At 73.9% G+C, this 223225-nt stretch carries 207 protein-coding genes, 6 pseudogenes and 1 riboswitch (2 of these 214 cut by a window edge); of the genes and pseudogenes, 104 read left to right on the top strand and 109 right to left on the bottom strand.

Annotated elements, in window-relative coordinates; all coding sequences use genetic code 11:
• On the top strand, positions 1 to 176 hold the 3' portion of the coding sequence (locus tag ACF07N_RS24410) for a S1 family peptidase (protein ID WP_392116525.1). The gene continues 1180 nt to the left of window position 1, outside the view; 176 of the gene's 1356 nt are visible here — the last part of the coding sequence; its start codon lies off the left edge, out of view; its stop codon occupies positions 174 to 176.
• A gap of 226 nt (positions 177 to 402) precedes the next feature.
• Here the strand turns inward: ACF07N_RS24410 and ACF07N_RS24405 are convergent, their stop codons facing one another.
• From ACF07N_RS24405 to ACF07N_RS24385, 5 genes are all read right to left on the bottom strand, one after another.
• Complete coding sequence (locus ACF07N_RS24405) at positions 403 to 588, bottom strand: hypothetical protein (protein ID WP_392116522.1); 186 nt, start codon at positions 586 to 588, stop codon at positions 403 to 405.
• 153 nt (positions 589 to 741) lie between these two features.
• Positions 742 to 1437, bottom strand: a complete 696-nt coding sequence (locus ACF07N_RS24400) for a L,D-transpeptidase family protein (protein ID WP_392116519.1) — start codon at positions 1435 to 1437, stop codon at positions 742 to 744.
• Between the two features lie 180 nt (positions 1438 to 1617).
• Positions 1618 to 2532 (bottom strand): SDR family oxidoreductase, encoded by a 915-nt coding sequence (locus tag ACF07N_RS24395; protein WP_392116516.1) that lies wholly within the window; start codon positions 2530 to 2532, stop codon positions 1618 to 1620.
• Between the two features lie 89 nt (positions 2533 to 2621).
• Positions 2622 to 3251: an MBL fold metallo-hydrolase gene (locus ACF07N_RS24390; protein ID WP_392116513.1), complete on the bottom strand. Its 630-nt coding sequence runs from the start codon at positions 3249 to 3251 to the stop codon at positions 2622 to 2624.
• Positions 3251 to 4336: an S-(hydroxymethyl)mycothiol dehydrogenase gene (locus ACF07N_RS24385; protein ID WP_392116510.1), complete on the bottom strand. Its 1086-nt coding sequence runs from the start codon at positions 4334 to 4336 to the stop codon at positions 3251 to 3253. The genes ACF07N_RS24390 and ACF07N_RS24385 overlap by 1 nt, the downstream gene beginning before the upstream one ends.
• Before the next feature lie 163 nt (positions 4337 to 4499).
• On the opposite strand from ACF07N_RS24385, the gene ACF07N_RS24380 reads away from it, so the two are divergent.
• The gene (locus ACF07N_RS24380) at positions 4500 to 6290 is read left to right on the top strand and encodes an ABC transporter ATP-binding protein (RefSeq protein ID WP_392116507.1); all 1791 of its coding nucleotides are present in this window, start codon (positions 4500 to 4502) and stop codon (positions 6288 to 6290) included.
• A gap of 41 nt (positions 6291 to 6331) precedes the next feature.
• On the opposite strand, the gene ACF07N_RS24375 is transcribed toward ACF07N_RS24380, so the two are convergent.
• Positions 6332 to 6619 (bottom strand): hypothetical protein, encoded by a 288-nt coding sequence (locus tag ACF07N_RS24375; protein ID WP_383349412.1) that lies wholly within the window; start codon positions 6617 to 6619, stop codon positions 6332 to 6334.
• A gap of 139 nt (positions 6620 to 6758) precedes the next feature.
• On the opposite strand from ACF07N_RS24375, the gene ACF07N_RS24370 reads away from it, so the two are divergent.
• Positions 6759 to 7124, top strand: coding sequence for a nuclear transport factor 2 family protein (locus ACF07N_RS24370; protein WP_383336401.1), 366 nt, complete (start codon positions 6759 to 6761; stop codon positions 7122 to 7124).
• Between the two features lie 35 nt (positions 7125 to 7159).
• On the opposite strand, the gene ACF07N_RS24365 is transcribed toward ACF07N_RS24370, so the two are convergent.
• Positions 7160 to 7345: a hypothetical protein gene (locus ACF07N_RS24365; protein ID WP_392116504.1), complete on the bottom strand. Its 186-nt coding sequence runs from the start codon at positions 7343 to 7345 to the stop codon at positions 7160 to 7162.
• A gap of 776 nt (positions 7346 to 8121) precedes the next feature.
• Positions 8122 to 9012, bottom strand: coding sequence for an NAD(P)-dependent oxidoreductase (locus tag ACF07N_RS24360; RefSeq protein WP_392116501.1), 891 nt, complete (start codon positions 9010 to 9012; stop codon positions 8122 to 8124).
• 136 nt (positions 9013 to 9148) lie between these two features.
• On the opposite strand from ACF07N_RS24360, the gene ACF07N_RS24355 reads away from it, so the two are divergent.
• Entirely contained in the window at positions 9149 to 10156 is a 1008-nt protein-coding gene (locus tag ACF07N_RS24355; protein WP_392116498.1) for a GlxA family transcriptional regulator, read from the top strand.
• A gap of 54 nt (positions 10157 to 10210) precedes the next feature.
• On the opposite strand, the gene ACF07N_RS24350 is transcribed toward ACF07N_RS24355, so the two are convergent.
• Entirely contained in the window at positions 10211 to 10870 is a 660-nt protein-coding gene (locus tag ACF07N_RS24350; RefSeq protein ID WP_392116495.1) for a TetR/AcrR family transcriptional regulator, read from the bottom strand.
• A gap of 161 nt (positions 10871 to 11031) precedes the next feature.
• Here ACF07N_RS24350 and ACF07N_RS24345 point away from each other — a divergent pair, with 161 nt between their 5' ends.
• Positions 11032 to 12282: a YncE family protein gene (locus ACF07N_RS24345; protein ID WP_392116492.1), complete on the top strand. Its 1251-nt coding sequence runs from the start codon at positions 11032 to 11034 to the stop codon at positions 12280 to 12282.
• Here the strand turns inward: ACF07N_RS24345 and ACF07N_RS24340 are convergent.
• Both ACF07N_RS24340 and ACF07N_RS24335 read right to left on the bottom strand, forming a co-directional pair.
• A complete protein-coding gene (locus tag ACF07N_RS24340; protein ID WP_392116489.1) occupies positions 12275 to 14131 on the bottom strand; it encodes an endoglycosylceramidase in 1857 nt (618 codons plus the stop codon). The two genes, ACF07N_RS24345 and ACF07N_RS24340, sit on opposite strands and share 8 nt — an antisense overlap.
• 82 nt (positions 14132 to 14213) lie before the next feature.
• Positions 14214 to 16187, bottom strand: coding sequence for a GTP-binding protein (locus ACF07N_RS24335; RefSeq protein WP_392116486.1), 1974 nt, complete (start codon positions 16185 to 16187; stop codon positions 14214 to 14216).
• A gap of 189 nt (positions 16188 to 16376) precedes the next feature.
• Between ACF07N_RS24335 and ACF07N_RS24330 the strand changes: the two genes are divergently transcribed.
• Entirely contained in the window at positions 16377 to 17483 is a 1107-nt protein-coding gene (locus tag ACF07N_RS24330; protein WP_392116483.1) for an XdhC family protein, read from the top strand.
• Between the two features lie 140 nt (positions 17484 to 17623).
• On the opposite strand, the pseudogene ACF07N_RS24325 reads toward ACF07N_RS24330, so the two are convergent.
• The 3 genes and pseudogenes from ACF07N_RS24325 to ACF07N_RS24315 all read right to left on the bottom strand — a co-directional run.
• Positions 17624 to 17732 (bottom strand): annotated as a pseudogene (locus ACF07N_RS24325) (IS5/IS1182 family transposase); the annotation flags it as partial.
• Positions 17733 to 18650 (bottom strand): cupin domain-containing protein, encoded by a 918-nt coding sequence (locus tag ACF07N_RS24320; protein ID WP_392116480.1) that lies wholly within the window; start codon positions 18648 to 18650, stop codon positions 17733 to 17735.
• 72 nt (positions 18651 to 18722) lie between these two features.
• Positions 18723 to 19631 carry a zinc-binding dehydrogenase gene (locus ACF07N_RS24315; RefSeq protein WP_392116477.1) on the bottom strand — a complete coding sequence of 303 codons (909 nt, stop codon included), beginning with the start codon at positions 19629 to 19631 and terminating at the stop codon, positions 18723 to 18725.
• 303 nt (positions 19632 to 19934) lie between these two features.
• On the opposite strand from ACF07N_RS24315, the gene ACF07N_RS24310 reads away from it, so the two are divergent.
• The gene (locus tag ACF07N_RS24310) at positions 19935 to 20942 is read left to right on the top strand and encodes an NADP-dependent oxidoreductase (protein WP_392116474.1); all 1008 of its coding nucleotides are present in this window, start codon (positions 19935 to 19937) and stop codon (positions 20940 to 20942) included.
• 26 nt (positions 20943 to 20968) lie between these two features.
• Entirely contained in the window at positions 20969 to 22021 is a 1053-nt protein-coding gene (locus ACF07N_RS24305; protein ID WP_392116471.1) for an alcohol dehydrogenase catalytic domain-containing protein, read from the top strand.
• Between the two features lie 27 nt (positions 22022 to 22048).
• On the opposite strand, the gene ACF07N_RS24300 is transcribed toward ACF07N_RS24305, so the two are convergent.
• Positions 22049 to 22558 (bottom strand): metallophosphoesterase family protein, encoded by a 510-nt coding sequence (locus ACF07N_RS24300; protein WP_392116468.1) that lies wholly within the window; start codon positions 22556 to 22558, stop codon positions 22049 to 22051.
• Between the two features lie 322 nt (positions 22559 to 22880).
• Between ACF07N_RS24300 and ACF07N_RS24295 the strand changes: the two genes are divergently transcribed.
• A complete protein-coding gene (locus tag ACF07N_RS24295) occupies positions 22881 to 24824 on the top strand; it encodes a glycosyltransferase family 2 protein (RefSeq protein WP_392116465.1) in 1944 nt (647 codons plus the stop codon).
• Positions 24825 to 24828: 4 nt separating this feature from the next.
• Complete coding sequence (gene rfbC, locus ACF07N_RS24290; RefSeq protein ID WP_392117040.1) at positions 24829 to 25437, top strand: dTDP-4-dehydrorhamnose 3,5-epimerase; 609 nt, start codon at positions 24829 to 24831, stop codon at positions 25435 to 25437.
• Positions 25438 to 25494: 57 nt separating this feature from the next.
• On the opposite strand, the gene ACF07N_RS24285 is transcribed toward rfbC, so the two are convergent.
• From ACF07N_RS24285 to ACF07N_RS24260, 6 genes are all read right to left on the bottom strand, one after another.
• On the bottom strand, positions 25495 to 26298 hold the full coding sequence (locus ACF07N_RS24285) for a class I SAM-dependent methyltransferase (protein WP_392116462.1): 804 nt from the start codon (positions 26296 to 26298) through the stop codon (positions 25495 to 25497).
• Complete coding sequence (gene rfbD, locus ACF07N_RS24280; protein WP_392116459.1) at positions 26285 to 27172, bottom strand: dTDP-4-dehydrorhamnose reductase; 888 nt, start codon at positions 27170 to 27172, stop codon at positions 26285 to 26287. Before rfbD ends, ACF07N_RS24285 begins: the two co-directional genes overlap by 14 nt.
• The gene (gene rfbB / locus ACF07N_RS24275) at positions 27169 to 28149 is read right to left on the bottom strand and encodes a dTDP-glucose 4,6-dehydratase (RefSeq protein WP_392116456.1); all 981 of its coding nucleotides are present in this window, start codon (positions 28147 to 28149) and stop codon (positions 27169 to 27171) included. Before rfbB ends, rfbD begins: the two co-directional genes overlap by 4 nt.
• A gap of 19 nt (positions 28150 to 28168) precedes the next feature.
• Positions 28169 to 29236 carry a glucose-1-phosphate thymidylyltransferase gene (locus ACF07N_RS24270; RefSeq protein ID WP_383336533.1) on the bottom strand — a complete coding sequence of 356 codons (1068 nt, stop codon included), beginning with the start codon at positions 29234 to 29236 and terminating at the stop codon, positions 28169 to 28171.
• 104 nt (positions 29237 to 29340) lie between these two features.
• Positions 29341 to 29514, bottom strand: a complete 174-nt coding sequence (locus ACF07N_RS24265; RefSeq protein WP_383336534.1) for a hypothetical protein — start codon at positions 29512 to 29514, stop codon at positions 29341 to 29343.
• Positions 29515 to 29806: 292 nt separating this feature from the next.
• On the bottom strand, positions 29807 to 30745 hold the full coding sequence (locus tag ACF07N_RS24260) for a LysR family transcriptional regulator (RefSeq protein ID WP_383336535.1): 939 nt from the start codon (positions 30743 to 30745) through the stop codon (positions 29807 to 29809).
• A gap of 153 nt (positions 30746 to 30898) precedes the next feature.
• On the opposite strand from ACF07N_RS24260, the gene ACF07N_RS24255 reads away from it, so the two are divergent.
• Positions 30899 to 31594, top strand: coding sequence for a type 1 glutamine amidotransferase domain-containing protein (locus ACF07N_RS24255; protein ID WP_383336536.1), 696 nt, complete (start codon positions 30899 to 30901; stop codon positions 31592 to 31594).
• A gap of 123 nt (positions 31595 to 31717) precedes the next feature.
• Here the strand turns inward: ACF07N_RS24255 and ACF07N_RS24250 are convergent, their stop codons facing one another.
• A complete protein-coding gene (locus tag ACF07N_RS24250; RefSeq protein ID WP_392116450.1) occupies positions 31718 to 34168 on the bottom strand; it encodes a SpoIIE family protein phosphatase in 2451 nt (816 codons plus the stop codon).
• Between the two features lie 373 nt (positions 34169 to 34541).
• Between ACF07N_RS24250 and ACF07N_RS24245 the strand changes: the two genes are divergently transcribed.
• Positions 34542 to 36695: a SpoIIE family protein phosphatase gene (locus ACF07N_RS24245; protein WP_392116447.1), complete on the top strand. Its 2154-nt coding sequence runs from the start codon at positions 34542 to 34544 to the stop codon at positions 36693 to 36695.
• A gap of 109 nt (positions 36696 to 36804) precedes the next feature.
• On the opposite strand, the gene ACF07N_RS24240 is transcribed toward ACF07N_RS24245, so the two are convergent.
• Positions 36805 to 38148, bottom strand: coding sequence for a S1 family peptidase (locus tag ACF07N_RS24240; protein ID WP_392116444.1), 1344 nt, complete (start codon positions 38146 to 38148; stop codon positions 36805 to 36807).
• A gap of 632 nt (positions 38149 to 38780) precedes the next feature.
• On the opposite strand from ACF07N_RS24240, the gene ACF07N_RS24235 reads away from it, so the two are divergent.
• The 9 genes from ACF07N_RS24235 (at position 38781) to ACF07N_RS24195 (ending at position 48341) form a co-directional block, all read left to right on the top strand.
• The gene (locus tag ACF07N_RS24235) at positions 38781 to 38996 is read left to right on the top strand and encodes a type A2 lantipeptide (RefSeq protein ID WP_311684755.1); all 216 of its coding nucleotides are present in this window, start codon (positions 38781 to 38783) and stop codon (positions 38994 to 38996) included.
• Positions 38997 to 39136: 140 nt separating this feature from the next.
• The gene (locus ACF07N_RS24230) at positions 39137 to 39943 is read left to right on the top strand and encodes an HlyD family efflux transporter periplasmic adaptor subunit (protein WP_392116441.1); all 807 of its coding nucleotides are present in this window, start codon (positions 39137 to 39139) and stop codon (positions 39941 to 39943) included.
• Positions 39940 to 42165, top strand: coding sequence for an NHLP family bacteriocin export ABC transporter peptidase/permease/ATPase subunit (locus ACF07N_RS24225; RefSeq protein WP_392116439.1), 2226 nt, complete (start codon positions 39940 to 39942; stop codon positions 42163 to 42165). The genes ACF07N_RS24230 and ACF07N_RS24225 overlap by 4 nt, the downstream gene beginning before the upstream one ends.
• 1 nt (position 42166) lies before the next feature.
• Positions 42167 to 44992, top strand: a complete 2826-nt coding sequence (locus ACF07N_RS24220) for an NHLP bacteriocin export ABC transporter permease/ATPase subunit (protein WP_392116436.1) — start codon at positions 42167 to 42169, stop codon at positions 44990 to 44992.
• Positions 44993 to 45084: 92 nt separating this feature from the next.
• Complete coding sequence (locus ACF07N_RS24215; protein ID WP_392116433.1) at positions 45085 to 46092, top strand: Ppx/GppA family phosphatase; 1008 nt, start codon at positions 45085 to 45087, stop codon at positions 46090 to 46092.
• A gap of 60 nt (positions 46093 to 46152) precedes the next feature.
• Positions 46153 to 46341: a hypothetical protein gene (locus ACF07N_RS24210; RefSeq protein ID WP_392116430.1), complete on the top strand. Its 189-nt coding sequence runs from the start codon at positions 46153 to 46155 to the stop codon at positions 46339 to 46341.
• A gap of 130 nt (positions 46342 to 46471) precedes the next feature.
• Positions 46472 to 47479 carry an iron-containing redox enzyme family protein gene (locus ACF07N_RS24205; RefSeq protein WP_383336488.1) on the top strand — a complete coding sequence of 336 codons (1008 nt, stop codon included), beginning with the start codon at positions 46472 to 46474 and terminating at the stop codon, positions 47477 to 47479.
• A 21-nt stretch (positions 47480 to 47500) separates the two neighbouring features.
• On the top strand, positions 47501 to 48154 hold the full coding sequence (locus tag ACF07N_RS24200) for a HemK2/MTQ2 family protein methyltransferase (RefSeq protein WP_392116427.1): 654 nt from the start codon (positions 47501 to 47503) through the stop codon (positions 48152 to 48154).
• The gene (locus tag ACF07N_RS24195; RefSeq protein ID WP_383347881.1) at positions 48135 to 48341 is read left to right on the top strand and encodes a CDGSH iron-sulfur domain-containing protein; all 207 of its coding nucleotides are present in this window, start codon (positions 48135 to 48137) and stop codon (positions 48339 to 48341) included. Before ACF07N_RS24200 ends, ACF07N_RS24195 begins: the two co-directional genes overlap by 20 nt.
• Before the next feature lie 165 nt (positions 48342 to 48506).
• Here the strand turns inward: ACF07N_RS24195 and ACF07N_RS24190 are convergent, their stop codons facing one another.
• Entirely contained in the window at positions 48507 to 48941 is a 435-nt protein-coding gene (locus ACF07N_RS24190; RefSeq protein WP_392116424.1) for a protease inhibitor, read from the bottom strand.
• Between the two features lie 538 nt (positions 48942 to 49479).
• On the opposite strand from ACF07N_RS24190, the gene ACF07N_RS24185 reads away from it, so the two are divergent.
• Entirely contained in the window at positions 49480 to 50649 is a 1170-nt protein-coding gene (locus tag ACF07N_RS24185; RefSeq protein WP_392116422.1) for a lactate 2-monooxygenase, read from the top strand.
• 58 nt (positions 50650 to 50707) lie between these two features.
• On the opposite strand, the gene ACF07N_RS24180 is transcribed toward ACF07N_RS24185, so the two are convergent.
• From ACF07N_RS24180 to ACF07N_RS24170, 3 genes are all read right to left on the bottom strand, one after another.
• Complete coding sequence (locus ACF07N_RS24180; RefSeq protein WP_392116419.1) at positions 50708 to 52345, bottom strand: RICIN domain-containing protein; 1638 nt, start codon at positions 52343 to 52345, stop codon at positions 50708 to 50710.
• Between the two features lie 291 nt (positions 52346 to 52636).
• Positions 52637 to 53014 carry a toxin Doc gene (locus tag ACF07N_RS24175; RefSeq protein WP_383347866.1) on the bottom strand — a complete coding sequence of 126 codons (378 nt, stop codon included), beginning with the start codon at positions 53012 to 53014 and terminating at the stop codon, positions 52637 to 52639.
• A 3-nt stretch (positions 53015 to 53017) separates the two neighbouring features.
• Positions 53018 to 53263: a hypothetical protein gene (locus ACF07N_RS24170; RefSeq protein ID WP_248502253.1), complete on the bottom strand. Its 246-nt coding sequence runs from the start codon at positions 53261 to 53263 to the stop codon at positions 53018 to 53020.
• A 187-nt stretch (positions 53264 to 53450) separates the two neighbouring features.
• On the opposite strand from ACF07N_RS24170, the gene sigJ (ACF07N_RS24165) reads away from it, so the two are divergent.
• Entirely contained in the window at positions 53451 to 54380 is a 930-nt protein-coding gene (gene sigJ, locus ACF07N_RS24165) for an RNA polymerase sigma factor SigJ (protein WP_392116415.1), read from the top strand.
• Complete coding sequence (locus ACF07N_RS24160) at positions 54377 to 55858, top strand: cytochrome bc complex cytochrome b subunit (protein WP_392116412.1); 1482 nt, start codon at positions 54377 to 54379, stop codon at positions 55856 to 55858. Before sigJ (ACF07N_RS24165) ends, ACF07N_RS24160 begins: the two co-directional genes overlap by 4 nt.
• Here ACF07N_RS24160 and ACF07N_RS24155 read toward each other — a convergent pair.
• Positions 55818 to 56606 (bottom strand): alpha/beta fold hydrolase, encoded by a 789-nt coding sequence (locus ACF07N_RS24155; protein ID WP_392116410.1) that lies wholly within the window; start codon positions 56604 to 56606, stop codon positions 55818 to 55820. The two genes, ACF07N_RS24160 and ACF07N_RS24155, sit on opposite strands and share 41 nt — an antisense overlap.
• A gap of 76 nt (positions 56607 to 56682) precedes the next feature.
• Positions 56683 to 58926: a glycoside hydrolase family 9 protein gene (locus ACF07N_RS24150; protein WP_392116408.1), complete on the bottom strand. Its 2244-nt coding sequence runs from the start codon at positions 58924 to 58926 to the stop codon at positions 56683 to 56685.
• Between the two features lie 375 nt (positions 58927 to 59301).
• On the opposite strand from ACF07N_RS24150, the gene ACF07N_RS24145 reads away from it, so the two are divergent.
• Together ACF07N_RS24145 and ACF07N_RS24140 are read left to right on the top strand one after the other, a co-directional pair.
• Positions 59302 to 61686 carry a SpoIIE family protein phosphatase gene (locus ACF07N_RS24145; RefSeq protein WP_392116406.1) on the top strand — a complete coding sequence of 795 codons (2385 nt, stop codon included), beginning with the start codon at positions 59302 to 59304 and terminating at the stop codon, positions 61684 to 61686.
• 117 nt (positions 61687 to 61803) lie between these two features.
• Positions 61804 to 63033, top strand: a complete 1230-nt coding sequence (locus ACF07N_RS24140; RefSeq protein ID WP_392116404.1) for an SLC13 family permease — start codon at positions 61804 to 61806, stop codon at positions 63031 to 63033.
• Between the two features lie 56 nt (positions 63034 to 63089).
• Here the strand turns inward: ACF07N_RS24140 and ACF07N_RS24135 are convergent, their stop codons facing one another.
• Together ACF07N_RS24135 and ACF07N_RS24130 are read right to left on the bottom strand one after the other, a co-directional pair.
• Positions 63090 to 65408, bottom strand: coding sequence for a ricin-type beta-trefoil lectin domain protein (locus ACF07N_RS24135; RefSeq protein WP_392116402.1), 2319 nt, complete (start codon positions 65406 to 65408; stop codon positions 63090 to 63092).
• A 237-nt stretch (positions 65409 to 65645) separates the two neighbouring features.
• Positions 65646 to 66560, bottom strand: a complete 915-nt coding sequence (locus ACF07N_RS24130) for a helix-turn-helix domain-containing protein (RefSeq protein ID WP_392116400.1) — start codon at positions 66558 to 66560, stop codon at positions 65646 to 65648.
• A gap of 62 nt (positions 66561 to 66622) precedes the next feature.
• Here ACF07N_RS24130 and ACF07N_RS24125 point away from each other — a divergent pair, with 62 nt between their 5' ends.
• A complete protein-coding gene (locus ACF07N_RS24125; RefSeq protein ID WP_392116397.1) occupies positions 66623 to 67462 on the top strand; it encodes a phytanoyl-CoA dioxygenase family protein in 840 nt (279 codons plus the stop codon).
• Positions 67463 to 67474: 12 nt separating this feature from the next.
• On the opposite strand, the gene ACF07N_RS24120 is transcribed toward ACF07N_RS24125, so the two are convergent.
• The gene (locus ACF07N_RS24120) at positions 67475 to 68443 is read right to left on the bottom strand and encodes an aldo/keto reductase (protein WP_392116394.1); all 969 of its coding nucleotides are present in this window, start codon (positions 68441 to 68443) and stop codon (positions 67475 to 67477) included.
• A 205-nt stretch (positions 68444 to 68648) separates the two neighbouring features.
• On the opposite strand from ACF07N_RS24120, the gene ACF07N_RS24115 reads away from it, so the two are divergent.
• Positions 68649 to 69569, top strand: coding sequence for a hypothetical protein (locus tag ACF07N_RS24115; RefSeq protein ID WP_392116391.1), 921 nt, complete (start codon positions 68649 to 68651; stop codon positions 69567 to 69569).
• A gap of 2 nt (positions 69570 to 69571) precedes the next feature.
• Here ACF07N_RS24115 and ACF07N_RS24110 read toward each other — a convergent pair whose 3' ends face one another.
• Positions 69572 to 70108 carry a flavoprotein gene (locus tag ACF07N_RS24110; RefSeq protein WP_392116389.1) on the bottom strand — a complete coding sequence of 179 codons (537 nt, stop codon included), beginning with the start codon at positions 70106 to 70108 and terminating at the stop codon, positions 69572 to 69574.
• A gap of 26 nt (positions 70109 to 70134) precedes the next feature.
• A complete protein-coding gene (locus ACF07N_RS24105) occupies positions 70135 to 70593 on the bottom strand; it encodes a nuclear transport factor 2 family protein (RefSeq protein WP_392116387.1) in 459 nt (152 codons plus the stop codon).
• Positions 70594 to 70686: 93 nt separating this feature from the next.
• Between ACF07N_RS24105 and ACF07N_RS24100 the strand changes: the two genes are divergently transcribed.
• The gene (locus tag ACF07N_RS24100; RefSeq protein ID WP_392116384.1) at positions 70687 to 71238 is read left to right on the top strand and encodes a TetR/AcrR family transcriptional regulator; all 552 of its coding nucleotides are present in this window, start codon (positions 70687 to 70689) and stop codon (positions 71236 to 71238) included.
• A gap of 176 nt (positions 71239 to 71414) precedes the next feature.
• On the opposite strand, the gene ACF07N_RS24095 is transcribed toward ACF07N_RS24100, so the two are convergent.
• Both ACF07N_RS24095 and ACF07N_RS24090 read right to left on the bottom strand, forming a co-directional pair.
• Positions 71415 to 71615: a ferredoxin gene (locus ACF07N_RS24095; RefSeq protein ID WP_383587570.1), complete on the bottom strand. Its 201-nt coding sequence runs from the start codon at positions 71613 to 71615 to the stop codon at positions 71415 to 71417.
• Positions 71616 to 71628: 13 nt separating this feature from the next.
• A complete protein-coding gene (locus ACF07N_RS24090) occupies positions 71629 to 72825 on the bottom strand; it encodes a cytochrome P450 (protein WP_392116381.1) in 1197 nt (398 codons plus the stop codon).
• 350 nt (positions 72826 to 73175) lie between these two features.
• Here ACF07N_RS24090 and ACF07N_RS24085 point away from each other — a divergent pair, with 350 nt between their 5' ends.
• Both ACF07N_RS24085 and ACF07N_RS24080 read left to right on the top strand, forming a co-directional pair.
• Positions 73176 to 73808, top strand: a complete 633-nt coding sequence (locus ACF07N_RS24085; RefSeq protein WP_392116379.1) for a LysE family transporter — start codon at positions 73176 to 73178, stop codon at positions 73806 to 73808.
• An 89-nt stretch (positions 73809 to 73897) separates the two neighbouring features.
• Positions 73898 to 74347 (top strand): nitroreductase family deazaflavin-dependent oxidoreductase, encoded by a 450-nt coding sequence (locus ACF07N_RS24080; protein WP_392116376.1) that lies wholly within the window; start codon positions 73898 to 73900, stop codon positions 74345 to 74347.
• Positions 74348 to 74484: 137 nt separating this feature from the next.
• On the opposite strand, the gene ACF07N_RS24075 is transcribed toward ACF07N_RS24080, so the two are convergent.
• A complete protein-coding gene (locus ACF07N_RS24075; protein WP_392116374.1) occupies positions 74485 to 75549 on the bottom strand; it encodes a cation diffusion facilitator family transporter in 1065 nt (354 codons plus the stop codon).
• On the opposite strand from ACF07N_RS24075, the gene ACF07N_RS24070 reads away from it, so the two are divergent.
• On the top strand, positions 75548 to 76573 hold the full coding sequence (locus ACF07N_RS24070; RefSeq protein ID WP_392116371.1) for a glutathione S-transferase family protein: 1026 nt from the start codon (positions 75548 to 75550) through the stop codon (positions 76571 to 76573). The two genes, ACF07N_RS24075 and ACF07N_RS24070, sit on opposite strands and share 2 nt — an antisense overlap.
• 38 nt (positions 76574 to 76611) lie before the next feature.
• On the top strand, positions 76612 to 76908 hold the full coding sequence (locus ACF07N_RS24065) for a DUF4235 domain-containing protein (RefSeq protein ID WP_184915346.1): 297 nt from the start codon (positions 76612 to 76614) through the stop codon (positions 76906 to 76908).
• A 121-nt stretch (positions 76909 to 77029) separates the two neighbouring features.
• Here the strand turns inward: ACF07N_RS24065 and ACF07N_RS24060 are convergent, their stop codons facing one another.
• On the bottom strand, positions 77030 to 77422 hold the full coding sequence (locus ACF07N_RS24060) for a VOC family protein (RefSeq protein ID WP_383336507.1): 393 nt from the start codon (positions 77420 to 77422) through the stop codon (positions 77030 to 77032).
• 121 nt (positions 77423 to 77543) lie between these two features.
• Entirely contained in the window at positions 77544 to 78488 is a 945-nt protein-coding gene (locus tag ACF07N_RS24055) for a GlxA family transcriptional regulator (protein ID WP_383336508.1), read from the bottom strand.
• A 71-nt stretch (positions 78489 to 78559) separates the two neighbouring features.
• Here ACF07N_RS24055 and ACF07N_RS24050 point away from each other — a divergent pair, with 71 nt between their 5' ends.
• The 4 genes from ACF07N_RS24050 to ACF07N_RS24035 all read left to right on the top strand — a co-directional run bounded on the left by ACF07N_RS24050 (position 78560) and on the right by ACF07N_RS24035 (position 81595).
• Positions 78560 to 79510, top strand: a complete 951-nt coding sequence (locus ACF07N_RS24050) for an NADP-dependent oxidoreductase (protein ID WP_392116367.1) — start codon at positions 78560 to 78562, stop codon at positions 79508 to 79510.
• 302 nt (positions 79511 to 79812) lie between these two features.
• Entirely contained in the window at positions 79813 to 80190 is a 378-nt protein-coding gene (locus ACF07N_RS24045) for an anti-sigma factor antagonist (protein WP_392116364.1), read from the top strand.
• A 105-nt stretch (positions 80191 to 80295) separates the two neighbouring features.
• A complete protein-coding gene (locus ACF07N_RS24040; protein WP_383347817.1) occupies positions 80296 to 80955 on the top strand; it encodes a DUF4230 domain-containing protein in 660 nt (219 codons plus the stop codon).
• Between the two features lie 100 nt (positions 80956 to 81055).
• Positions 81056 to 81595, top strand: coding sequence for a VanZ family protein (locus tag ACF07N_RS24035; RefSeq protein ID WP_392116360.1), 540 nt, complete (start codon positions 81056 to 81058; stop codon positions 81593 to 81595).
• A 31-nt stretch (positions 81596 to 81626) separates the two neighbouring features.
• Here ACF07N_RS24035 and ACF07N_RS24030 read toward each other — a convergent pair whose 3' ends face one another.
• Genes ACF07N_RS24030 through ACF07N_RS24015 form a run of 4 tightly spaced genes read right to left on the bottom strand, consistent with a single transcriptional unit; the run spans position 81627 to position 84102 of the window.
• On the bottom strand, positions 81627 to 81944 hold the full coding sequence (locus ACF07N_RS24030; protein WP_392116357.1) for a hypothetical protein: 318 nt from the start codon (positions 81942 to 81944) through the stop codon (positions 81627 to 81629).
• Between the two features lie 41 nt (positions 81945 to 81985).
• Positions 81986 to 82222 (bottom strand): hypothetical protein, encoded by a 237-nt coding sequence (locus ACF07N_RS24025; RefSeq protein ID WP_383336514.1) that lies wholly within the window; start codon positions 82220 to 82222, stop codon positions 81986 to 81988.
• Between the two features lie 43 nt (positions 82223 to 82265).
• Positions 82266 to 83282, bottom strand: a complete 1017-nt coding sequence (locus ACF07N_RS24020) for a DNA topoisomerase IB (protein ID WP_392116354.1) — start codon at positions 83280 to 83282, stop codon at positions 82266 to 82268.
• A gap of 10 nt (positions 83283 to 83292) precedes the next feature.
• The gene (locus tag ACF07N_RS24015) at positions 83293 to 84102 is read right to left on the bottom strand and encodes an SDR family oxidoreductase (RefSeq protein ID WP_383587756.1); all 810 of its coding nucleotides are present in this window, start codon (positions 84100 to 84102) and stop codon (positions 83293 to 83295) included.
• A 123-nt stretch (positions 84103 to 84225) separates the two neighbouring features.
• Between ACF07N_RS24015 and ACF07N_RS24010 the strand changes: the two genes are divergently transcribed.
• The 4 genes from ACF07N_RS24010 (at position 84226) to ACF07N_RS23995 (ending at position 88646) form a co-directional block, all read left to right on the top strand.
• Positions 84226 to 85254: a PHP domain-containing protein gene (locus tag ACF07N_RS24010; RefSeq protein ID WP_392117038.1), complete on the top strand. Its 1029-nt coding sequence runs from the start codon at positions 84226 to 84228 to the stop codon at positions 85252 to 85254.
• Between the two features lie 38 nt (positions 85255 to 85292).
• A complete protein-coding gene (locus tag ACF07N_RS24005; RefSeq protein WP_383587750.1) occupies positions 85293 to 85949 on the top strand; it encodes an HAD family hydrolase in 657 nt (218 codons plus the stop codon).
• Between the two features lie 257 nt (positions 85950 to 86206).
• On the top strand, positions 86207 to 87307 hold the full coding sequence (locus ACF07N_RS24000) for an aromatic acid exporter family protein (RefSeq protein WP_392117035.1): 1101 nt from the start codon (positions 86207 to 86209) through the stop codon (positions 87305 to 87307).
• 310 nt (positions 87308 to 87617) lie between these two features.
• Positions 87618 to 88646 carry an SDR family oxidoreductase gene (locus ACF07N_RS23995; RefSeq protein WP_392116350.1) on the top strand — a complete coding sequence of 343 codons (1029 nt, stop codon included), beginning with the start codon at positions 87618 to 87620 and terminating at the stop codon, positions 88644 to 88646.
• 104 nt (positions 88647 to 88750) lie between these two features.
• On the opposite strand, the gene ACF07N_RS23990 is transcribed toward ACF07N_RS23995, so the two are convergent.
• The 4 genes from ACF07N_RS23990 to ACF07N_RS23975 all read right to left on the bottom strand — a co-directional run bounded on the left by ACF07N_RS23990 (position 88751) and on the right by ACF07N_RS23975 (position 94701).
• Positions 88751 to 89032, bottom strand: a complete 282-nt coding sequence (locus ACF07N_RS23990; protein WP_392116347.1) for a hypothetical protein — start codon at positions 89030 to 89032, stop codon at positions 88751 to 88753.
• Between the two features lie 60 nt (positions 89033 to 89092).
• The gene (locus ACF07N_RS23985; protein WP_383332151.1) at positions 89093 to 90382 is read right to left on the bottom strand and encodes an ROK family protein; all 1290 of its coding nucleotides are present in this window, start codon (positions 90380 to 90382) and stop codon (positions 89093 to 89095) included.
• Between the two features lie 95 nt (positions 90383 to 90477).
• Positions 90478 to 91452, bottom strand: a complete 975-nt coding sequence (locus tag ACF07N_RS23980; protein ID WP_392116344.1) for a phosphotransferase family protein — start codon at positions 91450 to 91452, stop codon at positions 90478 to 90480.
• 30 nt (positions 91453 to 91482) lie between these two features.
• Positions 91483 to 94701 carry a cytochrome P450 gene (locus ACF07N_RS23975; protein ID WP_392116341.1) on the bottom strand — a complete coding sequence of 1073 codons (3219 nt, stop codon included), beginning with the start codon at positions 94699 to 94701 and terminating at the stop codon, positions 91483 to 91485.
• A gap of 151 nt (positions 94702 to 94852) precedes the next feature.
• On the opposite strand from ACF07N_RS23975, the gene ACF07N_RS23970 reads away from it, so the two are divergent.
• The 5 genes from ACF07N_RS23970 (at position 94853) to ACF07N_RS23950 (ending at position 100413) form a co-directional block, all read left to right on the top strand.
• Positions 94853 to 95500, top strand: coding sequence for a PAS domain S-box protein (locus tag ACF07N_RS23970; protein WP_392116338.1), 648 nt, complete (start codon positions 94853 to 94855; stop codon positions 95498 to 95500).
• A 204-nt stretch (positions 95501 to 95704) separates the two neighbouring features.
• Entirely contained in the window at positions 95705 to 96199 is a 495-nt protein-coding gene (locus ACF07N_RS23965) for an FBP domain-containing protein (protein WP_383332159.1), read from the top strand.
• Positions 96200 to 96296: 97 nt separating this feature from the next.
• Positions 96297 to 97550, top strand: a complete 1254-nt coding sequence (locus tag ACF07N_RS23960) for an aromatic acid exporter family protein (RefSeq protein ID WP_392116334.1) — start codon at positions 96297 to 96299, stop codon at positions 97548 to 97550.
• A gap of 44 nt (positions 97551 to 97594) precedes the next feature.
• Positions 97595 to 98779: a hypothetical protein gene (locus ACF07N_RS23955; RefSeq protein WP_392116331.1), complete on the top strand. Its 1185-nt coding sequence runs from the start codon at positions 97595 to 97597 to the stop codon at positions 98777 to 98779.
• A gap of 443 nt (positions 98780 to 99222) precedes the next feature.
• Positions 99223 to 100413 (top strand): lactonase family protein, encoded by a 1191-nt coding sequence (locus ACF07N_RS23950; protein WP_392117032.1) that lies wholly within the window; start codon positions 99223 to 99225, stop codon positions 100411 to 100413.
• Here ACF07N_RS23950 and ACF07N_RS23945 read toward each other — a convergent pair.
• Positions 100381 to 101109 (bottom strand): DUF2470 domain-containing protein, encoded by a 729-nt coding sequence (locus ACF07N_RS23945; RefSeq protein WP_392116328.1) that lies wholly within the window; start codon positions 101107 to 101109, stop codon positions 100381 to 100383. The genes ACF07N_RS23950 and ACF07N_RS23945 overlap by 33 nt on opposite strands.
• An 85-nt stretch (positions 101110 to 101194) precedes the next feature.
• A complete protein-coding gene (locus ACF07N_RS23940) occupies positions 101195 to 101803 on the bottom strand; it encodes a TetR/AcrR family transcriptional regulator (protein ID WP_392116325.1) in 609 nt (202 codons plus the stop codon).
• A 109-nt stretch (positions 101804 to 101912) separates the two neighbouring features.
• Between ACF07N_RS23940 and ACF07N_RS23935 the strand changes: the two genes are divergently transcribed.
• Positions 101913 to 103409 carry a cytochrome P450 gene (locus ACF07N_RS23935; RefSeq protein WP_392116322.1) on the top strand — a complete coding sequence of 499 codons (1497 nt, stop codon included), beginning with the start codon at positions 101913 to 101915 and terminating at the stop codon, positions 103407 to 103409.
• Here the strand turns inward: ACF07N_RS23935 and ACF07N_RS23930 are convergent.
• The 3 genes and pseudogenes from ACF07N_RS23930 to ACF07N_RS23920 all read right to left on the bottom strand — a co-directional run.
• Positions 103371 to 104213: a pentapeptide repeat-containing protein gene (locus tag ACF07N_RS23930; protein ID WP_392116319.1), complete on the bottom strand. Its 843-nt coding sequence runs from the start codon at positions 104211 to 104213 to the stop codon at positions 103371 to 103373. The two genes, ACF07N_RS23935 and ACF07N_RS23930, sit on opposite strands and share 39 nt — an antisense overlap.
• Positions 104214 to 104255: 42 nt before the next feature.
• Positions 104256 to 105161 (bottom strand): RNA polymerase sigma factor SigJ, encoded by a 906-nt coding sequence (gene sigJ / locus ACF07N_RS23925; protein WP_392116316.1) that lies wholly within the window; start codon positions 105159 to 105161, stop codon positions 104256 to 104258.
• Between the two features lie 35 nt (positions 105162 to 105196).
• Positions 105197 to 105313 (bottom strand): annotated as a pseudogene (locus ACF07N_RS23920) (PIG-L family deacetylase); the annotation flags it as partial.
• Between the two features lie 297 nt (positions 105314 to 105610).
• Between ACF07N_RS23920 and ACF07N_RS23915 the strand changes: the two are divergent.
• Complete coding sequence (locus ACF07N_RS23915) at positions 105611 to 106036, top strand: PASTA domain-containing protein (protein ID WP_383584068.1); 426 nt, start codon at positions 105611 to 105613, stop codon at positions 106034 to 106036.
• A gap of 4 nt (positions 106037 to 106040) precedes the next feature.
• Here ACF07N_RS23915 and ACF07N_RS23910 read toward each other — a convergent pair.
• From ACF07N_RS23910 to ACF07N_RS23865, 10 genes and pseudogenes are all read right to left on the bottom strand, one after another.
• Positions 106041 to 106567, bottom strand: a pseudogene (locus ACF07N_RS23910) (IS5 family transposase); the annotation flags it as partial.
• A gap of 140 nt (positions 106568 to 106707) precedes the next feature.
• A complete protein-coding gene (locus tag ACF07N_RS23905) occupies positions 106708 to 107472 on the bottom strand; it encodes a PIG-L deacetylase family protein (RefSeq protein WP_392116313.1) in 765 nt (254 codons plus the stop codon).
• 28 nt (positions 107473 to 107500) lie between these two features.
• On the bottom strand, positions 107501 to 108802 hold the full coding sequence (locus ACF07N_RS23900; protein WP_392116310.1) for an alpha/beta fold hydrolase: 1302 nt from the start codon (positions 108800 to 108802) through the stop codon (positions 107501 to 107503).
• Positions 108803 to 108929: 127 nt separating this feature from the next.
• The gene (locus ACF07N_RS23895) at positions 108930 to 109955 is read right to left on the bottom strand and encodes a LacI family DNA-binding transcriptional regulator (protein WP_383347769.1); all 1026 of its coding nucleotides are present in this window, start codon (positions 109953 to 109955) and stop codon (positions 108930 to 108932) included.
• 89 nt (positions 109956 to 110044) lie between these two features.
• Positions 110045 to 111469, bottom strand: a complete 1425-nt coding sequence (locus ACF07N_RS23890) for a BNR repeat-containing protein (protein ID WP_392116307.1) — start codon at positions 111467 to 111469, stop codon at positions 110045 to 110047.
• 16 nt (positions 111470 to 111485) lie between these two features.
• The gene (locus tag ACF07N_RS23885) at positions 111486 to 111806 is read right to left on the bottom strand and encodes an L-rhamnose mutarotase (RefSeq protein ID WP_383584060.1); all 321 of its coding nucleotides are present in this window, start codon (positions 111804 to 111806) and stop codon (positions 111486 to 111488) included.
• A gap of 16 nt (positions 111807 to 111822) precedes the next feature.
• Positions 111823 to 112908, bottom strand: coding sequence for a rhamnose ABC transporter substrate-binding protein (gene rhaS, locus ACF07N_RS23880; RefSeq protein ID WP_392116304.1), 1086 nt, complete (start codon positions 112906 to 112908; stop codon positions 111823 to 111825).
• A 29-nt stretch (positions 112909 to 112937) separates the two neighbouring features.
• Positions 112938 to 113933, bottom strand: a complete 996-nt coding sequence (locus ACF07N_RS23875; protein ID WP_383347760.1) for an ABC transporter permease — start codon at positions 113931 to 113933, stop codon at positions 112938 to 112940.
• Positions 113926 to 114966, bottom strand: a complete 1041-nt coding sequence (locus tag ACF07N_RS23870) for an ABC transporter permease (RefSeq protein ID WP_392116300.1) — start codon at positions 114964 to 114966, stop codon at positions 113926 to 113928. The genes ACF07N_RS23875 and ACF07N_RS23870 overlap by 8 nt, the downstream gene beginning before the upstream one ends.
• Entirely contained in the window at positions 114963 to 116480 is a 1518-nt protein-coding gene (locus ACF07N_RS23865) for a sugar ABC transporter ATP-binding protein (protein ID WP_392116297.1), read from the bottom strand. The genes ACF07N_RS23870 and ACF07N_RS23865 overlap by 4 nt, the downstream gene beginning before the upstream one ends.
• Positions 116481 to 116764: 284 nt before the next feature.
• Here ACF07N_RS23865 and rhaI point away from each other — a divergent pair, with 284 nt between their 5' ends.
• The 6 genes from rhaI (at position 116765) to ACF07N_RS23835 (ending at position 124454) form a co-directional block, all read left to right on the top strand.
• Positions 116765 to 117925 carry an L-rhamnose isomerase gene (gene rhaI, locus ACF07N_RS23860; RefSeq protein WP_392116294.1) on the top strand — a complete coding sequence of 387 codons (1161 nt, stop codon included), beginning with the start codon at positions 116765 to 116767 and terminating at the stop codon, positions 117923 to 117925.
• Positions 117926 to 118037: 112 nt separating this feature from the next.
• Positions 118038 to 120077, top strand: coding sequence for a bifunctional aldolase/short-chain dehydrogenase (locus ACF07N_RS23855; RefSeq protein ID WP_392116291.1), 2040 nt, complete (start codon positions 118038 to 118040; stop codon positions 120075 to 120077).
• Positions 120074 to 121522, top strand: coding sequence for a rhamnulokinase family protein (locus tag ACF07N_RS23850; RefSeq protein ID WP_392116288.1), 1449 nt, complete (start codon positions 120074 to 120076; stop codon positions 121520 to 121522). Before ACF07N_RS23855 ends, ACF07N_RS23850 begins: the two co-directional genes overlap by 4 nt.
• 69 nt (positions 121523 to 121591) lie before the next feature.
• Entirely contained in the window at positions 121592 to 122347 is a 756-nt protein-coding gene (locus ACF07N_RS23845; protein ID WP_383332198.1) for a (Fe-S)-binding protein, read from the top strand.
• Complete coding sequence (locus ACF07N_RS23840; protein ID WP_392116285.1) at positions 122344 to 123822, top strand: LutB/LldF family L-lactate oxidation iron-sulfur protein; 1479 nt, start codon at positions 122344 to 122346, stop codon at positions 123820 to 123822. The genes ACF07N_RS23845 and ACF07N_RS23840 overlap by 4 nt, the downstream gene beginning before the upstream one ends.
• Positions 123819 to 124454, top strand: a complete 636-nt coding sequence (locus ACF07N_RS23835; RefSeq protein WP_392116282.1) for a lactate utilization protein C — start codon at positions 123819 to 123821, stop codon at positions 124452 to 124454. The genes ACF07N_RS23840 and ACF07N_RS23835 overlap by 4 nt, the downstream gene beginning before the upstream one ends.
• Before the next feature lies 1 nt (position 124455).
• Here ACF07N_RS23835 and ACF07N_RS23830 read toward each other — a convergent pair whose 3' ends face one another.
• Positions 124456 to 125250 (bottom strand): SDR family NAD(P)-dependent oxidoreductase, encoded by a 795-nt coding sequence (locus tag ACF07N_RS23830; RefSeq protein ID WP_392116279.1) that lies wholly within the window; start codon positions 125248 to 125250, stop codon positions 124456 to 124458.
• Between the two features lie 158 nt (positions 125251 to 125408).
• On the opposite strand from ACF07N_RS23830, the gene ACF07N_RS23825 reads away from it, so the two are divergent.
• Both ACF07N_RS23825 and ACF07N_RS23820 read left to right on the top strand, forming a co-directional pair.
• A complete protein-coding gene (locus ACF07N_RS23825; protein WP_392116275.1) occupies positions 125409 to 126194 on the top strand; it encodes an ABC transporter ATP-binding protein in 786 nt (261 codons plus the stop codon).
• 3 nt (positions 126195 to 126197) lie between these two features.
• The gene (locus ACF07N_RS23820; protein ID WP_392116272.1) at positions 126198 to 127511 is read left to right on the top strand and encodes an FtsX-like permease family protein; all 1314 of its coding nucleotides are present in this window, start codon (positions 126198 to 126200) and stop codon (positions 127509 to 127511) included.
• 49 nt (positions 127512 to 127560) lie between these two features.
• On the opposite strand, the gene ACF07N_RS23815 is transcribed toward ACF07N_RS23820, so the two are convergent.
• Positions 127561 to 128133, bottom strand: a complete 573-nt coding sequence (locus ACF07N_RS23815; protein ID WP_383332210.1) for a TetR/AcrR family transcriptional regulator — start codon at positions 128131 to 128133, stop codon at positions 127561 to 127563.
• 152 nt (positions 128134 to 128285) lie between these two features.
• Between ACF07N_RS23815 and ACF07N_RS23810 the strand changes: the two genes are divergently transcribed.
• Both ACF07N_RS23810 and ACF07N_RS23805 read left to right on the top strand, forming a co-directional pair.
• Positions 128286 to 129143 (top strand): AAA family ATPase, encoded by an 858-nt coding sequence (locus ACF07N_RS23810; protein WP_392116269.1) that lies wholly within the window; start codon positions 128286 to 128288, stop codon positions 129141 to 129143.
• Positions 129140 to 130498, top strand: a complete 1359-nt coding sequence (locus ACF07N_RS23805) for a VWA domain-containing protein (RefSeq protein ID WP_392116266.1) — start codon at positions 129140 to 129142, stop codon at positions 130496 to 130498. Before ACF07N_RS23810 ends, ACF07N_RS23805 begins: the two co-directional genes overlap by 4 nt.
• Here ACF07N_RS23805 and ACF07N_RS23800 read toward each other — a convergent pair whose 3' ends face one another.
• The 6 genes from ACF07N_RS23800 to ACF07N_RS23775 form a co-directional block, all read right to left on the bottom strand.
• Positions 130499 to 131203, bottom strand: a complete 705-nt coding sequence (locus tag ACF07N_RS23800; RefSeq protein ID WP_392116263.1) for an SDR family oxidoreductase — start codon at positions 131201 to 131203, stop codon at positions 130499 to 130501.
• A 184-nt stretch (positions 131204 to 131387) separates the two neighbouring features.
• Positions 131388 to 131747: a cupin domain-containing protein gene (locus tag ACF07N_RS23795; protein WP_392116260.1), complete on the bottom strand. Its 360-nt coding sequence runs from the start codon at positions 131745 to 131747 to the stop codon at positions 131388 to 131390.
• Positions 131748 to 131808: 61 nt separating this feature from the next.
• Positions 131809 to 132789: a pyridoxal-phosphate dependent enzyme gene (locus tag ACF07N_RS23790; protein ID WP_392116257.1), complete on the bottom strand. Its 981-nt coding sequence runs from the start codon at positions 132787 to 132789 to the stop codon at positions 131809 to 131811.
• Complete coding sequence (locus ACF07N_RS23785; protein ID WP_392116254.1) at positions 132786 to 133466, bottom strand: transcriptional regulator; 681 nt, start codon at positions 133464 to 133466, stop codon at positions 132786 to 132788. Before ACF07N_RS23785 ends, ACF07N_RS23790 begins: the two co-directional genes overlap by 4 nt.
• Positions 133467 to 133587: 121 nt before the next feature.
• The gene (locus ACF07N_RS23780) at positions 133588 to 134271 is read right to left on the bottom strand and encodes a sigma-70 family RNA polymerase sigma factor (protein ID WP_392116252.1); all 684 of its coding nucleotides are present in this window, start codon (positions 134269 to 134271) and stop codon (positions 133588 to 133590) included.
• Positions 134272 to 134497: 226 nt separating this feature from the next.
• Positions 134498 to 135169: a hypothetical protein gene (locus tag ACF07N_RS23775; protein WP_392116249.1), complete on the bottom strand. Its 672-nt coding sequence runs from the start codon at positions 135167 to 135169 to the stop codon at positions 134498 to 134500.
• Positions 135170 to 135344: 175 nt separating this feature from the next.
• Between ACF07N_RS23775 and ACF07N_RS23770 the strand changes: the two genes are divergently transcribed.
• The 10 genes from ACF07N_RS23770 (at position 135345) to ACF07N_RS23725 (ending at position 145514) form a co-directional block, all read left to right on the top strand.
• A complete protein-coding gene (locus ACF07N_RS23770) occupies positions 135345 to 136133 on the top strand; it encodes an SDR family NAD(P)-dependent oxidoreductase (protein WP_392116246.1) in 789 nt (262 codons plus the stop codon).
• Between the two features lie 104 nt (positions 136134 to 136237).
• Complete coding sequence (locus ACF07N_RS23765) at positions 136238 to 137035, top strand: VOC family protein (RefSeq protein WP_383332229.1); 798 nt, start codon at positions 136238 to 136240, stop codon at positions 137033 to 137035.
• Between the two features lie 78 nt (positions 137036 to 137113).
• The gene (locus ACF07N_RS23760) at positions 137114 to 137650 is read left to right on the top strand and encodes a GNAT family N-acetyltransferase (RefSeq protein ID WP_383588016.1); all 537 of its coding nucleotides are present in this window, start codon (positions 137114 to 137116) and stop codon (positions 137648 to 137650) included.
• A 56-nt stretch (positions 137651 to 137706) separates the two neighbouring features.
• Positions 137707 to 139587, top strand: coding sequence for an ABC transporter permease subunit (locus tag ACF07N_RS23755; RefSeq protein ID WP_392117030.1), 1881 nt, complete (start codon positions 137707 to 137709; stop codon positions 139585 to 139587).
• Positions 139584 to 140903 (top strand): MFS transporter, encoded by a 1320-nt coding sequence (locus ACF07N_RS23750; protein ID WP_392116241.1) that lies wholly within the window; start codon positions 139584 to 139586, stop codon positions 140901 to 140903. The genes ACF07N_RS23755 and ACF07N_RS23750 overlap by 4 nt, the downstream gene beginning before the upstream one ends.
• Before the next feature lie 207 nt (positions 140904 to 141110).
• Positions 141111 to 142547 (top strand): serine/threonine-protein kinase, encoded by a 1437-nt coding sequence (locus tag ACF07N_RS23745; protein ID WP_392116239.1) that lies wholly within the window; start codon positions 141111 to 141113, stop codon positions 142545 to 142547.
• A gap of 78 nt (positions 142548 to 142625) precedes the next feature.
• A riboswitch (cobalamin riboswitch) is annotated at positions 142626 to 142811 on the top strand.
• A gap of 29 nt (positions 142812 to 142840) precedes the next feature.
• Positions 142841 to 143542: an energy-coupling factor ABC transporter permease gene (locus ACF07N_RS23740; protein WP_383332237.1), complete on the top strand. Its 702-nt coding sequence runs from the start codon at positions 142841 to 142843 to the stop codon at positions 143540 to 143542.
• Positions 143539 to 143907, top strand: coding sequence for an energy-coupling factor ABC transporter substrate-binding protein (locus tag ACF07N_RS23735; RefSeq protein WP_383332239.1), 369 nt, complete (start codon positions 143539 to 143541; stop codon positions 143905 to 143907). Before ACF07N_RS23740 ends, ACF07N_RS23735 begins: the two co-directional genes overlap by 4 nt.
• A gap of 6 nt (positions 143908 to 143913) precedes the next feature.
• Positions 143914 to 144663 (top strand): cobalt ECF transporter T component CbiQ, encoded by a 750-nt coding sequence (gene cbiQ, locus ACF07N_RS23730; protein WP_392116234.1) that lies wholly within the window; start codon positions 143914 to 143916, stop codon positions 144661 to 144663.
• Positions 144660 to 145514 (top strand): ATP-binding cassette domain-containing protein, encoded by an 855-nt coding sequence (locus ACF07N_RS23725; RefSeq protein ID WP_392116231.1) that lies wholly within the window; start codon positions 144660 to 144662, stop codon positions 145512 to 145514. Before cbiQ ends, ACF07N_RS23725 begins: the two co-directional genes overlap by 4 nt.
• A 21-nt stretch (positions 145515 to 145535) precedes the next feature.
• On the opposite strand, the gene ACF07N_RS23720 is transcribed toward ACF07N_RS23725, so the two are convergent.
• Positions 145536 to 146702, bottom strand: coding sequence for an amidinotransferase (locus ACF07N_RS23720; RefSeq protein WP_392116228.1), 1167 nt, complete (start codon positions 146700 to 146702; stop codon positions 145536 to 145538).
• Positions 146703 to 146876: 174 nt separating this feature from the next.
• Between ACF07N_RS23720 and ACF07N_RS23715 the strand changes: the two genes are divergently transcribed.
• The 9 genes and pseudogenes from ACF07N_RS23715 (at position 146877) to ACF07N_RS23675 (ending at position 155207) form a co-directional block, all read left to right on the top strand.
• Complete coding sequence (locus ACF07N_RS23715) at positions 146877 to 147533, top strand: maleylpyruvate isomerase N-terminal domain-containing protein (protein ID WP_392116225.1); 657 nt, start codon at positions 146877 to 146879, stop codon at positions 147531 to 147533.
• A 57-nt stretch (positions 147534 to 147590) separates the two neighbouring features.
• A complete protein-coding gene (locus tag ACF07N_RS23710; RefSeq protein WP_392117027.1) occupies positions 147591 to 148394 on the top strand; it encodes an alpha/beta fold hydrolase in 804 nt (267 codons plus the stop codon).
• Positions 148394 to 149740, top strand: a complete 1347-nt coding sequence (locus ACF07N_RS23705; protein WP_392116222.1) for a SpoIIE family protein phosphatase — start codon at positions 148394 to 148396, stop codon at positions 149738 to 149740. Before ACF07N_RS23710 ends, ACF07N_RS23705 begins: the two co-directional genes overlap by 1 nt.
• Positions 149737 to 150060 carry an STAS domain-containing protein gene (locus tag ACF07N_RS23700; RefSeq protein ID WP_392116219.1) on the top strand — a complete coding sequence of 108 codons (324 nt, stop codon included), beginning with the start codon at positions 149737 to 149739 and terminating at the stop codon, positions 150058 to 150060. The genes ACF07N_RS23705 and ACF07N_RS23700 overlap by 4 nt, the downstream gene beginning before the upstream one ends.
• 381 nt (positions 150061 to 150441) lie before the next feature.
• Positions 150442 to 152145: an ABC transporter ATP-binding protein gene (locus ACF07N_RS23695; RefSeq protein ID WP_392116216.1), complete on the top strand. Its 1704-nt coding sequence runs from the start codon at positions 150442 to 150444 to the stop codon at positions 152143 to 152145.
• A 351-nt stretch (positions 152146 to 152496) separates the two neighbouring features.
• Entirely contained in the window at positions 152497 to 154089 is a 1593-nt protein-coding gene (locus ACF07N_RS23690; RefSeq protein WP_392116213.1) for an AMP-binding protein, read from the top strand.
• A 39-nt stretch (positions 154090 to 154128) separates the two neighbouring features.
• Positions 154129 to 154233 (top strand): annotated as a pseudogene (locus ACF07N_RS23685) (3-beta hydroxysteroid dehydrogenase); the annotation flags it as partial.
• Between the two features lie 246 nt (positions 154234 to 154479).
• Positions 154480 to 154893 carry an SRPBCC family protein gene (locus ACF07N_RS23680; protein ID WP_383332261.1) on the top strand — a complete coding sequence of 138 codons (414 nt, stop codon included), beginning with the start codon at positions 154480 to 154482 and terminating at the stop codon, positions 154891 to 154893.
• Between the two features lie 5 nt (positions 154894 to 154898).
• Positions 154899 to 155207, top strand: a complete 309-nt coding sequence (locus ACF07N_RS23675; RefSeq protein WP_383332263.1) for a hypothetical protein — start codon at positions 154899 to 154901, stop codon at positions 155205 to 155207.
• Between the two features lie 10 nt (positions 155208 to 155217).
• Here the strand turns inward: ACF07N_RS23675 and ACF07N_RS23670 are convergent, their stop codons facing one another.
• The 11 genes from ACF07N_RS23670 to ACF07N_RS23620 form a co-directional block, all read right to left on the bottom strand.
• Positions 155218 to 156393 carry a Rieske 2Fe-2S domain-containing protein gene (locus ACF07N_RS23670; RefSeq protein ID WP_392116210.1) on the bottom strand — a complete coding sequence of 392 codons (1176 nt, stop codon included), beginning with the start codon at positions 156391 to 156393 and terminating at the stop codon, positions 155218 to 155220.
• Between the two features lie 327 nt (positions 156394 to 156720).
• Positions 156721 to 157356 carry a potassium-transporting ATPase subunit C gene (locus tag ACF07N_RS23665; protein ID WP_392116207.1) on the bottom strand — a complete coding sequence of 212 codons (636 nt, stop codon included), beginning with the start codon at positions 157354 to 157356 and terminating at the stop codon, positions 156721 to 156723.
• A 5-nt stretch (positions 157357 to 157361) separates the two neighbouring features.
• The gene (kdpB, locus tag ACF07N_RS23660; RefSeq protein WP_392117024.1) at positions 157362 to 159437 is read right to left on the bottom strand and encodes a potassium-transporting ATPase subunit KdpB; all 2076 of its coding nucleotides are present in this window, start codon (positions 159435 to 159437) and stop codon (positions 157362 to 157364) included.
• 29 nt (positions 159438 to 159466) lie between these two features.
• Positions 159467 to 161167: a potassium-transporting ATPase subunit KdpA gene (kdpA, locus tag ACF07N_RS23655; RefSeq protein ID WP_392116204.1), complete on the bottom strand. Its 1701-nt coding sequence runs from the start codon at positions 161165 to 161167 to the stop codon at positions 159467 to 159469.
• Entirely contained in the window at positions 161168 to 161257 is a 90-nt protein-coding gene (kdpF, locus tag ACF07N_RS23650) for a K(+)-transporting ATPase subunit F (RefSeq protein ID WP_009326374.1), read from the bottom strand. It lies immediately after the preceding gene.
• Complete coding sequence (locus ACF07N_RS23645) at positions 161254 to 161376, bottom strand: hypothetical protein (protein ID WP_383332275.1); 123 nt, start codon at positions 161374 to 161376, stop codon at positions 161254 to 161256. The genes kdpF and ACF07N_RS23645 overlap by 4 nt, the downstream gene beginning before the upstream one ends.
• Positions 161377 to 161478: 102 nt before the next feature.
• Entirely contained in the window at positions 161479 to 162315 is an 837-nt protein-coding gene (locus ACF07N_RS23640; RefSeq protein WP_392116200.1) for a glutathione S-transferase C-terminal domain-containing protein, read from the bottom strand.
• A gap of 318 nt (positions 162316 to 162633) precedes the next feature.
• Entirely contained in the window at positions 162634 to 165570 is a 2937-nt protein-coding gene (locus ACF07N_RS23635) for a hypothetical protein (RefSeq protein WP_392116197.1), read from the bottom strand.
• Positions 165571 to 165572: 2 nt separating this feature from the next.
• Positions 165573 to 167429, bottom strand: coding sequence for an HSP90 family protein (locus tag ACF07N_RS23630; protein WP_392116194.1), 1857 nt, complete (start codon positions 167427 to 167429; stop codon positions 165573 to 165575).
• A 590-nt stretch (positions 167430 to 168019) separates the two neighbouring features.
• Complete coding sequence (locus ACF07N_RS23625) at positions 168020 to 169006, bottom strand: hypothetical protein (protein ID WP_392116191.1); 987 nt, start codon at positions 169004 to 169006, stop codon at positions 168020 to 168022.
• Positions 169007 to 169177: 171 nt separating this feature from the next.
• Entirely contained in the window at positions 169178 to 170017 is an 840-nt protein-coding gene (locus tag ACF07N_RS23620) for an endonuclease/exonuclease/phosphatase family protein (RefSeq protein WP_383332287.1), read from the bottom strand.
• Positions 170018 to 170107: 90 nt separating this feature from the next.
• Between ACF07N_RS23620 and ACF07N_RS23615 the strand changes: the two genes are divergently transcribed.
• Entirely contained in the window at positions 170108 to 171274 is a 1167-nt protein-coding gene (locus ACF07N_RS23615; protein ID WP_392116188.1) for an NAD(P)/FAD-dependent oxidoreductase, read from the top strand.
• A 52-nt stretch (positions 171275 to 171326) separates the two neighbouring features.
• Here the strand turns inward: ACF07N_RS23615 and ACF07N_RS23610 are convergent, their stop codons facing one another.
• Positions 171327 to 172337 carry a 2-hydroxyacid dehydrogenase gene (locus tag ACF07N_RS23610; RefSeq protein ID WP_392116185.1) on the bottom strand — a complete coding sequence of 337 codons (1011 nt, stop codon included), beginning with the start codon at positions 172335 to 172337 and terminating at the stop codon, positions 171327 to 171329.
• Positions 172338 to 172536: 199 nt separating this feature from the next.
• On the opposite strand from ACF07N_RS23610, the gene ACF07N_RS23605 reads away from it, so the two are divergent.
• Together ACF07N_RS23605 and ACF07N_RS23600 are read left to right on the top strand one after the other, a co-directional pair.
• The gene (locus ACF07N_RS23605; protein ID WP_392116182.1) at positions 172537 to 172728 is read left to right on the top strand and encodes a hypothetical protein; all 192 of its coding nucleotides are present in this window, start codon (positions 172537 to 172539) and stop codon (positions 172726 to 172728) included.
• Positions 172729 to 172778: 50 nt separating this feature from the next.
• Complete coding sequence (locus ACF07N_RS23600) at positions 172779 to 173138, top strand: tetratricopeptide repeat protein (protein ID WP_383332301.1); 360 nt, start codon at positions 172779 to 172781, stop codon at positions 173136 to 173138.
• Between the two features lie 82 nt (positions 173139 to 173220).
• Here ACF07N_RS23600 and ACF07N_RS23595 read toward each other — a convergent pair whose 3' ends face one another.
• On the bottom strand, positions 173221 to 174624 hold the full coding sequence (locus ACF07N_RS23595) for a PepSY-associated TM helix domain-containing protein (protein ID WP_392116179.1): 1404 nt from the start codon (positions 174622 to 174624) through the stop codon (positions 173221 to 173223).
• 131 nt (positions 174625 to 174755) lie between these two features.
• Between ACF07N_RS23595 and ACF07N_RS23590 the strand changes: the two genes are divergently transcribed.
• On the top strand, positions 174756 to 175400 hold the full coding sequence (locus ACF07N_RS23590; protein WP_383332305.1) for a peptide deformylase: 645 nt from the start codon (positions 174756 to 174758) through the stop codon (positions 175398 to 175400).
• A 48-nt stretch (positions 175401 to 175448) separates the two neighbouring features.
• Here the strand turns inward: ACF07N_RS23590 and ACF07N_RS23585 are convergent.
• Positions 175449 to 176880: pseudogene (locus ACF07N_RS23585) on the bottom strand (dihydrolipoyl dehydrogenase family protein).
• A gap of 119 nt (positions 176881 to 176999) precedes the next feature.
• Here ACF07N_RS23585 and trxA point away from each other — a divergent pair.
• On the top strand, positions 177000 to 177389 hold the full coding sequence (trxA, locus tag ACF07N_RS23580) for a thioredoxin (RefSeq protein WP_383332308.1): 390 nt from the start codon (positions 177000 to 177002) through the stop codon (positions 177387 to 177389).
• 61 nt (positions 177390 to 177450) lie between these two features.
• On the opposite strand, the gene ACF07N_RS23575 is transcribed toward trxA, so the two are convergent.
• From ACF07N_RS23575 to ACF07N_RS23565, 3 genes are all read right to left on the bottom strand, one after another.
• Positions 177451 to 178887, bottom strand: a complete 1437-nt coding sequence (locus tag ACF07N_RS23575) for an aldehyde dehydrogenase family protein (protein ID WP_392116174.1) — start codon at positions 178885 to 178887, stop codon at positions 177451 to 177453.
• A 216-nt stretch (positions 178888 to 179103) separates the two neighbouring features.
• Positions 179104 to 180141: a LacI family DNA-binding transcriptional regulator gene (locus ACF07N_RS23570; protein WP_392116172.1), complete on the bottom strand. Its 1038-nt coding sequence runs from the start codon at positions 180139 to 180141 to the stop codon at positions 179104 to 179106.
• Between the two features lie 89 nt (positions 180142 to 180230).
• A complete protein-coding gene (locus tag ACF07N_RS23565; protein WP_392116169.1) occupies positions 180231 to 180908 on the bottom strand; it encodes a TetR/AcrR family transcriptional regulator in 678 nt (225 codons plus the stop codon).
• 129 nt (positions 180909 to 181037) lie between these two features.
• Here ACF07N_RS23565 and ACF07N_RS23560 point away from each other — a divergent pair, with 129 nt between their 5' ends.
• Positions 181038 to 181601 (top strand): NAD(P)H-dependent oxidoreductase, encoded by a 564-nt coding sequence (locus tag ACF07N_RS23560; protein ID WP_383332316.1) that lies wholly within the window; start codon positions 181038 to 181040, stop codon positions 181599 to 181601.
• A 220-nt stretch (positions 181602 to 181821) separates the two neighbouring features.
• Here the strand turns inward: ACF07N_RS23560 and ACF07N_RS23555 are convergent, their stop codons facing one another.
• From ACF07N_RS23555 to ACF07N_RS23540, 4 genes are read right to left on the bottom strand one after another with little or no spacing between them, the layout of a single operon-like run.
• On the bottom strand, positions 181822 to 183009 hold the full coding sequence (locus ACF07N_RS23555; RefSeq protein ID WP_392116166.1) for an XdhC family protein: 1188 nt from the start codon (positions 183007 to 183009) through the stop codon (positions 181822 to 181824).
• Positions 183002 to 185116, bottom strand: coding sequence for a xanthine dehydrogenase family protein molybdopterin-binding subunit (locus ACF07N_RS23550; protein ID WP_392116164.1), 2115 nt, complete (start codon positions 185114 to 185116; stop codon positions 183002 to 183004). The genes ACF07N_RS23555 and ACF07N_RS23550 overlap by 8 nt, the downstream gene beginning before the upstream one ends.
• Positions 185113 to 186105, bottom strand: coding sequence for an FAD binding domain-containing protein (locus ACF07N_RS23545; RefSeq protein ID WP_392116161.1), 993 nt, complete (start codon positions 186103 to 186105; stop codon positions 185113 to 185115). Before ACF07N_RS23545 ends, ACF07N_RS23550 begins: the two co-directional genes overlap by 4 nt.
• Positions 186102 to 186647, bottom strand: coding sequence for a 2Fe-2S iron-sulfur cluster-binding protein (locus tag ACF07N_RS23540; protein WP_383332324.1), 546 nt, complete (start codon positions 186645 to 186647; stop codon positions 186102 to 186104). Before ACF07N_RS23540 ends, ACF07N_RS23545 begins: the two co-directional genes overlap by 4 nt.
• Before the next feature lie 242 nt (positions 186648 to 186889).
• Here ACF07N_RS23540 and ACF07N_RS23535 point away from each other — a divergent pair, with 242 nt between their 5' ends.
• On the top strand, positions 186890 to 187468 hold the full coding sequence (locus ACF07N_RS23535; RefSeq protein ID WP_392116156.1) for a TetR/AcrR family transcriptional regulator: 579 nt from the start codon (positions 186890 to 186892) through the stop codon (positions 187466 to 187468).
• Positions 187469 to 187518: 50 nt separating this feature from the next.
• Here ACF07N_RS23535 and ACF07N_RS23530 read toward each other — a convergent pair whose 3' ends face one another.
• The gene (locus ACF07N_RS23530; RefSeq protein WP_392116153.1) at positions 187519 to 188424 is read right to left on the bottom strand and encodes a LysR family transcriptional regulator; all 906 of its coding nucleotides are present in this window, start codon (positions 188422 to 188424) and stop codon (positions 187519 to 187521) included.
• 116 nt (positions 188425 to 188540) lie between these two features.
• Here ACF07N_RS23530 and ACF07N_RS23525 point away from each other — a divergent pair, with 116 nt between their 5' ends.
• Positions 188541 to 188762 carry a hypothetical protein gene (locus tag ACF07N_RS23525; RefSeq protein ID WP_392116151.1) on the top strand — a complete coding sequence of 74 codons (222 nt, stop codon included), beginning with the start codon at positions 188541 to 188543 and terminating at the stop codon, positions 188760 to 188762.
• Here the strand turns inward: ACF07N_RS23525 and ACF07N_RS23520 are convergent.
• Positions 188759 to 189775, bottom strand: a complete 1017-nt coding sequence (locus ACF07N_RS23520; protein ID WP_392116149.1) for a helix-turn-helix domain-containing protein — start codon at positions 189773 to 189775, stop codon at positions 188759 to 188761. The genes ACF07N_RS23525 and ACF07N_RS23520 overlap by 4 nt on opposite strands.
• A gap of 56 nt (positions 189776 to 189831) precedes the next feature.
• Between ACF07N_RS23520 and ACF07N_RS23515 the strand changes: the two genes are divergently transcribed.
• Together ACF07N_RS23515 and ACF07N_RS23510 are read left to right on the top strand one after the other, a co-directional pair.
• A complete protein-coding gene (locus tag ACF07N_RS23515) occupies positions 189832 to 191088 on the top strand; it encodes an MFS transporter (RefSeq protein ID WP_392116146.1) in 1257 nt (418 codons plus the stop codon).
• A 306-nt stretch (positions 191089 to 191394) separates the two neighbouring features.
• Complete coding sequence (locus ACF07N_RS23510) at positions 191395 to 192585, top strand: CaiB/BaiF CoA transferase family protein (protein ID WP_392116143.1); 1191 nt, start codon at positions 191395 to 191397, stop codon at positions 192583 to 192585.
• A 27-nt stretch (positions 192586 to 192612) separates the two neighbouring features.
• Here the strand turns inward: ACF07N_RS23510 and ACF07N_RS23505 are convergent, their stop codons facing one another.
• The 3 genes from ACF07N_RS23505 to ACF07N_RS23495 all read right to left on the bottom strand — a co-directional run bounded on the left by ACF07N_RS23505 (position 192613) and on the right by ACF07N_RS23495 (position 195194).
• Entirely contained in the window at positions 192613 to 193605 is a 993-nt protein-coding gene (locus tag ACF07N_RS23505; protein ID WP_392116141.1) for a TerC family protein, read from the bottom strand.
• Between the two features lie 83 nt (positions 193606 to 193688).
• On the bottom strand, positions 193689 to 194333 hold the full coding sequence (locus ACF07N_RS23500; protein WP_383332341.1) for a phosphoribosyltransferase: 645 nt from the start codon (positions 194331 to 194333) through the stop codon (positions 193689 to 193691).
• A 204-nt stretch (positions 194334 to 194537) separates the two neighbouring features.
• Positions 194538 to 195194 carry a dienelactone hydrolase family protein gene (locus ACF07N_RS23495; RefSeq protein WP_392116138.1) on the bottom strand — a complete coding sequence of 219 codons (657 nt, stop codon included), beginning with the start codon at positions 195192 to 195194 and terminating at the stop codon, positions 194538 to 194540.
• Between the two features lie 118 nt (positions 195195 to 195312).
• Here ACF07N_RS23495 and ACF07N_RS23490 point away from each other — a divergent pair, with 118 nt between their 5' ends.
• The 3 genes from ACF07N_RS23490 to ACF07N_RS23480 are packed head-to-tail and all read left to right on the top strand — an operon-like array spanning position 195313 to position 197420.
• Complete coding sequence (locus tag ACF07N_RS23490) at positions 195313 to 196308, top strand: GlxA family transcriptional regulator (RefSeq protein ID WP_392116135.1); 996 nt, start codon at positions 195313 to 195315, stop codon at positions 196306 to 196308.
• Positions 196305 to 196907: a DJ-1/PfpI family protein gene (locus ACF07N_RS23485; protein ID WP_392116132.1), complete on the top strand. Its 603-nt coding sequence runs from the start codon at positions 196305 to 196307 to the stop codon at positions 196905 to 196907. The genes ACF07N_RS23490 and ACF07N_RS23485 overlap by 4 nt, the downstream gene beginning before the upstream one ends.
• Before the next feature lie 57 nt (positions 196908 to 196964).
• The gene (locus ACF07N_RS23480; RefSeq protein ID WP_383332349.1) at positions 196965 to 197420 is read left to right on the top strand and encodes an archease; all 456 of its coding nucleotides are present in this window, start codon (positions 196965 to 196967) and stop codon (positions 197418 to 197420) included.
• Between the two features lie 121 nt (positions 197421 to 197541).
• On the opposite strand, the gene ACF07N_RS23475 is transcribed toward ACF07N_RS23480, so the two are convergent.
• Positions 197542 to 197970 carry a VOC family protein gene (locus ACF07N_RS23475; protein WP_383332351.1) on the bottom strand — a complete coding sequence of 143 codons (429 nt, stop codon included), beginning with the start codon at positions 197968 to 197970 and terminating at the stop codon, positions 197542 to 197544.
• 262 nt (positions 197971 to 198232) lie between these two features.
• On the opposite strand from ACF07N_RS23475, the gene ACF07N_RS23470 reads away from it, so the two are divergent.
• Positions 198233 to 199411 (top strand): hypothetical protein, encoded by a 1179-nt coding sequence (locus tag ACF07N_RS23470; RefSeq protein WP_392116128.1) that lies wholly within the window; start codon positions 198233 to 198235, stop codon positions 199409 to 199411.
• A 75-nt stretch (positions 199412 to 199486) separates the two neighbouring features.
• Here the strand turns inward: ACF07N_RS23470 and ACF07N_RS23465 are convergent, their stop codons facing one another.
• The 4 genes and pseudogenes from ACF07N_RS23465 to ACF07N_RS23450 all read right to left on the bottom strand — a co-directional run bounded on the left by ACF07N_RS23465 (position 199487) and on the right by ACF07N_RS23450 (position 203343).
• On the bottom strand, positions 199487 to 201040 hold the full coding sequence (locus tag ACF07N_RS23465) for a protein kinase (RefSeq protein WP_392116126.1): 1554 nt from the start codon (positions 201038 to 201040) through the stop codon (positions 199487 to 199489).
• Positions 201037 to 201810: a serine/threonine protein kinase gene (locus ACF07N_RS23460; RefSeq protein WP_392116123.1), complete on the bottom strand. Its 774-nt coding sequence runs from the start codon at positions 201808 to 201810 to the stop codon at positions 201037 to 201039. The genes ACF07N_RS23465 and ACF07N_RS23460 overlap by 4 nt, the downstream gene beginning before the upstream one ends.
• Positions 201811 to 201898: 88 nt before the next feature.
• A pseudogene (locus ACF07N_RS23455) lies at positions 201899 to 202275 on the bottom strand (hypothetical protein).
• Positions 202276 to 202332: 57 nt separating this feature from the next.
• Positions 202333 to 203343, bottom strand: coding sequence for a hypothetical protein (locus ACF07N_RS23450; RefSeq protein ID WP_392116121.1), 1011 nt, complete (start codon positions 203341 to 203343; stop codon positions 202333 to 202335).
• Between the two features lie 339 nt (positions 203344 to 203682).
• Here ACF07N_RS23450 and ACF07N_RS23445 point away from each other — a divergent pair, with 339 nt between their 5' ends.
• Complete coding sequence (locus ACF07N_RS23445) at positions 203683 to 204132, top strand: spore-associated protein (protein ID WP_392116118.1); 450 nt, start codon at positions 203683 to 203685, stop codon at positions 204130 to 204132.
• Between the two features lie 90 nt (positions 204133 to 204222).
• On the opposite strand, the gene ACF07N_RS23440 is transcribed toward ACF07N_RS23445, so the two are convergent.
• Complete coding sequence (locus ACF07N_RS23440) at positions 204223 to 205644, bottom strand: glycoside hydrolase family 43 protein (protein ID WP_392116115.1); 1422 nt, start codon at positions 205642 to 205644, stop codon at positions 204223 to 204225.
• A 208-nt stretch (positions 205645 to 205852) separates the two neighbouring features.
• On the opposite strand from ACF07N_RS23440, the gene ACF07N_RS23435 reads away from it, so the two are divergent.
• The gene (locus ACF07N_RS23435; protein ID WP_392116113.1) at positions 205853 to 207277 is read left to right on the top strand and encodes an amidase; all 1425 of its coding nucleotides are present in this window, start codon (positions 205853 to 205855) and stop codon (positions 207275 to 207277) included.
• 82 nt (positions 207278 to 207359) lie between these two features.
• Entirely contained in the window at positions 207360 to 207806 is a 447-nt protein-coding gene (locus ACF07N_RS23430) for a type II toxin-antitoxin system PemK/MazF family toxin (protein WP_383332367.1), read from the top strand.
• Here the strand turns inward: ACF07N_RS23430 and ACF07N_RS23425 are convergent.
• Complete coding sequence (locus ACF07N_RS23425; RefSeq protein ID WP_392116109.1) at positions 207769 to 208644, bottom strand: TIGR02452 family protein; 876 nt, start codon at positions 208642 to 208644, stop codon at positions 207769 to 207771. The genes ACF07N_RS23430 and ACF07N_RS23425 overlap by 38 nt on opposite strands.
• Before the next feature lie 275 nt (positions 208645 to 208919).
• On the opposite strand from ACF07N_RS23425, the gene egtA reads away from it, so the two are divergent.
• From egtA to ACF07N_RS23400, 5 genes are all read left to right on the top strand, one after another.
• Complete coding sequence (egtA, locus tag ACF07N_RS23420) at positions 208920 to 210221, top strand: ergothioneine biosynthesis glutamate--cysteine ligase EgtA (RefSeq protein WP_392116107.1); 1302 nt, start codon at positions 208920 to 208922, stop codon at positions 210219 to 210221.
• Positions 210218 to 211570, top strand: coding sequence for an ergothioneine biosynthesis protein EgtB (gene egtB, locus ACF07N_RS23415; RefSeq protein WP_392116104.1), 1353 nt, complete (start codon positions 210218 to 210220; stop codon positions 211568 to 211570). The genes egtA and egtB overlap by 4 nt, the downstream gene beginning before the upstream one ends.
• Positions 211570 to 212358, top strand: a complete 789-nt coding sequence (gene egtC / locus ACF07N_RS23410; protein WP_392116101.1) for an ergothioneine biosynthesis protein EgtC — start codon at positions 211570 to 211572, stop codon at positions 212356 to 212358. The genes egtB and egtC overlap by 1 nt, the downstream gene beginning before the upstream one ends.
• On the top strand, positions 212355 to 213317 hold the full coding sequence (gene egtD / locus ACF07N_RS23405) for an L-histidine N(alpha)-methyltransferase (protein ID WP_392116098.1): 963 nt from the start codon (positions 212355 to 212357) through the stop codon (positions 213315 to 213317). Before egtC ends, egtD begins: the two co-directional genes overlap by 4 nt.
• 115 nt (positions 213318 to 213432) lie before the next feature.
• Positions 213433 to 213648: a dodecin gene (locus ACF07N_RS23400; protein WP_383332379.1), complete on the top strand. Its 216-nt coding sequence runs from the start codon at positions 213433 to 213435 to the stop codon at positions 213646 to 213648.
• A 74-nt stretch (positions 213649 to 213722) separates the two neighbouring features.
• Here ACF07N_RS23400 and ACF07N_RS23395 read toward each other — a convergent pair whose 3' ends face one another.
• Entirely contained in the window at positions 213723 to 214217 is a 495-nt protein-coding gene (locus tag ACF07N_RS23395) for a hypothetical protein (RefSeq protein ID WP_392116095.1), read from the bottom strand.
• A 471-nt stretch (positions 214218 to 214688) separates the two neighbouring features.
• On the opposite strand from ACF07N_RS23395, the gene ACF07N_RS23390 reads away from it, so the two are divergent.
• From ACF07N_RS23390 to rpmF, 3 genes are all read left to right on the top strand, one after another.
• The gene (locus ACF07N_RS23390) at positions 214689 to 215135 is read left to right on the top strand and encodes a DUF485 domain-containing protein (RefSeq protein WP_392116092.1); all 447 of its coding nucleotides are present in this window, start codon (positions 214689 to 214691) and stop codon (positions 215133 to 215135) included.
• Positions 215129 to 216724 (top strand): cation acetate symporter, encoded by a 1596-nt coding sequence (locus ACF07N_RS23385; protein WP_392116089.1) that lies wholly within the window; start codon positions 215129 to 215131, stop codon positions 216722 to 216724. The genes ACF07N_RS23390 and ACF07N_RS23385 overlap by 7 nt, the downstream gene beginning before the upstream one ends.
• A 101-nt stretch (positions 216725 to 216825) precedes the next feature.
• Positions 216826 to 216996: a 50S ribosomal protein L32 gene (rpmF, locus tag ACF07N_RS23380; protein ID WP_030896418.1), complete on the top strand. Its 171-nt coding sequence runs from the start codon at positions 216826 to 216828 to the stop codon at positions 216994 to 216996.
• Here rpmF and ACF07N_RS23375 read toward each other — a convergent pair.
• Entirely contained in the window at positions 216979 to 217686 is a 708-nt protein-coding gene (locus tag ACF07N_RS23375) for a DNA polymerase beta superfamily protein (RefSeq protein WP_392116086.1), read from the bottom strand. The two genes, rpmF and ACF07N_RS23375, sit on opposite strands and share 18 nt — an antisense overlap.
• Before the next feature lie 147 nt (positions 217687 to 217833).
• Between ACF07N_RS23375 and ACF07N_RS23370 the strand changes: the two genes are divergently transcribed.
• Complete coding sequence (locus ACF07N_RS23370; RefSeq protein WP_392116083.1) at positions 217834 to 218820, top strand: LLM class flavin-dependent oxidoreductase; 987 nt, start codon at positions 217834 to 217836, stop codon at positions 218818 to 218820.
• An 11-nt stretch (positions 218821 to 218831) separates the two neighbouring features.
• On the top strand, positions 218832 to 221180 hold the full coding sequence (locus tag ACF07N_RS23365; RefSeq protein WP_392116080.1) for an ATP-binding cassette domain-containing protein: 2349 nt from the start codon (positions 218832 to 218834) through the stop codon (positions 221178 to 221180).
• A 121-nt stretch (positions 221181 to 221301) separates the two neighbouring features.
• On the opposite strand, the gene ACF07N_RS23360 is transcribed toward ACF07N_RS23365, so the two are convergent.
• From ACF07N_RS23360 to ACF07N_RS23350, 3 genes are all read right to left on the bottom strand, one after another.
• Entirely contained in the window at positions 221302 to 222132 is an 831-nt protein-coding gene (locus tag ACF07N_RS23360; protein ID WP_392116077.1) for a lysophospholipid acyltransferase family protein, read from the bottom strand.
• Positions 222132 to 222899, bottom strand: coding sequence for a GNAT family N-acetyltransferase (locus ACF07N_RS23355; protein WP_392116074.1), 768 nt, complete (start codon positions 222897 to 222899; stop codon positions 222132 to 222134). The genes ACF07N_RS23360 and ACF07N_RS23355 overlap by 1 nt, the downstream gene beginning before the upstream one ends.
• Positions 222900 to 223124: 225 nt before the next feature.
• Positions 223125 to 223225 carry the 3' portion of a succinate dehydrogenase/fumarate reductase iron-sulfur subunit gene (locus ACF07N_RS23350; protein WP_392116071.1) on the bottom strand. The gene runs 649 nt beyond the window's last position, so only the last 101 of its 750 coding nucleotides appear in the window; its start codon lies beyond the right edge, outside the window — the gene reads right to left on this strand; the stop codon is at positions 223125 to 223127.

The raw sequence follows: 223225 nt of genomic DNA, 5'->3' as shown, positions 1-223225 counted from the left end.
CGGTGCCGGTCGCGGACGTCTCGTCGCTGCTGACCCGGCTGACCGACCCGCGCAACGTGGGCCCGGGTCTGCTGGTCATCGCGGGCAGCCTGGTCGCCCTGGTGGCGACCCGCTGGATCCGGGCCGAGCAGGACCGCAAGGCGTACCGGCAGTACTACTCGGCGACTTGGGGATGAGGCCGGGGCCGACACCCAGCCGGGTGACGGCGCCCGGGCGGTCACCGAGGACGAGCACGCCGCACAGCAGATCGGCGGGGCGCAGGGCGCCGCCGGGAACGAGCGAGGCCGAGAGCTTGGGGGACGACGATGCCGTGGACGACGGCCGAGGGAAGTGCGAGAAGGGCACCCATCGGATCAGGGGTGCCCCGGAACGAGGGTCCGATGCCTCGGCGGGACCGGGCGGTCAGGCCGCCGGCGCCGACTGCGGGGCCGCAGCGGCCCACTCCAGGACGAGGCGCTGGTACTCCTCGCGCTGCTCGACGCTCAGTATCCCGCCCGACCGGCGCCACAGGGCCCGGATCTCCTCGTTGACCTCGTCAGCCGATCGCTCGGAAGCAGGTTCAACAGTGGTGGACATGCTGTGAAGCATACGTCGCCTCAGGTGAAGACGATGTGAGTAATCGTGAGGTAAACGGGCATACCGGACAGTGTCGCTGATCACGTCCATCTCCCGGTAAACGTGAGCCAGTTCACGCTTCCACCGGCCCTGAGGGACCGGCCGCCCGCTGCGCCCCGCCGGGGATCAGGTGCCCGGCTTGCGGCCGTAGACGAAGACGTCGTCGCCCTTCTTCAGCAGGGACCAGTACTTCTTCGCGTCGGTCTTGGTCATGTTGACGCAGCCGCGCGAGCCCGGCGGGTTCCACATGCTGACGTTCGCCTGATGGAAGGCCTGACCGCCGTCGAAGAACTGGGCGTACGGCATCGGCACGTCGTAGATGGACGAGACGTGGTCGATGTTGCGCCAGTAGATCTTCTTCAGGCCGGTGCGGGTCTCGTCGCCGTTGCGGCCGGTGCGGACCGGGACGGGGCCGTAGACGAGCTTCTTGCCGTCCTGGATCCAGCTCAGCTGGAGCGTGAGGTTCACACAGGCGATCCGGCCCTTGTTCACCGGGCACTTGCCGTCCTTGTTCGGGTTCGTGCCGACGGCCTTCTGCTTCTGCATCAGGTCCATCACGCCCCAGGTGACGGATCCGGCGTAGCCGATGTTCGGGGAGATGCCGTGCTTGGTCTGGAAGGCCTTGATGGCCTTGCAGTCGGCGGCGGACTGCTTGCCGTCGACCGGACGGCCCAGGAACTTCTCCACCTGCTTCTGGTACGGGCCGGTCTGCGTGGTGCAGCTCGCCGCGGCGGCCGGCGTGGTGCCGAGCGCGAGCGTGAGCGGTGTCACCAGTGCGGTGAGCCCGAGTGCGACGGCACCCCGTCTGCGTACGTCCCCCATGACTGTCTGCCCCTTCGCGTCAGTGGTCTGCGATGTCTGCCAGCTAGACGGCCACGAAGGGGCTCTGGTTGTGCACCCGGCGGGGATGCGACGGAACAGTGACATTCCCCACCGGCGCATGACAGTTGTACGGCTACTTATAGGGCATTTCAGACACATCCCGTTCCGGAGACGTCCATGTCACCGGTAGCCGGTCGTGTCGGCCGGCTTGCCCCTGTCCTGGACCTCGACCAGATAGCGCCAGGCGTCCGGGCGGCTGCCGTCGAGGTCCGTGAAGCCGTACACCTGGGCGAGGCCGCCGCTGGAGAGGGAGGTGCCGTTGAAGCGGGCCACGTCCGGGTCGGCGGCCAGCGCGGCCACCGCCCGGCCCACGTAGCGCGGGGTCTCCGAGATGGCGAAGTGGGGGACGCGTTCCAGGGCGTCGCGCCAGTTGTCCTCGCGCACTCCGAAGGTTTCGAGCATCAGTTCCGAGCGCAGCCAGCCAGGGGTGAGGGCGACGGCGGTGGCGCCTCGCGGGCCGAGTTCGTGACCGAGGGCGAAGGCCATGCGCAGCACCGCGCCCTTGGCGAGGTCGTAGAAGAAGTTCACGCGGTAGTGGTCGCCGTTGTAGTCGGCGGTGCCGTCGGTCATCTCGACGACCAGGCCGCCGGGGGTGCGCAGCAGCAGCGGCAGGGCGTGGTGGCTGGTGATCGCGTGCGTCTCGACGGCGAGGCGGAGCAGGCGCAGGCCGTCGTCCAGGTCGTGCTCCCACAGCGTGCTGTCCCACTCGAAGAGTTTCTCGCCGCCCCAGATGTCGTTGACGAGGACGTCGAGGCGGCCCTGCTCGTCCGCGATGCGGTCGACCAGGGCGCGCACCTGCGCCGGGTCGAGATGGTCGGTGGGCACCGCGATGCCCCGGCCGCCGGCCTCGGTGACCAGGTCGGCGGTGTCCTCGATGGTCTCCGGCCGGTCGTACTCGGAGCGGCGCTCGCGGGTGGTGCGGCCGGTGACGTAGACCGTGGCGCCGGCCGCGCCCAGTTCGACGGCGATTCCCCGTCCGGCGCCCCGGGTCGCCCCGGCGACCAGTGCGACCTTGCCCTTGAGCGGAGCTGACATGTCCGGCCTCCCGTGCCTTCGACTGTGTGCCGGTCTCAGGGTGCCGGGTAAGCCGGACATCTTCTGTCGCCTTTTACGGCGACACGCGATCAGTGGCCCCGGGCGATCCATTCCTCCAGGTGCGGGGCCTCCGCGCCGATGGTGGTGGAGTCGCCGTGGCCGGTGCGGACGGTGGTCCGCGGCGGCAGGGTGAGCAGCCGGTCGCGGATCGAGTCGATGATCGTCGGGAAGTGCGAGAAGGACCGGCCGGTGGCGCCCGGGCCGCCCTGGAAGAGGGTGTCGCCGGTGAAGACGGTGCCGAGGCCCGGGTCGTACAGGCACACCGCGCCCGGCGCGTGCCCCGGGGTGTGGATCACCCTGAGGTCGGCGCCGCCGGCCTCGATGACCTGGCCGTCGACCAGCCAGGCGTCGGGCTCGCGGTCGGGGTGGGTCTGCTTCCACAGCGGCAGGTCGTCGCGGTGCAGCCAGATCGTGGCACCGGTGCGCTCGGCCAGCGCGGGCGCGGCGTCGATGTGGTCGTTGTGGGCGTGCGTGCACAGAATCGCCGTCAGGCGGCGGTCGCCGACGGCCTCGGCGATGGCGTCCGCGTCGTGGGCGGCGTCGATGACGATCGCCTCGTGGTCGTCGCCGACGATCCACACGTTGTTGTCGACGTCCCAGGTGCCGCCGTCGAGGGCGAACTGCCCGGAGGTGACGAGGTGTTCGACGCGCGTGGCCATCAGAGCACCACCACCGAGCGCAGCACGTCACCGTGGTGCATCCGCTCGAACGCCTTCTCCACCTCGTCGAGTGCGATGGTCTCGGTGACGAACGCGCCGAGGTCCAGGCGCCCTTGCAGGTGCAGGTCGATCAGCATGGGGAAGTCCCGGGAGGGCAGGCAGTCGCCGTACCAGGAGGACTTGAGGGATCCGCCACGGCCGAAGACGTCCAGCAGGGGCAGTTCCAGCTTCATCTCGGGGGTGGGCACGCCGACGAGGACGACCGTGCCGGCGAGGTCGCGGGCGTAGAAGGCCTGCTGGTAGGTCTCCGGGCGGCCGACGGCCTCGATGACCACGTCGGCGCCGAAGCCGCCGGTCAGCTCGCGGATGGCCTCGACGGGGTCGGTCTCGCGGGAGTTGACCGTGTGGGTGGCGCCCATGGCGCGGGCGGTCTCCAGCTTGCGGTCGTCGATGTCGACGGCGATGATCCTCGCCGCTCCGGCCAGCCGCGAGCCGGCGATGGCCGCGTCCCCGACGCCGCCGCAGCCGATGACGGCGACCGAGTCGCCCCGGCCGACGCCGCCGGTGTTGATGGCGGCGCCGATGCCGGCCATCACGCCGCAGCCGAGCAGCCCGGCCACCTGAGGGGCCACGGCCGGGTCGACCTTGGTGCACTGCCCGGCGGCTACCAGGGTCTTCTCGGCGAAGGCGCCGATGCCCAGGGCCGGGGACAGCTCGGTGCCGTCGGTCAGCGTCATCTTCTGCCGCGCGTTGTGCGTGTCGAAGCAGTACCAGGGCCGGCCGCGCAGACAGGCCCGGCACGTGCCGCACACCGCCCGCCAGTTGAGGATCACGAAGTCGCCGGGCCCGACGTCGGTGACGCCGTCGCCCACCGCCTCCACCACGCCCGCTGCCTCGTGGCCGAGCAGGAACGGGAACTCGTCGTTGATGCCGCCCTGCTTGTAGTGCAGGTCGGTGTGGCAGACGCCGCAGGCCTGGACGCGCACGACCGCCTCGCCCGGGCCGGGGTCCGGGACCACGATGGTCTCGATCCGCACCGGCTCGTCCTTGCCCGGTGCGATCACACCGCGTACTTCCTGCGCCATGCGCTGACTCCTTCGTCGGCCGGGGTCCGTTCCGCTTCCGACCCTACGCGCGACTGATCGGTAACGGGCACGGATCGGCCACCTGCCGCTCCGGCGAAACGGCAGGCCGCGGATGCCGGCACGGACGTAGCCTGAACGCTCCCCCGGACGCCGAAGGAGCGACGTGAGCATCGCAGAGACCGAGACCGCCCCACCCCCCTGGCGGCTGCTCCTCGGCTACGTGCGGCCGCACCGCCGAGCCCTGCTGGCCGGCGCCGTGCTGTCGCTGGTCACGGGGGCGACCGGGCTGCTGCTGCCGCTGGTGGCGCGGGGCCTGATCGACGACCTGGAGCACGACCGGGCCATCACCGGCGCGCTGCTGGCCATGTCGGGCCTGGTGGTGGCGAACGCGGCGGTGGGCGCGCTGGGTTCGTACGTGCTGCAGCGCACCGCCGAGTCGGTGGTGCTGGGCGCGCGGCGGGCCCTGTCGTCGTATCTGCTGCGGCTGCGGATACCGGCCGTGGACCGCAGCGAGCCCGGGGACCTGATGGCCCGCATCACCTCCGACACGACCCTGCTGCGCGCGGTCACCACCGACTCGCTCGTGGGCCTGGGCACGGGCGGGCTGACCCTCGTCGCGACGGTGGTGATGATGGGCCTGGTCGACGCGGTGCTGCTGGGCGTGACGGTGGCGGTGATCCTGTGTGCGGGCGTGGTCCTCGGCGTGATCGTGCCGCGCATCAACAAGGCGAGCCGGCGGGCGCAGGACGCGGTGGGCGTCATGGGTGCCTCGCTGGAGCGGATCCTCGGCGCGTTGCGCACGGTGAAGGCGTCCGGTGCCGAGCACCGTGAGGAGGTCACGCTGCACGAGGCGGCGCAGGAGTCGTGGCGGCAGAGCGTGCGGGCCGCCAAGTGGTCGGCGGCCGCGGGCAACACGGCCGGGCTGGCCATGCAGATCGCCTTCATCACCGTGCTCGCGGTGGGCGGCGCGCGTGTCGCCACCGGTGCCGTCGACGTGGGCACCCTGGTGGCGTTCCTGCTGTACGTCTTCTACCTGATGTCGCCGATCCAGCAGGTCGTCGGGGCCGTCACGCAGTACCAGACGGGCGCCGCGGCCCTCACCCGCATCCAGGAGGCGCTGTCTCTGCCCGCCGAGCCGGCCGCCGCGCCGGCGCCGCTGCCCTCCCCCGGCGCCGAGCCCGCCGCCGTCGCCTTCGACGACGTGCGCTTCCGCTACGCCGACGACCTGCCCTACGTCCACCACGGCGTGACGTTCGCCGTGCCCGCGCAGGGCATGACCGCGTTCGTGGGCCCCTCCGGGGCGGGCAAGACCACCGTGTTCTCGCTGATCGAGCGGTTCTACGAGCCCGACTCCGGGGTGATCAGGCTGGACGGCCGGGACCTGGCCGACTGGGAGCTGCCCCGGCTGCGCGCCGCGATCGGCTACGTGGAGCAGGACGCGCCGGTCCTGTCCGGCTCCCTGCGGGACAACCTGCTGCTCGGCCACCCGGAGGCGGACGAGGACACCCTCGCCCGGGTGCTGAAGACGACCCGCCTCGACGGACTGGTGGCCCGGCTGCCGGACGGGCTCGGCACGCTCGTCGGGCACCGCGGCACCAAGCTGTCGGGCGGTGAGCGGCAGCGCGTCGCCATCGCCCGGGCCCTGCTGCGGCGGCCCCGGCTGCTGCTGCTCGACGAGGCGACCTCGCAGCTGGACGCGGTGAACGAGGCGGCGCTGCGCGACACCGTCGCGGACGTGGCCCGCACGACGACCGTCCTGGTGGTCGCGCACCGGCTGTCCACGGTGACGACGGCCGACCGGATCGTGGTGATGGACGCGGGCCGGGTCCGGGCCGTGGGCACACACCGGGAGCTGGTGACGGCCGACCCGCTCTACGCGGAGCTGGCGGCGACGCAGTTCCTGGCCGCCGCGGACCGGGCCCCGGCGCAGCGCACCGAGTCCGGGCAGGGCTGAGGGCCGCCCGGAGCCGGGCGGCCCTCACGCGGACGCGGCCGTCAGCGGACGTTCGGGACGAAACCGAAGACCGGGGCGACCAGGCCGGCGACCTGGTTCAGCTGGTTGAGGTCCTTCAGGCGCTTGAGCCCTTCGAGCTGCGCGGAGGGCCGCGGGATCTCGTCCTTGTGCTCGGCGGGCAGGTCGCTCACGGTCAGCGAGTCGAGCGTGGCCATCGGGCTGAGCGGGCTCTTCGCCCCGGCGTCGGCCGCCTGCGCCATCGGCGCGGCGAGGCCGGCGACCCCCGCGGCGAGACCAACGGCGGCGGCGATACGTCGTGTTGAGATCATGCCTTTCGCAACGCCGGCGGCCCCCCGGCGGACACGGGCAGGAGCCCTCGCTCACCCGTCAGGCCCAGCGCCCCCAGCGCTTGCCGGGGCCGCCGGGCGGGTGGAGGCTCGGGAGAGAGACCCTTCGGAGGAGGTCGCCATGGGAACCGCCGCAGACCCCGCCTTCGACCGCGAGACGCTCCGCCGCGGCCTGGAGGGAGACAGCCCGGACATGCTGCTCTCCCTCTACGCCGACGACGCCGAGCTGCGGATCGTGGACCGCACGACCCAGCCCAGCCACCCCAAGGTCCTGCACGGCCGGGACGAGATCGGCCGGATGCTGGAGGACGTCTACAGCCGCGACATGTCGCACAAGCTGGAGCGCTGTGTGATCGAGGGCGACGAGGCCGCCTACTGCGAGAGCTGTGAGTACACCGACGGGGTGCGCGTCCTGTCGGAGTCCATGCTCTCGCTGCGCGACGGCAAGATCACCGAGCAGACGCTGGTCCAGGCCTGGGACGAGTAGGACGGCATCGGCCGCGCTGCCGCGTCCGGGCGTGATCAGCGCATCCAGGCGCTGAACGACAGGACGGCTCCCTTCTCGACGCCGTACCCGGGGTCGGGTGCGGTGAGGGTGCTCTCCAGGCCGAGGACGGCGCCGGTGGCCGGGTCCATGATCAGCATGCGGCGGACGCCGTGCGCCTCGGCCACGTAGGCCTGGCCGTTCCGGCCCAGCCGGTCGGTCACCCGGCCGGCCGGGCGCAGTCGCTCGGCGTCGGCGAGGAGCCGGGCGAGTGCCGCGCTCTCCCTGGCGCCGAGACTCCAGTGGTCGAGCAGTGTCGCGACCGCGTCCAGCAGCTCGGGCGTGGTCAGCGGGGTGTCCGTGTACTGAGCCTCCGTCAGGTGGGCGCGCGGCCGGGCCGGGGCGCGGGGTGGTGGTGACTGGGGCGGGGCGTCGCTCCAGCTCGGCGGGTAGGTGCGGTCGAGCAGGACGTGGCCGTCGTCGACGAGCCGCGGTGTGCCGTCCCTCGTCGGACAGGACGGGGCGGCCGGGGTACCGCGGGTCGGTCGCGACGACGAGCCCGGTGTGGCTGCCGTCGGGCCGCCGGCGCACCATGCGCTGCTCGGGCAGCGTGACCGGCGGCTCGTCGTCCGCCAGCCCGAGACTCCAGGACCGCACGTGCGTGCTCTTGCGCAGCCGGGGCGCGGCGCCGGCCGGGGCCACGGCCGCGGCGCGCTCGGCGAGCCGGTCCAGCGGTACGGGTGCGGAGCCGGTGTCGACCACCAGCGGCCGGGGCGCGGCGACCGCGGGCGGGGTGCCCGGGCCGCTCAGCACGAGAGTGAGCGCCAGGGCGGCGACGGCGGCGGTGGCGGCCAGACCCCAGGCGAGGCGGACCCGTCCGGAACGCGGCAGCAGCCGGACCACCGAATGGCCGGGCCCCGGCGCCGGCCGGTCTCCCGCACAGCCCGACGGCCGGTCACGCCCCTCTCCCACCCGGCCGGCGGCCCCGTTCAGCGTCGGGCTAGGCCGCCGGGCCCCGCGGTGCGGGGCGCAGCACCTCGATCAGGGCGGCGTAGCTGTCCTGGCCGTGGCCCGCGGCGCCCGCCTTCTCCATCAGGGTCCGCAGCAGTTCGGGGAGGGCGTTGTCGATGCCCCGGTCCTGCGCCGCGTGGATCAGATGGCCGATGGCCGCGATCTGCACGTCGACGGTGGCGTCGTCGCCCGGGTAGCGGCCCGCGTCCACCTGGGACGCGTACCGGGTGAGGAAGCCCGCCACCGCCGTCAGCCAGCGGATGGCGACGGGCGTGTAGGCCGCGGCCGGTGTGCCCTCGGCGCCGACCAGGGCCGTGCCGTGCAGCCAGCCGGTCATGGTCGACCACATCAGGCCCAGCAGGGCGGCGTCGTAGAGGGAGGCGAGGCCGGGATCGGTGCCCAGGTACAGGGGGTCGCCGAGGGCCGCCAGGGTGGGGCGGTGGGTGTCGAAGACCTCCTGGGAGCCGCTGTAGAGGAACATCATGGCCGGGTCGCCCACGCCGGGCGGGGTGGTCATGATGGCGCCGTCGAGGTATCCGGCCCCGAGGGAGCCCGCCCACGCGACGGCCTCCCGGGCCTGCTCGGGGGAGCCGGAGGTGAGGTTGACGAGGGTTCTGCCCCGGAGCGCGCCGGCGACGGGGGCGACGACCGTGTGCAGTGCGCCGTGGTCGAGGACGCAGGCGATGACCAGCGGGGAGGCGGCGATCGCCTCCTGGGGCGTGGCGGCGGCGCGGGCGCCGCGCTCGACCAGGGGCGCGGCCTTGTCCGGGGTCCGGTTCCAGACCGTGGTCGGGTGTCCCCGGTCCAGCAGCGCGGCGGCCAGGGCCGCGCCCATCTGGCCCAGTCCGAGGACGGTGACGGCCTGCTGTGGTGCGGTCATGCTGCGACTCCTCGCGTGTGCAGGGGTGTTCGTACGTGCCGGGTGATCACGTGCGTCCACGCTCGCAGGGCGCGAAGATCCGGGACAGTGACAGCGGTGACGGCGTCCACCAAATTCCTGCCATACGCTTCGGGGCATGAGTGCCGGTTCCGTCGCCGTCGTGGTCACCGAGGACATCGGAGTCCCCTCGTGGGATCTGTACGAACTGAGCATCCCCTGCACCGTGTTCGGCAAGCCGCAGCCCGATCTCGCCGACCCCTGGTACGAGTTGAGGCTGTGCCGGGCCGGGGGCGGGAAGACGGAGGGTCCCGGGCTGAGTCTGCGCACGCCCTACGGTCTGGACGGGCTGGTCGGCGCCGGCACGGTGATCGTGCCGTCGGTGCCCGACCCGTGCGTCGAGGAGGGCACGCCGCTGCCGCCGGAGCTGATCGACGCGCTGCGCCGGGCCCACGCGGCGGGCGCGCGGATGGTGTCCCTGTGCACCGGCGCCTTCGCGCTCGCCGAGGCGGGGCTGCTGGACGGGCGGCGCGCGACGGCCCACTGGATGCACACCGCCCAATTGGCCGAGCGTTACCCGAAGGTGGAGGTCGACGCGTCGGTGCTGTACGTGGACGAGGGGGACGTGCTGACCAGCGCGGGGCTGACCGCCGGCCTCGACCTGTGCCTGCATCTGGTGCGGCGCGACCTCGGCGCGCACGTCGCCAACCAGCTGGCGCGCCGGATGGTGGTGCCCGCCCACCGGCCGGGCGGGCAGGCGCAGTTCATCGAACTGCCCGTGCCGGCCGGCGACGACGAGGGCCTGGCGCCCGTCCTGGCCTGGGCCCGGGCCCACCTGGACCGGCCGCTGACCGTCGCCGACCTGGCGCGCCGGGCCGCGATGAGCCCGCGGACCTTCTACCGGCGTCTGCAGGCGGCCACCGGCGCGACGCCGCTGCAGTGGCTCCTCGACCAGCGGCTCGGGCGGGCACGGTCCCTGCTGGAGTCGACGGACCTGCCCATCGAGAAGGTCGGCGAGCTCAGCGGCCTCGGCACGGCCAACAACCTGCGCCACCACTTCCTCAAGCACCTCGGGGTCTCCCCCGGCCAGTACCGGCGGGCGTTCCCCGGGCCGCGGGCGGATCGGCGCGGGTCCGCCCGGGTCTGAACCAGGACCCGGGCCCGCCCGGGTCCGACACCGGTCGCGGGCCCCGGTCCGGGCTCAGCCGTCCGGGCTCCACCCGGGCGGCCGCAGGATGCCGAGCAGCTGGCGGACCAGCTCGTCGACGACCTCGTCCAGGGTCGCGTCCACCCAGCCGGCGCTCCAGTCGTGCAGCAGGCCGTTGACGCTGCCGATGAAGCCGGTCGCCGCGAGGCGGTAGTCACGCGGGGCGGCCTCCCCGCGCGTGGCGGCCTCCGCGGCCTCGGCGCAGATGAGGTCGACCCAGCCGGCGCGGCGGGCGAGCCGCTGCTGCTCCAGGCGCGGGCTCACGCCGATGATCTCGACGAAGGTGATGCGGATCCGGCGCGGGTCCGCGGCGAGGCTCCCCGCGTAGGCGCGGAAGACGGCGGTGACGCGGTCGGGCAGCGGCAGGTCCGCCGCCCGCGCGGCCGCCTCCAGGACCGCCGCCTCGGCCCAGCCGTTGACCTCCAGGTGGAGCGCGGCGAGCACGTCCTCCAGGGTGCGGAACTCCTCGTAGAACTGACGGGTCGACAGCCCGGCCGCCTCGCTGAGCGCCGCGACGGTGGTGGCGCGGAAGCCGGGGGCGCCGCCGAACAGGTCGAGCGCCGCGTCGAGGAACCGCCGGCGCCGCTCGGCCTGCCGCTCCTCGGCGCTCTTGCCGCCGTAACGGCCGGTCGGCGCCCTGAGTCTGCCCGGCACGGCTCTCCCCCGCTCGCTCGAACCCGCTCCTCGTCCGCCCACCGATTTTGTCGTGTACGCGGTCTTGTGGAGAAGGCCGACCCTTCCTTACTTTGCAGTAAGTTCACTCTGAAAGCACGTGTGTTCAGATTCCTCACCCCACCGCAGAGGAGGGATCAGCCATGTCCGTCTCCCGACGACGGCACCTGTGCTCCCTGACCGCCGCCCTCGCCCTGACCACCGCCCTTCCCGCGACCGCCGCAGCCGCCCCCGCCCCCTCCGCCGCGCCGCGCGAGGTGCTGTTCGTGGGCAACAACTGGGAGGGCACCGCCGACGTCCTGAAGTCCACCGGCGACTTCGCGAGGATCGGCCGGATCGACGTCGTCCCCGACAAGGCCGAGCGGATGGCGGAGATCAACGCCGACCCCATCAGATGGATCGCCTTCATGACGATCCGCAACAGCGTCGGCGAGGGACACGACCAGTTCGTCGACGACATGTACTCCACGCCGGACGGCAGGTCGGTGGTCGTCTCCCGGCCCAGCTTCGCCGACGTCGTCTCGATCGACCTCGCCTCGGGACGGATCAACTGGCGCTTCCCGGTGTCCGGTTTCCGTGCCGACCACATGGCCGTCTCCCCCGACGGCAAGCGGGTCGCGGTGTCGGCCTCCACCGGCAACGCCGTGCACGTGCTCGACATCGAGACCGGCAGGCAGCTCGGCAAGGCCGCCACCGGTGACAAGCCGCACGAGAACATCTTCACCAAGGACGGCAAGTACCTCTACAACATGTCGATCGGCGAGGTGAACACGCAGACCGACGCGCCCTGGCTGGACTGGACGAAGGGCGACCGCCGCATCACGGTCATCGACGCGACCACCTACCAGCAGGTCAAGGTGATCGACATGCGGGCGCGCCTGGACGCGATCGGCCTCAAGGACTTCTCCGACGCGGTCCGCCCGGCCGTGTTCTCGCCCGACGAGTCGAAGCTGTACTTCCAGGTGTCGTTCTTCCACGGCTTCTTCGAGTACGACCTGGCCACCGACCGGATCACCCGCACGAAGACCCTGCCGAAGAACCCGGCGACCAGCGACGACCGCACCACCTTCGTCAACGACTCGCGCCACCACGGCCTTTCCATGAGCCCGGACGGAAAGAAGCTGTGCGTGGCCGGGACCATGGACGACTACGCCACGGTCGTCGACCGCGCCACCCTCCAGGAGGGCCCGCTCGTCACCGCCGCCAAGCCCTACTGGGCCACGGTCAGCGGTGACGGCAAGTCCTGTGTGGTCTCCGAAAGCGGCACCGACCAGGTCACGGCCATCAACTTCGCCACCGGCAGGAAGGTCGTGTCGGTGCCGGTCGGCGACCACCCGCAGCGCGTGCGGCTCGGCCGGGTGGCGGCCGACTGGTCCTCCCCGTCCGCTAGCTGACCTCCTTCGCCGCCCAGGCCGTCAGTTCGGAGCGGGCCGCGGCGAGCAGGTCGGCGGAGGGAGCCGTCGCCCCGTTGGTCACCAGCGCGTAGTGCAGGACCCCGGAGTCCGGCGCGGTGAGCAGCAGGCGGCGGCTTCCCGTGCCGCCCGGCTCCTCGGCCACCCCGACCGGGGTCGCCGGGGTGTAGGCCGGTGGGGCGTGGACGGTGGCCAGGTCGGAGACGACGGTGGTGGACGCCGCCGGGAAACTCGCCGGCAGGTGCAGTTCGGTGGGCGCCGGGCCGCCGTTCGACCGCCACAGCAGCAGCCCGTACTGCCCCGAGCCGACCAGGCGTCCCACGTGCGGCAGCGCACTCGGCACCGGGTTCCAGGTCAGGGTCGTGGAGCCGTCCCGGGAGCGGTCCTCGTAGGTGAAGCCGACGGTCGCGCCGGCCGTGGCGCTCGGGTAGAGGCGGTCCAGCAGCCGGGCGTCCTGCCGCAGCACCGGCTCGCCGGCGTCGTCCAGGCGTACGGCGGACAGGTCCTCGTCGTTCCAGGCGTCGCCCTCGGTGAGGACCTTGCCGGGGTTGCCGTTCATCGGCTCACGGTGGCGGCCGTTGTAGAGGTCCCACTGCCACTGCGAGCCCGAGAGCACGGGGCCCGAGGCCGCCGGGTCGGACCACCAGTCGGCCCCCTTCACGCGTGAGTCGAGGGCCTGGTACATCGCCTTCAGCACGGTCGGCGCCTTGTCGGAGACCGTGCCGGCCAGCGGATGCCCGAACTCGCTGACCACGGCGGCCGTCCGTGCGGCGGCGGCGCGGTCGCGGACCGTGCGGAAGTCGCCCGCGTACTGGCCGTCGGCCGCCTTGCCCCACATGAAGACGCCCGAGATGGCCTTCTGGTCGTAGAAGTGCGTATTGAGGACATAGCGCGGGCCGAGCGGGCCGGCGTCCAGCAGGCCGCCCTCCTGCTTCTGGAAGCCGAGGTTGGCGTTCCAGAAGAGGTTCGGCTCGACGAAGGCGGGCTTGTCACGCCAGCCGGCCGCGTCCATACGGGCGCGGAACCTCTCGTAGAACGGCCACAGGACGTCCTTCTCCCAGGCCCGGCTGGTCTGCCCGGAGTCGTACACGCCGGCGTGCGGCTCGTTGTAGGGGTCGAAGCCGGCGACGCCCTTGAACCGGTCGGCGCCCAGGTGCTGCCGGAGGTACGCCATGGTCTTCTCGGCGGTGGCGAGGAAGGCGTCCTGCACGCCGTGCGCGTTGTGCCAGAAGTCGTACGTGGCGCGCTTCACCGCCTCGTTCTGGGTGATGTTCTGCCCCCAGAACAGGCAGATGCCGCACGACTCGTCGGGGTAGCCGCCCGCGTCCACCGCCCACCGGGGGGCACCGTCTCCGGTGTACCAGCTGTCGGCGTCGAACAAGTGGCGGGAGTAGAGGTCCTGGTGGAAGTCGGGGTAGACGCGGATGCCCGCGTCGAGGAAGGCCTTCATCTGCTCGGTGGCGGCGAAGAGATAGGCCGTGTCGACCCGGCCGCGCTCGGGCTCGGCGTACGCCCAGGAGAGCAGGAAGCGCACGGTGTTGCCGCCGCCCAGCGCGCGCAGCGCGGTCGCCGAGGTGCGCGCGTCGGCGACCGAAGCGAACGGCAGGCCCTTGTTCTCGGCGAGTTTGGTCTCGCCCGAGACGTTGTAGCCGCGCAGGACGAGCTCACGGCCGTGGACGTCGGTGAAGCGGCCGTCCCGCACGGTGACGGTGGGGTCGTCGAACCAGAGGGAACCGGACGGGGGCGCGGCGGCGGCGGGCGGGACGCCCACCGCCGTCGTGCCGAGGAGGACGGCCAGGACGACCAGGAGTCGCGCTCGAATAGTCGGCATGTCCACTACAGTCCGGCCATATCAGGACAGCGTCAACACCCCTGACTCCGGAGTAAGTTGCGGCTCACCGGCCGGGCTCGCCTCACCCACCCGCCCTGCGCATGACGTTCAGCAGGTACTCCTTCCGGTTGAGGGGGTTGTGGTCGGTGCGCGGACGCTCGGGGACCCTGCCGCGGCCGGCCGGGGCGTACCGGGCGAAGGAGCTCTCCAGCTCGCCCTCGCCCCGGGTGAGCCCCGGCAGCCGCTGTCCGAGGGCGTGCACGCGGGCCGCCGGCACGGTGCCCTCCACGACGCAGACGTCGCCCCGGTGGTGCGTAGCCTCCGGCACCGCGCCGAGCCCGGCGAGGGCCGGCAGCAGGGCGCCCGCGGTGTCGGCCGGGGCCTCGACGCGGAAGCGGTGCAGGGGTTCGTGCACGCGCGTCCCGGCCCGCCGCAGCGCCTCGGCCAGCACCAGCGGGGTCAGGCCGCGGAAGTCGGCGCCGGTACTCGACATGCTCTTGTCGAACCCCTGGTGGGCGTGGCTCTGGCGGGGCGAGTAGCCGCAGTGCGTCATGGTCACCGTGCAGTCGGGGATCGGCCAGCCCCGCAGGCCCTGGCCGAGGGTCTCGCGCACGGTGTCCTCGACGGCCTTGAAGAAGGCGTACGGCATGGCGCCGAGCTCCACCTCCCGCCGGAAGGCGACGCCCGAACCCGGTGGTGCGGGCTCCACGCGCAGGCCCACCGTCGCGAGGAACGGGTTGGCGTCCCTCTTGTTGAACTCGACGGCGTGCCCGGTGCCCAGGAGCCGTTCGACGCACAGCGGGGTGGTCTCGCGGAAGGTGACGTCGAGGCCGTACTCGTCGGCGAGGGTGGCCTGGATGACTTCCTTCTGCACCTCGCCGTACAGGCGGACGGAGGTCTCCTGACGGCGTTCGTCGTGGCGCAGGCCGATCAGCGGGTCCTGCTCGGCGAGCTGGGTGAGGGCGAGGTGGAGGGCTCCCCGGTGCGTGTCCGCGCCGGGGACGACGACCGTCTCCAGCGTGGGCGGGGCGAAGAACGGCTCGTGCGCCGTGCGGGGTTCGCCGAGGGCGTCGCCGATCCTGATCTCGCCCAGCCCCCGGAGCCGGGCGATCCGGCCGGCGGTCACGGCGTCCGCGCGGGTGTCGGTGCCGTGGCCGAAGACGCTGATCGCGGTGACCCTGCCTTCCGCTCCGTCCGTGCCGAAGGGGACCCGGTCGCGGGTGCGCAGGGTGCCGGAGTACATCCGGGCGTAGGCGATCTTCTCCCCCGCCGGGCCCCGCTCGACCTTGAACACGGTGCCGGAGACCGGCCCGTCCTCGTCCCCGTCGGCCGCCGGCAGCAGTTCCCCGACGGCGGACAGCAGGTCCGCCACGCCGGCGCCCGTGGCCGCGGAGCCGAAGAGGACCGGGTGGACCAGGGCCTGCCGGGTCTGGGCGACCAGGGACCGGTGCAGGAGCGTGCCGGTCACCCGGTCGTCGGCGTACGCGGACAGCAGGGCGTCGTCGTGCTCGGTGAGCACGTCGAGGGCGGCGTCCTTCCCGACCCCCGGCACGAAGCGCGCCGCACGCGTCCCGAGACCGGCGACCGTGCCCGTCGGGACCGCGGCGGGGGTCAGCCGGGCGGCGATCTCCCGCAGCACCCCCTCGTCGCGTGCCCCGCCGCGGTCGATCTTGTTGACGAACAGCAGCGCCGGGATGCGCAGCCGCCGCAGCGTCCGCATGAGCACCCGCGTCTGGGCCTGGACGCCCTCGACGGCGGAGATCACCAGGACGGCGCCGTCCAGCACACCGAGGACGCGTTCCACCTCGGCGATGAAGTCCGGGTGACCGGGGGTGTCGATGAGGTTGACGGTGACGCCGTCGAGCGGGAACGAGACGACGGCGGACTTGATGGTGATGCCGCGCTGCCGCTCCAGCGCGAGGGTGTCGGTGCGGGTGTTCCCGGCGTCGACGCTGCCGATCTCGTCGATCACTCCGGCCGAATGGAGCAGCCGCTCGGTGAGGCTGGTCTTACCGGCGTCGACATGGGCGAGAATCCCGAGATTGAGCACGTGCACGAAGCGTCATGTCCTTCGAGGTGGGAGCCGTTGCTGACAGGGGGGACATGAACGCAGTGCGCATCCGGCTCTCCTCGGGACTCGGTGACTCGCTGTCCCGTGCAGTGCAGCAGAACGGCCGGGCGGCCCACAACGGGATTAATCGCCGCCGGGGTACCCGGCGGGGAGCGCGACGGAGAGGAGCGGCTGGTGCGGGATGTCCTTCCGGTGCTCGGCGGCTGGTACGCGGCCGGCACTCCGTTCGGCCTCGCGACGGTCGTGGAGATCAGCCGCAGCGCGCCGCGCGGCCCGGGCGCGGCGGTGGCGGTGGGGCCGGGCGAAGAGGTCGTGGGCAGTGTGTCGGGGGGCTGCGTCGAGGGCGCCGTGTTCGAACTGGCGCAGGAGGTGGTGGCGAGCGGCGCGGCCCGGCTCGCGACCTTCGGCTACAGCGACGAGGACGCCTTCGCCGTGGGCCTGACCTGCGGCGGCGAGATCACGGTGCTGGTGCGGGCCGTGACGCCCGAGCGGGATCCCGCGTTCGGCGCGGTCGCGGACTCCGTCGCGGCGGGTGAACCGGTGACCGTGGCCACCGTCACCGACGGGCCCGCGCGGCGGGGGGCGGCGCTCGCCGTCTGGCCGGACCGGGTGCTCGGCACCCTGGGCGCGAGCGGCCTGGACGCGGCCGTGACGGCGGACGCGCGCGGGGAGCTCGCCCTCGGCGCGACCGTTCTGCGGCACTACGGCCCCGAGGGGCAGCGCCGGGAGGACGCCGTCGCCGTGTTCCTCCAGTCCTTCGCCCCACCGCCCAGGATGCTGGTCTTCGGGGCGATCGACCACGCGGCGGCCGTGGCCCGCATCGGCGGCTTCCTCGGCTACCGGGTCACCGTCTGCGACGCGCGGCCGGTCTTCGCCACGCCCAGGCGCTTCCCCGAGGGCGTGGAGGTGGTCGCGCAGTGGCCGCACCGCTATCTGCGCGAGACGGACACGGACGACCGCACGGTGATCTGCGTGCTCACGCACGACCCCAAGTTCGACGTGCCGCTGCTGACCGAGGCGCTGCGCCGGCCGGCCGCGTACATCGGGGCGATGGGCAGCCGGCGTACCCACGAGGAACGGGCGGCACGGCTGGCCGAGGCCGGGCTGACCGGGCGGGAGCTGGCGCGGCTGCGCTCACCGGTGGGCCTGGACCTGGGGGCGCGTACGCCCGAGGAGGTGGCGGTGTCCGTCGCCGCCGAGATCGTGGCGCTGCGCTGGGGCGGCAGCGGTGCCCCGCTGTCCCTGACGGAGGGGGCGGTGCATCCGCCGCGACCTGCCTGATCGTCGGCCGCGTCCCCGGCACGCCGCCGTCACACCGGGTTCGTACGATCGTCTCGCCCCCCTTCACGTCCAGCGCGTCCCGAACCTCCCGGCGAAGGGCATTCCATGATCTTCATCACCGCCGGGTTCCGGGTCCGGCCAAGCCACCTTCGCAGGTGACTGTCGTCGTAGCCCCTGTCTGCATGGAGCTTGGGGCCGGCGGCGCGGGCCGCGACGGGAGCGAACGGGCCCGATCCCACGCACGAGCGGTCACGTGCGAAGTCGGGAACGGTACTCGCCCGGGGCCGTGCCCCGGGCACGTTTGAAGGCACGGCTGAAAGCGTGCGGAGAGCCGTATCCGACCGCGCCGGAGATCGACTCGACCGGCTCATCGGTGTCGCGGAGCCTGACGGACGCCAGGTCGATGCGCCACTGCGTCAGGTACGCACCCGGCGTCTGTCCGAGGGCGGACCGGAAACGCCTGGACAGCGTGGCCCGGGAGACCCTCGTCGCGGCGGCCAGGGTCTCCGTGGTCCAGGGGTGTTCCGGTTGGGCGTGGACACATGCCAGAGCGTCGCGCACGACCTGATCACGCATCGCTCCCAGCCATGAGCCGGACTGCTCCTGCGGATGGCGGGCCAGCCAGGCGCGAACGAACTGGACGAGCAGAAGGTCGACGATGCTGTTGATGACGGCGGTGGTGCCGATCTGCGGCTGTGCGAGTTCAGCGGCGAGGAGTTCGACGCTCCTTCTGAGCTGCGCGTTCTCCTGGGCCGTGACGTGCATCGGCCGGGCGAGGGAGGTGAGCACCGGGAGGCGCACCTCCGGGTCCTGCTCGTAGTGCAGGACGATCACTTCCGTCTGCGCCGGCGCCGAACCCAGCCGCAGCGCCCGGCCGTCGCCGAAAGCCCGGGCCGCCGCCTCAGGGTCGCAGGAACCCATCGTCACGCCGGGGCTGCCGGCTATCCCGTGTGCGGTGCCCGGCGACACCAGGACGGCGTCTCCGGCGTGCACCTGAAGAGGCTCCTCCCCCGTGACATGGAGCCACACCGTGCCGCGGGACACCACGTGCAGTGCCGCTCCCGGATAGGAGTCCAGCCACATGCCCCAGGTCCCGCCGGCCTTCAGCACGCCCCCGAGCGCCCCACGCGCACCCGCGACACGCAAGACCTCCGCCAGCACATCCATGGGTCCATCCTCGTCCATCGCCGTGAAGCGCCCACCGGAGGGCGAAGCGCATGTGTCTCCTCGTCCACAGCTTCAGGCCACGTCGAGGACGACCTTTCCGCGCACCTTCCGCGCGAACAGCGCCTGGACGGCGTTGCCCACGTCCCGCCAGTCGCCTCGCAGTCCGATGGGTGCCGAGAGCCTCCCGGCGGCCATGAGGCCCAGCAGATCCGTCAGCTCCCCGCTGGTCGGCGTCATGTCCCCGTAGGTGGCGATGCTGCGCGGCTCACCGAAGCCGAACAAGGCCCCTGGCGGGAACGTTGTTTCCTGCCCCGAGGAGCAGCCGACCAGGTGGATGGTGCCGCCCTCGGCGAGGGAACTCCACGCCTGGGCCACCAGGGGCCCGCCGACCGTGTCCAGGACCAGGTCGAATTGGTCCCCGGTTTCGGCCAGATCGGTCAGGACCCTGTCGGCGCCGAGTTCACGGAGTCCGGCGGCCCGCTCCGGCGAACCGACGAGCGCCGTCACCCGGGCGCCCGCCAGCGCCGCCAGCTGGACGGCGAAGTGCCCCACGCCCCCGCTGGCGCCGGTCACCAGAACATCGCGCGCCAGCAGGGAACGCTTGCGCAGCACCCGGAGTGCGGTGACTCCGGCGATCCCGAGCGCGGCCGCGTCGGCGAGGTCCACGCCCTCAGGGACGGTGCCGAGCGAGGCGGTGCTGACTGCCACCCGCTCCGCCCACGCGTGGGGCGCCATTCCCACTGCGACGCGCGTACCTTCGGGAGGCCCCGAGCCGTCGGATGCGGCGCGCACCACGACGCCGGCCGCGTCGTGACCGTGCACGGCGCCGGCCGGCCACTGGCGCACGTAGTTCAGCTCTCCGAAGTTGAGACCGATGTGCCGTATCTCCACCAACGCCTCGCCGGTGGACGGTACGGGCTCGTCGACATCGGCGAACCTGATGGGTCCGGCGTCACTGTGATCGACCACAAGGGCGCGCATAGGGGGTGTACATCCTTCTCTCGCGGACGCGGGTGAACACTCGGCGTGGCAGCAGATCGAGTGCGCGGATCCGCACCGCCGCCTTCCTGGAAGCCTACGCAGCACCGGGACAGCGGCCAGACCCGTGAGGATCAATCAGTTGACGATCTGTGTCAGTGCGACTCGCAGTGGGGTGACGTCCCGGGCGACCTCGCCGACGCCGTCCTCAAGTCGTGGCGGACCGGCTCTTGCCCCGCACGGCGGGCACCCGTACGCTCACCGCCGTACCGACTGGACGGTATGCAGCCGAGGGAGCCGCCGCACATGAGCAGGATCAACCGCCAGATACGCCTGGCCGCACGTCCCGTGGGAGAGCCGCGTCCCACCGACTGGCAGCAGGTCGAGGAGCCGGCCGGGCAGCCGGGCGACGGGGAGTTCCTGGTACAGGTGCTCCAGTTGTCGATCGACCCGGCGATGCGCGGCTGGATGAACGCGGGCAGGTCCTACATCCGCCCGGTGGAGATCGGCGAGGTGATGCGGGCCGGCGCGGTCGGCCGGGTGGTCGCCTCGCGGCACTCCGGGTTCGCGGTCGGCGACCATGTGTCGGGCACCTTCGGGGTGCAGGAGTACTGCGTGTCGGACGGGCGCGGCGTGACCGGGGTCGATCCCGCCGCGGCACCCCTGCCGACCTATCTCGGCACGCTCGGCATGCCGGGCCTGACGGCCTACTTCGGTCTGACCGAGGTCGGGCGGCCCGAGCCGGGGCAGACCGTCGTGGTCTCCGGGGCGGCCGGGGCCGTCGGCAGCGTCGTCGGGCAGATCGCCCGGATCCTCGGCTGCCGGGTCGTGGGCATCGCCGGCGGCCCGGCCAAGTGCCGCATGGTGGTGGAGGAGTTCGGGTTCGACGCCGCCATCGACTACCAGAACGAGGACGTCCGCACGGCCCTGCGCGAGCACGCCCCCGACGGCGTCGACGTGTACTTCGACAACGTCGGCGGCGACGTGCTGGACGCCGTTCTGGTGCGGCTGGCGCGCGGCGCCCGCGTGGTCGTCTGCGGCGCGATCTCCCAGTACAACAGCACCAAGCCGCAAGGTCCCGCCAACTACCTGTCCCTGCTGGTGAACCGCGCCTCCATGACGGGCCTCGTGGTGTTCGACTACGCCGACCGGTACGCGGAGGGCATCGCCCGGATGGCCGCGTGGCGGGCCGAGGGCCGGCTGAAGTCCCTGGAGGACGTGGTGTCCGGCTCGGTCGCCGACTTCCCCGACACCCTGATGCGCCTGTTCCGCGGCGAGAACCACGGCAAGCTCGTGCTGAAGATCGCGGACTGACCAAACCGAGGGGCGGGAGAGATCCGATGAAGGCACTGACCTACCACGGCCGTCACGACATCCGCTACGGGGAGGTCCCCGACCCGGTCGTCACCAACCCCACCGACGCGGTGGTGCGGGTAACCGCGGCCGGCATCTGCGGCAGCGACCTGCACATCTACGACGGCCACGGGTTCAGCCCGGAACTGGGCTACACCCCGGGACACGAGTGCGTCGGCGTGGTCGTCGACACCGGCGGCCGGGTCACCCGGGTCAAGCCCGGCGACCGGGTGCTGGTGCCCGCCTCCGTCGGCTGTGCGCAGTGCCGGCAGTGCGCCGCCGGCTTCACCGCCCGCTGCGAGATCGCCGAGTCGGGCACGGACCTGTGTTACGGAGTGAGCCCGAAGCTCCCGGGCAGCCAGGCCCAGCTCCTCGCCGTGCCCTGCGCCGACGTGAATCTGGTGCCCTTGCCCGACGACATCTCCGACGACGCCGCCGTCGTCCTGACGGACAACGCTCCCACCGCCTGGTACGGCTGCCGCCGTGCCCGCATCCAGCCCGGTGAGACCGTCCTGGTCGTCGGTCTCGGACCGGTCGGCCTGATGGCCGCACAGTCCGCGTTCGCGATGGGCGCGGCGCGGGTGCTGGGCGTGGACCTGGTCGCGGAGCGCCGCGCCTTCGCCGCCGGCCTGGGCGTCGAGCCGGTCGAGGGGGACGACGCGCGGGCGGCGATCCGGGACATGACCGCCGGCCGTGGGCCGGACGCCGTGGTGGAGGCGGTGGGTTCCGACGCCACCATCCAACTCGCCCTGAAGGCCGTCCGGCAGGCCGGCCGGGTCAGCGTCATCGGGGTCAGCCAGAACAGGGCCTTCCCGTTCCACATGTACCTGGCGCAGGTCAAGGAACTGGAGTTCGCGATCGGGCTGTGCTCCGTGCACTACGAACTGCCTCCCCTGCTCGCCCTCACCCGCGCCGGCCGGATCACGCCCGAGGCCGTGGTCTCCCACCGCTTCCCCCTCTCCGAGGGCCCGGCCGCGTACGACCTGTTCGCCGGCCGCGCGGACGGCGTCCGCAAGATAGTGCTCGATCCGGCCGGCTGAGCGTCGCGGCCGCCCGAGCAGACGGGTTCAGCGCGGGGCGCGCGGCGGCAGGCGGTGCAGTTCCACGTCCGTGAGGAGCCCGTCGGCGACCGTCGCGGTCATGTACGTGCAGTGCGGCTGGCGGCGGCGGTCCGTCGGGGAACCCGGGTTCAGCAGGCGCAGGCCGGTGGGGGCCGTGGTGTCCCAGGGGATGTGGCTGTGGCCGAAGACCAGCACGTCGAGGTCGGGGAAGCGGGCGGCGCACCGCCTCTCCCGGCCCTGCCGGGAGCCGGTCTCGTGGATCACGCCGAACCGCACCCCTTCCAGCTCCGCGTACGCCACCTCCGGCAGCCGGGCGCGCAGCCGCGGCCCGTCGTTGTTGCCGTACACCCCGACGAGCCTGCGGCTTCGGGCCTCCAGCAGCTCGAGGGTGTCCGTGTCGACCCAGTCCCCGGCGTGGAAGACGACGTCGGCGTGCGGAATCTCGTCGAGCAGGGGGGCGGGCAGGGTCTTGGCGCGCTTGGGCAGGTGGGTGTCGGACATCAGGAGCAGTCGCACGTCCTCACTCTAGGTCGGGCGGCGGGCCCGCGGCGCGCGTCCTGCCGCGTGGCGGCGTCATCAACCCGCCGCGACCGGGCGGGTCCGCGCCGGGCCTCCCGGACCGTCACCGGGCAGACGGCCGGGGTGGCTCTCGCCGCACTGCCGCTGAACCCGCCTTGATCGCGAACAGACAGACATCGCAGCTCAGTTGCCTGCGGGCGCGGATGATCACGGCGAGGTCTCGAAAGGTGGGGCGGCCTCGCCGGGCGGGTTAGCATCGGGCAACGCGCAGTACAACAGGACGTCTACGGCAAGCGACCCGAAGGGGCCCGGAAACCCGATGCCGGTCAAGGTCAGCGTCATCGTCCCCGTGTACAACCCGGGGATCTACATCGAGGACTGCATCTCCTCGCTGCAGCGGCAGTCGCTGCCCCCCGACGAGTACGAGGTGATCTTCGTCGACGACGGCTCGACCGACGAGACCCCGGCCCGGCTCGACGCGCTCGCCGCCGAGGACCCCCGGATGAGGGTCATCCACCAGGAGAACTCCGGCTGGTCGGGCAAGCCCCGCAACGTCGGCATCGAGGCCTCCCGGGGCGAGTTCGTGATGTTCGTCGACAACGACGACTACCTGGGCGACGAGGCCCTGGAGCGGATGTACGACTACGGCGTCGCCCACGGCGCCGACGTGATCGTGGGCAAGATGGCCGGCAAGGGCCGCGGGGTGCCGGTGGAGCTGTTCCGCCGCAACCACCCGCGCGCCACCGTCGAGAACGCCCCGCTCATCGACAGTCTCACCCCGCACAAGATGATCCGGCGGGCCTTCCTCGACCGCATCGGACTGCGCTTCCCCGAGGGCAGACGGCGCCTGGAGGACCACGTCTTCATCGCGGAGGCGTATCTGCGCGCGGAGAACGTCTCCGTGCTCAGCGACTACGTCTGCTACTACCACCTCAGGCGCGACGACGGCTCCAACGCCGGTTTCGAACGCTTCGACCCGGTCGGCTACTTCAAGAACCTGCGCGAGGCGCTCGACGTCGTCGAGCGGTACACCGAGCCCGGTCCGGTGCGTGACCGGCTGTTCCGCCGCTGGCTCCGCGTGGAGATGGTGGAGCGGCTGCGGGCCCGGCGGTTCACGAAGCTGCCGGACGACTACCGCAGGGAGCTGTTCGCCGAGATCCACGAGGTCGTCGTCGAGCGCTTCGGGCCCGGTGTGGCGGCCGGGCTGCAGCCGACGCAGCAGGTGGTCGCCGCACTGACGGCCGCCGACCGGTACGACGACGTGCTGGCGTTCGCCGAGTGGGAGGCGGGCGTCGCGCCCAAGGCGGCCCCCGGGGACGTCGAATGGCGCGACGGTGCCCTCAGGATCGGCTTCACGGCCGAGTACGTGTCCGCGGGCGAGCCGATGGTGTTCCCGGCCGGCGCCGAGGCGGCACCGCTGACCGACGCGCCGAAGGACGTGACCGAGGCGGTGCGGTGGGTGGCCTCGGAGACCGCCGCGCGCTTCGGGCAGGCCACCGCCGATCTGCTGCTGCGGGAGCGCTCCAGCGCGGCGCAGTACTTCCAGCCGGTCGAGTTCACCCGCGAGACCGTGCCCGTCGGGGACGGCGGGGAGGTCCGGCTGGTCCTGCGGGCGACCGCCACCGTCGATCCCGCCGCCCTGCCGGCCGGCGGTGTCTGGGACGCGCTGGTCCGGGTCAAGCTGGGCGGCTGGACCAAGGAGTGCCGGCTGGGCCCCGCGCCCCGCGAGGACCGGCCCGCGCCCGGCGTGGGCGTCGTCGGCGGCCGCACGGTCCTGCCGTACTGGACGCAGCCGCACGGCAACCTCTCCCTGGAGTCCGGCACCCGCGGCAAGCGGCTCGGGCTGGGCCGGGTGCAGCGGGCGGACGTCACCGTCTCGGGGAGCGGCTTCCGGGTCCCCGTCCCGCTCCACGTCCCCGCGGAGACGGAGGTGCTGTTGCGGCTCGTCTCGGCCAGCCGGTTCTTCGACGCACCCGGCGTCCTCTCCCCCGCCCCGGGGGGAGCGGGGTCGGTGCTGGGGGCGGAGCTGCCCGCCGAGGACCTCTCGGACGGCGTCTGGCGCGTCGCGCTGTGCCCGACGCCGGGCGGCGAGCAGCCACGCTTCACCGGTCTGCCGTTCGCCCTGCGCGCCGCCGACAGCAGGGTGCAGGCGGTGCCGGTGCCGCGGCCCGGAGTGGCGCTGCGGCTGGCCCGGCGGGCGCGGCGGGTGCTCGGCAGCGCCCGCCGCACGGTGCTGTCCCGTATCAGGACCGGAGGTGAGTGACGGAATGCGGCCACTGGGCATCGAAGGCGCCTGGGTCCTGGAACCCAAGGTCTTCCCGGACGACCGGGGCAGCTTCCACGAGTGGTTCCGGGGCGCGGAGTTCCGCGAGGCGACGGGCCGCGACCTGTCGCTGGCCCAGGCCAACTGCTCGGTCTCCCGGCGGGGTGTGCTGCGGGGCGTGCACTTCGCCGACGTGCCGCCGAGCCAGGCCAAGTACGTCACGTGCGTGCGCGGCGCTGTCCTGGACGTGGTGATCGACATCCGGGTGGGCTCCCCCACCTACGGCACGTGGGAGGCCGTCCTGCTGGACGACGACACCCGTGCCGCGGTCTTCCTCGCCGAGGGCCTGGGTCACGCCTTCATGGCGCTGACCGACGACGCCACGGTGGTGTACCTGTGCTCGGCGGGGTACGCCCCGGAACGCGAGCACGGCATCCACCCGCTCGACCCGGCCCTCGGCATCGAGTGGCCGGAGGGCATCACACCGGTGCTGTCCCCGAAGGACGAGCAGGCTCCGACGCTGGCCGAGGCGGAGCGTCAGGGACTGCTGCCGTCGTACGAGGCGTGCCGCGCCTTCTACGAGGAGCTGCGCGGCGGGCCGCGGTCCCGCTGACCTCCTGAAGTGTCACGGCGCCGGCCGCCCTTTCCCGGGGCGGCCGGCGCCGGTGTCTCAGCGGCTGACACCGACCTGCTGCAGGGCCTTGCGCAGGGGCTCCCAGCCCACGGAGCGGGGCAGGCCCCGGTTGCGGGCCTGGGCCAGCGGGCGCCAGAAGCCGGCTTCGAGGAGTGCCTCGGGGCGGACGGCACCGGCCCGCTCCAGGATCGCCTCCGGGACCTTCTGCGGGTCCGGGACCTTGTACTCGGCCATGATCTCGTCGTACTTCTCGTGCAGGACCCGGTTGTCCGGGTCGGCGCCGAAGACGACGAGCTGCCCGGTGGGCGCGGTGTCCACCTGGATCGTGACGAGGTCGGGGCGGTACCGCGCCAGCACCTCGGTGATCTTGAAGACGTCCCCGGTCCACGCGTTGGTGTGCCGGTCCCGGGCCGCCTCGTCGACGCTGCGCGGCAGCATGTCGTCGAGGACGATCACGCTGCCCCAGTCCGAGTACTTCTCGACGTTCATGAAGTCGCGCAGCGCGAACTCGAACAGGTGCATGCCGTCGATGAAGGAGAGGTCCAGCGTGGTGCGGCGCCAGTAGCCGATCGGGCTGCGGCCGCGGCGCAGGTTGCGCAGCGGGTGCCGGCCGCCCTTGAGGTGCTGCAGCGGGTTGTCGCGCGCGAAGAAGTCGTCGCTGGTGGCCTTCACCAGGTGGACGTCGCACCTCAGCTCCGAGACCACCTTGAAGGCGGGGTCGATCGCGATGCTGGGGACGCGGGACAACGTCAGGCTGCGCCCGTCGTTGACGCCGATCTCCAGGTAGTTGCGATTGGCGCTGACCTTGTGCAGTTCCCGGAGGAACTCATGGCGTTTCACGAAGTAGACCTTCCTTGCGGATCCGGGGCAGTGCTTCGTGCAGGGCGGAGCGCCAGTCACGCGGCAGCGGCAGGCCGATCTCCTGCCACCGGCGGTGTGCGAGGGCGCTGTACGCCGGGCGGGGCGCGGGCCGCGGGAAGGCCGCGCTGCTGGTGGGGCGCACCCGGTCGGGGTCGGCGCCGATGAGGGCGAACACCTCGCGGGCCAGCTCGTACCAGCTGGCCTCGCCGGCGTTCGTGGCGTGGAAGACGCCGTGCGCGTCGGGGCCGAGCCGGGGTCCGAGGTCGGCGATCCGTTCGGCGACGTCCGCGCTCCAGGTGGGCTGCCCGCGCTGGTCGTCGACGACGTCGAGGGTGTCGCGGCGGGCTTCGAGACCGATCATGGTCCGCACGAAATTACCGCCGTGCACCCCGTACAGCCAAGCCGTGCGCACGATCGCGCTCGCCCCGGGGAGCTCCTCCAGCACGGCCCGCTCCCCGGCCAGCTTGGTGCGGCCGTAGGCGGTGCGCGGGCCCGTGGGGTGGTCCTCGGGGTACGGGGTCGTGCGTGACTCCCCGGAGAAGACGTAGTCCGTGGAGACGTGGATCAGCCGGGCCCCGTGCGCGGCGCAGGCCCGGGCCAGCAGGCGCGGGCCCTCGCCGTTGATCTCCAGTGCGCGGGCCTCGTCGGTCTCGGCGTCGTCGACGGCCGTGTAGGCCGCGCAGTTCACGACGAGACCGGGGGCGTGCTCGCGGACGGCCGCTTCGACGGCCTCGGGGCGCGTGATGTCCAGGGCGGCGCGGTCGAGGGCCACGACCGTCTCACCGCGCCGGGTGAGCTCCTCGACGACGTCGCGCCCCAGCATGCCGCCCGCGCCGGTGATCAGCCACTTCATACCCGCTCCTGCGCGACGCGCCGCTTCAGGGGCTCCCACCAGGCGCGGTTGTCGCGGTACCAGGCGACGGTCTCGGCGAGGCCGGTGGTGAAGTCGTGGCGGGGGCGGTAGCCGAGCTCGTCGCGGGCCTTGGACCAGTCGACGGAGTAGCGCAGGTCGTGGCCCTTGCGGTCCTCGACGTACTCGACCCGGTCCCAGCCGGCGCCGCAGGCCTGCAGGAGCAGGCCGGTGAGCTCCTTGTTGGTGAGCTCGGTGCCGCCGCCGATGTTGTAGACCTCGCCGGGCCGGCCCTTGGTGCGGACCAGGTCGACGCCCTGGCAGTGGTCGTCGACGTGCAGCCAGTCGCGGACGTTGCGGCCCTCGCCGTACAGCGGCACCTTGTGCCCGTCGAGGAGGTTGGTGACGAACAGCGGGATGACCTTCTCGGGGAACTGGTGCGGGCCGTAGTTGTTGGAGCACCGGGTGACGCGCACGTCCAGGCCATGGGTGCGGTGGTAGGCCAGGGCGAGCAGGTCGGAGGAGGCCTTGGAGGCGGAGTACGGGGAGTTCGGCTGGAGGGGGTGCGTCTCAGGCCAGGAGCCGGTCTCGATGGAGCCGTAGACCTCGTCGGTGGAGACGTGCACGAACGGGCCGGTGGCGTGGCGCAGGGCTGCGTCCAGCAGCGTCTGGGTGCCGAGCACGTTGGTGCGGACGAAGTCGGCGGCGCCGGTGATGGAGCGGTCCACGTGGGACTCGGCGGCGAAGTGCACCACCTGGTCGGCGTCGGCGACGAGCTTGTCGACCAGTTCCGCGTCGCAGATGTCCCCCTGGACGAACTCCAGCCGCGGATGGGTGAGTTCGAGGTTGTCGAGGGTGCCGGCGTAGGTCAGCTTGTCCAGCACGGTGATGCGCGGCGCGTCGGGTGCGTCCGAGGCGAGCAGGGCGCGCACGTAACGGGAGCCGATGAAGCCGGCGGCGCCGGTGACGAGGAGGTTCATGACGTGATCCGCACCTTGCTCATGAGGTGATCTGCACCTTGCTGTGGTCTCCGAGGACGAAACGGTGGGCGCTGGGCACGCTGGGCGCGGGCGTCACCTCGACGTGCCGCCCGATCAGCGAGGCCTCGATCCGGCCGACGCCCTGGATCGAGGAGTCCCGCAGCACGATGGAGAACTCCAGTTCACTGTCGGTGATCCGGCAGTTCTCCGCGACCGAGGTGAACGGGCCCACGTAGGAGTTGCTGACGAGCGTGCCCGAGCCTATGACGACGGGTCCGACGATGCGGGAGTTGACGATCCGGGCGCCCTCCTCCACGACGACCCGCCCGATGGTCTCCGAGGCCTCGTCCACGTCGCCGTCGATGCGGCGCTCCATGCCTTCGAGGACCGTGCGGTTCACCTCGAGCATGTCGCCGACGTTGCCGGTGTCCTTCCAGTAGCCCTTGATGACCGTGGAGCGCACATCGGCGCGGGAGTCGATGAGGTGCTGGATGGCGTGGGTGATCTCCAGTTCGCCGCGCCAGGACGGTTCGATGGCGCGGACCGCCTCGTGGATGAGGGGGGTGAACATGTAGACGCCGACCAGGGCGAGGTCGCTCTTGGGCTCCTCGGGCTTCTCCTCCAGACCGATCACCCGGCCGGACGCGTCGAGTTCGGCGACGCCGAAGGCGCGCGGGTCGGCCACGCGGGTGAGCAGGATCTGGGCGTCGGGCCGGTGGGTGCGGAACTCGTCGACGAGGCCGGTGATGCCGCCGACGATGAAGTTGTCGCCGAGGTACATCACGAAGTCGTCGTCACCGAGGAAGTCCCGGGCGATCAGCACCGCGTGCGCCAGCCCCAGCGGTCGCTCCTGGGGGATGTAGGTGATCTTCAGGCCGAACCTCGACCCGTCCCCGACCGCTTCCTCGATCTCCGCGGCCGTGTCCCCGACGATCATGCCGACGTCGGTGATGCCGGCGTCGGCGATCGACTCCAACCCGTAGAACAGGACGGCTTTGTTGGCCACGGGCACCAGTTGCTTGGCCGACGTGTGGGTGATCGGCCGCAGCCGCGTTCCTGCGCCGCCGGACAGCACGAGAGCCTTCATTCAGCTCACCTTAGTCGCCATCCGGCGGATGTGAACATCACTTCTTTCGGTTGCCGACGCGCGGAGTTACCCGGCCCGTCACCGCGCGGCTTCCCGGGAAGCGGTCAGTCCTCGCCCCGGACGATGTTGCCCTCCGGCCCGGGGAGCGTGGTCCCGGGGGCGGCCCGGTCCTCGACGGCGGGGAGGCAGGTGCGCAGGGCGGCCTTGCCGCGCAGACGGCGCGCCTTCGACCAGCCGGTCTCGGGCCGGCGGACGGCGGGTTTCTCAGGGGTGTCCATGGGTGTCACGGCTCATCATCTTCCTTCTGCATCCGCGGGTGTCCGGGTCCCCGGGAGCGCACCGGGCAAACGCGGGCGCCGGGGCGCCCGCGCGCGGTCCGTCAAGACCCCGTCACCGTCCCGCCGTTCACCGCACACGCGGCGGCCCCGCGCACGGTTCGGCTACGCGGGGCCGCCGGCCGGGTCGCCGTGGGTCAGGTGGTGGGTCGCGCGGCGCCGATGTCGCCCAGCGCCGACTCCGGGTCGCGCTTCTCCGTCTTGCGGGGTCCGGGTACCCGCACCGGGCGCGGCATCACCACGTCCGGCCGGCCTCCCGGAGACGGTCGCGGACGAGGGCGACGTGCGGGTTGCCCGAGGTACCGGGCCGCTGCACCAGGTAGCCGGTGTTGATCGGCGCGTCCTCGGGGGTGCCGAGCGGGACGAGGGCGCCGGAGGCGAGCTCCTCGGCGCACAGGTAGCGGGGCAGCACACTGAAGCCCGCGCCGGCCGTGACCAGCGCGAGGACGGCCCTGAGGTCCGGCACCGAGACGGCCGCGTGGCAGGTCAGGCGCCGGCCGAAGACGTGACGCCAGTAGCGGCGCACGATGGGCAGGTCCTCGGCGTACGCGATCAGCGGCACCCCGTGCAGCGCCGCGGGCCCCTCGGCGGCCAGAGGCCCGGCGACCCGGTCGGCCCAGGCGGGTGCGGCGACCAGGACGAACTCCTCGTCCGTCAGCGGCACCGCCGACAGGGTGCGGCCGCGTGGCCGGGTCGTGGCGATCACCAGATCGTGGCGGCCGGCGCGCAGTTCGTCCAGCAGGGGCTCGGTCAGCCCCGTGGTGACGCGCAGCCGCACTCCCTCGGTGACGAGCGGGGCCAGGGCGGGCAGGGCCCGGGTGGACAGCAGCTCGGCGGGCCCGGCCAGGTGGACCGGCTCGGCGCGCGACTCCTGGCGCGGACCGTGCCCGGTGGCCTCCGCGAGCGCGTCGAGGGGGCCGGCGACCCGGGCCGCGAGTTCGTCGGCGACGGGGGTCGGGGCGACGCCGCGCGGCAGCCGCTCGAACAGCTCCCGGCGCATCCGGCGCTCCAGCGAGCGGATCTGCGTGGTGACCGTCGGCTGCGACAGGCCGAGGATCTGCGCGGCGGCCGTGAAGGAGCCGGACCGGTGGACGGCGAGGAAGGTGCGCAGGAGGTTGAGATCGGGCTGCCCGGGCGTCCCGGCACCGCCGAGGTGATGGTCGAGAGGGCTCACGCCACCCGACCCTACCGCCCTGAGCCATGGGGATTCCTATGGCAGCCATCGACATCGCCATTGGAAAACCGGCGGTCGCGGCGACTACGGTCGTCGGTGTCCGAAACAGCGCCGCGCTCCCACCGCGGCCGTCCCCCTGGAGATGCACCCACCATGTCGAAGATCCTCTTCGTGGTCACCGGCGCCACCGCCTGGACCCTGGCCGACGGCACCGAGCACCCGACCGGCTTCTGGGCCGAGGAGGCCGTCGCCCCGTACGAGGCGTTCCGGGACGCGGGGCACGAGGTCGTCGTGGCCACACCCGGCGGCGTCGAGCCCACCGTGGACCGGGCCTCCCTGGCGCCCGAGGTGAACGGCGGCCGGGAGAACGCCGACCGGATCGCGAAGGCGCTGGAGTCCTTCACCGAACTGCGTCGTCCGGTCCGTCTGGAGGACGTCCGGCTGGACGAGTACGCGGCCGTCTTCTACCCCGGCGGTCACGGTCCGATGGAGGACCTCGCGGTGAACGCCGACTCGGGCCGGCTGCTCGCCCGGGCCCTGGAGTCGGGCCTGCCGCTCGGTGTGGTCTGCCACGGGCCGGCCGCGCTGCTGGCCGCGGTGGGGGCCGACGGCCGGAACGTCTTCGCCGGCTACGAGGTCGCGGCGTTCACGAACGCCGAGGAGGTCCAGGGCGGCCTCGCCGACCGGGCGAAGTGGCTGCTCCAGGACCGTCTGACCGAGGCCGGGGTGACCGTACGGGCCGGCGAGCCGTGGGCCCCGAACGTGGTCACCGACCGCACCCTGGTCACGGGCCAGAACCCCGCGTCGTCGGCACCGCTGGCGCAGGAGCTCCTGAAGCGGCTGGGCTGAAGCCGCCGCGACCGCCGGGCCGGACCGGCCCGGCGCGGATCGCCGCTCCCGGACGCACCGCTCAGCAGCCGGGCACCGGCTCCGCGCACCGCTCAGCGGTCGAGCACCAGCTCCGCGCACCGCTCAGCGGTCGAGCACCAGCTCCGCCCACACCTGCTTGCCGCCGCTGACCGGCAGGGTGCCCCAGGTCGCCGAGAGGGCCTCGACGAGCAGGATGCCGCGGCCTCCGGTGGCCTCCCAGCCGATGCTGGTCGGGCGGACGGGGGTGCGCGGGGAGGCGTCGGCGACGGCGACGCGCAGGCGGTCGTTGATGAGGGTGAGGTCCATGCGGACCCGGCCGTCGGTGTGGACGAGAGCGTTGGTGACCAGTTCGGAGACGACGACCAGTACGGCGTCGTGCTCCTCGGTGACGCCCCAGGAGCGCAGGGTGCGCCGGGTGAAGCGGCGGGCCTGCCCGACCGCCTGCGGGACCCGCCACACCGTCCAGCTCTCCCGCAGCGGGAGCAGGTCCATGCCGTCGTAGCGCAGCAGGAGCAGCGCGACGTCGTCGCTGCGCCGCGCCTCGCCGAGGAGGGCGTCGGCGACGAGCCCCAGGTCGACCGGGGCGGCGTCGGCCAGCTGGCCGGCGAGGCGGTCCATACCCTGGTCGATGTCGGCGTCGGGCGTCTCGACCAGCCCGTCGGTGGCCAGGGCGATCAGGGTGCCGGGCGACAGCCGCAGGGGGCTCATGGGGAACTCGGCCCGGGTCATCACCCCCAGGGGCGGACCGCCCTCGGCCTCCGCGATCTCGGTCCGGCCGTCCGGGTGGCGCAGCACCGGCGGCAGGTGCCCGGCCCGCACGCACCAGGCGGACCCCTCCTCCAGGTCGAGGTCGACGTAACAGCAGGTGGCGAACAGTTCGCTGTCCATGTCCACGAGCAGCCGGTTGGCGTGCGCGACCACCACGTCCGGCGGGTGGCCCTCGACGGCGTAGGCGCGCAGCGCGGTGCGCATCTGGCCCATGAGGGTGGCGGCGCCGGCGCTGTGCCCCTGGACGTCGCCGATGACGAGGGCGACGTGGTGGTCGGGCAGCGGGATGACGTCGTACCAGTCACCGCCGAGCTCCAGTCCGGCCGTGCTGGGCAGGTACCGGGCGACGGCCACCGCGCCCGGCAGCCGGGGCAGGCGGCGCGGCAGCAGCTGGCGCTGCAGCATGCCGACGAGTTCGTGTTCGGCGTCGAAGGCCCGGGCCCGCACGAGGGCCTGTCCGGCGAGGCCGGCGCAGGCGGTGAGCAGGGCGCGCTCGTCGGCGCCGAAGTCGTGCGGCGCGTCCCAGCCGATCAGGCAGGCCCCGGCCATGCGGTTCCCGGCGGGCAGCGGCAGGACCGCGAGACCGCCGGGCCCCACCTCGCCGAGGCCGCGTTCCAGCGCGCTGCCGGCGGGCCAGATCCGGGCCCGGCCCTCACGCAGCGCGGCGGCGAGCGTGGGCATGGCCCGCACGGGCGCGTCGGGCCACTCCCCGCGCCACTCGCTCCGCCACAGTTCGGGCCAGGCCTCGGGTTCGGGCGGGTCGAGGACGGCGACGACGAGCCGGTCACTCTCCAGCTCGGCGAGCGCGATCCGGTCGGCCCGCAGCGGCCGGCGCAGCGCCGCGACCACGGCCTTGCCGACGTCGCGGACGGTGACGGCGGTGGCCAGCGCGGCGGCCAGGCGCTGCACCCGGGCCACGTCGGTGACGTCGGAGCGCAGCGTGGAGGCGTCGGCGACGGTGCCCAGGAGCCGTGCGGGGCGGCCCTCACCTCCGGGCAGCAGGCGCCCGCGCAGGCGCAGCCACCGGGGCGGGCCGGCGGGCTGGAGCACGCGGAACTCCAGTTCCCGGTCGCCGATGGACATGTGGTCGGCCTCCACCACCGACATCAGGGACGGCAGGTCCTCGGGCACGGTGAGGCCGAGGAGGGTCTCGACGCGGCCGTCGAACTCGACGGGGTCGAGACCGAACAGGTCCAGCAGGTCGTCGCCGACCCGCACGCGGCCGGTGTCCATGGCGAGGCTGAAGGCGCCCGGCGGCAGCTCGGCGCCCTCGGCGGGCGCGGCCGGGGCGGTGTAGGCGACGGCTTCGGCGACGAGTTCCAGGCATTCGCGGTCGTCGGCGCCGAAGCCCTCCGGGTGCTCGCTGACGGCGAGCAGGCAGCCGCCGCCGTCGCCGTGCACGGGCAGGGCGGTCAGATGGAACTCACCGGAGGGCACGCGCCGGGACTGGGCGCGCGCGGCGAGTTCCGCGGGGCCGAGGGAGACGGGCCGCCCCTCGCGGTGGGCCTCGGCGACCGGGGACCGGCCGGCACGCGGGTAGCTGTCGCGCAGCCCGTAGAGGGTGCGGGGCACCCCGGCCGACTCGACCAGGCACAGCAGTTCCCCGTCCTCACTGGGCGTGTAGACGGCGGCGAACGCCGCACCGGCGAAGACGAGCGCCTGTTCGAGGACGCGGCGCACCCGGTCGGGTGACTCCTGATCGGCCGCGATCGCTGCGAGAGCACCTTCGGCACGCGGCGTCCGCGTTCCGCGTTCTCGGGCGCCCGGACTGACCACGTTGGCCATTACAGCGCTAATGAGACACCCGCGCAGCCCCTGTGGGCGTTCCGAGGACCCCCGAAGGGAGGCCGAGGCGTGCGCGGGGCCGCCGGGCGCCGGAGGCCGGGCCGCCAGGCCGCCGGGCGCCGGGGGCCGTGCCGCCAGGCCGCCGGGTACCGGGGCGACGGGCCGCCAGGCCGCCGGGCGCCGGGGGCCGGGGGCCGGGGGCCGGGCCGCCGGGCCGCCGGGTACCGGGGTGACGGGGCGCACGGGCCGCTCTCGCGGGAGCAGCCGCATGTGACCGCGGGTAACCGGCTTCGTCGCCCTCCGCTCGTCGTGCGCGACCGGCCGTCAGGGGGGAGATTTGTTCCTGGGCCCGGTCGCCCGACCGTGCGAGGAGGTGGTCGGCGTGTCCGACGGGCAGTCGTCCGCGCAGGCGCCGGCAGCCGCCAGGACGCCGGTCGGCCGTCCCATGCTGTCCTTGGCGCTGGCCTCGATGATGGACGAGGTGCACGCCCACTCCGGCGCGGTGTACCTGCTCGCGCCCGACCAGCCCGTGCTGGAGATGGCGGTGATGGCCGGACTGCCCCGGGCGTTCGCGGCGCCGTGGGAGCGGGTGGGGCTGACCGCGCCGATCCCGGTCGCCGACGCGGCGCGCGAACGGCGGCTGGTGTGGGTCGGCGGCGAGGAGGAGATGGCCCGGCACTATCCGCGGATCGCCGTGGTGCTCCCCTATCCGTTCGCCCTCGCCGCGGTGCCGGTCGCCACCGAGTCGGCCGTGTACGGCGCGGTCTTCGTCACCTGGCCGGGGGCGCATCCGCCGCTGCTGTCCGACCACGAACGCGAGCACCTGACCGCGGCGTGCGGCCGGCTGGCGGTGCGGTTGGAGCGGGCCGCCGAGCTGAGCATCCCGCCGCACCCCGAGCCCGACCTGGTGGCCGCGCCGGTGGGCGGCGTGGCCGGGACGCTCGGCACGGTCGAGGCGGCCCGGATGGTGAGCCGGCTGCCGTACGGGCTGGTCTCCCTCGACCTGCACGGCCGGATCGGCTTCGTCAACGCGGCGGCGGCCGACCTGCTGAACGTCCCGGTCAGCCGGCTGCTGGGGACGCAGCTGTGGGCGTCGGTGCCGTGGCTCAACGACCCCGTCTACGAGGACCGGTACCGGGCCGCACTGCTCAGCCAGCGCATCACCTCGTTCGTGGCGCTGCGCCCGCCTGGCGAGTGGCTGTCGTTCCGGCTGTATCCGAGCACGACGGGCCTCAGTGTGCGCATCACCCGGTCCCGGGCCGTGTCGGAGATGAACCGCACCGTGCCGCCGCCGGACGGGACACCGTCCCGGCTGGTCACCATCTCGCAGGTGCTGAACCTGGCCGGCGCGCTCACCGAGGCGGTCGGGGTGCAGGACGTGGTGCAGCTGGTCGCCGACGAGATCGCGCCGGCCGTCGGCAGTCAGGCCCTGGTCGTGCTCGGCTCCCGGGCGAACCGCCTGCGGGTGCTCGGGCACCGCGGCTACCCGGACGCGCACGTGGTCGAACGGTTCGACGGCCTCCCCCTGAGCCGGCCGACACCCGGCACGCAGGTGCTGCGGACCGGCGTGCCGGCCTTCTTCGAGTCGCAGGAGCAGCTGGAACGCCTGTACCCGGCGCGGCTCGCCACCCCCGACGGGTTCGCCGCCTGGGCCTATCTGCCGCTGATCGCCCAGGGGCGCCCGGTGGGGACGTGCGTGCTCTCCTACGCCGAGCCGCACCACTTTCCCCCGGACGAGCGGGCGATCATGACCAGCCTGGCCGGGCTGATCGCCCAGGCGCTGGAACGGGCGCTCCTCTACGATGCCAAGCACCGCCTCGCGCACGGCCTGCAGGAGGCCCTGCTGCCGCACTCCCTGCCGTCGCTGCCCGGCATCGAGGCGGCGGGCCGCTATGTGCCGGCCACGCAGGGCATGGACATCGGCGGCGACTTCTACGACCTGGTGCGCACCCAGGGCACGGCCGCGGCCGTGATCGGCGACGTCCAGGGCCACAACGTCACGGCGGCCGGCCTGATGGGGCAGGTGCGGACCGCGGTCCGGGCGTACACGGCCGTGGGCCAGGAGCCCGAGGAGGTCATGCGCAGCACCAACCGGCTGCTGCTCGACCTGGGCTCCGAACTGTTCGCGAGCTGCCTGTACCTGCGGCTGGACCCGGCGCACGGGCGGGCCGTGATGTCCCGGGCGGGCCATCCCCCGCCGCTGCTGAGACGGCCGGACGGCCGGGTGCGCGTCCTCGACCTGGCCGGCGGACCGCTGCTCGGCATCGACGCCGGGGCGGTGTACCCGACGACGGAGGTCGCCCTCCCGCCCGGTTCCCTGCTCGTCCTCTACACCGACGGCCTGGTCGAGTCCCCCGGCACGGACTTCGAGGAGGCAGTCGCGGACCTGTGCCATCGCCTCGCCGACACCGGGGACCAGCCCCTGGACGACCTCGCCGACAGCCTCGTGCACCAGGAACGGCACCTCACCGACGGCGAGGAACGCCTGGACGACATCGCCCTGCTGCTGATCCGGGCGCGGGAGTAGGCGGCGGCGCGCCCGGGGCCCGCAGGGCCCGGGACAACGCCGGTGAGTTGGTCCGCTCCGGCCCGGAAGGAGGGCGGGAGCGGACCGGCTCACCGGCGTGGCGGCGGGGTCAGCGCGACTCGGTCAGGCCCGACTCGTCCCCGACCCCCTGCCCGGCGTCCTGCCCGGCCCCGGCACCGGCTTCCTCACCGGCACCGGCTCCCTGACCGGCACCGGCCTCTTCGCCAGCGCCGGCCCCTTCGCCCGCGCCCGCACCCTCACCGGCACCGGCACCCGCTTCCTCACCGGCGCCCGCGCCGGCCTCCTCACCCGCGCCGGCTCCGCTGCCCGCGGCGCCGCCGCCGAGGGTCGCGCCGACGGCCTCCAGCGCGGTGGTCACCGGCTGGAAGAACGTCTCGCCTCCGACCGTGCAGTCACCGCTGCCGCCGGAGGTCAGGCCGATCGCGAGACCGTCCTGGGTGAACAGCGAGCCGCCGCTGTCACCGGGCTCGGCGCACACATTGGTCTGGATGAGCCCGGTGACCGTGCCCTCCGGGTAGTTCACCGTGGCGTCGAGACCGAGGACCTGGCCGTCGGCGAGCCCGGTGGTGCTGCCCATCCGGAAGACCTCCTGGCCGACGGTGGCCTCGGCGGCCTCGGTGATCTGGACGGTCTGGTTGCCGAGGTCGACCTCGCTGGGCGCCTGGGTCGCCGGGTCGTCGTACTTCACGAGTGCGAAGTCGCCGTCGCCGGGGAAGGTCGACTGGTCGACCGTGGCGATCGGCCGGCCGCCCTGGGTGTCGGACCACTGGTTGCCGCCGAGGGTGCAGTGACCGGCCGTCAGGAACGCCGGGGAGCCGTCGCCCGCGGTGACGTTGAACCCGAGGGAGCAGCGCGAGCCGCCGGCGAAGATGGCGTCGCCGCCGGAGACGAACGGCTTGAACGTGCCCGCCGACTTCTTGAGGGTCGCCATGCCGGTGCCGAGGCTCCGCACGGTGGACTCCAGCTTGTCCCACTCGGCGCCGGTCACGGTGCTGTCGGCCGTCACCAGGAGCTTGTTGGTGCGCGGGTCGATCGACCAGGAGGTGCCCGCGATGGTCGCCTCGGACTTCAGCGTCGACGCCCCGTCCTGCAGTTCCGACCAGCTGTTGTCGACCTCGCGGACCTTCGCGCCGGCCGCCTTGGCCTGCACGATCACGTTGTTGTTGTCACCCGGTACGACGTTGACGACGAGCTGCCGGCTGTCACCGTCGTAGTAGGAGCCGCCGAACGCGTCACCGAGCATGCCGGCGAGCCGCGAGGCGAGATCCGAGGCGTCGCCGGCCTTCAGGGTCTTCGGCGCGGCCGCCGCGCCGTCGGCCGAACCGTCCTGCGACGCGTTGGCGTGGGGCAGCAGGAGCGCGGCCGCGCCGAGCGCCACCACGCTGCCCGCCGCTATCGCGGCCTTGCGCTTCGGAATTCGCTTGTGACTCAAACTTCTCTCCTCCTGGGGGACGGAGTGGGGGGCCGCCGTCCGGCAGCTCGTCGGGGGGCACCTGGATGGCTGTTGGTACGCACGGGTCGCGCCGGGCGTTCAATTCCGTTTGCACGTGGCTCTCAAGCCTGGTGACGGCCGGTCAGTCACGAGGGCGTCACCGCGTCACCGTTCTCGACACGGTGCGTATCCGATCGGAAACGGTCTGTCGTGTGCGCCGAGTTGAATCCCGCCTTCAGCGAATCTGCACATCGAATGCTCAACCCGGTCACCGAAAAGAGGGTCGCCCGCATGCCCTTCGCGTCGGTCACGCCTTTACGACGGGAGTGCCGGATTTCGCCGTCCGGCAATTCAAGAGCCGGATTGAGCCGATGCCGTGGCGCATGTGAAGAAGTCGCCACCGACGCGTGCGCAAACCTGCACGGACAGGCGCTGCAACGCCGCAAGTTCCCAGGTGGGACGGGTGGTTGATTGGAAGCCCAGTCCCGCGGCGTGCTTTGATCCATCGCACCGCGGGGGCCGCGAAGGGCATGCGGAAACGCGTGTCCGGCGCTCGTGGTCGCGGCCGTCATCTGTCCCCAGAGGGGGCCGCTCCCCCCTTGTGAGATATCCATATGAAGGGAAGTTCCATCATGAACTCCACCCCCCAGGTCGAGACCGTCGAGATCGCCGACGCCGAGCTCGACGCCGTCTCCGGCGGCCTGTCCGTGAACGCCGTGAGCACCGTCACCGACACGGTGGACAGCATCGCTCCGGTTTCCGGCCTGGTGAACACCGCCGTCGGCACCGTCGAGGGTGTCACCGGCCTGAACACGGCCCCGGTCACCAACCTGGTCGCCGGTCTCTGATCCGGCCTCACGCCGTTGACTCCCGGAGCCGCAGCCGGCGGTTCCGGGATCTTCGGGTGCCATGACAGGCGCAGAGGCCGGGCGCCCCGGCCGTCTCCGCCGGCTCCGTAACCACCTCTTCCACGGGTGAGGGAAGGTCCTTGCAGTTCCGCCAACAGGCCCTCGCCAAGCTGCAGTCACCGGAGGAGCTCGACCTGCCGGTGCGTTTCGCCCGTCCGCAGGGCTGGCTCGTGCTGTCCGTGACGGTGGTCGCCATGGCGGCCGCCTCGCTGTGGGCGGTGACCGGCTCGGTGGCCTCCACCGTCAGCGCGCCCGCCATCCTCACGCACGGGCAGGGCAGTTACGTCCTGCAGAGCCCCGTCTCCGGCCAGGTCACCGCGGTCCTCGCCGAGCAGGGCGAGCGGCTCCCGGCGAACTCCCCGGTGATCGAGGTCCGCACCGCCCGGGGCGAGACCGTCGTCCGCACCCTCGACGCGGGCCGGGTCTCCGCACTCGCCACGAGCGTCGGGCAGATCATCCGCACCGGCGCGGACGTCGCCGCCGTCGAGAAGGTCGCCCGCACCGGCGACCCCCTCTACGCCACGGTCTACGTACCCGCCGAGAACGCCGCGTCGATCCCCGGCGGCGCCGCCGTCGACCTGACCGTGCAGTCGGTGCCGACGCAGGAGTACGGCGTGCTGCGCGGCCATGTGAAGTCCGTGGACCGCTCGGCCCAGTCGCCGCAGCAGATCGCCGCGTTCCTCGGGGACAGCCAGCTCGGCGAGCAGTTCACGAAGAAGGGCAGGCCGGTGGCCGTGACGGTCCGGCTGGACAAGTCCTCCGCCACGAGGAGCGGTTACGCGTGGTCCTCCGCCGAGGGACCGCCGTTCAAGCTGACGTCCATGACGCCGGCCTCCGGCTCCATCAAGCTGGCCGACCAGCGTCCCGTCGACTGGCTGCTGCCATGAGCGCGCCCGCACGGCAGACCCGGGGCAGGCGCCGCGCCGCCCCGCCGAAACGCACGGTGCCCAAGGCCGGGGCGAAGACCGTGCGCACCCCCACCGTCCTGCAGATGGAGGCCGTCGAGTGCGGCGCCGCCTCCCTGGCGATGGTGCTCGGCCACTACGGCAAGCACGTCCCGCTGGAGGAGCTGCGCATCGCCTGCGGCGTCTCCCGCGACGGCTCGCGCGCCAGCAACCTGCTGAAGGCGGCCCGCAGTTACGGCCTGACGGCCAAGGGCATGCAGATGGACCTGGCGGCCCTCGCCGAGGTGAAGTCGCCGGCCGTCCTGTTCTGGGAGTTCAACCACTACGTCGTCTACGACGGTATGGGCCGCCGCTTCGGCCGCCGGGGCGTCTACATCAACGACCCCGGCAAGGGCCGCCGGTTCGTGCCCATGGAGGACTTCGACGGCAGCTTCACCGGCGTCGTACTGGTCATGGAACCCGGCGAGGACTTCACCCGGGGCGGCCGCAAACCGGGTGTCCTGGGCGCGATGCCCGCCCGGCTGCGCGGCACCGCGGGCACCCTGCCGGCCGCCGTCCTGGCGAGCCTGCTGCTGGTCGCGGTCGGCGCCGCGGTGCCCGCGCTCAGCCGCACCTACATCGACGAGTTCCTGATCGGCGGACAGACCTCGCTGCTCGGCGTGCTGTTCACGTCGATGGGGGCGTGCGTGCTGCTCACGGTCGTGCTGACCTGGCTGCAGCAGGCCAATCTGCTGCACGGCCGGATCATCTCCTCGACCCTGTCCAGCGCCCGGTTCCTGCGGCACCTGCTGCGGCTGCCGGTGACGTTCTTCTCCCAGCGCAGCCCGGCCGACCTGGTGCAGCGGCTGCAGTCCAACGACGCGGTCGCCGAGACCCTCTCCCGCGACCTCGCGGCGGCGGGCGTGGACGCGATCGTGGTCGTGCTGTACGCGGTGCTGCTGTACACCTACGACCCGCAGCTGACCTTCGTCGGCATCGGCGTGGCCCTGCTGAACATCGTGGCCATGCGGATCGTCGTACGGCTGCGCGCCACCCGCACCGCGAAGCTGCGCGCCGACACGGCCCGGCTCACCAACACCGCCTACACCGGACTGCAGCTCATCGAGACGATGAAGGCGACCGGCGGCGAGGACGGCTACTTCCGCAAGTGGGCCGGGCAGCACGCCACCACGCTGGAGGAGCAGCAGCGGCTCGGCGTGCCCAGCGCCTGGCTGGGCGTGGTCGCGCCGACGCTCGCCACGCTCAACAGCGCGCTGATCCTGTGGATCGGCGGCATGCGCGCGGTCGAGGGGCACATCTCGGTCGGTCTGCTGGTCGCCTTCCAGGCCCTGGTCACCCGGTTCACCGCCCCGCTGACCCGGCTGAACGGCGTCGCGGGCCGCATCCAGGACTTCGCCGCCGACGTGGCCCGGCTGAAGGACGTGGAGAACTTCAAGGCCGATCCGCTCTACGGCCGCCCCGGCGCCGGTGAGTCGACGCGCCGGCTGCAGGGCCACGTCGAGCTGGAGAACGTCACCTTCGGCTACAGCCCGCTCGACAAGCCGCTGCTGACCGGCTTCGACCTGACGGTCGGGCCCGGGCAGCAGGTGGCGCTGGTCGGCGGCTCCGGCTCCGGGAAGTCCACGGTGTCCCGGCTCATCTCCGGCCTGTACGCGCCGTGGGAGGGCGTGATCCGCATCGACGGGCAGCGCATCGAGGACATCCCACGCGGGGCGCTCGCCGCCTCCGTCTCCTTCGTCGACCAGGACGTGTTCCTCTTCGAGGGCACGGTCCGCGACAACGTGGCGCTGTGGGACCCGTCGATCCCGGACGACGCGGTGGAGGACGCGCTGCGCGACGCCGCCCTGTACGACGTGATCGCGCGCCGGCCCGGCGGCATCCACAGCCGGGTCGAGCAGGACGGCCGCAACTTCTCCGGCGGGCAGCGCCAGCGTCTGGAGATCGCGCGGGCGCTGGTGCGCCGCCCCAGCATCCTGGTGCTCGACGAGGTGACCAGCGCGCTGGACGCGGAGACCGAGCTGGTCGTCATGGACAACCTGCGCCGGCGCGGCTGTGCCTGCGTGGTGATCGCGCACCGGCTGAGCACCGTGCGCGACAGCGACGAGATCGTCGTCCTGCAGCACGGCACGGTCGTGGAGCGGGGACGGCACGAGGACCTGGTGGCGCGCGGCGGCGCCTACGCGGCACTGGTCAGGGAACGGTGACATGACGACCGTCCACGAAGCACACGACGGGGACCTCGTCCTGGGCGCCTTCGGGCAGCTCGGCTCGCGTCTCGACTGCGCCGGCTTCAGCCGCCTCGACCTGGAAGGCCCCCAGGTGCTGTGGCTGGTCGCGTCCGGCGCCGTCGACCTGTTCGCGGTCGACGCGGGCCGGCAGGGTCACTGGCACCATCTGGGCCGGCTGGAGGCGGGCTCGCTGGTGCTCGGCCCGGTGGCCGGGCCCCAGCACACCCTGGTGGCCCGCCCGCTGCGGGACTGCGTGGTGCACCGCGTCGCCCTGCGCGAGCTGTACCAGCCCGCGAACACCGCGACCTGGTCGTACGACGAGTACGGCACCCCGCAGTACGTGCCGCCGACGACGAGCCCCCTGGAGTACGCGCTCGCCCTCGGCGTCGGCCGCAGCCTGTCCATCCTGTTCCAGGCACCGATGGCCACCGAGCGGGCGGCGGCGCCCACCGACGACGACGTCTTCTGGATGCAGGTGCCGCCCGGCAGCGTGCAGTACGGCTCGCTGTACGGGGCCGAGGCGGCGGCCGACCTGCTGATGGACCCGGCGCTGTGGCAGTCCATGGTCGACCAGCAGTACCGGCTGCTGACCACGCTGGACCGCTGGATCGAGCAGCTGGAGCGCACCCACGAGGACCGCACCGCCGAGGGCATCAAGGCCGGTGAGGCGGTGCGCGCCCAGGCCGACCGGACGCTGCTCGCCTCGATCGGCAGGCGGTCGTCGAAGCGGACCACCGCGGCCGACGCCGACGCGACCTGGGCGGCGTGCAGGCTGGTCGGGCAGGCGGCCGGGATCAGCCTCGCGGAGCCCACGCAGAAGGGCATTGGGGGTGACCGCCTCGACCCGGTCGAGCAGATCGCCCTGGCCTCCCGGGTCCGTACCCGGGCCGTGCGGCTGGACGGCCGCTGGTGGCGGGACGACGTCGGGCCGCTGGTCGGCCGGCGGGCCCTGTCGGGCGCGCCCGTGGCGCTGCTGTGGCGGCGCGGCGGCTATGTGGCGGTCCATCCCTCGACCGGTCGCGAGACACCGGTCGAGAAGGCCAACGCCGACGAGTTCGAGCCGCGCGCGGTGATGTTCTACCGCCCGCTGCCCGAGCGCGCGCTCGGTCCGCTGGGGCTGCTGCGGTTCTGCGTGCGGGGCATGCGCGGTGATCTCACGGCCCTGCTGCTCAGCGGCCTGGTCACGGTGGCGATCGGGGCGCTGGTGCCTCTCGCGACGGGCAAGGTGCTCGGCGAGTTCGTGCCGAAGGCGCAGACCGGCCTGATCGCGCAGGTGTGCCTGGCGGTGATGCTCAGCAGCGTGGTCGCCGCGGCCTTCATGCTGCTGCAGAACCTGACCATCCTGCGGCTGGAGGGCCGTATCGAGGCCACGCTCCAGCCGGCCGTGTGGGACCGGCTGCTGCGGTTGCCGACGAAGTTCTTCACCGAGCGCTCCACCGGCGAACTGGCCAGCGCGGCCATGGGCATCAGCGCCATCCGCCGGCTGCTCGCGGGGGTCGGGCCGACGGTCGCCCAGTCGGTGACGGTAGGGGCGATGAACCTCGGGCTGCTGCTGTGGTTCAGCGTGCCGATGGCGATGGCCGCGATCGGCATGCTGGTCGTCATCGCGGCCGTGTTCCTGGGGCTCGGGCTGTGGCAGGTGCGCTGGCAGCGGCGGCTGGTGGTGCTCTCCAACAAGCTCAACAACCAGGCGTTCCAGACGCTGCGCGGCCTGCCCAAGCTGCGGGTGGCCGCCGCCGAGAACTACGCGTACGCCGCCTGGGCGTCGGAGTTCGCGCGCAGCCGGGAACTCCAGCAGCGGGTGGGGCGCATCAAGAACATCACCGCGGTGCTGGGCGCCGTCTACCTGCCGCTGTGCACGCTGCTGATGTTCATGCTGCTGGCGGGACCGGCCCGGGGTTCGATGTCGGCGGCGGCGTTCCTGACGTTCAGCACGTCGGTGACGATGCTGCTCACCTCCGTCACACAGCTCACCGGCGCGTTCGTGTCGGCGGTGGCGGCGCTGCCGCTGTTCGAGGAGATCAGGCCGGTGCTGGACGCCACGCCCGAGGTGCGCGCGGCCAGTACCCGGCCGGGTCCGCTGACCGGCGCGATCGAGGCACGGCGGGTGTCGTTCCGCTACACGGACGACGGGCCGCTGATCCTGGACGACGTGTCGTTCGAGGCGCGGCCGGGCGAGTTCGTCGCGATCGTCGGCCCGAGCGGCTGCGGCAAGTCGACACTGCTGCGCCTGCTGATCGGCTTCGACCGCCCCGTCTCGGGCAGCGTGCTGTACGACGGCCAGGACCTGGCGGCCCTCGACCAGTCGGCGGTACGCCGCCAGTGCGGGGTGGTGCTGCAGCACGCGCAGCCGTTCACCGGCTCGATCCTGGACGTCATCTGCGGCACCGAGCCGTTCACGCCGGAGGAGGCGATGGCGGCGGCCGAGATGGCCGGGCTCGCCGAGGACATCAAGCGGATGCCGATGGGCCTGCACACCATCGTCTCGGGCAGCGGGGCCGTCTCCGGCGGCCAGCGCCAGCGGCTGATGATCGCCCAGGCGCTGATCCGCCGGCCGCGGATCCTGTTCTTCGACGAGGCGACCAGCGCCCTCGACAACGAGACGCAGCGCACGGTCATCGAGAGCACCAAGGCCCTCAACGCGACCCGGATCGTGATCGCGCACCGGCTGTCGACCGTGCTGGACGCCGACCGGGTCGTGGTGATGGAGGACGGCAAGGTCATCCAGCAGGGGCCGCCCGCGCAGCTGCTCGCCGACACGAACGGGCGGCTGCACGAGCTGGTGCGGCGCCAGATGGCGTGACGCGGCGCACCCGCGGGGACGCCGATGGCGCATCCTCGGCCATCCCGCGGCCCGTTCCGTTGGTCCGGCCCGGAAATGGGTACCCACCGCGCATGCGAATCAGCGTGGTGGACGTGGGATCGAACACGGTCAGACTTGTGGTCGCCGACGCGGAGGGCGGCGTGCCGCTCCCCGTGCACACCGCCAAGTGGCGACTGCGCCTGTCCGAGCAGGTCACACCGGGGGGACCCATCCCGGAGAAGGCCGTGGAACAGCTGGTGCACGCGGTCGCGGAGGCCAGCGGGACGGCCGCCCGGTGGGGCGCGGCCGGACCGTTGGCCTTCGCGACCGCCGTGGTGCGCAACGCGCCGAACCGGCAGGAGGTGCTGCACACCGTCCGCACCCGCACGGGCGTGGACCTGTGCACCCTGCCCGGTGAGGTCGAGGCCGAGCTGACCTTCCTCGGGGCCCGCCGCTGGATGGGGTGGCGCTCCGGTCCCCTCGCCCTGCTCGACATCGGCGGCGGCACCCTGGAGGTCGCCTTCGGGCGCGGCCGGCTGCCGGACTTCGTCGCGTCGCTGCCGCTGGGGGCGCGGCGGCTCACCCACGAGTACTTCGCGGACGACGACCCGCCGTCGCCCGAGCAGCTGCGCGCCCTGCGCCGCAAGGTCCGCCACCAGCTGCGGGACGTCGCCGCCCGGATCCGCTGGGAGGGTCCGCGCACCGCGGTGGCCACCTCCCGCACCTTCCAGCAGCTGGGCCGGCTGTGCGGCGCCGCGCCCGGCCGGCGCGGCCCGTTCGTGGACCGCGAGATGCGCCGCAGCGACCTGCGCGAGGCGATCAGGCAGCTGGCCGCCCTGCCCGCCGCGGACCGCGCGCGCCTGCCCGGTATCTCCGCGCCGCGGGCCGCGCAGAGCCTGGCCGGGGCCGTCGTCGGGCACACGGCGATGAAGCTGACCGGTCTGCGGTCCCTCACCGTCTGCCCCTGGGCGATCCGCGAGGGCGTGCTGCTGCGGCACATCGAGGACGGCCCGTCCTGGTGGGCGGAGGTGACCCGGCTGAACGCCGAGGAGGCCCCCGCCGAACCCGTACCCCTGCGCATCGCCACCGCCTCAACCTGAGCGAACCCCGATACCGGACCCTGCGGTGACGCGCAGACCGCACCGAGGAAAGGAGACCTTGTGTCCCACGACCAGCACCGCGACGACTCCGCCCGGCAGCCCGAGACGGCCCTGGAGGAGGTCCTGCGCGAGATCGAGGACGCCGAGACGCGCACCCACGACTCCGACGGGCAGCGGCGCCGCAGGGGCGAGGCCGGCGACGCCATCACGCCCAACCCGGACGCCCAGGAGCAGTCCGGCAAGGACTGAACGAGACGGCGCGGGCCCGGGCGACGCGCGGCGGCGGGAAGCCGCGGCCGGCGGCCCGGGCCCGCCGTCATGACCGGGATCTCCCGCTCCCCGGCGGTGACCTTGCGCCCCGTCCGGGTACCCGGCGCGCATGGAGCACGAAGAACCAGGACTGCCCACCCCGCGCGGGCCGCTCAGCAGAGGCGTCGAGGCGTACCTGCGAGGAGCGGGCCGGCTGCCCCGCATGGAGGACGTCGCGCGTGCGCCGGTGTACGGCGACGACCTTCAGCTCGCCCTCTACCTCTGCTACGAGCTGCACTACCGCGGTTTCGCGGGGGTGCCCCCCGAGCGCGAGTGGGACCCCGAGCTGCTGCGCGTGCGCGCGGCCATGGAACACCGCTTCCTGTCCGCGCTGCGCACCGACGCGCACGTCCACGACAGTGTCGACGACGCCCTGGCGTCGCTGCTGGTCGAGCCCGTGGACGGCAAGGGCGTCTCGTACTTCCTGCGCGACGAGGGCGAGCTGTGGCAGCTGCGCGAGTACGCGGCCCAGCGTTCGCTCTACCACCTCAAGGAGGCCGACCCGCACGCCTGGGTGCTGCCGCGGCTGTGGGGGCGGGCGAAGGCGGGGATGGCGGCAGTGGAGTTCGACGAGTGGGGCGGGGGCCGCGCCGACCGGGTGCACGCCCGCCTCTTCGCCGACCTCATGACGGACCTGGGCCTGGACACCGGCTATGGCCGCTACCTCGGCGCGGCCTGCGCCGAGGCCCTGGTCACCGTGAACATGATGTCCCTGTTCGGCCTGCACCGGTCCCTCAGGGGCGCCCTGGTCGGCCATTTCGCGACGGTCGAGATCACCTCGTCCCCGGGGTCGCGGCGGCTGGCCGAGGCGATGCGCCGCACCGGCGCCGGGCCGGCGGCCGAGCACTTCTACGACGAGCACGTCGAGGCCGACGCGGTCCACGAGCAGGTCGTACGCCACGAGGTGATCGGCGGGCTGCTGGAGCAGGAGCCGCATCTCGCGGCGGACGTCGTCCTCGGCATCGACGCCACGGAATTCGTCGAGGAGCGCTTCGGTGCCCGGCTGCTCGCCGACTGGCGCGCGTCCCGCTCGTCACTGCGGGAACCGCTGGCCCATGAGGCGACCCATATCTCCTGAACAGCGGGGTACTCGGCGCCCGTGAATCCACTGGTACTGCCGGGCGTGTACGCCCCACAGGAGGACACCGAGCTGCTGGCCGGTGCCCTGTCCGACGAACCGCTCCCGCCGGGCGCGGAGGTCCTCGACGTGGGCACCGGGTCCGGCGCCCTGGCCCTGGAGGCCGCCCGCCGCGGTCTGCGGGTGACCGCCGTCGACGTGTCCTGGGGCGCCGTGCTGGCGGCCCGGCTCAACGCCCGGCGGGCGGGACTGCGGGTCCGCATCCGGCACGGGAACCTCTTCGGGCCCGTGCGGGGCGAGACGTTCGATCTGATCCTGGCCAATCCGCCGTACGTGCCGGCACCCCACGGTCACCGCGCCCCGCGCGGCGCGGCCCGGGCGTGGGACGCCGGCGGCGACGGGCGGCTGGTCGTCGACCGGATCTGCCGGGAGGCACCCGCGCACTTGCGTCCCGGCGGGGTGCTGCTGCTGGTGCAGTCGGCGCTCAGCGGCCCGGACGCGACCGTGCGGGAGCTGCGCACGGCCGGTCTGAAGGCGGCGGTGATCCGGCGGGAGCGGATCGCGTTCGGGCCGGTGCTGCGCGGCCGGGAACGCTGGCTGCGGGAGCGAGGGCTGCTGTCCGCCGACGAGGACAAGGAAGAGCTGGTGGTGGTCCGTGCCGAACTCCCCGTCTGACCCGTCCGGCGCCCCGCGCCGGGTCTCCGTCCAGCGCAAGGGCCCGCTGCTGATCGAGGGCCCGGTCGAGGTGGAGCTGGAGGACGGCTCCGTCGTCTCCTCCGACCGCTTCCGCGTGGCGTTGTGCACCTGCCGCCGCAGCCGCCGCTACCCGTGGTGCGACACGAGCCACCGCGACCGGGCCTGACCCCCGGGACGTGGAAGACCCGGGGGCCGGCGGGCGGCCCCACTCCGCCCGCCGGCCCCCTTGTACGAGATCGCGGTCTCCCGTGACAGCGGCCCGGCTCCCCAGCCACGGTCCGCTGTGCCTCACGGGAACGGCGCGATCCCGGTTCATGGGAGTGCCGCGCCCCTAGAAGGAGAAGACGCCCGTGCCGTAGGCGTTCTTCATGCACTCGTTGGAGAAGGTGCGCTCGTAGGAGACGCGCTTGCCCTGCCAGACCCCGTCCACCGTGACGACCACCGGGTCGTACTGCTTGGTGCACATCACGCCCTCCGTGGCGGACAGGGCGTCGAGGTCGCCGCTGACGCCGCGCAGTTCCGCGCAGGCCTCGGCGGCGGCCGGGTGCGTGCCGGCGGGCCGCGGGGCGCAGGACAGGGTGACCGCGCGTACGGGAGTCGCTGAGATCGCGCTCTCGCCGTGGCCCACAGTGAGGACGAGGGCCGACGGGGCGTAGAGCGCGGTGGGGGCCTGACCCGGGTCGGCGAGCGCGGCCCCGGAGAGGGGTCCGCAGACGGCGGTGGCCGTCAGTCCGACAGTCATGGCCCAGCGCGCGGTGGTCCGCATTGTGTGCATCCTTCCGCTCGACTACAGGGGGTGCCGGCCCGTGCTCGGTCGGTGCCGGGTCGGCGAGCGCCACTCTGCCGAGTCCGCCGCGGAAACACACATCGACCCCACGGGTTTCAGTAACCTTGCGTATTGAATCAGTGGCGCGAAGTTACGGAACGAGAGCGGGCGAAGCCCGTAACCGCACGGTTCCCGGTGTCGGGAAGCGGCCAGATGGCCGATTTTCCTGCGCTGGTTAATCGGCCTGAAACATTCAGATCCGGCTTCCGGATGACCACTTTGCAACCGCTTGCGTTCATGCTCCGGACCGGGAAACGTCACAGCCGACGGCGAGGCGGTGGGATGGTGGCCCGGCAAGGACGTGCGGCGGGCGATCGACGAGCACGGCGGGTACTGGCCGCCGCCGGGCCCGGAGGACTGCGCGGGGCTGGACGGCGAGGAGCCGCCGCCCCTGAGCCCCGCACCCTCCATACCGCTCGGTATCGTCGCTCGCACGGCACAGTCTCGACGAGGAGACGACGAGAGGCGGGGACGAGCGGTGGGCAAGCACTGGGCGGACTTCCAGTACGAGATCTATCTGAACGGCATCACGGGTGCCGTACCGCGGCTGCCCACCGATCTGACCCGGCTGGAGGAGCTGACCGGGCAGCGGCTCGGTCCCGGGCCGGTCGGCTACGTGGCGGGCAGCGCCGGAAGCGGCTCCACCGCCCGGGCCAACCGCGCGGCCCTGGAGCGCCGCCGGATCGTGCCGCGCATGCTCCGGGACGTACACGAGCGGGACCTGTCGGTCGAGGTGCTGGGCCGTGCCCTGCCCGCCCCGCTGGCGCTCGCCCCGGTCGGCGTGCTGTCGATCATGCACCCGGACGCCGAGCCGGCGGCGGCCCGGGCCGCCGCCGCGCAGGGCGTGCCGTACATCCTGTCCTCGGCGTCCAGCACCCCGATGGAGCAGGTCGCCGAGGCGATGGGCGGCGCCGAGCGGTGGTTCCAGCTGTACTGGCCGAAGGACCCGGAGGTGGCCCGGAGCTTCCTGGACCGGGCGAAGGCGGCGGGGTTCACCGTGCTCGTGGTCACCCTGGACACGCCGCTGCTGTCCTGGCGGCCCCGCGACCTCGACCAGGCCTACCTGCCGTTCCTGCACGGCGTCGGCACGGCCAACTACTTCTCCGATCCGGCGTTCCAGGCGGGTCTGGCCAGGCCGGTGCACGAGGATCCGAACGCGGCCGTGATGCGTTTCGTCGGCCTGTTCTCGGACCCGGCCAAGACCTGGCCGGACCTGGCGTTCCTGCGGGAGAACTGGGACGGGCCGATCGTCCTCAAGGGTGTCCTGCACCCGGACGACGCCCGGCTGGCCGCGGACGCGGGCATGGACGGAGTGGTCGTCTCCAACCACGGCGGACGGCAGGTGGCGGGCTCCGTCGCCGCGGCGGACGCGCTCCCCCGTGTCGTGGAGGCCGTCGGCGACCGGCTCACCGTCCTGTTCGACAGCGGCGTGCGCACCGGCGACGACGTCTTCAAGGCCCTCGCCCTGGGCGCCCGCGCCGTCCTGCTCGGCCGTCCCTACGTCTACGGCCTCGGCCTGGACGGGCAGGCGGGCGTCGAGCACGTCATCCGCTGTCTGCTGGCCGAACTCGACCTGACCCTCGCCCTGTCGGGTCACGCCACGCCGCGCACGATCGGCCCGGACGACCTCGTCGAGGACCCGGCCTGACGACGGGGCCGCGCGGCGGGTGCGCCGCGCGGCCCCGCCCGGTCCGGGGGGTCCCGGTTCACCCGGTCCGGCCGGCCGGACCGGTCACCTGGCGGGCCGCCGGGCTCTCCTGCTCCTCGATCGACAGGGAACCCGACGCCGTCGGCACGGGTTCGGCCTGCCAGCGCTGGGCGTCGGAGCGGTCGCGGACCTTGACCACGATGTCGGCGTCCGGGTCATCGTCCGCGGGCGTCACGGCGAGCTGCTCGTCCCAGCGGGGCAGCAACTCCCCCCGCACGGTCAGGTCGTAGCGCACGTCGTCGCCCCGCTCGGCATCCTCGTCGGCGCAGGTGCCGAGGACCACGACGCCGGCGTCCTTGTGCGAATCCAGGCACAGCCCGGGATCCGCGACGCTGCGCAGCGACCCGTCCTTCTCGTACGTCCACTGCTGGGTCCACACCGCAGAACACGGCGCCAGCTTCACCCCCGAGCCCTCCCTGGGCAGGTCCCGGATGTCGAGGCAGAGGCCGGCGCCGGTGTTGCGCAGCCGCGTCACCGCCGGTGCCGTGGGCAGTCCGGCCGTGCCGGGCGGCGCCGCGGACGTGGCGCCGTCGCCTCCGGTGGCGCTGTCGGAGCCGGCCGGGTCGGCCCCGCCGCCGTCGTACGACGTGGCGTTGATGAGGAGCACGGTCATGAGCACCCCGGCCGACACCGCGCCGACGCCCGAGAGCAGCGCCCGGGAGGACCGCAGCGCCTGCGGGACGCGTACGCCCGCGACCCGGTGGGCCGGCAGCGGGATCCTGGAGAGCAGCCGGCGGCCCCCGGCGCCCCGCCGCCCGCCGCCGCGCCGGCCGGGGCGCCCGCCCCTGGTGCCGTGCGGGGCCCGGCCCGGACGGGAGTCCAGATAGCGCCGGGCGCCCCAGCCGAGCACCGCCTCGGCGATCAGCGGACCCAGCGGGCCCTCGAAGTGACTCAGTTGCTCGGCCGCGTCCCGGCAGTAACGGCACTGGTCCACGTGGTCCTGGACGTCCGGCAGGAGGGCGCCGCCCCGGCGGATCGGGACGTCCAGCAGGCGGTTGTAGAACCGGCAGTCCTGCGTCGGCGCGAGTTCGCGGTGGGCGCGTACGCAGCCTTCGCGGAATGCGGCGCGTGCCTGTTCGAGCGCGGCCGAGGCGATCTCGGTGTCCATGCCCAGCAGACCGGCCGGGACGGTTATGGGATCGGCCTCGACCTCGACGTGCCAGAGCAAACAGCGCGCGGCCGGCGGAAGTGCCTGGAATGCCCGCTCGGCGAGGACACGGTTTTCGGGCGTCATGGTGGCGGCCGCGCGCAGCCCGCGGCCTCCGGCCGGTTTCTGCAGGGCGGGCAGAACGGCCGATATTCGATCGTCGCCCGACCACTCACGGATCGTGTCGCGCACGGTCACCAGAAGGGCCGGACGCAGCGCGACGGCCGACTCGCCGAAGGCGAGACGGTTGAGGGTCCGGTGGAAGGCGGTTGCGGTGACCATCGCGGCGACCTGCGCCGACGAGGCGAGGCAGATCACCGCGTAGTCGTGCACCGGCTGCCAGTGCCGCGCTTTGAGCAGCGCGACGGAATGGGCGGCGACCTCGCCCTCCGGGCTGCCTCTCAGCGGCGCGGCGAGGCTTTCGTCGGATTCCCCCGGATCCCCGCCGGGCGGGGGATAAGGAGGACGAGGGGGGTGGGGGGTGGGCACTGAGATGGTTCCTTCCCACGCGCAGGTGGCTCACAGAAGTCCTGCCGCCGAAAAAGGGAGCCCGGTTGGTGCGTACCTTTTTGGGCGTGGCGCGGGGGGCACGAATTCGCCGACGGCGAATCGGACCCGGTCAACAAAACCCGTGCGACTCTTGGCCATTCCCCCCGCACGTCCGTTTCACTCTTCCACAACCCCCACACGGCCAACAAGGCGCACGGACGACATCCCCGCCATTGACAGAAAGTCAGAAAGGGAACGCCCACCCGCAGGTCGCACCGGTTTTCGACCTTTTCAGATCTGCCAGGCGCGCAGCCGGTCGGCCGCTCCGTACACGTCGGTGCCGCCGGACATCAGGTCACGGGCCAGGTCGACCAGGGCGCCGTACGGCGGGTCGATGCCGACCCCGCTGACGAACATGTACGCCACGGCGGTCGCGCAGGCGAAGCGGGCGTTGGCCGAAGGCAGCGGCCGGAGCACGGCCAGGGTGTGCAGCAGCGCGGCGGCCCGCCAGGCCGGGTCGGAGTCGACACCGAGGCGCGGCGGGTCGACGCGGTGCCGGGCGACCGCTGCGACCAGCGCGGAGAAGTCGTTGATCGTGGGCTGGTCCGGAAGGACCTCTTCGTGGCGCTGGAGCAGCCAGGGCACGTCGATGTGGAGGACGGGTGCCATCGGTCAGGCGGCCCGGCCCTCGCCCCTGGCGGGCGGCTCGTCGTCGGGGAAGGCGGCGGCGAACTCGTCGGCGTGGGTGGCGAAGAACCGCCGGAAGGCCTCCGCGCCCTCCTGCAGCGCCCGGTGGCGGGCTATGTCGGCCGCGGCCGCCTCCCGCACGAGTGCCTTCATGGACGTACCGCGCTCCTTGGCGATCTGCCGCAGGTCCTCAAGTTCGCGGTCGCTGAACTCGACGTTGAGAGCTGGCATGCCTCCACGGTACCGCCGGGGGTACTGGGTCGTAAATAGCCGCAGGTCAGAGCGGACCGAGGACGGTACCGGCGAAATGCCCCAGCCGCCCGGCACGTGAGAGGTGGGTCACATCCGCCGGTGCGGTGTCACATTCCGGGGCCCTGCCCGGCTCGCAGTGGTGAGCGCGTTCCTGGGAGGGCCACGCATGACCGAGATCTCCGCACCCCGCACCGACTCCCCGCTCGACGCGGCGACCGGGGTGTTCGTCGACCACCGCGAGCTGCTGTTCGGCGTCGTCTACACCATGCTCGGCAGTGTCGCCGACACGGAGGACGTCCTGCAGGACACCTGGCTGTCCTGGACCGCACGCGGCGGCGCTCCCCTGGACGGCGTCGACAACCCCCGCGCCTATCTGGTCCGGGTCGCGGTCAACCACGCGCTGCGCCGCCGCGCCGCCGTCAGCCGCCGGCGGGAGACCTACGTCGGCCCGTGGCTGCCCGAGCCGCTGGTCGCCGACGAGGACGCCAGCACCGCCGAGGGCCCGGCCCTGCGCGCCGAGTCGGTGTCACTGGCGATGCTGGTGGTCCTGGAGTCGCTGACACCGCTGGAGCGGGCGGTGTTCGTGCTCGGTGAGGTGTTCGGCTATCCGCACGCCGAGATCGCCGGGATCATCGACCGCTCCCCCGCCGCCGTGCGGCAGCTCGCGCACCGGGCCCGGGAGCACGTGCACGCGCGGCGGCCGCGTTTCCAGGCGCATCCGAGAGTGCGGCGGGAGGCCACCGAACGGTTCGTGCGCGCGGCGCTCGGCGGGGACATCGGCGAGCTGATGGAGGTCCTCGCGCCGGACGTCACGGCCTGGACGGACGCCGGCGGCAAGCGCAGGCGCGCGGGGCTGCGCCCGGTGCACGGCCGGGACAAGGTGGCACGGCTGCTCACCTCCGGCCGGGGCGGTCCGGACCACCCCGTGTGGCGCTACCGGCGCGTCAACGGCGACGACGCGGCGGTGCTGTTCGACGGCGACGCGCCCTACGCCGTCCTGGTCCTGGACCTCACCCCGGAGGGCGACCGGGTGCGCGGCGTCTACGTCGTGGCCAACCCGGACAAGCTGGCGCACCTGCCCAGGGGCACGGCGTGAGCGCGGGGCGGGGCGAGCGGGTCGCCGACTGGTTCGACGGCCGGCTCGGGACCCACACGCTGGGCAGGAAGTACCTGCGCAAGGTGTTCCCGGACCACTGGTCCTTCCTGCTGGGCGAGATCTGCCTGTACGCCTTCGCCGTGCTGGTCCTCACCGGCGTGTACCTGACGCTGTTCTTCCACCCGTCGATGAACGAGGTGGTCTACGACGGGAGTTACACGCCGCTCAACGGGGTGCGCATGTCGGAGGCGTACGCCTCCACGCTGGACATCAGCTTCGACGTGCGCGGCGGGCTGCTGATCCGGCAGCTGCACCACTGGGCGGCGCTCGTCTTCGCCGCCGGGATGCTGACGCACATGATGCGGCACTTCTTCACCGGCTCGTTCCGCAAGCCGCGCGAGATCAACTGGCTGTTCGGCTGGCTGCTGCTGTTCCTCGGCCTGTTCGAGGGGCTGTTCGGCTACTCGCTGCCGGACGACCTGCTGTCGGGCACGGGCCTGCGGTTCGTGCACGGCGCGCTGCTGTCGGTGCCGATCGTGGGCACGTACCTGGCGATGTTCCTGTTCGGCGGGGAGTTCCCCGGCGACGACATCGTGGCCCGCTTCTACGCGCTGCACGTGCTGCTGGTCCCCGGGGTGATGGCCGCCCTGATCGTGGTCCACGTGCTGCTCGTCGTGTACCACAAGCACACGCAGTTCGCGGGGCCCGGGCGGACCGAACGCAACGTCGTGGGGGCGCCGTTCCTGCCCGTGTACCTGGCGAAGGCGGGGGGCTTCTTCTTCCTGGTCTTCGGGGTGCTGGCGCTGATCTCCGCGGTGGCGACGGTCAACCCGGTCTGGTCGTACGGCCCCTACCGCGCCGACCAGGTGTCCGCGGGCGCCCAGCCCGACTGGCACCTGGGCTTCGCGGAGGGGCTGGTGCGGATCATGCCCGGCTGGGAGGTCACGCTGTGGGGTCACACCCTGGTGCCGGGTGTCCTGATCCCCGTCGTGGTGTTCCCGCTGCTGCTGGTGTTCATCGGGGTGTACCCGTTCCTGGAGGCCCGCTTCACCGGCGACCGGCACGAGCACCATCTGCTGGACCGGCCCCGCAACCGCCCGGTGCGCACGGCGATCGGGGCGGCCTGGATCGGTCTGTACCTGGTCCTGCTGGCGGGCGGCGGCAACGACATCGTGGCGACCCGCCTCCACCTGTCGATCAACACGGTGACGTGGGCGGTGCGGGCCGGGACGGTCGCGGTGCCGGTGGTGGTCTTCGTGGTGACCCGGCGGATCTGCCTGGGACTGCAGGCACGCGACCGGGAACTGGTGGCGCACGGCCGGGCGACGGGGGTGATCGAACGGTTGCCGCACGGCGCGTACGTGGAGGTGCACGAGCCGCTCGACCCGGCGCGGCTGCACACGCTGACCGCGCACGAGCGGCCCGGGGATCCCGTCGTCAGGAGCGGGCGCGGCAGAACTCCCGGACGGTCCGGTTGAACGCCTCCGTGGCCTCGATGTTGCTGAGGTGCCCGACGCCGGGCAGGACGACCAGCGTGGCCTCGGGGATCGCGGCGAGGAACGCGCGGGCCACGGGATCCACGGGCGAGCGCCGGTCGAGTTCGCCCCACAGCAGCAGCGTCGGCACGGTGATCGCGGGCAGCAGGCCGCTGAGGTCGGCCTCGGCCATCACGGTCAGCTCGGTGCGCATGCTGCCGGGCCGGGTGGCGGCCGACATGACCGAGAGCAGGCGCACGGCCTCGGCCGGTGGTGTCCCGGCGAACAGACCCGGCAGGGTCGGTGCGAACTCCTGCGGCGGGACGGCGAGCATCCGCTCGGCTCCCTCGACCCGGGCCCGCACCTCGGCGGGCAGGGAACCCTTCCAGCCGGCGTAGGTGTCGACGAGGAGCAGCGTCCGGACGAGCCCGGGGGTGCGCCGGTAGAGCTCCAGTACCACCGTCCCGCCCCAGGACAGGCCCAGCAGGTGGGCGGGGCCGAGGCCCACGTCCTCGACGACCGCCGCGAGGCAGCGGGCGTAGTCGGCCAGGGTGAAGCCGGCGGGTACGTCGGAGGAGCGCCCGGCGCCCGGCTCGTCCCAGGCGACGACGGTGAACTCGTCGGCCAGGTCCCGCAGCTGCCCCTGGAACAGGCGGGCGTCGGTCGTCGCGCCGTGGGCGAGCACCAGGGGCGGGCCCTGACCCACCCGGTCGTACGCGACCTCGATGCCGTCGACCCGCACCGCCTGCATGGCACCAGGCTACGCGCGGGTGCCGGAGGCGTCCTGCCGTGCGGACGCCTCCGGCACCATGGCGGCACCCGGGGGGCTAGCCCTGGTCCGCCACGAAGGAGGCCACGCGGGTCAGGGCGGCGTTCCAGTTGATCGTGTGCTCGTTGGTCGACCAGGACTGGATGTCGTCGATGTAGCAGAACTGGCCGACGCAGCCCTGCAGCTTGCTCTGCGCGTAGGGGTCCTGGATGCTCGAGTTCGGGCCTCCCGCGAGGGTTCCCTTCGGCGGGCTCGGCTGGTTCGGGTCGAGCTGGCGGGCGTACCAGCGGCTGTGCTGGTTCTGGGCGCTGACCTCGCCGTAGCCGGTGACGTAGGAGATGTTCAGCGCGTTGCGGCCCAGGATGTAGTCCATGCTCTGGATCGCGCCGTCACGGTACTTCGAGGCGCCGGTGATGTCGTACGCGGTGGCGAGGACGACGGCGTTGTTGAGGATCTGGTGGCTGGAGCCCCAGTCGTACTTGTCGCCGTCGGGGGCGTACGGCATGCCGTAGGGGTGTGCCTTGAGCGTGGCCAGGTAGCGGTCCGCGCCCTCGATCACGGACCGGCGCACCTGGTCCCGGCCGGGCAGCCGGCTGGGCACCGTGGCGAGGTCGAGCCGGCCGGCCGCGCCGGTGCGGGCCCAGTCGAAGCCGATCGGCTTGAAGAGGTCGGCCGTGTGGACCGGGGACTTCAGGAGGTACTCCTCGAACCGCTTCTCCCCCGTGGAGAGGTACAGCTCGGCCGCCGCCCAGTAGAAGTCGTCGCTGACGTCGCTGTCGGCGTAGGCGCCGCCGCCGATGCCGTCGCTTTCCGAGGCCAGGCGGTCGGGGTGGGCGAGCGCCGCCGCCCAGGCCTTGCGCGCGGCGGCCAGCGCCTTGCCGGCGAACGCCTTGTCGTGGGGCCGGTACAGGCGGGCCGCCTGCGCGGCCGTGGCGGCCAGGTTCAGGGTCGCGGCCGTGGACGGCGGGTGCAGCTCGCGCTTCTGCGGGTCGTCATGGGGCATCAGCGGCAGGCCGGTCCACTGCTCGTCGTGCATCTTGTGGTGGGCCATGCCGGCCAGCGGCTTGCCGTCCGGGACCTGCATCTTCAGCAGGAACTCCAGCTCCCAGCGGGCCTCGTCGAGCAGGTCCGGCACCTTGTTGCCGCTCTCGGGCAGGGCGAGGCTGCCGTCGCCGAGCTTGCCGGGGTCGCCGGTGCGGGCGTGCAGGGCGCGCTCATAGGTGCTGAGCAGCTCCCAGGTGGAGATGCCGCCGTTGACGACGTACTTGCCGTGGTCGCCGGCGTCGTACCAGCCGCCGCTGACGTCGAGCGTGTAGTCGCAGACTCCCGGCTGGCAGGGAACGGCCGTGTCGCCCTGGTTGGGTGCCACGCCGACGTGACCGGCCGGGCGGCCGTAGCCGGGCCGCAGGTCGTCGCGTATCGCGATGCCGCTGCGCTGCGTGTAGTAGTACTTCGCCGCGTCCAGGCGGAGCCGCTCGTAGGCGCTCGCGTCGATGTCGAAGGGGCGGCTGGTCTCACCGTCGGCGGTGAGCGTGTAGCCGGAGCCCTTCTTCCGGTAGGCGCCGAAGTCGATGGAGTGCACGTTCTGCCCGGAGGAGGAGTCGACACCGCGCGGCACGGTGGTGCCCCGGGCGACGACCGTGCCGCCGCTGTTCTTCAGCTCCCAGGGCAGCTTCGCCGTGGCATCGGTGACGAGGGTGGCGTTCTTCGGCCCGCCGGGCAGGTAGGCGACCTGGTTGACGCGGACCCGGGGCCCGGTGTCGGGCTCGTACGGCTCCGGGGTCACCCCGCCGAGCAGGGACACGTCGTCCATGCAGAACCGCCACGGGTCGGCGCTGCCGCCGAGCTGGAAGCCGACCTGGCCCTGAGCCGTGTCGACGGGCGAGGTGAAGGTGTACGAGTAGGTGTCGCCGGAGACGCTGAGCTGCGGCGTCACCTCGTGGTAGGTGTCGTACGGCGCCACGGACAGGCCCACGATCGCCCGCACCACGTGCCCGGCGGGGGTGCCGGTCGCCTGGAACGAGAAGCGGTACGACTCCCCCTTCACCAGCGTGATGTCGTTCTGCCCGACGGCGGCGTCCCAGCGGTTGGTGGTGCCGCCGGGCACGTCGGCGCACAGCCGGCCGTCGGACAGACCGGCGGTGACGTTGCTGGTCGTCCACCACGGTTCGGTGGTGGTGTCGAAGGTGCCGTTCCTGACCTGTTCGACCTCCTCGGCTCCGGCCGGTGCGGCGGGCAGCGCGGTGAGCGCGGTCGCCAGCAGGGCCGTCAGGGACAGCAGAGCGGTTCTGCGTCGTTTCACGTCTGGGCTCCTCTGGGGAGGTGCGGGTGACGCTCGGCGTGGGAGCGCTCCCAGAAGCGGGACGGAGGACATCGTTGTGGCAGGGGTGACGCCGCGTCAACGGTCCGGACAGGACTCCGCCTTCGACGGGTACCGCACGCCCGTACCGGCCCCGGCGCCGGCCGTCGCGGGCCGTCGGTGCGCGGCCGGACGTACCCCGCGCCTCATCGGCGGCCCCCGCTCCCGTCCCGGCCGCCCCCTCGGCCGGGATCCCGGCCCCGGCCGCGTGCCCCGGGGCCGCACGGGGGTTACCCGTCCACGCCGGGCGTCCACGGACTAGTCTGGAACTCAAGTGACTGCCCTGATCACTGTGAGTGTCCGCATGGAGTGGCGACGATGAGCCCGGACGAGCCGTTCGACGATGGCGTGGCCGCCCGTGCCGTCATCGCCGCCGACGGCACGCTCACCGAGTGGAGCGAGGGCGCCCGCCGCCTGCTGGGGCACACCGCCGACGAGGTCGTGGGCCGCCCGGCCGTGGAACTGCTGGCCGACGGCGCGGACCCACCGCCCACGCCCGTCGACGCCCGCTGGAGCGGCACCCTGGGGCTGCGCCACCGCGACGGCCGCACGGTGTCCGTGTGGGTCCTCGCCCACCGCAGGCCCCCCGACGGCCCGGAGGCCACCGACTGGCTCGCCGTGGCGCCGCCCGGGATGCCGGACGGGGGCGGCCCGGACGACCCGCTGCTGCGGGCGGCCCTGGCGCAGTCCCCCTGCGCCATGATGATCTTCGACGAGCGGTTGCGGCTGCACGGCGTCAACGACGCCATGGCGGAGCTCGTGGGGCTGCCCGCCGACCGCCTGCGCGGGCTGCGGCCCACCGACATCGGCAGCCGGCCGCAGAGCCGCGAGCTGGAGGAGCACCTGCGCCGGGTGCTGCACACCGGCCGCCGGCACGACATGCAGACGTACATGAAGGCCACCGGCGAGGACCGGGGTCCGCACGCCTGGCTCGCCAGGATCGCCCCGCTCACCGACGACGAGGGGCGGGTACGGGGCGTGTGCGTGACCGCCCACGACTTCTCCGACCAGTACCGCTCACGGGAGCGGCTCCAGCTGGTCAACGAGGCGAGCGTGCGCATCGGCACCACCCTCGACGTCACCCGTACGGCCCAGGAGCTGGCGGACGTGTGCGTCCCGGCGCTCGCCGACTTCGTCAGTGTCGACCTGCTCGATCCGCGCGACGGCGGCGAGCCGCCGGGACCGGCCGCGCCTCCGGTGAGCCTGCGCCGGGCCGCCCACCGGTCGGTCGACCCGGGCAGCCCGGAGGCGGTCGCCAAACCCGGCCAGGTGGACGTCTACCCGGAGGACTCCCCGCAGGCCGCCTCCCTGGTGGCGGGCCACACGGTCGTGGCCTCCGGGAGCTCCGCCGACCTGGAGCGGTGGCTCGCCTGGGACCCGGTCCGCTTCCGGCGGGTCCGCGAGTACGGCATCCACTCCACGATGTCCGTCCCGCTCCAGGCCCGCGGCGCCACCCTCGGTGTCGCCGTCTTCACCCGCTTCCGGCGCCCGGAGCCCTTCACCGACGACGACGTGCTGCTGGCCGAGGAGGTCACCGCCCGCGCCGCCGTGTGCATCGACAACGCCCGCCGCTACTCCCGCGAGCGCGAGACCACCCTCACGCTCCAGCGCAGCCTGCTGCCCCGCACCCTGCCGCGCACGGCGGCGGTGGAGGCCGCCTCCCGCTACCTGCCCGCCACCCGCTCCGGTGTGGGCGGCGACTGGTTCGACGTGATCCCGCTGTCCGGGATGCGGGTCGCCATGGTCGTCGGGGACGTCGTCGGGCACGGCATCCAGGCCTCGGCCACCATGGGCCGGCTGCGCACGGCCGTGCGCACCCTCGCCGACATCGATCTGGCCCCCGACGAACTGCTCACCCACCTCGACGACCTGGTCGTCCGGCTCTCCCAGGAGTCCGGCGGCGGTGACGCGGACGCCGGCGAGGTGGGCGCGACCTGCCTGTACGCGGTGTACGACCCGGTGTCCCGGCGCTGCACCCTGGCCCGCGCCGGGCACCCGCAGCCGCTGCTGGCCCCGCCGGACGGCCCGGCCCGGCAGCTCGACCTGCCCTCCGGACCGCCGCTCGGGGTCGGCGGGCTGCCCTTCGAGTGCGCCGAGGTGGACCTGCGGGAGGGCAGCGTCCTGGCGTTCCACACGGACGGGCTCCTCGCCGGCCGCGAACGGGACCTCGACGCGAGCCGGCGGATGCTCCGCGAGGCCCTGTCGGCGCCCGCCGGCTCCCTGGACGAGACCTGCGACCGCGTGCTGCACGCCCTGCTCCCGCCGGGCGGTTCCGCCGACGACGTGGCCCTGCTCCTCGCCCGCACCCGTGGCCTGCCCTCCTCGCAGGTGGCGACCTGGGACATCCCGGCCGACCCGGCGCTGGTCGCCCCCATCCGCAAGCAGGTCGTCGACCAGCTCGAACGCTGGGAACTGCTGGAGGCCACGTTCACCGCCGAGCTGGTCGTCAGCGAGCTGGTCACCAACGCCATCCGCTACGGCGCCCCGCCCATCAGGCTCCGGTTGATCCACGACGCGTCCACGCTGATCTGCGAGGTCTCGGACACCAATCACACGGCACCGCACCTGCGGCGGGCGAAGACCTGGGACGAGGGCGGCCGGGGCCTGCTCCTGGTCGCGCAGCTGACCCAGCGCTGGGGCAGCAGGCACACCACCGAGGGCAAGACGATCTGGGCGGAGCTGGCGCTGCTCGACGAGGTGTGATCCGGCTCGCGCCGCGGTTCTTTGCGCGTTCTTACCTTCACCTGCTTCGCTGTTCGGGCACCGCTTGCCCGCGTCCCGGAGGACCCCCTGCACACCCCGCTCGCCGAAGTTCTGTCCGTGACGCTGCTGGCCGCCGTGCTCCTGTGGGCCGTCGCGCGCCCCAAGGGGCTCCCCGAAGCCGTGCTGGCGGTGCCGGCCGCCGGGCTCGCGGTCGCCGTCGGCGTCATCTCACCGGCTCACGCCTGGGAGGAGATCCAGCGGCTCGGCCCCGTGGTCGGCTTCCTCGCGGCCGTCCTGGTGCTCGCCCACTTCTGTGACGTCGAAGGGCTCTTCACCGCCTGCGGGGCGTGGATGGCCCGCTGGGCCGCGGGGCGCCCCACCCGGCTGCTGACCGCGGTGTTCGCGCTGGCCTCCGTCAGCACGGCCGTGCTCAGCCTGGACGCCACGGTCGTCCTGCTCACCCCGGTGGTGCTCGCCACCGCCACCCGCATGGGCGTCCGGGCCCGACCGCACCTGTACGCCTGCGCCCACCTGTCGAACACCGCCTCGCTGCTGCTGCCGGTCTCCAACCTGACCAATCTGCTGGCCTTCACGGCGAGCGGGCTGAGCTTCACCCGCTTCGCGGCCCTGATGGCCCTGCCCTGGCTGGTCGCCATCGCCGCCGAGTACCTGGTGTTCCGGCGGTTCTTCGACGACGATCTGACGGCGCCGCTCCCCTCCCCCGAGGCCGCCGGGCCGCCCGAGCCGCTCCCGCTGTTCGCGCTGGTCACGGTCGGCTGCACGCTCGCCGGGTTCGTGGTGGCCTCCGCGGCCGGCTTCGCACCGGCGTGGGCCGCGCTGGCCGGGGCGCTGGTGCTGGCCGGGCGGGCCCTGCTGCGGCGGCGGGCCACCCCGCTGACGGTGGTGCGCTCGGCGGCACCGGCCTTCCTGGCGTTCGTGCTGGCGCTCGGCGTCGTCGTGCGCGCGGTCGTCGACCACGGGCTGGCCGACGCGCTGCGGCGGGCGCTGCCCGGCGGTGCCGGTCTGCTCACCCTGCTGGGCGTGGCCGCCCTGGCCGCCGTGCTGGCGAACCTCATCAACAACCTGCCGGCCGTGCTCGTGCTGCTGCCGCTGACCGCGCACGCCGGTCCCGGTGCCGTGCTGGCCGTGCTGCTGGGTGTGAACATCGGCCCCAACCTGACCTACGCCGGGTCGCTGGCGACCCTGCTGTGGCGGCGCATCGTGCAGCAGCACGGGCAGCGGGTCGGGCTCGGGGAGTTCACCCGGCTCGGGCTGCTCGCCGTACCGGCCGCGCTGGTGCCGGCCGTGGTGGCGCTGTGGCTGTCGCTGCGCGTCCTCGGGACCTGAGGGACGGGAGCGGCGCCGGGTCGCCGGGGGCCCGGCGTGAGGGGTGGCGTCCGGGGTCAGCGGCCGCCGTCCCCTCCGTAGCCGTCAGGGCCGTAGCCGCCGTAGCCGTAGCCGGGGTAGCCGTACCCGTAGCCGGGACGGCCGTACCCCGGGGAGCCGTACCGGCCGTCCTCGTCGCAGTGGTGGCCGTAGCGGTCGCAGGACGGTGCGCCGGAAGCCGTGCCGCTCGGCACGGGTGAGGCGGGACTCGCCGACGCGGCGGGTGGGGGCGCGGTCGTCCCGGCGGGGATGGGGGCGGCCGTCCGGGTCGGCGCGAACCTCGGGGACGGCAGGGCGACGTCCCAGGTGACGGCCTCCATCCGCAGGTCGGCCTTGGAGGTGTCGACGACCCAGCGCTGCGCGTCCTGGTCCGCGCGGGCCTTGACGACCAGGGCTCCGGACCCGTCCGTCGCGGCCGGGGCGAGGGCCAGGTCCTGGTCCCAGCGGGGTACCAGGGCGCCTTGCCGCGTGAAGTCGTAACGGACGTTCCTGGAGTCCGGCTGGGCCGCGCCCGTGCAGGGGGCGAGCCGCACGGAGTACCCGAGACGCGAGTCCAGGCACAGCTCGGGAGCGGCGCCGCTGCGCAGCAGGCCGTCGGTCTCGTACGTCCACTGCTGGGTGGTGTCGGTGGAGCACGGGACGAGTTCGGCTTCCGCGTCCTCGACGACCCTCTCCCCCTCGACGCCGACGCACAGGCCTGAGCCGACGTTGTGCAGCCGGCCGCGCAGGGCGCCGTTCCCGGCGTCGCCCGCCCCGGCCCACGACGGATCGCGGGTCCGCTCCGTCGCGTCGGGGCCGGGTGCCTCCTCCGCACCGCGCCCGGCGCCGGACGGGTTGCCGTCCCCCGCCACGGACCACAGGACCAGCGGCAGCACCACCAGGCCGCCGACGGTCAGGACGCCCGCGGTGAGGTGACGGCGGCGGGCGGCGCGGCGGGCCGCTTTGTGGGCGGATCTGCGGGCGGCGGCCCGGGCCCCGGGCGGGCGCCCGCCGGGGGCGCCGGCGGGCGGTGCCGGGGCCGCGGGGGCGGGAACGGGGGCGGGGTCCGGGGGGCTGAGGGCTTCCGGGTCCCGGGCGACGGCCGGGGGCGCGGAGCCGCCCCCGGCCGCGGCTCCGGGGGGGTCGGTGAACGACTCCCCGATCGCCCCCGCGAGGACGACCGGGTCCGGGAAGGCCTCCCGGGCGGCACGGGAGGGCCCTGCGACGCCGGCCGGATGGGCGGGATCGGGGAGGTCGGCGGGACTGGCGGGGCCGACGGCGCCGACAGGATCGGCGTTACCGACGGGACCCATTGGACGTGTGGGACCGGCAGGACCGGCGGGTCCGGTGAACCGGGCCGGCCCGGCAGAACCGGCAGGGTCGGCGTAGTGGGCACGACCGGCGGAGCCCGCGGGACCGGCGGAGCCCGCACGACCGCCGGAGCCCGCGGGACCGGCGGAACGCTCCGGCCCGGCCGGGCCGAAAGGGCCGGCGAAACCGGGGGGCTCGCCGACGGCGGAGTCTCCCGCGGCCGCGCGCCGCCGGTCCTCCGCGTACTGCCGTCCGCCCCAGCCGAGCACCGCCTCCGCCAGGGCGGCGCCGAGGCCGCTGTTGAAGTGACCGAGCTGGTCGGCGGCGGCGCCGCAGTGCCCGCACCGGCCGATATGCGCGCGTAGATCCGGGTCGATGTCCCGCCCGCCCCGCCGGTACGTCACGTCCAGCAGACGGAGGTAACGCCGGCACTCCTCGTCGGGGGCGAGTTCGCGGTGCAACTGGAGGCACTCCTCGCGCAACCGGCCGCGGGCGCGCTCCAGTTCGACGCGCGCGCCCTCCTCGTCGAGACCGAGCAGCCCGGCGGGCGCCGTCAGCGGCTCCGCCTCGACCTCGACGTGCCACAGCAGGCAACGGGCGGACTGGGGCAGCCGCGGGAAGGCCCCGGACAGCAGGCGCCGGTGCGCCGGGGGCAGCAGCCGGGCGGCCGGCCGCTCCCCGTCCTCGCACCGCAGACCGGGGTGGAGGGTGTCGCGCCGGTGGTCACCGGCCCACTCGGCCGCGATGCGCCGTACGGTCACGAGCAGATGGGGGCGCCAGGCGGAGGACGGGCCGTTCTGGCGCAGGGTCTCGCCAAAAAGCCGGGTGAACGCGGCGGTGGTGAGCATGCCGGCGGAGCGCGGGCCGTCGGTGCACAGCCGGGCGTAGGCGAAGGCCGCCTCCCAGTGCCGGTCCAGCAGCTCGCCGACGGGGTGCAGAGCGGGGCTGGCTCCGGTCCACTTCCTGAGCTCCGCGCTCAGCTGCTCGTCCGTCGGCCGGAACCCGCGGGCCGGGTCCGGTGAATTCGACGGGCCTGCGTCATTCACGCTGCATTCCTCTCGAGGACATGCGGAATAAGGTCCGGACCAAGGGGTATGCCGGCTCGTCGGCCTCGCGCACACAGATGAATGGTGTGTTGTCCGCACACCGACAGGGCACACCTTTGCACAGGTCAGCGACGGGGAACAAGAGATCTTCTGGTTTCGTGCATTGCGTGCGCGGCCAGCGCTTTTTGACAGAATGTCAACCAGCGCTTTCGAAAGGGATTTCCGCTCCCGCCGGATTCAGCGACGGGCCCGGTACGCCCCGGGCGGTTTCCCGTAGCGCTCCCGGAAGACCCGGTTGAAGTGGAAGGGACTGGCGAAACCGGAGGCCGCCGCGACGCGTTCCACGGGGAGGTCGGTGCTCTCCAGCAGCCGGGCCGCGTGCCGCAGCCGGGCCTCGCGCAGGGCCCGCATGGGTGACTGGCCGACTTGCCGGCTGAACAGGTGCGCGAAGCGGGAGGGCGACAGGGCGACGTCCGCGGCGAGCGAGCGGACGGTGTGCCGGGCACCGGGGTCGGCGGCGATCAGTTCCTCGGCCCGGCGGATCCGGGCGTCCACGCCCGGGCGCGGCGCCTCCGGCCGGGCACCGGCGGCGGCCAGCACGACGATCTCCTCCAGGGCGCACAGGGCGAGTTCACGGGCGGCGCTGCCGTGCGCGACGGCGACCTGCGCGTCGCCGGTACCGGTTTCGGGCGGTGCCCCGGTCCCGGTCCAGCGGGCGTCGGCGTGCATGCGCCGGAACGCCGCCGCCACCCGGTCGTGCAGTGCGGCCGGCACCGACGGCACCACGTACACACCGTCGCCGCTGCCGTACGGCCGCAGCCATCCGGTCCACGCCGGGCGGGCCTGGCAGTGCGCCCACCAGAACCGCCAGTGGCGGGCGCCCGGGTCGACCGCGTAGCCGTGCGGGACACCGGGGGCGAGGACGACGAGGTCGCCCGGGCCGGCCGCGGCCGTCGTACCGCCCTGCCACAGCCGCCCCCGGCCTCCCGTGGTCCATGTGACGAGCCAACTGGCAGAGCCCCGCGGCCGGTTGACAGCGTATCCCGGGGACTGGTCGAAGTGGCCGAGCACGACCAGGCCGGGCGGCGGGGCCGGGTCACCGCCGCCCTCGCTCCCGGCGGTCCCGGGCAATCCGTCAGCACGCACGGGCATCCTCCTCGACGGCACGGCGGCCTAGCGTGGGACGCGAGGACACCGGACCGAGGAGAACGCACATGACAGTCACGGGCAACGGCGCCACCGGTGCCGCCATCCTGGACCAGGCCGGGCTGCGGCGGCACCGGGAGGGCTTCGAGGAGGACGGCTTCACGGTCGTCCGCGGGCTCTTCGGCACCGAGGAGATCGACCGGCTGTGCGGGAGGTTCGCGGCGCTGCGCGCGGCGGGCCCGGTGCCCGGGCACTTCGAGCCGCGCGCGACGGGCCCGGACGCGGATCCGCTGCACGTGTGGCCGCGGGTGATGCATCCGCACGAGATCGACGGCCTCGCGCGCGAGGTCCTGCTGGACGCCCGGCTGCGGACGGTGCTGGAGGCGCTGCTCGGGGAGGAGGTGCTGGCCGCGCAGAGCATGTTCTACTTCAAGCCGCCGCGCGCCCGGGGGCAGGCGCTGCACCAGGACAACTTCTACCTGCGGGTGGAGCCCGGCACGTGCGTGGCGGCGTGGGTGGCCTGCGACGTGATCGACCGGGAGAACGGCGGTCTTGAGGTCGTGCCGGGCACGCACCGCATGGACCTGTTCTGCCCGGAGCCGGCGGACCCGGAGGTGTCCTTCGCGCGGGAGTACGTGCCGCCGCCGCCCGGGCTGGAGCCCGTGCCCGTCGACATGCGGCCCGGGGACGTGCTGTTCTTCAACGGCAGTCTGGTGCACGGCTCCGGGCCGAACCGTTCGCCCGACCGGTTCCGGCGCTCGTTCATCGGGCACTACGTGGGGCGGTCGGCCGAGCGGATCGGGGCGTTCTACCGGACCCTGACGATGGACGGGGCGCGGGTGGTGCTGCGGGAGAGCGAGGGCGCGGGGCCCTGCGGCACGGAGTTCGCGCCGCAGGGGCCCCACTAGCCGGGCGCGGCCTCAGTGACCGGCGATGGGGTGGGGAGCGTAGGGCCGTTCCAGCTCCTCCATTTCCTTGCCGTCGAGTTCCAGCTCCACCGCCGCCACCGCGTCCGTGAGGTGGTGCGGCTTGGACGCGCCGACGATGGGGGCGGTCACGGTGGACCGGTGCAGGAGCCAGGCGAGGGCGATCCGGGCGCGCGGCACGCCGCGGGCCCCGGCGATGCGGGTGACCGCCTCGACGATCGAGCGGTCGCCCTCCTGGTAGAGGGTGCTGCCGAAGGTGTCGGTGGCGCTGCGACCGGTCGTGGTGTCCCAGTCGCGGGTGAGGCGGCCGCGGGCGAGCGGGCTCCACGGCAGGACGCCCACGCCCTGGTCGGCGCAGAGAGGCAGCATCTCGCGCTCCTCCTCGCGGTAGAGCAGGTTGTAGTGGTTCTGCATGGAGACGAAACGGGTCCAGCCGTTCAGCCGGGCGGTGTACTGCATCTTGGAGAACTGCCAGGCATACATCGAACTGGCCCCGATGTAGCGGACCTTGCCCGCCTTGACGACGTCGTGCAGCGCCTCCATCGTCTCCTCGACCGGGGTGTGCGGGTCGAAGCGGTGGATCTGGTAGAGGTCGACGTGGTCCGTGCCGAGGCGGGTGAGGCTGCGGTCGAGCTCGGTCATGATCGCCTTGCGGGACAGTCCGCCGCCGTTGGGACCGGGGCGCATCCGGTTGTTCACCTTCGTCGCCAGCACGATCTCGTCACGCCGGGCGAAGTCGCGCAGGGCCCGGCCGACGATCTCCTCGCTGGTGCCGTCCGAGTAGACGTTGGCGGTGTCGAAGAAGGTGATGCCCGCCTCGACCGCCTGGCGGATCAGTGGGCGGGAGGCCTCCTCGTCGAGGGTCCACTCGTGCGTGCCGCGGTCGGGCAGGCCGTAGGTCATGCAGCCCAGACAGATCCGCGAGACGTCCAGGCCCGTCGAACCGAGCTTCACGTACTGCATCGTTGCCGCTCCTGCCATCGGGTGGGCTTCCACGGCCACCGTACGTGTTGGTGCGCACTCGAAGGCAGGGCCGCCCGACGGCCGTCGGCGGTTGCTGCCCTCAGGTGACCGACCGGCGTGGGAGCGGCCGGGCGGCACGGGCGCCGGCGCATCCTCGGCGCAGGTGACCGGCGTCCGGCCGGTCGGTCACGTCCCGGGAGGACGCGTGGCGGCACGACGCAGGACGTTCAGGATCCTGACCGGGGCGGCCGCGGTCTGCGCCGCCCTGGTCTCCACCGCCTGGAGCCGGCCGGTGCCGCCGCCGGCCGACGTCCGGGCCGAGGCACCGGCGTCCCCGGCACCGGACTCCCCGGCACCGGGCGCGCAGGCACCCGTGGCCGAGGGGCCGGCGACGCTGTGCGCGCCCGCGGGTGTCCTGCGGGGCGCGGGCGGCGAGCGGGCCGTGGTCAGTCTGTGCGCGGGCAGCGGCACGCCCGTGATGGCCGTCTCCGCGCCCGCCTCCTGCCGCCGCCCCGGGGCGTCCGTCCGGTACGCGTGCCTGACCTCCGGCAGTTGGACGGCGCGGCGCGACGGCGCGACCGTGGCTTCCGGCACGCTGCCCGGTTCCCAGCCGTACCCCGGCCCGGGCACCTACGACGTCACCGCCTCGGTGCACGTGCGGTCCACGCCCTCCGGTGTGGACCTGCGGGGCACGGTCCGGGCCACGCTCACCCTGACGGCGCCGAAGCAGCGGCCCACGCACCGGGTCGAGGTGGCCCCGCGGACCCTGCGTCCGGGCACCACGACCACGCTGACCTACCGGGTGTACCGCGACAGCGAACAGGGCGACGGCAGCGCCCGGTTCGGGCTGATCGGCGAGGAGAACACCGGGGTGCGGATCAGCACGGCGGACGCGCGGTGCGTCAATCCGCTGGTCGGCCGGGCCCCCTCGCGCGACCGGCTGACGTACTCGGTCGACTGCGCGCTCACCGACCTGCAGCCCGGGCGCCCGGCCACCGTACGGGTGAAGGTGCGGCTGGACTCGGCCTGCTCGACGGTGGTCTCGAAGCTGGGTTACTGGATGCCGCGCGGGCAGGCGCTGTACACCGGCGGCATGGTCGAGGGCCCGACGGTCGGCTGCTCCTGACCTCAGGGGCGTTCGAGCAGGTCCAGCGCCCGCGTCCAGGCGAAGTCCGGCAGCGCGCCGCCCGGGCCGGGCTCCCCGGTGTACGGCTCGCCGAAGCGCACGCCCATGCCGCGCAGCCGTTCGAGGGCGGCCCGGTAGGCGGGGTGCGCCGCCAGCGCGCCGGCCACGCAGGGCAGGACGGCGATCGGCACCCCGAGGCCCGCGGCCTCGCAGAGGGTGCCGAGCGCGAGGGTGTCGGCGATGCCCGCCGCCCACTTGTTGACGGTGTTGAAGGTGGCGGGGGCGACCACCACGGCGTCGGGCGCCGGGAACGGCCGCGGCTCGCCCGGCGTGCGCCAGGCGGACCGGATGGCGCGGCCGGTGCGGGCCTCGACGGCGGCGGTGTCGAAGAAGCCGTTCACGGCGGCCGGCGTCGCGATGACACCGACGTCCCAGTCCCGCTCCTGCGCGGCGGCGACGAGTGCGCCGACGCCGGCCGCGACGCCGGCCGCACAGACGACGACGTAGAGGAAGGGCTTGGGTGGGGTCTGTCCGGTCATCCCGGACACCCTAGTGACCGCGCGGGTCACCGCAGCGGGAAGGTGCGCCCCCGCTCCCCCTCCGGACGCGGACCGCGGATGCGGCGGTCCTCCTCCTCGATCCGTACGTCGTTGATGCTGGCCTCCCGGCGGGCCATCAGGCCGTGCGCGTCGAACTCCCACAGCTCGTTGCCGTAGGAGCGCCACCACTGCCCGTCGGCGTCGCGGGACTCGTACTGGAAGCGGACGGCGATGCGGTTGCCGTCGAAGGCCCACAGGTCCTTGCGCAGGGCGTACTCCTCCTCCCGCGCCCACTTCTCGGTGAGGAAGGCGACGATCCCGGCGCGGCCGGTGACGAACCAGTCGCGGTTGCGCCAGACGGAGTCCTCCGTGTACGCGAGGGCGACCCGGTGGGGGTCGCGGGTGTTCCAGGCGTCCTCGGCGGCCTGCACCTTCTGCGCCGCCGTCTCGCGGGTGAAGGGCGGCAGGGGCGGGCGTTCGGTCACGGGTCCTCCCGGCACACGGAGGAGAACGTGCGTTCTCCAGTAGGCTGTTCACCGTATGAGAACGCCCGTTCTCGCGTCAAGGGGTGGTCGTGCGTGGACACTGCGGAGGCCCGGCAGCGGGCGCTGGACGCCGCGGAGGAGCTGTTCTACGGGCGGGGCGTGCAGTCCGTCGGCATGGACGCCGTGCGCGGCGCGTCCGGGGTCTCGCTCAAGCGGCTCTACCAGCTGTTCCCCGCCAAGGAGCAGCTGGTGGAGGCCTACCTGGAGCGGCGCGACACCCGCTGGCGCGGGCGGCTGGCCGCGTACGTCGAGGAGCACGAGGACCCGCACGAGCGGATCCTCGCCGTGTTCGACTGGCTGGGCCGCTGGTTCGCCGAGCCCGGTTTCCGGGGCTGCGCGTGGATCAACGCGTACGGCGAACTGGGCGCCACCTCCCCGCGGGTGGCGGACCGGGTGCGGGCCCACAAGCGGGCGTTCCGGGAGTACCTCGACTCCCTCGCCGTCGCCGCCGGGCTGCCCGCCGCGGTGGGCGGGCAGCTGTTCCTGCTGGCGGAGGGAGCGATGGTCACGGCGGGCATCTGCGGCGGCCCGGAGCCCGCGGCCGAGGCGCGTGAGGCGGCCCGGCTGCTGCTGCGCGCCGCGTGAGCCGGAGTGCGGCCCGGCGGGGGCGCGTCGGGGGAGCCCCCGCGGCCGTCCTGAGGTCGGGGTCAGGGCCGGGGCCCGAGTCGGGGCCGGGGCCGGAATCGAGGTCGGGATGGGAGTGGGGGCCGGGGCCCGGACGGGAGTGGGGGCCGGGGCCCGGACGGGAGTCGGGGCCGGGGTCAGCCCACCGTCTCCGCGACGGTGATGGCGCTCACCGGGCAGGCCCGGGCCGCCTCGTGCAGCAGCGGGCTGCCGCCGCCGTCCTCGCGGCCGGGCAGCACGGTGCTGTAGCCGTCGTCGTCCTGGGTGAACACGTCCGGGGCGGTCAGGGCGCACTGGCCCGCGCCGATGCAGACGTCCTTGTCGATGTCGATGCGCATGTGCGGAAGCCTCTTACCAGGTCACGGGGAGTTCCAGCATCCCCTGGATCGTGTCGCCCGGTTTGAAGGGGATCTCCTCGGCCGGGGCGGCCAGGCGCAGCGCGGGCAGCCGGGCGAAGAGGGTGCGCAGGGCGATCTCCAGTTCCGCGCGTGCGAGGTTCTGGCCGAGGCACTGGTGGATGCCGAAGCCGAACGCCACGTGGTGACGGGCCGGCCGATTCCAGTCGAGCGCGTCCGGCTCGGCGTAGACGGTCTCGTCGCGGTTGATGACCGAGGTCGCGAAGACGACCCCCTCACCCGCGCGGATCGTCGTCCCGGCCACCTCGACGTCCTCGACGGCGACCCGCAGCAGGCCGTCCGCGATCGACAGCAGCCGCATCAGTTCCTCGACCGCGGCCGGCACCAGCTCCGGGTCGGCGCGCAGTTCGGCGAGCCGCTCGGGATGCCGGAGCAGGGTGAAGGTGCCGAGGGAGATCATGTTGGCGGTCGTCTCGTGCCCGGCGACGAGCAGGATGAGGGCCAGGGCGATCAGGCCCTCGCGGTCCAGCGCGCCCTCGCCGAGCTGCCGCTGGACCAGGTCGTCGAGCAGGCCGGTGCCCAGGTCGTTCCGCTTGCGGTCGATCAGCTCGCCGAAGTACGCCTCCAGGCGGTCCCGGGCGTCGAGCACGTCCGACGTCTCCGGGCCGCGCAGCAGCCGCCGCGACTGGGCCTCGAAGAAGTCGTGGTCGGCGTACGGGACGCCGAGCAGGGCGCAGATCACCATGGACGGCACGGGCAGCGCGAAGGCGCTCACCAGGTCGGCGGGCGGGCCCTGGGCGATCATCGCGTCGAGCCGTTCGTCCACGATCCGCTGGATGCGGGGCCGGAGTTCGACGGCCCGCTTGAACGTGAAGTCACCGACGACCATGCGCCGCTGGGTCCGGTGCTCGGGGTCGTCGACGCCCAGCAGGGCCGTGCGGCGGTTGCGGATCCCGGCGAAGCGCTTGGTCGGTGACGGGAAGCCGGGCCGATCGCGGTTGGAGGACAGGCGCGGGTCGGCCAGCAGCGCGCGGGCGGTGGCGTGCCCGCTGACCAGCCAGGCCTCGCGGCCGTCGTAGAGGGTGACGCGGCTCAGGGGGCGCTCGGCGCGCAGCGGCTCGTAGGCGGTGGGCGGGTGGTAGGGGCAGGTCCGGCTCTGGGGGAAGACGACGGGTGCGGTCGTGTCCGTCATGAAGACCTCGCAGACGAAGTGTGCGTCGTGCCGCTCTTCATTAGATGCCCCAGGCACCTATGGGGCGACGTGAAGTTCAGCCATGTCGGGGGTGACGTGCAAGTTGGCCGGGGAACGCCGTCGTCCGGTTCGAACGGCGGCGGCGGTCCGCCCCCTCGGCCGAGGCGGCGGCGGTGCCCTGGCGGGGTGTGCCGGCCCGGCATCGAAAACCGGTTGCCGGTGCGGCGGGCAGGGGCGCAGGATCCAGCCATGCCTGCCTTCGACGCCTCCGCGCCGCTGCCCGCCGCCGCCCCCGCCGCGCGCCGGCAGCAGCGCTCCGGCCGCCCGGGAGGGCCGAGCGCGCCCCGGTCATGACCGCCGCGCTCGTCGCCGGGCTGCTCGCCGGGTACGGCATCGCCGTCCCCGTGGGCGCCGTCGGGACCTACCTCGTCTCCCTCACGGCCCGCACCTCCCTGCGCACCGGCGTCTGCGCCGCGTTGGGCGTCGCCACCGCCGACGGGATCTACGCCCTCGCCGCGACGCTCGGCGGGACGGCCCTGGCCACCGCGCTGCGGCCGGCGCTGGGGCCGCTGCGGTGGGTCTGTGTGCTGGTGCTGCTCGGCCTGGCGGTGTGGGGGGCCGTCAGCGCGCTGCGCGAGTACCGCGGTCACCGGCTCGCCACGCGCACGGCCCCCGCTCCCCCGGGTCCCGCCCGGGCGTTCTGGGGACTGCTCGGCATCACCCTGCTCAACCCCACGACCGTGATCTACTTCGCCGCGCTGGTGCTCGGCTCGCAGGCCGCGGGCCCGGCCGGGCCGTGGGAGCAGGGCGTGTTCGTGGTGGCCGCCTTCGCCGCCTCCGCGAGCTGGCAGGTGCTGCTCGCCGGGAGCGGGGCACTGCTGGGCCGGGCGCTGACCGGGCACCGGGGCCGGCTGGCCACGGCCCTGGTCGCGAGCGGCGTGATGACGGCGCTGGCCGTGCGGATGGCGGTGGCACCGGGGTGAGTGCCCGGCGTGGGCCGGATGATTCCCGGGCGTGCCCGTGTTGCAGTGACCAGCCAGTCAGCCGTGGACACGACGATGGGACGGATGCCATGCCTCTTGAGGGCGAGTACGAACCGAGCCCGACCGGATGGGTGCGCCGGCAGGTGGAGCTGTACGAGAGTTCCGGCGGCACGCGGGGGACGACGCTGCAGGGCACGAACCTGCCTGTGGTGGTCCTGACGACCCGGGGTGCGCGGAGCGGGAAGCTGCGCAAGACACCGGTCATGCGCGTGGAGCACGAGGGCCGGTACGCCGCGGTGGCCTCCCTCGGGGGCGCGCCCAAACACCCCGTCTGGTACTTCAACCTCAAGGCCGACCCCCGTGCCGAACTCCAGGACGGCCCGGTGAAACGGGACATGACGGCCCGTGAGGTCACGGGTGCGGAGAAGGCCCGGTGGTGGGAGCGCGCCGTCGCGGCGTATCCGGCGTACGCCGACTATCAGCGGAAGACGGACCGGGAGATCCCGGTGTTCGTGCTGGAGCCGGTCGAGGAGGGCTGAGCCCGCGGGGCGGCTTCGCCGGAGTCGGGCGGGGGTCGCCCAGTCCGGCCGGGGATGCCTCTCACGGGGCTTTCGGCGGTCGGCGAAAAAAACTTCGGCTCGGGTGCATGAAGCGTCGGCGGCGGGGCACGCGTGGGTCAGGCCCCGCCGCGCTCCCCCGTCGCGGCGGGGCTTTCCGCTGCCTCGCGCGCGAGGCGGCGGTCCGTGACGTCGAGGAAGATCTGCTCCGCCTCGGGCACCGTGTTGGCGATGGAGCGCTTGATGCGGACGGCGACCTCCTCCACCCGCTCGCTGTCCAGGCCCGGCACCAGGTCGACGCGGGCCGCCACCAGGGTCGAGTCGAGGCCCGTCTTCATCGTGAAGAGCGCCTCCACACTGTCTATCTCGGGCTGCGCCCGCAGCAGTGCCCGGATCCGGCCGCTCGCCTCCGGGTCGGCCGCCTCGCCGATGAGCTGGTCGCGGGCCTCCCGGCCCAGCCGGTAGGCGACGTAGACCAGCAGCGCGCCGATCGCGAGCGACGCGCCCGCCTCCCACACCACCTGCCCGGTGGCCATGTGCAGGGCCATGCCCACGATCGCCAGGGTGACGCCGAGCACCGCGGTGCCGTCCTCCGCGACGACCGTCCGCAGGGCCGGATCGCGCAGTCCGGCACGCGCACCGCCCTGGCGCCGCACCTGGTACAGGGCGCGCAGCAGGGAACCCCCCTCCGCGAGAAGGGCGATGCCGAGCACGACGAGACCGGCGACGTACCCGCCGAGGTCCTCCTCCGATCCCTTCGTCAGGGCCTCGATGCCCTGGAAGAACGAGAAGCAGCCGCCCATCACGAAGATCCCGACGGCCGCGAGGAGCGACCAGAAGAACCGCTCCTTGCCGTAGCCGAAGGGATGCCGCCGGTCGGCGGGGCGCCGGCTGCGGCGCAGCGCCGCGAGCAGGAACACCTCGTTCAGGCTGTCGGCCACCGAGTGGGCCGCCTCCGACAGCAGGGCGGGTGATCCCGCGGCGAGGCCGCCGACGGCCTTCGCCGCCGCGATCACCAGGTTGGCCGCGAGCGCCACCAGGACGGTGACGCGTGTCCTCCGATCCGATCCTTCTTCAGTCACCTCCGCCGATTGCCCCGGTCGGCGGCGTCCACACCGTGCCGTCCGCGGAAAACGGGGAACGCGTTCACCAGGGAACACGTACGGCAAGGAGGTCACCCCCATGAGCCGCGACGACGGCGACGACGGCAACAGCGCCTACGGGAGGAGGACGTTCAAGCGGTCCACGGCACACTTCGCGGACCGGGTCACGGCGGACGGCCGGGACGGCTGGCCGGTTCAGGCCGGCCGCTACCGCCTGGTCGTCAGCCGCGCCTGCCCCTGGGCGAGCCGGTCGCTGGTCTCCCGGCGGCTGCTGGGTCTGGAAGACGCGCTGTCGCTGGCCGTCGCCGATCCGATCCAGGACGACCGCAGCTGGCGCTTCACCCTGGACGAGGACGGCCGCGACCCGGTCCTCGGCATCCGCTACCTGAGTGAGGCGTACGACCGCCGGGAGACGGACTACCCGGGCGGTGTCAGCGTGCCGGCGCTCGTGGACGTGCCGAGCGGACAGCTCGTCACCAACGACTACCAGCAGCTCACGCTCGACCTCGCGACCGAGTGGACGTCCCTGCACCGCGAGGGGGCGCCGGACCTGTATCCGGAACGGCGGCGCGACGAGATCGACGAGGTGATGGCGGACGTCTACGAGGACGTCAACAACGGTGTGTACCGGGCGGGGTTCGCCACCGGGCAGGAGGAGTACGAGGCCGCCTGCGCGGGCGTGTTCCGGCGGCTGGAGCTGCTCGCGGAGCGGCTGGAGCGGCAGCGCTACCTCGTGGGCGACACCATCACCGAGGCGGACATCCGGCTGTTCACCACGCTGGTGCGTTTCGACGCGGTCTATCACGGCCACTTCAAGTGCAACCGCTGGAAGCTGACGGAGAACCGGGTGCTGTGGGCGTACGCGCGTGACCTCTACCAGACGCCCGGGTTCGGCGACACCGTCGACTTCGACCACATCAAGCGGCACTACTACCAGGTGCACACCGGCATCAACCCGACCCGTGTGGTGCCGCTCGGGCCGGACCTGTCCGGCTGGCTGACCCCGCATCACCGCGAGGAGCTGGGCGGCCGGCCGTTCGGTGACGGCACTCCGCCCGGGCCGGTCCGTGCCGAGGAGCGGATCCCGGCGGCGCACACCCCCTGACCCTGTTCGACCGACCCTCAGTCATCAAGGAGATCCCCGTGGCAAAGAAGAAGAAGATGTCCCTCGCCTACCAGCCGCTCGGGTTCGTGCTCGGCTGGTCGGGCGGCTGGCTGGCCGGGCTCGCCTTCCGCAAGACGTGGATGGCGATCCGGAACGAGGAGGACGCGCCCGACGCGCTGGACAAGGACCGCGGCTGGGGCGAGGTGCTGCTGGCCGCCGCGATCCAGGGCGCCATCTTCGCCGTGGTGCGCAGCGCGGTGGACCGGGCCGGCGCCAAGGCCATCGAGCGTTCGACCGGCACGTGGCCGGTCGGTGAGAAGGGCGGCCGGGACTGACACGGCCGGCCCCCTGACGACGCGGCCCCGCCCGGCCCTGTGCCGGGCGGGGCCGTCCGTGTGTGTCACGGCCGCCGCGGGGGTGGCGTGCCGGGGTCGCGCGCCACCCCCTTGGTCCGGTTCAGCCCTGCTTGGGTGCCGTGGGGGTGGTGCGGCGCAGGGTGAAGGAGTGCCCGGCCGGGTCGGCGTAGCCGCGCTCCTCGTGCGGGCCCGAGGCCTCCTTGGCCTCCAGGGGACGGCCGCCGAGGCTGACGACGCGGCGCTCCACCGCGTCGAGGTCGTCCACCACGAACTCCAGGTGGGCCTGGAGGGAGTTCTCCGGGCGCGGCCAGCTGGGCGGCGTGGCGTTGACGTCCCGGCGCAGTGCGATCCGGAAGCCGTCGGCGGTCCTGATCTCCACCCGGTTGGCGGTCGCCTCCGACTCCTCTCCCTCCAGCAGTTCCTTGTAGAACACGGCGAGCTTCTCGGGCTCGGCGCAGTCGAGCACGAGGACCCCCGCTTTCACCAGTGCCATGTCTCCTCCGCAGGATTACGGCCGCGGGGCAGGCGTGCTCCGCGGCCCCGTATCTTGCGGATATCCCGGACCGGCCGATTCAGTCGGTGCTCAACCAGCGTTGATCGCGCGGGAGTTCGGATCAACGCGCCGTCTGGAACGTACGGCGGTAGGCCTGCGGCGAGACGCCGATCGCCGCGTGCAGGTGCTGGCGCAGGGAGGCACCGGTCGCGAAGCCGACCATGCCGGCGATCTGGTCCACGGTCAGGTCGCTGGACTCCAGCAGGTGCCGTGCCCGGGCGACGCGCTGCTGGATGAGCCAGCGCCCCGGGCTGAGCCCCACCTCGTCGTGGAAGCGGCGGGCGAAGGTGCGCTGGCTCATCCGGGCGTGGCCGGACAGATCGGCCAGGGTGAGCGGTTCGCCGAGGCGTTCCAGGGCCCAGGCGCGGGTGGCGGCGGTGCTCGCGGCGCCCGGCTCGGGGACGGGCTGCTCGATGTACTGGGCCTGGCCGCCGTCCCGGAAGGGCGGGACCACGCAGCGGCGGGCGACGCTGTTCGCGAGTGTGCTGCCGTGGTCCTTGCGGACCAGGTGGAGGCAGACGTCCACGCCGGAGGCGGCGCCGGCCGAGGTCAGGAACGGGTCGTCGTCGACGAAGAGCACGTCCGGGTCGAGGTCGACGCGCGGGAACATGCGCCGGAACGCGTCGGCGACCTGCCAGTGGGTGGTGGCCCGGCGCCCGTCGAGGAACCCGGCGCCGGCCAGGACGAAGGCGCCCGTGCAGATGGAGACGATGCGGGCGCCGGGCCGGATGAGCGCGAGGGCGGCCAGGACGGCGTCGGGCACCTCGGCGGTCAGGTGGGTGGGCGCGACCGGTGCGATGACGACCGTGCCGGCGGTGGCCAGGACCTCGGGTCCGTGCTCCACGGTGATGCCGAAGTCGGCGTTGGTGCGCACCGGGCCGCCGTCGACCGAGCAGGTCAGCACCTCGTACCGGCCGTCGGCGGCGCCGAGGATCCGGCTGGGGATGCCCAGCTCGAAGGGGTACACGCCGTCCAGTGCCAGGACCACCACTCGCTCACGCTGCATGGCACGATCCTATCGAATGTTGACCATCTTGCCATTGGCGGACGGTGTGGGAACCGGCACGCTGGATCACCATGAGCACACAGAACACGATGCGAGCCATCAGCCAGGACGTCCTCGGCGGTCCCGAGGTCCTGAAGGAAGTGGAGATCGAGCGCCCGGTGCCGGGGCCGAACAAGGTGCTGGTCCGGGTGCGGGCGGCCGGGCTCAATCCGACCGACTGGAAGCACCGCGCGACCGGCGGCTTCCTGGGCGAGCCGCCCTTCGTGCTGGGCTGGGACGTCTCCGGCGTCGTGGAGGCGGTCGGCATCGGCGTGGCGGCGTTCGAGCCCGGTGACGAGGTCTTCGGCATGCTGCCGTACCCGTACGGGCACGGTTCGCACGCCGAGTACGTCATCGCGCCGGTGCGCGCCCTCGCGCGCAAGCCGGCCGGGATCGACCACGTCCAGGCGGGCGCGCTCCCGCTGGTCTCGCTCACCGCGTGGCAGGCGCTGACCGAGTACACCGACGTGCGGGCCGGGCAGCGGGTGCTGATCCACGCGGCCGCGGGCGGGGTCGGGCACGTGGCGGTGCAGATCGCCAAGGAGCGCGGAGCGTATGTGATCGGCACCGCGAGCGCGGGCAAGCACGGCTTCCTGCGCGAGATCGGCGTGGACGAGGCGGTGGACTACCGGGAGACGGACTTCGCGGAGGCCGTGAAGGACGTCGACGTCGTGCTGGACACGATCGGCGGAGACACCTCCCTGCGTTCGCTGCGCGTACTGCGGCCGGGCGGCGCCGTGGTCTCGATCCTGCCGGGCGGCTCGGACGAGTTCCCCCGGGAGGCCGAGCGGCTCGGTGTCCGGGCGGTGCGCATGCTGGTGGACGCCGACCGCGCGGACATGGAGGCGATCGGGCGCCTCGCGGAGGCGGGCACGCTCCGCGCCACGATCGCGGGCACCTTCCCGCTCTCCGCTGCCGCCGAGGCCCACGCCCAGGGCGACACGGGCCGCACGACGGGGAAGCTGGTGCTGGTGAACGACTGAGCGGGTGCGTCCCGCAGGGTGACGGGCCGGGGTGCCGCGGGCGGCAGGCTCTCGTGAGGGCCCGGCACGGCTTGCCGTAGCGCGCCATGTGCGCACCGGGCGTCCCATGTGCCCCGCGGTGCGCCCGCGCTCACGACCGCGCGCGCCCCGGCGCGAACCTCGGCCAACTCGGCCGCAATTCAAAGACATATGTCAATCGAACATGCTCAAATTCACTCGATGGAGGGTAACTTGCAGGGCGGGGACCGGTCGTGAGGCCGCCGCCCCTCTCACGCACGGAGCAGGCTGGAGGCGATCTCGTCGTGCGGCAGGAACCTGCACCGCTCACCCGGCATCTGCGCATCCGCCAGGAACGGGGGCACACGGTGCTGGAGTTCCGCGGCGAGATCGATCTCGCCGCGGCCGCGGAGATCGCCCCGCACCTGGACCGGGAGACCGACCGCCCCGGCGTCCGGGTGGTGCTCGACCTCAGCCCTGTCGAGTTCTTCGACTGCTCGGGCCTGCGGCTGCTGTACCGGGCCCGCAGCCGGGTGCTCGACCGGCACGGCTCCGTGCTGCTGGTCTGCTCCCACCCGCTGACCCTGCGCGTCCTGCGGATCACCGGCCTGTCCCGGCTGCTGCCGCCGCAGCCCACGCTGGACGCGGCGCTGCACCTGCCGGAGGCGACGCCGCGCCCCTGAGGGCGGTGCGCCCGGCGCGCCCCCTCCGGGGCCGTCGCCTCCCCAACTCACCGGTCTGGCCCGGCATGTGGCGGGCATGCGGTGAGTAGGAAGGAGGGCCGTCGCATGTCGACTCCCGTCAAGCGCCCCAGGCGCATGCCCGGCTGGGCCAAGGTGGTGGCCGCGTTCGTGCTGGTGCTCGTCGTGTTCTTCGCCGGGATCCGGCTGAGCGTCGTTCCGGGCCTGAAGGATCTGTTCGGCACCGAGACCCACGACCGGTCCGGCCCCGCACTGCTGAAGTCCATCCAGGACATCAGCCGTTACGAGGCCGCCTCCGGCAACTTCCAGGTCGTCGTCGACCTGGAGAAGGACGCCAAGTTCCTCCCCGACGCGATCCGCGGCACCCGCACCCTGTACGTCGGGGCGGGCAGCGTCGACGCCTACGTCGACCTGGGCAAGGTCGGCGAGAACGACATCGAGGTCAACGGCGACCGCACCTCGGCCACGCTCCGGCTGCCCCACGCCCGGCTGGGCAAGCCCGCCCTCGACCCCGACCGCTCCTACGCCGTCTCCAAGCAGCGCGGTCTCTTCGACCGGCTCGGCGACCTCTTCTCGGACAACCCCAACGGGGAGCAGGCCGTGCAGCAGCTGGCCGTGCGGCACATCGGCGACGCGGCGAAAGAGAGCGAGCTGACCGCACGCGCCGAGTCGAACACCACGAGCATGCTGGAAGGCCTGCTGCGTTCCCTGGGCTTCAAGGACGTGCGCGTCTCGTACGGGAACTGACCGGCGGGAAAACGACGGTGGGAACGGGCGGCGGCGGCATCGCCGCCGTTTCCTTGGGTAACCGGCGTACCAGGCAAGGACGTTGAAGACTGGAGGAGACATGGCCGGTGCAGCCTCACGCCCCCGTAGCGAGGATTCCGGGAGCGAGCGGCGCCCGCTTCCGCTGCCCCTCCGGCTTCTTGCGGTGCTCTGCGCCTTCGCGTTCATGGTCGCCTTCGCGGTGGTGCTGGCGCGGCTGACTCTCCAGCCCTCGCCCGCCTCGGAGGCCCTGACCCACACCAACCTGCGGCCGGGCGACTCGCTCAGGGCCTATCTCGACCAGCCGGAGCTGCGCGACGCCGTCAAGCAGATCGGCGGCAACATCCTGCTGGGCATCCCCTTCGGCGTGCTGGTCCCCATCGTCGCTCCCCGCACCCGCGGCATCCTGCGCGTGCTGCTGCTGACCGCCGTGGTGATGCTCCTGGTGGAGTTCGCCCAAGGCGCCCTGGTGACGGGCCGGGCCTTCGACGTCGACGACGTCATCCTCAACACGACGGGCGCGCTGATCGGCTACCTGCTCCTGGGCCGCCGCCTGAGCCGCGCGGTCCACGCGCGCAAGCCGCGCCGCTCCGGCGCCACCAGGACACCGGTGAAGAGCTGACGCCCCGGCCCCGCGTCAGACCTCCCCGATCTCATGTCGGACCGTCGACGCGGACCAGCCCGTCAAGTGCGTCGAGGCGGGCCGCCAGCGCCGCGTCCTCGGCGTCCGTGGTGGTGAGCAGCAGGACCCAGTCCGCCGGGAGCTCCTCCGTGTACAGATCGTCCTCGCCGTCTTCACCGGGGATCCTGTTGGGCTGGATCCGCATCTGCCCGCCCGGAAAGGTGGCGAGGTGATAAGCACCCAGGAAGGAGCTGTCGCGGGCGGCGAAGACCAGCCCCAGACGGGTTCCCACCAGGGATGCGAGGTCGTCGGGCGCGTGGGCGCCGGTGCCGTGGGCGTAATCGGGCATGATCGGGAGATCGTATGCCACGGCCGTGCGGGGCGACACGGCTAGTGCACGGTCCAGGTGAACTTGTCGCCGCCGACCCAGCGGACGGTGTCGGGGTCGTCCAGGTCGTGGACCGTGATACCGAACGCGGCCGCGGCCGCGAGGACGTCCGTGACGGCTCTGGCCTCCCCGACCACCTGGCCGTCGATCTCCACGATCCGGAACGGCGGTGTGCCCGGCTGCACCCCGAGCACCATGATCCGCGGGTGGGATATGTACGGGCTCGCGCTTTCGGTCATGCATCGAGCGTAGAGCGGAACCGGCCGGAGCGCGGGTCGCGGGTCAGCGGCCGAGCAGGTCGAGGACGGCCGCCTCGACGGCGCCCTGCGTGGCCGGGCGCCCGAAGTCGCCGTGTTCCCCCAGCCGGGTGAGCGCGGGCGCGATCGTCTCCCCCTGCTCGAACAGTTCGAAGACGCGCGGGTCGATGTAGGAGGCACGGCACACGGCCGGGGTGTTGCCGAGGTAGTGGCTGACCTCGCGCACGGCCCGCGACGCCTGACGGCGCCGGGCCGCGGCCGTGTCCCGGGCGGCCTCGGGGATGACGGCCAGCGCGACGGCGGCGAGGACGGTGGCGTGCCAGGTACGGAAGTCCTTGGCCGTGATGTCGACCCCGGACAGCCGGCGCAGCGCCTCGTTCAGGTCGGCGCTGTGCAGCTCGTGCCAGGCCCGCCCCTCCCAGTACGCGAGCAGCCGCTCCCCCTCCCGCCGGCGCCTGAGCAGGGCGCGCACGACGGCATGCGCCTGCTCGTCGACGAGGGCCCGTACGAGATCGATACCACCCTTGGCCGGATAGCTGAAGGCGATCTCGCCCCGGCCGCAGGCGACGTGCTCGCGCAGCATCGTCGTCAGGCCGTAGGTGCCGTTGTCGCGGGTGTGCCGGTCGCTGCCGATGCGGAAGAAGCCGAGGTCCAGCAGGCGCACGGCGCAGGCGGTGACCCGGGCCCGGCTCAGTCCGCGCCCGGCCAGGTCGGACGAGACCCGGGCGCGCAGCTCCGGCAGGGTGCGGGCGACCTCGCGCACGTGCTCGTGCTTGGCCTGCTCGCGCTGGGCGCGGAACTCCTCGTGGTACAGGTACTGCCGGCGGCCGGCGTCGTCGGTGCCGACGGCCTGGAGGTGGCCGTTGGCCCGGCGGCAGATCCACACGTCCCGCCAGGCGGGCGGGATGACCAGGGCCTTGATCCGGGCGAGGTGCTCCGGGTCGGACAGCCGGCGGCCGTCGGCGTCCAGGTAGCGGAAGCCGCGCCCGTGGCGGACGCGGCGGAACCCCGGTTCCTCGCAGGAGCTCGTGCGCAGTCTCACCGCGGCCTGCTCACGGCCGGCGCCAGTCGTGACCGGTCAGGTGCGAGCCGGCCTGCGGACCCATGCGGAGCATGCCGCCGTCGACGCTCCAGGAGGCGCCGGTGACGTAGGAGGCGTCGGGCCCCGCGAGGAAGGCGATGACGGCGGCGACCTCGCGCGCGTCGCCGGGACGGCCCAGCGGCACGCCGGGACGGCTCTCGGTGTGCGGGTCGGTGTCCTCCTGCCCGGTCATCGGCGTGGAGATCTCGCCGGGCGCGACGGCGTTGACCGTGATGCCGTGCTCGGCGAGTTCGAGCGCCATGACCTGGGTGAGCAGGCCGAGTCCGCCCTTGGCTGCGCAGTAGGGGGCGGCGCCCACCCGCGGCTGGTGCTCGTGGACGGACGTGACGTTGACGATCCGCCCGCCGTCCCCCTGCCGGATCATGTGCCGCGCCGCCTTCTGCCCGCACAGGAACGGCCCCACGAGGTCGACGTCGAGGACCTCGCGCACCTGGGACAGCTCCAGGTCGAGGAAGGGCGTCATGGTGCCGGTGCCGGCGTTGTTGACCAGCACGTCGATGCGGCCGAGGCGCTCGCACAGCTCGTCGACCGCGCCGGCGGCGTCCGGCAGCCGGGTGAGGTCCATCCGGGCGACCTCGGCCCGCCGCCCGTGCGCACGGACCTCCTCCGCCGTCTCGTGCGCCCCCTTCTCGTCGCTGTGCCAGGTGATGCCGACGTCCAGGCCCGCCCGGGCCAGCCGTACGGCGGTGGCCCTGCCGATGCCGGAGTCGGCGCCGGTGACCACGGCGACCTGGTCACGGGGCGCTGTGGGGGTGGACATGCGTGCCTCCTCGTCGAAGCGGGTGGGACGAGGCATCGCAGTACCCGGGTGGGTACCGGGCAAACCGGCGGCGCGGCCGTGCGGGCCGCCGGGGGCTGGGGAACCCTTGAGGTGGAGGTGGCGATGGACCCCGTGGAGGCACTGGACCGGATCGCCTTCCTGCTGGAGCGGTCCCTGGCGCCGACCTACCGCGTGCGCGCCTTCCGTACGGCGTCCCGGGTGCTGCGGGAGCTGGGCGGGGACGAGGTGCGCCGGCGGGCGGCGGACGGCTCGCTGGAGCGGCTGAAGGGAGTCGGCCCGAAGACCGCGCAGGTGGCGCGTGAGGCGCTGGCCGGGCAGGTGCCGGGCTACCTGGAGAAGCTGGAGGCCGAGGCGCAGGAGCCACCGGCCGTGCGGGGCGGGCGGGAGCTGCGGGCACGGCTGCGCGGCGACTGCCATCTGCACTCCGACTGGTCCGACGGCGGCAGCCCGATCGAGGAGATGGGCCGGGCGGCGGCGGAACTGGGGCACGAGTGGGCGGTGCTGACCGACCACTCGCCGCGGCTGACCGTGGCGCGGGGCCTGTCACCCGAACGGCTGCGCGAGCAGCTGGACGTGGTGGCGGAACTGAACGAGACCTGGGCGCCGTTCCGGCTGCTGACGGGCATCGAGTGCGACATCCTGGAGGACGGTTCGCTCGACCAGGAACCGGAGCTGCTGGAGCGGCTCGACGTCGTGGTGGTGTCGGTGCACTCCAAGCTCCGCATGGACGCCCGGTCGATGACCCGGCGGATGGTGGCCGCCGTGCGTGATCCGCACTCCGACGTGCTCGGCCATTGCACGGGGCGGCTGCTGACCGGGCGGGGGCGGCCGGAGTCGGAGTTCGACGCGGACGAGGTGTTCGCGGCGCTCGCGGAGACGGGCACCGCCCTGGAGATCAACAGCAGGCCGGAGCGGCTCGACCCGCCGCGGCGGCTCTTGCGCCGGGCCGTGGCGGCCGGCGTGCTGTTCTCCATCGACACCGACGCGCACGCCCCGGGACAGCTGGACTGGCAGATCAACGGGTGCGCGCGGGCGGAGGAGTGCGGGGTGCCGCCCGAGCGGGTGGTGACGGCGTGGTCCCTGGACGAGCTGCTGGCCTGGACCCGTGAGCGGCGCGTGCCGCCGGCCTGACGTGGTACTCGCGCGGCCGAGAGGAAGGAACCGAACCTATGGAACGCGCGGCCGTGTTCGACGTCGACGGCACCCTGGTCGACACCAACCATCTGCATGTCGTCGCCTGGTGGGAGGCCTTCCGGCAGGCGGGGCACCGGGTGCCGATGCACGCCGTGCACCGGGCCGTGGGCCTGCCGTCCACCGACCTGGTCGCCCATCTGCTCGGCGAGGACCGCGACCCCGACCAGGACGCGGACATCAGCGCCGGGCACAAGGCGCTGTACGGCCAGTACTTCGACCGGCTGCCCGCGCTGCCGCGGGCCGGGGAGCTGCTGCGGCGGCTGCACCGGGACGGCTGGGCGGTGGTGCTGGCCACGTCGGCGGGCGGCGCGGAGCTGGGCGCGCTGCGCCGGGCGATCGACGCGGACGACGCCATCACGGCCACGGCGAGCGCCGACGACGTCGACGCGGGCAAGCCCGCTCCCGAGCCGGTCGAGCACGCCCTGGAGCTGGCCGGGGTGCCGGCGGAGCGGGCGGTGTTCGTCGGGGACACCGTGTGGGACATGCGCGCGGGCAGCAGGGCGGGCGTGCGCTGCGTGGGGGTGCTGTGCGGCGGCATCCCGCGCGCGGACCTGGAGGAGGCCGGCGCGGACGCGGTCTACGCCGACCCCGCGCACCTGCTGTCCGCCCTCGCGGGCAGTCCGCTGGCCTGACCCGGAAGTGATACCGCCGGTCACCCGGTTACCCGCAGCGCATGACGCGTGTGACGAGTGGGGTGCGGCGGAGGGCGGGCGCCTTCCGCCGGCGGAGCAAGGAGGACACGACGGCGACGGGCACCGGCCCGGCGCCGGGTCCGCGGCTGAAGGTGGCGGCGACGGCCCCGGGCCGGATCCGAAATCTGGAACACGGGATCCGGGCCGTGCAGCCGGTGGACGCCGTGCGGCGGGAGACCCGGGCCGCCCGGGACGCGATGCGGGCGGCCTGGCGGGGGCCCGGCCGGGAACGGGATCTGGTCGTCCAGTCGCTGAAGGCCGCGGCGGCCGCGGTCATCGCCTGGCTGGTGGGCGGCGTCTGGATGGGCGATCCGCTGGCGCTGATGGCACCGTGGGTGGCGCTGGTGCTGGTGCAGGCCACCGTCTACAGCTCGCTGGTGCAGGGCGCCCGGCAGTTCGGCGCGATCTGCGTCGGCGCCCTGCTCGCCTCGGGCGCGCAGGCCGTCACCGGTGACACCACCTGGGCCCTGGCCCTGTCCGTGCCGGTGCTGATGCTGCTCGCGAACTGGCCTCGCTTCGGCGACCAGGGCATCTACGCGGCGACCACCGCCCTGTTCACCCTCGCGGCGGGAACCGTGAGCCTGTCCGGCATCGGGCACCGGATCGGGCAGGCCGCGCTCGGCGCCGTCATCGGCGTCGCCGTGAACGCGCTGATCCTGCCCCCGATCCACCTGCGGGACGTGCGCGAGAACCTGGCGGCCCTCGCCCGGGAGGTCGGGGACGTCCTGCACACCGTCGCCGCGGACCTGCGCGACGGCGAGTGGGACGCGCAGACCGCCGCCGGCTGGCTGAGCGCCTCGGCCGGGCTGGAACACCGCCTGGAGGCCCTGCACTCGGCGCGCCGGTGGAGCCAGGAGAGCCTGCGCCTGACCTACGCGCCCTTGCGCGCCCTGCACCGCGTCCCGCACGGGGCCGCCCTGCCGCCGGTGGAGGAGGACGAGCGGTTCGGCCGGGTCACCGGGCACGTCACCGCGCTGACCCGGGCCCTGGCGGTGTCCGTCGACGACAACCGCACGCCGGCCCCGCCCGAGGGCCGGGCCCTGCGGTCGTACGCGCGGATGCTGGAGCTGATCGGGGACGCCTGCCTCGCGCAGGCGGACCGTCTGCGCGAGGGCGATCCGCGCGGCCGGCCGGACGACGAGACGGAGAAGGCGCTGCGGGAACTCCACGAGGAGCTGCAGGACAGGCTGCGCGGGCACGCGCGGGAGGGTGCCGCTCACACGGCGGTGCTGGGCACGCTGCTGCTCCAGGCGGAGAACCTCTGGGCGGAGACCATGCCCGGCGGCGAGGGGGCGTGACGCACCTCACGCCGTTCGGCGGACGGGGATGGAACACCCGGAGGTAGTTGGCCGTTGAACGACACGTGGGTGCGGAGGGGACAGTGTCCCCGGGCCTCACCATCCGCCCACAGGGACGATCGTTCGGCTGAAGCCCTGTGGAGCCCCTCGCCGAGAGGCGACCGCCCTCCGCGCCCACCCTGAGCCGCCCCGGCCGCGATTCCCCCGTCCGGCCGGGGCTTCCTACTGCCCGCGCGCCCCCCACGTGCAATCCGTCCCACCCGGGTACTCGGTCGTCTCCGCGGAACCACTCGGCCGGAAGGAGCCAGAGGTGAGCAGCGCAACGGGCATGAGGGTCGTCGTCACGGGCGCCACGGGCAACGTGGGCACGAGCGTGGTGCGTCTCCTCTCCGAGGATCCCGAGGTCGGCTCCGTGCTGGGTCTGGCCCGGCGCCTTCCCGACTGGTCGCCCCCGAAGACGGACTGGGACGCGGTCGACCTGGCCGCCGAGCGCTCCGACCTGGTGGAGCGGTTCCGGGGCGCCGACGCGGTCGTCCATCTCGCCTGGGCGTTCCAGCCGACGCACGATCCGGCGGCGACCTGGCGCACCAACGTGCTCGGCAGCATGCGGGTGTTCGAGGCGGTGGCCGAGGCCGGGGTGCCGGCGCTGGTGCACGCCTCGTCGGTCGGTGCCTACTCCCCCGGTCCCAAGGACCGCGCGGTGGACGAGTCGTGGCCGACGCACGGCTGGCCGGACGCCGCGTACTGCCGGGAGAAGGCCTATCTGGAGCGTGCGCTGGACACGTTCGAGCGTGACCACCCCGCCACGCGGGTGGTGCGGATGCGTCCCGCGTTCCTGTTCAAGTGGGAGTCCGCGAGCGAGCAGCGCCGGATCTTCGGCGGCAAGTTCCTGCCGGGCCCGCTGGCCCGCCCGGAGCTGCTGCCCTTCCTGCCCGACGTGCCCGGTCTGCGCCTGCAGGCCCTGCACACGGACGACGCGGCCCGGGCCTACCGGCTGGCCGTGCGCAAGGACGTGCGCGGCGCCTTCAACCTGGCCGCCGAGCCCGCGGTCGACGCGCGGATGCTGGGCGAGATGCTCGGGGCGCGCCCGGTGCGGCTGCCGCGCACGGCGGCCCGCTCGGCGATCGCCGCCGCCTGGGGCCTGCATCTGCTGCCCGCCTCGCCGCATCTGTTCGACGCGGTGCTGCGGCTGCCCCTGATGGACTCCACCCGGGCCCGTACGGAACTGGGCTGGGAGCCGGAGCGCACGGCGACGGAGGTGCTCCAGGAGTTCTTCGAAGGTCTCCAGCAGGGCGGCGGGGCGCGGACGGAGCCGCTGCGGGGCCGCAAGGTGGGGTGATTCCCGGTGCGGGGCCGCCCGCCGGAGGGCGGCCCCGGGACAGCGACGAGGGCCGCGGCCGACCCCCACTGTCGGCCGCGGCCCTCGGTGTGCCCTCCTCGGCCTCAGCCGGAGGGCTCGTCCGGCACCGGGTCCTCGCTCTGTCCCGTTCCCGGGCGCGGTGCCCCTTGCCGGCCCGTCCCCGCCTCGTCGGTGTCGGGGACGTCCTGCGCCGGCTCGCCGGACCCGTCGGCCTCCTCGGCCCGGTCCTCGTCGTCCTTGCCGGTACCCGTGAAGCGCGGTGCGACCTCCCACGGGTCCTCGCCTGCGTCGGCCTGCTGGTCCGGCATGTCCCGCGGGACGGGATCACCGTTCTCGCCGGGTGCTTCGAGGCGGTGGTCGGTCACGGCGTGCTCCCTTCGGTCGTCGGGCGCCTCGCGAGTACCTCCGCGGTGATCCGCGAAACCTCAGCGCGGCGCCCGCTCCTGCAGCGCCGTGCGCCACGCCGGGAGGGGGGACTCCGGCTCGGGGTCGGGACGCCGGCCGCCGCGCGCGAAGAAGTCGGCGAGCGGGAGGATCGCCGCGCCGACCGTGACCGCGTCGGGTCCGAGCCGGCCGAGGTCGACGGTCACCTTCCCGGCGGGGTGGCGCAGCGCGTAGGACAGGGCGTGGCGGCGGACTGCGGGCAGGAAGCGGGAGCCGAGCGCCAGGCCCGCCCAGCCGCCGATGAGGATGCGCTCCGGCTGGAACAGGTTGATCAGGTCGGATAGGCCCGCGCCCAGGTACTCGGCGGTCTCCTCCAGGACGGCCAGCGCGACCGGGTCGGGCTCGGCCTCCCCGGCGGGGTAGGCGGCGGCGAGCATCGCGGTCAGGGCGGTCTCCTCGTCGGTCCCGTCCGGGACCCGGCCGCCCTCCTCCCGCCAGCGGGCCAGCAGCGACTCGGCGCCCGCGTAGGCCTCCAGGCAGCCCAGCGCCCCGCACCGGCAGCGGCGGCCCCGCACGCGCACGGTCAGGTGCCCCCATTCGACCGCCCGGCCCTGGCCGGCGTCGGGGGTGACGAGGCTGGCGCCGACGCCGGAGCCGAAGAGGACCACGACGGCGTTGCGGGCGCCGCGGCCGGCGCCGAACCACATCTCGGCCTGGCCCAGGGTCTTGGCGCCGTTGTCGATGACGTACGGCACGGTGTCCGGCAGCGGGGAGCCGGTGCGCAGCAGGGCCTCCAGCGGCACGGCGTCCCAGCCGATGGTCTGCCCGTGCACCACGGCGCCGCGCTCGGGGGTGCGCTCGACGATGCCGGGGACGCCGATGCCGACGCCGAGCAGCCGCTCGGGGGCGAGCCCGGCCGCGTCGAGCACCTCGGCGATGCCGTGGCGGATGTGGTCGACGATGACCTCGACCTCGTACCGCTGCGGGGTGAGCGGGCGCTCGGCGCGGGCCAGTTCGGTCAGGGTGAGGTCGAACAGCTCGACGCGGACCCGGGTCTCGCCGACGTCGACGCCGATCATGTGTCCGCTGCCGGGCGAGACGCGCAGCAGGGTACGGGGACGGCCGCCGTCGGAGTCGACGCTGCCGGCCTCCTCGACCAGCCCGTCGGCGACCAGGTCGGCGACGACGTTGCTGACCGAGCCGGAGCTCAGGCCGGTCGCCGGGCCGAGTTCGAAGCGGCTGAGCGGGCCGTCGAAGTAGAGCCGTTGCAGCACGGCCGTGCGGTTGGCCCGCCTGAGGTCGCGTACCGTGCGCCCGTTCCGCCCCGCCATGTGTGGCCCCTCCCGCATCCCCGGTCCGACCTGCAACATACCGTCGGTGACCGGAGCGGCGCGACTTTCCTCCACCCCTTATTTCATGATGTGAGCTAACCGGTCGCCCCGGTGAGCGCCGTGATCTCGTCCAGCGCCGCCACGAGTGCGGGCCCGACGGCCTGCTCCACGCGGCGCCGCCGCTCCTCGCCGACCGCGCGCGGGACCGTCTCGGTGAGCATGATCAGGTACAGGTACGCCCGGTACAGGGCGAGGCGCAGGCGGGCCGGGGCGTCGAACACGGCTCGGCCGCCCGCCTCCCGATAGCCCGCGAGGAACGCCTCGTCCCCGCGGATGTCGTCCAGCAGCGCGAGGGAGACGAAGTCGGCGAGGGGATCGCCCCAGAACATGCGCTCGCCGTCGATGAGGCCGCCGATGCGGGCCCGCCCGGCCGAGCGGTCGACGAGGATGTTGCCCCGCCACAGGTCGAAGTGGACCAGGCACGGGACGGTGACCTCGTCGAGGGCGCCGTAGGCGGAGGCGGCGGTGCCGGCGATCGCGTCGACGGGCCGGGGCAGCCGGGCCCCGTAGCGCCGGGCGTCGTCCAGCACGGCGCCGAACATCCCCGGGAACGCGGTCCGCCAGTGGGGCGCGAGCGGGCCGAGCGCGCCGGAGGGGTAGCCGTGGCCGGGGCCCGTCACGCGGTGCAGCCGGGCGACCTGGCGGCCCAGCTCCTGACGCAGGGCGGTGTATTCCGCGTCGGTGAGGGTGTCGTCCCACGGCTCGCCCGGGCAGGCCGTCATCAGCAGGAATCCGTCGCCCAAGGAGACCAGCCGCGGTGCCGTGACCCCGGCGCGGGCGGCCGAGCGGTAGAACTCGGCCTCCGACACCAGCAGGCCGCGCTCGTGCCGCAGGCCGGGGACGGCGGCCCCGGGCGGGATCTTCAGCACGTAGCGGCCGCCGTCGCTCAGGCGCAGCTCCTCGACGGTGTTGTAGGTGCCGCCGGACATCGGGGCGAGGTGGGCGAGGCGGCCGGGATCCAGGCCCGCCCCCTCCAGGACGTGCCGGGCCCGTTCCCAGGAGTCCACCACCGTGCGCCCACCCCTCCCCTGCGTCCGCGGTCAGCCGGCCGCGTACACGTCCTCCGTGTAGCGCCCCTCGGCGATCAGCCCGTCGAGCCACCGCTCGGCGGCCGTCTCGTCGGCGTCCGGCGTGTGCTTGCGGAACAGCGTACGGAACGCCTCCCGCACTCCGGGCGCCATCCGGGAACCGTCGCCGCAGACGTAGACGCGCGCTCCGGCGGCGAGCAGGGCCCAGACCTCCTCGGCCTCGGCGGCGATACGGTGCTGCACGAACCGGATCTCGCCCTCGGGGGCCTCGCTGAAGGCGGGGCGCAGACGGACGGCCCCGGCGGCCTCGGCGGCGCGCAGTTCCGCCGCGTGCAGGAAGTCCGCGCCGGGTGCGTCACAGCCGAAGTAGCAGACGGCAGGGGCGAGTTCGGCGCCCGCCGCGAGGGCCGCGGCACGGTCGGCGACGGCACCGCGGAACGGGGCGAGACCGGTGCCCGCGGCGATCATGACGACGGGGGTGGTCGCGGTGGGGTCGATGCGGAAGGCCTCGCGGCACGGCTGCACGCGCGCGTACACCGTGTCGCCGGGCCGCAGCGAGGCGAGGTGGCCGGAGCCGGTGCCCCGGTGGACGCCCCGGCCGGAGCGGGCCGGAGCCTGGAGCAGCGAGACCATGAGGTCCACATGGCCGGGGTCGGTGGCCGGCGACGAGGAGATGGAGTAGGGGCGCGGGCGCATCGGGGTCAGGAGGTCCAGCAGCTCCGGCCAGTCCAGGGCGCCGCGCAGGCCCGGGTGGTCCTCCAGGATCTCCACGAGGGTGCGCGGGTCGCCGGTGAGGGCGGCCAGCGCGGCGCGCTCGGGCGGGCACGGGTCGGCGGCGGCGAGCGCGGCCAGCTGCCCGGCGCTCGGCCGCTGCTGCAACTCGACGTGATGCGTCAGCAGGTGACGCACCGTCACGGGCCGGTCGACCGCGATGCCGTCGCGGCGCGGGCGGGTGGCGCGGATGTCCAGGACGGTGTCCGGATCGGCGCCGAGCGCGGCGGCGGCGCGGGCGACGAGATCCGGGGCGTTGGCGGGCAGCACGGCGAGGTGGTCGGCGGTGCGGTACGTGACGCCCTCGGGCAGGGCGACGCGGAGGAAGAGCTTGCGGCGCGGGTGGCCGGGCGCGGTGAGGTCGCGGGCCTCGGTGACCCGCATCGGGACGAGGCCGTGCCGTGCGGCCAGGGCGTCCAGCGGGCCGCCGGTCAGGGCGCGGACCGCGTAGGCGGCGGTGGGTTCGCCGTCTCGGGGGGTGGTGGCGTCCGGGTCGCCGTACCGCTCCAGGAGGGTGGTGCGCAGAGCGGCGGTGAACTGGCGGACGGTGCCGGTGAGATCGCCCGAGGCGTCGGCGGCGGCGCGTTGCAGCATGCGGGTGGCGCCGGACGCGGCGAGCCGTTCGTCGACGCGGGTGGGGACCTGCTGGTAGGTGGCGGCCCAGTTGCGGTCGCCGACGCCGAGGACCGCGTACGTCACTCCGGACAGGTCGTGGTCCTCCTCGAGCCGGGCGGCGAAGGCGGTGGCGTCGTCGGTGGGGCGGCCGTTGTAGGAGGCGGCCGTGATGACGACGGGCCGGTCGGTGGGCAGCCCGCCGGCGCAGGCGTCCAGGGGCGCGACCCGGGTGTCGCAGCCGAGGGCGGCGGCCTCGTCGGCCAGCCGGGCGGCGACGTCCCGGCAGGTGCCGTAGTTGCTGCCGTGCAGGAAGAGGACGGCGGTGCCGGGGCGGACGCGGGCGGGCAGGCCCCGCGGCTCGGCGGCGGGGGTCCGTCCGGCCGGGAGGGCGCCGGGCAGCGGGGGGTGGGTACGGTCGGCCGGGGTGCGCGGGGTCAGCGTGAGGGTGAAGCCCTCGGGCTTGAGCGTGAGGGTCTCCTTGACGGTGAGGCGGTAGCCGGCGTGGTCGTGCAGCCGGTAGCGGTGGACCAGCATGGCCAGCAGCATGGTCGCCTCGTGCAGCGCGAACTGCCTTCCGATGCAAGCGCGTTCCCCGGTGCCGAAGGGCTTGAAGGCGTGCACGGGGCGTGCCGCCTCCGCCTCGGGCGTGAAGCGGGAGGGGTCGAACAGCTCCGGGTTGTCGCCCCAGACGGGCTGCCGGTGCAGCATCGGGGTGAGCACCAGGGCGGCCTGTCCGGCGCGCAGCGGGACGCGGCCGCCGATCAGGGTGTCCTCGCGGGCCTCACGGGCGAAGACGGCCGCGGTGGGCCACAGCCGGAGGGCCTCGTTGAGGACCTGGCGGGTGTAGGCGAGCCGGCCGACCTCGTCGTATGTCGGCTCGGGGTCCTCCCGGTCGCCCCAGAGGGCGTCGGCCTCGCGCCGCACCAGGTCGAGCGCCGTGGGGTCCTTGGCGAGGTGGTACAGCGCGAAGGACAGCGCGCCGGAGGTGGTCTCGTGCCCGGCGATCAGGAAGGTGATGACCTGGTTGCGGATGTTGGCCGCGTCGAGCGTGGTGCCGTCGGCCGGGTGCCGGGCGGTGAGCATCAGGCCGAGCAGGTCGCCGGCGTCGCTCCGGCCGGTGCCGGCGCGGGCGGCGATGACGTCGTCGACGACCCGGGCGAGGTAGGCCGAGTCGTCCCGGAAGGCCGCGTCCGCGGCCGAGTGGTCCTGGCCCGGTACGCGGGCGAGGCGGGTCATGCTCCACTCCAGGCAGCGGACCATCGACTCCACGAAGGGATGCGGCTCGGCCCGCTCGAAGGAGCCGAAGTCGAAGCCGAAGCCGGCCAGGCCGATGGTGTCCAGCGTCATGCGGGTCATGTCGTCGGGGACGTTCACCGGCCGCCCGGCGCGGGCGTCGCGGTCCCAGGACGCGATGAGGCGGCGGGCCACCTTCAGCATGACGGGGTGGTAGGCGCGCATCGAGCCCAGCGCGAAGGCGGGCATGAGGATGTCGTGCGCCTTGGCCCAGTTGGGTTCGTCGTTGTACGCGGTGAACAGGCCGTCGGCGGCGAACGCGCGGACGTTCTCGAGCCCGGGCCCGATGTGCTTGGCGAACCGCTGCTCGTCGGCGAGGTCGGCCACGAGGTCCGGGTCGCCCACGAACAGGGTGTCCCGCCCGTGCAGCCGCCGGACGAACACGGGCCCGTGCGCGCGCATGAGGTCCATGGCCTGCTGGACGGGTGTGCTCCCGGGCCCCGTGGCGGAGATGTCGGCCACGGGGACGCCGGGGAGGGAGTCCGCGGTGAGGGGGGTCGGTGCGGTGGGGGGCGTCGGTCCGGTGGGGGAAGTCGGTCCGGTGGGGCGCATGACGCGGCAACTGCCTTTCGCGGTACGGGAGTACTGCGTCCAGCGTGGTCCACGGGCCCCGGCGGCCCGGTTCTCCGCGCTACATGATTGTGTAGTACAAGCAGTGGCGTCGCTCTTGCGTGGGAGCGGCCCGGCGTGGCAGGAGGGGCTCGTGGACCTGGCCCGGCTGGAGGCCGTGCGGTGGCGCAACCGCGCCCTGCTCCTGTTCGACCGGGTCGCGATGCCGGTCGCGGTGTGCGACGTGTACGGAGCGGTGCTGCTGGCCAATCCGGCGATGGCGGCGGAGTGCGGTGTGACGCCGGGGCGGCTGCGCGGCCGTGACGTGCTGGACCTGTTCGTCCCGCGGGAGACGACACAGGTCGAGCGGATCGCCGAGGCGCTGCGGCTGCGGCACCGCTCGCGCTATCAGGTGTCGGTGCGCTGGCGGGCGCCCGGGGGCACGGAGCGGTACGGGGAACTGACGGCGGACCCGGTCAGCGACACGGTCGAGGAGACCCCGGCCCTGCTGGTCATGTTGCGGGTGGACGGCGAGCACCGGCCCCCTTCCGCCGCGCCGGCGGCCGGCCGGGCCCGGGTCACGCCCACGGAGGCGCGGATCCTGGCGCTGCTGGCCGCCGGTGCCACCACGGCCCGGGTCGCCCGGGAGACGGGCCTCACCACCGACGGCGTGACCTATCACCTGCGACGCCTGTCGTCCCGCTGGCAGGCCGCCAACCGCACGGAACTCGTCGCCCGGGCCTACGCGCTGGGCGTGCTGGCCCCAGGGGTCTGGCCGCCGGAGGCGGTGGTCGCCGGGTAGGGGGGCCGCAGAGTCCGGCGCGCTGCGCTGCCGGGCGTTGGCGGCGGGCCCGTCGAGCGGGCCGCCACATGGCGCGGAGCGGCCCGGGCCCGCGCGGAGGCGGCCTCCCGGAAATCCATTGGCTCCCCGTCGCCGGTGATGCCTACCCTGTCCCCGGAAACCTAGGACCCCTAGGTTTCGGTACGACGACCAGGAGCTCACCCCATGAGATCGCTCACCGAGCAGGACATCCGCACCTCGTTCATCAACTGCTCGAAGGGGGAGGCCAAGCGGCTGGCCGTGCCCCGGGACCTCGCCGAGCGTCCCTGGGACGACCTCGACTTCCTCGGGTGGCGCGACCCCGGGGCGCCCGACCGGAGTTATCTGGTGACCGAGCGGGACGGGCGGCTGGTGGGGGTGACGATGCGGTTCCAGGCCGCGCAGCGCGGTTTCCTGCACCGCAGCATGTGCTCGCTCTGCCTGACCACGCACCCGCGCGGCGGTGTCTCGCTGATGACCGCGCCCAAGGCGGGTGCGGCCGGCCGCGAGGGCAACTCCGTCGGCGCGTACATGTGCACCGATCTCGCCTGCTCCCTGTACCTGCGCGGGAAGAAGGAGCCGGAGTCGGGAGCCCGGTTCGAGGAGAGCCTCACCCTGGAGGAGCAGATCGCGCGGACCAGGGGGAACCTGCACGCGTTCCTCGACAAGCTGTACGTGTGATCTTTCCCGTGATCTCCCTCGGTCGCCCGTGGTACCCGACGGCACTAACGTCCTTCATGGACGCGTTCGGTGCCGGAGGAAGGGGAACAGCCCGAGGATGCGAGAGGTACGTGAGTGGACCGTGCAGGCCGGCAGGATCCTGCGCAAGCGCCGTGATCCCGTGGTCGTCCAGACACTGCGGTCGGCGTTCGCGGCGACGATCGCCTATGTCATCGCGCTCCGGCTGAGTCCGGAGAAGGCACCGCTCACCGCCCCTCTGACGGCCCTGCTGGTCGTCCAGGTGACGCTGTACGCCACGATCACCAACGGCTTCCGGCGGGTGAACGCGGTGGTGACCGGCGTCCTCGTCGCCATCGCGTTCAGCCTGCTGGTGGGTCTGACCTGGTGGAGCCTGGCGCTGCTGCTCGTGGCCTCGCTGGCGGTCGGGCGGCTGGTACGGGTGGAGGAGTACGTTCCCGAGGTCGCGATCAGCGCCATGCTGGTCCTCGGGGTCACCACCGTCGGCGACACCGCCTGGGCCCGGGTGCTGGAGACGCTGATCGGCGCGGTCGTCGGGCTCGGCTGCAATCTGCTGCTGGCGCCGCCGGTGTGGGTCGAGGAGGCCGGCGCGTCCATCGAGGGGCTGGCCCGCCGGCTGCGGCAGTTGATGCTCCGCATGGGCGAGGAGGCCGCCGGCGCGCCGCCCGTGGACCGCGCTGCGGAGCGGCTGCACGAGGCGCGGCGCCTGGACCACGACATCGTCGAGGTGGACGCCGCCCTGCGGCAGGCCGAGGACAGCCTGCGTCTCAACCCGCGCGTGCGGGAGGGCCTGCTGCACCGGGTGGTGCTGCGCACCGGCCTGGACACGCTGGAGATCTGCACGGTCGTGCTGCGCGTGCTCGCCCGCACCCTGACCGACCTCGCGAAGGAGCGTGAGCCGGAGCCGTTGTTCGCTTCCGAGACGGGCGCCGTGCTGGAGCAGCTGCTGTCGGAGATCGCTGACGCCGTGGTCAGTTTCGCGGTGCTGGTCACGACCCATCTGAGCGCGAGCGCCGAGTCGGCGGAGGAACGTCTCGCCGCCGAGCTGCGCTCCGCCGCGGCCACGCGCGACAAGCTGGCCGTGCTGCTGCGCGAGGAGGCCGAGCGCGACAAGGGGAACTGGCAGCTGGCCGGCGCCGTCCTGACGGAGGTCAACCGGATCCTCGACGAGATGGACACCGAGCACCGCACCAAGCGCCTGTTCGAGGAGCTGGACCGGGTGTCGGCGGAACAGCGCGCCCGGATGCCGCGTCTGACCCGGCTGCGGGAGCGTCTCGGCGTCCAGGAGCAGCTGTGGCGGAACCGCGCGGGCTTCGGCGGGCGTTCTCGCTGAGGGAAGCCGGCAGGAGGCCGGCGGCGAGGCGAGGGGGCGGGCCGATGGCCGACACGACCGTGCGGATCGACGGGAACACACTGCGGCTGCCGGGCGGAGTGGCCGTGCGGTTCATCCGCACCCTGCGCCTGCCGGAGACGGGCACGCATCCGCTGCCGCCGGGGCTGGGCGAGTTCCCGGTCCGCCGGGTGGCGGACTTCGCGGACCGGGTGCCCGAGGAGATGCGGGCGCGGGGCGGGGTGATGCTGCCGGTGTACCTGCGTGAGGCGATGTGGCTGCACTTCGGGGGCACCTCGGAGCCGGCCGCGCTGCAGGTCGGCGTCGGCAAGGTGTGCGCGGTCTCGGGCCGGCCCTGGAGCGACACGCTGTCCCGTGACCCGCAGAACTACGTGGTGCTGCCCCGCCAGCCCTGGCTGGACGGCATCAACTCCGGCACGGGCACGGTGCGGCAGTTCGTGGCCGTCCCGCTCGGCCTGGGCGCCACGGTGGAGGGGCAGGTCACGGGCGAGGAGGTGTGGGGCGGGGTCCAGCTGCGGGCCTTCCCGCTGAACGACCGGGAGCTGGCGGCGTGGCGCGCTCAGCAGCGGCGGCTGGGGCAGGCGCGGCCGGCGTCCGCGCCGACCGGATACGGCGCCCCGGCGGCGGGTGGGCCCGTCGGCGCGCCGGGGGGCTTCGGCGCACCCGAGGGCTTCGGCGCGGCGATGCCCGTGGCGGCACCGCCCCCGGCCGGCGGTGCGGGTGTCCCGATGCCCATGGCGGCGCCGCCCGCCCCCGGCTCCGTCCCGCCCGCGCCCCGGGCGGCCGCTGCGCCCGCCGGTGCCGCACCGGCGGGCCCGCCCCGCGCGCCCGCGGCGATGGGCCTGGGCGTCGGCGGCGCCATGCGGCAGGAGGTCTACGCGGACGACCGGCCGCTCACGGACTGGTCGCGGCAGGCCGCCGGGCGGGTGTTCGTGCACCTGGTGACGCCGCCGGAGTGGCGCCGCATCACCGGCGAGGCGGCGCCGCCCTCCCCGGTGGACCGGGCCGCGTACACCCGGGCGGGCCTGCCCTGGTTCGACTACTACGACCAGGACGCCGAGGACCTGACGGCCCCGGACGCACTCCAGGCCGTGAAGCCCGTCGGCGACTGGCTGGGTGACGACCACGAGCCGTGGCAGCCGCCCGCGCCCGGACAGGTCCAGCAGCTGAAGGACACACCGGGCCGGCCCGTGGAGGACGGCGACTGGTAGCGCCCGGGGCGGGGACATCGGCTGGTCGTGGCCGGGAAGCGGCGACGGGTCATGCCGGGGGCGCCGACTGGTAGCGCCCGGGGACGAGGACTCGTCCACGCCCGGGCACGGCATGGCTGCTCTGCCCAATGCCATGGGCAGTCCCCGGGAGCGGCCGATGGCATCCTCGGGCAAAGCAGCCGACAGCCCCGGCGGACGCCCACCGGGGAGCAGCCGTCAGTCCCCGGGAGCGGCCCACGGCATCCCGGGCAGAGCAGCCGGCAGCCCCGGCGGACGCCCATCGGCAGCCCCGGGGACAGCAACTCATGGTCCCGGGGACGTCTATGGCGTCCCCGAGGGCGTCCGCGGCCCTCGCGGCGCGCGGTGCCGGTGTTGCACCCGGCAGGTGATCCACGTCAAGGTGGCTGTCCGTGACGGGGACGAGTGACGACCTGAGGGGCGACATGGACACTGGCTGGAGCAGGCGCCGGTTCGTCGGCGTGCTCGCGGGCGGGGCCGCCGCTGCGGCGCTGCCCGCCTGCGACGGCCCCCCGGCGCCCGACCAGGCCGCGGCGCCTTCTTCCTCCCCGGGCACGGACCCCTCCCCCGAGGCCCGGCGCCCCTCCGGGCCCCGGCCCCTCTACCTGGGCACCTACGCCTCCGCGGAGGACGGCGGCAAGGGCATCGGCCTGGCGACGTACGACCCGGAGACGGGCCGGATCACCGGCACGGGCACGATCACCGGCGTCGGTGACCCGTCGTACCTCGCGGTCCACCCGGACCGGCGCACGCTGTACGCGGTGGACGAGCGCGACGACGGCGCCGTCACGGCCGTGCGGCTGTCCGACCGCACGGTGCTGGGCAGCCGGAGCACCGGCGGGGCGGCCCCCTGCCACCTGTCGGTGCATCCGGGCGGCCGCTGGCTGCTCAGCGCCAACTACGGGTCGGGCAGCGTGGCCGTGCATCCCATCGACGCCTCGGGGGCTCTGGGCGAGCGCACCGATCTCGTCCGGCACTCCGCCCCGCCGCCCGGACCGGGCCAGGACGGGCCGCACGCCCACCAGTTCGTCACGAGTCCGGACGGGCGCCATGTGCTCGCGGTAGACCTGGGGACGGACACCGTCTACACGTACCGCCTCGACGAGAAGTCCGGCACGCTCACCGAGGTCGCCCGGGCACGGACCCGGCCCGGCGCGGGGCCCCGGCATCTGACGTTCCACCCCGGCGGCCGGTACGCCTACCTCGCCGACGAGGTCGGCAACACGGTCACCGTCTGCGGCTACGACCCGGCCTCGGGGCGGCTGCGCGTCGGCGCGGCGCAGTCCACGGGCACGGGCACGGGGACGAGCTACCCGGCGCAGCTCCTGGTGACCGGGGACGGCCGGTTCGCGTACCTCGCCAACCGCGGCCACAACAGCCTCACGCGTTATGCCATCGAGGCGGCCGGCGCCCGGCTGAGGCTGCTGGACACCGTGCCCGTGGGCGGGGACTTCCCCCGCCAGATCGCCTTCTCCCCGGAGGGCACGCTGCTGTTCGCGGCGAACCAGAAGTCCTCCAGCGTCACCGTCTTCCACGTGGACGGGGCGAGCGGCGCCCTGCGGCCCGCTGGAGAATCGTTCCCCTCACCGGTCGCCGTCTGTGCGCTGCCGCTGTAGCGCCCGCGGGCAGGAGGCGGCGGCCGCCTGGCCGAGCAGGACGTGCATCCGCTCGGTCAGTTGCGCGACGTCGTCGGCGGGGCGGTGGAACGCCAGGCGTACGTCGCCGTGGGACCGGGCGCGTTCGATGCGCAGCGTCAGCCCGTGCCGGTCGACGGCGAGCGGCTGGACGCGGACCGCTCCGTGCAGGCTGTCGGGCTCGACGAGCCGGGTGAGCCGCTCGACCGCGTCGGCGTGGCAGTCGGCGAGGTGGGTCAGCAGCCGGGCCTCGGCCGTGGTGAGCGGGTCGGGCCGGGCCGCGGCGAACTCGTCGAGGTCCACGGCCACGGCGCCCGACGGCCGGCGCAGCACCACCCGCGTCGGGGTGAACGCCAGCCGGTCCTCCTCGACGGCGAACCAGCCGGCGAGCCACAGCCGGGCGCGGATCCGGCTGCGCACCGGGACGGGGGCGACGTCGGCGAACTCCAGCACCGCGGACGGCTCGCCGCGGGGCGCGCAGACCGCGGCACCGAGCAGGGCGCTGTCCTCGGGCACGGCGACCGTCACCCGGCCGTCCTCGGCGACCGTGTGCGCCCCGACCAGTTCCTCCCGCGTGCCTTCCGCGGTCACCGAGCAGGACCACGCGGCGGCGAGCACCGAGCGTGCCCGCTCCGCCGCGGCGGGGGCCGCCGTCCAGCTGTGGCTGTCGTCACCCATCCCAGACCTCCTTAGGTAAGCCTTGCCTAACCTATCGAAGATCGGAGTGCGCGCCAACCCGGACACGTGATCTCCACGAGGCTTCTCAGGGCGTGAGGACGCCCAGCAGAGCGCGGGCGCACAGATCGCGCACCTGCTCCCGGCTCAACTCGGCGTCGCGCAGCCACTCCAGGCACACGGACGTGGTGAAGGCCAGCCACCCGCGCACCGCCAGCCGCACCTCGGGGCGCTCCTGGAAGGACGGACCGAACTCGGGGTCGGCGGCGAGGGCGGCGAGGATCTGCCGCTCCTGCGCGGCCAGGGCCCGCTGGTAGACGCGCCGTACCGCCTGGTCCCCCGCCGCGTCGGCGCGATGGAAGGCGCGGTAGCCGTGCGCGTGGGCCCGCACGTACTCCAGGAACGCGTCGAGGCCGGCCGTGAGCTGCGCGCGCACCGGGACGCCGGGCACCGCCGCCGTCATGCGCAGCATCCGCTCGCTCTCACGCTCGACGACGGCCGCGAAGAAGTCCCGCTTGGTCGGGAAGTAGTGGTAGAGCAGCCCGCGCGAGACCCCGGCGATCTCGGCGACCTGCTCGATCCACACGTCGTCGTAGGGGTTCTCCGAGAACAGCCGCGCCCCGACCGACAGGAGCTGCGCCCGGCGCTCCTCGGTGCTGAGCCGGCGGCGCGTGCGCCCGCCCTGATTCGCGGCCATGCCCGCACTTTACTTGACGCCGGTTCAACAGCGGGACCAGACTGAACCGCGCTATTGAACTCACGTACAACACGTGCCAAGCCACCGCTGGATCAAGGGAGATCGCGCCATGACGGAGGCGCCGACACGGGCACAGCAGCCCAAGGGTTTCCGCAGTGCCGAGCTGGGCTGGCCGGAGCTGGACCGCATCCCGCACCCGCCGCACCGGATCCCGCTGCTCGGGGACGTCGTGGGCGTCGACCGGCGCACCCCGGTGCAGGACTCCCTGCGCTACGCCCGTCAACTCGGGCCCGTCTTCCGGCGCAAGGCCTTCGGCAAGGAGTTCGTCTTCGTCTGGGGCGCCCGGCACACGGCCGACCTCGCGGACGAGACGCGCTTCGCCAAGCACGTGGGACTCGGCGTCGCCAACCTGCGGCCCGTGGCCGGGGACGGCCTGTTCACGGCGTACAACCACGAGCCCAACTGGCAGCTGGCGCACGACGTCCTCGCCCCCGGGTTCAGCCGCGAGGCGATGGCCGGCTACCACCCGATGATGCTGTCCGTGGCGCGGCGGCTGACCGGGCACTGGGACGCGGCGGCGGCCTCGGGCCGGACGGTGGACGTGCCGGGCGACATGACCAAGCTGACGCTGGAGACGATCGCGCGGACCGGTTTCGGGCACGACTTCGGCTCGTTCGACCGCTCCCGGCCGCACCCCTTCGTCACCGCGATGGTCGGCACCCTGACCTACGCGCAGCGGCTCAACACCGTGCCCTTCCCGCTGGCCCCGCTGCTGCTGCGCGGCGCGAGCCGGCGCAACGCGGCCGACATCGCCTATCTCAACCACACGGTCGACGAGCTGGTCCGGGCCCGGCGCGCCGGGGGCGGCGGGGACGGGGACCTGCTCGACCGGATGCTGCTGACGGCCCACCCCGAGACCGGGGAGCGGCTGGCGGACCGGAACGTGCGCCGCCAGGTCATCACCTTCCTGGTCGCCGGCCACGAGACGACGTCGGGCGCGCTCTCCTTCGCCCTGCACTACCTCTCCCGCCACCCCGAGGTCGCCGCCCGGGCCCGCGCCGAGGTGGAGCGGGTCTGGGCGGACGCGGAGCAACCGGCCTACGAGCAGGTGGCCCGGCTGCGTTACGTCCGCCGGGTGCTGGACGAGTCGCTGCGGCTGTGGCCCACCGCGCCCGCCTTCGCCCGGGAGGCCCGCGAGGACACCGTGCTGGCCGGGGAGCACCCGATGCGGCGCGGGGCCTGGGCGCTGGTGCTGACTCCGATGCTGCACCGGGACCCGGAGGTGTGGGGCGCGGACGCCGAGCGGTTCGACCCGGACCGCTTCGAGGCACCGGCGGTGCGGTCCCGGGCCCCGCACACCTTCAAGCCCTTCGGGACGGGGGCGCGGGCCTGCATCGGGCGCCAGTTCGCGCTGCACGAGGCGACGCTGGTGCTCGGCCTGCTACTGCGCCGCTACGAGCTGCGGCCCGATCCGGCCTACCGGCTGCGCGTCACGGAACGGCTGACGCTGATGCCGGAGGGCCTGCGGCTGCTCCCGGAGCGCCGGACGCCGGTGCGCGAGCCGGCCTCAGACCTGCGCCACCCAGTGCCCGGGGCGGGTGAGTGACGCCGGCAGCCGGGTGCCGGCACTGCCCCGCGCGGCGTTGAGCTGCGGCTGGGTGAGGAAGAACGCCCCCGTCAGGTCGGCGTCGGTGAGGTCCGCGTCGCGCAGGTCGGCGCCGATCAGGTCGGCGCCCCGCAGGTCGGCGCCGGTGAGGTCGGCGGCGATGAGGTACGCGCCGCGGAGCGTGGCTCCACGCAGGTCGGCGCCCTTGAGGCGGGCCCCGACGAGGTCCGCGCCCCGGCGGTCCTTCCTGCGGCCCTTGGTGCCGGCCCGGGCCAGCTCGCTGGTGCGCAGCAGCAGGACGTTGACCTCCTGGCGGTGGGCCGCCACGTCCAGGGCGGCGAGTTGCTCGGGGGTGCCGCCGGCCAGTTCCTCCGTCCGCTCCAGCGCCGTGCGGAGCTCGTCGTGGAGGGAGCGGGCGGCGGGCAGGGCGAGCGCCTCGGTCAGGTACCACAGCAGCTCGTGCAGCTGCCGGACGACCGGGAACACGTCGAACATGCGGCGGGCGCGCTCGGGCGGCCCGGTACGCCAGTCCCGTCCTTCGAAGGTGACCTGCGAGACCCGCTGCCCGGCCCCGAAGCAGTCGTAGACGGTACAGCCGGCGAATCCTTTCTGCCGCAGGGTGGCGTGAATGCCGCAGCGCTGGTCGTCCCGCAGGTTCCGGCAGGGTGTGCCGGCGTCCTTGGAGACCGCGAAGTCGGCTGAGGCGGCGAAGGGCAGGGCGACGCAGCAGAGCCCGAAGCACCGCTCGCACGCGCCGCGCAGTTCCGCTCGCGCGGCTTGATGATCTCGCATGCCGTTCAGCATACGAAACGACAGCTCAGGTGCCGGCGGCCGCGGTGACCCGGCTCAGCCCGCACGCCCGGGCACCTCCAGACGTGCCAGCCGCTCCGGGTCGGCCAGGATGTAGAGCGCGGTGATGCGGCCGTCGCTGATGGTGACGCCCATGACCGACCGCACGCGTCCCCCGTGCGCGTTGACCACTCCGACCGAGCCGTTGACCAGCGCGAGTTCCGCGGCCTGCGCGAACCGGGCGAACATCATCGCCTGCTCCGCGACCGCCTCGGCGCCCTGGACGGCCTTGGACACGGCCGCGCCCCGCACCAGCGCACCCGAGTCGGCCCGCAGCACCACGTCCGGGTGGAGCAGCGCCAGCAGCGCCTCGAAGTCCCCGGCGCGGGAGGCGGCCAGGAAGGCGTCGAGCACCTCCTTCTGGCGTCCGAGGTCGGGTTCCGCGGAGGGCGTGGCACCGCGCACCCGGCGCCGGGCGCGGCTGGCCAGCTGCCGGGTCGCGGCCGGGCTGCGCTCCACGACGGGCGCGATGTCGTCGAACGGCACGGCGAACATGTCGTGCAGCACGAACGCCAGCCGCTCGTCGGGCGCCAGGTTCTCCAGGACGACGAGCAGCGCCAGGCCCACGGAGTCGGCCCGGAGCACCTCCTCCGCCGGGTCGTCGAGGTGGGACAGCGGCCTGAGCACGGGGTCCGGGACGAACGTGCCCGGCGTGGCGTCCATCGGCTCCTCGCGGCGCGCGGCACGGGAGCGGAGCAGATCGAGGCAGACCCGGCCGGTGACGGTCGTGAGCCAGCCGCCGAGGTTGTGGATGCCGTCCGTCTCGGCGCGGCTGAGCTTCAGCCACGTCTCCTGCACGGCGTCCTCCGCCTCAGTGAGCGAACCCAGCATGCGGTACGCGACGGCTCGCAGCCGTCCCCGGTGCTCCTCGAACCGGCCGGCCAGTTCCTCACTGCCTGTCACGCTCTCCCCCGTCTCCCCGTCATGACCGTCTCACGTCACCTGCTGAACAGTTCGAACGCCACCGCCGGCCGGCCGCCGAACCGCTCCCCCATGGCCTCGGCGTGCTGCGTCAGGAAGCCGCGGACGTACGTCTCGGGGTCCTCTCGCCCGAGATACCGTAGCTGCCCACGTTTGTACGCTGGCATCCCGTCCTCGGTCGGCCAGGTTGTTCTTGCGCCGGAGCTGTTCGTTTTCGGTCAGCGTCTCGGGCCGACTGAGAATCCCTCTCGTCACCATGCGGGGTTCCGGCACTCCGTCGTCCGGGCCTGCCCTCGCCGTGCAACTCTCCAGCTTCGAGCTGGTCTCCCACTCCTGACCGGGCGTGTCACAGAAGTGTCACGCAGCGTTCACACCACCCTCACATGTCGCATGATGGCCCCTCAGCACTCGCAACCTTCGGGGGACGAACCATGCGCATCCGCTACACCATCGGCGCGCTCACCGCCGCAGCACTTCTCACGCTCACCGCCTGCGAAGGCACCGAGGACACCAGTTCCAGCAAGCCGGGCACCACCGCCGAGGACACGAGCGGCCGGACGAAGCAGGACACGAGCACCACCGAGACCGACATGGACGCGCCCACTGCCGAGACCAGCGCCGACGAAGCCGAGCCGGAGACCAGCGAGGTGCCCGACGTCGTCGGCATGAACCACCGCGAGGCGCAGAACCTGCTGCGCAGCGAGGGCTTCATGGTCAACGAGGAAGACGCGTCACCCGAGGGCCGATGGATCCTCGACAACAGCAACTGGAAGGTCTGCCGCCAGGACCCGGCGCCCGGCGCCACGAACGCCCTTCGCGTCGCCATCTACTCCGTCAAGCTCGACGAGTCCTGCTGACCACTCACAGACACGCGGCAACGCCCCCGGTGACCTCGTCCCGAGGACTCTGCGGCCATAGTCGTGGGCAGGCGATGGTGACCAGGCCCTGACATGCCGGGCGAGCTCGTCATAGCGGGTGGCCAGGGCCTTGTTGTGCTTGAGCTTGTTGAAGCAGCGCTCGATGAGGTTGCGTCGCCGGTAGGCGGCCCGGTCAAGCCGGCACCGGCTCTCGCCGCGCCGAAGGACGGCCATTGATCTGGTCGATCCGTTCCGGGATCGCAGCCTTGATGCCCCGTCACCGCGGGTAGGAGCGGATGTCCGGGGACGAGTATCCCTTGTCCGCGACGAACCTGCTCGGGTGGCGTCCTGGGCCGTCCGGGTCCGCATCGACTGACCCTGATGCGGGCCATGATGCTCGAACTGGGCGCAGTTATTGACGTTGCCAGCAGCGATTGTGAAAGCGAGCGGTCGGCGTCAACTCTGCCCCTCGCAGGCGAGGTGAATCCTCAGGGACAGCCCGCTCCGTAACCGGCCGATCGCCTCGCCCGGCCGGAGCCCTCTCTTCAGTCCCCGCGTTCGGAACCCCCATCGTGATCGCTACACCTAGTACCTGCTGCCACGCGGAGGGGCAGGGGCGGACGCCCCCGGTCACCGGACCGGGGGCGCTGTCACGTGCGATCGCGAATCACTCAGCGGGGGAAGAGCTCGAAGGCGACGGCGGGGCGGCCGCCGAATCGTTCAGCGAGGGCGTCGGCCTGGCGGGTGAGAAAGTCCCGGCAGTAGTCCTCGACTGACGTACGTCCGTTGCTCGAATCGTCGTCGGTCAGCACCTCGATGTACGTGCGGTGTTCCAGCAGGGAGCGCACCGCGCGCTCCATGCCCGGTGTCGCGTCCACGGCGTGGGTGGGCGTGCTGGAACCGGCGACGGCGACCCAGCGCACGCCGTCCCAGGGTTGGAGGCCCTGCGCGGTGAGTTCCGGGAAGATCCAGCGGTTGCCCGCGTCGCCGGCCGCGTCGAGCGTGGCCCGGCCGACGGCCACGTGGTCCGGGGTGTTCCAGGCGACGCCGCCCCAGGTGTCGCGGTGGTTGAGCGTGATGACCAGCTCGGGCCGGTGCCGGCGGATGGCGGCGGCGATGTCGCGGCGCAGGGCGGTGCCGTACTCGATGACGCCGTCCTTGTGGTCGAGGAACTCCACCTCGCTCACGCCCACCACCGCCGCGCTCGCCCGCTGCTCCCGCTCGCGCAGCGGGCCGCACTGCTCGGGGGCGATCGTGTCGATGCCCGCCTCGCCGCGGGTGGCGAGGACGTAGGCGACCTCGCGGCCCTCGTCGGTCCAGGCCGCGATGGCCGCCGAACAGCCGTACTCGAGGTCGTCCGGGTGGGCCACGACCGCGAGGGCGCGCCGCCAGTCGCCGGGCATGGGCTGGAGTTGAGTGCTCGTCGGCTCCGTCATGTCGGCAGACTAGTCCGCGGCACCGGCGTCACGCCTCGTCGCGCACGAGGGCCAGCAGCCGGTCCAGGACCCGGGGGCCGCCGGTGCGCACGCCGTCGTGCTCGTACTCGTCCGTGACCCAGGTGCGCAGGCCGCGGACGGCGCGTGCGGTGCGCAGGGAGTGGGCGGTGTCGACGTACATGTCGTCGTGGTACACGGCTGCGGCGACCGGTACCTCGTTGGCCGCCAGGCGCGCGGGGTCGTACAGGGGCGTCCAGTCGGTGCGGGCGGCGAGCAGTTCGGCGGTCTCGCGCAGCGGGCGCAGCGCCGGGTCGCAGTCGAACATCCAGGGGTGAATCGATTCTCCGGTGAACAGCAGGGGTTCGTCGCCCGCGAGGGCCTTGGCGGCGTCGAACTGGGGGAACTCGGCGCGGACCCGCTCGGCCGCCCATGCGGTGGGCCGGGCGTCCTGGCCGTAGATCGACTCGTGGATCAGGGCGTACAGCGGGTGGCGCGCGTAGGAGAGCAGGCCCTGGACCTGCTCCTGGAAGGCGTCGGAGAGCGCGAGGCCCTGCGGGGTGCGGACGAACGCGTCCTCCAGGAGGTGGTGGAGGCGGTGGGTGCCGTCACCGGTGCCGAGGACGATGCCGAGGGACTGGAAGGCCTCGACGGTGAGCCGGTAGCCGTTCGGCAGGACCACGTCGTGCGTGAGCAGGTGGTCGGCGATCCGCCGGGCGCGTTCGGCGTCCTGCGGGTAGCGGGCGTAGTGGGCGGTGACCTTGCGCTCGATGCGCGGGAAGGCGGCCCGGTAGACGTCCTCGGCGTGGGCGTCCAGGGACGGCAGGCCGCCGGTGACAAGGACGGTGGCCAGGCCCTCTGGGGCGAGGGAGAGGTACGTGGTCGCGCAGAAGCCGCCGAAGCTCTGGCCCAGGACGGTCCAGGGTGCGCCGCCGGTGAGCCCGGGCCGGATGGCCTCGCAGTCGCGGACGATCGAGTCGGCGCGGAAGCGGGTGAGGTAGCCGGCCTGCTCGGCGGGGCCGCCGCGCAGCGGGAGCGTCTGCCGGTTGGCGGGCGTGGAGTGGCCGGTGCCGCGCTGGTCCAGCAGCAGCACGCGGTACTCCTGCAGCGCCCGGCCCAGCCAGCCGGGCCGGCCGACGGAGCGGTCGGCGCCGAAGCCCGGTCCGCCCTGGAGGTAGAGCAGCCAGGGCAGCTCCAGGTGGGCCTTGTCGCCGGCGACGACCTCTCGGGCGTACAGCTCGATCGTCTCGCCCTCGGGCCGGTCGTGGTCGAGGGGCACGGTGAAGCGCCGGTCGGTGAGGACGACTCCGGGCTGACGGTAGCTGAGGATCAACAGGGCTCCCGGGACGGGCGGATTTTCGGACCGCGTCCCAGTTCATCACAGGGAACGTCCGGGGGTGAGCCCTTCGATCATGAAACCTTGCTGAACGACCGTTCAGGCCAGGCGGCCGTTCAGGCCCTCAGCGGGCGGCCAGACTGGAGCGGCGGACGACGAGTTCCGGCTGGAGCACGACCCGCCGGTGCTCGTGCGGCCGGGCCGTGCCCTCCTCCTCGGTCTCCTCCAGGAGCAGGTCGGCCGCCATGGCGCCCATGGTGACGGCGGGCTGGCGGACCGAGGTGAGCGGCACGGCGGCGGCCGCCGCGAACTCGATGTCGTCGTAGCCGACGATGGCGAGGTCGTCCGGGACGCGCACACCGGCCGCGTACATGGCCTGGAGCACGCCGAGGGCGAGCAGGTCGTTGGCGCAGAACACGGCGGTGGGCCGGTCGGCGAGCCCGAGCAGGCGGGCCCCGGCGTCCCGGCCCGCGGCGACGTCCAGCCGTTCGGTGGGCAGCTCGCGCAGCGCGTCGGGGCCGAGCCCGGCCTCGGCGAGCGCTTCGAGGGCGCCGGTGCGGCGGTCGCGGACCTGGTTGAGGCCGGGCGGGCCGCTGACGTAGGCGAGGGAGCGGTGCCCGGCGTCGACGAGGTGGCGTACCGCGAGGGCGCCGCCCGCGACGTCGTCGACGGAGACGGAGCACTCGGTCGTGCCCTCGGCGACCCGGTCGACCAGGACGAACGGGATGCCGTGCCGGCGGAACGCCTCGATGTTGCGGCCGGTCGCGTCGGCCGGGGTGAGCAGCACGCCGCGCACCCGCTGCTCGGCGAAGAGCGACAGGTACTCGGCCTCCTCGCCCGGGTTCTGGGCGCTGTTGCAGACCATCACGCCGAGCCCGGCCCGCCGGGCGGCCCGCTCGGCGCCGCGCGCGACGTCGACGAAGAAGGGGTTGCCCATGTCGAGGACGAGCAGCCCCATGATGCGGCTGCGCCCGGCGCGCAGCTGGCGCGCGGACTCGCTGCGGACGTAGCCGAGCCGGTCTATCGCGGACAGCACGCGGGCCCGGGTCTCGGTGGCGACCGTGTCCGGGCGGTTGATCACGTTCGACACCGTGCCGACGGAGACTCCGGCGGCACGGGCGACGTCCTTGATACCCACCGACTGGGCCATCGGGCGGGGACCTCCAGGGGGAGACGAGGGGGGCGGCGGCCCGGGGCGGCTTCACATTACCGGCACGCCGCCCCGGGACCCGGTCACGGTCAGGCGGGCAGCCGGAAGTCGGCGACGCGCAGCGGCGAGGGGGTCGTACCGGTGGACTTCTCCTGGTACATGAAGGACAGCACCCCGTCCTGGGCCACCCGGGTCTCGTCGATGACGACCTCGCCGAAGGCGTTCAGGCCGCTGCCGTCGAAGAGGACCTTCCAGTCGGTGTACCCCGAGACCGCTGAGGCGCCGGCGATCCGGCCGTAGGGGAAGATCGCGTAGGCGTTGTCGTACCGGTCGAGGATCAGCTTGGTGCGCTGACTGGAGTCGAGCGGGACCGGGATCTCGGTCTTCTGCCAGCTGCCGGAGGCGTTGCGGCGGAGGTGGAAGGCCCGGCCGTTCCTGGTCCGGTCCGCGACGTAGTTCGTGGTGCACTGGCCGAAGCGGCCCGGGACGTAGGAGATGATCGCGTGCGGCCGGCCGGCGGAGTCGGTGAACTGGCTCTCCTGGTTCATCAGGGAGTGGTCCGGGTCGAGCGGGTCCACGATCAGCCCGGCGTCGTTGACGGACACCTTGTCGGAGCCGCCCGTGACGCCGACGACCGTGCCCGCGTCGTTGCGCCAGGTGCGGCCGCGGTCGTCGGAGTAGACGTAGCCGGTGTCGTGGTTGGTGATGCCGCCGCCGTTGCACATGACGGCGCCGTTCTGCTCGCGCCAGGTGAAGAAGGAGTGCAGCCGGCCGCCCCGGTCGTAGTCGATGCCGTGCAGGTACATGTTGCGGGCGGTGGAGGAGCCGTGCGCACTGGTGTAGGTGCCGGTGGAACTCGACCACTCCCCCAGGGCGGTCCACCGGGTGCCGTCGTACTCCGCGAGGGCGTTGCGGCCGTTGCCGGAGACGGCGACGCGGTAGCTGAGCTGGAGCCTGCCCTCGGGGGTGGAGACGAACTGCGGATAGGTGAACTGCGAGGTCGGCGCGAGGCCGTCCAGCGTCGCCTGGGGCGCCCCGAAGCGGCTCGCGGTCCAGCTGAGCCCGGTGGGGTCGTCCATGAGCCCGGCGACGGACTTGACGTAGGTGAAGCCGTCGCTGTGGGAGTCCATGTTGAGGTGCAGGCGGCCGTCGGCCCTGGAGACGCCCATGGAGATGACGTTGTGGGAGTCGTCGTAGCGCAGGGTGTGCCCGGCCTTCACGGTCGACCAGGTGCTCGACCCGAGGGCGCGGCGGCCGACGACGGCGTTGCGGTCGGCGGTGTACCAGGCGGCGTACTGGTGGCCCTTGTAGGTCAGCAGGCCGTTCTTCTGGAACGAGTTGTTGTTGACCAGCCCGTCGTACGACACGAAGAAGAGGGCCCGGCCGTCGAGCGTGGTGGTGCCGGCCGGGGTGACGGACGGGCCGGGTCCGGCGGCCCGTGCCGTGCCGGAGGCGAGGGCGGGGGTCACCACCGTTCCCGCGAGGGCGGCGGCCAGCAGGGTACGTCTGTGCATCTCGTGGACTCCGTCGTCATGCGAGGTGGAAGACTTCCGTGAGCGGTTTCATGGCCTCGTCGGGACGGGCGCCGTCCAGGGTCTCGAAGAACGGCGCCATCTCCGCCTGCCAGCGGGCGTTGACGTCGGTGGCCTCCATCCCGGCCCGGGCGGCCTCGAAGTCCTCGGTCTCCAGGTAGCCGACGAGCAGTCCGTCCTCGCGCAGGAAGAGCGAGTAGTTGTGCCAGCCGGTCTCCGTCAGGGCCTGGAGCATCTCGGGCCACACGGCGGCGTGCCGCTCGCGGTACTCGTCGAGGCGGTCCGCCCGGACCTTCAGCAGGAAGCACACGCGCTGCATCAACGACCCTCCGGGATCAGAAGTCGAACTGGTCGATGTTGCCGGCGTTGAACACGGTCGGCTTGCCGAGGCTGATCACACCGTCCTTGCCGATGGTGTACTCGCCCATGGAGCCGGCCTTGAAGGTCTCGCCCTCCTTGCCGGTGATCTGCCCCGAGGACAGCGCGACGGCGGTGCGGGCGGCCAGTTCGCCGAGCTTGGCCGGGTCCCACAGCTCGAACGCCTCGACGGTGCCGTTCTTGACGTACTTGCGCATGTCGTTGGGGGTGCCGAGGCCGGTCAGCTTGACCTTGCCCTTGTACTTGGAGCCCGACAGGTACTGGGCTGCGGCCTTGATGCCGACGGTGGTCGGGGAGATGATCCCCTTCAGGTTCGGGTACTCCTGGAGCAGGCCCTGGGTCTGCTGGAAGGACTGCTGGGCGTCGTCGTTGCCGTACGCGACCTTCACCAGCTTCATGTTCTTGTACTCGGGCTTCTTCAGCTCGTCCTTCATGAAGTCGATCCAGGTGTTCTGGTTCGTCGCCGTCTGCGCGGCGGACAGGATCGCGATCTCGCCCTTGTGGTCGATCTGCTCGGCGAGCAGCTGCACCTCGGTGCGGCCGAGGTCCTCGGCGGAGGCCTGCGAGATGAAGGCGTTGCGGCAGCCGGGCGTGGTGTCGGAGTCGTAGGTGACGACCTTGATGCCGTTCTTCATGGCCTGCTTGAGCGCGGTGCACAGGGCGCCCGGGTCCTGCGCGGAGACGGCCATCGCGTCGACCTGCTGCTGGGTGAGCGTGTTGACGTAGGAGACCTGCCCGGCGGTGTCGGTCGCGCTGGACGGCCCGACCTCCTTGTAGCTGGAGCCCAGTTCCTTCAGTGCCTTCTCGCCGCCCTTGTCGGCGGTGGTGAAGTAGGGGTTGTTGACCTGCTTGGGCAGGAACCCGACGGTCAGGCCCTTCTTGAGCTCGGCGTTCGGGTCGGCCTTGCCGGCGGCGGCCGCGGAACCGCTCTCGTTCGCGACGTCCTTCTTGGTGGTGCCGCCACCGCAGGCGGTGAGCGCCAGGGCGAGCGAGGTGGCGGTGGCGAGCGCCGCGCAGCCGCGGCGGAGGGTTGTCTTACGCATGGCTGTCGTCCTTTACGAGGAAGGGCTGGTCATGAGGTGGGAGTCGAGGCGGCGGCTCTGCGGCCCGCCCTCGCTGTGGAGATCTGCCGTACGACCCGGGGGCCGAGCACGGAGAGAACGAGCAGGACACCGGTGACGACGATCTGCGACTGCGCCGAGACGTCCTGGAGGCTCATCACGTTCTGCAGCGCCCCCAGCAGGAACACCCCGGCGATCGCGCCGCCCAGCGTGCCCTTGCCGCCGTCGAAGTCGATACCGCCGAGCAACACGGCCGCCACGACGGACAGTTCCAGGCCCGTGGCGTTGTCGTAGCGGGCGCTGGCGTAGTGCAGCGCCCAGAAGACGCCAGTCAGGGAGGCCATGAGACCGGTCAGTGTGAACAGGATCAGCTTCTGCCGCCTGACCCGGATCCCGGCGAAGCGGGCCGCCTCCTCGCTCGCCCCGATCGCGAAGAGCGAGCGCCCGAACGGCGTGGCGTGCAGCGCGACCACGGCGATGGCGAGCAGGACGAGGAACGGCAGGAAGGCGTACGGGACGAAGGTGTCGCCGATGCGCCCGGCCGCGAAGTCCAGGTACTGCGTGGGGAAGTCGGTCACCGCGTCGGAGCCGAGCACGATCTGCGCGATGCCCCGGTAGGCGGCCAGCGTGCCGATCGTGACGGCGAGGGACGGCAGCCCCAGCCGGGTCACCAGCAGGCCGTTGATCAGCCCGCACACCACGCCCAGGAGCAGGCAGACCGGGATGATCGTCTCGATGGCCATGCCCTGGTTCCACAGGGCGCCCATCACGGCGCCGGACAGGCCGGCCGTGGAGGCCACCGACAGGTCGATCTCGCCGGAGACGACCAGCAGGGTCATCGGCAGCGCGATCAGCGCGATGGGCAGGGTGTTCCCGATCAGGAACGACAGGTTGAGCGCGTTGCCGAACCCGTCGACGAAGCCGAAGGAGAACAGCAGGACGACGAGGAGGAGGGCGCCGACGACCGTGTCCCAGCGGACCGCTCGGCTCAGGGAGATGTCAGCCATGGCGGGCGTTCCTCTTCTTCAGGGCGGAGGCCACGCGCAGCGCGACGATCCGGTCGACCGCGATGGCGAGGATGAGCAGGATGCCGTTGATCGCGAGCACCCAGACGGAGCTGACGCCGAGGGCGGGCAGCACGCTGTTGATGGAGGTCAGCAGCAGGGCGCCGAGGGCCGCGCCGTAGACGCTGCCGGAGCCGCCGGTGAAGACGACGCCGCCGACCACCACCGCGCTGACGACGGTCAGTTCGTAGCCGGTGCCGGTGCCGGAGTCGACGTTGCCGAACCGGGCGAGGTACAGCGCGCCGGCGAGTCCGGCGAGGGCGCCGCAGAAGGTGTACGCGGCGAGGATCCGCTTGCGCACGGGGATGCCGGCGAGGCGTGCGGCCTCCGGGTTGGAGCCGAGGGCGTAGAGCTCGCGGCCGCTGCCGAAGTGCTTGAGGTAGTAGGCGGTGGCGACGAGGACGGCCAGGGCGATCAGGGCGAGGTACGGCACGGCGGAGATGCCGCCTGAGCCGAAGTCGACGAATCCGCCGGGCAGGTCGGCCGCGGTGATCTGCCGGGAGCCGACCCAGATGGAGTCGATGCCGCGGATGATGTACAGCGTGCCGAGGGTGACCACGAGCGCGGGCACCTGGCCGAGGCTGACGAGCAGTCCGTTGAGCAGCCCGAAGCCGACGCCGAGCAGGACGGCCAGGGCGATCGCGACGACCGGGTCGCCGCCGCCCTGGAGGTAGGTGCCGGCGGCGAAGGCGCTGATGCCGAGCGTGGAGCCGACGGACAGGTCGACGTTGCGGGTGATGACGACCAGGGACTGGCCGGTGGCGACCAGGACCAGGATCGTCGCGTTCAGCAGCAGGTCCTTGACGCCCTGCTCGGACAGGAACTCGCTGTTGCCGGCCTGGGTGACGGCGATCATCACCAGGAAGACGACCAGGATGGCGAGTTCGCGCATCTTGAAGACGCGGTCGACGAGCCGGGTGCCGCTCGACTTGGGCACGTCGGCCACGGGGGCCTCCTGCGGGGTCACGACCGTCATGCGGCGGCCCTCCCGGTGGCTGCGGCCATCACGGTTTCCTCGGTGGCGTCGGAGCGCGGGATCTCGGCGGTCAGTCGGCCCTCGTGCATCACCAGCACGCGGTCGGCCATGCCGAGGATCTCGGGCAGGTCGGAGGAGATCATCAGGACGGCCACGCCGTCGGCGGCGAGCTGGGACAGCAGCCGGTGCACCTCGGCCTTGGTGCCGACGTCGATGCCGCGGGTCGGCTCGTCGACGATCAGCACCTTCGGGCCGGTGGCGAGCCACTTGGCGAGGACGACCTTCTGCTGGTTGCCGCCGGAGAGCGTGCTGACCGTGTCGGCGATCCGGGCGTACTTGACCTGGAGCCTGACGGCCCAGTCCAGGGAGCGGCTGCGTTCGGCGCCGCGGTCCATGAACCCGGCCTTCACGGTCGTGCGCAGTCCGGTGAGGCCGATGTTGCGCTCGATGGACATGTCCATCACCAGCCCCTGGGCGCGGCGGTCCTCGGGGACCAGGGCGAGGCCCGCGGCCATGGCGGTGGAGGGGGCCCCGTTGACCAGGGGCTTGCCCTGGACGGTCACGTCACCGGCGTCCCAGCGGTCGATGCCGAAGACGGCCCGGGCGACCTCCGTGCGCCCGGCGCCGACCAGGCCCGCGAGACCGACGATCTCACCGTGCCGGACGTCGAAGGAGACGTCGGTGAAGACGCCTTCGCGGGTCAGCCGGCGCACGCTCAGGGCGACCTCGCCCGGCTCGACCTCCTGCTTGGGGTACAGCTCGTCGAGGTCGCGGCCGACCATGCGGCGCACCAGGTCGTCCTCGGTCATGCCCTCCAGGGGCTCGCTGGCGATCAGGGCGCCGTCGCGCAGGGTGGTGACCCGCCGGCAGATCTCGAAGATCTCCTCCAGCCGGTGGGAGATGAACAGCACGGCGGCGCCCTGCTCGCGCAGGGTGCGCACCACGCCGAAGAGGCGGGCGACCTCGCTGCCGGTGAGGGCGGCGGTCGGCTCGTCCATGATCAGGACGCGGGCGTCGAAGGAGAGGGCCTTGGCGATCTCGACGATCTGCTGGTCGGCGATGGACAGGCCGCGCGCGGGACGGCCGGGGTCGAGTTCGACGCCGAGGCGCTTCATCAGCTCGGCGGTGGCGTGATGCGTGGCCTTGTGGTCGATCCGGCCGAGCGCGCGGCGCGGCTGGCGGCCCATGTAGATGTTCTCGGCGATCGACAGGTCGGGGAAGAGCGTGGGCTCCTGGTAGATCACGGCGATGCCGGCGTCGCGGGCGTCGCCGGGCCCGTGGAAGGCGACGGGCGCGCCGTCGAGCAGCACCTGGCCGGTGTCCGGCCGGTGCACTCCGGCGAGCGTCTTGATGAGGGTCGACTTGCCGGCACCGTTCTCGCCGGCCAGGGCGTGCACCTCCCCGGGGAACAGCTCCAGGGAGACGTCCCGCAGGGCGCGGACCGCGCCGAAGGACTTGGAGACGTCCCTCAGCGCCAGAACCGGGGCCGGACCCGTGGTGGACGGGTGGGTCATTGGGGGCTCCTCGACGACGCCGGCGGGACGGCCTCGCGGCGTCGTGGGCGTCGTGAAAGGTTTCAACTGGGTTGCCGGGACGTTAGGCGTGCGGCGCATGTCACGTCAATGGGTTCCGGTCGAAAAAGTTTCGATCCAAGAAGGTCACGCCCTGGTCACGGGAGACCGTCTTGACGGGAGGGGTTGACACCCCTTCGGGCGGCCCATAGCTTCGCGTCCTGAATCGTTTCATTCAGTGGTCGTCACGCGTGGCCGTCGCGACCCGATGTCTCAGGAGTTCTGACGTGACCGAGCTCGCCGCGGTGAAGGCCGCTCTCCAGACACAGGCCGTCGAGACGCCGTCGTGGGCGTACGGGAACTCCGGCACGCGGTTCAAGGTCTTCGCGCAAGCGGGCGTGCCGCGCACGCCGCAGGAGAAGCTGGACGACGCGGCGAAGGTGCACGAGTTCACCGGGGTCGCCCCGACGGTCGCGCTGCACATCCCGTGGGACAAGGTCGACGACTACGCGGCGCTGGCCGGTCACGCGCGGGACCGCGGGGTGAGGCTCGGGGCGATCAACTCCAACACCTTCCAGGACGCCGACTACAAGCTCGGCAGCATCTGCCACCCGGACGCGGCGGTGCGGCGCAAGGCCGTGGACCACCTGCTGGAGTGCGTCGACATCATGGACGCGACCGGGTCGACCGATCTGAAGCTGTGGTTCGCCGACGGGACGAACTATCCCGGGCAGGACGACATCCGCAGCCGTCAGGACCGGCTGGCCGAAGGGCTGGCCGAGGTCTACGAACGGCTCGGGGACGGGCAGCGGATGCTGCTGGAGTACAAGTTCTTCGAGCCGGCCTTCTACGCCACGGACGTCCCGGACTGGGGCACCGCCTACGCCCACTGCCTGAAGCTCGGGCCGAAGGCCCAGGTCGTGGTCGACACGGGGCACCACGCGCCCGGCACCAACATCGAGTTCATCGTGGCGACGCTGCTGCGGGAGGGCAAGCTCGGCGGCTTCGACTTCAACTCCCGGTTCTACGCGGACGACGACCTCATGGTCGGGGCGGCCGATCCGTTCCAGCTGTTCCGGATCATGTACGAGGTGGTGCGCGGCGGCGGGTTCTCGCCCGAGGTCGCGTTCATGCTCGACCAGTGCCACAACATCGAGGCGAAGATCCCGGCGATCATCCGGTCGGTGATGAACGTGCAGGAGGCCACGGCGAAGGCGCTGCTGGTCGACGGGGACGCGCTGGCGGCGGCGCAGCGGGCGGGGGACGTGCTGGAGGCGAACGCCGTGCTGATGGACGCGTACAACACGGATGTGCGGCCGTTGCTGCGGGAGGTGCGCGAGGAGATGGGGCTGGACCCCGAGCCGCTCGCCGCGTACCGGCGGTCCGGGTGGGCCGAGAAGATCGTCGCTGAGCGGGTGGGCGGGCAGCAGGCGGGGTGGGGCGCGTAGGCGTCTGCCGAGAGACGTGATCTGCGGAGTGCGGGTCGCGTGCGGTTGATCGCCTGATTTCCCCGCGCCCCTCGAGGACGACACTTCACCCCTTATTCGAAAAGGAACTGGCATGACTGTTCATCCCGAAGCCGACGCCCTGCTCGCCCGGTCGCACCGGCTGGGAGCCGATCCGCGGAACACCAACTACGCGGGCGGCAACGCCTCCGCCAAGGGCGTCGCGACCGATCCCGTCACCGGCGGGGACGTCGAGCTGATGTGGGTCAAGGGGTCCGGCGGGGACCTCGGGACGCTGACCGAGGCGGGGCTGGCCGTGCTGCGGCTGGACCGGATGCGGGCACTCGTCGACGTGTACCCGGGGGTGGAGCGCGAGGACGAGATGGTCGCCGCGTTCGACTACTGCCTGCACGGTAAGGGCGGGGCGGCGCCGTCCATCGACACCGCCATGCACGGGCTGGTGGAGGCCGCGCACGTCGACCACCTCCACCCGGACTCCGGGATCGCCCTGGCCTGCGCGGCCGACGGGGAGAAGCTGACCGCCGAGTGCTTCGGGGACAGCGTGGTGTGGGTGCCGTGGCGGCGGCCCGGATTCCAGCTCGGGCTGGACATCGCCGCCGTGCGGAAGGCCAACCCGCAGGCGATCGGCTGCGTCCTCGGCGGGCACGGGATCACGGCCTGGGGCGACACCTCCGAGGAGTGCGAGCGCAACTCGCTGCACATCATCCGGACCGCGGAGACGTTCCTCGCCGAGCGGGGCAAGGCCGAGCCCTTCGGGCCGGTGATCGAGGGGTACGCGGCCCTGGGCGCCGGTGAGCGGCGGGAGCGGGCCGCCGCCCTCGCGCCGTACGTGCGCGCCCTCGCCTCGCAGGACCGGCCCCAGGTGGGGCACTTCACCGACTCGGACGTCGTCCTCGACTTCCTCGCGCGGGCCGAGCACCCGCGGCTCGCCGCGCTCGGCACCTCCTGCCCCGACCACTTCCTGCGCACCAAGGTCCGGCCCCTGGTGCTGGACCTGCCGCCGGCCGCCCCGCTCGACGAGGCGATCGCCCGGCTGAAGGAGCTGCACGCCCGGTACCGCGAGGAGTACGCCGCCTACTACCGGCGGCACGCCGAGCCGGACTCCCCCGCCATGCGCGGCGCCGACCCGGCGATCGTGCTGGTCCCGGGGGTCGGCATGTTCTCGTTCGGCAAGGACAAGCAGACCGCCCGGGTCGCGGGCGAGTTCTACGTCAACGCCATCAACGTGATGCGCGGGGCCGAGGCGGTGTCCACGTACGCGCCGATCGAGGAGTCGGAGAAGTTCCGCATCGAGTACTGGGCGCTGGAGGAGGCCAAGCTCCGGCGGATGCCGAAGCCCAGGGCGCTCGCCACGCGGGTCGCGCTGGTGACCGGCGCCGGCAGCGGGATCGGCAAGGCCATCGCGCACCGGCTCGTGGCCGAGGGCGCGTGCGTGGTCGTCGCGGACCTGAACACGGAGAACGCCGAGGCCGTCGCCGAGGAGCTGGGCGGGCCCGACAAGGCCGTCGCCGTGACGGTCGACGTGACGTCGGAGGAGCAGATCACCGGGGCCTTCCGGGCGGCGGTACTGGCCTTCGGCGGTGTCGATCTCGTGGTCAACAACGCGGGCATCTCCATCTCCAAGCCACTGCTGGAGACCTCCGCGAAGGACTGGGACCTCCAGCACGACATCATGGCGCGCGGATCCTTCCTCGTGTCGCGGGAGGCGGCGCGGGTGATGATCGCGCAGGGCCTCGGCGGCGACATCGTCTACATCGCCTCGAAGAACGCCGTGTTCGCCGGGCCCAACAACATCGCCTACTCGGCCACCAAGGCCGACCAGGCCCACCAGGTGCGGCTGCTCGCCGCCGAGCTGGGCGAGCACGGCATCCGCGTCAACGGCGTCAACCCCGACGGGGTCGTGCGCGGTTCGGGGATCTTCGCCGGCGGCTGGGGCGCCAAGCGGGCCGCCGTGTACGGCGTCGAGGAGGAGAAGCTGGGCGAGTTCTACGCGCAGCGGACCATCCTCAAGCGCGAGGTGCTCCCGGAGCACGTGGCCAACGCCGTGTTCGCGCTGACCGGCGGGGACCTCACCCACACGACCGGGCTGCACATCCCCGTCGACGCCGGCGTCGCGGCCGCCTTCCTGCGATGAGCGCGGACGTGAGGGCGTACGCCGCGGTCGACCTCGGCGCGTCCAGCGGGCGCGTCATGGTCGGCCGGGTCGGCCCGGACAGCCTGGAGCTCACCGAGGCGCACCGCTTCCCGAACCGGCCCGTGCGGGTTCCGGAAGGGCTGCGGTGGGATGTCCTCGCGCTCTACGCCGGAGTCCTGGAGGGGCTCGGGGCGGCCGGGCAGGTGGACTCCGTCGGCATCGACAGCTGGGCGGTGGACTACGGGCTGCTGGACGCGGACGGGGCGCTGCTCGGCAACCCCGTGCACTACCGGGACGCGCGGACCGAGGGCGTCGCGGAGACGGTGTGGGCGAGCGTGCCCGCGCCGGAGCTGTACGCCGCCACCGGGCTGCAGTACGCCCCCTTCAACACCCTGTACCAGCTGACGGCGGCCCGCTCCACGGCCCAACTCGCGCACGCCGAAAGGCTGTTGCTGATACCGGACCTGCTGACGTACTGGCTCACCGGCGAGCAGGGCACGGAGCTGACCAACGCCTCGACCACCCAGCTGATCGACCCGCGCACCCGGAACTGGGCGTACGGCGTCGCCGAGCGCCTCGGGATCGACATCGGGCTGTTCGCGCCGCTGCGCCGGCCCGGGGACCCCGCGGGGGTGCTGCGGCCCGAGGTGCTGGAGGCGACCGGGCTGGCCGGTCCCGTGCCGGTGACGGCCGTCGGCTCGCACGACACCGCCTCGGCGGTCGCCGCGGTCCCCGCGACGGGCGAACGGTTCGCCTACATCTGCACCGGCACCTGGTCCCTGGCCGGCCTGGAACTGGACGCGCCGGTGCTCACCGAGGAGAGCCGGGCGGCCAACTTCACCAACGAACTCGGGCTGGACGGCACGGTCCGGTACCTGCGCAACATCATGGGGCTGTGGCTGCTCCAGGAGTGCGTACGGGCCTGGGGCGAGCCGGATCTGGGCGCGCTGCTGCGGGAGGCGTCCGAAGCGCAGGCGCTGCGGTCGGTCGTGGACGCGGGCGACGCCGCGTTCCTGGCTCCGGGGCGCATGCCCGAGCGGATCGCCGAGGCGTGCCGGGCCTCGGGCCAGCCGGTGCCCCGGAATCCGGGCGAGGTGACGCGCTGCATCCTCGACTCGCTCGCCCTCGCCCACCGCAAGGCGGTCGAGGACGCCCAGCGGCTCGCCGGGCAGCCGGCCGACGTCGTCCACGTGGTGGGCGGCGGCACGCGCAACGCGCTGCTGTGCCAGCTGACCGCCGACGCCTGCGGGCTGCCGGTGGTGGCCGGCCCGACGGAGGCGGCCGCCCTGGGCAACGTGCTCGTGCAGGCGCGGGCACACGGGCTGGTCGGGGACCTCGCCGGCATGCGGGACCTGCTGGCGCGGACGCAGCCGCTCACCCGGTACGAACCACGCGGCGGCACCGAGCGGTGGCGCGCCGCGCAGGACCGGCTCGCCGGGGCCTGACGGTGTCTCCCCCCGGCCGCACGCCCGGACTACCCTGCTTCATCCGATGATCGACCCCGAGGAGCCGCGATGCGTGTCGCCCTGTTCCTGACCTGCGTCAACGACACGCTCTATCCGGACACCGGGCGGGCCGTGGTGAAACTGCTGACCAGGCTGGGCGTCGAGGTCGACTTCCCGACGGCGCAGACCTGCTGCGGGCAGGCGCACTACAACACCGGCTACCGCCACGAGGCCGAGCCGCTCGCCCGGCACTTCTGCGACGTCTTCGGCGGGTACGAGGCGATCGTGACGCCCTCCGGGTCCTGCGGGGCGATGGTGCGGGAGCTGTATCCGCGCATGGGCGAGCGGGCCCGGGCCGAAGGGCGCGGGGACACCCTCGCGGCCACGCTGGCGCCGGTGGTGCCGAAGACGTACGAACTCACCGAGTTCCTGGTGGACGTGCTGGGCGTGACGGACGTCGGGGCGTACTACCCGCACAAGGTGACCTACCACCCCACCTGCCACGGGCTGCGCGGACTCGGACTGGGCGAGCGGCCCCTGCGGCTGCTGCGGGCCGTGAAGGGGCTGGAACTGGCCGAGCTGCCCGGGGCCGACGAGTGCTGCGGGTTCGGCGGCACCTTCGCGCTGAAGAACGCCGACGTCTCGGCGGCGATGGGCGCGGACAAGGTACGCAACGCCGAGTCGACGGGCGCCGAGGTGCTGTGCGCGGCCGACAACTCCTGCCTGATGCACATCGGCGGCACGATGGCCCGGCTGCGGACCGGCATGCGGCCGGTGCACATCGCGGAGATCCTGGCGAGCACGGAGGAGGAACCGGCCGTATGAGCGGGACGTATCTCGGCATGCCGGCGTTTCCGGAGGCCGCGCGGGAGGCCGTGGCGAACACGACCCTGCGCGGCAATCTGCGGCACGCCACCCACACCATCCGCGCCAAGCGGGCGAAGGCCGTGGCGGAGGTGTCCGACTGGGCCGAGCTGCGCGAGGCGGGCAAGCGCATCAAGGACCACACACTGCGCCATCTCGACCGCTACCTCGTGCAGTTGGAGGAGTCGGTCACGGCCGCCGGCGGCATCGTGCACTGGGCCGCCGACGCGGCCGAGGCCAACGAGATCGTCACCGAACTGGTCAAGACGACCGGCGAGTCCGAGGTCGTCAAGGTCAAGTCGATGGCCACGCAGGAGATCGGGCTGAACGAGGCGCTTCAGGCCGCGGGCATCCGCGCCTACGAGACCGATCTCGCCGAGCTGATCGTGCAGTTGGGCGAGGACCGCCCCTCGCACATCCTGGTGCCCGCCATCCACCGCAACCGGGGCGAGATCCGCGACATCTTCGCCCGGGAGATGAGCGAGTGGGGCCGCCCCGCCCCCGAGGGCCTGACCGACACGCCCGCCGAACTCGCCGAAGCCGCCCGGCTGCACCTGCGGGAGAAGTTCCTGCGGGCCAAGGTCGGCATCTCCGGCGCCAACTTCATGGTCGCCGAGACGGGCACGCTCGTGGTCGTGGAGTCCGAGGGCAACGGGCGGATGTGCCTGACCCTGCCCGACACCCTGATCTCCGTCGTCGGCATCGAGAAGATCGTGCCGACCTGGCGGGACCTGGAGGTGTTCCTGCAGACCCTCCCCCGCTCCTCGACGGCCGAGCGCATGAACCCGTACACGTCGACCTGGACCGGCACGGCCGACGGCGACGGGCCGAGCACCTTCCACCTGGTGCTGCTGGACAACGGCCGCACCGACACCCTCGCCGACGAGGTCGGCCGGCAGGCCCTGCGCTGCATCCGCTGCTCGGCGTGCCTGAACGTGTGCCCGGTGTACGAGCGGGCCGGCGGCCACGCCTACGGTTCGGTGTACCCGGGCCCGATCGGCGCGATCCTCAGCCCTCAACTGCGGGGCACGGGCAGCGGCATCGACGCCTCTCTGCCGTACGCGTCCTCGCTGTGCGGGGCCTGCTACGAGGTGTGCCCGGTCGCCATCGACATCCCCGAGGTGCTGGTGCACCTGCGGGAGCGGGTGGTGGAGGGCGGCGAGGTCACCCGGGAGGGCAACCGGGTCGTGCTGCGGCCGGCGAAGGGCCACGCGGCGGAGCGGGCGGCGATGCGCGCGGCCCGCTGGGCGTTCACCCACCCGGGGGCGCTGCGCGCCGGCCAGCGCGCCGCCTCCCGGACCCGCCGCTTCCATCCCCGTACCCTGCCCGGCCCGGGCCGGGCGTGGAGCGGGACCCGGGAACTGCCGCAGGTGCCGGCCGAGCCGTTCCGGGACTGGTGGCAGCGCACGCGCGGCGGGAAGGACGGGGCGAAGTGAACAGCAGGGAACGGATCCTGGGCCGGGTGCGGCGCGCACTCGCGGACGCGCCCGCCGACGAGACGCCGATCGCCCGGGACTACCTGCGCGAGCACGGGACGCGGACCGTCGCCGAGACGGTGGAACTGCTCGCCGAGAACCTGGCCGACTACCGGGCGATCGTGCACCGCACGGACGAGGACGGACTGGCCGGGCTGATCGCGGGGCTCCTGAACAGGCGCGGATCGGCCTCCGTGCTGGTGCCGCCCGGGCTCGACGAGCGATGGCTGGCGGCGACCGGGGTGACGCGCGTGGCGGACCGGGCGGAGAGCACGCCGGGCGAACTCGACCGTGTGGACAGTGTCGTGACGGCCTGTGCGGTGGCGATCGCGGAGACCGGGACGATCGTGCTGGACGGCTCGCCCGACCAGGGGCGGCGCCGGATCACCCTCGTCCCGGACCATCACGTGTGCGTCGTACGGGTCCCGGACCAGGTCGTGTCGTCCGTGCCGCAGGGGCTCGGACGCCTCGACCCGGCGCGCCCGCTGACCTGGATCTCCGGTCCTTCGGCGACCAGTGACATCGAACTGGACCGGGTCGAGGGGGTGCACGGGCCGCGCACGCTGGAGGTGGTGCTGGTGGGCGGCGCGTGACTCAGGGCAGGATCGAGTCGACGTAGCCGCCGTCGACGCGGAGCGCGCCGCCCGTGGTCGCCGAAGCCTGGTCGGAGGCGAGGTAGACGACCATGTGGGCGATCTCCTCCGGTTCGATCAGCCGCTGCAGCAGCGACTGCGGCCGGTGCTCCCGCATGAAGGCGCGCTGGGCCTCGTCCCAGGGCAGGTCGCGGTCGACGAGCTGGTACACGAAGTCCTCGACGCCGCCCGTGTGGGTCGGCCCGGCGATGACGGAGTTCACCGTGACGCCGGTGCCCGCTGCCTGCTTGGCGAAGCCCCGGCTCACGGCGAGCAGGGCCGTCTTGGACATGCCGTAGTGGATCATCTCGGCGGGGATGACGACCGCCGAGTCGCTGGCGACGTTCTGGACGCGGCCCCAGCCGCGTTCGGTCATGCCGGGCAGGACGAGCCGGGTCAGGCGCACGGCGGACAGCACGTTCACCTCGAAGTAGCGCCGCCACTCCTCGTCGCTGATCTCCAGGGGGTCGGCGGACTCGAAGATCCCGAGGTTGTTGACGAGGATGTCCACCTGCCCCAGGGTGTCCACCGCCCGCCGGGCGCCCTCGTCGCCGGTCACGTCGGCGGCGACGGGCACCAGGTCGGCGCCCGGGGCGTCGCCGCGCATGCGCTCCACGGCCTCCTCCACCCGCCCGGGCGAACGGCCGTTGACCCCCACCCGGGCGCCGGCCCGGGCCAGGCCCGTGGCGATGGCGGCGCCGATGCCCTGCGTGGAGCCGGTGACGAGAGCGGTGCGGCCCTTCAGATCGATCTGCATGCCGAGTCAGCCCTTTCCGTACGGGGGTGATCGAGTACCCGGGGGGTGGCGCTGGGTACACCCCGCGATACGGGTTCTGCGGCCAGTGTGGTCACGTCCCCTCCTCCGTAGCGTCGTGGACGAGACACAGGGCGTGTCGCACGAAGGGGGACGACGAGATGTTCCGCACCGGCCCACGACAGCACCAGGACCCGGAGCCCGCCGCCGAGGCACTGCGGCTGGTCAAGGTCACCAAGACGTACGGGAACGCCGACAGCGCCGTGACCGCCCTGGACGGGGTGACGCTCGGGCTCGGGCGCGGCACGTTCACGGCGGTGATGGGACCGTCCGGTTCAGGGAAGTCGACGCTGCTGCAGTGCGCGGCGGGCCTGGACCGGCCCGACAGCGGGATCGTCCGGGTGGACGGCACCGAACTGACCGGCGGCGGCGAGGCGGAGCTGACGAGGTTCCGGCGCGGCCGGATCGGCTTCGTGTTCCAGCAGTACAACCTGCTCGACACACTGACCGTCGCGCAGAACACGGTGCTGCCGCTGAAGCTGGCCGGGCGGCGCGTGGACCGGCGGCGGGTCCGGGAGGTCCTCGCGGACCTGGGGCTCGGCGACCGGCTGGGGCACCGGCCGGACCAGCTCTCCGGCGGGCAGCGCCAGCGGGTGGCGATCGCCCGGACCCTGGTCACCGAACCCCGGGTGGTCTTCGCGGACGAGCCGACGGGCGCCCTGGACACGCGCAGCGCGCGGGACGTGCTGGAGCTGCTGCGGCAGGCGGTGCGGGTGCACGGCCGCACCGTGGTGATGGTGACGCACGACCCGGTCGCCGCCTCCTACGCCGACACCGTGCTGTTCCTCGCGGACGGCCGGCTGGCGGGCCGGCTGGACGCCCCGACGGCGGACGCGGTCGCCGAGCGGCTGGCCCACCTGGGCGACGACGTGCCGGCGGGGGTGTGAGCCATGTTCGTGCTGGCGATGCGCTCGGTCCGGCAGCGGCCCGGGCGGTTCCTCGCGACGCTGCTCGCCGCGTTCCTGGGCGCGGCGGTCATCATGACGTTCAACTCCCTGCACGACACCGCCTATCAGCCGGGTGTGGACCCGGTCAGCTCCGAGACCCTCTCCACGGCGGCGGGCGTGGTCGGCGGCTACGGCACCCTGCTGGTGTTCTTCGCGATCGCCTCGACGCTGACGGTGAACGTGCGCCAGCGGGCCGCCGAGACGGAGCTGCTGCGCTGCTCGGGGGCGACCCCGGGGCAGATCAGGCGGATGGTGGTGGGTGAGGCGGTGGCGGTGGCGCTGGTGGGCACCGCGCTGGCGGTCGGCCCGGCGATGCTCGGCGGGCGGGCGCTGCTGGAGATGTTCCAGGACAGCGGTCAGGTCGCGCGGTCGGTCGGCTACTCCTTCGGGACGGTGGCCTGCCTGACCGGTTTCGCCATCACGCTGCTCGCCGCGGCGGGCGCCGCGTTCCTCGCGGTGCGGCGCGCGACGGCCGGCGGCGGGAAGGCGCCGGGCCGTGCCCGGACGGTGCTGGCGTATGCGGCGCTGGTGGCCGGTGCCATCGCCGTGAGCTCCACGTTCGCGTTCTCGGCGACGGACGCCGCCCTCATGGCGCCCCCGGCCCAGGGGGCGATCCTGTTGTCCGTGGGGTGCGCGCTGCGGGCGCCGCGGCTGCTGCCGGCGGTGCTGGACCGGCTGCCGCTCGGCGGGGCGAGCGGCTGGCTGGCGGTGCGGAACCTGCGCGAGCGAGCGGGGCAGCTCGCCGGGATCCTGATGTCGCTGATCATGTTCACGGCCGTCGCCACGGCGACGCTGACCATGCAGGCCGTGGAGAGCGACGCCGTGGCGGCCTCGGGGGCGGTGAAGTCGGTCGAGGCGAAGAACCTGGAGACGCTCAACTTCACGGTCGTCGGCATCATCGTCGTCTTCGTCTGCGTCATGCTGGTCAACTCCCTGTACGCGGCGACCTCGTACCGGGAGCGGGAGTTCGGGCAGCAGCGTCTCGCCGGGGCGACACCCCGGCAGGTGCTCGGCGTGGTGGGGACCGAGGGGCTGGTGCTGACAGTGACCGGCGTCTGCTTCGGCACGCTGGCGGCGCTGGCGGGGATCGTGCCGTTCACCGTGGTCCGCACCGACGGGGTGCTGCCCGGCCAGGTGCTCGGGGTGTGGCTCGCGGTGGTGGCGGTCGCTGCGGCGGTGACGGTCGGCACCGGTCTGGCCACGGCGCGCCGGGTGCTGCGCACTCCGGCGGTCCGGGCGGTGGCGCCGGCGGCGTGATGCCGGCTACGGGGGTGGTGGGGGCGGTCGCTGCGGCGGCCGCCCCCGGCTACGTCGTCCCCGAGGCGTCCAGGAGCGCCGCGGCCGTCGCGGTCGTCAAGCCGTCCAGGGCCTCGATCCCGGCACCGGCGCGCGCGCTGGCGCCGTCGAAGACCAGCATCAGCTGGCGGGCGAGCAGGCCGGGGTCGCGGGCGCCGCCCTCCTCGGCCCGGGCGCGGAAGTAGTCCCGCATCCACTCCTTCGCCCCGCGGGCGACCGCGCTCGCCGGGTGCTCGGGGTCCTTGAGTTCGACGAGTGCGGCGAGGTAGGGGCAGCCCCGGTAGTCCGGGTCGGTCGCGCCCTTCTCCAGCCGCTCGAAGACGTCCAGGATCCGCTCGCGCGGGGTGCGCTCCGGTTCCCGCGCGTCGGGGGCGAGCCGAGCGGCGTACTCCGGGAGCCGCCGGGCCAGGCTCGCCGCGAGGACCTCGTCCTTGCTCGCGAAGAGCTGGTACATGGACCGTTTGGACACCCCGGCGCTCCGGCACAGCGTCTCCACCCCGATGGAGACGCCCTCGCGGTAGAAGAGCTCGGACGCCGCGTCGAGGAGCCGGTCCCGGGTGGACGCCTTGTCGGTGGTGGCCATACCTGTGAGGTTACCGCGCCGCACGCCCGGGGGAAACCGGTCGGTTTTGCATCTGCCGCGCGCCGGCGACCCCGTGACAGCGTCACTGAACAAGCGCTTAGATAGGGCCCTGCCGTACCTCGCCCGTCCGCCACCCCGACCTGGAGGCCCCGGTGTTCACGTCCGTCGACGACGTCTCCGCCCGTCTGGCCGAGACCGGCTATCTCGCCTCGCCCGCGGTCGCCACGACCGTCTTCCTCGCCGACCGCCTCGGCAAGCCGCTCCTGGTGGAGGGCCCGGCCGGCGTCGGCAAGACGGAGCTCGCCAAGGCCGTCGCCGAGGTCGCCGGGGCGCGGCTCGTCCGGCTCCAGTGCTACGAGGGCGTCGACGAGTCGCGGGCGCTGTACGAGTGGAACCACGCCAAGCAGCTGCTGCGCATCAGCGCCGGGCGCGACGAGACGTGGGACGAGACGCGCACGGACATCTTCAGCGAGGAGTTCCTGCTCACCCGGCCTCTGCTGACGGCGATCCGGGGCGACGAACCGAAGGTGCTGCTGATCGACGAGACCGACAAGGCGGACGTCGAGGTGGAGGGGCTGCTGCTGGAGGTGCTCAGCGACTTCCAGGTCACCGTCCCGGAACTGGGCACCATCACCGCCACGCGCCGCCCGTTCGTCGTGCTGACCTCCAACGCGAGCCGCGAGCTGTCCGAGGCGCTGCGCCGCCGCTGCCTCTTCCTGCACATCGGGTTCCCCGACGAGGAGCTGGAGCGGCGGATCGTGCGGCTGAAGGTGCCGGGGCTCGACGAGGCGCTCGCCCGTTCCGTCGTGCGGGTCGTCGGCGCGCTGCGCGCCATGGACCTGCGCAAGGTGCCGTCGGTCGCCGAGACGATCGACTGGGCGCGCACGCTGCTCGCGCTCGGCGCCGGCACGCTGGACGAGACGGTCGTGCAGGCCACTCTGGGCGTGCTCCTCAAGCACCAGGACGACGTCCTCAAGGCGTCGGCCAAGCTCGGCCCGGACGCCCTGTGACCACGCCGGCGGGCGTCGCCGAGCGGCTGACGTCCCTGGTCGGGGCGCTGCGCGCGCACGGCGTGCGGATCGGCACCGGCGAGACGGTGGACGCGGCCCGGGCGATCGGGGAACTCGGCCTGGCGGACCGGGAGCTGCTGCGCGAGGGGCTCGCGGCGACCCTGCTGCACGGCAGCGGGCAGCGGCAGGTGTTCGACCCGGTCTTCGACCTGTACTTCCCGCGCGGCGTCGGGGACCCGGAACAGCGGCCGGCCGGGCGGCAGGATCTGCGCGACCGGCTGGCGGCCGCCCTGGCCGACGACGACCGGGCCATGCTCGGGCGGCTGGCGATCGAGGCGGTCGACGGCTTCGGCGGCTACGGCAACTCACCCGAGTCGGACGGCTGGTCGTCGTACCAGACGCTGGAGCGGCTGCGTCCGCAGACCCTCATGGCCCGGGTCCGGGACGAGGTGCGCGCGCGGGACGGGAGTTCCGGCTTCACCGACCGGCTGCTGGAGGACGAGGTCCGGCGCCGTATCGAGGCCTTCCGGGCGCTGGTGGCCGCCGAGGCGCGCCGCCGGGTCGCCGAGCGGCGCGGCCGGGACGAGATCGCCCGGCGGGCGGTCGCCCCGACGGCCGACCGGGTCGACTTCCTCTTCGCCGGCAGGGACCGGCTGGCCGAGCTGCGCCGGGCGGTGCAGCCGCTCGCCCGCAAGCTCGCGACCCGGCTGGCGGCCCGGCGCCGCCGCGCCGCCCGGGGCACCATCGACCTGCGGCGCACCCTGCGCGGTTCGCTGTCGACGGGTGGCGTGCCGATGAAGCCGGTACTGCGCCGCCGACGCCCCGCCCGTCCCGAACTGGTGCTGCTGTGCGACGTGTCGGGCTCGGTGTCCGGCTTCTCGGACTTCACGATGCTGCTGGTGCAGGCGCTGCACGACCAGTTCAGCAAGGTGCGCGTGTTCGCCTTCGTCAACCGGGTCGACGAGGTGACCGGGCTGCTGGAGCACGGCAGGGCCGATCCGGAGGGGCTGGGCGCCCGCATCCGGGCGGAGGCGGCGATCACGGGCTGGCACGGCAGCAGCGACTACGGCATGGCCCTGGGCGAGTTCGCGGAACGCTACGCGGACGCGACCGGCCCGCGCACGACCGTGTTCGTCCTCGGGGACGCCCGCACGAACGGCGGCGACCCCGATCTGCCGGCCGTGCGCCGGATCGCCGGACGGGCCCGCCGCGTCTACTGGCTGAACCCGGAGCAGCGCTCCCGCTGGGGCACGGGGGACTCGGCCGCGCCCGCCTACGCCGAGCTGGTCGAGATGCACGAGTGCCGCACCGCCCGGCAGCTGAGCGCGCTGGTGGCGCGGCTGCTGCCGGTGTGATCAGGCGGCGGCGAGCTGCGGGTACAGGGCGGACGGGTCGGCCGCGAGTCCGGCCTTGACCTGCCGTGAGACGTCGTCGGCGAGGACCTCGTAGGCGCCGGAGGCGATGCCGTCGAGCGCCTGGGCCGCGACCGACCCGGCCGTGGACTTCGGGACGTCGATCCCGGCGGTCATGTCGGTGTCGACGTACCCGACGTGCAGGCCCGTGACGTCGATGCCGCGCGGCTTGAGGTCGAGGCGCAGCGAGTTGGTCTGCGACCAGAAGGCGGCCTTGGAGGCGCTGTAGGAGCCGGCCAGGCCGATCCACGACAGCACGGAGTGGACGTTGAGGATGTGGCCGCCGCCGTTGCGCTCGATGACGGGGACGAACGCCCGGGTGACCAGGAGCGGTCCGTAGAAGTTCGTCTCGAACTCGCGCCGGACGTCCTCGACGGGCGAGTCCAGGAAGTTCGCCTTCACGGAGGCACCGGCGTTGTTGACGAGCAGGGTGACGTCCTGGGCCTGTTCGGCCGCCGCGGCGACGGACGCGGGGTCGGTGACCTCCAGGGCGAGCGGCACGGCGTCCGGGTGCGTGACGGTGCGCGGATCGCGGGCGGTGGCGTACACCTTCCTCGCGCCCCGCTCGTACAGGCCCTGGACCAGGGCCCGCCCGATGCCGCGGCTGCCGCCGGTGACCAGGGCCACGGAACCTTCGATGGCGGTCATGGGAACTCCCTCACATCGCCTCAGCTGGAAACCGATCGGTTTCCCATGCCCGGAAGCGTAAACCGATCGGTTTCCGGGGGCAAGGGGAGATCCCGGCCGGGACGATCCGGCGTGCCCGGACGAGGCGGAACGCGCGAAGGCGGCCGTCACCGGGTGACGGCCGCCTTCGCGAAGGGAACGGTCCTCAGTCCTTCTTGGCGTACTCCTTGGCCATGCTGCCCGCGAAGTCGTACACCACGCACTGCTCGTCGCCGACGACCCAGGCGTCGTGCCCGGGCGGGCAGACGAACACGTCCCCGGGACCCACCTCGCTCTCCGCGCCGTCGTCCATGCGGATGTGCAAACGGCCCGAGACGACATAGCCGTTGTGGTGGATCCGGCAGCTGTCCGTCCCGGCGATCGGAGCCACCGACTCGGACCAGCGCCAGCCCGGTTCGAACGTGGCCACGGCGAAGTCGAGTCCGGTCATGTGGACGGCTTCGAGGTGGCCCCGGGGGTAGTCGCGCCGCTCGTCCGGCTTGTCGAGCGTCTTCACCTCAAGCATGACGCTCCTCCTCGGTGAGGGGTTTGCCTCCATCGTCCGTCCGCCGAACCGGCCGCGCCATTCAGGCCGGGCCCTGCCCGCACAGCGCGGCGAAGCGCTCCGCGTCCACGTTGCCGCCGGAGACGATCACACCGACCCGCGGGGGCAGCGCGCCCGCCCGGCCGGCGAGCAGGGCGGCCAGCGGAGTGGCACCGCTCGGCTCGATCACGATCTTCAGCCGCTCGAAGGCGAACCGCATCGCGTCCCGGATCTCGTCCTCGCCGACCAGCACGATCTCGTCGACGAGCCGCCTGTTGACGGAGAAGGTCAGCTCCCCCGGCGTGTGCAGGGCCTGGCCGTCGGCGACGGTGTGCGGCACCGGGATACTGACGCGCCGCCCGGCCTCCAGCGAGCGCTTGGTGTCGTCCCCGGCCTCCGGCTCGACGCCGATCATGCGGATGCCCGGGTGCAGGGCCTTGGCGATCGTGGCACTGCCGGCCATCAGCCCGCCGCCGCCGACCGGCGTCAGCAGGGCGCCCAGCTCCCCCACCTCTTCGAGGAGTTCCAGCGCGGCCGTGCCCTGCCCGGCCATGACGTGCGGGTGCTCGTAGGGCGGGATGAGGGTGAGACCCCGCTCGGCGGCCAGGGCCTCGGCGATGGCGACGCGGTCCCCGGTGTAGCGGTCGTAGGTGACGATCTCGGCACCGTAGCCGGCGGTCGCCGCACGCTTGGACGGCGGGGCGTCCTCGGGCATCACGATCACGGCGGTGGTGCCCAGCTCGCGGGCGGCCAGGGCGACGGCCTGGGCGTGGTTGCCCGAGGAGTAGGCGGCGATGCCCCGGGACAGCTGCTCCGGGGTCAGGCGGGAAGCGGCGTTGTAGGCGCCGCGGAACTTGAAGGCGCCGACCCGCTGGAAGTTCTCGCACTTGAGGTGGACCTCGGCGCCGACGAGGGCGTCGAGGGTGCGCGAGCGCAGCACGGGGGTGCGGTGGGCGACGCCCTCGAGCCGGGCTGCGGCGTCCCGGACGGCGTCGGCGGTGACGGGGGGCGTGGTGGTCGTCACGAGTGGTCTCCAGGGGAGGTGTCGCGGGCCGCCCGGGCCCGGGCGAGGTAGTGGTAGGCGGAGGCGCGGGAGATGCCGAGCCGGGCGGCGACGTGCTCGACCGCGCCGCGCACGGCGAAGACACCGCGTGCGTCCAGGCCGTCGAACAGTGCCAGGCGCTCGGCGCGGTCGAGTTCGGCCCAGCTCCCGCGCTGCCGGGTCCGGTGGGCGTCGACGAGGGCTTCGACCACGGAGTCGATGTCGTCGCCGAACGTGGTGACCGGCAGGTCGGCCGGGGCGGCGCCGGCTCCCGCCAGAGCGCCGAGCAGATCCTGGACCCGGGTGACGGCGCTGACGTCCACGTTGACGCACAGGGCGCCGAAGACGGCTCCGGCCGAGTCGCGCAGCACCATCGTGGAGGACTTCAGGACCGTCCCGTTCCGGGCGCGGGTGACGTAGTTCAGCTCGTCGGCCGCCTCGTCGCCGCGGGCGAGGACGCGCATGCCGATCTCGCTCATCGCGCCGCCCACGCTCCGGCCGGTCACCGACCCGGCGACGGCCACGACCGACTTCTCCGGGTTCCGGTAGTCGTGCAGGACGACCTCGCAGACCGGGCCGAAGGTGGCGGCGATGCCGTGCACGATCGGCGTCAGCGCGGCGAGGATCGCCTCCCGTTCGGCGTCCGGTGCCGTGTCCATGCAGTCCCCTCTCACCGCTCCTCACTGTAGACGCCAAGTCCAGCTCCTGGATAGATCGTCCAGACCACAGGTCCGTGCCACCGGCGGGTGCTGTCCGGCACCCGTCGGTGGCACGGACGCGTCAGGCCGCGACCAGGGCGGGCACCGGGGCCGGATGCCGGGACGGGGCCGGGGGGCGGGGCGGCGCCGGGGGCGGGGGCGCGTCCCGCGTGGGGGGCGGTTCCTCCGCCTCGGCCAGCTGGGCCATCAGCGTCGCACGGGCGCGGGCCACCCGGGAGCGTACGGTGCCGACCGGGCAGTCGCTCCGTGCGGCGGCCTCCGCGTACGGCAGCCCGAGCAGCTGCGTGAGGACGAACGCCTCGCGCCGCTCGTCGGGCAGACCCGCCAGCAGCTCCAGCAGCGCCACACCGTCGTCGAAGCCGGGCAGGCCGCGCGGCTGGGCCAGTTCGGCCGCCGGCTGCCAGTCCGTCAGGTCGGCCGTGCGGGGGCGTGCGGCGGTGTACCGGATGCGGTCGGCGACCGCGCGCCGGGCGATGGCCAGCAGCCAGGTACGGGCCGAGGAGCGGCCCTCGAACCGGTGCAGGCTGCCGAGCGCCCGCAGGAACGTGTCCTGCGCCAGGTCGTCCACGGCCTGCGGATCGGCGCACAGGTGGGCGACGTACCGGATCACGTCGCGGTGCAGGGCGCGCACGAACCGCTCGACGGCCGCGGAGTCGCCGCCGCGGGCGGCCAGGGCCCAGGCGGTTATCGACGCGTCGGCCGTGGCCGTTCTCTCGGGCGCGAGGGGCAGGGCAGGAGTGATCACCTGATGTCCTTCGGGAAGGCCCGGACCACGGGCGGGCGGGCACGGCGGCACGCGGAGTGCCGCCGGGCGCGCGCGTGGGGCCGCGCGGTCCGGTGAGCCGAGTGGGGAGACGGCCGTGCCGTGCGGCGCGCCGGGCCCGGACGGCGTGCCCGCCCGGGGTACCGGCGTACCGGGGTACGACCGTGACCGGGGCCGCGCGGAGCCGCCCCGGGAGTGCCGGCCGCCGTCAGACGGCGGCGGACCCCACGGGCGGGCCCCGGGAGGTGATCGCGTGGACGAGGAGGAGCAGACGCGGGGCCCGGTCGGAGGACGGCCGGCGCACCCGCGCGGGCGGGGGCGGCGGCGCGGGCCGTGCGAGCAGCAGCCGCAGCGGCGCGGCCAGCCGGGCACCCAGGGCGCGCAGGAGCCGGAAGGCGGCGCGCTCCCCGTGGCCCAGCCACAGTCCGCAGAGCAGGGCCGCCAGCAGGTGGGCGGCGAGCATGCCGAGGGAGGAGTCGCCGCCGGGGGCGTGTCCCATGGGGTCCCCGCCCGCGTGCATGGGCATGGACATGGGCATCGGCATGGCCATGGAGTCGATGTGCTCCATGCCCGGGTGCCCGGACGGCACGGACGGCATGCCGTCCGGCGCCGGAGCGCCGCCCGTCGCCCCCGGCGCGAGCGAGAACGCCGTGTGCAGTGCCGTCTGGACCACCACGGCGACGGCGACGACGAGCCGGAGCCCCCGCTCACGGCCGGCCAGGCACCAGCCGGCGGTCCCGGTCGCGGCCCAGCCGGCCAGCAGGACCGGCACGGGCACGTGATCGCCGGACATCATGACGTGGCCGAGGGCGGCGAGCACGACGCAGACGGCCGCGAAGACCGCGGCCCGTGTCGCGCGAGCACCCCACCCAGCTGTCATGGCGCCTCATCCTCGCACTCCGGCCCCGGTTCGCCACCCCCGTGTACGGACACGGCCCGGACCGGACACTCAATCGACCGGATGTGAACCACGTCACATCGGTATGCCGCCGCGGGCGGATCGCGGAGGACAGCCGCGTGCCCGTGACCCCGACGGCCCGCTTAGGGTGCTCGTCATGACGACGCATCCGGCACAGGCCTACCTCTCCCAACTGTTCTCCCTCCAGGGCCGGGTAGCGGTGGTCACGGGCGGCAGTTCCGGTATCGGCCGGGCCGTCGCCGGCGCCCTCGCGCACGCCGGCGCGAGCGTCGTGGTCGTGGCCCGCACGGAGGCCGCGCTGGACGCGACGGTCGAGGAGCTGACCGCCCGGGGCTGCCGCGCGGCCCGGGTCAGCGCCGACCTGGGCACGCGCGAGGGCGTGCGGACGGCCGCCGAGCGGGCCGTCGAGGCGTTCGGCGAGCCCGACATCCTCGTCAACTGCGCCGGGGTCAACCTCCGTCCGCACATGGACGACCTCACCGAGGACGTGTGGGACACCACGATGGCCGTCAACCTGGAGGCGCCCTTCCTGCTGGGGCAGCGCTTCGGGCCCGGCATGGCGCGGCGCGGCTACGGGCGGATCCTGAACGTCAGCTCGCAGCAGGCGCACCGGGCGTTCGTGCAGAGCGGTGCCTACGGCGTGTCCAAGGGCGGGCTGGAGGCGCTGACCCGCTCCCAGGCCGAGGCGTGGTCGCCCCACGGCGTCACCTGCAACGTCCTGGTGCCGGGCTTCGTCATGACGCCGCTCAACGCGCGGCTGTCCTCGGATCCGGAGAAGGTGGCCGCCCTGGCCGCGCGCACGCTGATCGGGCGGAACGGCCTGGCCGAGGACTTCGCGGGTGCGGCGGTGTTCCTGGCGAGCCCGGCGTCGGCGTACGTCACCGGGCAGTCCCTCTTCGTCGACGGCGGCCTGTCCGTCCACTGACCCCGGCCGCGACCCCGGTCACGCGGCCCGGCCCCGCGCCGAGCGGCGCGTGCGGGTGCCCGGTGTCAGGCTGGGCAGAGGACCTGCGGAAGGGAAGCATCGCCATGATCACCACGGAGTTCGCCCCCGGTTCCCCCTGCTGGCTCGACCTCGGCGCTCCCGACGTCCGGGCCGCGGCGGCCTTCTACGGCGCCGTGCTGGGGTGGGAGTACGAGTCCATGGGCGAGAGCGAGGACTTCGAAGGCGGCATGTTCCGGAAGGACGGCAAGATCGTCGCCGGTCTCGGCAAGCTCACCGAGGAGGGCGCCCGGTCGGCCTGGATGCTCTACTACCACGTCACCGACGCCGACGCGACGGCCCAGGCCGTGCAACAGGCGGGCGGCACGGTCCGGGTGGCGCCCCTGGACCTCGACGAGTGGGGCCGCATGGCGCAGTTCAGCGATCCGCTGGGCGGCCAGTTCGCCGTCTGGCAGCCGGGGACCAACGCGGGCCTGGAACTGGTGGACCAGCCGGGCTCGCTGTCGTGGACGGAGCTGTACACGAGCGACGCCGCGGCCGCGAAGGAGTTCTACGGCGGCCTGTTCGGCTGGCAGTTCAGCGACATGCCGCTGCCCGGCGACGGAGGCACGTACACGCTGATCACACCGGCCGGGCTCCCCGAGGAGCGCATGCACGGCGGCCTGATGGAGCTCGGCAAGGAGGCCCTCTCCCTCGCGGACGGCCGGCCGTACTGGCACCCGGTCTTCTCGGTGGAGGACTGCGATGCCGCGGTGGACAGGGTCAGGGAGAACGGCGGCACGGTGCAGATGGGCCCGGAGGACGCGGAGGGCGTGGGCCGCCTCGCCGTCTGCCTGGACCCGGCGGACGCGGACTTCGTGCTGCTCACCCCGTCCGAGATGTGAGCGCCTCCCCGCCGGTCCGGGCTCCGGGCCGGCGGGACCCGGCGGAGCACCGCGCGGCTTCTTGCATATGATGCGCAAATGCACGACTACATCATCAGGGCAGCAACGCCGGACGACATCGACGGGGCCCGGGTGGTGATGCTGGACGCGGTGTACCGGGACTTCGGCACGGGCTACGTGCCGCACTGGCACGCCGACATCATCGATCCGGTGCCGTACTACGTCACGCCCGCGCGGCACACCCTCCTGGTGGCCGTGGACGGGAGCGACGGCACGGTGGCGGGCACCGCCGCGCTGGACGCGCGCGGGCCGGCGCATCCGCCGAATCCGCGCTGGCTGGCCGAGCGGTTCCCGTCCGGCGAGACCGCGCAACTGCGCCGGGTCTACGTGCGGCCGGAGCACCGCAGGCGCGGGCTGGCCCGGCGACTGGTGGACGGCCTGCTGGAGTTCGCGCGGGCCGACGGCGGTTACCGGTCCGTGTACCTGCACACCTATCCGGACTCCCCCGGCGCGCTGGGTCTGTGGCGGACCATGGGCAAGGTGCTGTGCGACGAGCGCGCGGACCTGCCCGGCGGGGGCAACGGGGTCGTGCACTTCGAGATCCCGTTCGCGTGAGGGTCCCTGGCCGCACCACGGCCCACGACCGCACGGCGCTCCGCGGCGGGAGACGGCTGCGGGCCCTCGCGCGGGGCGGCCTGCCCACCCTGCTGTGGCGCGCCGCGCTGACCGCCGTGCTCGTGGGCGCGATCGGCCTGCTGCCGTGGCTGTCGCGCACCGACCCGGCGCTGACCGTGCTCAAGGCCCGCTCGGCGGAGCGCGATCCCGATCCCGCGACGCTGCGCGCCGTCCGGGACGAACTCGGCCTGGACGACGGCCCGGTGCGCCTGCTCGGCCGGTGGCTCGGCGGGCTGCTGCACGGGGACGCGGGCACGTCCTGGGTGTCCGGCTCCGCCGTGCTGCCCGGCGTCGCGCAGGCGCTCGGCGTGTCGCTGCTGCTGATGGCGGGGGCCCTCGTCGTCGCCGCGGTCACGGTGGCGGCCGTGTGCACCCGTACGCTGCGGCTCGGGGCGCGGCGACGGCTCGGCGCACACCGCGGCGGCGGCACGGCGGCGGCCGTGCCGGCCGCGCTGCCCGAGTTCCTCGTCGCCTCGGTCCTGGCCTCGGTGGTCGGGGTGCACCTGGGCTGGCTGCCCGCCCTGGGCTGGTACGGGCCGCAGTGGATGGTGCTCCCCTCGCTCGCCCTGGGCCTGCCCGCCGGGGCGGTCCTGGGGCGGCTGCTGGACGATCTGCTGCCCGGCGCGTTCGCCGAGCCGTGGGCGGCGGCCGCGGCCGCGCGCGGCATACCACCGGCGTCGATCGCCCGGCAGGCGGTACGCCGCTGCCTGCCGGGGGTGCTGCCCAGCCTGGGCCTGTTCGTGGTCGGTCTGACCGGAGGATCCGTCGCCGTCGAGCAGGTCTTCGACATTCCCGGCCTGGGCCGGCTGACCCTGCAGGCCGCCCTGGCCCAGGACCTGCCCGTGCTGCAGACCGGCACCCTCGTCCTGCTCCTGCTGGCGGCCGCCGCCGGGACCCTCGCCCGGTGCGCGGTCCGGCTGCTGACCGGGCCCGCCCTGCGCGACGGCGCCCTGCGCTCCCCGCACGGGCCTGTCCCGGCCGCGCCGCGTTCCCTGCCGCTGCTGTACGGGGCGCTGCTGGCCGGTGTCATCGGGCTCGGCCTGCCGCGTGACCCGCTCGCCCTGGACACGTCCGCCCGGCTCCGGGCGCCGTCCCTCGCGCACCCCTTCGGCACGGACGCGCTGGGCCGTGACGTGCTCGCCCGGGTGGCCCACGGCGCGGTGACCACGCTCGGCACCGCCCTCGCGGTGAGCGCCGCCGCCCTGACCGCCGGGCTGCTGCTGGGGCTGCTGCCGCGGCTGTCCGGGCCGCCGGCCGAGACGGTCAGTGCCGTGCCGCCCGTCGTGGCCGGCCTGCTCACCGCCGGGGTGGCGGGCAGCGGCCCGTGGACACCGGCGTGCGCCGTCGGCGTCGTCGCCTGGGCCCCGCTGGCCGTCCACACCTCCGCGCTGCTGCGCCAGGAGCGCGCGACCACCCACCTTGCGGCCACCCGGGCGCTGGGCGCCGGCCGCTGGTACCTGCTCCGCCGCGAACTGCTGCCGACGGCGCTGGGGCCGGTCACCCGGCACGCCCTGCTGCGGCTGCCCGGCGTGGCGCTGGCCCTTGCCGCGCTCGGGTTCCTCGGCCTCGGGGCCCAGCCGCCGTCCCCCGAATGGGGCCTGCTGCTCGCCGAGAACCAGCCCTACACCGAGCGTGCCCCGTGGGCCGTGCTCTTCCCCGCGGCCGTGCTCGCCCTGCTGGGGGCGCTCGCGGTGACGGCCGCCGGGGGCGTACGCCTGCCCGGGCGGCGTGCACAGCGCGGCGGCCCGGCCGGTCCGCGGCCGCAGCGGCCCGGAGTGGTGCCACCGCAGCGGCCGAGCCGCCGGGCCGTCCACGCCGGAAGCCGCTCCGGAACCCGCCCGGCCCCCGTGTCCACTTCGGCGACAGAGGAACGATGACCCCACTCGTCTCCCGTGTCCTGGCCCGCCGGGCCACCCGTGCGGTGCCGCGGGGCCCGCGCGAGAGCACCCTGCGGCTGTGGTCGGACCTGTCCGCGCTGCTGCGGCTGCTGATCCTGACCCAGCTCGCCTTCAACCTCGGCTTCTACGCCGTGCTGCCGTTCCTCGCCGGGCACCTCGGCACCGCGATCGGCATGGCCGGCTGGCTGGTCGGGCTGGTGCTGGGGCTGCGCACCTTCAGCCAGCAGGGGCTGTTCGTGGTCGGCGGCTGGCTCGTGGACCGGTGGGGCGTGCGGCCGGTGGTGCTGGCCGGCTGCGCGCTGCGGATCGCCGGATTTGCCTGGCTCGGGTACGCGCGGGCGACCTGGGCGGTCGTCGGGGCGGTGCTGGTGATCGGTTTCGCCGCCGCGCTGTTCTCGCCCGCCGTGGAGTCCGAGGTGGCCCGCCAGGCGGTCGTGCGGGAGGAGGCCGGGCACGGCCCGCGCACCCGGGTGCTGGCGCTGTTCAGCGTGGCGGGGCAGGTCGGGGCGTTCGCCGGGCCGCTGCTCGGCGCGCTGCTGCTGGCCGTCGACTTCCGCACGGCCTGCCTCGCCGGCGCGGCGGTCTTCATGCTGGTCCTCGCCGGGCACGTGTGGCTGATGCCGCAGCACATCCCCGGCCGGGTCCGCGCCCGGGAGCCGGGCGGAGCGCGCCTGCTGCTGCGCAACCGCCGCTTCCTGGCCCTGTGCTGCGCCTACGGCACCTACCTGCTCGGCTACAACCAGCTCTATCTGGCCCTGCCCGACGAGGTGCAGCGGGCGGCCGGTTCCCAGGCGCCGCTGTCCTGGCTGTTCGCCCTGTCGTCGGTGCTGGTCGTGTGCGCGCAGCTGCCGGTGACCCGCTGGGCGGGCCGGCGGCTCGGCCTGCGCCGCTCCCTGGCCACCGGGCTGCTGCTGATCGCGGCGGGTTTCGGGGTGGTGGCCGCCGCGCGCCCGGCCGGCTGGACGGGCACCGCCGGGCTGCTCCCGGCCGCGGGGTTCGTCGTGCTGCTCACCGTCGGGCAGATGCTCGTGGTGCCCGCCGCCCGCTCCTGGGTGCCCGACCTGGCGGAGGAGGGCCGGATCGGGCTGTACACGGGCGCGCTGTCCTCCGTCTCGGGCCTGATCGTGCTCGCCGGCAGTGCCGCCACCGGCTCGCTGCTCGACCTGGGGCTGCCGGCCGCCGTGCCGTGGCTGGTGCTCGCGGCCGTACCGGCCCTGGCGGTGGCACTGCTGCCGCGCCGGGAGGAACCGGGGGGCCGGCCCGACCGGCCGAGGGGGGCGGTCGCGGCGGACTGATCCGGCCCGGCCACCGCGCGCGGGAGCCTCGCGCCCCGGGGCGCGGGCCGCACGCGCTCCGCGTTGTCCGGGACCGTACTGTCGGGGGACACCGCCGCGGAGCACAATGATCATCCGGCGCCAGTATCCTGGCCCGGCTGTGGCACCCCCCACCAACCCTCGTGCGAACACGGGGGGTTCGGGCCGCGGCGACGAACCTTCCCACGCATGAGACGAGGACGAGTGCTGCTAGCGGGCCGCTACCGGCTGGATGTTGAGATCGGGCGCGGTGGAATGGGAGAGGTCTGGCGGGCGTACGACGAGACGCTCGCCAGAGCGGTGGCCGTCAAGCTGCTGCTCCCCCAGGACACCGACGCCACGGCGGCCTCCCGGTTCCGCCTGGAGGCCCAGACCGCCGGGCGTCTCAACCACCCGAACCTGGTCGGCGTGCTCGACTTCGGCGAGTACGACAACCGGCTGTACCTGGTGATGGAGCTGGTCGAGGGCGACAGTCTCGCGGGGGTGCTGGCCGCGTCGGGCGCGCTGCCCGCCGGGCGGGTGGCCGATCTCGCAGCCCAGGCCGCCGCGGGGCTCGCCGCGGCGCACGCGCAGGGCATCGTCCACCGGGACATCAAGCCCGCCAACCTCCTGCTGGACGTCCACGGCACCCTGAAGATCGGTGACTTCGGCATCGCCCGCTTCCTCGACGACCCCGGCGCGGCGCTCACCGCCACCGGGCAGATCGTCGGCACCGGCCTGTACCTCGCGCCCGAACGTGCCCTCGGGCAGCCCGCGGGACCGGCCTCCGACATGTACTCCCTGGGGTGCGTGCTCTACCAGTTGCTCAGCGGACGCCCACCGTTCCAGGCGGACACCGCCGTGGCCCTCCTCCACCAGCACCTCGACGCCGCGCCCGTGCCGCCCCGCGAGCTGGGGGTCGCCGGTCTGCCGCCGGCGTTCGAGAACTACCTGCTCGGACTGCTCGCCAAGCATCCCGAGGACCGTCCGTCGGCCCAGCAAGCCGCCGAGTGGTTCGCCGGCGGCGCCTGGCAGGGGCGGCCCCAGCCGCTGCCGGAGGCCGCACCACCGGCGCCGGCCCCGGTACCGGCCACGCGGCCCGCGGCCCACGCGGCGGCCGGGACAGGCACCGCGGCCACCTACGCGCTGCCGACGGGCTCGCGCACCGCGCCGGGCGGGCGGGCGCGCCGCTCCGCGCCCCGGGGCGGCTCCGGCGGCCGGTCGCGTCTGGCCGTCACGGCCGCCGCGGCGGCGCTGTTCCTCGCCGCGATGTACCTCGGCATGGTGTGGTTCTCGCCCGACGACACGGCGACGAAGGGCACCGAGCCCGACGCCTCACCGTCGGCGAGCAGCCCGGCCGCCCCCTCGGACCCGGAATCCGGGGCGTCCGCCGACCCGCTCGGGACCACGGAGCGGACCGGCGGCACGTCGGCCGGCGGCACGTCGGCCGTGGGCACGGTGGCCGATGTCACCCCGTCCGCCGAGGCACCCGCCACCCCGCCTCCCGCCGGACCGTCGCCCGGCCCGTCGGCCCCGGCGGAGGCGCCGGCCGGTGGCGGCCCGGACCACGCGGACCAGCGGGAACAGCAGCCTCCCCAGGTCCCGGTGGGCGACGGGGAGGACGACGACGGCGAGGGCGAGGACTGAGCGGCCCTGCGCCGGTGTGCGAGCGGGCGCCCCCTCGCGCGCCCCCTGGGGCGGCTTGTCATCGCCCTTATCGCGGCCTTATTGTCACCACGCCTTGGTGAACGGGAAATCCGGTGTGATGCCGGTGCGGCCCTCGCCACTGTGAATCGGGAAGTCCGGCTCCGGCCCTCGCGGGCAGCCACTGGGTCCTCGTGACCCGGGAAGGCGGAGTTCGGGCGGTGGTACCCGTCAGCCAGGAGACCGGCCAAGGCGCGTCAACCATCCACGAGGTGCTGGAGAGGGTCTGCAGAGCCATGCACATTGCCGAGGGTTTCCTTCCTCCGGCGCACGCGGCCGCCTGGGGCGTCGCGTCGGCGCCGTTCGTCGTCCACGGAGTCCGGTCACTCACCCGTGAGGTGCGCGAGCACCCCGAGAGCACCCTGCTCCTCGGGGCCTCCGGGGCCTTCACGTTCGTTCTGTCGGCCCTGAAACTGCCGTCGGTCACCGGCAGTTGCTCCCACCCCACGGGCACGGGCCTGGGGGCCATCCTGTTCCGGCCGCCGGTCATGGCGGTGCTGGGCACCATCACCCTGCTGTTCCAGGCGCTGCTGCTGGCGCACGGCGGTCTCACCACGCTCGGCGCCAACGTCTTCTCCATGGCGATCGCCGGTCCCTGGGCCGGCTACGCCGTCTACCGGCTGCTGCGCCGGTACGACGTGCCGCTGATGGTGACGGTGTTCTGCGGGGCGTTCGTCGCCGACCTGTCCACCTACTGCGTCACCAGCGTGCAGCTGGCGCTCGCCTTCCCCGACCCGGGCAGCGGGTTCCTCGGCGCGCTCGGCAAGTTCGGGTCCATCTTCGCCGTCACCCAGATCCCGCTCGCGGTGAGCGAGGGGCTGCTGACGGTCCTCGTGATGCGGCTGCTGGTGCAGTCCAGCAAGGGGGAACTGACCCGGCTGGGCGTGCTGCTGACCGCCAAGGGCGCCCGTGCCGGAACCGGGGCGGTGGCCCGATGAAGAAGAGCACGAGGATCAACCTCCTGCTGCTGCTCGCCGTGGCCGTCCTCGCCGTGCTGCCGCTCGCGCTGGGGCTCGGCGACCACAAGGAGGAGCCGTTCACGGGCGCCGACGGTGAGGCCGAGACCGCGATCACCGAGATCGAGCCGGACTACGAGCCGTGGTTCTCGCCGCTGTACGAACCGCCGTCCGGGGAGATCGAGTCGGCCCTGTTCTCCCTCCAGGCGGCGCTCGGCGCCGGGGTCCTCGCCTACTACTTCGGCCTGCGCCGCGGGCGGCGGCAGGGTGAGCGGCGCGCGCTGGAGCGGGAGTCCGGGAGCACGCCGGCCGGTGCGGCCGGGACGTCCGCCGACGGTCGGGACTGAGCCCGGGTGCTGCCGATCGACGCGGCGGCGCACAGCAGTCGCTGGCGCCGCCGCCACCCCGTGGACAAGGCCGTGCTCGGGTTCGGCCTCACCGTGCTCGCGATCTCGCTGCCGCCCTGGCCGGGCGCGGCCCTGGTGCTGGTGGCGGCCCTGGCGCTGCTGCTCGGCCCGGCCGGTGTGCCGGGCCGGCGGCTGTGGCGGGCCTACCGGGTGCCGCTGGGCTTCTGTGCGACCGGGGCGCTGACGCTGCTGATCCAGGTCGGCGGGCCGGACGGTGCCGTCTCCCTCGCCGGTGACGGGCCGGTGCGGGCCGGGGAGTTGCTGCTGCGTACCTCGGCGGCGTCGCTGGGCGTGCTGTTGTTCGCCTTCACCACGCCCCTGTCCGACCTGCTGCCCCGTCTGGTCCGGGCCGGGGTGCCGGCGCCGGTGGTCGACGTGGCGCTCGTGACGTACCGCATGAGTTTCCTGCTGCTGGACTCCGTGCGCCGTGTCCGCGAGGCGCAGGCCGCGCGCCTCGGCCACACCAGCCGGGCCGCGGAGTGGCGTTCCCTGGCCGGTCTGGGCGCCACCGCGTTCGTCCGGGCCTTCGACCGGGCCTCGCGCCTGCAGGCCGGACTGGCCGGACGCGGCTACGACGGCACGCTGCGGGTCCTGGTGCCCGAGGCACGGGTCTCCGCCCGCTTCACGGCGGCCAGTTGCGCCCTGCTCGTGGCACTGGCCGCCCTCGCCCTGATCCTGGAAAGGCCGCTGACATGAGCGAGCCCGCCCTCGTCGCCCTGCGGGGCGCGTCCTTCGGCTACGAGGACGGCCCGGCCGTGCTCAGCGGCCTCGACTTCGACATCCGCGAGGGGCGCGCGCTGGCGCTGCTCGGCCGCAACGGCAGCGGCAAGACGACCCTGATGCGCCTTCTCAGCGGTGGACTGCGCCCGGACGAGGGGCGGCTGACGGTCGACGGCCGGCCGGTGACGTACGACCGCAAGGGCCTGACCCGGCTGCGGACGACCGTGCAGCTGGTGGTGCAGGACCCGGACGACCAGTTGTTCGCGGCCTCCGTCGAGCAGGACGTGTCGTTCGGGCCGCTCAACCTCGGCCTGGACCACGCGCAGGTGCGGGAGCGGGTGGCGGAGGCGCTCGCCGCGCTCGGCATCGCCGCCCTGGCCGACCGGCCCACCCATCTGCTCTCCTACGGGCAGCGCAAGCGCACGGCCATCGCGGGCGCGGTCGCCATGCGGCCCCGGGTCCTGATCCTGGACGAGCCGACGGCCGGGCTCGACCCCGACGGCCAGGAACGGCTCCTCACCACGCTCGGCGCGCTGCGGGCCGGCGGCACCACGGTGGTGATGGCCACCCATGACGTCGATCTGGCGCTGGCCTGGGCCGACGACGCGGCGCTGCTCACCCCGGCGGGCGTGCGCACCGGGCCCGCGCACGTGGTCCTGGCCCGCACGGACCTCCTGCGCGAGGCGGGGCTGCGGCTGCCCTGGGGGGCGGCCGCGGCGGAACTCCTGCGCGCGCGGGGCTGGTTGAGCGGGACGGAGCGCGGGCCGCGCACGCCCGCCGAGCTCGCCGCACTGGCGGCCGGGCGGCCGGGGGCGACCGGCGGCTGAGCGCGTCCCGCCGCGGTGCGGTCAGTCGAAGTAGGACTGGAGCGGGCCGCGGCGCCGGACGTCGAGGGTGGCGCAGTGGAACGAGCCGCCGAACGGGGCGTAGTGCAGCAGGTCGCAGGGGATCGGCTCGAAGCCCCAGCGCTCCAGGGCGCGCAGCATGCCGGTGTGGTGCCGTTCGGCGATGACCCGCTTCTCGTCGAGCATCAGCACGTTCATGCTGAGCCACTTGCCGCACATCGACGTGACTTTGAGCAGCCGCTCGTCGATCGGGTCCGGTTCGGGCGCGACCAGCACGTCCCAGGAGCCCAGCACGTCCGGCAGGTCGTCGGGGTCGACGTACTCGGGATTGATCAGCACCTTGCCGGGCGCGAGCGGCACGAACGTGGTGTCGATGTGCATGGGCGTGCGGCAGCGGCTGGGGATCTCGTGGATGCGGTAGTCCGGCCCGAGGTGGCGGCGCAGCCAGTCGATGCCCATCGCGTTGGTGACGTTGCTGCGCGTCACGAACAGATCGCGTCCCGCCCGGACGAAGTCCGCCGCGTCGAAGACGGGTTCGAACTCGGTGAGGATGTACCGCATGGGTTCGCCGTCCTCCGGCACGCGGAAGTCCGGATCGAACAGCTCGTCCGTCAGCTGCGGCCTGGGCGCCGCCGTCCAGCGGGCACCGCGCCGGAAGTAGTCCTTGAGGATCGGCCGGTAGGAGTGCGTCTCGAAGTACCGGCACGGCCAGGCCATCGGCGTCTCGATGATCTCGTCGCCGATCACCAGCATGCTGTCCCGCGGGCAGGTGTTGCAGAACCCGCGCGAGGACCAGTCGGGCGTGCCGAACCGGCGCCGGTGGTCGACCGCGTCGGGACGGCGGACGGTGACACCCAGCGACTCCAGCAGGGCGACGAAGCCGTCGATCTCCTGCTGGGCCTGCTCGACGAGCAGGCGCGGGTACCGGAAGCCCGCGGCGAGCCCCTGCAGGCGCCCGGCCCAGGGCGGCACGTTGCAGGTGACGACGGGGTGGTCGGAGGGGATCGTCGCGCCCTCCAGGCGCCCGACGATGATCTCCTCCAGCGGATCCCACTCGTTGTGCGAGCTGACCGGCCGGGCGAGCTGCTCCGCGCTCGGGACGGCCGGGGCGAGGTGCCGCGCGGTCCCGTCGGCCGCGGTGACTGTTCCGGTGCTGCGTGTGACCGTCATGCTCACCACTCTTCCGCCACTGGCTGCGGTGGCACGCCGCGCGGGCGCGCGGCGTGACAGGGGCCCGCCGGAGCCGTGCACGTCGGCTGCCGTGCGGAGTGCCGGCGCCCGCGCGGGCGGACCGGCCGTGGAATACGGTTGCCCACCTTCGGGCACTTCACTACGTTGCCGAAGGTGGATCATTTCTCGACCGCCTGGACGGCGCTGCGCGCGGCCGTCGCCGACCTGTCCGACGAGGACTTCACGCGGCCGTCCGGCTGCACCGGCTGGCTGGTGCGGGACCTGGTGTGCCACCTGGTCATCGACGCTCAGGACGTCCTGATCACCCTCGCGACCCCGTCCGGCCGGGAGCCGACCCGGGACGCGGTGACCTACTGGGAGGTCTCCGGGACCCCGCCGACCGGTGAGGACCCGCTCGACGCGCTGACGGTCCGGCTGGCCGCCGCGTACGGGGACCCCGGCCTGCTGAGGTTCCACCTGGACGACGTGGGTTCGGCCGCGGGCCGGGCCGCCGTGCTCGCCGATCCGGCCGGCCGGGTCGGTACCCGCGACCAGGTCCTCACGGTGGCCGACTACCTCTCGGTGTACGTGCTGGAGTGGACGCTGCACCATCTGGACCTGATCGCGCACCTGCCGGACCAGGCGCAGCCCCCGGCGGCGACGCTCGGCCGGTCCCGCGAGTTGCTGGAGCGCATCGCGGGCAGCCCGTTCCCCGCGTCCCTGTCCGACCGGGACGCGCTGCTGGTCGGTACGGGACGGCGGGATCCGACCGGGGCGGAGCGGGCCGGGCTCGGGGACCTGGCCGGCCGGCTCCCGCTGTACCTCGGCTGACCGGCCGCGGCGAGGCCGCCGTCGAAGGGGTCCGGCCGAGGTGGGAGCATGGCCGGTATGGACATCCGCCGCAGGAACCACGTGAACGTCACCGGCCCCGACGACGCGCCGGTGCTCCTCCTGGCCCACGGGTTCGGCTGCGACCAGAACATGTGGCGTCTCGTGGCGCCGGTGCTGGCGAAGCGCTACCGCGTGGTGCTGTTCGACTACGTCGGCTCGGGCAGGTCGGACCTCACGGCGTGGAGCGAGGAGCGCTACTCCTCCCTGGACGGTTACGCCCGTGACGTGGCCGAGGTCTGCGAGGAGCTCGACCTGCGGCGGGCGGTGTTCGTGGGGCACTCGGTCAGCGCCATGGTGGGCGTGCTCGCGGCGCGGGCGGCGCCGGAGCGGATCGGGGCGCTGGTGATGGTGACGCCCTCGCCGTGCTACATCGACAGCGGGGACTACCGCGGCGGCTTCAGCGCGGAGGACATCGACGAGCTGCTGGCCTCGCTCGAGGCGAACTACCTGGGCTGGTCGTCCGCCATGGCGCCGGTGATCATGGGCAACCCGGACCGCCCGGAGCTGGGCGAGGAACTGACCAACAGCTTCTGCGCCACCGACCCGGACATCGCGCGGGTCTTCGCCCGGACCACGTTCCTGACCGACAGCCGCGAGGACCTGGCGGGTGTCCGCGTGCCGACCCTGGTGCTGGAGTGCGAGCAGGACGCCATCGCGCCCCGCGAGGTCGGCGCCTACGTCCACGCGGCGATCCCGTCCTCCCGGCTGGTCACCCTGGGCGCCACGGGGCACTGCCCGCAGCTGAGCGCGCCCGAGGCCACCGCCGAGGCGATCCTGGACTTCGTGGAGTCCGTCCAGTGATGTGCCGCAGGGACGGACTGCCGGAGTCCGCCGGGACCGGGGACGGGGGGAGCACCGACGCGGCTTTCACCGCCCTGCTGGAGGACAGCGCCGAGGACCTCTACGAGGCGGCACCGTGCGGCTACCTGTCCACCCTGATGGACGGCACGATCGCCAAGATCAACACGACGCTGCTGGACTGGCTCGGCCTGGAGCGCGACGCCGTGGTGGGGCGCAGGCGCTTCGCCGACCTGCTCACGGTCGGCGGCCGGCTGTACCACGAGACGCACTTCGCGCCGCTGCTGCGCCTGCAGGGCGAGCTGCGCGGGATCGCCCTGGAGATGCGGCGCGCGGACGGCGGCAGGCTTCCGGTGCTGGTGTCCGCCGTGGTCAAGCACGGCACCGAGGGCGAGCCGCTGCTGATCCGCACCACCGTCTTCGACGCCTCCGACCGGCGCGCCTACGAGGAGGAACTGCTGCGCCGCCGTCAGGAGGCCGAACGGGCCCGCGCGGAGGCGGAGCGGGCCCGCGCCGAGGCCGAGGCGGCGCGGCGGCAGGCCGAGGCCGACCGGGCCCGGCTGGCCGCCGCCCTCACCGTCCTGCAGCAGTCCCTCGTCCCGGACTCGCTGCCCGCGGTGCCGGGCCTGGAGACGGCCGTCCACTACCACACGGCCTCGCCCGACCGGCTGGGCGGCGACTTCTACGACCTGTTCCCGGTCGCGGGCGACCGGTGGGCGTTCTTCCTCGGCGACGTGTGCGGCAAGGGGCCCGAGGCCGCCTCCCTCACCTCGCTGACGCGCTACACCCTGCGGGCCGCCGCCCACCACGACCCGGAGCCGGCCGCGGCCCTGGCCACGCTCAACGCCGTCCTGCACGAGCGGTACACGGGCGACGGCAACCCCCGCTACTGCACCTGCGTCTTCGGCATCGTCGAGCCCGCCGGGGAGCACGGCCCGGCCGTGGTGCGCCTGGCTTCCGGAGGGCACCCGCCGGCTCTCGTCCTGCGGTCCGACGGCAGCGCCGAGTACCTGCCCACGCCTGGCGGCATGCTCATCGGGGTGCTGACCGACGCGCCGATCGGCACCGCCCGGACCGTCCTGGCCCCCGGCGACACCCTCGTGCTGTACACCGACGGTCTCACCGAGGCGCGTTCCGGGCCCGGCCGGGACGACCGGTACGGGGAGGACGCCCTGCTCGCCTTCGGCGCCGCCCACGCGCCCGCCGCGCCCCGCGAGGTCGTCACCGCGCTGACCGGGCTGCTGGAGGGCTTCGGTGACGGGCTGGACGACGACACCGCCCTGCTCGCCCTCGGAGTCCCCTCCCCCGGTCCTGCCGGGATACGCCCCACGACGAGCCGCCTGCCATGAACGCGCTGACCATCGACGTCCACCCCACCGCGGCCGGCCCGGTCCTCCGGGTGGCCGGCGACCTCGACTTCGACCGGGCACCCGCGCTGCGCCGCCGGATCGACGAGCTGTCCCTGGAGCCCGGGCAGTGCCTGGTGGTGGACCTGTCCGGCCTCGGGTTCTGCGACTCGTCCGGCATCACCGCCCTGCTCGCCGCCCGCCAGCACGCCCTGGCCGCCGGGGCCGACATCGTGCTGGCCGCCGTACCGGCCAACCTGATGCGGGTCCTCACGCTCGTGGGCCTGGACCGGGTCTTCACCCTGCGTCCGGACACGCCGTGACCGGGGGCGGCTGACGCCGTCCGGCCGCCGGTGCCCGTCCTCCGGGACGGGCCCGGCGCGAGCGGCAGGCCCGGCTCCGCCCCCCAGTCCGCCCGCCGCGCCTCTTGGCGCTCCCCGCACACCACCGCCCGGCTTGAAAACGCTTGGACTGCGCGGTCGCGGTCGCGGGAGACTTCCGAACTCGACCCGGAACTCCACACATCCGTCGCGGCGATGCCCCCTGCCCGCACTCGCGCGGGAGGGGCGGCCGCAGGACGCCACAGGGGTGGGATGGAAACGCCTGGATCACGCAGGGTTCAGCCGGGCAAGCGCTCGGTCCTACTGGCACTTCGGTACTACGGGAAGGAGCTGTCCCGGCTGCGCCGGTGGACGGCTCCCGCCATGTTGCTCTCGGCGCTGGGCAACATCGGCCTCTACTACATCGCGCCGCTGATCGTCGCCAAGCTGGTCGGCGGCCTCGCCGGCGAGGAGCACGTCACAGTCGCCTCGGCGCTGCCGTACGTGCTCGGCTTCTCCGGGGTCCTGCTGCTCTCGGAGGTGCTGTGGCGGATCGCCCTGCACTGCCTCAACCGGCTCGACGCCCTGGGCATCGAGCATCTGTACGTGATCGGGATGGACGAGCTGTTCGCCAAGGACGCCGCGTTCTTCCACGACAACTTCGCCGGCTCGCTGACCAAGCGCGTCCTCAGTTTCGCCTCCCGCTTCGAGGCGTTCGTGGACACGCTGACCTTCCAGATCGTCGGCAGCTTCGTGCCGCTGACGTTCGGCGCGGTGGTGCTGTGGCGCTACGAGCCGCTGCTCGTCGCCGGCCTGCTGGTGATGATCGCGCTGACGGCGGTGCTGGTGGTGCCGCTGATCCGCCGTCGGCAGCGGCTCGTCGACGAGCGTGAGGAGGCGATCGCCCGGGTCTCGGGGCATGTCGCCGACAGTCTGATGAACATGGACACCGTGCGCGCGTTCGCCGCCGAGCGGCGCGAGGCCGCCGAGCACCGCTCCCGGGTGGCCACCTCGCGCCGGCTCACCCTGCGCTCCTGGGACTACGGCAACCTGCGCATCGACACGCTGGTCGCGCCGATGTCCGTGCTGACCAACGCGGCGGGTCTGCTGCTCGCCGTGACGCTGGCCGGGGGCCCGCACGGGGTGGAGGCCATCGTGGTCGCCTTCACGTACTACACCAACGCGACCCGCATCATGTTCGACTTCAACCAGATCTACCGCCGGCTGGAGAGCTCCATGACGGAGGCGGCGCAGTTCACCGAACTGCTGCTGACGCCGCCGACCGTGCTCGACCCGCCGGAGCCGGAGCCGCTGCGGCCCCGGGCCGCCGACGTCCGCTTCGAGAAGGTGACGTTCGCCCACGGGGGCGGCCGCCCGCTCTTCGACGGGCTCGACCTGGACGTGCCGAGCGGGTCGAAGCTCGGCCTCGTGGGCCGGTCGGGCGGCGGCAAGACCACCCTCACGCGGCTGCTGCTGCGGATGACGGACATCGACGGCGGCCGCATCCTGATCGGCGGGCAGGACATCAGCCGGCTGCGCCAGGCCGACCTGCGCGGCCAGATCGCCTACGTGCCGCAGGACCCGGCGATGTTCCACCGCACCCTGCGGGACAACATCGCCTTCGCCCGGCCGGACGCGACCGACGAGGAGATCCGCCGGGCGGCGCGGGCGGCGCACGTCACGGAGTTCGCCGACGCGCTGCCGGACGGTTTCGACACCCTGGTGGGCGAGCGGGGCGTGAAGCTGTCCGGCGGGCAGCGCCAGCGCGTCGCCCTCGCCCGGGCGATCCTGCGCGACGCGCCGATCCTGCTGCTCGACGAGGCGACCAGCGCGCTGGACTCGGAGAGCGAACTGCTCGTCCAGCAGGCGCTGTGGCGGCTCATGGAGGGGCGGACCGCGCTCGTGGTGGCGCACCGGCTGAGCACGGTCGCGACCATGGATCAGCTCGTCGTGCTGGACCGGGGGCGGATCGTCGAGCAGGGCAGTCACCAGGAGTTGCTCGCCCTCGGCGGCGCGTACGCGAAGCTGTGGCGGCACCAGTCGGGCGGCTTCCTCGACGACACGGCCGGGCGGGCCGGGGTGGTGTAGCGCGCCGGGCCGTCCCCGTGTCCGGGGGCGGCCCGGCTCTCCACTCTCCACATCGACGCCGACGAGCGAGGGGAACCCCGCCCCGGCGCAACGGGCGGCCACCTCGCTTCACCCGTGGGCGTGATGCCGCACCGCCACGCGGGTGAACATCATGTCACGGTGCGTGACCGGCCGTTACGGTGGCGCCGTGCCCGAAGCCCCGCGTGCCCGCTTGACAGCCGTCGCCGTCCGTCTGCCGCCCCGCTGCCCCGCGCCGGCCACCTCGTGAGGGACGACGCCGCGCCGGGGACGAACTCGGCCCCCTCATCCGTGACTTCCTGCTCCCCCACCCCAGCTCCCGCGAGGACAGCGATGACCGCCGCACCCGACAGCGTCTCCGCCCGCCTGGCCCGCCTCGGCGAACACCCGGGCTCCACCGTCATCGTCCGCTGCAGCGGCCCCGTCTCCGCCGCCGACGTGACGGCCGCGCAGCTGCTGGACGGCTGCCGCCGTATCGCCGACGCCCTGCGGACGGCCGGGGTGCGCTCCGGCGACCAGGCCGTGGTGATGACCCGGGACGCCTACCAACTGGTCGCCTGCGTCTACGCGCTGACCTCGCTCGGCGCCGTCCCCGTGCCGATCGAACCGCGCGCCGAGGTACGGCGCTGCCTGGACGAGATCGCCCCGGGGGTGTTCATCGGCGAGCCCCTGGCGCACGTGGCGCGCCGCGCGCTGGGCTGGGGGCGCGGCCATGTCCGTACGGCCCTGGTGACCGGCCGCGGTGTCCCCGGGCAGGCGCACCTCCTCGGGCGCCACCTGCCGTCGGCCGTGCCGGACGGCACCGGTCCCGGTCCGCGCCTGCCTGAGCCCCGGCCCGAGGACCTGGCGACGATCGCCCTCACGTCCGGCTCCGCCGGGCGGCCCGAGGGGGTGGAGTACGCCTACGCCACCCTCGCCGGTCAGCTCACCGCCCTGGACTCGGTGGTGCGGGCGGAGGCGGACGACGTCCTGCTGTCCTGCTTCCTGCCGTTCGCCGCACTGGGTCCGCTGCTCGGCGTGACCACGGTCGCCCCGCAGGTCGACCACCTGGCGCCGGCGCGCACGCCGCCCGGGCACCTGGTGGGACCCCTGCTGCGCCACCGGGCGACCGTCGTGCTCGGATCCCCGGCGGTCCTCGGCCTGATCGCCGGTCACTGCGCCCGCCACGGACTGACGCTGCCGTCGGTGCGCCGGGTCCTGTGCTTCGGCGCACCGCTGCGCCCACGCCTCGCCGAGGCCCTGGCCAAGGCGCTGCCCGCCGGCGCGGAGATCCTCAGCGTCTACGGCGCCACGGAGTGCCTGCCCGTGGCGGCCGTCGGCGCGGACGAGGTGCGCGCGCTGCGGAACCAGTCGCCCCCGGGGCACGCGGGTACCTGTCTGGGCAGGCTCCTGCCCGGTGTCGAGGCACGCGTGCTGGACGCGGACGCCACCGGCCTGGGCGAGATCGCCGTCGCGCAGCCCGTGATCGGCCCGGGCTGGCACGCCCGTCCCGAGGCCACGCGTGCCGCCCGGACCGAGGCGGACGGCACGTCCTGGTACCGCACCGGCGACCTGGGCCGCCTCGACGGGGAAGGGCGCCTGTGGTACCTGGGCCGCAAAGCCCATCTCGTCACCGGCGAGGACTTCACCCTCACCACGGAGGACGTCGAGGCCACGGCCGACACCGCCGCCGGGGTACGCCGCACGGCCCTGGTGGGGGTCGGACCCGCCGGACGGCAGCGGGCGGTGCTCTGCGTCGAGCCCGAGCGCGGAGCGCGCAAGGAAGCGGTCGCCGGCGGCCTGCGCGCGGCCCTGCGCGACCACCCGCACGCCCGCCGCATCGGCACGGTCCTGTTCCACCCGCGCTTCCCCACCGACGTCCGCCACAACTCCGGGACGGACCGCGCGCGGCTCGCCGCCCGGGCCGCCGAGGAGGGCCGGCGGTGAGGGTCCTGGTCACCGGCGGCGGCTTCCCCGGGCAGGGAGATCTGCCGGCAGCTGCCGGCCCGCGGCACCTGGGTCGTCTCCCTCGGCCGCCGCCCCAGTCCCGCCCTGGAAGCTCTCGGGGTCCGGCACCACCTGGGGGACGTGGCTGATCCGGCCGCCGTCGCCCGCGCGCTCGCGGGGTGCGACGCCGTCGTCCGCAACGCCGCCCTGGCCGGAGTCGGCGGGCCGCTCGCCCCCTGCCGCCGCGCTGCCGCCCGCCGGGTGACGTGCCCCCGGCGGCCGGGAGCCGGGCCGCGGACCACCGGGTTGCCGGGACGGAACGATCCGCGGTTAGGGCCGGGCGAGCCGGGAACGCGGTGCGCTGTACGTCCCCGAGCCGAGGGTGCCGCGATGACCGAGTACGAACGTTCCCGCACGATGCACGCACCGCCCGAGCACGTCTTCGACCGGGCCGCGGACGTCGGCCGGCTGGAGAGCTGGCTGCCGGACGCCCTGCACGTGGAGGCCGGGGAGCTGCCCGCCGTCACCGTGCACGAGGACCGCACCGACGAGGACACCGCCGCCCTGCTGCGGGCCCGGCCCGAGCAGATGCGGCTCGAGTGGGGCACGCGTGAGCAGGGCGGTTACGCGGGCTGGCTGCAGGTCGCGGGCATCGACAGCGGAGCCAGCGAGGTGACACTGCACCTGTCGTTCTTCGACGCCGGCCACGACCCGGGCGAGGAGGCCGTCACCGGCGCTCTCGAGACCAGTCTGCGGCGCCTGGAGGAGCAGGTGCGGCCGCGCGTCGACCGGGACGCGGGCTGATCGCCGTGGCACGGACCAAGCAGTACGCCGTCGCGGCGTCCGGGCAGTGGACCGACGAGGAGGAAGGGCGGCGCCGCCTGCCGTCCGGGGAGGTGCACGCCTGGGAGCCGGGCCGCAACGAGACGGTCTGCGGGCTGTCCCTGAGCCGGTCCCGTCTCCTGCGCTTCCCGCACGTCGGCTGGCCGGACACCTTCCCGGAGTCCGGCGGTGCGGCGGACCGGGTGCGGCGCCAGTGCCCGCGCTGCGCCTCGGTGGCGGGCCGCCGCGGTCCCGACGCCCGTCCCCGCTGGCAGCGCACCAACCCCCGGCCCTGATCGGCCGCGGTCACCGGCCGCCGCACGCCCCGGCGTCGCCGCACACGGCGGTGCGCGGTCCGGGCCCGATCGGGACGCCGTTGCCGCGCAGCACCTCGCGGACGTCGAGGATCAGCGGGAACACCTCGTGGTTGCGGTCCTCCCCCTGCTCGTCCCAGGCCCGCTGCTCCGCCTCGACGGCCATGCGGTCCTCGGCGAACACCCGCTCGGTGAAGCGCCTGATGAGCGGCCGCGCCAGGTGCAGCACGGCGGGGACGCGCGGCTTCTCGATCATCAGCAGGCCGTAGGTGTGGCACCTGCGCTGCTCGGCGTCCTCGGGCACGTAGGCGGCCCAGAGGCGGAAGGCGGGGCGCTCGGCGTTCTCCGGGACCAGGTCGAGCGTCTGGTACGGGTACTCGGTGCGGATGGTCATGACGTCGCTGGACTCGCTGCCGCCGAGTCCCTCGGCGGCCAGCAGGCTCGCGCCGCGGTTGCGCCTGCCGCCGGTGTGCGTGAACAGGTACCGCGCCTCCACGGTCCGCGCGTCGGTGCGGTGCTCCAGCAGTTCGGGGTGGAGCCTGCCGACGACGCCCCGGTGGAGGAACTGGTGGTTCATGTCGAGCAGGTTCTCGTGCATGAACGAGTAGTGGCAGTGCACGGTCCGCGCGTAGGTCAGGGTCAGGTACCGCGGTGAGGCGTAGGCGGGCAGGTCGGGCAACGGCGTCCCGGCCGCCTTGTCCGGGTCGCCCGGGAAGACGAACACCAGGCCGTAGGCCTCGCGGACGGGGTAGCCGCGCACGCCGCGCGGCGGTCTGCGATCGCCCTTGGACAGGTAGGGGATCTGCGAGATGCGGCCGTCACCGCGGTAGGCCCAGGCGTGGTAGCAGCAGCGCAGCGTCTCGCCCTCCACGACGCCCATGCTCAGCGGCACCTGCCGGTGGGCGCACCGGTCCTCCAGCGCGTGCACGGTGCCGCTCCGCCCCCGGAACAGCGCGATGCGCTCACCGGCGAAGGAGGTCGCCCGCACCCGGCCGCGCCGGACGCCGCGCGAGCGGGCGACGGGGTACCAGAAGTCCGGGTTGGCCCCCACGCGCCGCAGGTCGGTCACGGCGGAGTCCGGCGCGGCGTCCGGTACGGGCCGTGCGTTCCCGGGCCCGCCCGCGAGGGAGCCGGCCGGGACGGTCCCGGTCCTGTCGGTGTCGGTCATGCCTCTCATCGTGCCGCCGTGCCGGGCCCGCGCCCTGCCCGGCGCGTGCGGACGGGTGAGGCGCGGACCGTGGCGGTTCAGTGCCCGGCGGGCGGCGCGAAGCAGCCGGTCTCCGGGTACGGGCCGCCCGCCACTGCCTCGGCGTTCGACTCCTGCACGAACCCCGTGACGCAGGCGTGGCGGTGAGCGGGGCACGGCGCGGGGCGGGCGAGGTGGGCATGGGGCCGCCCTCCCACGCGGGAGGGCGGCCCGGACCGGTCGCCGCACGGACGGGCCTGGGTACGCGGACTCATGACAGCGCGGCCGGCCTGGTGCAGCCAGGCGCGCTCATCCCTTGCGTGCCACCAACTCCCGCAGGGCGACGTTGAGTTCGAGGACGTTCACCCGGGGCTCACCCATGAAGCCCAGCGTGCGGCCCTCGGTGTGGTCCCGCACCAGCTTCTCCACCCGGGCGACCGGGAGCCCGTTGCGCTGTGCGACCCGGGGGACCTGGAGGGCGGCGTAGGCCGGGGAGATGTCGGGGTCGAGCCCGGAGCCGGACGAGGTGACGGCGTCGGCGGGCACCTGGGAGGGCCGCACGGTGTGACCGGGCACGGAGTTGTCCTCGACCACCTTGGCCTTGGCGTCCTCCACCTGCTTCACCAGTTCCTTGTTGTCGGCGGCCAGGTTGGTGGCGCCCGAGAGCAGCAGCTCGTACCGCGTGTTGACCGAGTTCTCGCCGAGCCCGTTCGCGGGCCGGGGCTGGAAGCAGTCGAGGCCGTAGCCCTGCTGGCCGATCAGGGACGAGCCGACGACCCGGCCGCCCGCGCTGATCTCGGAGCCGTTCGCCCGGCCGGGGAAGAGGCCCTGGGCGATGCCGGTGACGACCAGCGGGTAGGCCACGCCGGTCACCAGGGTCAGTACGAGCAGGGCACGCAGGCCCGCCCCGAGCAACCGGGCGGTGTTCGTGAGGGAGTTGTTCATGGCGGTCAGCCGATCCCGGGGACGAGGGAGAGGAGCAGGTCGATGAGCTTGATGCCGGCGAAGGGCGCGATCAGACCGCCGGCGCCGTAGAGCATGAGGTTGCGGCGCAGCAGCCGGTCGGCGCTCATCGGCCGGTAGCGCACGCCCCGCAGCGACAGCGGTACGAGCGCCACGATGATCAGCGCGTTGAAGACGACGGCCGACAGGATCGCGGAGTCGGGCGAGGACAGCCGCATGATGTTGAGCTTGTCGAGGCCGGGGTACACCGCGGCGAACAGCGCCGGGATGATCGCGAAGTACTTGGCGACGTCGTTGGCGAGGGAGAACGTCGTCAACGCCCCGCGTGTGATGAGGAGCTGCTTGCCGATCTCGACGATCTCGATGAGCTTGGTCGGGTCGGAGTCGAGGTCGACCATGTTGCCGGCCTCCTTGGCGGCCGACGTGCCGGTGTTCATCGCCACGCCGACGTCCGCCTGGGCGAGGGCGGGGGCGTCGTTGGTGCCGTCGCCGGTCATCGCGACCAGCTTGCCGCCCGCCTGCTCGCGCTTGATGAGGGCCATCTTGTCCTCGGGGGTGGCCTCGGCGAGGAAGTCGTCGACGCCTGCCTCCTCGGCGATCGCCCTGGCCGTCAGGGGGTTGTCACCCGTGATCATGACGGTTCTGATGCCCATGCGGCGCAGCTCCTCGAACCGCTCGCGCATGCCTTCCTTGACGACGTCCTTGAGGTGCACGACGCCGAGCACCCGGACGCCGTCGGCGTCCTCGGCGGCGACCAGGAGGGGGGTGCCGCCCGCCGCGGAGATCCGGTCGGCGATGCCGTCGGCGTCCTCGGGGACCGCGCCGCCCCGCTCCCGCACCCAGGCGATGACCGAAGCCGCGGCGCCCTTGCGGACGGTGCGGCCGCCGACGTCCACGCCCGACATCCGGGTCTGCGCGGAGAAGGCGACCCACTCGGCGCCGGCGAGTTCGCGCGGGCGCGGACCGTACCGCTCCTCGGCCAGGGCGACGACGGAACGACCCTCCGGTGTCTCGTCGGCCAGCGACGACAGCTGGGCCGCCTCGGCCAGTTCGGCCTCGGTGACCCCGCGCACCGGCAGGAACGCGGCGGCCTGCCGGTTGCCGAGGGTGATCGTGCCGGTCTTGTCCAGCAGCAGCGTCGACACGTCGCCCGCGGCCTCGACCGCCCGCCCCGACATGGCGAGCACGTTGCGCTGCACCAGCCGGTCCATGCCCGCGATGCCGATGGCCGACAGCAGCGCGCCGATCGTGGTCGGGATGAGGCACACCAGCAGCGCGACCAGCACGACCAGGGTCAGGTGCGTGCCGGCGTGGGCCGCGAAGGGCGGCAGGGTGGCGCAGGCCAGCAGGAAGACGATCGTCAGCGAGGCCAGCAGGATGTTCAGCGCGATCTCGTTGGGCGTCTTCTGCCGGGCGGCCCCTTCGACCAGGCCGATCATCCGGTCGATGAAGGTCTCGCCGGGCCGGGTGGTGATCCGGACGACGATCCGGTCGGACAGCACCCGGGTGCCGCCGGTGACAGCCGAACGGTCGCCTCCCGACTCGCGGATGACCGGGGCGGACTCGCCGGTGATGGCCGACTCGTCGACCGAGGCGACGCCCTCGACGACGTCACCGTCGCCGGGGATCGTGTCGCCGGCCTCGCAGACGACCAGGTCGCCGACGGTCAGCTCGGTGCCGGGGACGACCATGCCGTCCGTCTTGCGGGCCACGGTGCCGGACTTGGCCTTGCGCAGGGTGTCGGCCTGCGCCTTGCCGCGGCCCTCGGCGACCGCTTCGGCCAGGTTGGCGAAGAGGACCGTCAGCCACAGCCAGGCGCTGATGGTCCAGCCGAACCAGTCGCCCGGGTCGGTGAAGGAGAAGGCCGTGGTCAGCACGGACCCGATCCACACCACGAACATCACGGGCGACGTGACCATCACCCGCGGGTCCAGCTTGCGGAAGGCCTCGGGCAGGGCGCCGAGCAACCGGGCCGGCTCGAACAGGCCGGCGCGGGCGCGGTGTTCGGCGGTGGGGTGCTCCGCCGGCGCGTCCTGGTGGGGCACCAGGGTGGGAGTGGACATGGCGTCCTCGTGGGGTTCGGTACGGGTGGTCACGACGCGAGTCCCTCCGCGAGCGGGCCGAGGGCCAGGGCGGGGAAGTAGGTCAGACCGGTGATGATCAGGACGGCGCCCACCAGCAGGCCGGTGAACAGCGGTTTCTCGGTGCGCAGGGTGCCCGCGGTGACGGGGACCGGCCGCTGCCCGGCGAGCGAGCCGGCCAGCGCGAGCACGAAGACCATGGGCAGGAACCGGCCGAACAGCATGGCGAGCCCGGTCGTGGTGTTGAACCAGTCGGTGTTCGCGTCCAGCCCGGCGAAGGCGGAGCCGTTGTTGTTGGCGGCGGAGGTGAAGGCGTACAGCACCTCGGAGAAGCCGTGCGCGCCGGGGTTCAGTGCCGAGTGCGCGGGGGTCGGCAGGGCCAGCGAGGCCGCGGTGCCCACGAGGACGAGGGCGGGGGTGACGAGGATGTAGCACGCGGCGAGCTTCATCTCGCGCGCGCCGATCTTCTTGCCCAGGTACTCGGGGGTGCGGCCGACCAGCAGACCGGCGATGAACACCGCGATGACGGCCAGGACGAGCATGCCGTAGAGGCCGGAGCCGGTGCCGCCGGGCGCGATCTCGCCGAGCATCATCGACAGCAGGGTGAGACCGCCGCCGAGGCCGGTGAAGGACGAGTGGAAGGAGTCCACCGCCCCGGTCGAGGTGAGCGTGGTCGACACCGCGAAGATCGAGGACGAGCCGACGCCGAAGCGGACCTCCTTGCCCTCCATCGCCCCGCCCGCGGCCTGGAGCGCCGGGCCGTGGTGGGTGAACTCGGCCCACATCATCAGGGCGGTGAAGCCCAGCCAGATGGTGAACATCGCGGCGAGGATCGCGTACCCCTGCCGGAGGGAGCCGGCCATGAGGCCGAAGGCGCGGGGCAGGGAGAACGGGATGATCAGGATGAGGAAGATCTCGAAGAGGTTGGTGAAGGGCGTCGGGTTCTCGAAGGGATGGGCGGAGTTGGCGTTGAAGTAGCCGCCGCCGTTGGTGCCGAGTTCCTTGATGGCCTCCTGCGAGGCGACCGCGCCGCCGTTCCACTGCTGCGCGCCGCCCGTGAACTGCCCGACGTCGTGGATGCCGGAGAAGTTCTGGATCACGCCGCACGCCACCAGGACGACGGCGGCGACGGCGGCGGCCGGGACGAGGACGCGCACGGTGCCGCGCACCAGGTCGGCCCAGAAGTTGCCCAGCTCGTCGGTGCGGATGGGGGTCCCCCCGCTCGAACGGAGCTGAGAGCGGGGGAGGGCGAAACCCCGGACCAAGGCCACGGCGACGGCCATGCCGACGGCCGCTGACAGGAAGTTCTGCACGGCGAGACCGGCGGTCTGCGCCAGGTGCCCCATCGTCTGTTCACCGGCGTAGGACTGCCAGTTGGTGTTCGTCACGAACGACACGGCCGTGTTGAAGGCCTGCGCCGGCTCGACCGACGCGAAGCCGAGCGAGCCGGGCAGGTGCCCCTGGAGTCGCAGGAGCAGGTAGAGGAACAGGACGCCGACGGCCGAGAAGGCGAGGACGCCGCGCAGGTAGGCGGGCCAGGTCATCCCGGCGTCGGGGTCCGCGCCGACGGCCCGGTAGATCCATCGCTCCACCCGCAGGTGCCGCCCGCCGGAGTAGACCCGGGCCAGGTAGGTGCCGGCGGGGACGTGGAGCAGCGCCAGGGCGCCGACGAGGGCCAGCAGCTGGAGCACGCCGGCGAGGACGGGGCCCATCTAGAACCTCTCCGGGAAGATCAGGGCGAGGACGAGATAGCCCAGCAGGGCGACGGCCACGACCAGGCCGACGACGTTCTCGGCGGTCACAGCTTCGTCACCCCCTTGGCGACGAGAGCCACCAGCGCGAAACCCGCGAGCACGGTGATGACGAAGGCCGGATCGGCCATCGCTGACTCCTGAGGTGAGGTGCGGAACAACGGACGCATGCAGCAAAGCGCCTCATCGACCGGATGCGATCACCCGTTGACGGCTCTCTTACGCCCGTGACCGCGACCTTGACGCACCTCTGACGGATCGCGCCCGTTCCGTCAGGCGTACGCCGCCCAGTCCACGATCGGGACCGCCGCGCCGGCCGCCTCCCGGCCCCGGCAGTGGGCGTGGTGCCTGCGGGCGATGCCGTCGAGGTCGATCCGGGAGCCGAAGGCGGGACGGGCGGCCAGCCGGCGCGCGTACGCCCACAGGCGGGGGTGGCCGGTGATCCGGTGCACCGCGGCGGCGTCCAGGTGGTGGCGGTGCACGGTGTCGAGCTCCAGCAGCGTCGCCCACAGCTGCACGTCGGCGAGGGTCGGCCCGTCGCCGAGGAGGTACGCCCGCCCGTCGAGCCGCCGCTCCAGCACCTCCAGCGTGTCCAGCAGGGCGGCCAGCGCCGCCTCACGGGCCGCGGGGCCGGTGTCCCACCGCCCGGCCCGCTGGGCGGCGGAGGCGATGCCCTCGCAGAGCCGGCCCACGTCCTCGACGGCCGCCTCGGAGCCGCGCGGATGGAGGTCGGGTCCGTCGCCGCCGAACCGCCGGGCGAGGTCCCGCAGGATGTCGGGGGCGTGCGTGCTGACGATCCGTCCGGTCCAGCCGTCGCTGAGCACGGGCGCCGCGGCCGGCCCCGGGTGCTGGTGGGCGCTGGCCTCGTACAGCGGGCGCAGGGCGAGGTGTCCCCCGCCGGGTGCGTCGGGCACGGCCGGGAGCAGCGTCAGCGGGACGGTGTCGTGGAGGCCCAGCAGGCCGTGCGCGACGGCGATCTGCACGGAGTGCGGACACGACAGGGCGAGGTGCAGCCGGTAGCGGCGGGACGCGGCGTAGTAGCCGCTGCGCGCGTCACGGCCGATCCTGCTCCGGAAGGACGGCGCGGCGGTCGGGATGGTGGCGGACATGCGTCTCCCTGGGGCTCGGTCGAGGGCGTACGACGGCGACGGTGCGCGGCGGTCACGCGCCGCGGGGCGGCGCCGTGCGACTCGCGGCGCTGCACACCCTCACCAGGTCGATGTGCCGGCGTGAGGTCAGCAGGGGCAGCGACCGCAGGACGGTGTGGACGGTGTCGCTTCCGGAGTCCGCTGCCGCACCGCCCATGTTTTTCCCTACCGATTCCCTAGGATTCCTCTACGGAGTGTCGGGCCGGGCCGGGAGCGCGTCAAGAGGCCCGTGCCCGCGGTGCCGGGGCGGGGTCCGGCCCCGGCACCGCGGGCACCGGATCACTCCTCGTCGCGCAGGCGGGCCGCCAGAGCGGTCAGGGCCTCGGTCTCCTCCTCGTGGCCCAGCGCGGTCAGCCGGGCGATCGCCGCGTCGAGGCGGGTCAGAGCGGGGGCGGCGCGTTCCAGGTAGATGCCCTCCACGGCGCCCGCGAGGCGTACGCACTCGGCCCACTCGCCGGCCCGGTCGCCGTCCGCGCCCGGCTCGCCGAGCAGGGCGAGGGCCCGGTCCAGGGCGGCCATCGACTCCTCGTACGCGCCCGCGTAGGCGTTGACCCGCCCGTGCTCGTAGGCCAGGGCCGCGTCCAGAGGCCGGCCCTGGGCCTCGTACCCGGCGGCGCGGGCCCCGTCGGCGACCCGGGCGGCGTCGGCCAGGAAGGCGCGGGCGCCCGCCAGGCCGTCGGGGCCCTGCCGCTGGGCCTGGAGACGGGCGAGCTCGCGCAGGCAATTGCTCAGCAGCTCGTACCGCGGGTCCCGGGCGTGGGCGGCGAGCGCCTGGTCGGCGGCCTCGCGGGCCCGGCCGAACTCGCCGGACTCACCGAGGAGCACGGCCGTCTCGGCGGCGATCATGGCGTGGCTGCCCGGGTCGTCGTCCCAGCCGGCCGACTCGGCGGCGAGGGCGACGAACTCCGCCGTGGCGGCCTTCAGGTCCTCGCCCGCGTGCAGCGCCCGGGCGCGGGTGAGGCGCAGCTGGGCGACGAGCCTGTCGTCGATCTCCCCGGCGGTGACGTCCGGTTCGGCGAGCAGCGAGTCGAGCAGCGCGATGCAGTCCTCGACGCGGCCGAGGTCGAGACTGAGCTGGGCGGCGTTGCTGTAGGCGCAGTACGCGTCGGTGCGGTTGCCGCGGCGCAGCTCCAGCTCCGCCGAGCGGGTCAGGTGCCGCAGGGCCTCCTCGGGGCGGCCCAGGTGCATGGCGGCCTCGGCCAGGTCGCCGTGCAGACGGCCGGTGTCGACGGTGTCGGCCGGCCAGTCGGCGGCCAGGCGCAGGCCCTCGGACAGGTCGGCGTGCGCCGCGCGGGCGTCCCGGAGGCCGAGCTGGAGCCGGCCGCGCAGACCGAGCGTGCGGGGCAGGTGCCAGGCGGGGCCCTCGGCCTTGAGCCGGTCGAGCAGGGCGTCGATCTCGGTGACGGCGGCGGGCAGGTCGCCGGACATGGCGAACGTGCTGGCCCGCAGCAGCAGGGCGCCCGAGACCTGCCCGGTGATGGCGTGCCGCCCGGCGAACTCCAGCAGCCGGCCGGCCTCGGCGAGGACCGGCGCGACGTGCTCCGCAGCGCCCGTGGTCTGCAGGCGCAGCGCGAGCGCGGTCACGCGCAGCCGCAGCAGGCGGGCCTCCTGGTGCGGGGTGAGGCCGGGGGTCTCCTCGTGCAGGCGCACGATCGACGCGTGGGCGGCGGTCAGCGCGGCGGCCTTGGCGTCGGCTCCGCCGTCGCCCTCCGGGGGCAGCTCGGCGGTGGCGAGCAGGGCGCAGGCACGCGAGACCGCCGCGTCGCCCGGCCGTCCGGCGTCCTCGTACAGGGCCGCGGCCTCCTCGTGCAGGGCGGCGGCGTCGGCGTACTGGTCCCGCTCCCCCGCCCGGCCCGCCTCGTCGTCCAGCAGGTCCGCGCGCAGCCGGGCGGGCGGGCCGACGGCCGGGTCGTCGGGATGGACGTGGTCGCGGGCGGCGACCAGCGTGCGCAGCCTCGCCCAGCAGGCGCGCGCGTCCGGGTGCCCCAGCTCGTCCAGTTCGCGGGCCTTGAGGACGAGGTCGGGCAGCGCGTCGGGGACGGCGCCGGCCGTGCGGACGACGGGTGCGGCGGCCGGGGCGGCCGGGGCCAGCTCGTCCAGGCCCCGGGTGCGCAGGGTCAGTTCGAGCGCGTCCAGGAGCGGGGCGCGGTCGAGGCGGGCGCGGCGGCGGCCGGTGTGGGCCGGGGTGCCGTTGCGGGCGTCGAAGCGTGCGGCGAGGTCGTCCGCACGGCCGCGGACCTCGGCCCGCAGACCGGCCACCGTCCAGGTGCGGCCCGCGTATCCGGAGGCGGGCAGGTCGCCGTGGCCGAGCGACTCGACGCGCTGGAGGAGGACCTCCACGCCGGTGAGGAAGTCGAGCTGGTCCAGCGGCGAGTCGACCTCGTCGAACAGGTTCCGGTTCTCGGCGAGCAGTTCCAGGCCGCGGGCCTCGTTGCCGGTGAGCGCGCAGAACTCCAGGTGCCGTCCGACCTCGGCGGACATCGCGGGGTTGCGGCGGCAGCCGCGGTAGCCGGCCAGGTGCAGTTCGCGGGCCCGCTCGGCACGGCCGGTGCGCAGCAGGGGAAGCAGGGCGTGCGAAACGGAGCGGGCCGGCTCCTCCTGGCAGGACTCCTCGCCGGCCAGGACCGGCTCCCAGGCGCGCAGCGCCCGCTCGTCGTCACCCGCCGCGAGGTGGTACAGGGCCCGCTGGCAGGTCTCGCAGGCCTCGCAGTCGCTGAGCCGCGTGCGGGTGCGGCCCGCCCACAACTCGTAGGCGGGGGTGGTGTCCTCACCGGTGTGGGCGGCGAGCTGGTACGCCTGCCCGTAGTAGGGCTGGAGGCCCAGGCCGGCCCGCTCGTACCGGTCGCGCATCTCCGTCAGCCACTGGCGCAGGCTGGCCAGCGGTATCTCGGGCAGCTGGCGCAGGGCGTGGGCCACCCACTTGAACCGCCAGAACAGCTGGTGGCGCATGCGGTCGTCGAAGACGTCGGGCTGCTCGTCGAAGAGGGTCAGCAGCCGGGCGAAGACCACCGGCGACTTGCGGGGTTCGGAGCCGTAGGTGTACGCCTCCTGCAGTTCGAGGAGGGCGTGCACGAGCGGGACGGGCTCGCCGAACTGCTCGGCGGCGTCGACGAGTTCCTCGGCGGTGACGGTGCGGGTGCGGCCGTAGGGGCGCTGGTCGTTCTCCTGGAGCGCCTGGTACAGCTCGTCGGTCGTCTGGGGCGTGGTCGTCGGCATCGTCAGCTGTCCTTGCGCAGGGCGTGGGCGAGAAGGTCGAGGAAGGAGCGGTTGATCAGGCTCGACTCGGCGGGCCTGAGCGGGCGGCGGGACAGCAGCGCGGCCTGCCCGTAGAGGGCTTCGGCGCTGGTGCGGGCCAGTTCCGGCTCGTCGATCGTGACGGCGGTGCGCACCAGCGGGTTCAGCTGGTTGAGGATCAGCTGCGCGCGCGGGGCCTCCTGGCGCAGCGCGCCGAGGATGTCGCCCCACAGGCCGCCCTCCTGCTCCCGGGCCAGCTGGGAGCGGGTGCGCTCGTGCCGGGCCTCACGGCTGTCGACGAGGAGCGCCGGGGCGGAGGCGGGCTGGAAGGTGCGCAGGGCCACGTCGCAGTCGAAGACCGCGAGGGCGTCGCGGGCCCGGGCGAGGTAGGCGGCGGCGGCGAGTTCGGTCTCGCGGTCGACGGGGTCGAGGTGGGCGGTGAGGGTCGCCGGGTCGAGGTCGGCGACGGTGGCCTCGGGCCTGATCTCGGGCAGCCGGTGGACCAGTTCGCGGTCGTAGGTGTAGCCGCCGTTGACGACGCCGAGCCCGGCCGCCGAGGCGATCGCCGCGACCTGCCGGAACTCCTCCACGCTCGACGTGACGAGCACGGTGCGGTGGGTGCGCGCGAACTCGTCGAGCGTGGTGTGCCCGTCGGTGGTCTCGAACGGCAGCCAGGGCAGCAGCATCCGCAGGATCTCGTCGTCGTGCACGGCGAGCGACTTCACGGCCAGGTGGTGGGCCTGCAGGAAGCGGTGCAGCAGGTCCGGGTCGCTGGCGGCGGCCCGGGCGATCCAGGCGCGCAGCCGCTCCGCGAGGGCATCGCGGACGGCGGCGAGGGTGTCGTCCTCGTACAGCGACTCGCGGGACGCCGTCGGGCGCAGGCTCTCGGCGTCGACCACGCAGCGGACGAAGAACGCCCAGTCGGGCAGGATCTCCTCGGCCTGCTCCGAGAGCAGCATGCCCTTGACGTGCACGCGGTGGCCGTGCCGGCGTCCGGCCGGGACCGTCTCGGGCAGGACGCAGGCGATGCCCTTCAGGCCGACCGCCGGCAGGTCCAGCTCGATGGTGTCCAGCGGGGTGAAGCCGAAGACCTCCTCGCCGTACGCGGCCAGGGCGCGGGAGCGGGCACCCGGGGTGGGGTACGAGCGCGCCCACGGGGCGGGCTCGGGGTTGACCGGCGCGCCCGGGGCGCCGGGTCCCGCGGTGCCGTCGTCGAAGGTCACGGGGTGGCGCAGCAGGGAGCCGAAGTGGCGGGCCAGCGCCTGCACCTGCGGCGGCCGGGTCCACTCACCCGCGTCGGCGCGGGGCGTCAGCGTGACCGTGGTGCCGGGCCGGGGGCGGGCCGAGGCGGGCAGGGTGCGGACGGTGTAGCTGCCGTCGCCGCGTCCGCGCCACTCCACCGCCGGCGCGCCGGGCGTGCGGGCGGAGCGGCTGAGCACGTGGATCTCGTCGGCGACCAGGAAGCAGGAGAGCAGGCCGATGCCGAACTGGCCGATGAAGTCCCCGCGCTGCTCGGCGATCCGGTCCGCGCGCTTGCTGCTGCGGCCGATGGTGGCGAGGAAGCTGTGGACGTCGGCCTCGGTGAGTCCGACGCCGTCGTCCTCGACGCGGACGACCGAGCCGTCCGCGTACAGCCGGACACCGAACGCGCCGGTGGGGGCGTCCGGTTCGAGGGTGTGCCGGGCGGTCAGCGCGTCGACGGCGTTCTGCATGAGCTCGCGCAGGTAGACGCGCGGGCTGGAGTAGAGGTGGTGGGAGAGGAGGTCGACCAGGCCGCGCAGATCCACCTGGAAGGTGCGGTCGGCGCCGGCCGGGGTCGCGGTGGTGTCGGGAAGAGTCATCGGCGGTTCCGGGGTAGAAGGAGACGGATGAGGTGACGGACGGCGGACGGCGAAGGGGCCGGACCGGGTCCGGAGGACGGGCGAGCGGGCGGGCGAGCGGGCGGGCGGACAGGTGGGGCTTGGGTGCGGCGGCGGGGGCCGGGCGCCTCAGGCAGCCGGATGTGTCTGACCGGTCGGACGGCGCTGTGCGACCGCTGGACCGGGCGGGCGCTGCCTGACCGGTGGACCGGCGGACGCTGCGCGACCGGTGGGTCGGGCGGCGCTGCGTGACCAGTGGGTGAGAAGCCGCGCGACCGTCCGCGTCGGACAGACGCTGCGCGACCGGTGGGCGGCGCGTCGGTGGGAGGCGCGGTGCCGCCTGGCCGGCCGGACGGCCGGGTGGCGGGTCGGCCGCTTCGCCGCTTCCGTCCGTCGCCGGTCGGCCGCATCGCCGCTTCCGTCCGTCGCCGGTCGGCCGCATCGCCGTGGCTCCCCTCGCCGGACGGCCGATCGGCCCCGTCGTCAGGTGGCCGGCCGTGGGCGGTGGGCCACCCCGGTGCTCGCACCCGCCCGTGCGGCGGAACGCGGCATCCGCGCGGGCCGCCCTGCTCTCAGGCCTTGCGGTGGTGGCGGGCGAACTGCTTCTCGGGCTCCGCGAAGTAGGTCCACGGCCACGGGGTGTAGGCGCCGTCCAGGGTCCGGAACACGCGCCGGACGGTGTGCCGCTCGCCGGCCAGGGACAGGGCCATGGCGAACATGTTGAAGTCGTGCTGCCAGCCCGGGCGCCACACGTACGCGGGGTGGAGGATGCTGTGGTCCGCGGCCTCCCGCAACTGCGCCCGGATCTCATCGGTGTCGAGGTAGTCGCCGCGGTCCGCCTCGACCCACTCCTCGATGTACGCCATGGCGATCACGCAGCCGAGACGGTGCCCGTGCGGCGCGCGGGCGAACACCTCCTGGGCGTACGCCAGGGCCTGCCCCGGCCGGCCGCCCCAGCGGGGCTGCAGCTGCGAGAGCCACTCCAGATGGGTCTCCAGGTCCAGCGGGTCGCGGCGCAGGGCGGCGTCGCGGCGGGTCTCGTTCACGGCGGGGCCCAGCGACATCCCCCGGCCCGAGGTGAGCAGCCGGCGCCAGGGCGTGACCCAGTCGGGGCGCAGTTCGGCGGCCTCCAGCAGGTGTTCCTCGGCGATGTGGAGCCGCTCGTGGAAGACGCGCCACTGCTCCTCGGTGACGTCCACGGCACGCGCGGCGGTACGGGCCTCCCAGCCCCAGCTGACATGGCGTGTGCCGGATATCAGCAGGGCGGTGGCCCGGTGCTCCTTGTCCTCCTCGACGGCCCGGACGATCCAGTCCTGCACCCCGTCCAGGTCGGCGAGTTCGCCCAGGACCTGGTGGTCGCGGCCGAGGTCGAAGGGGGTCAGCGCCGTCCTGACCGCGTCCCAGTCGCCCGCGTCGGCGGCCTCCACCAGCGCGAGCACCCGCGTGTCGCCGAGCGCGCGCAGCGTGTACATCCCGCTCTTGTGTCTGCGCGGGACGGGAAGGGCGTGCGGATCCGCCGCGGGTCTCTCCCCGCCCCTGCCGAACAGTTTGCCGAACATGCCGCGCCCTCCCCTGGTCCCGCGTGATCGTTCGGAGCAGCATAAACGGCACCTACGACACCGCTTCCACAGGGTTTTCACGGGGACTTCACGCCGTCGGGACGCCGGTCCCCACGCTGCGCTCTTCATGGCCTGCCCAGGCTCGACACGGTTGTGCCGCCGGGCCCCCGCTCATGCCGGGTCCACGTCCGCGTACACCAGGTGGTGATCCGAGTAGGGGCTCGCGTGCACCCGCTCCCCGAGCGGGGTGATGCCGCGCAGGAAGACGTAGTCGAACCTGAGCTGCCAGTCGGTGGTCGCCTCGCAGCCGCCCGGTTCGGCGGGCCGGCACTCGGGGGCCGTCGCCACCGCCAGTTGCTGGATGGGGGTGAGTTCGGCCGCGTCCGGCACCGCGTTGAAGTCGCCGAGCAGGATCGCGCGCTCGTGCCGAGCGGCGGCCGCGGCGAGGACACGGACCTGTTCCGCCCGGACCGCCTCCTGACGCCGCTGGGCGAGGTGGGTGTTGAAGACCCGGACGGGCTGCCCGTCCACGGCGGTGGTGACGGCCATGTACCCGCGGTCCTCCGACCCGCCGTCCGGATACTCCACGCTGACGACGTCCGTCATCGGCGCCGCGGAGAGGATCGCCTGGCCGTAGGCGCCCGGGCTCCACGGCGCTCCCCCGCACCGGCCCCACTTGCGCAGGACGGTCCCGTACTCGACGTGGTAGACCAGCCCGTGCAGATTCCTCAGGTGCTCCCGGATGCTCTCGACGTCACGGACACACGCTTCCTGCAGGCCGATGACCTGGGGCGCGTACGCGGCGATCTCGGCCGCGCGGTCGGCGTTGCCCGTGTCGCACGGGTTGCAGATGTTCCATGTCACGACCCGGTTCGGTACAACGTCCTTGACGGCTCCGACGGGCAGCGACGCGCCGAGGAGGGCGCCGCTCGGCGCGCTGGGGCCGACGAGCAGCATGCAGACGACGGTCATGACGCCCACGAGCCACCGCGCGCACCTTCCGAGCACCACTGCCTCCTCACACAGGTGTACCCATCTTGACCTCTCCGGCGGCGGTGTTCGTCCGGAACGGCGAGATCGACCGAAGGAGACGTACCGGCCATGAAGGTCATCGTCATCGGTGCCGGTGTGCTGGGAGTGAGTGTCGCGAGGCACCTCTCCGTCGCGGGCGCGGAGGTTCTGCTGCTGGACCGGCGGGGTGCCGGCACGGGGACGAGCGCGACGACGTTCGCCTGGACCAACGCCAACCGCAAGCACGAGGTGGACTACCACCGGCTGAACGTCGCCGGGATGGAGGAGCACGCCCGGCTCGCCGGGCGGCTGCCGGGTCCGCCGTCGTACTTCCCGAGCGGGGCCCTGCACTGGGCGGACGGCGCGAGCGAGCAGCGGCTCGTGAGCAACGTGGAACGGCTGCTCTCCCTCGGCTACGCCGCACACTTCGTCACGCCGCGGGACGCGGCTCGGATCGCCGGCGGCCTGCGGGTCCCGCGGGCCGTCACGGCCGTCGCGCACTTTCCCGGGGAGGGATACGTGCTGCCCGGCCTGTTCCTGGAGACGCTGCTGTCGGACGCCCGGCGGCACGGCGCCGAGTACGCGCTCGGCGAGGTCGTGGCCCTCGACGACCGTCCGGACGGCGTGTCGGTCACGCTGGCCGGCGGGGAAACCGTCCGGGGCGACCGCGCCGTGCTGGCGACGGGCCGCTGGACGCAGGGGCTCGCCGCCCGGGCCGGGATCGACGTGCCCATGGTGACGGACACCGGTCCGGGCGCGCAGACGGTCGGCCTGCTCGGATACGTCAGGTCACCGGCGCTCGGCCTGCGCTGTGTGATCCACAGCCCCGGCCTCAACCTCCGCCCCGCGGCGGACGGGCACACCGTCGTGCAGGCCCTCGACCTGAACGCGCAGGTCGACCCGGCGGCCCCTCCGTCACCGGACGGGTACCTCGCGGCCACCCTCGTCCGCCGGTTGCGCGCGCTGCTGCCCGGCCCGGGCGGGGCGCCGGTGATCGACCTGCGCGTCGGGTTCCGCTCCCTGCCCGTGGACGGCCGTACCGTCGCCGGCCACGCCTCGGCCGGGTCCCGCGTCTACTGTCTCGTCTCGCACAGCGGGATCACACTGGCACCGGTGCTGGGCCGGCTGGCGGCGGCCGAGATCACGACCGGCGAGGAGCAGGACCTCCTGCGGGCGTTCCGCCCCACCCGTTTCCTCGGCGTGCGGCGCCGGGACGCCGAGGTGGACCAGCGGGCCACCGCGCTGGGAGATCAGTGACCCGCCGGGACGGTGGCCTCGCGCGGCGGGCGGTCCCGGGCGCCGGGCCGTCTCACCCGGCGGGCGGCCGGACCAGGGTGTTCTCCCCGTGGCGGCCGGTGACGTAGTCCGCGACATTGGCCGCGGTCGTCTCCGCGATCTGCCCGACCGCGTCGCGGGTGAAGTACGCCTGATGGGAGGTGACCAGGACGTTGCTGAAGGTCATCAGACGGGCGAGGCGCTCGTCGGTCATCACCTCGAGCGACTTGTCGAGGAAGAACACCCCGGCCTCCTCCTCGTACACGTCCAGGCCCACGCCGCTCAGCCGCCCGGCGCGCAGGGTCTCCAGCAGGGCGCCGGTGTCCACGAGCCCGCCCCGGCTCGAGTTGACCAGGATCGCGTCGTCCTTCATCAGGGCCAGCGCACGGGCGTCGACCAGGTGGTGGGTCTCCTCCAGCAGCGGCACGTGCAGACTGACCAGGTCCGCCTCGGCGAACAGCCGGTCCCGTTCGACGTACTCCATGCCGAGGGCCAGGCAGTCGGGGTTCTCGGCGATGTCCCAGCCCAGCAGCCGCATCCCGAAGCCGTGGGCGATGCGCGTGAACGCGGCTCCGATCTTCCCCGTCCCCACCACCCCGGCCGTCCGGCCGTGCAGATCCCGGCCCATGAGTCCGTCGAGCCTGAAGTCGAACTCCCGGGTGCGGTGCGCGGCCCGCACGATCCGGCGGTCCACCGCGAGCGCCAGTGCCCAGGCGAACTCCGCGACCGAGTACGGCGAGTAGGACGACACCCGGGCCACGGTCAGCCCCAGTTCGCGGGCCGCCGCCAGGTCGATGTTGTTGTAGCCGGTGGCCCGCTGGGCGATCATGCGCGTGCCGCCCCGGGCCAGGGTGCGCAGCACTTCGGCGTCCAGGATGTCGTTGACGCTGCTGAGCACCACCTCGTGACCGCTCGCGGTCGGTGCGGTGTCCCGGTCGAGGAACAGCCGCAGACAGCGCAGCCCGTGCGCGCCGGCGGTCCTCTCGAACGCGCCCCGCAGCAGCGGCTCCTCGTCGGCGAGGACGCCGTACGCGACGATCTCCATGTGCTCTCCTCCCGTGGGGGCGGTTGATCACTCTTCCACCGTAGGGCCCGGTACGGGTCCGGGACCGATGGCCCCACCCGGGTCCCGGACGGCCCTCGTCGCGGCTCGCGCGGGCGGCGAGGCTGGTTCTGGGCCCGCGGCGGGGCCGGACGGACGAACGGCAGCCCGGAGCGCGCGGGGCCCGAAGGAGCTGATCGTCATGACGACCCTGGCCGGCACACCGCACCGCCCCGTCCGGGTGAGCGCGGTACTGGACGCGCCGCTGTCCCGGTGGCTGTGGCTGGTGAAGTGGATCCTGGTGATCCCCCACTACGTGGTGCTGTGCTTCCTCTGGATCGCCTTCACCGCGGTGAGCGTGATCGCGTTCTCCGGCCATCCTGTTCAGAAGTAGTGGAATATTGAACCAACATGCTCGGTTGACGGCCGTGAAGGAGGTCCCCAGTGAACACGACCTACGAGCCGGCCTACTACGACCACGGAACCCCGGCGGAGCGCTGGGAGCGCGCGAGGTTGTTCTTCGACGCCCAGGACTACGCCGCGGCCGCGCGCGTCCTCGCCGGGCTGGTCGAGGAGGCGCCCGAGCAGACCGGACCGCGGCTGCTGCTGGCGCGCTCCTACTACCACTCGGCCCAACTGCGGCGCGCCGAGGCCGAGTTGCGGACGATCGTCGAGCAGGACCCGGTCGAGCACTACGCCCGGCTGATGCTCGGCCGCACACTCCAGCGGCAGAGCAGGCACGACGAGGCCGAGCCGCACCTGCGGGTCGCCGCCGCGCTCGCGGGTGACTTCCGGGAACACTGATCACGCACGGCACGAAGCGACGGGTGCCCGGCTCCCCCCGGAGCCGGGCACCCGCGCGTCGGAGCGCGTCGGAGGGTCTCGGCTAGCGCGCCGGGGTGCCTGGGCCGTACGTCCGCCGCCCCCGCCGGTAGGCGATCTCGCCCAGCAGGATGTCGACGGCGAGGAAGACCGCCAGCGGTATGCCGAACAGCGGCATGAAGTAGCCGAGTACGGCGATCCCCGCCAGCAGCGGCACCAGGATCTGCGGCGGCACCTGCTGCCAGGCGCCGCGCGGCACCGGCCGTCCGAAGGCGCTGCCGCGGCCCCGCTGCCACCACATGCGGTACCCCCAGACGATCAGCAGGACGAGGGAGCCCGCCAGCAGCATCAGCAGGATCTGGTTGGCGAGGCCGAACAGGACACCCGTGTGCAGGTCGATGCCCCAGCGGGTGAGCTTGGCGAGCACCGGGTAGTCGGCGAACCGCACGACGTCGGTCACCTGGCCGCTGGCCGGGTCGACGGCGACGGAGTCCTGCCGGGTGGGCCAGGAGCGCTGCACCTGCCGGACGACGTACGCCGATTCCGCGTCGGCGGGCGGCACGATCTCCACCGGGTCGCCGAGGCCCTCGGCCCGCGCCGCCGCCAGCACCTTGTCCAGGCCCACGCCGTGCGCGGCGTCGGCCCGGCCGGCGGCGGCGCCGTGGCCGGAGTGCTCTCCGCCCGCCGCCGACACCGCGGGGGTGGCCTGGCCGAGGGAGGTGCGCAGCTCGTCGATGGTCGCGCCGGCGTGGGCCGACCAGGTCAGGCCGGTGGCCGAGAGGAAGAAGAACCCGGCCGCCGCCCAGACGCCGACGCTGCCGTGCAGTCCGAGGGTGCGCCGCCGCCCGGTCGTTCCGCGTACCTTGCGGCGGGCCCGGCGGCGGGAGAACCACAGCACGATTCCGCCGGCCGAGATCACCCACAGCCAGCTGGCCGCCAGTTCGCTGTACAGCCGCCCGGTCTCCCCCAGGTGCAGGTCCCGGTGCAGTTTGTCGATCCACGTGCGCAGAGGCAGCGCACCGGTCGAGCCGTACTGTTCGAGGGAGCCGCGCACCTCGGCGGTGTACGGGTCGACGAACACGGCGAGCGTGTAGTCCTCGTCGACGCCCGGGACGCCGGACAGCATCACCCGCGTCGTCGCGCCGGCCTCGGGCGAGGGACGCACGGCGGCGACGGCGCCCTCGGGGTGGGCCTCGCGGGCGGCGGCCACCTGTTCCCCGATCGGCAGCTTCTCCCGGCCGGCGGGGACGGTGAGTTCGTGGTCGTACACGATCTTCTCGGCCTGGAACGAGGCGGCGTACAGCAGGCCGGAGAGGGCGGCGACCAGGAGGAACGGCGCCACCAGCACGCCGGCGCAGAAGTGCAGGCGGAGGATCAGCGGGCGCAGCGGGGCCCAGCCGCTCCTGGGCGGGGCCGGGGCGGCTGGTCGGGGGGCCTCGTCCGTGGTGGTCGAGGGAGCGGTGGTCATCGGCGGGCTTCTCCCGGGGGACGTCGTGGGCCGTTGCGGTGCAGTAGTCGGGGCCAGGGGGCGTCCGGTTCCCGGGGCGGGTGTGTGGCGTGTGCCACACAGCGGTGGCGGGGCCGTGTCATCCTGACGCGATGGGAACTCCGAGCGAACGCGCACCCCTGGCCGAGCGGGTCGAGGAACTCCTCGCCGTCGACGGCCCGTTGCCCATCGTCGCGGCCGGGGATCCGGTGCTGCGGCGGGGCACGGCACCGTACGACGGCCAGCTGGGGCCCGCGCTGCTGGCCCGGTTCGTGGAGGCGCTGCGGGTCACCATGCGCGCGGCCCCGGGGGTCGGCCTGGCGGCGCCGCAGGTGGGGGTGGGGCTGCGGATCGCGGTGATCGAGGACCCGGCGCCGGTGCCGGAGGAGGTGCGGCTCGCCCGCGGGCGGGTTCCGCAGCCGTTCCGGGTGCTGGTCAATCCCGCCTACGAGCCCGTCGGCGAGGCGCGGGCCGCGTTCTTCGAGGGGTGCCTGAGCGTGCCGGGCTGGCAGGCGGTCGTCGCGCGGCCCGCGACGGTGCGGCTGACCGGGCAGGACGAGCGCGGGCGGGCGCTGGACGAGGTGGTCACGGGCTGGCCCGCGCGGATCGTGCAGCACGAGACGGACCACCTCGACGGGGTCCTCTACCTGGACCGCGCCGAACCGCGGTCGCTGTCGTCCCAGCAGGCGGTGGCGGAGCGCTGGGCACAGCCCACGCCGCGGGAGGCGGCGCGGGCCCTCGGCTTCGACCTGCCGTAGCGGCGACGTCCGGCCAGGGGTGCCTGGTGCCGGTGCCCCCCGGCCGGCTCAGCTGTCCCGGTAGGCCTCCAGCAGCCGCAGCCACACCTCGCTGATCGTCGGGTAGGCGGGGACGGCGTGCCACAGGCGGCCGACCGGGACCTGCCCGGCGACGGCGATCGTCGCGGAGTGGATGAGTTCGCCGACGCCGGGGCCGACGAGGGTCACGCCGCGCAGGATCTCGTCCTCGACGTCCACGACCATGCGGGCACGGCCCTTGTAGCCGTCGGCGTACAGGCCCGCCCCGGCGACCGAGGACAGGTCGACGTCGACGGCCTTCACGCGGTGCCCGGCCTGCTCCGCCTCCGCGAGGGACAGGCCGACGGCCGCCGCCTCCGGGTCGGTGAAGACGACCTGCGGGACGGCGGCGTGGTCGGCGGTGGCGGCGTGCGCGCCCCAGGGCTGGGCGGCGAGGTCCGCGCCGGTGGCCCGGGCGGCGATGGCGGCGCCCGCGATGCGCGCCTGGTACTTGCCCTGGTGGGTGAGGAGGGCGCGGTGGTTGACGTCGCCCACGGCGTAGAGCCAGTCGTGGCCGGTCACGCGCAGGCTGTCGTCGACCGGCAGCCAGGAGCCGGGGTCGAGACCGATCGTCTCCAGGCCGATGTCGTCGGTGCGCGGCGCGCGGCCGGTGGCGAAGAGGATCTCGTCGGCCTCGACGCGGTCGCCGCCGTCCGTGACGGCCACGACGGTGCCGTTCTCGCGCGTCACCGACTCCACCGACGTACCGGTGCGGACGTCCGCGCCCGCCTCGGTGAGCGCCTCGGCGACCAGTTCCCCGGCGAAGGGCTCCATCCTGGGCAGCAGGCCCTTGCCCCGCACCAGCAGGGTGACCCGCGAGCCGAGGGCCTGCCAGACCGTGGCCATCTCGGTGGCGACCACACCGCCGCCGACGACGATCAGCCGGCCGGGCACGGTCTTGGCACTGGTCGCCTCCCGGCTGGTCCAGGGCTTGACCGCCTCGAGACCCGGCAGTCCGGGCAGGGCGGCGCGGCTGCCGGTGCAGACGGCCACGGCGTGCCGGGCGGTCAGGACGCGCTCGGCGCCGTCCGGGCCGGTGACCGTCACCGTGCGGGGGCCGGTGAGCCGCCCGTGACCGCGGTACAGGTCGGCCCCGATGGAGTCGAGCCAGCCGACCTGGCCGTCGTCCTTCCAGTTCGAGGTGTAGTAGTCGCGGTGGGCGAGAACCGCGGACGCGTCGAGGGGCCCCTGCACCGCCTGGCTCAGGCCGGGCACGCGGCGGGCGTCCGCGCGGGCGATGACCGGCCGCAGCAGGGCCTTGCTGGGCATGCACGCCCAGTACGAGCACTCGCCGCCGACCAGCTCGCTCTCCACGACCGCGGTGGTCAGGCCCGCCGCGCGGGTGCGGTCGGCGAACGTTCTCCCCCACGGGCCCGGCCCCGAGCACCACGACGTCGTACGCGTTGGTTTCCGTTTCCGTCATGGGGTCAGTCTGGTGGGTGGTGTGCGCCCTGGCCACACGGGTAGGGGCGCGGAATACGTGCCCGGCCGGCCGTGTTGTGCCGACGGCCTGACCCCACCCCAGGAAGAGGGATAGACGCCATGAGCAGCACCGTGGAGCTCACCAAGGAGAACTTCGACCAGATGGTCACGGACAACGAGTTCGTCCTGATCGACTTCTGGGCGTCCTGGTGCGGGCCGTGCAGGCAGTTCGCGCCCGTCTACGAGAAGGCGGCGGAGGAGAACCCGGACCTAGTGTTCGGCAAGGTGGACACCGAGGCGCAGCCGGAACTGGCCGCGGCCTTCGGCATCCAGTCGATCCCGACGCTGATGATCGTGCGCGACCAGGTCGCCGTGTTCGCCCAGCCGGGCGCGCTGCCCGAGGCCGCTCTGACGGACGTCATCGGACAGGCCCGGAACCTGGACATGGACGAGGTCCGCAAGGCGATCGCCGAGCAGCAGGCCCAGCAGCCGCAGCAGCCGGCCGAGTGACCGCCGCCGGCGCCGGGCCCCGGGCCCGCCGGAGCGGTCCCCGGGCCTGCCGGAGCGGTGCCTAGAAGGGGTACGGAGCGACGTCTCCGCGTACCGTCGTCCAGCGCAGTTCGGTGAAGGCCTCCAGATTGGCCTCGCCGCCGAAGCGGGCACCGGTGCCGGAGGCGGCCACTCCACCGAAGGGCGCCACGGCCTCGTCGTTCACCGTCTGGTCGTTGATGTGGACGATGCCGGTCGGGATGCGCTCGGCGAGGTCCAGGCCGCGGGCCGGGTCCCGGGTGACGATGCCCAGGGACAGTCCGTAGGGGCTCTGCGCGGCCAGGGCCGCCGCCTCGTCCGCGGTGCCGAAGGAGCGGACGGGCGCCACGGGCCCGAAGACCTCCTCGGTGTAGGCCGGGGTGCGGTCGTCGACGTGGGCCAGGACCGTCGGCCGGTAGAACAGCTTCTCGTGGGTGCCCCCGGCGGCGATCTTGGCGCCCGCGGCCCGGCTGGAGTCGACCAGACCGCTGATCTTGTGGAGCTGGCCCGAGTCGATGATGGGTCCCAGGTGGACCTGGTCCCGGTAGGGGTCGCCGACGGCGAGCGAGTCCGCCTTGGCGGCCAGCCGCTCGACGTACTCGTCGTACAGGGACGCGTGCACGAGGTGGCGGCCGGTCGTCATGCAGATCTGGCCCTGGTGGAAGAACGAGCCCCAGGCCGCCGTGGAGATCACCGCGTCGAGGTCGGCGTCCTCCAGCACGATCAGGGCGGAGTTCCCGCCCAGTTCCAGGTGCGCCCGCTTCAGGTGACGTCCGGCGGCCTCGCCCACGGCCCGCCCCGCGGCGGTGGAGCCGGTGAAGGAGACGATGGGCACGCGCGGGTCGGCCACCAGGGCCTGTCCGGCGTCCGGGCCGCCGGGCAGCACGTGCAGCAGGTCCTCCGGCAGGCCCGCCGCGGCGAACACCGCGGCGAGGGCCAGCCCGCCGCAGACGGCCGTGCGCGGATCGGGCTTGAGCAGCACCGCGTTGCCCAGTGCCAGGGCCGGGGCGACGGAGCGGATGGACAGGATCAGCGGCGCGTTGAACGGGGAGATCACGCCGACCACCCCGGCCGGGACGCGGCGGGTGTACGACAGCCGGGGCGCCTCGCTGGGCAGCACCTGCCCGGCCGGCCGGGAGGCGAGCGCGGCGGCCTCGTAGCACTCCTGGGCGGCGACGTGCAGTTCGAAGTCGGCCTTCCCGGGGATGGAACCGGACTCGCGGACGAGCCATTCACGCAGTTCGGCGGCGTGCTCGGCGAACAGGTCGCCCGCCTTGCGGAGTACCGCGGCCCGGGCGGAGTGCGGGGTGCGGGCCCAGGCCCGCTGCGCCTCGGCGGCCCGTGCGGCGGCGGTCTCGACGTCCTCGGGACGGGCCAGGGTGACGGTGCCGAGGGCCTGCCCGGTGGCGGGCTCGGTGACGGTGTACCCGGGCCCGGTGAGGGTGCGGGGCTGCCAGGTGCTGGCATCGAGCAACGGCATGACGGCTCTCCGATCGGTCGGTCACCGGCTGACGGGTGGGCGTGACGTGCGTGCGCGGCCGGTTCGGCGGTCACAGGGCGGGGTGCGCGGAGCGGACGCGGCCGGGTGTGCCGCGGCCGGCCCGCACACGGCCCCTATTTTGTTGAGGATGCAACATCCTAGCCGCGCCGCGTCACGCGAGCTCCGACACCCGCGACCCGCCGGAGCGTCGCCCGGTCAGGTCGACTCCCGCTGCAGCACCGTCGCACCCAGGGCCTTGTGGGTCTCGGGGTGGCCACCGGGCGTGCGCACCGCGCGATCGACCAGTTCGGCGAGTTCCCGGCCCGAGGGCAGTTCCAGGTGCACGGTGCTCAGGCGGGGCCGCAGCAGCCGCCCGAGCATCAGGTCGTCCGCGCCGATCACGGCCGTCTCCTCGGGGATGCGGACGCCCTCGTCCTGCAGGGCCCGCATCAGCAGCATCGCGTACTCGTCGTTGTAGGTGAACACCGCGTCCAGGTCGAGTGTCCGCCAGCGGGCGGCGAGGCGCGCGGCGGCCTGCTCGTCGTAGGCCAGGGGCAGTTCGGTGACCGTGGCGCCGGTGCCGTGCACGGACTGGCGCACCCCGTCGAGCCGGGGCGCGGAGAACGCGTCGAGGCCGGGCTCCTGGGGCACGACGACGCCGATCCGGCGGCGGCCGCGGTCGTAGAGGTGGGCGCCCGCGCTGTGGCCGACGGCGTCGTGGTCCATGAGCAGGGCGTGCGCGCCCTCGATGGTCTCCGGGCCGAGGGTGACCACGGCCCGGGCCCCGGAGCGCTTGAGCACCGCGACCCCGCGCGGGCCGAGTCCGGCACCGGGGACGAGGACCGCCACGGGCCGCAGCTCGGCCCAGGCGCGGGCGGCCTCGTCCCCGTGCGGGCCGCCGGTGCCGTACTGCACGACCGTGTAGTCGAGGGCGGCGAGCGCGCTCTGCAGGTCGGCGAGGAAGTGGCTGTAGAGCGGGCCCACGGGGAAGGTCGGCGCGGGGATCAGGACCATGCGGCTGTGCCCGGCGCGCAGGCTGCGCGCGGCCGCGTGCGGGACGTACCCGAGCTCCCTCGCGGCCTCGTGGACCCGGCGGCGGGTGGGTTCGCTGATCCGTACGGCACTGGTGTTGTTCAGGACGTAGGAGACGGTCGCGCGCGAGACGCCGGCCAGGCGGGCCACGTCGGCGCTCGTGGGCACGGAGCGCGACAACGCGGGGGACGGGGGCGCGGGCGTTTTCGGTATCTGCACCATGACGACGGCATCTTGGCAGAAGCCCCAACGCGCCCGTGCGGCGGGGGAGTTGTGAGGATGCCGTGAGCGTTCACGGCGGGCGGGGCGCGTCAGCCGGAGCGGTCCGCGCCCGTCACCCGGCCGACCAGGTCGGTCCAGGCGTCCTCCAGGCGGCTCAGGGGCAGTCCGCACTGCTTGGTCAGGTGGTGAACCAGGGCGGGGTCCAGCTGCCCCATCAGGGCGTGGGAGAGGAGTTCGCAGTCCGCGTCCGGGACCGCCTGGCGCAGCAGCACCTCGATGTGGTGCCGGAGCACGCGGCGGGCCGGGGAGATGAAGCGGCGGTTCGCTCCGGGCTCGGCGGCCAGGTGCAGCTCCAGGTCGTCGGTCGAGCGGCGCAGCATCGCGACCCCGAACGCCCGCAGCCGCTCCACCGGCGGCGCGCCGGGGCCGAGCGGCGGCGGACCGCTGAGGAACGCGGCCTGGAACTTCTTCTCGGAGTGGTCGAGCAGCGCCGTCAGCAGGCCCGTACGGTCGCCGAACCGGCGGAAGACCGTGCCCTTGCCCACGCAGGCCGCGGCGGCCACCGCCTCCATCGTGACGCCGGCGGCACCGCGCTCGGCGACCAGCCGCGCGGCGGCCTCCAGCAGGCGGGCGCGGTTGCGTGCCGCGTCCGCGCGCAGGCACGGCTCGTCCCCCTCCGGAGCGGTGCCGAGCTGGCCGAGCTGGAGCAGCTCGGGGTGGTCGACGGGCTCCTGGGGCGTCGGGAAGGGCGGCGGGACGGTGGACATGAAGCCAGCGTAAAGCATCGGGAACAAAACTGGACCGCGGTCCGGTTAGGGTGCTAGAACATTAAACGGACCTCGGTCCGGATCGTGACGGCAGTGTTTCACTGCAGTTTTCACTACGTGGGAGTCAGCATGTCTGTTCGTATCCTCGCCCTCGTCGGCAGCCTCCGCGCCGGTTCGCACAACCGCCAGCTCGCCGAGGCCGCGGTCAAGCTCGCCCCGGAGGGCGCCGAGGTGGACCTGTTCGAGGGGCTCGCCGAGATCCCGTTCTACAACGAGGACATCGACGTCGAGGGCACTGTCCCGGCCGCCGCCGCACGGCTGCGCGAGGCCGCGAACGCCGCGGACGGCCTGATCCTCTTCACGCCGGAGTACAACGGCACGATCCCGGCCGTGCTGAAGAACGCCATCGACTGGCTGTCCCGGCCGTACGGCGCCGGCGCGCTCACCGGCAAGCCGGTGGCCGTGGTGGGCACCGCGTTCGGCCAGTACGGCGGTGTCTGGGCGCACGACGAGACCCGCAAGGCGGTCGGCATCGCCGGCGGCACCGTGCTGGAGGACGTCAAGCTGTCCATCCCGGGCTCGGTGACCCGCTTCGCCGAGACGCACCCGTCCGACGACGCCGAGGTCGCGGCGCAGCTGACCGAGGTCATCGCGCGCCTGCACGGCCACGCCACGTCGCCGGCCGCCGCCTGAGCGGCACCGGCCCGCCACGGAGGGGCCGCGGCCGGTTCCGGCCGCGGCCCCTCCGGCATGTGCACGGCCCCGGTGGGGAACAGGGGCCGTGCCGTGACGGTGCCCGCGCGGCGCCGGGTGCGGGTCCGCCATGGCCGGTCGCGCAGATCCCCGCCACACGCGGAACAGGCCGGCGCTGCACGGAGCAGGTCGCGGCCCCGGGGCGCCCGCCCAGGACGTGCTAGACCCCCTGGGCGGCGGCCTCCCGCCCCGTCGCGTGGATCGGACGGTCCATGTCCGTCAGGGGCGTGCCCGTGCCGCCGTGCCGCATGGCGACGATCTCCGCCGCGATGGACAGCGCGGTCTCCTCGGGCGTCCGGGCACCCAGGTGGAGACCGATCGGGGACCTCAGCCGGGCCAGCTCGGAGTCGCTCACGCCCTCCTCCCGCAGCCGCCGGGCGCGGTCCTCGTGGGTGCGGCGCGAGCCCATGGCGCCGACGTACGCGACCGGCAGCCGCAGCGCCTCCGTCAGCAGCGGTACGTCGAACTTGGCGTCGTGGGTGAGCACGCACAGCACCGTCCGCCGGTCGGTCCGGGTGCCCCGCAAGTAGCGGTCGGGCCAGTCCACGACGATCTCGTCGGCCTCCGGGAAGCGGGCCCGCGTCGCGAAGACGGGCCGCGCGTCGCAGACGGTCACGTGGTAGCCGAGGAACTTGCCGGCGCGGACCAGCGCCGACGCGAAGTCGATCGCCCCGAAGACGATCATCCGTGGCGGCGGTACGGCCGACTCGACGAGCAGGGTGAGACCGCCCGGGCAGTGCGATCCGTCCTCGGACAGCTCCACCGTGCCGGTGCGGCCGATGTCCAGCAGGGCACGGGCCTCGGCGGCGGCGGTGCGGTCCAGGGCGGGGCCGCCGCCGAGTCCGCCCTCGGACGCGCCGCCGGGGCGCACCAGCAGTGCCCCGCCGAGCAGCTCCCCCGGCCCGCGCACGACACGGGCCAGCGCCACGGGCTCACCACGCCCGGCGGCCGCGACCGCCGCCAACGGCACGGCGGTGTGCGGCACGGGCCCCCCGGTGGGCGGCGCGGCGGGCTCGCCGGGCCGGCCCGCTCGCCCCGCCGGGAACGGGGTGATCATGACGTCGATCGTGCCGCCGCAGGTCAGGCCGACCGCGAAAGCGTCCTCGTCGCTGTAGCCGAACCGCTCGACGCGCGTCTCGCCGTCGTCGAGGGCCTGGAGGCACAGGTCGTACACCGCGCCCTCGACGCACCCCCCGGAGACCGAGCCGATCACGGTGCCGTCGCCGCAGACGGCCAGCGCGGCGCCCGGAGGGCGCGGGGCGCTGCCGCCGACGGCGACGACCGTGGCGACGGCGAACGCCCGGCCCTCCTTCGTCCACTCCCGCAGCGGGCCGGCGAGATCAAGCATCGCCGGCCGCCCGCAGGACGCGGTCGGGGCGGATCGGCAGGTTCCGGTGACGGACTCCGGTCGCGTGCCACACCGCGTTGGCGACCGCCGCCGCGGCGCCCACGGTGCCGACCTCGCCGATGCCCTTGATGCCGACCGGGTCGTCCGGGTCGGGGTCGTCGACCCAGTCCGCCTCGATGTGCGGCACGTCGGCGTGCGCGGCGACGTGGTAGCCCGCGAGGTCGGCGCCGTACAGGCCGCCGCTGGACGGGTCCCGGACGGCTTCCTCGTGCAGGGCCATGGACAGGCCCCAGATCATGCCGCCGACCAGCTGGTTGCGGGCGGTGAGCGGGTTGACGATGCGGCCGGCCGCGAAGATGCCCAGCATGCGGCGGACGCGGACCTCGCCGGTGGCCGGATCGACGGCGACCTCGGCGAACTGCGCCCCGAAGGAGTGCCGTTCCTTCTGGGCCAGCGCGCCGACGGCCTCGGCCGTGTCCGACCGCGCGGTGACCCCCTCGGGCGGGATGTCGGCGCCCGGTACGAGGCTCCGGCGCAGTTCGTCGGCGGCGGCCGTGACGGCCCACGCCCAGGAGCGCGTGCCCATGGAGCCGCCGGCGATGATCGCCGGTCCGAGGTCGCTGTCGCCGATCCGCACCCGGATCCGTTCCGTGGGCACCTCCAGCGCGTCGGCGGCGACCAGGGTGAGCGCGGTGCGGGCGCCGGTGCCGATGTCCGCCGCGTTGATGCCCACCGTGAAGGTGCCGTCGGCCTCGGCGGTCACCGCCGCCGTGGAGGGCATGGCGGTCGTCGGGAAGGAGGCGGCCGCGGTGCCGGTGCCGAGCAGCCAGCGGCCCTCCCGGCGGACCCCGGGGCGCGGGTCCCGTCCGGCCCAGCCGAACCGGCGGGCGCCCTCCCGGAAGCAGGCGATCAGGTTGCGGCTGCCGAAGGGCAGCCCGGACACCGGGCCCACCTCCGGCTCGTTGCGCACGCGCAGTTCGATCGGGTCGATCCCGAGCCGCTCGGCGAGCTCGTCGAGCGCCGACTCCAGGGCGAACGACCCCGGAGCCTCCCCCGGGGCGCGCATCCACGTCGGGCTCGGCACGTCGAGCCGCACGATCCGGCTGGCCGTGTGGTGGGCGTCGGCGGCGTACATCGACCGGCCGGCCGCGGCGCCCGGCTCGACGAAGTCGTACACGGTGGAGGTGAGGTTGAGCGACCGGTGCTCCAGGGCGCGCAGCCGTCCGTCCGGATCGGCGCCGAGCCTGACCCGCTGGACGGTGGGGCTGCGGTAGCCGGCGAGCGAGAACATCTGGCGGCGGGTCATCACCACCCGCACGGGGCGCTGCAGCACGGTCGCGGCCATCACGGCGGCGACCTGGTGGGCGCGCACGCCCTTGCTGCCGAAGCCGCCGCCGACGTGCTCGGAGCGCACGCGCACCGCGGCCGGGTCGAGGGAGAACAGACCGGCGAGTTCGCCGGCGACCCAGTTGGTGCCCTGGTTGGAGTCGACGACCTCCAGCCGGCCGCCCTCCCACAGGGCCGTCGCCGCGTGCGGCTCCATGGGGTTGTGGTGCTCCTCCGGCGTGGTGTACTCCGCGTCGACCACGACGGCGGAGGCGGCGAGTGCGGCCTCGAGGTCACCCTTCTCCACCACGGCCGGCACGTGCCCGTCCACCGGGTGGGCCTCGGCCTCGCGCTCCGCGGTGAAGGCGACGTCGTGCGGCTGCCGGTCGTAGTGGACGACGAGCGCCTCGGCGGCCTCCCGGGCCTGTTCGGACGTCTCGGCGACGACCAGCGCCACCGGCCAGCCCAGGTGGGCCACCCGGTCGTCCTGGAAGAGGGCGATGCTCGGGTCCGGCGGAACGCCGAGCAGTCCGGCGTAATCGGTGGTGAGGTGCGGGGCGTTGCCATGGTGGAGCACGGTGAGGACGCCGGGCATCCGCAGGACGGCCTCGGTGTCCACGGAGCGGACCCGGCCGCGGGCGACGGTGGACAGCACCAGCCAGCCGTGCGCGAGGTCGGCGAAGGGGATCTCGCCCGCGTAGCGGGCCGCCCCGGTCACCTTGTCGCGGCCTTCCACGCGGGTGTGCGCGGTGCCGACGGCTCCCCGGGTGGCGGTGGTCATCGGGCGGCCTCCTCGGCGAGTTCGCTCAGGACGGCCACGACGAGGTTGCGCATGAGGGTCACCTTGTATCCGTTGTCGGGCAGGGGCCTGGCCGCCGCCAGTTCGGCGTCCGCGGCCGCCGCGAAGTTCTCCGCGTGCGCGGGGGTGCCCGTCAGGGCGTTTTCGGCCGCACGGGCGCGCCAGGGGCGGGAGGCGACGGCGCCGAAGGCCAGGCGCACGTCGTGCACGAGACCGTCGCGCACGTCGAGGGCGGCGGCGACGGACCCGATGGCGAAGGCGTACGAGGCCCGCTCGCGCACCTTGCGGTAGCGGGAGTTGGCCGCCGCCGGGGCGGGCGGCAGGGTGACGCCGGTGATCAGCGCGCCCGGCGGCAGGACGGTCTCCCGGTGCGGGGTGTCCCCCACCGGCAGGTAGAAGTCGGCCAGCGGCACCTCCCCCGGCCCGTCCGCCGTCTCGTACGACACGACGGCGTCGAAGGCGGTCAGGGCCACGGCCATGTCGGAGGGGTGGGTCGCCACGCAGTGGTCCGAGGCGCCGAGGACGGCGTGGTTGCGGTGCTCGCCCGTGAGGGCGGGACAGCCGCTGCCGGGGGCGCGCTTGTTGCAGGGCGAGCTGACGTCGGCGAAGTAGCCGCAGCGGGTGCGCTGGAGCAGGTTGCCGCCGACGGTGGCCATGTTGCGCAGCTGCCCGGAGGCGCCGGCCAGCACCGCCTGGGCCAGGGCCGGGTAGCGGCGCCGGACCTCCGGGTGGGCGGCGAGGTCGCTGTTGGTGACGGTCGCCCCGATGCGCAGGCCGCCGTCCGCGGCCGCCTCGACGCGGTCCAGGGGCAGTTCGCGGACGTCCACGAGCAGGCCGGGCCGTTCGACGCCGGTCTTCATCAGGTCGACGAGGTTGGTGCCGCCGCCCAGGAAGCGCGCGTCGGGGTCGCCGTCGAGCAGCGCCACCGCGCCGGTGACGTCGTGGGCCCGCCGGTAGCCGAACTCCCTCATGCCGCCGCCCCCTCGGACTCGGCGGCGGCCCGGGCGACGGCCTGGACGATCGACACGTACGCGCCGCAGCGGCACAGGTTTCCGCTCATGCGTTCCCGTATCTCCTCGGGGGTCAGGGCGGGCGGCCCGGCCTCGGGCCGTACGTCGCCGGTGACCGCGCTCGGCCAGCCGGCCGCGTGCTCCTCGATCACGGCGATGGCCGAACAGATCTGTCCCGGCGTGCAGTAGCCGCACTGGAAGCCGTCGAGGTCCAGGAACGCCTGCTGCACCGGGTGCAGCCGATCGCCCCGCGCCACGCCCTCGACGGTGGTGATCTCGCGTCCTTCGGCCGCGACGGCCAGCTGCAGGCAGGCCACACTGCGGCGGCCGTCGACCAGGACGGTGCAGGCTCCGCACTGCCCCTGGTCGCAGCCCTTCTTGGTGCCGGTCAGATCCAGTCGTTCGCGCAGCGCGTCGAGCAGCGTGGTGCGGTGGTCGACGGTCAGCGTGTACTTCTCGCCGTTGACGGACAGGGTGAGGTCGCTGGACGTCGATGGGGGCATGGGAGCCTTCTTTCACATCGCGAGGTCAGGCGGGGAAGCGTGGGGTGGCGCCGGCGGTACCCGGCCGTGCAGGATGCGGGTGACGCGGACGCGGACCGGCCGTGACGGGGCCGGACCGGGGTGTCCGCGAGAGGCACGCCGGTACGATGAAGCAAACGGACAGTTGTCCGTTACCTGGAAACGTAACGGACAGTTGTCCGCTTAACAAGGTCGGGTTTCGGCCACGATCGCGGGGAGGGCCGGTGCCGCAGCGGAAGGACGCACCCCTGCGCTCGGACGCGCAGCGCAATCGCGAGCGCATCCTGGAGGTGGCGCTGGCCGAGCTGACGCGCTCGGCGGACGCGCCGCTGAGCGCCATCGCGAAGAAGGCGGGCGTCGGACAGGGCACGTTCTACCGGCACTTCCCCAGCCGTGAGGCACTCGTGCTGGAGATCTACCGCCACGAGATGCTGCAGGTCGCCGAGTCGGCGGCGCCGCTGCTGCACAGCCGGGAGCCTGACCGGGCGCTGCGCGAGTGGATGGACCGCCTCGCCCGGTTCGCCATGACCAAGGCCGGCCTGGCCGACGCGATCCGCCAGGCCACCAGCGCGCCCGGCAAGCCGGACAAGCCGGGGCACGCGCCGGTGACGGAGGCGGCCGAACTACTGCTGCGCGCCGCCGAGCGGGCCGGCACCATCCGCCCGGGCATCACCGCGGAGGACCTCTTCCTCGCCATCGGCGGCCTGTGGACGCTCGACCCGCACGATGACTGGCAGACCCGCGCGACCCGCCTGCTGGACCTGGTCATGGACGCGCTGCGGGTGGGGGCGCCCGGGGCCTGAACGGCCGCGGGAACCGGACGGAGCCGGACGGGGAGGGACCGCCCCGGCCGTCAGGCGACCGCCGTCGGGGCCAGTTCCCGTAGCTCCCGCAGGGCCGCCGCCACCGCCGGGCGCGTGTGACCGCCGTTCCTCGTGCAGGTGAGGAGCTTGCGGTGGGGGTCGCCCGTCAGGCGCACCCGGACGACCGGCAGGTGCGGCGGCAGGTGGGCCAGGCGCGGGACGAGGGCGACGCCGAGCCGGTGGGCGACGAGATGGGCGGTGACGTTCCAGTCGTGGGCGTGGTGGACGACGTCGGGCGTGAAACCGGCCGCGCCGCACGCGGACAGGACCTGCGCGTGGCAGGGACTCTCCGCCACCGGCGCGATCCACGGCTCCAGCCCGGCTTCCGCGAGCCCGGTGCGGCCCCGCCCGGCGAGCGGGTGTTCCGCGTGGACGACCAGGTCGAACGGGTCGTCGAGCAGCGGCCGTTGATCGAAGCGCCGGTCGCTCAGCGGCGGGTTGCGCGGGGTGGACTCGACGACCGCCAGCTCGGCCGCGCCCTCGAAGAGCAGGTCGAAGCTCTCCGGGACGACCGCCTCGGTGATCCGGACGGACAGCCGCGGATGCCGCTGTCCCAGCGCCGCCGCCATCGGTGCCAGCAGCACCGAGACGGCCACCGGGAACCCGGTCACGCGCAGTACCCCGGAGGGTTCCCCGTGGTCGGCCCGCAGATCGAGTTCCGCCTGGTCCCAGCGGGCCTGGATGGCGTCCGCGTGGGCCAGCAGGCTCTCCGCGGCCGGTGTGAGACGCACTCCGCGCCCCTGCGGCTCCAGCAGGTCCACGCCCAGGTCGCGGGCGAGCTGCCGGATCTGCTGGGAGGCGGCGGACGGGGTGAAGTGCAGGGCGCGGGCGGCCGCGGTGACCGTGCCGTAGTGGGCGACCGCTCGCAGGACGTGCAGCCGGCGAAGGTCGATCATGAAGCCAACGCTTCACGATGACGTCCGCGAAGTCAACCTGGACGTGCACGGAGCGCCGGGCGCACCCTGGCTGTGTCGCGACGGCCGAACCGCCACGAGGGACGAGGAGTTCACCCATGACCAGCACCCCCGGCACCGTCTGCCCGCACTGTGGCCGGCCGGACGCGCACGCCCCCTTCCGGCTGCTGTCCCGGCACACCACCGCGACGGGCCACACGGAATGGGCGCGCTGCGGCTGCGGCTCGCTCCAGGTCCGGGTGGTCGACGACGGCGGCGCCCGCGTCGTCTCCCGCGGCCGGCCCGCGCCCGGACCGGTCCCGGCCGGGACCGGTGTCTAGCGGCCCTCCCGGAGCCCGCCGGCCACCCGCGCCGGGTCCGGTGCGGCCAGCCGGTCCCCGAGCGCGCTGCGCCGGTACAGGACCCGGCGGCCGTCGCGGGCCCGGGTGACCAGGCCCGACGCGTACAGCACACGCAGGTGCTGGGAAACGGCGCTCGGGGTGACCCCGAGGAGCCGGGCCAGCTCCACCGTCGGCAGGGGCTCGGCCAGCAGCCGCAGCAGCGTGCTGCGGGGCGCGCCGAGCAGGGCCGCGAGAGCGGGGGCGCCGGGCTCGGGCTCCGGTTCCCACAAGGTGGCGGTGCCCCGGCTCGGGTAGGCGAGCATCGGCGGTTCCCCGGCACCGACCGGGGGCGCCGGCTGGTGCGCGAACACCGACGGCACCAGGCGCAGGCCCCGGCCGGAGGCGTCCACGTGATGGTGTCCCCGCATCCGGTCGATGTGCAGCACCCCGTCGTTCCAGCGCAGGTTGCGGTGGAGGCCGGAGAAGAGCGACCGGGCACCGCCCGCGGCCAGGTGACGGGCCCGGTGGGTGACGTCGGCCTCCAGCACGAGGCGCATCCGCGGCCAGGACGGCAGCAGCGCGGCCTCCCAGTAGCGGCGCAGCAGCGCGCACAGTTCCTCCAGCAACTCCGCCACCGGGGCGTCGCCGGGCGCGTCCGCGGCCCGCAGGGCGCCGGGCAGCGGCCGGGGCGCGTGGGCGGCGCGCAGATCGCGGCGAACGGTCGGTGGGGGCGTGGCACGGACGACGGCCAGTTGCTCGTCGAGCGTGGGAGCGAAGGACGCGGGTCTGGGAGTCAGGAAGTCGGGCAGCGCCAGGGTGTCCCCGACCAGGGCGGCCAGCAGCCGGGCGTCGGCCGGGTCGAGGGCCGCGAGCACGGCGGCGCGCCAGCGGACGTGCAGGGGGTAGAGGGCGGGGGCCCGCAGGGCGCGCAGGCTGCCCATCACCTCGCGCAGGGGCGAGATCGCGAAGCGGGTGTCGGCGAGGTCCTCGACGCCGAGCCGGAAGCTGATCATTGAGGCCTCCGCTACATCCTTTGGCAACCACCCGGCCGCGCGGTGCACTTCGGTCCATGACGCGACACGACCACCGGCAGCGTACTGCGCGTCCGGAAGCACGTCCCCGGGTGATCCTGGCGCTGGCCGTCGTCTGCGGCGCGGCCGTGGGCAACGTCTACTTCCCGCAGGCCGTCAGCCCGTTGGTGGCGTCCGGCCTGGGTGTCTCCCCGGACGCGGCCGCGGGTGTCGTCACCGCGACGCAGTGCGGTTACGCGGCCGGGATCTGGCTGCTGGTCCCGCTCGGCGACCGCTTCGCACACCGGCCGCTGCTGGTCACGCTGCTCACGCTGACCGGCCTCGGCCTGTGCGCCGCGAGCGCCGCGCCGGGCCTGGTGCCGCTGATCGCCGCGAGTGCCCTGGTCGGGGTGACGACGGTGGTGGCGCCGCTGGCCGGCCCGCTGGCGGCCCACCTGGTGCCCGAGGAGCGACGGGGTGTCACCGGCGGCACGCTGCTGAGCGGTTCCCTCGCGGGGATGCTGCTGTCGCGCGCCGCCGGCGGGATGCTCGGCGACCGGCTGGGCTGGCGGGCACCGTACGTGCTCGCCGCCGTGCTGACCCTGGCGGTGGCCGTCCTCGCGGCCCGCCTGGTGCCGCGCACGGCGGCGCCCCCGGCCCAGCCCTACCCGGCCCTGCTCGCGGCGCCGCTGCGACTGCTGCGCACGGAACCCGCCCTGCGCCGCTCCTGCCTCTACCAGGCCCTGGTCTTCGCCGGCTTCTCCGCCGTGTGGACCGGGGTGGCGCCGCTGCTCACCGGACCCGCGTACGGTCTCGGGGCGGGGGCGGTGGGGCTGCTGGCGCTGGTCAACGCGGTGACCATGGTGTGCACGCCGGTAGCGGGCCGCCTGGTCGACCGGCGGGGGCCGGACGCGGTGAACCGGGCGTGCTTCCGGCTGGTGGGCGGCTCGGCGGCGGTCCTGGCCCTCGGCGGGCTGGGTGGTGTGCCGGGCGTGGCGGCCCTCGTCGCGGGCACGCTGCTGCTCGACGTCGGGATGCAGTCGGGCATGGTCGCCAACACGGTGCGGATCCAGGCCCTGCGGGCCGAGGTGCGCAGCCGGCTCACCACCGCGTACATGACCTGCGCGTACCTCGGGGGTGCCGCCGGCTCGTGGCTGGGCACGCGCGCGTACGCCCGCTTCGGGTGGCCCGGGGTGTGCGCCCTGGTCGCCGCGCTGACGGCGGTGGCCCTCGCCCGGCACCGCGGCGCCGGCCGCCACGCCCACGGCGGCGGCCCTCACCCGGCCCGCACGGCCGGGCCGGGGCCACGGCCGTGACGGTCACGCGCGCGGACGGTCACGCGCCACGGACGGTCACGCGCCGCGGGCGGTCCGGCTGCCGCACGCCGGGCACGTGAACGCACGCCGCAGCCGGCACGCGCCGGGCGGCCGCCGGGCCGGCCGGTCCGGCGGACGCCGGAGCCGGCCCCTCCCCCGCCCGGGCCCGCCCGGCCCTCCCCCACCGGGTTCGGTCCGGCCCCGTCACCCGTGCGTGATCCACGTCGCTCCCGTCGCCCTCCCCGGCACTCCAGCCCTGGGAGAGACTGTCGGGGCCCTGTCGTACGAGGATCAGGAGCTTGAGGCATGAGCGTGCAGCGGTATCCCCTGTCCGGGGTCACGGTGGTCAGCCTGGAGCAGGCGGTGGCCGCGCCCTACGCCACCCGGCAGCTCGCCGACCTCGGGGCCCGGGTGATCAAGGTGGAACGCCCCGGCGGCGGTGACTTCGCCCGACGCTACGACACGACCGTGCACGGCCACTCCAGCTATTTCGTGTGGATCAACCGCTCTAAGGAGTCCCTCACGCTGGACCTGAAGGACCCGCGGGGCCGCGAGATCCTGCACGACCTCCTCGACGGCGCCGACGTGTTCGTGCAGAACCTCGCCCCGGGCGCCGCCGGCCGGCTCGGACTGGACGCCGCCACCGTCACCCGCCACCGCCCCCGGCTCATCCCGTGCACGATCAGCGGCTGGGGCACGACCGGCCCCTGGGCCGACCGCAAGGCGTACGACCTGCTCGTGCAGTGCCAGACGGGACTGGTGTCCCTCACGGGCACCCCGGAGGCGACGGCCCGGACGGGGATCTCGGTGGCCGACATCGCCGCGGGCATGTACGCGTACAGCGGCGTCCTCACGGCCCTGTACACCCGCGCCGTCACGGGCAGGGCCCACCCGGTCGAGGTGTCCCTGTTCGAGGCGCTCGCGGAGTGGATGGGCCAGCCCGCCTACTACACCCGGCACGGCGGCACCCAGCCCCCGCGCCTCGGCACCCGGCACGCCACCATCGCGCCCTACGGGACGTACCCGGCCGCCGACGGCAGGGAGGTGCTGTTCTCCATCCAGAACGAGCGGGAGTGGGCGGCCCTGTGCGCCGGGTTCCTCGGCCGGCCGGACCTCGTCGAGGATCCGCGCTTCGCCACCGCCTCCGACCGCGTCGCCCACCGCGAGGAACTCGACACGGTCGTCGCCGCCCGCTGCGCGAGCTCCCCGGCCGACGAGATCCTCGGGGACCTGGAGCGGCTCGGCATCGCCTGCGCGTCGGTCAACGACGTCGCCGCGTTCCTGGACCACCCCGTGCTGGCGGCCCGTGGCCGCTGGACCGAGGTCGGTGTGCCCGGCGCCACGGTGGAGGCCTTGCTGCCGCCCGCCGACCTGGAGGGCCTGCCGGCGCGCATGGACCCCGTACCGGACGTGGGCGAGCACACCGGGGCGATCCTCGCCGAACTGGGCCGCAGCGGGGCGGAGGTGGCGGCGCTGCGCGCGGACGGTGTCGTGTGACGGGAGCCGGCGGCGCCGTGGACCGGCTCACCGGGAGTCGGCGGCGCTCCGTCCCTCCTCGGACTTCCGCTCCGCCGCCTGCCGCTTCGCCGAGGCGCGCAGGCTGGTGATCGTGGTGACGGTCAGGACCAGCACGATGAAACCGAGCGAGAAGGGGATGCTGATCTCCGGCACGTGCACGCCGGACTCGTGCAGCGCGTGCAGCACCAGCTTCACGCCGATGAAGCCCAGGATGATCGACAGGCCGTAGGAGAGGTGGACCAGCCTCTTCAGCAGGCCGCCGATGAGGAAGTACAGCTGGCGCAGGCCCATCAGGGCGAACGCGTTGGCCGTGAAGACGATGTAGGGGTCCTGGGTCAGCCCGTAGATGGCGGGGATCGAGTCGAGGGCGAACAGCACGTCGGTGGAGCCGATCGCGAGCATCACGACCAGCATCGGGGTCATGACGCGCTTGCCGTTCTCGGTGATGAACAGCTTGGTGCCGTGATAGCGGTCCGCGACGCCGAAGCGGCGTTCCGCCGCCTTCAGCAGCTTGTTCTCCTGGTACTCCTCCTCGTGCTCCTCCTTGCGGGCGTCCTGGACCAGCTTCCAGGCGGTCCAGATCAGGAACGCGCCGAAGAGGTAGAAGACCCAGGAGAAGGCGGAGATGATCGCCGCGCCGGCCGCGATGAACACGGTCCGCAGCACCAGCGCCATCACGACGCCGACCATGAGCACGCGCTGCTGGTACTGCGAGGGCACCGCGAACTTCGCCATGATCAGGACGAAGACGAAGAGGTTGTCGACGCTCAGCGACTTCTCGGTGATGTACCCGGCGAAGAACTCGCCCGCCGGCCCACTGCCGCCGAAGTACCACAGCCCCAGTCCGAACAGGGCGGCCAGGACGATCCACACCACCGTCCACGTCCCCGCTTCCTTCAGCGACACGTCGTGGGGCTTGCGGCCGATGAGGAAGTCGACGGCGACGAGCACGCAGAGGGCTGCCACGGTCAGCAGCCACACGGAGAGCGAGACGTTCACGGGTCACTCCTGGTGCGGGGGGGGGACGGCCATCGTGGTCCCGGATGGCTGGTTTCCGCCACTCCCGCGGGATGAACACATGGTCAAAGGGACACCTGGAGCGCTTCCAGGACGTCCTGGTCCGTCAGCTGCCCGAAGTCCTCGTACCACTGGCCCACGGCCAGGAACGCGGCCGGTGTGTACAGGCAGACCACCTCGTCGGCCTCGGCGCGCATCAGCCCGGCGGCCTCCGGGGAGCACACCGGCGCCGCCAGCACCACCCGCTCGGGTTCCTGACGGCGCACGAAGCGCAGCGCGGCCCGGGCCGTGGAGCCGGTGGCCAGGCCGTCGTCGACGACGATCACGGTCCGTCCCCGCAGGTCGGGCGCGGGGCGGCCCTGGCGGTAGAGCCGTTCGCGGCGGCGCAGTTCCGCGCGTTCCCGCTCGATGACGGGGGCCAGGGCGCTGTCGCGGATGCCCAGGTGGCGCAGGGCGTCCTCGTCGAGGAGGGGCACCTCGTCCCCGGCCATCGCGCCGACCCCGAGCTCCTCGTGGGAGGGCGCCCCGATCTTGCGTACCACGAGCACGTCGAGCGGGGCGCGCAGGGCCGCGGCGACCTCGCGGGCCACGGCGACGCCGCCGCGGGGCAGGGCGAGTACGACGGGGTCGGGCAGGGCGCCCTCGCGCTGCCGGGTGCGCAGTGTTTCGGCCAGTTCCCCGCCGGCCTGCCGACGATCACGGAACCGCATGACGGTCACCTCCGCTTCCGGCACGGGAGAGGTCGTCCCATCCGGTGGGGCTCCCGCGTACCCCGCGGCCCGACGGACGATGCGCGCCGCGCACCCCCGCCCGGGCGAACGGCGGGGCGCGCCCGGCCGGGCACTCCGGATCACCGCAGCACCCCGCTCGCGGCGCGGACGCGCCACGTGCCCGGAGGGACGGGACTCCGTGGGTCAGCCCGCCGCGGTCCGCAGCTGTTCGACGCACCACCGCCGGACCCTCTCGGTGACCTGCTCCAGCGCGCCCGGCTCCTCGAACAGGTGGGTCGCGCCGGGCACCACGTGGAGGGTGTGCGGGACGTGCAGCCGGCGGGCCGCCTCCTCGTTGAGCCAGAGCACGTGCCGGTCCCGGCCCCCCACGATCAGCAGCACCGGGGCGCGTACGGCGCCCAGGGCGTCGCCGGCCAGGTCGGGGCGCCCGCCGCGCGAGACGACCGCCTGCACCCGGCCGGGCCGCTCGGCCGCGGCGACGAGGGCGGCGGCCGCGCCGGTGCTGGCCCCGAACAGGATCACGGGCAGGCCGCGGGTGGCCGGCCACCGCGCCAGTTCGTCGACGGCGGCCACCAGGCGGCCGCCCAGCAGCGGGATGTCGAAGCGGAGTGCCGCGGTGAGCGTGTCCTGCCGCTCCTCCTCCTCGGTGAGCAGGTCGATGAGCAGCGTGCCGAGCCGGGCGGTGCGCAGGCCGGCCGCGACCTGCCGGTTGCGGGGACTGTGCCGGGAACTGCCGCTGCCGTGCGCGAACAGCACGACCGCGCGGGCGGCCTGCGGCACGGTCAGATCGCCGGTGAGGGCCGCGCCGCCGACGGGCACGGCGACCGTCTGGGAGTTCATCGGGAGCCTCCTCTCCCCTTGAGTCCCGAGGTACCCCGGCAGGGGCGGGTGTCCCATGGCGCGATCTGTGGGATGCGTGTCGTTGACGCCGTGATCCGGGCCGGTGGAGCGTGGAGGGGTGACCGATCACCGCGTCGTCTTCGTCGTCTTCGACGGCTTCCAGCCCCTCGACCTGACCGGCCCGCACGAGGTGTTCCACGGTGCGGGCGGCTACACCTGCGAGGTCGTGGCGCGCCGGGCGGGCCCGGTCCGCTCGGGCAGCGGCCTGCTCGTGCACGCCGCGCACGGCGTGGCGGACCTGGACCCGGCCGGGACGGACACCCTCGTCGTGGTGGGGGGCCGGGGTGTCGACCTGGCCCGCGAGGACGAGGCGCTGGTCTCGTGGGTCGCGGCCGCGGCGGCCGGTGCCCGGCGGGTCGCCTCCGTGTGCAGCGGCGTGTTCCTGCTGGCGGCCGCGGGCCTGCTGGAGGGGCGCCGGGTCACCACGCACTGGGCGCGCGGGGAGCAACTGGCCCGGGAGCATCCCGGGGTGCGCGTGGACTGCGACCCGATCTTCGTCCGGGACGGGCCGGTGTGGACGTCGGCCGGGGTGACCGCCGGGATGGACCTGGCGCTCGCCCTGGTGGAGGACGACCGGGGCCGGGACGTGGCGCACGCGGTGGCGCGCCGGCTGGTGCTGTTCCTGCGCAGGCCCGGCGGCCAGTCGCAGTTCAGTGTGGCGCTGTGGTCACGGCAGCCGGCGACGGACCCGGTGCGGGCCGCGGTCGCCGCGATCCACGCCGACCCGGGGGCCCGGCACGACATCGCCGGGCTCGCCGCGCGGGCCGGACTGAGCCCGCGCCACCTCCAGCGCCGGTTCACCGCCGAACTGGGCGTGCCGCCGGCCGCGTACGTCGAGCGGGTGCGTGTCGAGGCGGCCCGGCGCGCGCTCAGCGAGGGGGACGAACCGGTGGAGGCGATCGCCCGCAGCTGCGGTTTCGTCACCGCCGAGACCCTGCGCCGCACCTTCCACCGCCGGCTCGGCGTCGCACCGTCGGACTACCGCGCCCGGTTCCGATCCACCGCGGGCGCACCCGGCGCCCGCCCCGTTCCGGAGGAGGGACGATCCGTATGACGACCTATGGCCTGCTGGTCTTCGAGGAGGCCGAGGAACTCGACTTCGTGGGCCCCTGGGAGGTCTTCACCGTCTCGGCGCGACTGCGCGGCGAGACCGACCGGGCGGTGCTCGTCGCCGAGCGTCCCGGCCCGGTCCGCTGCAACAAGGGCCTGCGCGTCCTGCCCGACCACACGCTGGACGACCATCCGCCGCTGGACGTGCTGCACGTGCCGGGCGGCCGGGGTGCCCGGGAGGTGCAGGTGCACAACCCGGTGGTGACCGGCTGGATCGGCGGGACGGCCGGTCGGGCCGCGTGGGTGCACGGCGTGTGCACCGGCACGTTCCTGCTGCACGCGGCGGGACCGGCCCGCGGGCGCCGGGTGGCGACCCACCGGAGCCACGAGGACACCCTGCAGGCGCGCGGCGACGTGACGGTGGTGCGGGACGCCCGCTATGTGGTCGACGGCAACCTGGTCACCAGCCAGGGCGTCTCGGCCGGTATCGACAGCGCCCTGTGGCTGGTCGGCCGGCTGCACGGCCGGGACCACGCGCGGGAGGTACGCCGCGCCATCCAGTACGAGCCGGCCCCTCCCTACCTCGCGGACGAGCCCCTCTGACACGCCGTCGAGGGCGCGACTCCGCATGGGAGCCCCGGCTTCGGGCACGCGATGTTCATGGGCGGTGACACGGGAGACGGCGGACAGGGACGGCAGCCGGGCGCGTGCGGGCACCGGGCGGTGCCGCACCGGGGCGACATCCGGATCGAGGCGTGGGCGGCGTGCCGGGAGCACTGTCTGGCGGAAGCCGTCGTCGCGATGGTGGAGTGTTTCGCGGACCTGTCCGGGGTGCGCCCCACGGCCGTGGACCGGGTGCGGCTGGGCGCGGCCAGTGACGACGACCTGCTCGCCGCGCTGCTGGACGAGGTCCTCTTCCGGCTGGAGGAGTACGGCCAGGTGCCCGTCGACGTGGAGGCGGACGAGGCCGACGGAGGTCTGGACGTCCGCCTCGCGGTCACCGCTCTCGCGGACGTGGAGATCACCGGGGCGGTTCCGACGGCGGTGGCGTGGGAGGAACTGCGGATCGGGCCCGACCCCTACGGCTGGTCGTGCGCGGTACGGGTGGACGCCTGATCCCGGCCCGGACGGCGGGGCTCCTCGCCCCCGGCGTGGGACCCGCCGCCGTTCGGGAAGCGCCGGAGCCCGGACGGCGGCTGAACGGCCGTTCAGCCGCCGCACGAGACGGGACGCCGGCTCAGACGGCCCCGGGCACCTCCTCCGTGACCCCGTTCAGGGGAGAGGACGGATCGGTGCCGTAGGGGCGGGTGATGATCTCCAGGCCGTGGCCGGCCGGGTCGAGGAAGTAGACGCCTCGGCCGCCGTCATGGCGGTTGATGCGGCGCGGGTGATTGCCGTGCGGGTCGGCCTGGATGGGGATCCGGGCCTCGACGAGACGGGCCAGGGCCTCGTCGAACTCGTCCTCGGAGACGAGAAACGCGTAGTGCTGCATGGGAATGTCGGCGTCGATGGTGAGGAAGTCCAGCGTGACGCCGTTGGCGGTCGTCACCGGCAGGAACACCCCGGTCGGTTCCCCGACCCGCAGTCCCAGGATCTTCGCGAGGAAGTGAGCGGACTCGTCCCGGTCACGGGACAGCACGATGGTGTGGTTGAACTCGACTGACACGGTCAATGCCTCCACGGGCATCTCCACGGCGCCTCCATGCCTCACCCGGACGGTGACCGGCACGCGATGCCGCGCCGTGGATCGTAGGCGAGGGCCGCGGCGGTCGTCGAGCGCTTTTCGGCCGTATCGCAGCGCCGGGGGGGACGGTGCCCTGACATTCGTCAGGACCGGACGCGCGTCCCGGTTCCTACTGTGTCGGCCACGGGGGGCCAGGTTCCCCGGGGACCACCGGCAGACCACCGGCAGACCAGGAAGGGCAACCATGCGCATGCTCCTGCGCGGCGCCGCGGCGCTCGCGGCCGTCGTCACCGTCGCGTCGCTGACCAGCGGTGCGGCGGCACAGCCGAGAACCGGGGAGGCCGCCGGCACCGGCCGGGCCGCGGCCGCCGCCCAGATACCGCCGGGCGTCACGGCCGGCGTCGCCGTCTACGACCGTCAGGCCGGCACGTTCACCGAACAGGTCAACGAGAGCGCGCAGTTCCGGTCGGCCTCGGTGGTGAAGCTGCTGCTGGCCCTGGACTTCCTGTGGAACCGCGGGCCCGACTACACCATCCCGGATGCCGACCGGGCCCGCCTGGAGCCGATGCTGCGCAGCAGCGACGACGCCGCCGCCAACCACTACTGGTCGACCTACGGCGGCTCGGCGATCATCGACCGGATGGCCTCGTCCTCCCGGCTCGGCCTGCGCGACACCCAGGGGCCGCCCGCCGGCTACCCGGGCTATTGGGGCTACACCGCCGTGTCCGCCCGGGACACGGTGACGATCTACCGGTACATCCTGGAGAAGGCGCCCGCGCCCGTGCGCACCTTCATCATGGACAACCTGCGGGCCTCCACGCGCTGCGCCTCCGACAAGTTCGACCAGCACTTCGGCATCGCCGGGGCGTTCGACCGCCCGTGGGCGGTGAAGCAGGGCTGGGCCGGCAAGTACGCGGAGGGCACCTGCGGCCCGCAGGGCGCGGCGGCGGCCCGGGCCGGGACGGCCGAGGCGGCCGCTCCGCGCGCGGCGGCGGACGTGGATCTCACCCGCCCCGCCCTGCACAGCACCGGCACGGTGGGACCCGACGACCGGTCGATCGTGGCCGTGCTGACCACGCACCCGGTCGGCACGTCGTACGGCAAGGCGTACACCGACATCGGGCGGCTGACCCGCTCGCTGAACGTGCCGGGCGGGGTGCGACCCGCCGGGACGTGGTTCGGCACCTGGAGCGAGTTCGTCAACGTCCGCAAGAGCCCCACCACCGCGAGCGACCGGATCACGCAGCTGCCGGCCGGTGTCGAGGTGCTGGTGGGCTGCCAGGTCCGCGGCCAGGTGGTCAACGTGCCGCCCTACACCAACGAGTGGTGGGCCTACCTGCCCCAGTACAAGGGCTACATCTCCAACATCTACATCAGCTCGCCGGACAACCGGCTGCCGGACGTACCGGAGTGCGGCTCCTAGCGGGGCCGCCACCGGGAGCGGGGGACGAGCGGGGGGCGGGGCCGAGGCTCCGCCTCCCGCTCGCGTGCGTGTGCCTCAGCTCTGGTACTCGGCGAGGTAGCGGAGCACCTTGTCGACGTGCGGCTGTACCCGCTCGGGAACGCCGCGCTCCTCGATGACCGTGCGGTCGCTGGTGCGGTAGCCGGCCGCGACCAGGGCGGGCAGGTCCTTCTTCGGCAGCCCTTCCTCCTTGAAGCGCTGGTCGAGCCAGCACACGTATCCCGCCATGGTGGAGATGGCGTCCGGCGGCGACATGTGGTCCTTGTCGCCGTCCTCGTCCCCGTCGATCGCCCAGGCGTTGAACACCCCGGGCGTCCACATGGCGATGCCGTACTCGTCGCTCTCCGGGCGGGCGGCCTTCGGGTCGAAGCCGCTCTCGGCCTTGACCATCGCGGCGAGCAGGGCGGGGGTGATCTCCTCGTCGGTGCAGCGGTGGGCGGCGCGGGTGATGATGGGGCGCAGCGACTCGGGCACGTCGGAGTCCGCGGGTATCTCCCCGGGTGGCAGGCCGCGGGTGCCGGTGGCGGTGGGAGCTGCGCGGCCGCGGTCGTCGTCCCGCGTGTCGCCGCCCGTGCCGAGCAGGGCGACGGCGGTGAGCGTGGCGGCGGTCACGACGGCGATCCCGGCCGCGACGGCCGGCACGAGACGCCGGCGGCGGCGCGCGGGACCGCCCGTGATCTCCTCGACCCGGTCCGCGACGCTCCGGGCGGTGTGCGGGAGGCGGGCGGTGTGGCCGGGTGCCAGGCAGTCGGCGATCAGCCGCCGCAGTTCCTCGCCGAGGCCGGCGTCGAGGCGCAGGGACACGGTGCCGCGGGCGTAGCTCTGGGCGGCGAGGGAGCGGGCCCGGGCCGTGGCGCCCGGGAACGGGTGCAGGCCGCCGGTGAGGACCTGGTGGGCGAGGACCCCGAAGGCCCAGATGTCGGCGGTGGGCCGGACGACGGCGCCCTCGCTGCCGGTGCGCTGCGACCACCACTCGGGCGGCAGGTGGTCCAGGGTGCCGAGCGGCGGCAGGTGGGCGTGGGTGCCGTCGAGTTCGGTGGCGAGCCCGAAGTCCGCCAGCCACACCTGCCCGTCCGGGCCCAGCAGGACGTTGGCCGGCTTGAGGTCGCCGTGCACCCAGCCGGCGGCGTGCATGTGGGCCAGTCCGGCGGCGACACCGCGCAGGATCCGCTCGGCGCCGTCGATCGGCACGCCGGACACGGCGGCGTCGAGGACGTCCTTCAGGCTGGCCTCGGCCCGGTCCATGACGAGTGCGATCGCCCCGTCCAGGGCGGGCAGGTCCGGCGCCCGCAGGGTGCACACGGCGTGGGTGCGGACGAGGTGCGGATGGTCGGCCTCCGCGCTGAAACGCACCTCGCGGGCGACGAGTTCACCGAGGGCGGCACGCTGCCCGGGGCCCAGAGCGCCGGTCGGCAGCACCTTCACGGCGGCGGGCGTGCCGTCGGCGACGGCGCGGGCCTCGTAGACGGTGCCCCAGCCGCCGGAGCCGATGACCGCGCCCACTTCCCACCCCTCGATCCGGAAGCCCTCCGGGAGGCGGGGCCGGGGTGTCTCCAGGTCGTCCTCGTGGGTGTCGCGTCCGGTGGTCACGCGCCGGCCTCCTGCGGGGTGAGACGGCCGGCGTTGCGGGGCGGCAGCAGGGCCAGGTGCTCCTCGCGCACCAGGCCGAAGCGCAGGGCGACGGAGGCGAGCCGGGTGCGCTTGGCTCCGGTCGCGGCCTCCTCGCCGAGGTCCAGGCGGAGTTTGGCGAAGGCCAGGTAGTCGATGTGGTAGTTGACGGCCGAGCGGGTCAGGTCCCGGCAGGACTCCAGCGGCCGCAGCCGCTCCACGATCTGCCCGACGCCGGGCAGCGCCGAGTCGGACGGGTCGCGCAGCCGGGGCTCGCACAGGGCCACCAGGACGAGGAAGTACTTCGAGGTGGGGTCCAGGGCGAAGGGGTGGACGGTCTGTTCGCCGCCGCCCGGCACGGAGTCCTCGCCGAGGTAGGCGTGCTGGGGGGCGAAGACCTTGAACGCGGCGGTGCCGGACAGGGCCGGGAGCACCACGCGGGAGAACTCGAACGGCACGGGCGCCCCGAGCCGCCCCGGCGCGACGGTGAGGTACTCGCCGGCGCCCTCCAGGTTCTCCACGACGTACGACACGCTGCGGCTGAAGTTGGACAGCCGCCAGTAGTCGCCGGCGGCTTCCAGTTGCCCGGCCCGGCGCGAGATGCCGGGGTCGGTCAGGACGATGCGCACCCCTGTCCCGCCGCGGCCGAAGTCCGCGACGTCCCCCGGTCCCAGATGAATCAGTTCCGGTCTGCCCGGCTCGTCCACGTCCCAGTGCGACGGACCGGGCAACTGCACGATGATGGTTTCCACGCGGACTCCCCCGCTGTTCTCGCCCCCGATTTGGTCGCCAGGATTGTACGGTCGGATTCCGCTTGCCGCGGAGGCGGCGCGGCAAGGGTCAGCGGCCGCGTTCCGGACGCCGTGCGACGAACACGAACTCCCGCCCCGGCCGGTCCGGCGCGTCCCGCACTTCTTCCAACTCATAGGCGTGCGCGGTCAATTCCGCCTCGACCTCGTCCCGCTCACGGAAGCGCAGCGTCGACTCCGAGGCCGGCACCCGGCCGTCGGCGGCGACCACGCAGGTCCACCGGATGTCACCAGCGATCACGCGGTTCGGGCCGCGCGCAGGGTCGCTCGCCACTGTCCCGGCCCGGTGATCTCCTGGGCCCCGAACTCCTCAGCCATGCGCAGGTACGGCACGAGGTCGGGAGGGTCGGGGTCGAGCGGGTCGTAGAGCGCGGCGAGGCGCGGATGCCGGAAACACGTGTCGGCCATGCCCCGACGGCAGGAAGCGCTGCCGTCGGCGGTCACCGCATGTCACGCCGGACCGGCTCAGCCGAGGCAGATGACGAGCAGGCACAGCTCCTGGGGCTGCTGGCCGGACGGCGGGGCCGTGGGCGACGTGGGGCTCGCCGGGGGCGGGTCGCTCGCCGGGGGCGCGGGCTGCTGGGCGTCCGCACCGGCGGCGGGCGGCGTCGTCGGCTCGGTGGCGCCGGACCCGGTGGAGCCGGACGTCCCGGTGGTGCCGGTGGTGCCGGTGGCCGTGTCGGCGGTGCCCGGGACGGTGGTCCGGCGCGGCGGGGTGGTCAGCGGCAGTTCGCGCGGCGGGGTGGCGGCGTCCGTCCGGGTGCCGGCGGGTGGGGTGCGGGGATCGGCGGCCCGGGTCTGCTGGTGGCGCGAGGCGCGGTCGGCGCGCGGCGGGCCGGCGGGCGAGGAGCGCGGGGTGGCGTCCTGGCCGGCCGACGGCTCGGTGCCGGCCGGCGCCTGCCCCTCGGCGCCGCCCATGGTGGTGTCCTGCGGTGCGGTGGCCGCGCGGACGCCGGGCGTCGCGCTGCCGTTCATCGCGGTGACGGTCAGCCCGCCGCCGACGAGTGCGACGGCGGTCGCGACGACGGCCCGGCGCTGGTTCTTCTTCCAGCGGGCCAGCTGGCGCCGCCGGGCCGCCCTCCCCTGCGGCCGGGCCTCGTGGAGGCCGGGCGCATCGGGGCCGGGCGCATCGGGGCCGGGGTCGCCGTGGCCGGGGTCGCCTTGGCCGGGGTCGCCGTGGCCGTCGGACGGGCCCGCGTCGGCGGTGCCCTCGGGGCCGCCCGGGTCGCCGTGGCGTCCGGCCGGGGAGGCCGGGCTCTCGTCCCACACGGTCAGGTCGTGCCAGGTGCCTGTGGTGGCCGGGTGACTCCATACGGCCCGCGCGACGGGGGCGGTGCCGGTCGCGGTCCCGGTCGCCGGGGCCCGGCCGGTGCCGTCGTCGCCGGCTGAGGGGTCGATGTCCGGGGCGTAGGCGCCGCACCCCGGGCAGACCAAGGCGCCGTTGAGGTGCCGACGGCACGAGGAGCAGTAGTCCATGTGTGGTCTTCCCGATCTGGCTGTTCCGGCGGCTCGCCGGCCGCGACCTGGTCACGTTCGCACGTGGGATCGAGCCGTAACGCTAACGAGACTTCGGACGGTCTGTGTGCAGCCTGTGTGTCGCCCCTGCACAGATCCTCTGGATCTCCCGTGCGGTGCGGGTGACCGCCGATTGAAGCGGCCGGGATCCGGGCATCCTCGGGCACCCGGTACCGCCACTGCTGCCACGCTGACCGTCAACTGGCTTGTTTTCACCAGGAGATGAGGCACAACCCTTTGCGCTCCCGGCGGGTCACACCATGCAGGAGCAACCACCTCGAAGAGTTGCAAGGGGGAAATATGAGATTCGCCCGTTCCGTCCTCGCCACGTCCGCCGTGGCGGCGCTGTCGCTGGGGACCATGACCGCCCTGGCCGCGCCGGCCTCCGCCGCACCCAACACCACGCCGCAGAAGGTCTGCGGCAGCGGCTACAAGACGGTCAACTCGGCGGCCGTCGGCTCGCTGGGGACGGTCTACCTGACGTACAACGCCGCCAACGGGCAGAACTGCGTCGCGACCATCCGCAACAACCCGGGCACGGCGGTGAACATGTCCGCCTGGATCTACGTCCCGGACACCGAGGAGAGCCACTACGACGAGGGCCTGTTCACGTCGTACGCCGGACCGGCCTACGCGTACGGCAAGGGACACTGCGTCGACTGGGGCGGCAGCATCGCCAACACCTACGTGCAGGTGTACGGCTCCAACTGCGGCTCCCTGAAAGAACACCGGGTGACCTTCACCCGCTGATCCCCCTCCGGCCGGGATCACCGCGGACCACGCGTCCGCGGTGGCCCCGGCCACCGGGGTGACGGCCGTCCGGTGGCGCGGCGGGGCCGCTCACGCCCAGGCGGACACCGGCACGAACGAGCTGTCCTGGCGGAACAGATCCGTGCCGTTCGAGCGCTCCACCCGGAGCTGGTAGGCGTAGTGGCGCAGGTAGTGGCCGGGGTGGTTGTACGACTCGAAGCGCACGGAGCCCGGCGCCGTGCCGGCCCGGAGGAAGAACGTGGCGTCCCCGGCGAAGGTGCTCGTGCCGTCGTTCGCGTCGAAACGCGCGCGGAAGTCCCAGTGGCGCAGATACCTGCCGGCGGCGTCGCGGAAGGAGCAGCCGCCGCCGTCGGCGAGGCCGGCGACGACCGTGAACGTGGCGGCCTGCTTCTCGGCGGTGGTGCTGGAGCCGCTGACGACCGGCAGGTTGAGCAGGGAGGACTGCTGCTGCCAGTAGCGGGCCGGGTAGTTGGCCGAGCGGAAGGAGCGGGTGACGCCGCGGGCCAGGCTCGGTCCGCCCGGCACGGTCTCCTTGACGACGGTGAAGTGCCGGGCCGTGCCGGAGATCCCGGGCAGTGCGGCCGGTGCCGTCCAGGTGGCGAAGGTGTCGTGGCTGTCGCTGTAGTAGTAGTTCCCGTCGCCGTAGCCGTCGAAGAAGATCCGCCAGCCGCCGTTGTCGAGCCGCACCAGCGCCGGGCCCTCGCGGTAGCTGCCCCAGCCGGCCCAGTCGCCGGTCCGGCGGATCGTGTACGGCCCGGCGAGGCTGGAGGCGGTGGCGTACTCGATGTACTTCGTCGTCTCGTTCTTCGGGAAGGCGTGGTAGGTGGAGCCGATCCGCACGATGAACGTGTCGATGTGGTTGGCGCCGATGCCGGCCAGGGCGACCGGCGGACTCCACGCGGTGAGGGCCGCGTTGGCGGCCCTCAGCAGATAGGGCGTGAAGATCCACTGGTCGTTCACCGTGGAGCAGGACACGATGACGTGCACGCTGCCGTCGTGGTCGACGAACCACTCGGGCGCCCAGGCCCGGGACAGGTTGGCGACGGGGACGGTGTAGTCGTACAGGAACGTCCAGTCGGCGCGGTCGGAGCTGCGCGCGAAGCCGATCGTCGTGCTGGTGTCCTGCCAGGTGCGCGTGGTGTAGGTGGCGTAGTAGTAGCCGTCGGTGTGCCTGATGACGCTCGCGTCCCGGATCCGGCCCGCCGGCGGGGTGTAGGCGGAGGAGCGCAGCAGGCGGAAGTCGGTGGCGTCGTCGGACTGGTACACGTTGACCGTGCCGTCGTCGCTGTCGAGGAACGGCACGATCGTGTAGCGCGTGGCCGAGCCGTCGGGGGGCGCTGCGGCCGACGCGCTGCCGAGCAGTCCGGGTGTCTCGCCCAGCAGCACCGCCGAGGCGGGTACGGCGGCCAGGGTGCGCAGGAGCGTGCGGCGGGACGGGGCGGCGGGGTGTGGGGTCACGGGCGGCTCTCCCTTGAGCGTCCGATTCGACATGCCGAACATAGTTCGGTCTCTCGATCAGCGAGTGGGGGCTCAGAACGTAGGGGCGGAGCGGGCGGCCGTCAATGGTTTGAACAGCAACGGATGAGCCCAGTGAGGAAGACGTGGCCCGTGGGTGAACGTCCACTCCCGACGACGGCGTTCCCCCGCCGGCCACCGGACGTTACCGTTCGGTAGAAGAGCCGCTTCCGGAGGTGTCCGCATGACGCTCGACCGTGCCCCAGGCCTGGTGGAGACCGCCCGCGCGCTGGCCGCCGGGGAGGTGACGTCACGGGTGCTGACCGAGCGCACCCTGGCGCGCGTCGAGGCGACGCAGAACAGCCTCAACGCCTTCCGGATCGTGCGGTGGGACGCGGCGCTCGCCGAAGCCGACGCGGCCGACCGGGACCTGGCCGCCGGCGTCCGCAGGCCGCTGCTCGGCGTGCCCGTGGCCGTCAAGGACGACATGGACGTGGCCGGCGAACCGACCGCGTTCGGCTGCTGCGGCGAGTTCCCGCCGGTCGCCGAGGACGGCGAGGCCGTGCGGCGCCTGCGCGCGGCCGGGGCGGTCGTCGTGGGCAAGACCAACACCTGCGAGTTCGGCCAGTGGCCCTTCACCGAGGGGCCCGCGTTCGGCGCGACCCGGAACCCGTGGAGCGCGGACCACACGCCCGGCGGTTCCTCGGGCGGCTCGGCGGCGGCGGTCGCCGCCGGCCTGGTGCCCGCCGCGCTCGGCTCCGACGGTGCCGGGTCGGTGCGCATCCCGGCCGCCTGGACGCATCTCGTGGGCATCAAGCCGCAGCGCGGCCGGATCTCCACCTGGCCGCGCGGCGAGTCCTTCCAGGGCATCACCGTCAACGGCACCCTCGCCCGCACGGTCGCCGACGCGGCCCTGCTGCTGGACGCGGCGAGCGGCAACCACGCCCGGGACCCGCACCGGCCCCCGGCCGTCGACGTGTCCGGCGCCGTGGGCCGCGACCCCGGACGGCTGCGTGTCGCCCTCTCCCTCAAACCGCCGTTCACGGCGGTGCCCGCACGTCTCCTGCCGGTCGTCCGGGCCCGGGTCGTCGAACTCGCCGAGCGGCTCGCCGCCCTGGGGCACCGGGTCGAGGAGGCCGACCCGCCGTACGGGCAGATCGGGCTGACCTTCGTGCCGCGTGCGACGGCCGGGATCGCCGAGCGGGTGGGTGAGGCGCCCTTCCCGGCGCTGCTGGACCGGCGCACCCGGGACGCGGCCCGGCTGGGCCGGCTCCTCGGCGGGGCCCCGCTGCGGGCGGCCCGGCGGGCGGAGGCCGTGCTGCACCGCCGCGTCGGCGCGTTCTTCACCTCCTACGACGTCGTCCTCGCGCCCACGACGGCCGCTCCCCCGCCGCGCATCGGCGCCCTGCTGGAACTCAGCGGCTTCGCCACCGACCGGGCGATGATCGCCGCCTGTCCGTACGCCTGGCCGTGGAACGTGCTCGGCTGGCCGGCGGTCAACGTGCCGGCCGGGTTCACGCCGGACGGCCTGCCGGTGGGCGCCCAGTTGCTGGGCCCGGCCAACAGCGAACCGCTGCTGGTGCAGGTGGCCGCCCAGCTGGAGGCGGAGCTGCGCTGGTACCGGGAGTGGCCGGCGCCGGCGGCCGGGGCCCGGCCCGCCGCCGCCTGAGGCGGCACGCGCGCCGGGAGCGCCGACGGCTGGGGGGGGCCCCGTCGGGCGCGGCCGGAGAGGCGGCCTCTAGAGTGCCCCCGTGACCGCGTTCTCCGATGCCGGCGCCCCGGGCCGCCACGGCCCCTCCGCCACCGTCCAGGCCGACCCGCGCGAGGTGGGCCGGGTGCGCACCGAGTACTCGCCCGCGTACGACGGCGACCCCGACCCGGGCGAGATCGTCTGGACGTGGGTGCCGTTCGAGGAGAACGACGGGCGGGGCAAGGACCGCCCCGTGCTCGTGGTGGCCCGGGAGCCGGCCGGGACCTTCCTCGCCGTGCAGTTGTCCAGCAAGCGCCACGACGGGGACCGGGAGTGGGTACCGATCGGCAGCGGCCCCTGGGACCGGTCGGGCCGGGACTCGTGGGTGGACGTCGACCGGGTGCTCCGGCTGCACGAGACGGGCATGCGCCGGGAGGCCTGCGCGCTGGACCGGATGCGGTTCAACGCGGTCAGGCGCCGGCTCCAGGAACGCTACGGCTGGAGCTGACCCGCCGCGCGTCACCCGTACTGAACGCCCGTTCGAAGGCCCTCCGCACCGCACGGTCCCGGGTCCGGTCGAGGATCCCGAACACGACGTGCTCGAAGGCGTCCGCGAAGCGCCCGCCGGGGGCCAGCGCCGCCTGGAACGCGCCCGCCACCTGCGCCGGGTCGTTGCGGAACACGCCGCACCCCCAGGCACCCAGCACGAGCCGGCGGTAGCCGTGGGCGGCGGCCGTCTCCAGGACCCGTTCGGCCCGGACGGCCAGGGCGCGCGGCAGCTCGGGCACCCGGTCCGGCGCGCTGCGGAGCACCACGCCCGCGTTGGGCGCGGCCGCGGTCAGGAAGCCGGCGGTGTACGGCTGCTCCAGCAGGCGGCCGTGGTCGTCGCGGAAGACGGGCACGCCGGGTGAGTGGATGACGCGGTCCGAGTAGAAGGGGTCGCGGTGGGCGCGGTGGTGGTCGTAGAACGCCCGGGCCCCGAGGAGGCAGGCGTGCAGCGCGGAGGCCCGGCACAGGGCCTCCTCCTGGGCCTGCGCGCCGTTGAGGTAGCCGCCTCCCGGGTTGCGCGCCGAGGCGAAGTTCAGCACGGCCACGTGCCCGCCCAGCCGCCGGGCGGCCTCCAGGCTGCTCTCGCCGGTGACCTCGACGGTGGTGCGCGTCACCCGGACGGCCGGCACCGGGACAGGTGCGGGGCCGTGGATCCGCGTGCCCTCGCGTGCCGCCCGCAGCCACGCCGCGATCGACACCTCGCGCCCGTCCGGGGCGCGGTAGGACCCCGCCGCGACGATCTCCTCGGTCTGCCGGGCGATGTCGCGCAGCCGCGCGGCCTGGATTGTCGTGCTCACGCGGACATCGTGACCGAGGCCGGAAGCGGGCCGCAACGGAGTTTCGGCGGCCGGAAAGCACCGGGAGGAGTGCGGGGACCACCGGCCCGGCCCGGATGACCGGCCCGCGACGCCCCGGCGACCGCCCCGGAACATCCCGATGACCGGCCCGGAACGCCCCGGTTCGCCCCCTTGTGCCGAGCGGCCGGAACGTCTTGGGTGGGACGAGTGATCCCGGCCCGGGCCGCCGAAGAGCCCGGACCGGTGGCATGGTGGAATCTCAGGAGGATCCCTACATGTCCGATTCGTCAAGCGGCTGTACCCAGCCGGACACCCTGGTGACCGAGGCGGACGTCGAGGCCCTGGTCCGCGGCATCTGCTTCAAGACCGGCCCGCCACGCCGCCTCGGTGTCGAGGTGGAATGGCTCGTCCACGAGCTGCGCGCACCGCAGCTCCCCGTCACGACCGAACGACTCGAAGCGGCCTACGCCGCACTGCGGAACCTGCCCCTGAGGTCGGCGCTCACCGTGGAGCCCGGCGGCCAGCTGGAGCTGAGCTCGCCACCCGCCGCCTCCCTGACGGAGGTCGTCCGCACCGTCTCCGCCGACCTGGACGCCGTCCGCGCCGTCCTGCGCGAGGACGGGCTCACCCTCGTCGGCCTCGGCCACGACCCCTGGCACGAGCCCCGCCGGTTCCTGCGCGAACCGCGCTACGACGCCATGGAGACCAGCCTGGACCGCACGGGTCCCGCCGGCCGCGCCATGATGTGCACCTCCGCCTCCGTGCAGGTCTGCCTGGACGCCGGCCACGAGGAACCCGGCACCCTCGGCCACGTGCGGCGCTGGTGGCTCGCCCACCACCTGGGCGCTGTCCTGGTGGCGGTGTTCGCCAACTCCCCGCTCGCCGGGCACCGGCCGACCGGCTGGCTGTCCACCCGGCAGCTGCTGTGGACCCGGATCGGTGCCGGACGCGCGGGCGGACCGGCCCTGGACGCCGATCCGCGCGGCGCCTGGGCCCGGCACGTGCTGGACGCCCCCGTAATGTGCGTACGGCACGACGGCGCGCCCTGGGACGTCCCGGAGAACCTCACCTTCCGCGAGTGGATCCGCACCGGCGCGCCCCGGCCGCCCACGCGCGAGGATCTCGACTACCACGTCACCACGCTGTTCCCGCCGGTCAGGCCGCGCGGCCACCTCGAACTGCGCATGATCGACGCCCAGCCGGGCGACGACGGCTGGATCGTGCCGCTGGCCGTGGTGGCGGCGCTGTTCGACGACCCGGAGGCCTCCGAGACCGCCTACCGGGCCGTGAAGCCGCTGGCCGAGCGGACGCTGGGCATGCCGGCGCCGCACAACCCGCTGTGGCTCGACGCGGCCCGCTCCGGGCTGGCCGACGCCGAACTGCGCGAGGTGGCCGTCACGTGCTTCACGACCGCACTGGACGCCCTGCCCCGGCTCGGCGCCGCCCCCGAGGTCGTCGAGGCCGTCACGGCCTTCCTGGACCGCCATGTCGTCCTGGGCCGCTGCCCCGCCGACGACCTGCTCGACCGACAGCGCGGCACGGACGGTCGCGCCCACGAGAAGGACTGCCGCCCATGACCGACCTCTCCCCCGCCGCCGGCACGGACGCCGGCACCGCCCGCCCCGCGGACCCCGAGGCGCTGCGCGAGCGCGCGGTCGCCTCCCTGGTCCTCGCCCGCGACCGCACCACGCTGCTGACGAGCTGCGTCGAGGAGCCCGACCTGACCGCGCAGCACTCGCCGCTGATGTCGCCGCTGGTGTGGGACCTCGCGCACATCGGCAACCAGGAGGAGCAGTGGCTGCTGCGGGCCGTCGCCGGGCAGGAGGCGATACGGCCCGAGATAGACAGCCTCTACGACGCCTTCGAGCACCCGCGCGCCGAGCGGCCGAAGCTGCCCCTGCTGCCGCCCGCCGAAGCCCGCGCCTACGCGGCCGACGTGCGCGCCCGGGCGCTGGACGTGCTGGAGAAGGCCGCCTTCCACGGCACGCGGCTCACCGAGGCCGGCTTCGCCTTCGGCATGATCGCCCAGCACGAACAGCAGCACGACGAGACCATGCTGATCACCCATCAGCTGCGCAGGGGCCCGCAGGCCCTGACCGCCCCGGACCCGGAGCCGGTGCCGCTGTACACAGGGCCGGCCGAAGTCCTCGTGCCCGGCGGCCCGTTCACGATGGGCACCTCCGACGAGCCGTGGGCCCTGGACAACGAACGCCCCGCGCACCGGCGCGAGGTGGCGGCCTTCCACATCGACACCACGCCGGTGACGAACGCCGCCTACCAGGCGTTCATCGAGGACGGCGGTTACACGAACCCCCGCTGGTGGGCGCCGGAGGGCTGGGCGCACATCCGGGCGCACGGCATCACCGCGCCGCTGTTCTGGCGGCGGGACGGCGGGCAGTGGCTCAGGCGGCGCTTCGGCGTCACGGAGGTCGTCCCGCCCCACGAGCCGGTGCTGCACGTGAGCTGGTACGAGGCCGACGCCTACGCCCGCTGGGCCGGACGCCGGCTGCCGACGGAGGCCGAGTGGGAGAAGGCGGCCCGCCACGACCCGGCCGGCGACCGCTCCATGCGCTACCCGTGGGGTGACGCCGATCCGGGCCCCGAGCACGCCAACCTCGGCCAGCGGCACCTGCGCCCGGCGCCCGCCGGCAGCTACCCGGCCGGTGAATCGCCGCTCGGCGTACGGCAGTTGATCGGCGACGTGTGGGAGTGGACGGCGAGCGACTTCCTGCCGTACCCGGGTTTCCGGGCGTTCCCGTACAAGGAGTACTCGCAGGTGTTCTTCGGCCCCGAGCACAAGGTGCTGCGCGGCGGTTCGTTCGCCGTGGACGCGGTGGCCTGCCGGGGCACGTTCCGCAACTGGGACTATCCCGTCCGGCGGCAGATCTTCTCGGGCTTCCGCACGGCCCGCTCGGAGGAGGTCTGATGTGCCGTCACCTCGCGTACGTCGGACCCGGGGAGCCGCTCGGCCGGTTGCTGGTGCAGCCCCCGCACGGGCTGTACCGGCAGTCGTGGGCGCCCCGGCACCAGCGGCACGGGACGGTCAACGCCGACGGATTCGGCGTCGGCTGGTACGCGGAAGGGGACCCGGTGCCGGCCCGCTACCGGCGGGCCGGGCCGATCTGGGCGGACCTGTCGTTCGCCGACCTCGCCCGGGTCGTACGGTCCACGGCGCTGCTCGCCGCGGTGCGGGACGCGACCCTGTCGGGCGCGGACGCGGAGGCCGCCGCGGCTCCGTTCGCGGCGGGCACCTGGCTGTTCAGCCACAACGGCGCGGTCCGGGGCTGGCCCGGCTCCCTGGCCGCCGTCTCCCGGACGCTGCCGCCCGGGGACCTGCTGTCCCTGGAGGCGCGCAACGACTCGGCGCTCGTGTGGGCGCTGGTCCTGGCGAGGCTGCGCGAGGGTGACGAGGAGGGCCAGGCGCTGGCCGACACGGTGCTGGAGGTCGCGGCGGCGGCCCCCGGCTCCCGGCTGAACCTGCTGCTCACCAACGGCGACACGATCACCGCGACCGCCTGGGGCGACACCCTGTGGTACCTCACCCGCCCCGGTGGCGGCACCGTCGTGGCCTCCGAGCCCTACGACGACGACCCGCACTGGCAGGAGGTCCCCGACCGCACGCTGCTCGCAGCGAGCCGCACCGACGTGCTGCTCACCCCGCTGAAGGAGCCGGCCGAGGCCTGCACGCCGTTCCCGAAGGAGCCCCGCACGTGAGCCCGTTCCACCTCACCCGCACCCTGCCCGAGGACGCCACGGACGCCGCGCTGCGCGCCGACGTCCACCGGGGCCTGACCGGCCGCCCCAAGACGCTGCCGCCCAAGTGGTTCTACGACGCGCACGGCAGCGACCTGTTCGAGGAGATCACCGGACTGCCCGAGTACTACCCCACGCGGGCCGAGCGGGAGATCCTCGTGGCACGCGCCGGCGAGATCGCAGCGGCGACCCGGGCCCGCACCCTGGTGGAGCTCGGATCCGGCTCCTCCGACAAGACGCGCCACCTGCTCGACGCCCTCACGGATGTGCACACCTACGTCCCGGTCGACGTCAGCGCGAGCGCCCTCACCCAGGCCGGGCAGGCGCTCGCCGCCGAGCGGCCGGGGCTCGAGGTGCACGCGCTGATCGCCGACTTCACGGCGGAGCTGTCGCTGCCGGACACGCCGGGACCCCGTCTGGTGGCGTTCCTCGGCGGCACCATCGGCAACCTGCTGCCCGCCGAGCGCGCCGCGTTCCTGTCCTCCGTGCGGGCCCTGCTCGCCCCGGGGGACGCCCTGCTGCTCGGCACGGACCTGGTCAAGGACGAGGAGGTGCTGGTCCGGGCCTACGACGACGCGGCCGGGGTGACGGCCGCGTTCAACAAGAACGTGCTGACCGTGATCAACCGGGAGCTCGGCGCCGACTTCGAGCCCGGCGCGTTCGAGCACGTGGCCCTGTGGGACGCCGGGCACGAGTGGATCGAGATGCGGCTGCGCTCCCGGACGGCGCAGACGGTGAAGGTGCCGGCGCTCGACCTCGCCGTCGACTTCGCCGCGGGCGAGGAGTTGCGCACCGAGGTGTCGGCGAAGTTCCGGCAGGAGGGCGTGCGCGCCGAACTGTCCGCGGCGGGGCTGGACCTCGCCCACTGGTGGACGGACGGCGCGGGCCGGTTCGCGCTGTCGCTGAGCGTGGCGCGCTGACCCGGGCCGGGGCCTGGACGGCGGCGGGGCGGGGACGACGTCTCGCGCTTCGCCGCCGGGTGGGGCACGGTGGAGGAACGCGTGGCACACCCGTCACTCACGGAGGAGCAGCGGCATGTCGAACCACACCTACCGGGTCACGGAGATCGTCGGCACCTCGCCCGACGGCGTCGACCAGGCCATCCGCAACGGCATCGACCGGGCCTCGCAGACCCTGCGCAACCTGGACTGGTTCGAGGTGACGCAGGTGCGCGGGCAGCTTGAGGAGGGGCGGATCGCCCACTGGCAGGTGGGGCTGAAGGTGGGCTTCCGGCTGGAGGAGTCCGAGTAGCGGTCGCGAACGAAAGTGGGCCCCGGGGCGAGGGGTGCCGGTGGGTCGCGCCCGTCGCCCCGCCGGTCCGTGGCTCAGGTGCGGCCCTCGCGCTCCTGAGCCGCCTTCATCTCGGCCGACCTGTCGGCCCAGTCGGCCCGCAGCACGGTGAAGCCCGCGCGCCGGGCGTCCTCGCAGACCAGTTCGTCGTCGTCCACGAGGACGCGGACTGCCCGCGTGCGGGCGAGCCGCTTGAGGATCTCCAGCTTGGTGAACCGGGCGGGCCGCCGGTCGGCGTCCCGCCGCATGTACACGCGGCCCTCGGGCAGCCCTTGGGCCGCCAGCCAGTCCAGCGTGTCGCGGCGGCAGCGCTCGGGCCGCCCGGTGAGGTAGACGATCTCGCACTCCCGTGCGCTCTCCTGGACCAGCGCGATGCCCTCCGGGAGCGGCCCGTCGTGCGGCGCCGCCGCGAAGAACCCGTCCCAGTCCTTCGGCCTGCGCTCCAGGAACCGCTGCCGGTGCGCGGTGTCGGCGAGGGTGTTGTCCAGGTCGAACACGGCCAGCGGGGCCGTGCTGCGGTCGTCGCTCACGCACCCCAGCCTAGGGTGTGCCCGGTCCTTCCCGCCTGCCGGCGGCGTCCGTCCCGGCTCCTGCCCGGCGGTGGGTTTCGGCCAGCCTGGCCGTGGAGCAGCCCGGGATCACGGGACGGCGGCCCTGTCCCGGCAGGCCTCCCCTGGATCACCCGCGCCGGGACGCGACGGGAACGCGCCATGCGAACAGGGCCGTGTCTCCTCACAGTTGATGGCTCAAGCACGGCACTGACATACTCCGCTTCCAGCCTCGCCACCACCCGTGGCCGGCTGGCCGGGGGTCTCCGCACAGAGCCCCAGGCCGCACGCGTGTCTCCGAGCAGCGTTTCCCCCGGTCTCCCGAACCCCCCACGAAGCCCGCACCCCCCCCCACCGCGTGTCCGGCGTCCCTCCACCTTGCGCGAAAGCCGGGCGCGACACCGGCTCGACGGGGTCGAATGCGGGGCACGAAGCAGCGAAGAAGGTGCGCCTGTGCCCGAGTTCCCACCGCGGCGGGATGCCGCTCCCCCCTCCCCGCACCCGCAGGCCGGCCATGCTCCGCCGCCCCGGATCGCCGACCAGCCGGAATTCCGCTCCCTGCGCCGCGCGCAGCGCCGTTTCGGTACCCGGGCGACCGTCGTGTCGGCCGGCGGATTCCTGCTCTACGTGCTGCTGTCGGGCTTCGCGCCGACGGTGATGAACCAGCCCCTGTTCGGCCGTCTCACCATCGGACTCACCGTCGGACTCGGGCAGTTCGCCGTCATGGGCGTGACCGCCTGGTGCTACGTGCGGCACATGCGCACCCGGGTCGACCCGCTCGCCCGCGGCCTGCGCTCCCGGCTGCGCGAGAGCGAGAGCCGCCGCGCGCGGTCCGCCGCACGGTCCGACGGCACCGGCCGGACCCTCCAGCCGGGCACCCGGGGGTTCCGCACGTGGTGACCGCCGCCGCCATCGACGACAGCAGCCTGCAGCTGACGTTCGTGCTGTTCCTGACCGTCGTCGTGATCACCTTGTTCACGGCCCTGCTGACGGCTCCGCAGCGCGACGAGATCAGCGAGTTCTACCTGGGCGACCGCACCATGTCGCCGTTGCGCAACGGCCTGGCCATGTGCGGTGACTACCTCTCCGCGGCGACCCTGCTGGGAAGTACCGGGCTGGTCGCCCTGACGGGGTACGACGGCCTGATGTACCTGGGCGGCACCGCCGTCGCCTGGATGATGGTGCTGCTGCTGATCGCCGAACCCCTGCACCGCACGGGCAGGTTCACGCTCGGCGACACGGTGGCGCTGCGCCTGCCCCGGCGGCAGCGCCCGGTGCGGGTCGCCCTGGCCGTGTGCATCCTGGCCATCGCCACGCTCTACCTGGTGGCCCAGCTGGTCGGCAGCGTGGCCCTGCTGACCCAGTTCACCGGCGTGCCGAGCGGCTCCACCCGCACCCTGTGCGTGGTGGTGATCGGCACCTTCGTAATCCTGTACGCCTCGCTGGGCGGCATGCCCGGGGCGACGGTCATCCAGATCATCAAGGCCGTGATGCTGGTGGTGGGCGTGCTGTTCACCGCGGGCTGGGTGCTGCACCACTTCCACTGGAACCCGAACGCGCTGCTGGAGAGGGCGGCCGAGCGCAGCGGGTCGGGCCCGGGCTTCCTGGAACCCGGACTGCGCTACGGCGGCAGCGTCGGCAACAAGCTGGACTTCCTCAGCCTCGAACTGGCCATCGTCCTGGGCCTGGCGGCCCTGCCGCACGTGCTGATGCGCCTGCTCGCCCCGCGCAGGAGCGGCGTGCTGCGCTCCTCGGTGCTGTGGGCCGTGGGCCTGGTCGGTGCCGTCTGCTTCGGCGCGGGCATCCTCGGTCTCGGCGCGACCGCGCTGCTGGGCCGCGAGGCCATCGTGGGCACGGACCGCACCGGCAACTCCGCCGTGCTGCTGCTCGCCCACGAGCTGGGCGGCAGCGTCCTCACCGCGCTGCTGACCTGTCTGGCGTATCTGACCCTGCTGGCCGTGGCGGTCGGTCTCACGCTGGCCGCCGCCTCGTCCCTGGCGCACGACCTGTACAGCGAGGTGATCCGCAAGGGCCGCGCGACCGAGACGGAGGAACTGGCCGTGGCCCGGCTGTCCGGGGCGGTCATCGGGGTGCTCGGCATCCTGCTCGCGCTCGTCGCCTGGGGCGCGAACACCGCGACGCTCGCCTTCCTCGCCTTCGCCATCGCCGCGTCCGCGATCCTGCCGACGATCGTCTACACCCTGTTCTGGCGGCGCTTCACGGCCGGGGGTGCCCTGCTGAGCCTGTACGGCGGCCTGCTCTGCTCCGTCCTGCTCGCCGTGTTCTCCCCGGTGGTCTCCTCCACCCCGGCCTCCTTCTACCCGGACGCGGACTTCGCCTGGTTCCCGCTGCAGAACCCGGGCATCGTCTCCATTCCCGCGGGGTTCCTGCTGGGCTGGCTCGGCACGGTGCTGGACCGGGGTCCCGCCGAGGAGCCGGGTACGCACGAGGAGTTCGAGGTGCGGATGCTCGTGGGCGCCGACGACTGACACCGTCCGGGGACGGCGGTGGACGGCACCGGGAACGCACATTGTTAATGGGATCCATTTTCATGTAGCGTCCTCGGTGCCGTCCACCGAGGAGGATTCCCATGGCTGTCCCGAAGCGGAAGATGTCCCGCAGCAACACCCGTCACCGCCGCGCCCAGTGGAAGGCGGCCACACCGGCGCTGGTGCCGGTCACCGTCGACGGCGTCCGGCACCTCGTACCGCAGCACCTGGTCAGGGCCTACGAGCGCGGGCTGCTACGCCCCGAGGGCTGAGGGCGCCTCCGCCCAGAAGTGCGCCCGGACCCGGCGCAGCCAGGCCTCGGCCGGAGCCTCGTCGGACTCGTCCGGCAGCACCGTGGGCTTGGCGCCGAAGGCGTCCTCGTAGTGACTGAGCAGCGGCAGCGCGGCCGACGGGTCGGCGGCGACGCGCTCGCCGAAGGCGTGGTACTCCTCCGGGTCCTCGACGCGGATCGTCAGCCGCCCGGTGGTGTACAGCTCCAGACCCTGCCGGCACAGGCGCTTCAGGTGCCGGGCGTGCTTCGCGGTGCGCTTGCGGGTGTCCGCGGAGAACGAGCCGTCCCCGCGGCTCTCCAGCCGCCGGAACTGCTGCGTGGCGTATCCGAGGTAGGCGTCCCGCACGCGCCGGGCGGACAGGAACGCGGACCGTATGCCGATCAGCTCGTCCCCGAGCGGGGTGCGCACCTCGTACAGGTCGTCCGGGAGCCACACCAGCTCCATCGCCGTCGGATTGCCGCCCAGCGCCAGCCGGCACCACTTGGCCGCCTCGTGCAGCGTGCGGTCCGGCGCCGTGCCGACGTGGGACTCCCTGGGCCGGTGCAGCCCGTGCAGCCGTTCCGTGGGCACGGCGAACAGGCCCAGGAGGTCGATGTCGGAGCCCTCGCGGGCGAGGCCGTACGCGGTCGATCCGACGATGCCGGAGAGCAGGACGTTGGGGACGGTCACGGTCGGCCGCCTTTCGTGTCTGGATACCGGGACATTGTCCTGACGTGCGAGGACGTGGTCACCCGGTTTTCCGGCGGCGGCCGCGGCGCGGCGCGGGCTCCGTGCGCCCGCGGAATACCGGCGGCCCCGTACGGCGTAGACCCCTGTATGGAACCCGTGCGCCTGTCCGTCCTCGACCGCTCCCGCACCCGCGAGGGACACACCCACCCCGAGGCCCTGCGCGACACGGTGCGGCTGGCGCGGGAACTGGAGCGGCTCGGCTACCACCGGGTCTGGGTCTCGGAGCACCACGGCGTCCCGGGGGTCGCCGGTTCGGCGCCGACCGTGCTGGCCGCCGCGGTCGCGGCCGCGACCCGCACGATCCGGGTCGGCACCGGCGGTGTCATGCTGCCCAACCACCGGCCGCTGGTCGTGGCGGAGCAGTTCGGGGTCCTGGAGTCGCTGTTCCCCGGGCGGATCGACATGGGCCTCGGCCGGTCCGTCGGCTTCACGGACGGGGTGCGCAAGGCCCTCGGCCGCGACAAGGGCGACGCCGAGGACTTCGAGGCGCAGCTGCGGGAGCTGCTCGGCTGGTTCCGCGGCGCCTCCCCCACCGGGGTGCACGCCCGCCCGGCCGAGGGGCTGACCGTGCCGCCGTTCGTCCTGGCCATGGGCGAGGGCGCCGGCATCGCGGCCCGCCTCGGCCTGCCCCTGGTGATCGGCGACCTCAGGAACCGGGAGAAGATGCGGCGCGGCATCGACCACTACCGCGAGCACTTCCGCCCCTCCGCCTGGGCGGCGGAACCCTACGTCGTCGTCTCCGGAACGGTCGCCGTGGCCGCCACCCCCGAGGAGGCCCGGCGGCTGCTGATCCCGGAGGCCTGGTCGATGGCGTACTCCCGCACCCACGGCACGTTCCCGCCCCTGCCGCCCGCCGAGCGCGTCGAGGCGCTCACCCTGACCGGCAAGGAGCGCGACTTCTACGAGGCCGGCCTCACCGGGCACATCGCAGGCACCGGGGAGCAGGTCGCGCACGAGCTGCGGACGCTGCTGAAGGAGACCGGGGCGCAGGAGATCCTGGTCACCACCAGCACCTACGACCGCGAGGCCCTCCTGGACTCCTACCGGCGGCTGGCCGCGATCACCTCCGGTTAGAGTCGTCCGACATGCACGACCACCGAGACGCCCACGACCCGTACGTCCGTGTCCGAGGAGCCCGCGAGCACAACCTGCGCGGTGTGGACGTCGACATCCCGCGCGACGCACTGGCCGTGTTCACCGGCGTGTCCGGCTCCGGGAAGTCCTCCCTGGCGTTCGGCACGATCTACGCCGAGGCCCAGCGGCGCTACTTCGAATCGGTCGCCCCCTACGCGCGCCGGCTGATCCACCAGGTCGGCGCCCCGAAGGTCGGCGAGATCACCGGTCTGCCGCCGGCCGTCTCGCTCCGGCAGCGCCGCGCGGCACCCACCTCGCGCTCCTCGGTCGGCACGGTCACCAACCTCTCCAACTCGCTGCGCATGCTGTTCTCCCGGGCCGGCACCTACCCGCCCGGCGCGCAGCGCCTCGACTCCGACGCCTTCTCGCCCAACACGGCCGCCGGCGCGTGCCCGGAGTGCCACGGGCTCGGCCGGGTGCACCGGACGACCGAGGAGTCGCTGGTGCCCGACCCGTCGCTGTCGGTCCGCGAGGGCGCCATCGCCGCCTGGCCGGGCGCCTGGCAGGGCAAGAACCTGCGGGACATCCTGGACGCGCTCGGGTACGACGTGGACCGGCCGTGGCGGGACCTGCCCGCCGAGCAGCGCGAGTGGATCCTGTTCACGGACGAGCAGCCGGTGGTCACCGTGCACCCGGTGCGGGACGCCGACCGGATCCAGCGGCCCTACCAGGGCACGTACACGAGCGCCCACCGGTACGTGATGAAGACGTTCTCGGACTCCAGGAGCCCGGCCCTGCGGGCGAAGGCCGAGCGGTTCCTCACCAGCGCGCCCTGCCCGGCCTGCGGCGGCAGCCGGCTGCGGCCCGAGGCGCTGGCGGTGACGTTCGGCGGCCGGACCATCGCCGAGCTGGCGGCCCTGCCACTGGCGGAGCTGGCGGCGTCCCTCGACGCGACCGGCGAGGCCGCCCGGGTGCTGACCGACGACCTGAGGTCCCGTATCGCACCGGTCGTCGAACTCGGCCTCGGCTACCTCAGCCTCGACCGCCCCACCCCCACCCTCTCGGCGGGCGAGTTGCAGCGCCTGCGCCTGGCCACCCAGCTGCGCTCCGGCCTGTTCGGGGTGGTCTACGTCCTGGACGAGCCCTCGGCCGGACTGCACCCGGCGGACACCGAGGCGCTGCTGACCGTGCTGCAGCGGCTGAAGCACGCCGGGAACTCGGTGTTCGTGGTGGAGCACCACCTGGACGTCATGCGCGGAGCCGACTGGCTGGTGGACGTGGGTCCGCTGGCGGGCGAGCACGGCGGGCGCGTGCTGCACAGCGGCCCGGTGGCCGCGCTGGCCGAGGCCGGGGAGTCGGCGACGGCCCGCTACCTCTTCGGCCGCGCCCCCGCCCCGGCCCGAAAGGTCCGCGCCCCGCGCGGGTGGCTGACGACCGGGCCGGTCACCCGGCACAACCTGCGCGGGGTGACCGCCGCTTTCCCGCTCGGCGCGTTCACCGCGGTCACCGGCGTGTCCGGCTCCGGCAAGTCCACGCTCATCGGCGAGATCACCGAGGAGACGCCGGGGGTGGGCCGGCTGGTCTCGGTCGACCAGAAGCCCATCGGCCGCACCCCGCGCTCGAACCTCGCCACCTACACCGGCCTGTTCGACGTCGTGCGCAAGGTGTTCGCGGCGACCGGCGGCGCGCGTGAACGCGGCTTCGGGGTCGGCCGGTTCTCCTTCAACGTGGCAGGGGGGCGGTGCGAGACCTGCCAGGGAGAGGGGTTCGTCAGCGTGGAGCTGCTGTTCCTGCCGAGCACGTACGCCCCCTGCCCGGACTGCGGCGGCGCCCGGTACAACGCCGGGACGCTGGAGGTGACCTACCGGGGGCTGACCATCGCGCAGGTGCTGGACCTGACGGTGGAGGGCGCGGCGGACTTCTTCGCCGACACCCCGGCCGTGGCGCGCAGCCTCGGCACCCTGCTCGACGTGGGCCTGGGCTACCTGCGGCTGGGCCAGCCCGCGACGGAGCTGTCGGGCGGGGAGGCACAGCGCATCAAGCTGGCGAGCGAACTGCAGCGCGCCCGGCGCGGCCACACGCTCTACCTGCTCGACGAACCGACGACCGGCCTGCACCCGGCCGACGTGGACGTCCTGATGCGCCAGTTGCACGGCCTGGTCGACACCGGGCACACCGTGATCGTCGTCGAGCACGACATGTCCGTCGTCGCGGGCGCGGACTGGGTCGTCGACCTCGGTCCGGGCGGCGGCGACGCGGGCGGCCGGATCGTGGCGGCGGGGCCCCCGTCCGAGGTGGCGCGCTCGGCGGAGTCCCGGACGGCGCCCTATCTGACGCGCGCGCTGTCCGGGAACGGCTGAGGCGGGTCCCCCGCCGGGTGCGGCGGGCGTCCGCGGCCCGGGTGCCGGCGGACGCCCGCTCCCTCGCGGCCTCCCGCCACGCGGGCCGCGCGGCACCCGCCGCACCCGGCGGGTGCGCGCCCTACGCGACGAGCACCGTGTGCGTCCACGCCGGCGCCGTCTGCCGGGGCTGGGCGGAACGGGCCAGGGAGCGGCGGTCGGCGTGGCCGCCCGGTGGGATGGCGTCGCGTATCTCGACCTCCGCGACCAGGCCGCGGGTCGTCGCGACCCGCCACAGCGAGGCGAGCAGGGTGTCGTCGCCGACGAAGGCCACGGCGGTGGCGGTCCCCGCGTCCCGGCCGGGCCCGCCGGTGAGCCGGTAGCCGATGCGCACCGGCTGGACGGGGACCCGGGCGTCCAGGGCGGCCTGGAACACGGCCCGGCGGAAGGTGCCCTGGGCCCGGCCGCACCAGGTGCTGCCCTCGGGGAAGGCCGCCACGGCCGTGCCCTCGCGCAGCGCGCGGGTGATCCGGGCGACGGTGTCCGGCAAGGCGCGCAGCCGGTCCCGGTCGATGAACAGCACACCGCCGCGCGCGGCCAGCGGCCCGGCGACGGGCCATCGCCGCACCTCGGTCTTGGCCAGCATCCGGGCGGGGCGCACGGCGGCGAGCAGCGGTATGTCCAGCCAGGAGATGTGGTTGGCGACCAGCAGCAGTCCGCCGGTGGGGACGGCGGTGGCGCCGGTGAAGCGGACCCGGACCCCCGCGGCCCGCACGATCCACCGGCACCACCGCCGGACGAGGCCGGCCGGGATCCGCGCGCCGAGCGGCAGCAGCGCGATCCCGGCGAGGAGCAGCAGCGCCACTGCGATGAGCCGCAGCAGGGCCCGCGGCACCACCCGGGCGGGCACCGCCGCCGGCGCTTCGACGCAGGCCCGCGGCGTGCAGGGCGCGGTGGGCAGCCAGGCGCTCATCAGGCCGGCACGAGGGAGAGGAAGTGCCGCAGGTAGCGCGCGTTGACCCGGCTCATGGGCAGCAGCACGTACAGGTCGGCGACGCCGAAGTCCGGGTCGTGGGCCGGCTCGCCGCACACCCAGGCGCCCAGGCGCAGGTAGCCGCGGAGCAGGGCGGGCAGCTCGGTGCGGGCGGCGGGCGCGGGGCCCGGCCGCCACGGCAGCAGCGGCCGGACACGGTACTCCTCCGGCGCCAGGTGCTTGGCGCTCACCCGGTCCCAGGTGGCGGAGGCGAGCGTGCCGCCATCGGCGAGCGGGACGGAGCAGCAGCCGGCGAGCCACTCGTGGCCGCGATCGACCATGTAGCGGGCGATGCCGGCCCAGATGAGGCCGATGACCGCGCCGTCGCGGTGGTCGGGGTGCACGCAGGACCGGCCGACCTCGACGAGCTGCGGCCGGATCCTGGCCAGCGCGGACAGGTCGAACTCGCCCTCGCCGTAGAGCCGTCCGGCGACGGCCGCGCGCTCCGGCGGCAGCAGCCGATAGGTGCCGACGACCTGTCCGGTGGTCTCCTCCCGTACGAGGAGGTGGTCGCAGTAGGCGTCGAACGAGTCGGCGTCGAGGCCGGGCTCCGCGCCGGTGAGCAGGGCGCCCATCTCGCCGGCGAAGACGTCGTGCCGCAGCCGCTGCGCGGCGCGGACGTCCTCCTCGGTGCGGGCGAGGGTGACGGTGTAGCGGGTGGGGGCCGTGGGCTGCGCGGGACGGTCGACGGTCAGTACGCCGGTCATGGTGCTCTCCTGTCACGGGCCGGATCGGTGCGGCGGGGACACCGGGCGGAGCGGGCGATCCTCCGCCCCAGTTCTTCCGGTGCCGGCCGACCTTCGCGTGTCGTGCGCAGGGAGCGCGGGTGTGGGGTTGTTGAACGGCTCGCGCCCACGGGCGCGGGTACGAGACGGGACCGGGAAGAGCACCACTCCCGGTCCCGCCCGTTCGCACCTGTCGGCGAACGTCTGCTACCGCTTGGCGGCCTTCCGGGTCGCCCGCAGCCACTCCTTGTTCATGCTGGTGATGGACATCAGCGGGATCCCCTTGGGGCAGGCGGTGGCGCACTCCC

The sequence above is a fragment of the Streptomyces sp. NPDC015242 genome (genome assembly GCF_043079125.1).
Classification (GTDB): Bacteria; Actinomycetota; Actinomycetes; order Streptomycetales; family Streptomycetaceae; genus Streptomyces.
The sequence above is the reverse complement of the archived record's forward strand: the minus strand, read 5'-3'. Positions and strand labels throughout refer to the sequence as shown.

Excerpts from the sequence above, each read along its gene's own strand:
- ACF07N_RS24025 (WP_383336514.1), bottom strand. The coding sequence starts at position 82,222 with ATGACCGAAAGCGCGAGCCCGTACATATCCCACCCGCGGATCATGGTG.
- ACF07N_RS24340 (WP_392116489.1), bottom strand. The coding sequence starts at position 14,131 with ATGCCGACTATTCGAGCGCGACTCCTGGTCGTCCTGGCCGTCCTCCTC.
- ACF07N_RS24155 (WP_392116410.1), bottom strand. The coding sequence starts at position 56,606 with ATGCAGGCGGTGCGGGTCGACGGCATCGAGGTCGCGTACGACCGGGTG.
- ACF07N_RS24310 (WP_392116474.1), top strand. The coding sequence starts at position 19,935 with ATGAGCAGGATCAACCGCCAGATACGCCTGGCCGCACGTCCCGTGGGA.
- ACF07N_RS24400 (WP_392116519.1), bottom strand. The coding sequence starts at position 1,437 with ATGGGGGACGTACGCAGACGGGGTGCCGTCGCACTCGGGCTCACCGCA.
- ACF07N_RS23875 (WP_383347760.1), bottom strand. The coding sequence starts at position 113,933 with ATGGCTGACATCTCCCTGAGCCGAGCGGTCCGCTGGGACACGGTCGTC.
- ACF07N_RS23510 (WP_392116143.1), top strand. The coding sequence starts at position 191,395 with ATGAGCGTGCAGCGGTATCCCCTGTCCGGGGTCACGGTGGTCAGCCTG.
- ACF07N_RS23365 (WP_392116080.1), top strand. The coding sequence starts at position 218,832 with ATGCACGACCACCGAGACGCCCACGACCCGTACGTCCGTGTCCGAGGA.
- ACF07N_RS23625 (WP_392116191.1), bottom strand. The coding sequence starts at position 169,006 with ATGTTCGGCAAACTGTTCGGCAGGGGCGGGGAGAGACCCGCGGCGGAT.
- ACF07N_RS23895 (WP_383347769.1), bottom strand. The coding sequence starts at position 109,955 with ATGGCCCAGTCGGTGGGTATCAAGGACGTCGCCCGTGCCGCCGGAGTC.
- trxA (WP_383332308.1), top strand. The coding sequence starts at position 177,000 with ATGAGCAGCACCGTGGAGCTCACCAAGGAGAACTTCGACCAGATGGTC.
- ACF07N_RS23525 (WP_392116151.1), top strand. The coding sequence starts at position 188,541 with ATGACCAGCACCCCCGGCACCGTCTGCCCGCACTGTGGCCGGCCGGAC.
- ACF07N_RS23360 (WP_392116077.1), bottom strand. The coding sequence starts at position 222,132 with ATGAGCGCCTGGCTGCCCACCGCGCCCTGCACGCCGCGGGCCTGCGTC.
- ACF07N_RS23545 (WP_392116161.1), bottom strand. The coding sequence starts at position 186,105 with ATGAGGGAGTTCGGCTACCGGCGGGCCCACGACGTCACCGGCGCGGTG.
- egtB (WP_392116104.1), top strand. The coding sequence starts at position 210,218 with ATGACCGACCTCTCCCCCGCCGCCGGCACGGACGCCGGCACCGCCCGC.
- ACF07N_RS23735 (WP_383332239.1), top strand. The coding sequence starts at position 143,539 with ATGAAGAAGAGCACGAGGATCAACCTCCTGCTGCTGCTCGCCGTGGCC.
- ACF07N_RS23565 (WP_392116169.1), bottom strand. The coding sequence starts at position 180,908 with ATGTCCACCGTCCCGCCGCCCTTCCCGACGCCCCAGGAGCCCGTCGAC.
- ACF07N_RS24085 (WP_392116379.1), top strand. The coding sequence starts at position 73,176 with ATGACCGCCGCGCTCGTCGCCGGGCTGCTCGCCGGGTACGGCATCGCC.
- ACF07N_RS23445 (WP_392116118.1), top strand. The coding sequence starts at position 203,683 with ATGAGATTCGCCCGTTCCGTCCTCGCCACGTCCGCCGTGGCGGCGCTG.
- ACF07N_RS23690 (WP_392116213.1), top strand. The coding sequence starts at position 152,497 with ATGACCGCCGCACCCGACAGCGTCTCCGCCCGCCTGGCCCGCCTCGGC.
- ACF07N_RS23725 (WP_392116231.1), top strand. The coding sequence starts at position 144,660 with ATGAGCGAGCCCGCCCTCGTCGCCCTGCGGGGCGCGTCCTTCGGCTAC.
- ACF07N_RS23470 (WP_392116128.1), top strand. The coding sequence starts at position 198,233 with ATGCGCATGCTCCTGCGCGGCGCCGCGGCGCTCGCGGCCGTCGTCACC.
- ACF07N_RS24295 (WP_392116465.1), top strand. The coding sequence starts at position 22,881 with ATGCCGGTCAAGGTCAGCGTCATCGTCCCCGTGTACAACCCGGGGATC.
- ACF07N_RS23815 (WP_383332210.1), bottom strand. The coding sequence starts at position 128,133 with ATGGCCACCACCGACAAGGCGTCCACCCGGGACCGGCTCCTCGACGCG.
- ACF07N_RS23950 (WP_392117032.1), top strand. The coding sequence starts at position 99,223 with ATGGACACTGGCTGGAGCAGGCGCCGGTTCGTCGGCGTGCTCGCGGGC.
- ACF07N_RS23740 (WP_383332237.1), top strand. The coding sequence starts at position 142,841 with ATGCACATTGCCGAGGGTTTCCTTCCTCCGGCGCACGCGGCCGCCTGG.
- ACF07N_RS23570 (WP_392116172.1), bottom strand. The coding sequence starts at position 180,141 with ATGGTGCAGATACCGAAAACGCCCGCGCCCCCGTCCCCCGCGTTGTCG.
- ACF07N_RS23825 (WP_392116275.1), top strand. The coding sequence starts at position 125,409 with ATGTTCCGCACCGGCCCACGACAGCACCAGGACCCGGAGCCCGCCGCC.
- ACF07N_RS23985 (WP_383332151.1), bottom strand. The coding sequence starts at position 90,382 with ATGGCGGGGCGGAACGGGCGCACGGTACGCGACCTCAGGCGGGCCAAC.
- ACF07N_RS23670 (WP_392116210.1), bottom strand. The coding sequence starts at position 156,393 with ATGACCGACACCGACAGGACCGGGACCGTCCCGGCCGGCTCCCTCGCG.
- ACF07N_RS24120 (WP_392116394.1), bottom strand. The coding sequence starts at position 68,443 with ATGCAGTACGTGAAGCTCGGTTCGACGGGCCTGGACGTCTCGCGGATC.
- ACF07N_RS24060 (WP_383336507.1), bottom strand. The coding sequence starts at position 77,422 with ATGGCACTGGTGAAAGCGGGGGTCCTCGTGCTCGACTGCGCCGAGCCC.
- ACF07N_RS23520 (WP_392116149.1), bottom strand. The coding sequence starts at position 189,775 with ATGATCAGCTTCCGGCTCGGCGTCGAGGACCTCGCCGACACCCGCTTC.
- ACF07N_RS23705 (WP_392116222.1), top strand. The coding sequence starts at position 148,394 with ATGTGCCGCAGGGACGGACTGCCGGAGTCCGCCGGGACCGGGGACGGG.
- ACF07N_RS24250 (WP_392116450.1), bottom strand. The coding sequence starts at position 34,168 with ATGGCCAACGTGGTCAGTCCGGGCGCCCGAGAACGCGGAACGCGGACG.
- ACF07N_RS23765 (WP_383332229.1), top strand. The coding sequence starts at position 136,238 with ATGATCACCACGGAGTTCGCCCCCGGTTCCCCCTGCTGGCTCGACCTC.
- ACF07N_RS23500 (WP_383332341.1), bottom strand. The coding sequence starts at position 194,333 with ATGCGGTTCCGTGATCGTCGGCAGGCCGGCGGGGAACTGGCCGAAACA.
- ACF07N_RS23955 (WP_392116331.1), top strand. The coding sequence starts at position 97,595 with ATGGCCGACACGACCGTGCGGATCGACGGGAACACACTGCGGCTGCCG.
- ACF07N_RS23840 (WP_392116285.1), top strand. The coding sequence starts at position 122,344 with ATGAGCGGGACGTATCTCGGCATGCCGGCGTTTCCGGAGGCCGCGCGG.
- ACF07N_RS23485 (WP_392116132.1), top strand. The coding sequence starts at position 196,305 with ATGACGACCTATGGCCTGCTGGTCTTCGAGGAGGCCGAGGAACTCGAC.
- ACF07N_RS23800 (WP_392116263.1), bottom strand. The coding sequence starts at position 131,203 with ATGACCGCCATCGAAGGTTCCGTGGCCCTGGTCACCGGCGGCAGCCGC.
- ACF07N_RS24205 (WP_383336488.1), top strand. The coding sequence starts at position 46,472 with ATGGAGCACGAAGAACCAGGACTGCCCACCCCGCGCGGGCCGCTCAGC.
- ACF07N_RS23370 (WP_392116083.1), top strand. The coding sequence starts at position 217,834 with ATGGAACCCGTGCGCCTGTCCGTCCTCGACCGCTCCCGCACCCGCGAG.
- ACF07N_RS23930 (WP_392116319.1), bottom strand. The coding sequence starts at position 104,213 with ATGCTGAACGGCATGCGAGATCATCAAGCCGCGCGAGCGGAACTGCGC.
- rpmF (WP_030896418.1), top strand. The coding sequence starts at position 216,826 with ATGGCTGTCCCGAAGCGGAAGATGTCCCGCAGCAACACCCGTCACCGC.
- egtC (WP_392116101.1), top strand. The coding sequence starts at position 211,570 with ATGTGCCGTCACCTCGCGTACGTCGGACCCGGGGAGCCGCTCGGCCGG.
- ACF07N_RS24370 (WP_383336401.1), top strand. The coding sequence starts at position 6,759 with ATGGGAACCGCCGCAGACCCCGCCTTCGACCGCGAGACGCTCCGCCGC.
- ACF07N_RS23450 (WP_392116121.1), bottom strand. The coding sequence starts at position 203,343 with ATGGACTACTGCTCCTCGTGCCGTCGGCACCTCAACGGCGCCTTGGTC.
- ACF07N_RS24130 (WP_392116400.1), bottom strand. The coding sequence starts at position 66,560 with ATGCCCGTGCGTGCTGACGGATTGCCCGGGACCGCCGGGAGCGAGGGC.
- ACF07N_RS23610 (WP_392116185.1), bottom strand. The coding sequence starts at position 172,337 with ATGGAGATCGTCGCGTACGGCGTCCTCGCCGACGAGGAGCCGCTGCTG.
- ACF07N_RS24125 (WP_392116397.1), top strand. The coding sequence starts at position 66,623 with ATGACAGTCACGGGCAACGGCGCCACCGGTGCCGCCATCCTGGACCAG.
- ACF07N_RS24315 (WP_392116477.1), bottom strand. The coding sequence starts at position 19,631 with ATGCGCGCCCTTGTGGTCGATCACAGTGACGCCGGACCCATCAGGTTC.
- ACF07N_RS23965 (WP_383332159.1), top strand. The coding sequence starts at position 95,705 with ATGAGATCGCTCACCGAGCAGGACATCCGCACCTCGTTCATCAACTGC.
- ACF07N_RS24405 (WP_392116522.1), bottom strand. The coding sequence starts at position 588 with ATGCTTCACAGCATGTCCACCACTGTTGAACCTGCTTCCGAGCGATCG.
- ACF07N_RS23885 (WP_383584060.1), bottom strand. The coding sequence starts at position 111,806 with ATGCAGCGCGTGTGCTTCCTGCTGAAGGTCCGGGCGGACCGCCTCGAC.
- ACF07N_RS24035 (WP_392116360.1), top strand. The coding sequence starts at position 81,056 with ATGGCCGGTGCAGCCTCACGCCCCCGTAGCGAGGATTCCGGGAGCGAG.
- ACF07N_RS23435 (WP_392116113.1), top strand. The coding sequence starts at position 205,853 with ATGACGCTCGACCGTGCCCCAGGCCTGGTGGAGACCGCCCGCGCGCTG.
- ACF07N_RS24355 (WP_392116498.1), top strand. The coding sequence starts at position 9,149 with ATGAGTGCCGGTTCCGTCGCCGTCGTGGTCACCGAGGACATCGGAGTC.
- ACF07N_RS23710 (WP_392117027.1), top strand. The coding sequence starts at position 147,591 with ATGGACATCCGCCGCAGGAACCACGTGAACGTCACCGGCCCCGACGAC.
- ACF07N_RS24190 (WP_392116424.1), bottom strand. The coding sequence starts at position 48,941 with ATGCGGACCACCGCGCGCTGGGCCATGACTGTCGGACTGACGGCCACC.
- ACF07N_RS24080 (WP_392116376.1), top strand. The coding sequence starts at position 73,898 with ATGCCTCTTGAGGGCGAGTACGAACCGAGCCCGACCGGATGGGTGCGC.
- ACF07N_RS24040 (WP_383347817.1), top strand. The coding sequence starts at position 80,296 with ATGTCGACTCCCGTCAAGCGCCCCAGGCGCATGCCCGGCTGGGCCAAG.
- ACF07N_RS23820 (WP_392116272.1), top strand. The coding sequence starts at position 126,198 with ATGTTCGTGCTGGCGATGCGCTCGGTCCGGCAGCGGCCCGGGCGGTTC.
- ACF07N_RS23785 (WP_392116254.1), bottom strand. The coding sequence starts at position 133,466 with ATGGACACGGCACCGGACGCCGAACGGGAGGCGATCCTCGCCGCGCTG.
- kdpA (WP_392116204.1), bottom strand. The coding sequence starts at position 161,167 with ATGGGCCCCGTCCTCGCCGGCGTGCTCCAGCTGCTGGCCCTCGTCGGC.
- ACF07N_RS24235 (WP_311684755.1), top strand. The coding sequence starts at position 38,781 with ATGAACTCCACCCCCCAGGTCGAGACCGTCGAGATCGCCGACGCCGAG.
- ACF07N_RS24390 (WP_392116513.1), bottom strand. The coding sequence starts at position 3,251 with ATGGCCACGCGCGTCGAACACCTCGTCACCTCCGGGCAGTTCGCCCTC.
- ACF07N_RS24110 (WP_392116389.1), bottom strand. The coding sequence starts at position 70,108 with ATGACCGGACAGACCCCACCCAAGCCCTTCCTCTACGTCGTCGTCTGT.
- ACF07N_RS24010 (WP_392117038.1), top strand. The coding sequence starts at position 84,226 with ATGGACCCCGTGGAGGCACTGGACCGGATCGCCTTCCTGCTGGAGCGG.
- ACF07N_RS23530 (WP_392116153.1), bottom strand. The coding sequence starts at position 188,424 with ATGATCGACCTTCGCCGGCTGCACGTCCTGCGAGCGGTCGCCCACTAC.
- ACF07N_RS23720 (WP_392116228.1), bottom strand. The coding sequence starts at position 146,702 with ATGACGGTCACACGCAGCACCGGAACAGTCACCGCGGCCGACGGGACC.
- ACF07N_RS24385 (WP_392116510.1), bottom strand. The coding sequence starts at position 4,336 with ATGGCGCAGGAAGTACGCGGTGTGATCGCACCGGGCAAGGACGAGCCG.
- ACF07N_RS23480 (WP_383332349.1), top strand. The coding sequence starts at position 196,965 with ATGGGCGGTGACACGGGAGACGGCGGACAGGGACGGCAGCCGGGCGCG.
- ACF07N_RS23760 (WP_383588016.1), top strand. The coding sequence starts at position 137,114 with ATGCACGACTACATCATCAGGGCAGCAACGCCGGACGACATCGACGGG.
- ACF07N_RS23555 (WP_392116166.1), bottom strand. The coding sequence starts at position 183,009 with ATGCTTGATCTCGCCGGCCCGCTGCGGGAGTGGACGAAGGAGGGCCGG.
- egtA (WP_392116107.1), top strand. The coding sequence starts at position 208,920 with ATGTCCGATTCGTCAAGCGGCTGTACCCAGCCGGACACCCTGGTGACC.
- ACF07N_RS23695 (WP_392116216.1), top strand. The coding sequence starts at position 150,442 with ATGTTGCTCTCGGCGCTGGGCAACATCGGCCTCTACTACATCGCGCCG.
- ACF07N_RS23550 (WP_392116164.1), bottom strand. The coding sequence starts at position 185,116 with ATGACCACCGCCACCCGGGGAGCCGTCGGCACCGCGCACACCCGCGTG.
- ACF07N_RS23495 (WP_392116138.1), bottom strand. The coding sequence starts at position 195,194 with ATGAACTCCCAGACGGTCGCCGTGCCCGTCGGCGGCGCGGCCCTCACC.
- ACF07N_RS24175 (WP_383347866.1), bottom strand. The coding sequence starts at position 53,014 with ATGGCACCCGTCCTCCACATCGACGTGCCCTGGCTGCTCCAGCGCCAC.
- ACF07N_RS23355 (WP_392116074.1), bottom strand. The coding sequence starts at position 222,899 with ATGACCGGCGTACTGACCGTCGACCGTCCCGCGCAGCCCACGGCCCCC.
- ACF07N_RS23770 (WP_392116246.1), top strand. The coding sequence starts at position 135,345 with ATGACGACGCATCCGGCACAGGCCTACCTCTCCCAACTGTTCTCCCTC.
- rfbB (WP_392116456.1), bottom strand. The coding sequence starts at position 28,149 with ATGAACCTCCTCGTCACCGGCGCCGCCGGCTTCATCGGCTCCCGTTAC.
- ACF07N_RS23915 (WP_383584068.1), top strand. The coding sequence starts at position 105,611 with ATGCGCATCCGCTACACCATCGGCGCGCTCACCGCCGCAGCACTTCTC.
- ACF07N_RS24050 (WP_392116367.1), top strand. The coding sequence starts at position 78,560 with ATGAGCACACAGAACACGATGCGAGCCATCAGCCAGGACGTCCTCGGC.
- ACF07N_RS24255 (WP_383336536.1), top strand. The coding sequence starts at position 30,899 with ATGTCGAAGATCCTCTTCGTGGTCACCGGCGCCACCGCCTGGACCCTG.
- ACF07N_RS23590 (WP_383332305.1), top strand. The coding sequence starts at position 174,756 with ATGGGAACTCCGAGCGAACGCGCACCCCTGGCCGAGCGGGTCGAGGAA.
- ACF07N_RS23975 (WP_392116341.1), bottom strand. The coding sequence starts at position 94,701 with ATGCGCCCCACCGGACCGACTTCCCCCACCGGACCGACGCCCCCCACC.
- ACF07N_RS23845 (WP_383332198.1), top strand. The coding sequence starts at position 121,592 with ATGCGTGTCGCCCTGTTCCTGACCTGCGTCAACGACACGCTCTATCCG.
- ACF07N_RS23440 (WP_392116115.1), bottom strand. The coding sequence starts at position 205,644 with ATGTCGAATCGGACGCTCAAGGGAGAGCCGCCCGTGACCCCACACCCC.
- ACF07N_RS23515 (WP_392116146.1), top strand. The coding sequence starts at position 189,832 with ATGACGCGACACGACCACCGGCAGCGTACTGCGCGTCCGGAAGCACGT.
- ACF07N_RS23665 (WP_392116207.1), bottom strand. The coding sequence starts at position 157,356 with ATGAACAACTCCCTCACGAACACCGCCCGGTTGCTCGGGGCGGGCCTG.
- ACF07N_RS23795 (WP_392116260.1), bottom strand. The coding sequence starts at position 131,747 with ATGCTTGAGGTGAAGACGCTCGACAAGCCGGACGAGCGGCGCGACTAC.
- ACF07N_RS24345 (WP_392116492.1), top strand. The coding sequence starts at position 11,032 with ATGTCCGTCTCCCGACGACGGCACCTGTGCTCCCTGACCGCCGCCCTC.
- ACF07N_RS23540 (WP_383332324.1), bottom strand. The coding sequence starts at position 186,647 with ATGCCCCCATCGACGTCCAGCGACCTCACCCTGTCCGTCAACGGCGAG.
- ACF07N_RS23680 (WP_383332261.1), top strand. The coding sequence starts at position 154,480 with ATGACCGAGTACGAACGTTCCCGCACGATGCACGCACCGCCCGAGCAC.
- ACF07N_RS23890 (WP_392116307.1), bottom strand. The coding sequence starts at position 111,469 with ATGCACAGACGTACCCTGCTGGCCGCCGCCCTCGCGGGAACGGTGGTG.
- ACF07N_RS24145 (WP_392116406.1), top strand. The coding sequence starts at position 59,302 with ATGAGCCCGGACGAGCCGTTCGACGATGGCGTGGCCGCCCGTGCCGTC.
- ACF07N_RS23905 (WP_392116313.1), bottom strand. The coding sequence starts at position 107,472 with ATGACGGAGCCGACGAGCACTCAACTCCAGCCCATGCCCGGCGACTGG.
- ACF07N_RS24215 (WP_392116433.1), top strand. The coding sequence starts at position 45,085 with ATGCGAATCAGCGTGGTGGACGTGGGATCGAACACGGTCAGACTTGTG.
- ACF07N_RS23870 (WP_392116300.1), bottom strand. The coding sequence starts at position 114,966 with ATGACGGTCGTGACCCCGCAGGAGGCCCCCGTGGCCGACGTGCCCAAG.
- rfbD (WP_392116459.1), bottom strand. The coding sequence starts at position 27,172 with ATGAAGTGGCTGATCACCGGCGCGGGCGGCATGCTGGGGCGCGACGTC.
- ACF07N_RS23700 (WP_392116219.1), top strand. The coding sequence starts at position 149,737 with ATGAACGCGCTGACCATCGACGTCCACCCCACCGCGGCCGGCCCGGTC.
- ACF07N_RS23830 (WP_392116279.1), bottom strand. The coding sequence starts at position 125,250 with ATGCAGATCGATCTGAAGGGCCGCACCGCTCTCGTCACCGGCTCCACG.
- ACF07N_RS24170 (WP_248502253.1), bottom strand. The coding sequence starts at position 53,263 with ATGCCAGCTCTCAACGTCGAGTTCAGCGACCGCGAACTTGAGGACCTG.
- ACF07N_RS24305 (WP_392116471.1), top strand. The coding sequence starts at position 20,969 with ATGAAGGCACTGACCTACCACGGCCGTCACGACATCCGCTACGGGGAG.
- ACF07N_RS23640 (WP_392116200.1), bottom strand. The coding sequence starts at position 162,315 with ATGTCCGCCACCATCCCGACCGCCGCGCCGTCCTTCCGGAGCAGGATC.
- ACF07N_RS23750 (WP_392116241.1), top strand. The coding sequence starts at position 139,584 with ATGACCCCACTCGTCTCCCGTGTCCTGGCCCGCCGGGCCACCCGTGCG.
- ACF07N_RS23945 (WP_392116328.1), bottom strand. The coding sequence starts at position 101,109 with ATGGGTGACGACAGCCACAGCTGGACGGCGGCCCCCGCCGCGGCGGAG.
- kdpB (WP_392117024.1), bottom strand. The coding sequence starts at position 159,437 with ATGTCCACTCCCACCCTGGTGCCCCACCAGGACGCGCCGGCGGAGCAC.
- ACF07N_RS24000 (WP_392117035.1), top strand. The coding sequence starts at position 86,207 with ATGCGGGCGGCCTGGCGGGGGCCCGGCCGGGAACGGGATCTGGTCGTC.
- ACF07N_RS23745 (WP_392116239.1), top strand. The coding sequence starts at position 141,111 with ATGAGACGAGGACGAGTGCTGCTAGCGGGCCGCTACCGGCTGGATGTT.
- ACF07N_RS23935 (WP_392116322.1), top strand. The coding sequence starts at position 101,913 with ATGACGGAGGCGCCGACACGGGCACAGCAGCCCAAGGGTTTCCGCAGT.
- ACF07N_RS23605 (WP_392116182.1), top strand. The coding sequence starts at position 172,537 with ATGACGACCCTGGCCGGCACACCGCACCGCCCCGTCCGGGTGAGCGCG.
- ACF07N_RS23595 (WP_392116179.1), bottom strand. The coding sequence starts at position 174,624 with ATGACCACCGCTCCCTCGACCACCACGGACGAGGCCCCCCGACCAGCC.
- ACF07N_RS24265 (WP_383336534.1), bottom strand. The coding sequence starts at position 29,514 with ATGGACACCCCTGAGAAACCCGCCGTCCGCCGGCCCGAGACCGGCTGG.
- ACF07N_RS24005 (WP_383587750.1), top strand. The coding sequence starts at position 85,293 with ATGGAACGCGCGGCCGTGTTCGACGTCGACGGCACCCTGGTCGACACC.
- ACF07N_RS24015 (WP_383587756.1), bottom strand. The coding sequence starts at position 84,102 with ATGTCCACCCCCACAGCGCCCCGTGACCAGGTCGCCGTGGTCACCGGC.
- ACF07N_RS23400 (WP_383332379.1), top strand. The coding sequence starts at position 213,433 with ATGTCGAACCACACCTACCGGGTCACGGAGATCGTCGGCACCTCGCCC.
- ACF07N_RS24220 (WP_392116436.1), top strand. The coding sequence starts at position 42,167 with ATGACGACCGTCCACGAAGCACACGACGGGGACCTCGTCCTGGGCGCC.
- ACF07N_RS24030 (WP_392116357.1), bottom strand. The coding sequence starts at position 81,944 with ATGCCCGATTACGCCCACGGCACCGGCGCCCACGCGCCCGACGACCTC.
- ACF07N_RS24395 (WP_392116516.1), bottom strand. The coding sequence starts at position 2,532 with ATGTCAGCTCCGCTCAAGGGCAAGGTCGCACTGGTCGCCGGGGCGACC.
- ACF07N_RS24055 (WP_383336508.1), bottom strand. The coding sequence starts at position 78,488 with ATGCAGCGTGAGCGAGTGGTGGTCCTGGCACTGGACGGCGTGTACCCC.
- ACF07N_RS23575 (WP_392116174.1), bottom strand. The coding sequence starts at position 178,887 with ATGCCGTTGCTCGATGCCAGCACCTGGCAGCCCCGCACCCTCACCGGG.
- ACF07N_RS23560 (WP_383332316.1), top strand. The coding sequence starts at position 181,038 with ATGTCTGTTCGTATCCTCGCCCTCGTCGGCAGCCTCCGCGCCGGTTCG.
- ACF07N_RS23775 (WP_392116249.1), bottom strand. The coding sequence starts at position 135,169 with ATGACAGCTGGGTGGGGTGCTCGCGCGACACGGGCCGCGGTCTTCGCG.
- ACF07N_RS23615 (WP_392116188.1), top strand. The coding sequence starts at position 170,108 with ATGAAGGTCATCGTCATCGGTGCCGGTGTGCTGGGAGTGAGTGTCGCG.
- ACF07N_RS24360 (WP_392116501.1), bottom strand. The coding sequence starts at position 9,012 with ATGACCGCACCACAGCAGGCCGTCACCGTCCTCGGACTGGGCCAGATG.
- ACF07N_RS23865 (WP_392116297.1), bottom strand. The coding sequence starts at position 116,480 with ATGACCCACCCGTCCACCACGGGTCCGGCCCCGGTTCTGGCGCTGAGG.
- ACF07N_RS24270 (WP_383336533.1), bottom strand. The coding sequence starts at position 29,236 with ATGAAGGCTCTCGTGCTGTCCGGCGGCGCAGGAACGCGGCTGCGGCCG.
- ACF07N_RS23960 (WP_392116334.1), top strand. The coding sequence starts at position 96,297 with ATGCGAGAGGTACGTGAGTGGACCGTGCAGGCCGGCAGGATCCTGCGC.
- ACF07N_RS24075 (WP_392116374.1), bottom strand. The coding sequence starts at position 75,549 with ATGGGGGTGACCTCCTTGCCGTACGTGTTCCCTGGTGAACGCGTTCCC.
- ACF07N_RS24375 (WP_383349412.1), bottom strand. The coding sequence starts at position 6,619 with ATGATCTCAACACGACGTATCGCCGCCGCCGTTGGTCTCGCCGCGGGG.
- rhaS (WP_392116304.1), bottom strand. The coding sequence starts at position 112,908 with ATGCGTAAGACAACCCTCCGCCGCGGCTGCGCGGCGCTCGCCACCGCC.
- ACF07N_RS24095 (WP_383587570.1), bottom strand. The coding sequence starts at position 71,615 with ATGCGCATCGACATCGACAAGGACGTCTGCATCGGCGCGGGCCAGTGC.
- ACF07N_RS23855 (WP_392116291.1), top strand. The coding sequence starts at position 118,038 with ATGACTGTTCATCCCGAAGCCGACGCCCTGCTCGCCCGGTCGCACCGG.
- ACF07N_RS24225 (WP_392116439.1), top strand. The coding sequence starts at position 39,940 with ATGAGCGCGCCCGCACGGCAGACCCGGGGCAGGCGCCGCGCCGCCCCG.
- rfbC (WP_392117040.1), top strand. The coding sequence starts at position 24,829 with ATGCGGCCACTGGGCATCGAAGGCGCCTGGGTCCTGGAACCCAAGGTC.
- ACF07N_RS23940 (WP_392116325.1), bottom strand. The coding sequence starts at position 101,803 with ATGGCCGCGAATCAGGGCGGGCGCACGCGCCGCCGGCTCAGCACCGAG.
- ACF07N_RS23850 (WP_392116288.1), top strand. The coding sequence starts at position 120,074 with ATGAGCGCGGACGTGAGGGCGTACGCCGCGGTCGACCTCGGCGCGTCC.
- ACF07N_RS23645 (WP_383332275.1), bottom strand. The coding sequence starts at position 161,376 with ATGCGTCCGTTGTTCCGCACCTCACCTCAGGAGTCAGCGATGGCCGAT.
- ACF07N_RS24320 (WP_392116480.1), bottom strand. The coding sequence starts at position 18,650 with ATGGATGTGCTGGCGGAGGTCTTGCGTGTCGCGGGTGCGCGTGGGGCG.
- ACF07N_RS24090 (WP_392116381.1), bottom strand. The coding sequence starts at position 72,825 with ATGACGGACACGACCGCACCCGTCGTCTTCCCCCAGAGCCGGACCTGC.
- sigJ (WP_392116415.1), top strand. The coding sequence starts at position 53,451 with ATGACCGAGATCTCCGCACCCCGCACCGACTCCCCGCTCGACGCGGCG.
- ACF07N_RS23630 (WP_392116194.1), bottom strand. The coding sequence starts at position 167,429 with ATGACTCTTCCCGACACCACCGCGACCCCGGCCGGCGCCGACCGCACC.
- ACF07N_RS23635 (WP_392116197.1), bottom strand. The coding sequence starts at position 165,570 with ATGCCGACGACCACGCCCCAGACGACCGACGAGCTGTACCAGGCGCTC.
- ACF07N_RS24070 (WP_392116371.1), top strand. The coding sequence starts at position 75,548 with ATGAGCCGCGACGACGGCGACGACGGCAACAGCGCCTACGGGAGGAGG.